We start from the raw sequence: 205,534 nt of genomic DNA on the forward strand, positions 1-205,534 counted from the left end.
GTGGCATTCCATGACGGCCGTCAACAACGAGTGGGTCAACGACCTGGCCAAGCAGTTCAACGAAAGCCAGAAGGAATACAAGGTCGTGCCGACCTTCAAGGGCAGCTACGACGAGAGCATGACGGCCGCCATCGCCGCCTTCCGCTCGGGCAATGCGCCCCATGTCCTGCAGGTGTTCGAGGTGGGCACCGCCACCATGATGGCCAGCAAGGGCGCCACCGTGCCCGTGGCCAAGGTGATGAAGGACGCGGGCGCGGACTTCAACCCCGGCGCCTACATCCCCGCCGTGGCCGCCTACTACACGGCACCGAACGGCCAGATGCTGAGCTTCCCGTTCAACAGCTCCACAACCATCTTCTACTACAACAAGGACGCCTTCAAGAAGGCCGGCCTGAACGCCGACAAGGCCCCCGCCACCTGGCCCGAGGTCTTCGAGGCCGCCAAGAAGCTCAAGGCCAGCGGCCACAGCTGCCCCATGACGCTGGCCTGGAACGGCTGGACCCAGCTGGAGTCCTTCTCCGCCTGGCACAACGTGGAGTTCGCCACCGAGAAGAACGGTCTGAGCGCCAACGGCTACAAGGCCCGCATGAAGATCAACTCGCCGCTGCACGTGCGCCACATCGACAACCTGGCCAAGGCTGCCAAGGCCGGTGAGTACGTGTACAAGGGCCGCGGCTCGGCCGCCCAGGCCTCGTTCACCGCCGGCGAGTGCGCCATGATCCAGACCTCGTCGGGCTTCTACGGCGACGTGGCCAAGAACGCCAAGTTCGCCTACGGCCTGGCCCCCATGCCCTACTACCCCGACGTGAAGGGCGCGCCGCAGAACACCGTGATCGGCGGCGCCTCGCTGTGGGTCATGTCCGGCAAGAAGGCCGAAGAGTACAAGGGCGTGGCCAAGTTCTTCGAGTTCCTGTCCGACACCAAGGTGCAGGCCGCCAGCCACCAGCGCACCGGCTACCTGCCCATCACCATGGGCGCCTACGATCTGACGGACAAGTCCGGCTTCTACGCCAAGCACCCCGGCACCGATGTGGCCGTGAACCAGATGGTGCGCAAGGTGACCGACAACTCGCGCGGCATCCGTCTGGGCAACTATGTGCAGATCCGCACCATCGAGGACGAAGAACTCGAGCAGGTGTGGGCCGGCAAGAAGACGGCCAAGGAAGCGCTGGACGCCATCGTGAACCGCGGCAACGAACTGCTGGCGCGCTTCGAGCGCTCGTACAAGAAGTAATCCACGGCAACCCCGTGGCCCGCAAGGCGTTCCGGTGAACGCCCCTGCGCACACAGCGGCCCCGCCAGCGGGGCCGCATTTGTCTTTCCCCGGCGGTGCCATTGCGCACCGGCGGTTTTTTTGTTTATGAACGTCATGGAAAAACGCGTACTTTTCCGCTCGGCGTGGCTGCCCTGGGTGCTGATCGCCCCGCAGTTGCTCATCATCGGTATCTTCTTCTTCCTGCCCGCGGGCCAGGCCGTTCTGCAATCGTTCCAGATGGAAGATGCGTTCGGCATGAGCAGCGAGTGGGTGGGCCTGGACAACTTCCGCCAGCTGTTCGACAACCCGTCCTATCTGGAGTCGTTCCAGCGCACGGCGCTGTTCTCGGCCCTGGTGGCGGGCATCGGCATCGTGGTTTCTCTGGCCCTGGCCATCTTCGCCGACCGGATCGTGCGCTTCGCCATGGTCTACAAGACCTTGCTCATCGTGCCCTATGCCGTGGCGCCGGTGATCGCCGGCGTGCTGTGGGTGTTCCTGTTCTCGCCCTCCATCGGCGTGGTCACCTACTACCTGGGCAAGCTGGGCTACAACTGGAACCACATGATGAACGACGGCCAGGCCATGACGCTGATCGTCATCGCCTCGGTGTGGAAGCAGATTTCCTACAACTTCCTGTTCTTCCTGGCGGGCCTGCAGTCCATCCCCAAGGCGCTGATCGAGGCCGCCTCCATCGACGGCGCCGGCCCCTGGCGCAGGTTCTGGAACATCCAGCTGCCGCTGCTGTCGCCCACGACGTTCTTCCTGCTGGTCATCAACATCGTCTACGCGTTCTTCGACACCTTCGGCATCATCGACGCGGCCACCCAGGGCGGCCCGGGCCAGTCCACCTCCATCCTGGTCTACAAGGTGTACCAGGACGGCTTCAAGGCGCTGGACCTCGGCGGCTCGGCGGCGCAGTCGGTGATCCTGATGTTCATCGTCGTGGCCCTCACGGTGATCCAGTTCCGCTATGTCGAAAAGAAGGTGCAGTACTGATGCATGCCTCCCACCCCTGCGCGGCACCCCAACTAGTGAATCTGGAGTTCTCCCATGGTTGACCGCAACCCCTGGTTCAACATCCTGTCCCACGCCATCCTGATCCTCGGCGTGGCCATCGTGGCCTTCCCGCTGTACCTGGCCCTGATCGCCTCCACGCACACGGCCGAGGCCATCGTGCAGTCCCCCATGCCGCTGCTGCCCGGCGCGCACATGTGGGACAACTACAAGGCCGCCCTCTTCGGCTCCGGCAAGCTGGGCTCCAACACCAATGTGGTGAACATGATGTGGGTGAGCTTCGTGGTGGCCATGGTCATCACGGTGGGCAAGATCGCCATCTCGCTGCTGTCGGCCTTCGCCATCGTGTACTTCCGTTTTCCGTTCAAGATGCTGTGCTTCTGGGCCATCTTCATCACGCTGATGCTGCCCGTGGAAGTGCGTATCCTGCCCACGTACAAGGTGGTGGCCGACCTGGGCCTGCTCAACAGCTACGCGGGCCTGACCCTGCCGCTGATCGCCTCCGCCACCGCCACCTTCCTGTTCCGCCAGTTCTTCCTGACCGTGCCGGACGAGCTGGTGGAGGCGGCGCGCATCGACGGCGCCGGGCCCATGCGCTTCTTCAAGGACGTGCTGGTGCCCCTGTCGCGCACCTCCATCGCGGCGCTGTTCGTCATCCAGTTCATATACGGCTGGAACCAGTACCTGTGGCCGCTGCTCATGACCACCTCGGAAGACATGTACCCCGTGGTCATCGGCATCAAGCGCATGCTGGCCGGCGGCGAGGCCGCCGTGGACTGGAACATCGTGATGGCCACCGCGCTGCTGGCCATGCTGCCGCCCACCGCCGTCGTCATCCTGATGCAAAAGTGGTTCGTCAAAGGCCTGGTGGATACCGAAAAGTAAGCCCCTTGCCCGCACCACTCGTGAACCACTGAAATCATTGCTCCCATGGCCTCCATCTCCCTCAAAAACATCGTCAAGCACTACGGCAAGGGCAAGACTGCCGTGCCGGTCATCCACGGCGTCAACGCGGAAATCAAGGACGGTGAATTCATCGTCATCGTCGGTCCCTCCGGCTGCGGCAAGTCCACGCTGCTGCGCATGATTGCCGGCCTGGAAGAAATCACCGGCGGCGAGCTGCACATCGGCGACAAGGTCGTCAACAACATGGAACCCGCCCAGCGCAACATCGCCATGGTGTTCCAGAACTACGCGCTGTATCCCCACATGACCAACTACGAGAACATGGCCTATGGCCTGAAGCTCGCCAAGGTCCCCAAGGATGAGATCAAGCGCCGCGTGGACAAGGCCGCCCAGATCCTGGAACTGTCCCACCTGCTGGACCGCAAGCCGCGCCAGCTGTCGGGCGGCCAGCGCCAACGCGTGGCCATGGGCCGCGCCATCGTGCGCCAGCCCCAGGTGTTCCTGTTCGACGAGCCCCTGTCCAACCTGGACGCCAAGCTGCGCGCCCAGACCCGCATCGAGATCCAGAAGCTGCACCAGGAGCTGGGCATCACCAGCCTGTTCGTGACCCACGACCAGGTCGAGGCCATGACGCTGGCCCAGCGCATGATCGTGATGAACGGCGGCAACGTGGAGCAGTTCGGCTCGCCGGAAGAGGTCTACCACACGCCCGCGTCCACCTTCGTGGCCAGCTTCATCGGCTCGCCGCCCATGAACCTGCTCAAGAACGCCCCCGGCGGCAAGGCCGGGCAGATCCTGGGCATCCGCCCGGAGCACATGGACCTCGTGGCCTCGGGCGGCTGGGACTTCCGGGTCGAAACCGTGGAACTGCTGGGCGCCGAGCGCCTGGTGTATGGCTCCGTCAACGGCGAGGCGATGACGATCCGCCTGGACGAAGGCCTGCCCTATCCGAAGCCCGGCGAGACCACGCACCTGCAGCCCCGCGAAGACCGCCTGCACTGGTTCAACGCAGAGACGGGCAAGCGGATCTGACCATGCCCCACACCTCCCTGCGCCCCTGGCCCTACCCCCGTTGGGCAGCCCACCGCGGCGCCGGCAAGCTGGCGCCGGAAAACACCCTGAGCGCCTTCCGGCTGGGCGCGCAGCATGGCTATCGCTTCTTTGAATGCGACGCCAAGCTGTCCAAGGACGGCGTGCTGTTCCTCATGCACGACGCCACGCTGGAGCGCACCACCAATGGCCACGGCATCGGCGCCGATCTGACCATGGGCGAGATCGCCCAGCTGGACGCCGGCAGCTGGCATTCGCGCGCCTACGCGGGCGAGCCGCTGCCCACGCTGGAGGCGCTGGCCCGCTGGTGCCTGGCCAACCACCTGCACCTGAACGTGGAAATCAAGCCCACGCCCGGCCAGGAGGAGGAAACCGGCCGCGCCACGGGCGAGCTGATGAACCGCCTCTGGCCTCGGAGCATCGTCCAGCCCCTGTTCACCTCGTTCAAACCCGCGTCGCTGCAGGGCGCCAGGGACACGGCCCCGCACATCCCGCGCGGCCTGCTCGTGGACCGGTTCGCCGATGGCACGGGCGAGGCGGACCTCCGGCTCGCCCTCCAACTGGACTGCTCGGCCTTGGTGCTCAACCACGCACTGTGGACCGCCGAACTGGTGACCAAGGTGCACGGCGCCGGTCTGCGCTGCAGCAGCTACACGGTCAACGACGAATGGGCCGCCCGGCGCCTGATCGACCTCGGCACCGACGGCATCATCACCGACCGCGTGGACCTGTTCAGCCCCTGCGCGGACTGACCCCGCAGCCCCGGAGGCGGGCGGCCCCGGCGGCCACCGCCCTGCTTACATCGCGCAGCCATCGCTCACACAAAGTGCGGCCGCCGGCCGCGCGCCGGCCCGGCCGGCGGCGGAAAATGCGCGCATGAATCGCCACCGCAGCACCCGCCCGACCCCGCCGCCCCACCGAGGGAGCCCGGCCCCCGGGCCGCTGGTGCGCCTGCCGCTGGGCTGGCTGCTCGCGCTCTGGATCGCCTGCCTGGGCGCCTTTCCCGCGCAGGCCCAGAACCGGCCGGCCGCGGCGCCTGCGCCGGCCGCCATCACCCAGACCGATGCGGACAACGCCCCCCTGCCCCAGGTGGACGAGTTGCGCAAGCAACTCGACGCCCTTCCGCAGAAGATCGGCGAGGAGGACGACGGCCGCAGGCTGCTGACCGACGTCAACGCCATCGGCACGGCCGCCGAGCGCCTGGCCGCCCACCGCACCACCGAGCTGGCTGACCTGGACCTGCGCCTGGCCGGCCTGGGCCCCGCGCCCGAGAAGGGCAAGCCGGCCGACACGCCCGACGTGGCCGAGCAGCGCACGGCGCTGAACAAGCAGCGCTCGGCCATCGACGCCGAACTCAAGCTCGCGCGCCTCATCGCCGTCGATGCCGAGCAGCGCGGCGCCGACCTGATCCGCCAGCGCCGCGCGCAGTTCCAGGCCCAGCTCGCCCGGCGCACCGACTCGCCCCTGAGCCCCTCGTTCTGGCGCAACCTGCGCAACGCCGCACCGGGCGACCTGGACCGCCTGCAGGCCCTGGGCGAAGACCTGCGCGACGCGGCCAACGCCACGCTGGATTCGCCGCGCCGCGGCGCCTTCCTGGGCTCGCTGGCGCTGGCCCTACTGCTGGCCGTGGGCGGCACCTGGCTGGCCGAACGCGTGCTGGTGCGGGCCCTGCCGCCCCGCCTGCCCGCCGCACGGCTGCGCCGCTCGCTGCTGGCCGCCACCGCCATCGTGGTGAACGTGCTCATCATCGGCGCGGCCATGCAGCTGGCCTGGAGCGGGCTGCGGCTCGGCGGCACGCCGGGCGAGGACGTGCTGGCGCTCCAGCAGGCCAGCCTGCGCGCCGCCGCCTACGCCACCTTCGTGATCACGCTGGGCCATGCGCTGCTGGCGCGCCGGCGCAGCTCCTGGCGCCTACTGCCCATCTCCGACGACCTGGCCCGGCGCCTGAGCCCCTTCCCCTGGTGGGTGGCCCTGCTGTCGGCCCTGGGCGGGCTGGTGACGGAGGTCAACGCCATCGTCGGCGCCAGCCTGGCGGCCGAGGTGCTGGTGCACGCCGTGTTCGCACTGCTGTTGTCCGTCACGGTGGCGGCGGCCCTGGGCCGCCTGCGCACCACGCCGGATGCGTCCGCCCGCGGCGACGGCACGGCGACCGCGGATGCAGCGCCGAGACAGGCCGCCGGCCGGCCGCTGTGGGTGGGGCTGATCCTGGCCGGCGCCGGCCTGGCCGCGGCGGCCACGGTGCTGGCCGTGGCCATCGGCTTCATCGCGCTGGCCGGCACGGTGGCCCGGCAGATGGTGTGGGCCGGCGTGGTCTTCTCCTCGACCTATCTGCTGGTGCAGCTGATCGACGACCTGTGCGATGCGCTGCTGTCCTCCCGAGGCGGCTTCGGCGCGCGCGTGCACGCCACGCTGGGCATTGATGCCCTGCTGCTGGACCAGGCGGCGGTGCTGGTCTCGGGCGTGCTGCGGCTGCTGCTGCTGTTCTACACGGCGATCGCCCTGATGGCGCCGCTGGGCACCAACCCGGACGAGCTGTTCCGCCGCGGCAGCAGCGTGGACCACAGCCTGAAGATCGGCGACTTCACGCTCGCGCCCCAGGCCCTGCTCACCGCGCTGGCGGTGGTCTGCGGGGGCTTCCTGGCGATCCGCCTCATCAAGCGCTGGCTCAGCGACCGCTATTTCCCGCACACCACGCTGGAGCCGGGCATGCGCAGCTCCATCGTCACGCTGCTGGGCTACATGGGCGGCGTGGTGGTGATCGCCGTGGCGCTGGCGGGCCTGGGCATCAGCGTGGAGCGCATCGCCTGGGTGGCCAGCGCGCTGTCGGTGGGCATCGGCTTCGGGCTGCAGGCCATCGTGCAGAACTTCATCTCGGGCCTGATCCTGCTGGCCGAGCGGCCGGTGAAGGTGGGCGACTGGGTGGTGCTGGGCGACACCGAGGGCGACGTGCGCCGCGTGAACGTGCGCGCCACCGAAATCCAGCTCGGCGACCGCTCCACGCTGATCGTGCCCAACTCCGAGTTCATCACCAAAACCGTGCGCAACATGACGCTGGGCGGCGCCCAGGGCCGCGTGCTGCTGCGCCTGCCCGCGCCGCTGGACACCGACGCGCGGCGCATGCGCGCGCTGATCCTGCAGGCCTTCGAGGCGCATGAGGACATGCTGGACACGCCCGCCCCCTCGGTCACGCTGGAGGGCCTGAACAGCGGCACGCTGACCTTCCTGGCGATCGGCTACGTGAGCAGCCCGCGCAACGCGGCGGGCGTGCGCAGCGACGTGCTGTTCGCCATCCTCGACGCGCTGCGCGAGGCGGGCCTGGCGCTGTCGCCACCCGCCACCACCTCGGTCGCGCCGCCACAGCCCGGGCCGGCGGACGGGGCCCTGCCGCTGCCGGACAATGCCTGATTGCTATTATTTTAATAGCTAATTGCGCTTACCACATAAGCACAAGAGGCCATTTTCAATGGTGCTGCGCGACCTGTTCGCGCACATAGCCGGCCACCGCGGCCAGCACCTGGTCGAGGTGCCGCTGCAGCGGCGCGAAGCCGGCATTGGGTGCGCGCGTGTCCTCGTCCATGTACACCGGGCGGCGGATCTCGATCTGCAGGCTGTGGCGCTGCAGCTGCGGCTGGCCGATGCGGCCGATCAGCTCCACGCCCTTGTAGGGCTCGTTGAGCGCCACGCTGTAGCCGAAGCCGCGCAGCTGCTCGGCGATCAGGTGCACGAAGTCGGGCGCGCAGGTCGTGCCGTCGCGATCGCCCAGCACGAAGTCGGCCAGCGGCGGCGCATCCAGGCGGCCCAGGCGGCGGTACACGTCGTTGGGCATGGAGTGCAGGTTCAGGTGCCACACGCCGCCAAAGCGCTGCACGCTGGCGTCGATGGCCTGCTGCAGCGCCGCGTGGTAGGGGCGCCAGTAGCGCGCGATGCGGTGCTGCACCTCGGCCACCGTGCGCTTGCGCGCATACAGCGGCGTGGCCACGCCGTCCTTGCTGATGCGCTGCCAGATCAGGCCCAGGCCCTGCTGCGTCTTGACGCCGGGCGCCAGCGGCACGGGCCAGTCGCCGTCGATCTGCGCCGGGTCCAGGTCGGTGTCGCTGCGGTTCACGTCGATGTAGGTGCGCGGAAAGGTCGCCGCCAGCAGCGTGGCGCCATGCGCGGGCGCCGTGTGCCACAGGCGGTGCACATGCGTGTCCTCGCCGCGGCGCAGCAGCGCCATGGGCACGGCGTGGCCGAAGTCGTCCGGATAGGCCGTGCCGCTGTGCGGCGAGTCGCACACCAGCGGCAGCGGCTCGGCCGTGGGGAGCCAGACCTCGACCGGGGTCTCCGGCCGGGGGCTCAGGTCGTCATGCAAACCCATCAAAGCCCCGATCGCTCAGTCCATGCTGATGTTGGCGCGCTTGGCCACGGCCGTGTAGCGGTCGATGGCGGCCTGGATCTGCTTGGCGAACTGCTCGGGCGTGTTGCCCATGGATTCGCCGGAAATGCTCTTTTGCTTTTCCAGGTAGTCGGGCATGGCCATGGCCTTGTGCGCCGCGGCGTTGAGCTTGGCGATGACCTCCTTGGGCGTGCCCGCGGGCGCCACCAGGCCGAACCAGCCGCCGTCGCCCATGCCGGGGAAGCCCAGCTCGGTGTAGGTGGGCACGTCGGGCAGCACCTCGCTGCGCTTCAAGGCCAGCACCGCCAGCGGGCGCAGCTTGCCGCCCTTGATGTGCGGCAGCGTGGAGGGCAGGTTGTCCGTCATCGAGGTCACCTGGCCGGCCAGCGCGTCGTTGATGGCCTGGCCCGCGCCCTTGTACGGGATGTGCAGCAGCTGCATGCCCGCCAGATTCATGAAGTTCTCGATGTTGGCGTGGCCCAGCGAACCCGTGCCCGGCGAGGCGAAGGTGTACTTGCCGGGCTCCTTCTTGGCCAGGGCGATGAATTCCTGCATGGTCTTGGCCGGCACGCTGGGGTGCACCACGAAGACGCTGGGCACGCTCATCACGTTGGTGATGGGGGCGAAGTCCTTCACCGCGTCGTAGGGCAGCTTGCTGAAGATGGCGGGGTTGGAGCCGTGCGTGCTCACCGTGGCCATGCCGATGGTGTAGCCGTCGGGCGCGCTCTTGGCGATCGCGTCGGCGCCGATGGAGCCGCCCGCGCCGCCCTTGTTGTCCACCACCACAGCCTTGCCCAGGATCGGGCCCATCTTGTCGGCCAGCAGACGGGCCACCATGTCGGTGGAGCCGCCGGGCGCGAACGGCACGATCAGCTTGATGGGACGGTTGGGGTAGTCGCTGGCCTGCGCGTGCGCCAGCGGCGCGAAGGCGGCAGCGGCGGCGCAGGCGGCCAGGGTGGACAGCAGGGTACGGCGCATTGCCATGGTGTTCTCCTCGTTGTTGGATGAAATGCGGGGTGTCCCGATTCTTGAGCGCGCCGCCGCCCGCGAAAAGCGACAAAATGGCCCCCACCCATTACCAACGCTCATCAATCAGCCCACCCATGCGCATCCACTCGCCCTCGCTGCCCGAACTCCACGCCTTCGCCACCGCGGCACGGCGAGGCAGCTTCTCGCAGGCGGCCGAAGAACTGAGCGTGACCCAGGGCGCCATCAGCCGCTCCATCGCCCGGCTGGAGGAGCACCTGGGCGTGGCGCTGTTCGCGCGCGAGGGCCGGCGCAGCGTGCTCACGCGCGCGGGGGCCGACTACCTGCAGGCCGTGGGCCCGTCGATCGCCACCATCGAATCCGCCACGCTGGCCGTGCGCACGCGGCGCAGCCCGCGCCAGCTGCGCCTGTCGGTGGCGCCCACGCTGTTCAGCCACTGGCTGATCCCGCGCCTGCCGGGCTTTCACGCCAGCCATCCGGGCACGGGCCTGTCGTTCGCCCCCTACCGGCGCGACGACCCGCTCACCGCGCCCGACATCGACGCCTGGGTCCGCGTGGGCCAGGCCGACTGGCCCGCGGGCATCGCGGCAGACTACCTCGTGGGGCGCGAGCTCGTGCCCATCTGCCGCCCGGCCGACCTGCAGGGACCGCAGGCCATCCGCACGCCCGCCGACCTGCTGGCGCGGCCGCTGCTGTTCCACACCCACTACCCGGACAACTGGGCCCACTGGTTCGACGGCGTGGGCTGCGCCCACGGCCCCCTGGCGCCGGCGGCGGACTTCGAGCTGGTCTCGCTGCTGGTGCAGGCCGTGATCGCCGGCCTGGGCGTGGCCGTGGTGCAGCGCGCGCTGGTGGAGCCGGAGCTGGCCGCCGGCCGCATCGCCATCGCCGTGGACCGCCCCGTCACGCTGGAGCGCGGCTACCACCTGTGCATTCCCACGGGGCGCGCGCCCAATCCGGCGCTGCAGGAGCTGCGCGACTGGCTGCTGGCGCAGGCCGCGGGCTGACGCCTGCAGCCGTGCCGCGCATGCACAACGCATCGCACTGGCGCGGCCCAAGCCCGGGCAGCCCAGCAAGGGCCGCCCCGCAGCGAGGGCTGCGTCCCCCTTCCCACGCGCAGCGTGAGAGAGGGGGGAAGGCGCGAAGCGACTCAGGGGGGCTTCACTTCAGCCGCGCCAGGCGCGCAGCAGCAGCCACTGGCTGCTGGCGCAGGCCAGCACCAGGGCGGCATAGGTGAGCATCTTTCCGTCGCGGCCCAGCAGGGCCAACCCCGCCGCCAGCGCCCCGCACCCCACTATGAAATTAATAGCTATTGGCGCAATCCAGCCGTGCGCTTTCGCCACTTTTCGCATAAAGACGTGGCTGCACAGCACCAGCAGGGCCGCCACCGCGAAGGCGGGGGCGACGAAGTTCAGCAGGTGGTTCAGGATGGCGAGCAGGCTCATGGAGTCATGATGCAGATCAAGACATCTGTCCGACAGCCTGCCTGATCGCGGCGCAAATTTTATAATCGCCGTCCATGGCAGTCTGGGCCCTCGGCATCAATCACCACACCGCACCGCTGGATCTGCGGGGCCGGTTCGCGTTCGCCCTGGACCAGATCGCGCCCACGCTTGACGGGCTGCGCCAGTCGCTGGCCGGCGGCGCGGGCCGCCAGCCCGGTGTGGAGACGGCCATCATCTCCACCTGCAACCGCACCGAGATCTACTGCGCCGCCCCCACATCCGTCCCCGGCCCGGCCCTGGACCACACGCTGGACTGGCTGGCCCACAGCGGCGGCGTGAGCCCGGCGCTGCTGCGTTCGCACTCCTACGCGCTGGAAAACGGCCTGGTCGCGCGCCACGCCTTCCGCGTGGCCAGCGGGCTCGACTCCATGGTGCTGGGCGAGGCCCAGATCCTGGGCCAGATGAAGGACGCCGTGCGCGCCGCCGAAGGCGCGGGCGCCCTGGGCACCACGCTGAACCAGCTGTTCCAGCGCAGCTTCGCCGTGGCCAAGGAGGTGCGCACCAGCACCGACATCGGCGCGCACAGCATCAGCATGGCCGCCGCGGCCGTGCGCCTGGCGGGCCAGCTGTTCGAGGACCTGGGCCAGATCCGCGTGCTGTTCGTGGGCGCGGGCGAGATGATCGAGCTGTGCGCCACGCACTTCGCGGCCAAGAATCCGAAGCAGATCACCATCGCCAACCGCACGCTGGAGCGCGGCGAGAAGCTGGCCGCGCGCTTCGGCGGCGAGGTGATGCGCCTGGCCGACCTGCCCGACAACCTGCACGAATACGATGCGGTGATCAGCTGCACCGCCAGCAGCCTGCCCATCATCGGCCTGGGCGCGGTGGAGCGCGCGCTCAAGAAGCGCCGCCACCGCCCCATGTTCATGGTCGACCTGGCCGTGCCGCGCGACATCGAGCCCGAGGTCAAGGCCCTGGAAGACGTGTACCTGTACACCGTGGACGACCTGGCCAGCGTGGTGCAGACCGCCCAGGCCAACCGCCAGGCGGCCGTGGCACAGGCCGAGGCCATCATCGACGCCGGCGTGCAAAGCTTCATGCACTGGATGGAGCTGCGCAGCCCCGTGGGCGGCGCGGGCGGCGTGGTGCCGCTGATCCGCCAGCTCAACACCCAGGCCGACGAATGGCGCGCCCTGGAGATCGCCCGCGCCAAGAAGCTGCTGGCCAAGGGCGAGGACATTGACGTGGTGCTGGAGGCCCTCTCGCGCGGCCTCGCGCAGAAGATGCTGCACGGCACCATGGCCGAACTGCGCGCCGGCGATGCCGACACGCGCGCCCAGACGGCCCAGGCGGTCTCGCGCCTGTTCCTGCGCTCGCAGGCCAAGAACAACCTGTAGCGGCGCCCGCCGCCAGCTCTCAAGCCAAATCGGCACGCAGCGCTTGCTGGTCAAGCGCAACCAGCTACGAAATAAGTAGCAATTTCTTTCCCCCTGCCCCATGAAACCCTTTCTCCGCAGCCAGTTGGAACGCTACGCCCAGCGCCTTGAAGAACTGGACTTCCTGCTCTCGCGCGAAGACATCATGGCCGACATGCAGCAGTACCGCGCCATCTCGCGCGAGCATGCCGACGTGACCGCCGTGGCCGGCCGCTACGCCCGCTACCGCCAGCGCGAGGCCGACCTGGCCGGCGCGCGCGAGATGCTGGAGGACGCCGACATGGCCGAGATGGCGCAGGAAGAAGTCGCCGCCGCCGAGGCCGAGCTGCTGCAGCTCGAAGACGAGCTGCAGCGCCTGCTGCTACCGAAGGACCCCGACGACGCGCGCAACGCCTTCGTCGAAATCCGCGCCGGCACGGGCGGCGACGAGTCGGCCCTGTTCGCCGGCGACCTGGCCCGCATGTACACGCGCTACGCCGCCACCGTGGGCTGGAAGGTGGAGATCATGAGCGCCAACGAGAGCGAGATCGGCGGCTACAAGGAAGTGGTGCTGCGCGTCGAGGGCGATGACGTCTACGGCGCGCTGCGCTTCGAGTCGGGCGGCCACCGCGTGCAGCGCGTGCCCGCCACCGAAACCCAGGGCCGCATCCACACCAGCGCCTGCACCGTGGCCGTGATGCCCGAACCCGACGAGACCCAGGCCATCACGCTGAACCCGGCCGACCTGCGCATCGACACCTTCCGCGCCAGCGGCGCGGGCGGCCAGCACATCAACAAGACCGACTCGGCCGTGCGCGTGGTGCACATCCCCACCGGCATCGTCGCCGAATGCCAGGACGGGCGCAGCCAGCACAGCAACAAGGCCAAGGCGCTGCAGGTGCTGCAGGCGCGCATCCAGGAGAAGGAGCGCAGCGAGCGCGCCTCCAAGGAGGCCGCGCTGCGCAAGGGCCTGATCGGCAGCGGCGACCGCAGCGACCGCATCCGCACCTACAACTTCCCGCAGGGGCGCCTGACCGACCACCGCATCAATCTCACGCTGTACAAGCTGCTGGCCATCATGGAAGGCGACCTGAGCGAGGTGCTGCAGGCCCTGCAGCACGCGCGCGAGGCCGAGCTGCTGGCAGAGCTGGAAACATCGGTGTGAGCCAAATCGGCCTGCAGCGCCCATGCACCAAGCGCAAAAAGCTATGAAAACAATAGCAAACATCGCCCAGGCCCTCGCGCAGGCGCAAGCTGGGGGCCTGGCGCGCATCGACGCGCAGATGCTGCTGCTGCACCTGCTGCAGCGCCCCACGCACGACCGCGCCTGGCTGCTGACGCACGACGGCGACGCGCTGGACACGGCCACCCTGGCCCGCTACCAGGCCCTGTGCGCGCGCCGCGCGGCGGGCGAGCCCGTGGCCTACCTCACGGGCCGCAAGGAGTTCTGGGGCCTGTCGCTGGCCGTGGATGCCCGCGTGCTCGACCCGCGCCCCGACACCGAGACCCTGGTCGCCTGGGCGCTGGAGCTGCTGGCCCCGCACGCCGCCCCGCGCGTGGCCGACCTGGGCACGGGCAGCGGCGCCATCGCCCTGGCGCTGCGCTACGCCCGCCCCGACGCCCAGGTGCTGGCCGTGGACGCCAGCGCCGACGCCCTGGCCGTGGCCCGCGCCAACGCCGAGCGGCTGGGCCTGCCCGTGCGCTTCGCCCAAGGCGACTGGCTGGAGGGCGTGGCCGGGCCGTTCGACGCCATCGTCAGCAACCCGCCCTACATTGCCGCGCAGGACCCGCACCTGGCCGCGCTCACCCACGAGCCGCTCTCGGCCCTGGCCAGCGGCGCCGACGGGCTGGCCGACATCCGCGCCATCGTCGCCCAGGCCCCGGCACGGCTGGGTCCCGGCGGCTGGCTGCTGCTGGAGCATGGCTGGGACCAGGCGGACGCCGTGCAGGCCCTGCTGCGCGCGGCGGGCTTCACCCAGGTGCAAGGCCGCCACGACCTGGCCGGCATAGCCCGATGCAGCGGCGGGTCAATGCCGGGGGGTGCGGGGAATGAAATAATCCCCGGGTAGCCGCCCTTCCCCGGGCGCCCCATTTCAGGAGAACCCCATGAGCGACGTCCAGCAACGCATCGACCAACTGGTCAAGACCAACGACATCCTGCTGTTCATGAAGGGCAGCGCAAGCTTTCCCATGTGCGGCTTCTCGGGCCGCGCCATCCAGATCCTCAAGGCTTGCGGCGTGGACGCCAAGCAGATCGCCACCGTGAACGTGCTGGAGGACCAGGAAATCCGCCAGGGCATCAAGGACTACAGCAAGTGGCCCACCATTCCCCAGCTCTACGTGAAGGGCGAGTTCATCGGCGGCTCGGACATCATGATGGAGATGTACGAGTCGGGTGAGCTGCAGCAGGTGCTGGGCACCGGCGCCCAGGGCTGATCGCCACACACGCCAGCCAGCCGCCCGCCGGGCGGCTTTTTTGTGCCTCCATGGGGGATTTTTCCGACAGGCGGCGCCGCCCCGCTGTGCTTGAATGGCTCTGTCCACCGCCCCGGGGAGCATGACATGACCAGCCACAGCCTTGTTCCGCAAGCCCCCGCCCTGAGCCTGCCCGTGGCCCAGATGCGCAATGTGTTCCACCCCGCGGATGTCGCGCGCAAGCTCGCGCGGCTGGAGGAGTCCGGCGCGCAGCGCGAGCATGAGCACCTGCGCAGCGTCTATGAACGCATGCTGGAGCGCGGCCCCGAGCGCTTCCAGGTCAAGCCCGCGGGCCTGCCCGACATGGGGCCGCTGTACGAGCAGCTGCCCAACTTCACCGAGGTGCTCCATGATGTGCGCCGCCAGGTGGCCCTGGCCCAGGACAGCCGCGACTGGCTGGAGGTCGCGCCCATGCTGCTGCTGGGCGCGCCGGGCATCGGCAAGACGCATTTCGCGCGCCAGCTCTCGGCCCTGCTGGGCACGGGCATGAACCTGGTGCCCATGAACTCGATGACGGCGGGCTGGCTGCTGTCCGGCTCGTCCGCGCAGTGGAAGGGCTCGCGCCCCGGCAAGGTGTTCGAGGCCCTGGTGGACGGCGAGTACGCCAACCCGGTGATCGTGGTGGACGAGATCGACAAGGCCTCGGGCGACGCGCAGTACGACCCGCTGGGCGCGCTCTACGCGCTGCTGGAGCACGATACGGCCCAGAGCTTCACCGACGAATTCGCCGACGTGGCCATCGACGCAAGCCAGATCATCTGGATCACCACCGCCAACGACGAGCGCGGCATTCCCGGCCCCATCCTGAACCGCATGAACGTGTTCGAGGTCCAGCCGCCCACGCCGGTCCAGGCCCGCGCCATCGCGCAGCGGCTGTACCAGGGCATACGCGCCGAGCATGACTGGGGCCGCCACTTCGACCCCGAGCCCCAGCCCGACGTGCTGGACCTGCTGGCCCGGATGCCGCCGCGCGAGATGCGCCGCGCGCTCATGACCGGCTTTGGCAACGCGCGCCTGGAACAGCGCGGCCGCATCGAGGCCGCCGACCTGCCCGCCGCCGCGGGCCGCAAGCCGCGCATGGGCTTCACGCAGTAACCCCTGGCGCCGGCTGCCAGCGGCGCCGGCGCGCATGCCCCCCGCTACACTCGACGGCATCCGACCGCGTCGTGCTTCAGCGCGTGGCACACCCGCCATGAACGCGCCCGCACCCGCAACCTGCACATGCCCCTCTCCGAAAGCCTGATCGTCATCGTCATCCTCATCGTGGCCAGCGCGTTCTTCTCGCTGGCCGAGATTTCCCTGGCGGCCTCGCGCCGCCTGCGCCTGCGGCAGCTGGCCGATGAGGGAGATCTCCGCGCCGAGCGCGTGCTGCGCCTGCAGGAAGACCCTGGCGACTATTTCACCGCGGTGCAGATCGGCCAGAACGCCGTGGCCGTGCTGGGCGGCATCGTGGGCGAAGGCGCACTGAGTCCGCATTTCGCCCGGTTCTTCGGCCTGTGGCTGAGCGCGCCGCATGCGGAAACGGCGGGCTTTCTGCTGTCGTTCACCGTCGTCACCTCGCTGTTCATCCTGTTTGCCGACCTGTTTCCGAAACGCATGGGCATGGCCGAGCCGGAACGCCTGGCCCTGCGGGTGGTGGTGCCCATGCATGCCACCATGTCGCTGCTGCGGCCCGTGGTGTGGCTCTACAGCCGCTGCGCGGACCTGCTGTTTCGCGTGCTGGGCATGCGCGCGCTGCGCGACGAGCGCGTCACCTCCGACGACATCCTGGCCATGATGGAGGCCGGCGCGCGCGCCGGCGTGCTGGCCGCGCGCGAGCAGCAGGTGATCGAGAACGTGTTCGAGCTCGACTCGCGCAGCGTCACCAGCAGCATGTCGCCACGCGACCGCGTGGCCTATTTCCTGCGCGACGATCCCGACACGGTGATCCGCGCGCGCATCGCAGCCGAGCCGTTCTCCACCTATCCCGTGTGCAACGGCGACATCGACCATGTGGTGGGCTATGTGGACGCCAAGGACCTGTTCCAGCGCGTGCTGAACGACCAGCCGATCTCGCTGGCCGACGAGGGCCTGGTGCGCAAGGTGCTCATCGTGCCGGACCGGCTGTCGCTGGCCGAGGTGCTGGAGCAGTTCCGCCAGGTGCACGAGGACTTTGCCGTCATCGTCAATGAATACAGCCTGGTGGTGGGCGTGGTCACGCTCAACGACGTGATGAGCACGGTGATGGGCGACCTGGTGGGCCCCGCCGACGAGGAGCAGATCGTGCGCCGCGACGAGAACTCCTGGCTCATCGACGGCACGACCCCCGTGAACGACGTGCTGCACGCGCTCGACCTGGACGAGCTGCCCCACGCCGACGAATACGAAACCCTGGCAGGCTTTTTGATGGTGATGCTGCGCCGCGTGCCGCGGCGCACGGACAGCGTGAGCTGGGGCGACTACAAGTTCGAGGTGCTGGACGTGGACAGCTACCGCATCGACCAGGTCATGGTGTCGCGGCTGTCCTCGGCGCCAGCGGCCGGCGGCGATCAGGCGGCCGACGTGCGCTCCTGAAAGAACCAGTTGCGCTGCGCCGCGAACACAGCGTTCGGGTAGGGCGACTTGCCGCGGCTGCCGTTGTAGCGGCCCAGCGCCATGTACAGGTCGCCGCGCTCGCGGTCGAGGTAGTGGCGCAGGATGACGCAGCCAAAGCGCAGGTTGGTCTGCATGTGGAACAGCTTGCCCGCATCGCCGTCGCCGATCACGCGCGTCCAGAACGGCATCACCTGCATGTAGCCGCGCGCGCCCACGGACGACACGGCGAACTTGCGGAAGGCGCTCTCCACCTGGATCAGGCCCATCACCAGGGACACGTCAAGCCCCGAGCGCTTGGCCTCGTACCAGACGGTCTGCAGGAAGTCCCTGCGCACCTCCCAGTCGGGCTTGCGGCGCCGCAGGCGATCACTCATGGTGCCCAGCCAGCGCAGGTAAAGCAGGCGCGACTCCGTGCTCGCGAACAACGGCTCCGGCGGCGCCATGTCGCCCACGGCGGAGCTGAGGGCGGAGCGCACGGAGTCGATCAGCGGCTCCTCCAGCTGGCCGCCGGCATGGGCGGCCGCCGGAGCGCCAAGCCAGGCCGCAGGGCCAGTCGCAAGCGATACCAGGCACGCACGGCGCGACAACGCGCCACGCGCCACGGCCGCACCCTCCTCCACGGCTCCCAACGTCATACCTTCAAACGGTCCTTCACATGCGCAAAGATGTCGGCCACGCCCACCTTGGTGGCGGCCGTGTCGCGGCGGTGCTGGTATTCCACCTGCCCCTCCTTGAGGCCACGGTCGGACAGCACCACACGGTGCGGCACGCCGATCAGCTCCCAGTCGGCAAACATGGCGCCCGGGCGCTCGCCGCGGTCGTCCAGCAGAACGTCCACGCCGGCGGCCAGCAGCTCGCCATGCAGCTTCTCGGCGGCCGCCTTGACCTCTTCGCTGCGGTCCATGCCGATGGGGCAGATCACCACCGTGAAGGGCGCGATCGCGTCGGGCCAGATGATGCCGCGCTCGTCATGGTTCTGCTCGATGGCCGCGGCCGGCAAGCGCGTCACGCCGATGCCATAGCAGCCCATCTCGAAGAATGCCGGCTTGCCGTCCTCGCCGAGGAAGGTGGCATTCATGGCCTTGGAATATTTGGTGCCCAGGTAGAACACATGGCCCACTTCGATGCCGCGCTCGATCGCCAGTTCCCCCTTGCCGTCGGGCGACAGGTCGCCGGCGACCACGTTGCGCAGATCGGCCACCAGGTCGGGCTCGGGCAGGTCGCGGCCCCAGTTCACCCCAGTGATGTGGAAATCCACCTGGTTGGCGCCGCAGATCCAGTCGGCCATCACGGCCACGTCGCGGTCCACCACGATCTTCACGGGCTGCTTCAGGCCCAGCGGCCCCAGATAGCCCGGCTTGCAACCGAAATGTGCCTCGATCTCGGAGACGGTGGCGAAACGGAAGCCGGCGTTCAGGCCCGGCACCTTGCCGACCTTGATCTCGTTCATGTCATGGTCGCCACGCAGCAGCAGCAGCCAGACCTGGCTCTTGACGATCTCGCCGGACTCGTTGACCTCGTCGGTCGCCAGCACCAGCGACTTCACGGTGGTGTTCAGCGGCACGCCCAGCAGTTCGGCCACGTCGGCGCAGGTGCTCTTGCCCGGCGTGGGCGTCAGCATCTGCGGCCGGGTGGCAGCGGGGCGCGGCCCCGTGGGCGCCAGGGCTTCGGCCTTCTCCATGTTGGCCGCGTAGTCGCTCGTGGGGCAATAGACGATGGCATCTTCGCCCGTGGCGGCAATCACCTGGAACTCTTCGCTCAGGTCGCCGCCGATGGCGCCTGAATCGGCCGCCACGGCACGGTAGCGCAGGCCAAAGCGGTCGAAGATGCGGCGGTAGGCGCCTGCCATCACCTGGTAGCTGGCCTTGGCACCGGCCTGGTCACGGTCGAAGCTGTAGGCATCCTTCATGATGAACTCGCGCCCGCGCATCAGGCCAAAGCGCGGGCGGCGTTCGTCGCGGAACTTGGTCTGGATCTGGTACAGGTTCTTGGGCAACTGCTTGTAGCTGCGCAGTTCCTGGCGCGCGATGTCCGTGACCACCTCCTCGCTGGTAGGCTGGATCACGAAATCACGGCCATGGCGGTCCTGGATGCGCAGCAGCTCGGGGCCCATCTTGTCGAAGCGGCCCGTCTCCTGCCACAGTTCAGCGGGCTGCACCACGGGCATGGTGCACTCCACGGCGCCCGCACGGCCCATTTCCTCGCGCACGATGGCCTCCACCTTGCGGATGACGCGCAGCCCCATGGGCATGTAGTTGTAGATCCCGGCGCCGAGCTTCTTGATGAGCCCGGCGCGCATCATGAGCTGGTGGCTGACGACTTCGGCGTCGGCCGGAGCCTCTTTCAAGGTGGAAATGAAGAATTGGGAAGCTTTCATTGAACGGGCCCGGCTACTGAGGCCGCTCCGCTTGCCGGCAACAGGGCAGCGTGCATAATGACCACAGTTTTAAAAATTTGGGGTTAGATTATGCTTGACAGGGACGGCTTCCGCCCAAACGTCGGCATCGTCCTGCTCAACCAACGAAACCAGGTATTCTGGGGCAAGCGCATACGCACCCACAGCTGGCAGTTCCCTCAGGGCGGAATCGACCGCGGAGAAACCCCGGAGCAGGCCATGTTCCGGGAACTGCACGAAGAGGTAGGACTGCAGCCAGCCCAGGTACGTGTGATTGCCCGCACTCGGGACTGGTTGCGCTACGAGGTGCCAGACCGATACATCCGCCGCGATGCACGTGGTCATTACAAGGGACAGAAGCAGATCTGGTACCTGCTGCAGTTGCTGGGGCACGACTGGGACTTGAACCTGCGCGCCACCAACCATCCCGAATTCGATGCCTGGCGCTGGAACGACTACTGGGTGCCGCTGGACGTGGTGGTCGAGTTCAAGCGCGGCGTGTACGAGATGGCGCTGACCGAGCTGGCGCGCTTCCTGCCCCGCTATGAGCAGCGCAATCGCTACCTGCGCAGCGGCATGCGCTCGCGCGACCATGACACCGGACAGGCGCCCATGCACCGCACCGGCTCCCTGCTGGTCAAGCCGGGCATTGAGCTGCCCCCGGGGGCGAGCTTCGACCCCGACCCACAAAACAGCATTCCGGCGCCGCTGATGGACTTGCCGGCCACCGCTGCACCGCACAAGAAGCCGACGGACGCATAGAACCACCAGGGGCGCGGGCCTGAGGCCTGCGGCGCCCGCGGCGCATCGGGCGTGGCGCCCGTGTGCCGCCCAGTGCCTTGCCATCAGGCGTGCGACACCACCATGTTGTCGCGGTGGACCATCTCCGGCTCGGCGGCATAGCCCAGCAGGCGCTCGAACTCCGACGAGGGCTTGCGGCACAGCAGCCGCGCCTCGGCGCTTGCGTAGTTGGCCAGGCCACGGGCGATCTCCGTGCCGCCCGCATCGCGCACGGCAATCACGTCGCCGCGCGCAAAGTCCCCTTCCACCGCCACCATGCCGATGGGCAGCAGGCTCTTGCCCTCGTCCCGCAGCTTGGCCGCGGCACCGGCATCCACCGTCACCGAGCCGCGCAGCTGCAGGTGATCCACCATCCATTGCTTGCGCGCGTGGTTCTTTTGCGTCTGGGCCACCAGCAGCGTGCCAATCGGCTCGCCGCCAGCCAGGCGCAATAGCACATCCCGCTCCCGCCCCCAGGCAATCACCGTGGAGGCACCCGAACCCGCCGCGCGCTTGGCCGCCAGGATCTTGGTGATCATTCCGCCCTTGCCGATGCTGGACCCGGCACCACCGGCCATCGTCTCGAGCGCAGGGTCGCCCGCCTGCGCCTCGTGCACGAACTGGGCGAGTGGATCACGGCGAGGGTCAGCGGTGTACAGCCCCTTCTGGTCGGTCAGGATGACCAGGGCATCCGCCTCCACCAGGTTGGCCACCAGGGCGCCCAGGGTGTCGTTGTCGCCGAACTTGATCTCGTCCGTGACCACGGTGTCGTTCTCGTTGATCACAGGCACCACACCCAGGCGCAGCAGGGTCAGCAGGGTGGAGCGGGCATTCAGGTAGCGCTCGCGATCGGCCAGGTCGGCATGGGTCAGCAGCACCTGCGCGCTGCCGATCTCCTGCTCCCGCAGCTTGGTTTCGTACATCTGCGCCAGCCCCATCTGCCCCACGGCAGCGGCGGCTTGCAGTTCGTGGATCTCCCCGGGGCGAGTGGGCCAGCCCAGCCGCTTCATGCCCTCGGCAATGGCGCCGCTGGACACCATGATGACCTCGCGCGGCACACCGCCTTCGCCGCGCACCAGGGCCGCCAGCTGCCGGCTCCACTCTCCGATGGCGCCTTCATCCAGCCCCCTCCCCTCATTGGTGACAAGACTGGACCCCACTTTGACCACGATGCGACGGGCGTCGCGCAACACACTGGAAACCATTTTGAGAGTGAAATATGCCGAAAGCGCTTATATATCAAGCGCAAACAGCTATTGAATATATAGCAAAACCACCCAGCGGCCCGTCACGCCTCGGGCCCCTCCCCGGCGAAGCGGGGGTCCACCTCGACGGGAGCCTGCTGCGCCTGCTGCTGCGCGTGCACATGCCGGTAGATCGCCTGCACCAGCGGCTCGCAGCCTTCGCGCGTCAGTGCGGAAATCTCGAACACCGGCCCCTTCCATTTGAAGCGCTTCACGAAGTCCTTGACCCGCGCAGCGCGCTCCTCGGCCGGCACCATGTCCAGCTTGTTCAGCACCAGCCAGCGCGGCTTCTCGTACAGCCCGGCGTCGTACTTCTTCAACTCGCCCACAATCGCCTTGGCCTGCGCCACGGGGTCCACCGCTTCGTCGAACGGCGCCATGTCGACCACATGCAGCAACAGGCGCGTGCGCTGCAAATGGCGCAGAAACTGATGACCCAGGCCCGCCCCTTCGGAGGCGCCCTCGATCAGGCCCGGAATGTCGGCCACCACGAAGCTCTGCTCCGGCCCCACCCGCACCACGCCCAGATTGGGGTGCAGCGTGGTGAAGGGGTAGTCGGCGATCTTCGGGCGCGCATTGGACACCGCGGCGATGAAGGTGGACTTGCCGGCGTTGGGCATGCCCAGAAGGCCCACATCCGCCAGCACCTTGAGTTCCAGCTTGAGGCTCTTGCGCTCACCGGGCCAGCCCGGTGTCTTCTGGCGCGGCGCGCGGTTGATGGCGCTCTTGAAGCGCATGTTGCCAAAGCCGCCATCGCCCCCCTTGGCGATCATGGTCGTCTCGCCGGGCTCCAGCAGCTCGTACAGCACCTCGCCGGTATCCGCATCGCTGATGATGGTGCCCACGGGCATCTTGAGCGTGATGTCGGAACCAGCCGCCCCGAACATGTCGGAGCCCATGCCGTGCTCACCCCGCTTGGCCTCATGACGGCGCGAGTACCGGAAATCCACCAGCGTATTGAGATTGGGGTCGGCCACCGCGAACACATGGCCGCCGCGCCCGCCATCGCCACCGTTCGGCCCCCCGAACTCCTTGTACTTCTCGTGCCGGAACGAGACACAACCGTTGCCACCGTCACCGGCAACAATGTCGATAAAGGCTTCGTCGACGAACTTCATGGGTATCCAGTTTACAAAAACACACCCACGCTACCGCAGGAGAGAAGACGGCAATCGCCGGGCATCGGTGCAGATCGCACCGTTTCGGAAACAACAAAGCCCCGACGAGTCGGGGCTTTGCGGTCGCGTCAGTGATGACAGGCCTTAGGCCGGCGTCACGCTGACCGTGTGCTTGGACAACGCGCCCTTCGTGCCGAAGGACACATGGCCATCCACCAGAGCGAACAGCGTGTGGTCCTTGCCCACGCCGACGTTCACGCCAGGATGGATGCGTGTACCGCGCTGACGCACGATGATGGAGCCAGCGCTGATCAGCTCACCACCGTAAGCCTTCACACCGAGCATTTTGGGCTTGGAATCGCGCCCGTTTCGCGTAGAGCCGCCGCCTTTTTTCTGTGCCATGAGATCAGCTCCCTGTTAAGCAGCAATCGCCTGGATCTGCAGTTCGGTGAACTGCTGACGATGGCCTTGACGTTTCTGATAGTGCTTGCGACGGCGCATCTTGAAAATGCGCACCTTGTCGTGCTTGCCATGAGCCACGACCGTGGCCTTCACCGTTGCGCCGGACACCAGGGGCGTGCCAACCTTGAGTTCAGCGCCGTTGCCGACAGCCAAAACCTGGTCAATCACGATCTCCTGGCCTACTTCCGCAGCAATCTGTTCTACCTTAATTTTTTCGCCAGCGGCAACGCGATACTGCTTGCCACCGGTTTTTATGACCGCGTACATGTAAACCTCGTCTGAATTGGAGTTCTGCGGACGAATTCCACAGAACCAGTGACTTTACCATAAACGCCTTCACTTTGCTCACGTGCCGCCGCCAGCGCCGCACAGCCGCCCTTCGGCGAATGACACATTCCGCAACCGCTTCCTATAATTCTCTTTTCACCTCAACGCCCGCATCCACCTTGGCCGCCAACTCACCCAATACCGCCGCCGCCCTCGCCCTGATTGCCGACGACATGCGGGAGGTGGACAGGGTCATCGCATCGCGCCTCCAGTCTTCTGTATCCCTGGTCGGCGATGTGGCGCGCTACATCATTTCGGCGGGCGGCAAACGCCTGCGCCCCGCGCTGCTGCTGCTGATGAGCGGCGCCCTCGAGTACAAAGGGGCGCAGCGCTTCAATCTTGCAGCCGTGGTGGAGTTCATCCACACAGCCACCCTGTTGCACGATGACGTGGTGGACGAATCCACGCTTCGCCGCGGCCGCCCCACTGCCAACGAGTGCTTTGGCAACCCCACAAGCGTGCTGGTGGGCGACTTCCTGCACTCGCGCTCCTTCCAGATGATGGTGGACACGGGCAGCCTGCGCGTGATGCAGATTCTTGCCGATGCCACCAACGTGATCGCCGAAGGCGAGGTCCAGCAGCTCATCAACACGCATGACGCCTCCCTGGACGAAGCCGGCTACCTCAACGTCATCCGATCCAAGACCGCCAAGCTCTTTGAAGCCAGCGCCCGCCTTGCCGCCATCCTGGCCGACAGCCCGCCCGAGATCGAGCAAGCCTGCGCCGACTATGGCCAGGCCCTGGGTACAGCCTTCCAGGTCATTGACGACGTGCTCGACTACGACGGCGACGCCCTGGAAATGGGCAAGAACCTCGGCGACGATCTGCGCGAGGGCAAGGTCACCCTCCCCCTGATCATCGCCATGCAGCGCGGCAGCCCAGCACAACAGGAGCTGCTGCGCAAGGTCATCGAGACAGGCGCCACCGACGAGCTTCCGGCCGTCATCTCCATCATCAAGGACACGGGCGCCCTGACCGCCACCCGCGAGGCCGCCGCCGCGCAGGCACAACTGGCAATAGATGCAGCAGGCAAGCTGCCGGCGAATCCCTATACCAAAGGTTTGCTACAATTAGCGGCTCAACTGCTGGAACGCCGAACTTAGCATCGGCCGCTCAGACCAGTTTCGGGGTGTAGCTTAGCCTGGTAGAGCGCTACGTTCGGGACGTAGAGGCCGGAGGTTCGAATCCTCTCACCCCGACCAGGACACATCATCAAAAAGCCCAAGCGATTCAGGCGCTTGGGCTTTTTTGTTTCTGTCGCCATGAATGACTGCGCTCCAAGGCGATGGCGGGGCCAGTGCAGGCAGGAAAAGAAGCGCAGCGGCAGGAAAGTCAGGTTTTATCCCTTGCATGCATCCGGCGGACTTGAAACCGTCATGAATGCCCCTATCATTGGCACTCAAGGCAGACGAGTGCTAACACACCCGCCTGCCGCCATTTCCAGCGCCCGCGCCTGCGGGCGTGTTGTTGATGTCGCAATCCTTTTTGTAACCAGGAGAGATGCAATGAACCTTCGCCCTCTGCACGATCGCGTGATCGTCAAGCGTATCGAAAGCGAAACCACGACCGCCTCGGGCATCGTGATCCCCGACAACGCTGCTGAGAAGCCCGATCAAGGCGAAGTGCTGGCCGTGGGCCCCGGCAAGAAGAACGACAAGGGCGACCTGATCGCCCTGAACGTGAAGGTCGGCGACCGCGTGCTGTTCGGCAAGTACAGCGGCCAGACCGTCAAGGTGGACGGCAACGAGTTGCTGGTCATGAAGGAAGACGACCTGTTCGCGGTCGTCGAGAAGTAAGCCCTTCCGGCCAACTCACTTTTTCATAGCTTCCAGCGCTTGACAGACAAGCCTTGGAAGCCAATTTGATCCCAATTTTGTAGGAGCCAATCATGGCAGCAAAAGACGTAGTTTTCGGTGGTGAAGCACGCGCCCGCATGGTCGAAGGCGTGAACATCCTGGCCAACGCGGTCAAGGTGACCCTGGGCCCCAAGGGCCGCAACGTGGTGCTGGAGCGCTCGTTCGGCGCCCCCACCGTGACCAAGGACGGTGTGTCCGTGGCCAAGGAAATCGAACTCAAGGACAAGCTGCAGAACATGGGCGCCCAGCTCGTGAAGGAAGTGGCCTCCAAGACCAACGACATCGCCGGTGACGGCACCACCACCGCCACCGTGCTGGCCCAGGCCATCGTGCGCGAAGGCTCCAAGTACGTGGCCGCCGGCCTGAACCCCATGGACCTGAAGCGCGGCATCGACAAGGCCGTGCTGGCCCTGGTGGAAGAGCTGAAGAAGGCTTCCAAGGCCACGACGACCTCCAAGGAAATCGCCCAGGTGGGTTCGATCTCCGCCAACTCCGACGAGTCCGTGGGCAAGATCATTGCCGACGCGATGGACAAGGTGGGCAAGGAAGGCGTGATCACCGTGGAAGACGGCAAGTCGCTCGAAAATGAGCTGGATGTCGTGGAAGGCATGCAGTTCGACCGCGGCTACCTGTCGCCCTACTTCATCAACAACCCGGAAAAGCAGGCCGCCCTGCTGGACAACCCCTTCGTGCTGCTGTTCGACAAGAAGATCAGCAACATCCGTGACCTGCTGCCCACGCTGGAGCAAGTCGCCAAGGCCAGCCGTCCGCTGCTGATCATCGCCGAGGAAGTCGAAGGCGAAGCCCTGGCCACGCTGGTGGTCAACACCATCCGCGGCATCCTGAAGGTCGTGGCCGTGAAGGCACCTGGCTTCGGCGACCGCCGCAAGGCCATGCTGGAAGACATCGCCATCCTGACGGGCGGCAAGGTCATCGCCGAAGAAGTGGGCCTGACCCTGGAAAAGGTGACCCTGGCCGACCTGGGCCAAGCCAAGCGCATCGAAGTGGGCAAGGAAAACACCACCATCATCGACGGTGCTGGTGCCGCTGCCGACATCGAAGCCCGCGTCAAGCAGATCCGCATCCAGATCGAAGAAGCGACCAGCGACTACGACCGTGAGAAGCTGCAAGAGCGCGTGGCCAAGCTGGCCGGCGGCGTGGCCGTGATCAAGGTCGGCGCTGCCACCGAAGTCGAGATGAAGGAAAAGAAGGCCCGCGTGGAAGACGCCCTGCACGCCACCCGCGCTGCCGTGGAAGAAGGCATCGTGGCCGGCGGCGGCGTGGCCTTCCTGCGTGCCAAGCAGGCCATCGGCGAGCTCAAGGGCGACAACGCCGAGCAAGACGCCGGCATCAAGCTGGTGCTCAAGGCCATCGAAGCGCCCCTGCGCGAAATCGTGGCCAACGCCGGTGGCGAGCCTTCGGTCGTGGTGAACCAGGTGCTCAACGGCAAGGGCAACTACGGCTTCAACGCCGCCAACGAAACCTACGGCGACATGCTGGAAATGGGTATCCTGGATCCCACGAAGGTGACCCGCACCGCCCTGCAGAACGCCGCATCCGTGGCCTCGCTGCTGCTGACGACCGAAGCCATGGTGGCCGAGTCCCCGAAGGACGACGCACCCGCAGGCGGCATGCCTGACATGGGCGGCATGGGTGGCATGGGCGGCATGGGCATGTAATGCCTGGCCCGCCGGCGCCCATCGCGGCGCCGTGCACCACGAACAAGCCCGCAGGCCCCGTGCCTGCGGGCTTTTTTCTTGGGCGGCGCCAAGAGGCATGCGCCGCAATCCTTATGCTATTATTTTTATAGCCGCTTGCGCTTTACCAGCAAGCCTCACCCCGCATTTTTATCTGAAAGCCGCCGACCGGGGGCTTGCCCGTCGCCCTTAAGCGATCCTTCATCGCCGCCGCGCACCATGGCGGCATGCACCTCACCACCCCTGTCACCACCGGCCGCGCCTTGCTGCTGGCACTCGCCTGCCTGGCGGCGCTGCCGGCGCAGGCGGCGGACGCCAGCGCCAGCGCCCCCAGCTGCAGCGCTGGAGCAGCACGGCGCAGGCCCCCGGCAATGCCGAGCGCGGCCGCGTGTTCTTCATCAACCGCCATGGCGGCGAATGGTCGTGCGCCTCGTGCCATGGCAATCCGCCCACCGCCAGCGCGCGCCACGCCAGCACCGGCAAGGCCATCGCTGCGCTGGCGCCGGCCTTCAACGCCGAGCGCTTCACGGATTGCGCCAAGGCCGACAAATGCCGACCACAGCCCCGCGCTGGGCGGGCTGCGGGTGCAGGTGCGCTGGCCGCATTGAACGCGGCCCCGGCGCCAACGCGCCGGCAAGACCCTCAGGCCGGTTGCGCCAGGCGCTGCAGCAGCCCCGCGGTGGAGGCGTCCAGCCCCGCCGCATCGCCCGTGGCCAGGCGGGGCTCCAGGTCCTTGGCCAGCACCTTGCCCAGCTCCACGCCCCACTGGTCGAAGCTGTTGATGCCCCACAGCGCGCCGCTGGTGAACACGCGGTGCTCGTACAGCGCGATCAAGGCGCCCAGCGACGCCGGGTCCAGGCGCTCCAGCACCAGGAAGGTGCTCGGCCGGTTGCCGCTGAAGCGGCGGTGGCCGTCCGCCTCCTGCGGGCGGCCCATCATCAGCGCGCGGGCCTGGGCCAGCGCGTTGGCGACCAGGCGCGGGTGCTGGCCCTGCAGGTCGCGGCCGGGCTCGCGCAGCGCGATGAATTCCACGGGCACGGTGTCCGGCCCCTGGTGGATCATCTGGAAGAACGCGTGCTGGCCGTTGGTACCCGGCTCGCCCCAGATCACGGGCGAGGTGGCATAGGGCAGCGGCTCGCCCTGCGCGTCCACGCCCTTGCCGTTGCTCTCCATCTCCAGCTGCTGCAGATAGGCCGGCAGGCGGCGCAGGCCATGGCTGTAGGGCGCCATGCTGCGGCTGGCGAAGCCGTGGAAGTTGCGGTACCACAGGTCCAGCAGGGCCAGGCGCACGGGCAGGTTGGCTGCGAGCGGCGCGGTGCGGAAATGCTCGTCCATGGCGTGCGCGCCAGCGAGCAGGTCGCGGAAACCCTGCGCGCCGATGGCGATGGCGATCGGCAAACCGATGGCCGACCACAGCGAGTAGCGACCGCCCACCCAGTCCCAGAAGCCCAGCGTGGTGCCGATGCCGAACTGCGCGGCCGCCTCCAGGTTGGTGGTGAGGGCGTAGAAATGCCGCCGCACCCCGTCCTGGCTGCCGCCCTGCGCCAGGAACCAGGCGCGCGCGGCCTGGGCATTGGTCATCGTCTCCAGCGTGGTGAAGGTCTTGGAGGCGATGAGGAACAGCGTGCTTTCGGGCCGCAGCTGGCGCAGCAGGCTGCCCAGCTCCATGCCGTCGACGTTGGAGACGAAGTGCAGGCGCTTGGCCCGCGGGCGCAGGTCGTCCAGCGCCTTGACCACCATGGCCGGGCCCAGATCCGAGCCGCCGATGCCGATGTTCACGATGTCGGTGATGGCCTCGTCGGCACGCACGCGCTCGGCGAGCGCGAGCATGGACTCCAGCGTGGCGTGCACGTCGCGCAGATCTTTTGCTATTGAATTTATAGCTATCTGCGCATTATCCACATGGCTTCCAGGCGGTTTTCGCAACAACCAGTGCATCACCGCGCGCTGCTCGGTGTTGTTGATGGCCGCGCCGTCGAACATGGCGTCGCGGTAGGCCTGCAGGCCGCATTCGTGCGCCAGTTGCAGCAGCAGGGCCTCGGTAGGTGCGTCGATCAGGTTCTTGGACAGGTCGGCGAACACATGCGGCGCCTGCTGGCTGAAGCGCGCAAAGCGCTGCCCGTCCTGCGCGAAGGCGGTGCGCAGGTCGAAGCCGCGACCGGCGCCGTCGTAGTGCGCGCGCAGCCGCGCCCAGGCGGGGGTGCGGTCACAGCGGGTGCGGGGGTCGTGATGGCTCATGCAGCGGCTTGCATCAGTTGCTCCAGCTTGGCCGCGTCGGCGGCGAAGGCGCGGATGCCCTCGGCCAGCTTCTCGGTGGCCATGGCGTCGGCATTGAGGGCGTAGCGGAAGCCCGCTTCGTCGTACTGCACGGGCTGCAGCGGCACGCCGCGCGCGGCCTCGGGGTCGAGCGCGCGCGCCACGGGCGCCGTGCTTTCGGCCAGCTGGGCCAGCAGGTCGGGGGCGATGGTCAGCAGGTCGCAGCCCGCCAGCGCCACGATCTGGCCCGTGTTGCGAAAGCTCGCGCCCATGACCTCGGTGGCGATGCCGAAGTGCTTGTAATGGTTGTAGATGGCGCGCACGGACTGCACGCCGGGGTCGTTGGCGCCGGCCATGGCGGCCTCGTCCCAGCTGGCGCCCGCCTGCTTCTTGTACCAGTCGTAGATGCGGCCGACGAAGGGCGAGATGAGCTGCACCCGGGCCTGCCCACAGGCCACGGCCTGAGCGAAGGAAAACAGCAGCGTGAGGTTGGTGTGGATGCCCTGGGCCTCCAGGTGGCGCGCGGCCTGGATGCCCTCCCAGGTCGAGGCGATCTTGATCAGCACGCGGTCGATGTGCACGCCCTCGGCCTGGTACAGCTCCACGATGCGCTCGGCGCGGGCCACGGTGGCGGCCGTGTCGAACGACAGGCGCGCGTCGACCTCGGTGGACACGCGCCCGGGAATCAGCGACAGGATCTCGCAGCCAAAACGCACGATGAGGCGGTCCATCAGCTCGTCGATGGAGCGGCCCTGCCAGCGCGCCACGCAGTCCTTGAGCAGCGGCGCGTACTCGGGCTTTTGCACGGCCTTGAGGATCAGCGAGGGGTTGGTGGTGGCATCCTGCGGCTGGAACTGTGCAAGCTGCTTGAAGTCGCCGGTATCGGCCACCACGGTGGTGAACTGTCTGAGCGCGTCGAGTTGGTTCATGGCAAAGCTTCCCGATGATGGTGCCCGGATCTGGGGCGACCCGGCTGTGTAACAGGCAAGTGTATGCGCAGGCCGGCGCCCGCCTGCCACCCATCCGCTGCCGGCCCGATGCCGGCCCGATGCCGGTTCGCGGCCCGGATTCCGGCGCGGCGAGGCGCTGAAACTCGGTAACATATCTGCCACTGATTTCGCACCCTTCCCGCGAAAGCACACAGGCGCCCACACGCCTCCCCCTCCTCCCTCCCGATAAAGGCAGTCCCGCCCCCATGAGCTTTGATCTGGTTCTCTTTGGCGGCACCGGCGACCTGGCCTGGCGCAAGCTGCTGCCGGCCCTGTTCCAGGCGTTCCGCCACGGCTCGCTGCCGCCGGGCGGGCGCATCATCGGCGTGGCGCGCGACGCGCTCGGCGATGCCGAATACCGCGCGCTGATCGCCAACCGCTTCGCCGCCGTGGAGGGCGAAAAGCGCCCCAGCGCCGAAGAGTTCGAGCGCTTTGCCGCGCTGCTGCAGTACCAGCGCATGGACCTGTCCCAGCCGGCCGACTACGCGCTGCTGAAAAACCGCCTGAACGAGCGCGGCGCCGACACCGTGGTCATGTACCTGGCCACCGCGCCCGGCCTGTTCACCACCGCCTGCGAGCAGATCGGCGCCGCGGGCCTGGCCACGCCGGCCACGCGCGTGGTGCTGGAAAAGCCCCTGGGTCACGACCTGCAGTCCAACCGCGCCATCAACGCCGCGGTGCGCGGCGTGTTCGACGAGCGGCAGATCTTCCGCATCGACCACTACCTGGGCAAGCCCTCGGTGCAGAACCTGCTGGCGCTGCGCTTTGGCAACGCGCTGTTCGAGCCGCTGTGGCGGCGCGAGACCATCGCCAGCATCGAGATCACCATGGCCGAGCAGCTGGGCGTGGAAAAGCGCGGCGCCTTCTACGACGGCACGGGCGCGCTGCGCGACATGGTGCAGAACCACGCGCTGCAGCTGCTGTGCGCCATCGCCATGGAGCCGCCCATCAACGCCCATGCCGACGCCATCCGCGACGAAAAGCTCAAGGTGCTGCGCTCGCTCAGCGCCTGGACTCCGGCCACGCTGGCGCGGGACGTGGTGCGCGGCCAGTACACCGCCGGCCAGCTGGCCGGGGAGCGCGTGCGCGCCTATGCCGAGGAAGACGGCGTGGCGCCCGGCAGCCATACCGAGACCTTCGTGGCGCTGCGCACCGAGATCGCCAACTGGCGCTGGGCCGGCGTGCCGTTCTACATCCGCACCGGCAAGCGCCTGGCCGCGCACGAGGCGCACATCGCCATCAACTTCCGGGCCACGCCGCACGCCATCTACCGCACGCCGCTGGGCGCGGCCAACCGCCTGGCGATCCACCTGCAGCCGCGCGACGGCGTGGCGCTGCACCTGTTCGCCGCCGCACAGGACAAGCGCGGCATGCGCGTGTCCGAGGCGCAGGCCCTCGCCCCCGTGCAGCTCGACCTGGACTTCACGCAGCGCTTCGGCAGCCAGCGCGTGGGCGCCTACGAGCGCCTGCTGCTGGACGTGATCGCCGGGCGCCTGAACCTGTTCGTGCGCGCCGACGAGCAAGAGGCCGCATGGCACTGGGTGGAACCCATCATGCAGGCCTGGAGCGAACAGGACGCGCGCGGCGAAGGCCCGCGCCCCTATGCCGCCGGCAGCTGGGGGCCCAGCGCCGCCAGCGCCCTGGTGGCCCGTGAAGGACACACCTGGATGGAAGAATGCTAGACCGCATCACCGCATCACTGCCCTCGCTGGCGCCTGCCGAACAGCGCGTGGCGCAGCTCGTGCTGGACGACCCGCGCGCCTTCGCCCGCTTGCCGGTGCGCGAACTGGCCGCGCGCGCCCATGTCAGCAAGCCCACGGTGGTGCGCTTTTGCCGCAGCATGGGCTACGACGGCCTGGCCGACTTCAAGCTCAAGCTCGCGGGCAGCGTGAGCGAGGGCGTGCCCTTCATCCACCGCAGCGTGGATGCCGACGACAAGACCAGCGACGTGCTCGTGAAGGTGGTGGACAACGCCGTCGCCGCCTTCCTGCAGTACCGCAACGCGGCCAGCACCAATGCCCTGGAGCGCGCGGCCGAGGCCATCGCCGCCACCTGGCAGACGGGGCGGCGCATCGAGTTCTACGGCGCGGGCAACTCCGGCATCGTAGCGCAGGACGCGCAGCACAAGTTCTTTCGCCTGGGCATCACCAGCCTGAGCACCAGCGACGGCCACATGCAGGTCATGAGCGCCACGCTGCTGGGCCCGGGCGACTGCGCGGTGATCATCAGCAACTCGGGCCGCACGCGCGACCTGATGGACGCCGCCGACATCGCGCGCAAGAACGGCGCCACCACCATCGCCATCACGGCCAGCGGCTCGCCCCTGGCCCACACCTGCCGCATCCACCTGGCAGCCGACCACCCCGAGGGCTACGACCGCTACAGCCCCATGGTGTCGCGCCTGCTGCACCTGCTCATCATCGACGTGGTGGCCACCTGCGTGGCGCTGCGCATCGGCGAGCCGCTGCAGCCCGTGCTGCAGCAGATGAAGAACAATCTGCGGGCCAAGCGCTACACCTAGCCACGCGGCGCACCGGTGGCTGCGCCGCTACTCCACCGTGCACATGTTGGAGCAGCCGTCGCCGGAGGTCGCGTTGCCGTCGTCGCAAGCCTCCGGGCCGTTGCGGATGCCGTCGCCGCAAAAGCCGCCCAACAGGCTCAGCGGCGCGCTGCATGCCGCGTTGCAGGCAGAGCAGCTTGCCATGCCGTAGGGGCAACTGGTTTCGGTGATGGTGTTGCCGTCGTCACAGGCTTCGGGGCCGTTGACGGTACCGTCGCCGCAAAACCCACCGCTCGCCGGGCTCAGAACGGCAGTGCAGGATGCGTTGCAGGCAGAGCAGCTTGCCATGCCGTAGGGGCAGCTGGTTTCGTTGACGGTGTTGCCATCGTCGCAGGCCTCGGGGCCGTTGACGGTGGCGTCGCCGCAAAAGCCACCCGCGGCCAGGTGCAGCACCGCGGTGCAAGTGGCATTGCAGGCCGTGCAGCTCGCCGTGCCGTAGGGGCAGCTGGTCTCGTTGACGGCATTGCCGTCGTCGCACACCTCGGCGCCGCTGCGCACCCCGTCGCCGCACACCGCGGCGGGGGATGCCACCGCCACCGTCGCCACCCCCCAGCCTCCGGGAGTGAGGCGGTTGTGCGCACGGTACTCGAAGCGGAAGGTACCGGCCGTGGCGGGGCTGCTGACGATGACTCGGCCATTGGCGTTGACCGTCAGCGTGCTGCCCGCAAAGGCGACCGCGCCACCGGCCGGCGTGGTCGTGGGAGCGCCCTGCACGCGGAACTCGCGCACCTGCATCGGCGGCGAGCCGAGCGCATCGTTGCCCAGCACCCCGGGCGCTGGCACGTCCAGCGGGCTGCCGACGGTGGCCGCATAGGGCCCGTCGTCCTGCGGCGTGCCGTCACGCACACCCAGATCCAGGTCATAGCGCAGGTGCAGCGTGCTGCCTTCCATCTGCGCATAGACGGCCGCGAACTGCAGCGGCCCCGTCGTCGGCGCGGTGGCGACGGGCGGTACGCCGCCCCAGTCCGTTGGTGCGCCGTCGCGCACGATGGCGGCCCAGGCAAGGCCTACCGCGAACAGCAGGCTCAGTACCGAGCCGGCCGCCGCACTGCGGCGCAGCCGGGCGAAACGGTAAGTGGTCAGGGCCAGCGCGCACGCCAGCAACAGCAGCCCGCCCGCGCCCACGGCGGGCACCGACAGAACGGCCGGCGCCGCGAGGTGGATGGCGCCGCCACCAGCGCTGCCATTGGCCGACAGCAGGCCGCTCGGCGCCAGGCTGCCATCCGTCGTGCCGGCCATGAAGCCCAGTCGCGCTGCGGCAGGCGGCGATGCCAGCCGGGCGTAGCTCTCCACCACGTCAAGCTGCGCTCCCGCGGCGGCCACGCCGACGGGCCAGTGCAGCGGCGCCAGCGGCACGAAACCCGGGTCAGCGACCAAGACCCCGCCCTGGCACAGCTCCCGCGACACATCCCCCACCGGGTCCGTGGCGGTCAGGTCGATGCGCGTCACGGCGGCCTGTTCCGCGCCGGCGAAGACGCCCGCCGGCGTCGCGACGGAACAACCGGTCGACGGGTCGTTGTCGCTGTCGATCAGGGTGCGCAGCTCGGTCACCGCGTGGGCGGCCGTTGCATGCAGCAGCAGGGCGATGCCGCATGCGGCAAGCAGGGTGTGCAGGCTGCCGCGCAGCAGCGCCCAGAAGGTTTGGAAGATCAAGGCAGCCCGGCGAAGGCAGGCGCGACGCATGGGGGCTGGGCTCATGGCAAGCGTAGGAGCATGCATGGACGGAGTAGGAAGAAGTGGATGGGAACGCAGCCGCATGGCGCGCCCCGCATCGGCACAGACACGTCCAAGTTGCCAGCTGCAACTTTTGGTAACCGCAGCATCATACAAATACGCTCGCGGCGAACCAACCTGAATGGGCCCCTACCGCCCAGCACCCACCCCTGATGGCAGGCCGCGGCCCCTGCCAGTGCCGCGCCACCGCATCGCGGCCTGCGCAAGGCGCCACGCGGAGGGCATCGGGACCCCGATCCCCGCCGAGCGCGCCCAGCATCTCACAGTGTTTTGGGCCAAAAACCCAGTATGGATAAGCGCCAACAACTCCTAATTCAGGAGCAACCCATCACCGCCCGTAGGTGGCCGTGAACGAGGCCTTGGCCAGCGTGTTCGCGTTGACCATGAAGCCCGTGAGCGCGGCGGGCGCGTCGTCGGGCACCTCGATGCGCTCCACCGACAGCGCGTGCACCGTGAAGATGTAGCGGTGCGGCTTGTCGCCGGGCGGCGGGCACATGCCGCCCCAGGCATAGATGCCGTAGTCGTTGCGGATCTGGCGCGCGCCCGCGGGCAGGTTCGCGCCGCCCTTGGCGCCAGCGTTGGCGGGCAGTTCGGTCGCCGTCGCCGGCAGGTCGATCACGTACCAGTGCCAGAAGCCCGAGCCCGTGGGCGCGTCGGGGTCGTACACGTTCACGGCAAAGCTCTTCGTGCCCTGGGGCGCGCCGCTCCAGCGCAGCACGGGGGACTGGTTCTGGCCGGTGCAGCCGAAGCCGTCGAACTCGAAGTGCTGCGCAATGGCGCTGCCGGCGGCGATGTCGGGGCTGGTGAGTGCGAATGCGGTCATGCGTGTGGCTCCTTTTCCTTCGGTGACTAGAAACCATCAGTATGCCGCCCGGCCCCGGACATGCGCCGCCGGCGGGCCCCGTTCAGGGCCCCGTGAAGCGCTGGGTGCTGTACAGCGCGTGCGGCAGGCGGTTCAGCACGGGCAGGCCCGTGGCGGCGTCGCGTGGCTGGCGCTCGATGTAGTTGAAGAACACGTCGGCGTCGAGCACGCCGATGTCCAGCCGGCGCGCCGCGGGAACGGCCGCCAGGGTCTTGTAGCCGTCGCCGCCCGTGGCGTTGAAGCTCAGCACGAACAGCTTGTAGGTCTTGGCCGCGTCCAGCGGTTCCCACGCGCCGCTGCCGGCGTTGCGCACCTCCACACCCGACACGCGCGCGCCGAAGGCCGCGGCGGCATTCACGTCGAAGCGCAGGCCGCCCGTGTAGGGATAGGGGCCGGTGGAGCCGCCCGGGCCGTAAACGGCGTGCAGGCCGTCCTCGAGCATGGACTTCACCTCCGCACCCGTCACGTCGAGGCGGAACAGCATGTTGCCGAACGGCAGCACCTGGATAACCTGCGCGGCCGTCACCGTGCCGCTCAGCGGAATGCGCACGCCGCCGCCGCTTTGCAGCGAGATGTCGGCGCCGCCGTACTTCTGGTGCGCCTCCTCCAGGTAGGCCTGGGCGACGAGCTGCTGGATGTCCCCGCCGCGCAGGCTCACGCTGCCCTCGGCGTTGCAGGCCGCGCTGGAGCGGCCGTAGTCCACCGAGCCTTCACCACCCGGCACGCGGCGCGCGCACAGCTCCTGCGGCACCACGGCGGTCTGGGTCTTGTTGAACACCGCCACGCGGTCCTTGAAGGGCTGCAGCGCCGTGGTGGCGGCAGCGCCGGGCGCCGTCACGCGCAGGAAGCCGGCGGCGGCCACGCTGGCGTCGATGGCCTTCTTCTCGGCCTCCGTCGGCGCCTTCTTGTCGATGGTGAAGTTGTCGCCGATCAGCACATGGGGCGTGCCCGCGCATTGCGTCACCTCGCCCTTGGCGTCGAAGCTCACCTTGAGCTCGCCCACCACCTGCGCATATTCCCAGGCCTGCACCACGCAGACGTTCTTGCCGTCCTTGTCGGCCACGCGCGTGGGGTAGGCGCCGGCGGGCGTGCCCACGCCCAGGGTCTTGAGGGCGTCGGGGCCGAGCAGCGTGTGCGAGTCACCGCCCACGATCACGTCCACGCCGCTGAGCTGCGCGGCGATGCGCTGGTCGTAGGCGTAGCCGACATGGCTCATGACGATGATCTTGTCGATGCCCTGCGCCTGCAGCCGGTTGATCTCGCGCTGGGCGGCGGTGACTTCGTCCTCGAAGCGGGTGTCGGCGTCGGGGCTGGAAGAGGCCTTGGTCTTGCCGGCGATCGTCAGGCCGACGATGCCGATCTTCTGCCCGCCGCGCTCCAGCACGGTGGAGGGCTGCACATAGCCCGGCGCCTTGGCGGCGTTGAGCGCCGAGCCGGCGCCGAACTGCACGTTGGCGCTGAGCGCGGGCGTCTTGCAGCCGCCCTTGCGCAGCAGGTCCAGGAAGGCCTTGAGGCCGGAGTCGCCCTTGTCGAACTCGTGGTTGCCCAGCGTGAAGGCGTCGAAGCAGACGGTGTTCATCATCGCGGCGTCGGCCTCGCCGTCCGCGCCCGCTCGGTTGAAGTACAGCGTGCCCGTGAGCGCGTCGCCCGCGTGCAGCTTGAGCACGTTGGGGCCGGCGGCCTTGGCCAGGCTGTCGAACGCGGCCGCCACGCGGGGAAAGCCGCCCGCGTCCACGGCCACGCTGGCGGGCGCCGCGCCGCCGGCGGACAGCTTCAGCGTCTTGGACTTGGCGTCCAGTGTGGAATGGTGGTCGTTGATGTGCAGGATGGTCAGATCCAGCGGCTGGCCCTTGCCGGTGTCGGCACCGTCATCGCCGCTGCCGCCGCATGCCGCCAGTAGGCCGGCCACGGCCAATGCCATGGCCCCCTGGCGCATCCGCCGCCCTTGCGGCCTGCCGGCCCATTGCATCCACGTACCCATGTTCTCGCTCCCTGTTGAATCGTGACAAGGTGCACATGGTCGGAAACAAGGATGACAAGGCCGTGAAAGCCCCACCGCGGCGGTGCCCGCGGCACGGGCCGCAGGACGATCACATAAAGATAGCTACCAGCGCTTAATGGATAAGCGCTAGCGGCACTTTTGGCTTGAAACTCAGGCGGCCAGGGCGGCGATGGAGATGCGGCCTTCCTGCACGCCGTGGCAGGCCACGCGCGTGCCGCCGTTGTCCAGCAGCTGCGGGCGTTCGGTGCGGCAGCGCTCGTTGGCATAGGGGCAGCGCGGGTTGAAGGCGCAGCCCGGCGGCGGGTTGAGCGGGTTGGGCACCTCGCCCTGCACGGGCGTGCGTGCGCGGCCCGTGTCGTGCATCTTGGGGATCGCGTCGAGCAGCATGCGCGTGTAGGGATGGCGCGGGCTGCTGAAGAGTTGCTGCTTGTCCGCCAGCTCCACCAGGCGGCCCAGGTACATCACGCCCACCTGGTCGCTCACGTGGCGCACCACGGCCAGGTTGTGGCTGATGAACAAATAGGTCAGCTGCCGCTGGCGCTGCAGGTCCTTCATGATGTTGAGCACCTGCGCCTGCACCGAGACGTCCAGCGCGCTGGTGGGCTCGTCGCACACCAGGAACTCGGGCTCGGTGGCCAGGGCGCGCGCGATCGAGATGCGCTGGCGCTGCCCGCCCGAGAACTGGTGCGGGTACTTGACCATGTCCAGCGGCGACAGGCCCACGGACTGCAGCAGCTCGCCCACGCGGGCCTTGAGCTGCGCCTTGTCGGTGATCAGGCCGTGCTCGCGCAGCGGCTCGCCGATGATGTCCTCCACCAGCCAGCGCGGGTTCAGGCTGGCATAGGGGTCCTGGAAGATCATCTGGATGCGCTGGCGCATGGCGCGCGCGTCCTTGCCCTTGAACGCGGCATGCGCGTCCTGGCCGTCGAACGCGAAGCCCCCGCGCGTGGGCTCGTACAGGCCCACGAGCAGGCGCGCCACCGTGCTCTTGCCGCAGCCGGACTCGCCCACCAGGGCCAGGGTCTTGCCCTTCTGGATCTCGAAGCCCACGCCGTCCACCGCATGCAGCAGCGCGCGCGGCTTGCGTTCGATCACGCGGTTGAGCCAGGGGGCGGAGACGTCGAAGGTCTTGGCGAGGTCGTGCGCCTTCACCAGCGGTTGGGTCGTGCTGCTCATGCGGCCTCCTTGCCTTGCGCGTCGTGCAGCCAGCAGGCGGCCTGGGTGGCGCCGGCGGGCATCAGGTCGGGGCGCGCCACGCGGCAGCGGTCGAAGGCGCGCGGGCAGCGCGGGTTGAAGGCGCAGCCCTCGGGGATGGCGTTGAGGCGGGGCATGGCTCCGTCGATCTGGTTGAGGCGCTCACGGTCCTGCTCCATGTCGGGAATGGAGGCCATGAGGCCGGCGGTGTAGGGGTGCGCGGGCTGGTTGATGACCTCGTGCACGGGGCCGATCTCGGCCACGCGGCCCGCGTACATCACGGCCACGCGGTCGCAGGTCTCGGCGATCACGCCCATGTCGTGCGTGATGAGCATCACGGCCGCGCCGCGCGTCTTGCAGATGTTCTTGAGCAGCTGGATGATCTGCGCCTGGATGGACACGTCCAGCGCCGTCGTGGGCTCGTCGGCAACGATGAGTTGGGGCTCGGCCGCCAGCGCCAGGGCGATCACCACGCGCTGGCGCATGCCGCCCGAGAACTGGTGCGGGTAGTGGTCGATGCGCTGCTCGGCCGCGGGGATGCCCGTGTCCTTGAGCAGTTCGATCGCCCGCTGGCGCGCCTGCGCCGCGGACATGGGCAGGTGCGTCAGGATGGTTTCCACCAGCTGCTGGCCCACGGTGTACAGCGGGTTCAGCGAGGTGAGCGGGTCCTGGAAGATGGCGCCGATCTTGCGCCCGCGGATGTGGCGCATCTGCTCGTGCGGCAGGTTGTCGATGCGCTGGCCCTCCAGCAGGATCTGGCCCTCGGCCACGCGGCCCGGCGGCTCCAGCAGGCCGATGATGGAGGCGCCGGTGAGCGACTTGCCCGCGCCGGATTCGCCCACCACGCCCAGGATTTCACCCGGCGCGATGGAAAACGACACATTGTCCAGCGCGCGCAGCGTGCCGCGGCGGCCCGGGAATTCGACGACGAGGTTCTTGACTTCGAGTAGTGACATAGGCGATCAGCGCAGACGGGGGTTGAGCGCGTCGCGCAGCCAGTCACCCAGCAGGTTCACGGACAGCGCGATCAGGACCAGCATGACGCCGGGAAAGACGGTGATCCACCACTCACCGGAGAACAGGTAATCGTTGCCGACGCGGATCAGCGTGCCCAGCGACGGCGAGGTGGGCGGCGCGCCCACGCCGAGGAAGGACAGCGTGGCCTCGGTGATGATGGCGGTGGCCACCTGGATGGTGGCCAGCACCATCACCGGCCCCAGCACGTTGGGCAGCACATGCTTGCGCATGATGCGCAGGGGCGCCACGCCCGTCACGCGCGCGGCCTGCACGTATTCCTTGTTGCGCTCCACCAGCGTGGAGCCGCGCACGGTGCGCGCGTACTGCACCCAGCCGGTGAGCGAGATCGAGATGATCAGCACGCCGAAGGCCAGCGACTCGGGGGCATTGGGAAACACCGCGCGCCCCACGCCCGCGATGAGCAGCGCGATCAGGATGGCGGGGAAGGACAGCATCACGTCGCACAGGCGCATGAGCAGGCCGTCCACCCAGCCGCCGCGAAAGCCCGCCACCAGCCCCAGCGCCACGCCCACCACCACCGACAGCAGCACCGAGGCCAGGCCCACGATGAGCGAGATGCGCGCGCCGTAGATCAGCGCCGAGAGAATGTCGCGCCCCTGGTCGTCGGTGCCGAGCAGGTACTTCCAGCTGCCGTCGGCCTGCCACACGGGCGGCAGGCGCGCGTCCGACAGCTCCAGCGTGCTCAGGTCGAACGGATTGTGCGGGGCAACCCAGCCGGCAAAGATGGAGCAGATCACGCACACCAGGGCAATCAGGGCCGCGAGAATGGCCACCGGCGAGGTGCGGAAGCTGTGGGCCACGTCGCTGTCATACCAGCGCAAGAGCGTTTTTTTCATGTGCAAAGGGTCCGGGCGAGAAAGGTGAAAGGCTGCATGGAGCGGTTGCGTGCGATGTACAAAGTGTGCCGTCAGGGGCTGATGCCCATCCACTTGAAGGGCATGGTGTTGTCCGCCAGTTGCACCAGCCGGACTTTCTTGGAGACACCCCAGGCCAGCGCCTGCTGGTGCAGCGGTATGTAGGCGATGTCAGCGGCCTGCAGCAGCAGGGCCTCGCGCAGCAGCGCGTCGCGGCGGCCCTTGTCGGCCTGCGCCTGGATCTCGCGCGTGAGCGCATCCAGCCGCGGGTTGCAGTAGCCGCCCAGGTTGAACTGGCCCGCGCCCTTGCCGTCGGGGCAGGCCGTGAGCGCGCTCAGGGCGTTGTGCGCGTCGTAGGTAGAGGGCGACCAGCCCAGCAGGTAAAAGCCCGTGTCGCGGCGCAGCACGCGCGGGAAGTACTGCGCCTTGGGCTCGGCCCGCACCGTCACGCGCACCTGGATGTCGGCCAGCTGTTCGGCCACGGCGGCGCACAGGGCGGCGTCGTTCACGTAGCGGTCGTTCGGGCAGTCCAGCGTGAGCGCGAAGCCGTCGGCATAGCCCGCCTGGGCCATGAGCGCGCGCGCGCCCGTCCGGTCGTACGGCAGGCGCTTGGCATCGGGCTGGAAGCCGTTGATGCCCGGCCCCACGATCAGCGCGGCCGGCGTGGCGGCGCCGCGCATCACGCGCTTGTCGATGGCGTCGATGTCGATGGCCTGGTAGAAGGCCTGGCGCACGCGCCGGTCCTTGAACGGGTTGGCGCCGCGCACGCTGGCGTAGGGCAGTTCGTCGCTGTGCTGGTCCATGCCGAGGAACAGCGTGCGCAGCTCCGGCCCGGTGACCACGCGCGCGTTGCCAGCGGCGTTCACGCGCTCGATGTCCTGCACGGGCACGGGCTCCATCACGTCCACGCGGCCGGCCAGCAAGGCGGCCACGCGGGCGCCGTCGTCCGGCATGGGCGTGAAGACGATTTGCCGGGCATTGCTTTCGATGGTGCCCCAGTAGCTGCCGTTGCGCTCGAACACGGTGCGCTGCTGCGGCTGGCGCTCACGCAGCCGGAACGGCCCCGTGCCGTTGGCGCGCAACGCGGCCGCGTTGTCCGCGCCGCGGCGCGGGTCCACCGGCTTGGTGGCGCCATGGGTCTCGCACCAGCGGCGGCTCATCATGTAGACATGCGACAGCCGTTCGGGCAGCAGCGGCGAGGGCTCCGCGGTGTCCACCTCGAGGGTGTGCGCATCGACCACGCGCACCCGCCGCACCCCGCTCAGGTAGCCCTGCATGTCCGAACCCTGGGCCTGCGCGCGCCGCAGGGAGAACGCCGCGTCGTCGGCCGTGAACGCGCTGCCATCGTGGAAGCGCACGCCGCGGCGCAGCTCGAAGCGCCACACGGTGGGCGACTCAATGCGCCAGGCCAGGGCCAGGGCCGGTGCCAGGCTCAGGTCCTTGTTGCGGCCCACCAGGGGCTCGTACACGTTGCCGGTGAGGCCAAGCTGCAGCGATTCGTTGAGCGAGTGCGGGTCCATCGACAGCGCGTCGCCGCGGTTGGCCACGCGTATGGTATGCGCACTTGCTACCGAAACAATAGCTGTTAACGCAGACAGCATAAGCGCTGCAGCCACTTTTTGCTTCAATTTCACGCGCCGCATCTCCTGCTGTCCGCCCACGCCCGCACGCCCTGCTTCATTGCCCGGCCGCCAGCGGCATGGCCTGCTCGACCAGGCTGGCGTGCAGCGCCGCGCCCAGGGGCAGGATGTCGTCGTTGAAGTCGTAGCGGCTGTTGTGCAGCGTGCTGTTGCCCGCGCCCATGCCCTGCCCCAGGCGCATGTAGGCGCCGGGCTTGCTTTGCAGCATGAAGGAGAAGTCCTCCGCGCCCATGCTGGGCTCCAGGTCGCGCACCACGTTCTCGGCGCCCAGCAGTGCTGCGGCCACGTCGCCGGCGAAGCGGGCGTCGCTCTCGGTGTTGATGGTGGCGGGGTAGATGCGCTCGTAGCGCACGGTGGCCGTGGCGCCAAAACCCAGGGCGACGGCGTTGCACAGCTCCTTGATGCGGCGCTCCACCATGTCCTGCACGGCGGGGTCGAAAGCGCGCACGGTGCCCACCAGCGTGGCCGTGCCCGGCAGCACGCTGAAGGCCCCCAGGTCGCCGGCCTGCACGGCGCACAGGCTGATGACGGCGCTGTCGAGCGGCCGCACGTTGCGCGAGACGATGCCCTGCACGGCGGTGATGATGTGCGCCGCCACGAGCACCACATCCACCGTCTGGTAGGCATGTGCGCCATGGCCGCCGCGGCCCGTGATTTCGATGGTGATGCGGTCGGCGGCAGCCATCATGGCGCCGTAGTTGATGCCCACCGTGCCGGGCTTCATGGCCGGCCAGTTGTGCATGGCGTACACCGACTGCACGGGGAAGCGGTCAAAGAGGCCGTCCTCGATCATCACGCGCGCGCCGCCCATGCCCTCCTCGCCCGGCTGGAAGATCAGCACCGCCGTGCCGTCGAACTGGCGCGTGGCCGCCAGGTAGCGCGCCGCGCCCACCAGCATGGTGGTGTGGCCGTCATGGCCGCAGCCATGCATGAGGCCGCCCTTGCAGGACTTCCAGGCAAAGTCGTTGTGCTCGGTCATGGGCAGCGCATCCATGTCGGCGCGCAGGCCGATCATGCTGCCGCTGCTGCGCCCCTGGCCGTGGATGACACCCACCACGCCGGTGCGGCCGATGCCGTCGTGCACCTCGTCCACGCCGGCATGGTGCAGCGCCTCCTTCACCCGGGCGCTGGTGTAGACCTCTTCGAAGCCCAGTTCGGGATGCGCATGCAGGTCGCGCCGAAAGGCCGTGAGCTCGGGGTGGTACTGAGCGATGTGCGCGAAGGCGCGCCCGCCTGCCCGCAACCGCGTGGCCTGCATCTCAGTGCCCTCCGGCCTTGCCACCCACGCGCAGACGGGGGTCCACGGCGAAATACAGCAGGTCCACCACCAAGTTGATGACCACGAAGATCAGCGCGATCAGGCACAGGTAGGCGGCCATGACCGGGATGTCGGCGAACGTCACGGCCTGGATGAACAGCAGGCCCATGCCGGGCCACTGGAACACGGTCTCGGTGATGATGGCGAAGGCGATCAGGCCGCCGAGCTGCAGGCCGGTGATGGTCATCACGGGCACCAGCGTGTTCTTGAGCGCATGGCCGAAGTGGATGGCGCGGTCCGTGAGGCCGCGCGCGCGGGCGAACTTGATGTAGTCGGTACGCAGCACTTCCAGCATCTCGGCACGCACCAGGCGCATGATCAGCGTGAGCTGGAAGATGGCCAGCGTGATGGCCGGCAGCGTGATGTGGTGCCAGCCCTTGGCCGTGAGCAGGCCCGTGCTCCACCAGCCCAGCTGCACCACCTCCCCGCGCCCGAAGCTCGGGAACCAGCCCAGCGTGACCGAGAACACCAGGATGAGCAGGATGCCGATCAAGAAGGTTGGCAGCGACACGCCCAGCAGCGACAGCGTCATGAACATCTGGCTGGTGAAGGTGCCGCGTCTGAGCGCCGCATACACCCCCATGGGCACGCCGACCAGCAGGGCGATGGCGGCGGCCACCAGCGCCAGCTCCAGCGTGGCGGGGAAGCGCTCCGCGATCAGCCGCGAAACCTTGGCGCCCTGGCGCAGGCTCAGCCCGAACTCCCCCTGCGCGGCATTCACGAGGAAGTGCCAGAACTGCACGATGAACGGCTGGTCCAGCCCCAGCGCCGCACGCATTTCGGCGATCTGCTCGGGTGTGGCGTCCTGTCCCAGCAGGAAGACCACGGGGTCGCCCACGAACTGGAACAGCATGAACGAAATGAAGGCAACGGTGACCATCACGATCACAGCCTGTATGAGGCGGCGCAGGATAAAGGCAAGCATTCTCGAAGGGGCGCAGAAGGTCAGGCCATGCTAGCAGGCAAACGGGTACGGCCAAGGAGCCGCCCCCGAAAATTCAGGGAGGATTTCCCCTACAAGGAAAGGCGCGAAAGGGGCGGCCGCCATGGCACCCGCCCCATTCGCACGCTGGATGGTGGCGCTGCGTGTCAGTGGATCTTCACGCTGCGCATGTCCACGCGGTTGTCGGCGCGGTGCACCAGCTCCACCTTCTTCTTCATCGCCCAGGGAATGACCTGGTCGTACAGCGGGATGTGCGACACCGTGTCGTTGGACAGCTGCAGCGCCTCGGTCAGCATGCGGGAGCGCACGGGCGCATCGGTTTCCATCTTGATGCGGTCCACCAGATAGTCCATGCGCTCGTTGCTGTAGCGGCCCACGTTGTAGTTGCCGTCGCCGCCCGTGCCCACGCTGCGCACCAACGACTGCAGGCTGTAGAGCGCATCAAAGGTCGGCACGCCCCAGCCCAGCATGTAGATGCTGGCCTCGCTGCGCTGAATCATGGGGAAATAGGTCACCAGAGGCAGGGTGCGCAGCTTGGCCTTGACCCCGATGCGTGCCCACATGGCCGTCACGGCCTGGCAGATGGCCTCGTCGTTGATGTAGCGGTTGTTGGGACAGGCGAAGTCGACCTCGAAACCATCGGCATAGCCCGCCTCGGCCAGCAGCTTCTTGGCGCCTTCCACGTCGTAGGGCATGCGCTTGCCCACGTCCTCTGTCCATCCCGCCACCTGCGGGGCCACCAGCGTGCCGGTAGGCTTGCCCAGGCCGCGCAGAATGCTGCGCGCAAGGGTGTTGGCGTCGATCGACTGGTACAGCGCCTTGCGCACGCGCAGGTCCTTGAGCGGGTTCTTGCCCTTGACGTTGGAGCCCACGAGTTCGTCGCGGAACTGGTCCATGCCCAGGAAGATGGTGCGATTCTCCAGCCCGTCCACCACCTTGATGTCGCCGCTGGAACGCAGGCGCTGCAGATCCTGCGGCGAAGGGTCGAGCACCATATCCACCTCGCCCGACAGCAGGGCCGCGATGCGCGTGGCGGCGGACTTGATCGGCGTGTAGACGATCTCCGTCACGTTGCCCTCCATCTGGCCCCACCAGTTAGGGTTGCGCTTGAAGACCATCTTCACGTCGGGCTGCCAGGCGTCGAGGGTGTAGGGCCCCGTGCCCATGGCATTGCGGTGTGCAAAATTCTCGTCCGCACCCTTGATGTCCTTGGGTTCGACAGAGCGGTTCTTCTCGGCCCAGGCCTTGCTCATCATGCGCAGCTCGGTCATCTGGCGCAGCAGCACCGGGTTGGGCGCCTTGAGGAAGACATCGATGGTCTGCCCGTCCACCTTCACCACCTTGTCGATGCCCTGCACATAGGGCGTGTAGTTGGAGGTCTTGGCCATCGCACGCTGCAGCGAGTACACCGCGTCATCGGCCGTGAATGCCGAGCCATCTTGGAACTTCACACCCTGGCGCAACGTGAAGCGCACCTGGGTCGGGCTCACCTCACGCCACGCCGTCGCCAGCAGGGGCTCTACCGCAAACGTGCGGCTGTTGTAGGTCACCAGGCTTTCGTAGACGTAGGAATGAATGCCGTTTTGCAGCGCGTTGTTCTGCGAGTGGATGTCCCAGGTCGCAATTTCGCCCTGGCTGGCCCATTTGAAGGTTTTGGCCTGCGCAACAGGCGCTGCGACGATGGTCGACACGGCCGCGATGGACAGCAGCAAGGTGTTGAACTGCATAAGAATCCCTCGGAATCAAAAGCTGCGACTATGGCAGCAGGGCAAAGGCGCTTGGCAAAGGGATATCCCTAAAGTGGTGCAGAACCCGCGTTCCCACCCACCCGCGCGACCGAGGCTTGAGCCAAGGCAATCCCCGGCGCGCACAGGACGCGCGATTGCCGGGCTCCGCATGGGTGGCGAGCACCGTCCGCCAAGCCCCTCCGCGCCATTCGCCATCCCTGCGGCACGCACAAAAAAACCTCCCGAAGGAGGTTTTTTGGGTCTGGCTGACAGCGTGCCAACCCGTTCTGCGCCCGCAAGCGTCAGAAACGATGACGCAGGCCCGCCGTGATGCCGGTACGCGAACGCGCGCCGTTGGCGTCCAGCGCCATGCCCGCGCCACCGCTGACCTTGGTGTGGTCCAGCGCAAAGTACGCATCCGTGCGCTTGGAGAAGGCATAGTCCAGCGCCGCCACCAGGAACTTGGCCGTGCCGTTGTATGCACCCGATGCAGAGCCCGACTGCTTGCCGTGGTAGTAGTGCATGCCGATGTTAATCTGGGGAGTGACCTGGTAGCCAAAGCCCACCTTGTACATCTGGCGCTTGTCGGCATGGTTGCGCAAGGCCAGAATCGTCGCCGGATTGCTGGGATTCACCGCACCGCCGGGCACAAAGCCGCCACTGTAGGCAGCAGACCAGTAGGCACCCAGCACCGCGCTGTCGATCACGCCCGCAGCACTCAGGGGATAGTCATCCTTGCGCTTGTTTTGGCCGTAACCCAGGTTCACATACCACGGTCCCGTGCGGTACGAACCGCCCAACGTCCATGCATCCACCTTGGTGCCGCCCGGCAGTTCCGTCGTCAGATAGCCAGCGCCTGCGGAAATACCCCGATCGGAGTAACGCAGGTAGCCACCCGCGGTCTTGATGGCACCCGCAGGGTTCACACCCGCAGCGCCCGCATCGGCCACGGTATTACCCTCGTCAAAGGAGTACTGCAGCGCACCGCGAATGGGCCCCACCTCCGCCATGTACTTGATCATGTTGTTGGAGCGCGACCCCATGGACATGCCCAGTTCCGGCTTGTAGGCCTCCATGTACGGCGAATAGGGGAACGATGCGTAGGTCGTGGTCACCAGATCAAACAACAGGTTGTACTGGCGGCCCATCGTCACCCGACCGAATCCCCCCTGCAAGCCCACCCACGATTGCTGGAAATACGGCGTGGTGGGGTTCCCGTTGTCCGCCGTGAAGCGGTTCTCCAGATTCACCAAAGCCTTGAGACCTCCCCCCAGGTCCTCATTCACGTTGATGCCCCAGCGGCTCTGGGACATACCGCCACCGATCATTTCGCTGAGCGAATCATTCGCTGCCGGGCCCTGGTTATTGGTGTGACGATAGGCCACGTCAACAATCCCGTACAGCTGAACACTGCTGGTACTGGCTTGCGCATACACCATGGGCGCGGAGCAGGCCAAGGCAGCCAGCGCAATGGTTTTCTTGGAGAACAGTCGCATGAGTTGTCACTTTCTTTTCAGGATGGCAGAGGTTTTCATTCTAGAAATCACCCCCCCTCGGACAAGCTCCGTATCGCGTACCAGCCACAGTCGTTTTCCCTAGTTTGGCGTTACCCAGGCGACAACGACGGACGAAAAAAAACCGCTGCCAACGGCAGCGGTTTTTGTCTTCTCTATCCAGCTGGCTCAAGCCAGCCCGATATTAGAAGGAGTGGCGAATACCCAGTTGCACGCCTGTCTGGTTCTCGCCAGCGCCAGGACCACCGGTGCTCAGGCTCTTGGCAGCCAGACCCAGGTTGGAAGCGTCCTTGTTCTTCAGGTAAGCCACGGTGCCGTACACAGCGGTGCGCTTGGACAGGTTGTGGACATAGCCCAGGCTGATTTGGTGAGCCTTGGAGTCGATGGCCTTCTGGTCGTACAGAGCGTACTGCAGCTTGACTTCGCCGGCACCCACGGGAGCGGAAGCACCCAGAGCGTAGGCGTTGACCTTACGCTTGGAAGCGCCAGGCACGTCGTCCTTGGTCTGCTGAACGATTGCGTTCAGCTTCACAACGTTCAGGTTGTAGGAGCCAGCCACGGTCAGAGCGTTGCGGTCAACGCCGGCGGCCAGGTTACGCTGGTCGTAAGACGCAGCCACGCCCAGGGGGCCATTTTCGTAGGCAACGTAGCCACCGGTGTAACGGCCAGCCTTGCCGGACGTCTGTTCGTCAAAGCCATAACCCAGGCCAGCGGTGAAGCCGCTGAAGTTGGGGGTGTAGTAGCTGATCATGTTGCTCGAACGGATGCCGTTAGCGTCGCCGCTCGTGCCGTACCAGTTGCTCCAGCCACCGAACTGGCCGATACCGGTCTGGCCGAACACGTCGAAGGAGCTGGTCTTGCTGTAGCCAGGCGTCAGTTCACGGCCCAGGCGCACTTCACCGAAACCGCCAGCCAGTTGCACCGTGGTGCGACGCTGGAAGTTGAAGCCGGCGCTGTTGCCGCTGTCGCCGAAGATTTCGCCTTCCAGCCAGAAGCCTGCCTTCAGGCCACCACCCAGGTCTTCCACGCCGCGGAAGCCCAGACGGCTGGTTGCGTTGCCGCTGGTGCTCAGGCCATACACGCTGTCGCCAGCTGCGTTGGCGTTGTCCACATAGCCGAAGGCCGTGTCAACGATACCGAACAGCGTCACGGAGGATTGGGCCATTGCGGCGCCGGAAGCGGCCAGCACTGCCAGGGCAATCAGGGATTTTTTCATTGCGAGTTACTCCAAGGTTAAACAGAGGGCCCCGGATCGAGAGGACTTTGGAGGTGCAGCTCACGCACAGCCCCGCCGGTTCCCCGGGCCAACCTCCTGGTGGGGAAGTTGCTCCTATTGCAACAGAGCACGCTCGGTTTCGCAAAGGAATTCCCTCACAATCGGTCCAAAAGCGGGTTTTCGTTGCTGTACCGCAACATTGCCACGCCCATGGGAAAACCATCTTATTGTTGCGCTATGTGAGCGCCCGCTGCGCTATTTTTTGCGCCCGCGCATTGTTTTGTACTTTTAAACAACATCCCTACGCCGCATGGACCGACTCCTGATCGCCGCAGATAGCGCATTAAGAACGCTGTTCGCCACACCCAATGCAAGTGAGGACTCACCAGGAAAGTCTTATCCTCCCGTCGAACTGCCCCCCGAGCAACAGCGCCTGTCGGGCGCCCTGATGCGCGTCAATCACGTCGGTGAGGTGTGCGCCCAGGCCTTGTACATGGCCCAGTCCTGCGTGACGCGCGACCCCGCCCTGCGCCGCGACCTGCTGACCGCGGCCCGCGAGGAGACCGACCATCTCGCCTGGACCCGCGAGCGCCTGGACGCCCTGGGCAGCCGCCCCAGCCTGCTCAATCCACTCTGGTTCACCGGCGCCTTTGTCATCGGTCTGGCTGCTGCCCGCGTCAGCGACCGGGCCAGCCTGGGGTTCGTCGTGGAAACCGAGCGGCAGGTATCGGAGCATCTGCAGAGCCATCTGCGCCGCCTGCCCGAAGAAGACCTGCCGTCGCGCGCCATTGTTGCCCGCATGCAACAAGACGAAGAACGCCATGCGACCCAGGCCCTGGCAGCTGGCGCGGCCCCGCTTCCCCTGCCCGTGCGGCGGCTGATGAAGGCCGCCGCCAAGGTCATGACGACGACGGCCCACTATATATAGAGAGGATCCGCCAAGGCCAAGGCGATGGGGCCCTTCAGGCCTCGACGATCTCAAACCCCGTCGTGATCTGCGCCGTCTTCGCCAGCATGATGCTGGCCGAGCAGTATTTCTCGTGGCTCATGGCGATCGCACGCTCCACGGCCAGCGCCGGAATGCCGCGGCCGGTCACGGTGAATTGCATGTGGATGCGAGTGAAGACCTTGGGGTCGGTCTGCGCCCTCTCCGAGGTCAACTGCACGCTGCAGCCGCGCACATCGTGGCGCCCGCGCTTGAGGATCAGCACCACGTCATAGGCCGTGCAGCCGCCCGTGCCTGCGAGCACGGTTTCCATGGGGCGCGGCGCGAGGTTCTGCCCCCCGTTTTCGGGACGATCCGCGTCCGCGGCCCCATCCATGGCCAGTACGTGGCCACTGCCGGTCTCGGCCACAAAGCCCATGCCGGAGCGCGTGCCGGCGTTGCCGGTCCAGCTGACGGTGCATTCCATGTTGTTTTTCTCCAAAAGGTTGAGGTCTATCTGTTGCAAATAACGCACGATGGCACGATTTTGCTGCAACGCAACAAACGCCGCGCTACAATCTGCTCATGCGTTACCCGCTACGCACTGTTGGCACAGCGGGGTTCGCACCGATTGTCTCCTCCATCTCCTCAAAAGGATGGATTCAGCCCCAGGCCTTACCGCTTGGGGCTTTTTTTTGCCCCGTTCGGTCGAGGCCCGCGCCATCCTATGATGTGCGCCCGGCTTCACGCACAGATGCTCCCGTCCGCATGCGGGTACACAGCCGGTTCGCACCATGACTCAGCCCCTCACCCCCTTTGACTACCTGAAGAAAATCCTCACCGCTCGCGTGTACGACGTGGCGGTGGAGTCCGACCTGCAGCCCGCCAAGGTGCTGTCGCGCCGCTTGCACAACAAGGTGCTGCTCAAGCGCGAAGACCAGCAGCCCGTGTTCAGCTTCAAGTTGCGCGGCGCCTACAACAAGATGGCGCAGCTCTCGCCCGAGCAGCTCGCCAAGGGCGTGATCTGCGCCTCGGCCGGCAACCATGCCCAGGGCGTGGCGATGAGCGCCAGCAAGCTGGGCACGCGCGCCGTGATCGTGATGCCCACGACCACGCCCCAGGTGAAGATCGACGCGGTGAAGACGCTGGGCGGCGAGGTGGTGCTCACCGGTGAAAGCTATTCCGACGCCTACGAGCATGCCGCCCGGCTGCAAAAGGACGAGGGCCTGACCTTCGTCCACCCCTTCGACGACCCCGACGTGATCGCCGGCCAGGGCACGATCGCCATGGAGATCCTGCGCCAGCTGCAGGCGCTGGGCAACAACCGGCTGGATGCCGTGTTCGTGGCCATCGGCGGCGGCGGGCTGATCAGCGGCGTGGCCAACTACATCAAGGCCGTGCGGCCCGAGATCAAGGTCATCGGCGTGCAGATGAACGACTCCGACGCCATGACCCAGTCGGTCAAGGCCCAGGATCGGGTCGCCCTGCCCGACGTGGGCCTGTTCTCCGACGGTACGGCCGTGAAGCTCGTGGGCGAGGAAACCTTCCGCGTGGCGCAAACCCTGGTGGACGACTACGTGATCGTCGACACCGACGCCGTCTGCGCCGCGATCAAGGACATCTTCGTGGACACGCGCAGCATCGTCGAGCCCGCGGGCGCCCTCGCCGTGGCCGCCATCAAGCAGTACGTGGCCCGGCACAAGACCAAGGGCGAGACCTACGCCGCCATCCTGTGCGGCGCCAACATGAACTTTGACCGCCTGCGCTTCGTGGCCGAGCGCGCCGAGGTCGGCGAGGAGCGCGAGGCGCTGTTCGCCGTCACCATTCCCGAGGAGCGCGGCAGCTTCCGGCGCTTTTGCGAGGTGGTGGGCCAACTGCCCGGCGGTCCGCGCAACGTGACCGAGTTCAACTACCGCATCAGCCATGAAAAGCGCGCCCATGTGTTCGTGGGCCTGTCCACCAACGGGCGCGGCGAATCGGAGAAGATCGCCAAGAACTTCCAGAAGCACGGCTTTGAGTCGCTGGACCTCACGCACGACGAACTGGCCAAGGAACACCTGCGCCACCTGGTGGGCGGCCACTCGGCCCTGGCGCAGGACGAGCGCCTGATGCGCTTCACCTTCCCCGAACGGCCCGGCGCGCTGCTCAAGTTCCTGAGCCTGATGCAGCCCACCTGGAACATCTCGCTGTTCCACTACCGCAACCAGGGCGCGGACTACGGCCGCATCCTCGTGGGCATGCAGGTGCCCGCGGAAGACACGGCCCAGTTCGACGCCTTCCTGCAGGCACTGGGCTACCCCTACGTCGAGGAAACGCAGAACCCGGCCTACCGCCTGTTCCTTCAGGCCAGCGCCTGATTCAAACAAAAATGGCCTCTAGCGCTTATCCAACAAGCGCAATTAGCTATTAATTAAATAGCAAAATGCAAGCCCTGCGCCACTACCTGCTGGCCGTGCAGTTCTTCACCCGCCTGCCGGTCACGGGCCGGCTGGCCGCGTGGGTGGGTTACAGCCCCGCCATGCTGCGCGCCAGCAGCGCCCATTTCCCCGGCGTGGGCTGGCTGGTGGCGGCCGTGGCCGTGGGCAGCTATGCGGCGCTGTGGCTGGCGCTGGGCGGGGCCCATGGCTTCGCCCCCCTGGTGGCGGCCGTGGGCAGCACCATCGCCACCCTGCTGGTCACCGGCGGCTTTCACGAGGACGGCCTGGCCGACGTGGCCGACGGCCTGGGCGGCGCCTATCAGCGCGAGCGCGCGCTGGAGATCATGAAGGACTCGCGCATCGGCGCCTTCGGCGCCATGGCGCTGGTCATGGCGCTGGCCGCCAAAACGGCGCTGCTGGCGCAACTGGGCAGCCTGGGGCTGGCCGCGGCGCTGTGGGCGCTGGCGGGCGCGCATGTGCTGTCGCGGCTGTGGCCGCTGTTCATCGTGCGCGCCCTGCCCCATGTAGGCGACACCGCCACGTCCAAGAGCAAGCCGCTGGCGGACCAGATCTCCGTCCGTGCGCTGGTAGCGGCAACCCTATGGTGTTTTCCGGCCCTGGCGCTTGTGTATCAAGCGCTAGGCGCATCTGTATTGATAGCAAGCCTGCTGGGCAGCGCCCTGGGCGCCGGCTGGATGCTCTGGCGCTTCGCGCGGCGCCTGCAGGGCTTCACGGGCGATTGCCTGGGGGCCGCGCAGCAGGTAGCGGAAATCGGCTTCTACCTGGGCGCCGCCATCGCGCTGGTGCAGAGCGCGGCGTGAGCGCCCCCCGCCTGTGGCTGGTGCGCCATGCCCGCCCGCTGGGGACCGACGGCCTGTGCTACGGCCGGCTGGATGTGCCCGCCGACGCGCGGCACAGCCAGGCCGCGGCCCATGCGCTGGCGCTGGCGTTGCCGCACCACCTGGCCGCCGCATGGCATTCTCCGCTACAAAGATGCGAGCTCCTGGCGCTTGACCTGTGGGCGCTGCGGCCCGATTTAATCCTTAATCCCGAGCCCCGCATCGCCGAGATGGACTTCGGCGCCTGGGAGGGCCGCGCCTGGAACACCATCGCCCGCGCCGACATCGACGCCTGGGCCACCAACTTCAGCGACCACGCACCCGGCGGCGGCGAGCCGCTGGCAGCCATGCTGGGCCGCGTGGCGCAGGCCCTGCGCGATGCATCCAGGCGTGCGCATGGCCATGGGGGCGATGTGGTCTGGATCACGCACGCCGGCGTGGCGCGCTGCGTGCAGTGGCTGCTGGCGCACGGCGAGGCGCGCGCGCCGCTGTCCCATGAATGGCCCCGGGAGGCGCCGGGTTTCGGCGCCTGGACCACGGTGCCGCTGCTCCGCTGAAACCCGCTGAATACCGTGCGTTCGCCTACTGCGGCTTGCGCGGCATCTGCAGCGCCAGCGTGGTGTCGCCATCCACAGCCGGCCCCAGCCGCGCCTCGCCCCGGGTGAGCGACTGCAGCACCAAGCCCTGCTCCACGACCGCACCCACACGGTATGGCTTGGCCGGCTTGCCATCCACCGCGATCAGGGCCGCGCCGCCGCCACTGGCCGTGCCGGCCAGCACGCCCAGCAGCGTGAAGCGGCTGGCCGCGGCCGGAGCCTCCGCGGCCGTGGCCGCGGGGCGGGCGCCCAGCAACCGGGCGAGCGCCTGCGGGTCGGGCAACACCGGCTCGGGTGCGGCGGTCACCGGCGCCGGCCCCGCCGGGCGCGCCGAGAGCTTCAGCCCCCAATAGACCGCGCTGGCGCCGGCCAGCGCCCAAAGCGCCAGGGTGGCAAGGCGCAAGGCCCAGCGGCTGTATGTGTTTGTCGCCATTGCAGGATTATGATTGATCTGATATGTCCAATTTGAGTCGCTCCGCCATGACGCCGCCCTCCGCCCCCTCCCTCCTGCACCGCGCCCGCCGCCGCCTGGCTGCGGGCTTCACCCTGATCGAACTCATGGTGGTGCTGGTCATCATCGGCGTGCTAGCCGCGCTCATCGTGCCCAATGTGCTGGACCGCGCCGACGACGCGCGCAGCACGGCCGCGCGCACCGACATCACCAACATCATGCAGGCGCTCAAGCTCTACCGCCTGGACAACCAGCGCTATCCCACGGCCGAACAGGGCCTGCAGGCGCTGATCGCCAAGCCCACGTCCGGCCCGGTGCCGAACAACTGGCGCCCCTACCTGGAGAAGCTGCCCAACGACCCCTGGGGCCGCCCCTACCAGTACCTGAGCCCCGGCATCAAGGCCGAGGTGGACGTGATGTCCTTCGGCGCCGACGGGCAGTCCGGCGGCGAGGGCAAGGACGCCGACATCGGCAGCTGGCAGTAAGCCAACCCACATTCCCCACGCATGAAACGGGTGCACCCCAGGCCGGCGGACGCCGTGGAGCCGGCTTCGCCAGCCCCCCGGCGCCGCCCTCCCTTCCGCGCGGCGGTACAGCGGGGGTTTACGCTCCTGGAGCTGCTGGTGGTGATCTCCATCATGGCGCTGGCCACCGCGGGCGTGGGGCTGGCCCTGCGCGACAGCGGCGCCACCCAGCTGCAGCGCGAGGGCGAACGCCTGGCCGCCCTGCTGGAGTCGGCCCGCGCGCAGTCGCGGGCCTCGGGCGCGGCCGTGCGCTGGCGTGCCGATGCGCAGGGCTTTCACTTCGAGGGCCTGCCGCCCCAGAGCGCCCTGCCCAGCCGCTGGCTGGACGGCGCCACCGGCGTGCGCGGCCCGGGCGAGCTGTGGCTCGGGCCCGAGCCGCTGATCGGCCCGCAGCAGGTGGTCATCGTGAGCAGCGCCCATCCCGACCGCGCGGTGAGCGTGGCCACCGACGGCCTGCGCCCCTTCGCCGCGCAGGCGCTGCAATGAGCATGCACAGGCACACCCGTCGCGCGGCAAGCGGCTTCACGCTGGTGGAGGTGCTGGTGGCGCTGAGCATCGTGGCCATTGCGCTCATGGCGGGGCTGCAAGCCACGTCGGCCCTGACGCGCAACGCCGCGCGCCAGACCGACGTGGTGCTGGCCCACCTGTGCGCCGAAAACGAGCTGGTGAAGGTGCGCCTGTCGCGCCAGATGCCCTCGGTCGGCGACGCGCGCGTGGCGTGCGAGCAGGCGGGGCGGCGCTATGAGGTCGCGGTGATGGTCTCGCCCACGCCCAACCCGCAGTTCCGCCGCGTGGACGCGCAGGTCTTCGACGCCCAGCACCCGGTGCTGCGGCTCTCGACCATCGTGGGCCGGTACTGATGCAGCGCCTGTCTGCCCCCACCCCGGCCCGCGGCTTCACGCTGGTCGAACTGCTCGTGGCCATCGCCGTGATGGCGCTGCTGGCCATCGTGAGCTGGCGCGGCCTGGACGGCATGGTGCGCTCGCAGGAACAGACGCGCGAGCGCGCCGATGAGCTGCTGGTGCTGCAGACCGTGATGGCGCAATGGGCCGCCGACCTCGACGCGCTGCAGGCCATAGACCACACCGAGCCCATCGCCTGGGACGGCCAGGTGCTGCGCCTCACGCGCCGCGGCACGCGCCAGCCAGACGAGGGCGCGCTGGTCGTCGCCTGGGCGCGGCGCAACGTGGACGGCACCGACCGCTGGCTGCGCTGGCAGTCGCCCCCCGTGCGCACGCGCGCCGAATGGTCCGATGCCTGGCAGCGCGCGGCCCTGTGGGCGCGCACCCCCGGTGCGGCCGAGCGCCGATTGGAAACCGTGCTGATGCCGCTCGCGAACTGGCAGCTGTTCTACTACCGCGGCGGCGCCTGGACCAATGCACTGTCCACCCCCGCCGGCGCCAACCAGCCCCAGTCGGCGGGCGGGCTGAGCAGCGCCGCGGCCAGCGTCCCCGAGGGCGTGCGCGTGCAGCTCACGCTGCCGCAGGGCGGCACGCTGTCCGGCGTGGTCACGCGGGACTGGGCCAGCCCGCTGCTGGGGGGCGGCAAATCATGAGGCGCATGCCGGCCTTCATGCGAACCCGCGCGCGCAGCGCGGGCGCGGCGCTGCTGGCGGCCATGCTCACCGTCACGCTGGTGGCCACGTTCGCGGCGGCAGCCATGTGGCAGCAATGGCGCGCCATAGAGGTCGAGACGGCCGAGCGCGCACGCATCCAGTCGGCCTGGATCCTCATCGGTGCGCTGGACTGGTCGCGCCTGATCCTGCGCGAGGACTCGATCGCACGCAACGGCGACGGCACGGACAACCTGACCGAGCCCTGGTCCGTGCCGCTAGAGGAAGCGCGCCTGTCCACCTTCCTCGCTGCCAACCGCAACGTGGCCCAGGCAGAGGACGCCAGCACCGACACCGCCAATGCCTTCCTCTCCGGCCAGATCACCGACCAGCAGGCGCTGCTGAACCTGCGCAACCTGGTGAAAGACGGTAAGGTGGATGGCACGGCGCTGCGCCAGTTTGCGCGCCTGTTCGAATACCTGGGACTGCCGCGCCAGCAGGTGGACACGCTGGCGCGCCAGATGCTGCGCGCCCAGGTCCAGGACGGCGACCCAGCCGCCGCGCCGCTGCTGCCGCAGACCGTTGCCCAGCTCGGCTGGTGGGGCCTGCCGCAGCAGACGGTGGCCGCGCTCACGCCCTACGTCACGCTGCTGCCCGTGCACACGCGGGTCAACCTCAACACCGCCAGCGCTGTCGTGCTGTGGGCAAGCGTCGACGGCCTGGACATGGCCGAGGCGCAGCGCCTGGTGCAGGCGCGCGACACGCGCCACTTCCGCAGCGAGACCGACGCCTCGCAGCTCATCAGCAACCCCGGCCGCATCACGGCCGCCACGCACACGGTGGCGTCCAACTATTTCGAGGTGCGCGGGCGGCTGCGCCTGGACTCGGCCGTGGTCGAGGAGCGCTCCCTGGTCTTCAAGCAGCGCGGCGAGGCGCGCACCCTGTGGCGCGAGCGCGGCGGCCTGGTGCCCAGTGCGGCCGAAGCACCGCAACGCTGACCCATGCGGGCTGCGTGGCCAAGCGTCACATCCAGCCCCTAAAATGCCCCGCGAGACCCATTCATGAGCACCCTCGTACTAACCTTGCCCCTGGGCTCGTCGGCGACTGCCGCCGAATACGGCTACACGCTGACGGCCGACGGGCACAACGCCATCCGCCAGGCCAGCGCCCCCGCAGCCCTGCTGCCCGACCCCGGCCGCGCGGGCGAAGTCGTGGCCGTCGTGCCCGCGCGTGCGCTGTCGTGGCAGCGCGTGACGCTGCCGCAAGGCTCCACCTCGCAGGCGCCGCGGCTGCGCGCCATTCTGGAAGGCCTGCTGGAAGAGCTGTTGCTCGACGACCCCGCGCAGCTGCATTTCGCGCTGCAGCCCGGCTTTCACGCCGGCAGCCCCGCATGGGTGGCCGTGTGCGACCGCGCCTGGCTGCGCGATGCACTGCAGGCGCTGGAGGCCGCAGGCCGCCCCGTAGACCGCGTGGTGCCCGAATTCGCCCCCGGCCCCACGGCCAGCGGGCAAGAGGAATGCACGGTGCTCGGCACGCCCGAGGACGGGCAGATCGTGCTCACCGGCCATGGCCCGCAGCAGGCCGTGGCCGTGCTGCCGCTGGGTGCCGCCGCCACCTGGGCCGCCACAGCCCCCGCCGCCGAAGACGCGCCCCCCGTGCGCGCCGAGCCCGCCGTGGCGGCTCTGGCCGAACGCCTGCTGGGACGCCCCGTGGAGCTGCACACCGCCAGCCAGCGCGCCCTGGCCGCCGCACGCGGCGACTGGGACCTGGCGCAGTTCGACCTGGCCAGCAGCGGCCGCACGCGCGTGCTGCGCAAGCTGGGCAGCGGCGCCAACGCCTTCCTGCGCGCGCCCCAGTGGCGCGCCGCGCGCTGGGCACTGGTGCTGGCCGTGGCCGTGCAGGTGGTCGGCCTGAACCTGTGGGCCTGGCAGGACCGCCAGGCGCTCGCGGCCAAGCAGGCCGGCGTGCGCAATGCGCTCACGCAGACCTTCCCCCACATCCGGGCCGTCGTCGATGCGCCGGTGCAGATGGAGCGCGAACTGGCCCAGTTGCGCCAGGCGGCGGGCAGCGTCTCGCCACGCGACCTGGAGTCACTGCTGGCCGCCGCCGGTGCCGCCCTGCCCGAGGCACGCATGCCCACCCAGATCGAATACGCCAGCGGAGAGCTGCGCCTGCGCGGCATGGAGGTCGCGCCCGAGGCACTCACGGCCATGAACCAGCGCCTGGCGGCCGACGGCTTTGCCGCGCGCCAGCAAGATGGCGCCCTGCTGGTGCGTGCGGAGGGCCGCCCATGAGCACGCGCACCGCCCCGAATCCCCGCGCCCTGACCGCCGCGCTGCGCGAGCGCTGGGCCGCCCTGGCGCCGCGCGAGCGCACCCTGCTGCTGGCGGCGGCCACCGTCGTCGGCCTGGCCCTGCTGTGGTGGGGGCTTCTGGCGCCCGCGCTGCAGACGCTGCGCGGCTCCGCCGCGCGCCATGCCGCGCTGGATGCGCAGCTGCAACACATGCAGACCCTGCAGGCCGAGGCCCTGCAGCTCAAGGACGTACCGCGCCCGCAAAGCGGCGAGGCCCTGCGCACGCTGCAGGGCTCGCTGGCACAGCAACTGGGCGCGGGCGCGCAGATCGCCGCCGCCGGCGACCGTGCCACCGTCACGCTCAAGGGCGTGCCGGCCGAGGCGCTGGCGCAGTGGCTGAGCCAGGCGCGCAGCACGGCCCGCGCCGTGCCGGTGGAGGCCCGGCTGGTGCGCAGCGCCACCGGCGCGAACGGCGCGAATGCCGGCGCGCGCTGGGACGGCACGCTGGTGCTGGCCCTGCCCTCCAACTGAACCCTCTACCCACCCACACCCTGACCGGACTTGCCCGCCGTGCCTCGCCCATCTCGTTCCACTTCGCCCATGGCCCCGCCCCGCGCCCCCTGGCGCTGGGCGGTCGCCGGCCTGTGCCTGGGCGCGCTGCCCGCACTGCTGCTGTGGGCGCCGGCGCGCTGGCTGGCCACCGGCGTGGAGCAGGCCAGCGGCGGCCAGTTGCAGCTGCAGGACGCGCGCGGCACGGTCTGGAGCGGATCGGCCCGGCTGGTGCTGGCGGGCGGCGCAGGCAGCCGCGACCAGGCGGCCCTGCCCGGCCGGCTGCAGTGGCAGCTGCGCCCGACATGGACCGGCGCCCAGGCACGCATCACGGCCGACTGCTGCACGCCGGCCGCCCCTGTGCAACTGCGCGCGGCCCTGGGCCTGGGCGCGGTGCGCGTGCAAGTGGCCGACGGCCAGAGCCAGTGGCCCGCGGCCGTGCTCAGCGGCCTGGGCACGCCCTGGAACACGGTCCAGCCCCAGGGGCGGCTGCAGCTCTCCACCAGCGGATTGGCGCTGGAATGGGCCTCGGGCCGGATGCTGATGCACGGACAGGCGCAACTGGACGCACTGGGCATGTCTTCCCGGCTGTCCACGCTGCGGCCCATGGGCAGCTACCGCCTGCTGCTGCAGGGCGGCAGCGCGCCCACGCTGCAGCTGTCCACGCTGGACGGCGCGCTGCTACTGTCCGGCAACGGCCAGTGGGTGGGGCAGCGCCTGCGCTTCACCGGCGAGGCCAGCGCCGCGCCCGAACGCGAGGCGGCGCTGGCCAATCTTTTGAATATCATCGGAAAGCGCAGCGGTGCGCGTTCCATCATCACCGTGGGGTGACCCTATGAATCCCTTGTCCAGACGTCACCTGCAGAATGCTCTGCATTCGATAGCTGCCAGCGCTTTGCTGGTATGCGCTAGCACCCAAATTCATGCCCAAACCTCTGCCAAGGCGAACAACGGCAGCGTGCAACCGGGCGAGCCCGTGACGCTGAACTTCGCCGGCGCCGAGATCGAGGCCGTGGCCCGCACCATGGCCACCATCACCGGCCGCAACGTGGTGGTGGACCCGCGCGTGAAGGGCCAGATCACCCTGGTGACCGAGAAGGCCGTGCCGCCGGCCGCCGCCTTCCAGCAGTTCCTGGTGGCGCTGCGCATGCAGGGCTTCACGGTGGTCGAGGCCGCGGGGCTGTACAAGGTCGTGCCCGAGGCCGACGCCAAGCTGCAAACCGGCAGCGTGAGCGTGTCGCAAAGCGGCATGGGCGGCACGCCCGCCGGCGGGCAGATCGTCACGCAGATCTTCAAGCTCAACTTCGAGAACGCCAACAACCTGGTGCCGGTGCTGCGCCCGCTGATCACGCCCAACAACACCATCAACGTGAACCCCGGCAACAACTCGCTGGTGATCACCGACTACGCCGACAACCTGCAGCGCCTGGCGCGCATCGTGGCGGCCATGGATGTCTCCAACGCCAGCGACGTGGAGGTGATTCCGCTGCAGTACGCCATCGCCACCGACCTGGCGCCGCTGGTGTCGCGCCTCATCGAAGGCAGCGGCGGCACCGGGGCCGCGCCGGCCGTGGCCCAGGGCCAGACGGACACCGCCTTCAAGACCACCCTGCTGGCCGAGCCGCGCAGCAACGCGCTGATCGTGCGCGCCGCCAACCCGGCGCGCGTGGCGCTGGTGCGCTCGCTGGTGGCCAAGCTGGACCAGCCCGCGACGCCGGGCAGCTCGGCCGCCAGCGGCAACATCCATGTGGTGTACCTGAAGAACGCCGACGCCGTGAAGCTGGCCTCTACCCTGCGCGCCGCGCTCACCGGCGGCTCGGGCGGCAGCAGCGGCAACAGCGGCAGTGCCACCACGGGCGGCGGCAGCGCCGGCGGCCTGAGCAGCGGCCGCATGCAAACGAGCGGCTCTGGCATGGGCCAGGGCGGCGGCCTGGGTGGCGGCCTGGGCAGCGGCAATGCCGGCGGCTCGGGCCTGGGCGCGGGCGGCAGCGCCGGCCTGGGCGGCAGCGGCAATGGCAACGAGCCCTCCACCGGCGGCATCATCCAGGCCGACCCGACCACCAACTCGCTCGTCATCACCGCGCCCGAGCCGCTGTACCGCCAGCTCCGCGCCGTCATCGACAAGCTGGACGGGCGCCGCGCGCAGGTGCTCATCGAAAGCCTGATCGTCGAAGTCAGCGCCAACAAGGTGGCCGAGTTCGGCATCCAGTGGCAGGGCGTGATGGGCAACTACGGCAGCACGCTGGGCGTGCTGGGCAACAACTCGGGCGTGACCGGCACCAACATCCTGGACCTGGCCCTGGCCGCCGCCAGCGGCAACGTGACCTCCATCGCCTCCGCCAAGCCCTCGCCGGGCCTGAACCTGGCCATCGCTCCGCGCATCAACGGCAAGTACTACCTGGGCGCGCTGGCCAACTTCCTGGAGAACACGGGCGACGCCAACGTGCTCTCCACGCCCAACCTGATGACACTGGACAACGAAGAGGCCCAGATCATCATCGGCAACAACGTGCCCTTCGTGACCGGTTCGTACGCCAACACGGGCGGCAGCGGCGGCGCGGTCAACCCCTTCACCACCGTGGAGCGCAAGGACGTGGGCCTGATGCTGCGCGTGCGTCCGCAGATCAACGAGAACGGCACCGTGAAGCTCACGCTGTACCAGGAGGTCTCGAAGATCGCGGCGGACACGCTCACCAACGTCAACGGGCCGTCCACCAGCAAGCGCTCCATCGAATCCACCGTGCTCGTGGACGACGGCAGCGTGATCGTGATCGGCGGCCTGCTGGAAGACAGCTACTCGCTGGGCCAGGACAAGGTGCCCCTGATGGGCGACCTGCCCGTGGTGGGCGGCCTGTTTCGCAATGAGAAGCGCACGCGCCAGAAGACCAACCTGATGGTCTTCCTGCGCCCCATGGTGATCCGCGACACCGCCACCAGCGACGCCCTGATGGTGGACCGCTACGAGGCCATCCGCGCGCTGCAGCAAAACACCCAGCCCGCGCCCAGCGCGGTGATGCGCTCGGTCTCCGAGGCGCCCGTGCTGCCGCCGCTGCCCGCGGGTGCTACCGGCGGTGCCGGCGGCGCGGGCACGCAGCCCGTGGCCGTGCCCACGCCGCTGGGGCCGGTCGCGCCCGAGCCGCCCCGCCCTGCCGGCACGCAACCCGTGACGACGCCTGGCGCCACACCGGGCGCCACACCGTACAGCCCGCAGTAAGCGATGCGCCACCCCCTGCCCTACGCCTTCGCGCGCGCCAGCCAGCTGCTGCTGGAGGATGACGGCCAGCAGCTCGTGCTGTGGCACGGCCCCGCACCCGATGCCGGCGCGCTGTCCGAGGTGCTGCGCAAGCACGCCGTGCAGCAGTTCATGCCGCTCGACGCCGCGGCGCTGGCCCAGCGCATCAGCGCCGCCTACTCGCAAAGCGAATCGAGCGCCGCATCGGTGGTCAGCGAGGTCGAGGAAGGCGCCGACCTCTCGCGCATGATGCAGGAGCTGCCCGCCGTGGAGGACCTGCTGGAATCCGCCGGCGACGCGCCCATCATCCGCATGCTCAACGCCCTGCTCACGCAGGCCGTGCGCGACGGCGCGAGCGACATCCACATCGAGCCCTACGAGCGCCACTCCAGCGTGCGCTTTCGCGTGGACGGCACGCTGCGCGAGGTGGTGCAGCCCAACCGCGCGCTGCACGCGGCCCTGATCAGCCGCCTGAAGATCATGGCCGACCTGGACATCTCCGAAAAGCGCCTGCCCCAGGACGGCCGCATCAGCCTGCGCATCGGCACGCGCGCCATCGACGTGCGCGTGTCCACCCTGCCCAACGCCCATGGCGAGCGCGCCGTGCTGCGCCTGCTGGACAAGAGCGAGAGCAAGCTGACCCTGGAGGCCGTGGGCATGCAGGGCGAGGTGCTGGAGCGCTTCGAGCACCTGATCGGGCAGCCGCACGGCATCATCCTCGTGACCGGCCCCACGGGCTCGGGCAAGACCACCACGCTGTATGCGGCGCTGGCGCGGCTGGATGCCACGCGCAGCAACATCATGACGGTGGAAGACCCCATCGAGTACGAACTGCCGGGCGTGGGCCAGACCCAGGTCAACAGCAAGATCGACCTGACCTTCGCCAAGGCCCTGCGCGCCATCCTGCGCCAGGACCCGGACGTGATCATGATCGGCGAGATCCGCGACTTCGAGACCGCGCAGATCGCCATCCAGGCCTCGCTCACCGGCCACCTGGTGCTGGCCACGCTGCACACCAACGACGCCGCCAGCGCCGTCACGCGCCTGACCGACATGGGGGTGGAGCCGTTCCTGCTGTCCTCCTCGCTGCTTGGCGTGCTGGCGCAGCGCCTGGTGCGCAAGTACTGCGGCCACTGCCACGGCGCGGGCTGCGAGCACTGCGGCCACACGGGCTACGCGGGCCGCACCGGCGTGTTCGAGCTGCTGGTGGTGGACGACGCCATCCGCACCCAGATCCACAACCAGGCGGCAGAGTCCGACGTGCGCACCCAGGCCCTGGCCGGCGGCATGACGCTGATGCGCGACGATGGCGAGCGGCTGATCGCGGCCGGCATCACCAGCCGCGAGGAACTGCTGCGCGTGACGCGGGATTAGTCAAAAAACATAGCTGCTACCGCTTGCCACACATGAATTTCATGGCAAAAACTGCCTGAAACCCTTGACTGGCAAGCGTCAGTAGCTCCTCTTTTTTCAGGCCGGCCGCGCGTTCATCGCGCCAGGCGCTCCGCACTGCGCTTGCGTGCGCTGTTGCGCGCCAGGCCCAGCTGCAGCTCCTTGAGCAGCAGAACCACCTGGCGCGAGGCGTGCTGGCAGCCCTTGTAGGCCTGCTCCGCCTGCTGCTCCTCGCCCGCCTCGGCATGCTGGAGCAGCGCGGCGGCCTGCTGGTGAAAGAAGCGGTGGCGGCGCATGAGCATGTCGAAGGCCGGGAAATGCCCCAGCGCCAGCCGCCCGCTGCCGTACAGCCACTGGCCCAGCTCGGAACAGCTGTCGTCCACCACCACCTCGGGCCGCAGGCGCTCATCGCGCGCGCCCTGCAGCGCCGCGGCCAGCCAGGGCAGCCAGCGCTCGTGGTTCACGATGGCCACGTCGATATCGAACTCCGCCATGAGCCGGTTGGCTTCTGCGTCGTAGAGCACCAGCTCACTGGCGTTGCTGTCGGGCAGGGACGTCCAGTCCTCAGAAACCTGCAAGCCATCGGCCCGGGGCCGAAACAAACGGCTGAAGAATCCCATACGCACCCCCACCATTGGTCATGTTGCGTCTACCAAGCCACAGCGTGGCATATGTGACAACATGCTTCGTGTTACAAATTTTTATCGAATAGTTAATTTTAATTGGCATTGACTATCGCCAACCAATGCGACTGTCAACAATTCATTCCTGCCGCGCTGCACGGGTTTCGCACCCCGCCCACAATCAAAGCATGACTGCACGACACCCGCCCCGACTCTCGATGCTCGACCTGGTGGCCGTCCGCGAGGGCGGCACCGTCGCCCAGGCCCTCCAGATAGCGGTGCGCACGGCACGGCATGCGGAAACGCTGGGCTTTGCGCGCTACTGGCTGGCCGAGCACCACAACATGCCGGGCATCGCCAGCTCGGCCACGGCCGTGCTGGTGGGGCATATCGCCGGCGCCACGCACTCCATCCGCGTGGGCTCGGGCGGCATCATGCTGCCCAACCACGCGCCGCTGGTGGTGGCCGAGGCCTTCGGCACGCTGGCCGAGCTCTACCCTGGCCGCATCGACCTGGGGCTGGGCCGCGCGCCCGGCACCGACGGCGCCACCATGCGCGCCCTGCGCCGCGACCGCCCGGAGACCGAGGCCGACTTCCCCCGCGACGTGGCCGAGCTGCAGCAGCTGCTGGGCCCCGCGCAGCCAGGCCAGCGCATCGTCGCCATGCCCGGCGCCGGCACCCGGGTGCCGCTCTGGCTGCTGGGATCCAGCCTGTTCTCGGCCCAGCTGGCGGCCGAGAAGGGCCTGCCCTACGCCTTCGCCTCGCACTTCGCGCCGCGCATGCTGCATGCGGCCATCGACCTCTACCGCCGGCTGTTCCGCCCGTCGGCGGTGCTGGACAAGCCCTACGTGACGATCGGCGTGCCGGTGATCGCCGCCCCCACGGACGAAGAGGCCGAGTTCCTGGCCAGCAGCACCTATCAGCGTGTGCTGGGCATCATCACGGGCCAGCGCGGCCTGCTGCAGCCGCCCGTGGACAATTTCCTGGAAAGCCTGTCCCACCAGGAGCGCGCGGCCGTGGCCGACTTCCTGGCCGTGGGCGTGATCGGCGGGCCGCAGACGGTGCAAGCCGGCCTGTCGGCGCTGGCGGGCGCCACCGGCGCCGACGAGTTCATGCTGGTCAGCGACGTGTTCGACCCCGAGCTGCGCCTGCGCTCCCTGGACATCACGGTGCAGGCCATGGGTCGCTGAGGCATGAGCCGCTCGGCCCGGCTGCTGCAGCTCATCGACCAGCTGCGGCGCGCGCGCCTGCCGCAACCCGGGCCGGTACTGGCCCGGCAACTGGGGGTGAGCCTGCGCACGCTGTACCGCGACATTGCCACGCTGCGCGAGCAGGGCGCTGCCATCGAAGGCGACCCGGGCATAGGCTATGAAATGCGGCCGGGCTTCCTGCTGCCGCCACTGATGTTCACCCCCGACGAGCTGGAGGCCCTGCTGCTGGGCGCGCGTTGGGCCAGCCGCCAGGCCGACCCCGAGCTGGCCCAATCGGCCGCCACGGCGCTGGACCGCATCCGTAGCGCCCTGCCGCTGGAGCTGCGCATCGAGGTCGATACCAGCGGCCTGCTCGTGCCATCCATGTGCCACGACACCACGACCGAGCCCTGGCAGACCGCACTGCGCCTGGCCATACGGCGCCAGCACAAGGTGCTGCTGCACTACACCGACGAAAAAGGCCAGCCCAGCGAGCGCAGGGTCTGGCCGTTTGCCATGGCGTTCTTCAGGGACCGCCGCATCCTGGCCGCCTGGTGCGAGCTGCGCCAGGACTTCCGGCATTTCCGGCCCGACCGCGTGCGCTGCGTCACAGACCTCGCGGAGCGCTACCCCGACCACCGCAGCAGCCTGATCGAGCGCTGGTCCCGGCAACTGGGCTACGACCTCGGCTGACCTTGCTGCTGACAAAAACTGTCAGCATGCCCACCTACAGTGGCTCCCATGGCCTGTGCGCCATGCCTTCAAACCGACGGGAGCCCTCATGAACGACACGACCCAGCCCTTGCGGCTTTACTACCACCCCCGTTCCCGCGCCGCCATCACGCGCTGGATGCTGGAGGAATGCGGCGCCCGCTACGAAGCCATCCGGCTCGAATACGGCACCACCATGAAGTCCCCCGACTACCTCGCCACCAACCCCATGGGCAAGGTTCCGGCCCTCGTGCATGGCGATACCGTGGTCACCGAGCTGGCCGCCACCCTCGCCTACCTGGCCGAGCTGTTTCCCGAAAAGCGCCTCGCCCCGCCCATGGGCAGTGCCGAGCGCGGCAGCTACCACCGGTGGATGTTCTTCCTGGCCGGCCCCGTCGAGGCCGTAATGACAGCCAAGAGCCAGGGCCACCTGCAGCAGCAGACGCCCGAACAGGCCATGTCGGCCGGCTACGGCCGCTTCGACGACGTGGTGCAGACGCTGCGCCAGGCCGTCACCGGCCGGCGCTACTTGTGCGGCAGCCAGTTCACAGCCGCCGACGTGCTCATGGCCAGCTACCTGCGCTGGGGCACGATGATGGGCCTGCTGCCCGCCCTGCCCGAGTTCAGCGTCTACGGCCAGCCCCTAATGGACCGCGCCGCCTCGCTACGCTCCATCGAGCTCAATGAGGCCGACCTGGCAGTGCAACCCGCCTGAGGACAGGTGGCGATCTGAGGGCGGCAGCCCCCGTTGGCCAATAGAGAAAACGGCCGACATCCAGCCGTCGTCGGCTGCGGATACCATCGGGGTTGGCGCCGTCCCGTAGCGGCCCGCAAACACACCCTTTTTCCTGCCGTCCCGCTCCCACCGCGCATGCCCGCCTTTTCTTTTGAGGCCCTGGACTCCCAGGGCAACATCCGTCGCGGCACCCTGGACGCCGACAGCCCCAAGGCCGCGCGCAGCCTGCTGCGCGCGCAGGCGCTGGTACCGCTGGACGTGGAAGCCCTGTCCCCCGGCGCCGAGGCCGGTGCCGCCCCCACACTGTCCCAACGACTGTTCACGCGCCCCGTGTTCAATGCCACGGGCCTGGGCGTCTGGACGCGCCAGCTGGCGGGCCTGGTGGGCTCGGGACTGCCCCTGGAGCGCGCGCTCACGGCCCTGGCCGACGAGGCCGACGACGACCGCCAGCGCCACCTGGTGGCGGCGCTGCGCGCCGAGGTCAACGCCGGCTCCACCTTCGCGCGCGCGCTGGCACAGCACCCGCGCGAGTTCTCCGACATCTACTGCGCCGTCATCGGCGCGGGCGAATCCAGCGGGGGCCTGGGCCTGGTGCTCGACAGCCTGGCCGACGACCTGGAGCAGCGCCAGGCGCTGCGCGCCAAGCTCATCGGCGCGGCGCTGTACCCTGCCATCGTCACCGTGATCGCCATCGTCATCGTGCTGTTCCTCGTGGGCTATGTGGTGCCGCAGGTGGCCAGCGTGTTCGCGGGCACCAAGCGCGCCCTGCCCTTTCTCACCGTGGCCATGCTGGCCCTCAGCGACCTGGTGCGCAACTACGGCTGGGCCATGCTGATAGCTATCGTTTTAATAGCTATTGGCGCTCGCGCGGCGCTGTCCAGGCCTCGATTCCGTGAGAAATTCGATGCCGCCTGGCTGCGGCTGCCGCTGGTCGGCAAGCTGGCGCGAGGCTACAACGCGGCGCGCTTTGCCGGCACGCTGGCCATGCTGGCGGGCGCGGGCGTGCCCATCCTCAAGGCCCTGCAGGCCGCGGCCGAGACGCTGAGCAACCGCGCGCTGCGCGCCGACGCGCTCGAGGCCCTGGTGCTGGTGCGCGAGGGCGCGCCGCTGGCTTCCGCCCTGGCGCAGAAAAAGCGCTTCCCGGGCCTGGTGGCCATGTTCGCGCGCCTGGGCGAGCAGACCGGCCAACTGCCGGTGATGCTGCAGCGTGCCGCCAACCAGCTCGGCACCGAGGTCCAGCGCCGCGCCATGCAGCTGGCCACGGTCCTGGAGCCGCTGCTCATCGTGGGCATGGGCCTGATCGTGATGCTCATCGTGCTGGCGGTGCTCATGCCCATCATCCAGCTCAATCAGTTCGTGAAGTAGCGCCATGGCCGCCACCCTGGACGACAAGCTCGTCGTCGCCATCTCCTCGCGCGCGCTGTTCAACTTCGAGGAGGAAAACCGCCTCTTCGACCCCGCGCACCCGCAGGCCTACATGCAGCTGCAGCTGGATCGACTGGACGTGCCCGCGCACCCCGGCGTGGCGTTCTCGCTGGTCAAGAAGCTGCTGGCCTTCAACGAGCCGGGCCACCGGCGGGTGGAGGTGGTCATGCTGTCGCGCAACGACCCGGTGAGCGGCATGCGCATCTTCCGCTCCACCCGCGCCGCCCAGGTGTCGCTGGAGCGCGGCGTGTTCACCCAGGGCCGCGCACCCTTCCAGTACCTGCGGCCGCTGGGCGCGCACCTGTTCCTGTCGGCCAATGTGGAGGATGTGACCCAGGCGCTGGGCCTGGGCTACCCAGCGGCCCATGTGTTCACCGACTCCGTGCACGCCAGCGATGCCCACCCCGACGAGCTGCGCATCGCCTTTGACGGCGACGCCGTGCTGTTCTCCGACGAGGCCGAGCGCATCTACCAAGCCGAAGGCCTGGCGGCCTTTCAGCGCCACGAGATCGACAAGGCCTCGCAGCCCCTGCCCGACGGCCCGTTCAAGCCCCTGCTGGCGGCGCTCAACCGCCTGCAGCATGCGGGCGCCACGGGCATGCGCATCCGCACGGCGCTGGTCACGGCGCGCAGCGCCCCGGCGCACGAGCGCGCCATCCAGACGCTGATGAGCTGGAACATTGCAGTGGACGAGGCCATGTTCCTGGGCGGGCTGGAGAAAGGCCCCTTCCTGCGCGAATTCGAGCCCGACTTCTTCTTCGACGACCAGACCGGCCATGTCACATCGGCAGCGCGGCACGTGCCCGCGGGCCATGTGAGCAGCGGCGTCGCCAATGCCACCGCCACAGGCCCGGGCCTGGCACAAGGCGATACACATCCCACGGCGGCCCAGTGAACCAGTGGCGGTGCAGGCCACTCTACCCCTACCAAGCCGCCCACTCCCGCCGCCCATGCACCGACTGCCCGCCGCCTTGCTTCTTCTCCTAGCTGCGCTTGTGGCCCCGATGGCCGGCCAGGCGCAGCCGGCAGCCCACGCCAATGCCCCTCAGGCCAGCGCCAGCGCACCCCTGTCCAAGGGCGAGGCCAAGGCGATCCGCCAGTTCCACATGCTGGACTTCAACGGTGACGGCAAGCTCAGCCGGGCCGAGGTGGCCCTGGTGCCACAGCTGGCCGCGGCCTTCGACGACGCCGACACCAACGGCGACCACTACGTGACGCTGGAAGAAGTGCGCGCCTTCGCCATCAAGTACCGAGCCGAACGGGACCGCGCCCGTGCCGCCGCGCAGGCGAAACACAACGCGCAGTAACGTCCGCATTTATCACCTGCAGGAACATGCCGCGCGGATAAAGGTTTTCTCGTTTCCTGCTTTCTGCCTGGCTTATGAAACGGGAGGCAACGCATCCCGTATGCCATCGGTCTGGCACCCTGGAAAATCAAGCGATCGCCGCCACGCCCGTTGCCTGCGCGACGCACGCGCCCGACAAATCTGTACACGCCATAGGCTATCGGCGATGATAGGATCGTTTCCTTTCCTCCCATAAGAATCCGCTGGTTACATGGCAGCCGTAGATACCACACAGAAAGAAGCCCAGTCCATTGCCCTGCCAGGTTTGGCACGCGCATTGATGTCTGTGGGGAAGCTGAATCAGAAGATCGCCGAGGAAATTTACAAAAAATCACAAAGTGGCCGAACCAGCTTCATCGCCGAATTAATCGATTCTGGCGCAATTACCTCCAGCGAGCTCGCACATACGGTTTCCACGATCTTTGGCGCACCGCTGCTGGATATCAGCGCCATTGATCCGGCGCGCCTGTCCAAGGATCTGCTGGACATCAAGCTCTGCCAGGCCAACCGCGTGATGGCCCTGAGCAAGCGCAACAACCGCCTGATTGTGGCCACTGCCGACCCCACCCATCAGGAGGCGGCAGAGAAGATCAAATTCACCACGCAAATGGGCGTGGACTGGGTCATCGCGGAATATGACAAATTGATCAAATTGATCGACTCCACCGCCAAAGGTGGAGGCGAATCACTTGACAACATCGTCAGCAGCGGAGATTTCGAGTTTGGCGACATCCCCGTAGAAGAAGCTTCCGAAGACTCCCAGGATGCCGCCACCAATGATGTAGAAGACGCGCCCGTCGTCAAGTTTCTGCACAAAATGCTGCTGGATGCATTCAACATGCGGGCATCCGACCTGCATTTTGAACCCTACGAGCACCATTACCGCGTGCGCTTTCGCATCGACGGAGAGCTCCGGGAAATATCCTCCCCGCCCATCGCCATCAAGGACAAGCTGGCATCGCGTATCAAGGTGATTTCGCGCCTCGATATTTCCGAAAAGCGCGTCCCCCAGGATGGCCGCATGAAGCTCAAGGTCGGGCCGGACCGCGTGATCGACTTTCGCGTGAGCACCTTGCCCACCCTGTTCGGCGAGAAAATCGTTATTCGTATTCTGGACCCGAGCAGCGCCAAACTGGGGATTGACGCACTCGGCTATGAACCCGAAGAAAAAGAGCGCTTACTCCAGGCCATCAGCCGCCCCTATGGAATGATTCTGGTGACGGGCCCCACGGGCTCAGGCAAGACCGTTTCTCTCTATACCTGCCTGAACCTTCTCAACAAGCCAGGGGTGAATATTGCCACCGCCGAAGACCCCTCGGAAATCAACCTGCCTGGCGTGAACCAGGTCAACGTCAATGAAAAGGCCGGCCTGACATTCGCGGTGGCCCTGAAATCATTTCTGCGACAAGATCCGGACATCATCATGGTGGGTGAAATCCGCGACCTGGAAACTGCGGACATCTCGATCAAGGCCGCCCAGACAGGCCACTTGGTGCTGTCCACGCTGCACACCAACGACGCCCCGACAACGCTGACACGCATGCGCAACATGGGGATTGCGCCCTTCAACATCGCCTCCAGCGTGATCCTCATCACGGCACAGCGTCTGGCGCGACGCCTGTGCCCCAACTGCAAGGCTCCGGCAGACATTCCGCATGAAACATTGCTGGAGGCAGGCTATCGGGATGAGGAGATCGACGGCTCCTGGGTGACCTACCGGGCCGTCGGATGCCCGGCCTGCAACAATGGATACAAGGGCCGCGTGGGCATATACCAGGTCATGCCCGTATCGGAAGAGATTCAGAGAATCATTCTGCGGGACGGCAGCGCACTGGAAATAGCGGAGCAGGCCCGCCTGGAAGGAGTCCGGTCCCTGCGCGAGTCGGCACTCTACAAAGCCAAAATGGGATTTACCTCCTTGGAAGAAGTGCTGGCCGTTACCAACGAATAATCATTTCAACGAGAGAACAACATGGCGACCGTTGCATCGAGGGACATCAAGGACTTCGTCTTTGAATGGGAAGGCAAGGACCGTAGCGGCAAGATCGTTCGTGGAGAGGTGAGAGCCTCCGGCGAAAACCAAGTCAAGGCCACCTTGCGACGCCAAGGGGTTTTGCCCACCAAGATCAAGAAGCGCCGCATGAGCGCGGGCAAGAAGATCAAGCCCAAGGATATTGCGCTGTTCACGCGCCAGATGGCCACGATGATGAAGGCTGGCGTTCCTCTGCTCCAGTCCTTCGACATTGTGGGTCGGGGCAATACCAACCCCAGCGTGACCAAGCTGCTCAACGACATCCGCGCAGACGTGGAGACCGGCACCTCGCTGAATGCCGCCTTCCGGAAATACCCCATGTATTTCGATAGCCTGTATTGCAACCTGGTGGAAGCCGGGGAAGCCGCGGGTATCTTGGAGGCGCTCCTCGATCGACTCGCGCTGTACATGGAGAAAACCGAAGCCATCAAGTCGAAGATCCGCTCGGCCTTGATGTACCCGATTTCCGTGATCATCGTCGCCTTCGTCGTGGTGACTATCATCATGATTTTCGTGATTCCCGCATTCAAGGAGGTGTTCACCTCGTTCGGTGCCGATCTGCCCGCGCCCACCTTGTTTGTGATGGGAATCAGCGAGTTCTTCGTGGCCTATTGGTGGCTGATCTTCGGGGTGATTGGCGGCGGCTTCTACTTCTTCATGCAGGCCTGGAAACGCAGCGAGAAAATGCAACGGGTCATGGACCGCTTTCTGCTGAAGATGCCCATCTTTGGCGCCCTGATCGACAAGTCCTGCGTGGCGCGCTGGACCCGCACCCTGTCCACGATGTTTGCCGCCGGCGTGCCCCTGGTCGAGGCACTGGATTCCGTGGGCGGCGCCTCGGGCAATTCCGTCTACGCCATCGCCACGGACAAGATCCAGCAGGAAGTTTCCACCGGCACCAGCCTCACGGCGGCCATGGGCAATGCCAATGTCTTCCCCTCCATGGTGCTGCAGATGTGCGCCATCGGCGAAGAATCGGGCTCCATCGACCACATGCTGGGCAAGGCCGCCGACTTCTACGAGGCCGAGGTGGACGAAATGGTGGCCGGCCTGTCCAGCCTGATGGAGCCCATCATCATCGTGTTCCTGGGCACCCTCATCGGCGGCATCGTGGTCTCCATGTACCTGCCTATCTTCAAGCTGGGGCAAGTGGTCTGATGACGGGTTCCGAGGTGATGGACGCCGCACTCGTCGGCGTCCTGGGCTTGCTGATCGGCAGCTTTCTGAATGTGGTGATCCACCGCCTGCCCCGCATGATGGAGCGGCAATGGGCTGCGGAATGTGCGCAATACGCCCAAGACACCGGCCTGCTGCCGCCGGGCCAGGCGCCCGCTGCGCCCGCCGAGCGCTTCAATCTCTGGACGCCGCGCTCGCGCTGCCCCTCCTGCGGGCATGAGGTGCGCTGGTACGAGAACATTCCCGTGCTGAGCTACATCGGCCTGCGCGGCCGCTGCTCCGAGTGCAAGACACGTATCAGCGGTCGCTACCCACTGATCGAGTTGGCCACCGGCGCCCTGTTCTACGCCTGCGCCGCGCAATGGGGCTGGACCTTCACCACGCTCGCCTGGTGCGGCTTTTCCGCGGCCCTGGTGGCTCTGGCGTTCATCGACTGGGATACGACGCTGCTGCCCGACGACATCACCCTGCCCCTGCTCTGGGCGGGCCTGCTGGCATCCGTGCTGCACTGGATTGCTGTGCCGCCGGTCGATGCAGTGATCGGTGCCGCGGCCGGGTATCTGGCCCTGTGGACCGTGTACTGGGGGTTCAAGCTGGTCACCGGCAAGGAGGGCATGGGCTACGGGGACTTCAAGCTGTTTGCCGCGCTGGGCGCATGGTTTGGCTGGCAGGCCCTGGTGCCCATCATTTTGCTGGCCTCGGTCATCGGCGCCCTTGTCGGTATCGGCATGAAGCTGGCCAGCAGCCTGCGCGAGGGCAAATACGTGCCCTTCGGCCCCTTTCTCGTGGGCGGCGGTCTGGCCGCCATGCTATGGGGGCCAGGCCGGATCATGCAGGCCATCTTCTCCACGTTGGGACTGTGATGGCGTCCGCCCCGGGCCGACCGGCTGCACCGCGCCCCGTGCGACTAGGCGTGACCGGCGGCATCGGCAGCGGCAAGAGCACCTTCGCCGCGATGCTGCAGGACTGCGGCGCGACGCTGATCGATGCCGACCAGATCGCCCGCTCCGTGACGGAGCCCGGGGGTGCCGCCATTGCCGCCATTCGCGCCCACTTCGGCGACGGCTACATCGATGGGCAGGGCGCGCTTGACCGCGCCCGCATGCGCTCTCTGGTGTTTACCGATGCCAGCGCCAAACAACGGCTTGAGGCCATCGTGCACCCGCTGGTGGGCAACGCCATCGCTCAGGCCACGGCAGATGCCGCCCGGGCCGGGCACGGCCTGATCGTGCTCGACATACCGCTGCTGACCGAATCGGCGCGCTGGCCCCGCCAGCTCGACGCCGTGCTCGTGGTGGACTGCCAGGAAGACACGCAGATCAGGCGCGTGCAAGCGCGCAGCGGACTGGGCGTGGACGCCATCCGCGCGATCATGGCCACGCAAAGTAGCCGCGCGGCGCGGCGCGCCGCCGCCGATTTCGTCGTGTACAACGACGGTCTGGCGCTGTCGGATTTGCAAACAAAGGCTCGCTGGATCGCCGCATTGTTCGGGCTATGATGCATGCGCACTGGCGTTGGGCCCGGCCCGTCCGTCATGGCGCCGCCAGGCCCCGCCTGCCCCGACACAGTGCGCACTCAGGAACCCCGTAGCGTGATCCTTTACGAATACCCTTTCAACGAACGCCTGAGAACCTATCTGCGACTCGAACAGCTGTTTCGCCGGCTGGGCGAACTCATCCCCCGCGCCCACCCGCTCGATCACCACTATGCGCTGGTGACGATGTTCGAGGTCATGGACGTGGCGGCGCGGGCCGACCTCAAGGCCGATGTGCTGAAGGACCTGGAAAAGCACAAGCACCAGCTCGACGCCTTTCGTGGCAACCCCTCCATTTCCGAGGCGGCCCTCGACGGCGTGATCGCCCAGCTCGACCAGTGCTTTGCCGCGCTCAACGCGCAGAGCGGCAAGGCCGGGCAATCGCTGACGGAAAACGACTGGCTCATGAGCATCCGCAGCCGCGTGGGCATTCCCGGCGGCACCTGCGGCTTCGACCTGCCGGCCTACTACGCCTGGCAGCACCACGCCGCCGAAGAGCGGCAGCATGACCTGCAGCAATGGTCCGCCTGCCTCGGCCCCCTGGCGGAATCGGTCTATGTGCTGCTGCGCCTGATGCGCGATTCCGGCCTGCCGCAGAAGGTCGCTGCCGAGCATGGCCAGTTCCAGCAGAACCTGCCCCAGGGCCGCACCTTCCAGTTGTTGCGCCTGCGCATCGACCCGGCGCTGCAGCTGATCCCGGAAATCAGCGGCAACCGGCTCATCGTGTCGGTGCGGCTGATGCGCCAGGAGGAAGGCGGGCGGCTCGTGCCCAGTACCGAGGATGCGTCGTTTGAACTGACGCTGTGCGCCTGACTCCATCCACCATGGCACCCGACGAACGCCCCCCCAGCCCCGCGCCACAGGCCGCCAAGCGCGTGGCCTGCCCCGCTTGCGGCGGGCCCAGCCTCTACGGCCCGGCCAATCCGTTTCGCCCGTTCTGCAGCGAGCGCTGCAAGCAGATCGACCTGGGCGCCTGGGCCAATGAGGAATTCCGCATGCCCGCCGAGACACCGCCCCAGGACGCAGAGTTCGGTGATCCCAAGCGCCAGCCCTGATTTGAATGAAATATGGCTGTAGCGCCCATGCAGCAAGCGCTAGCAGCTATCATTTTTGCTGCTTATGCCAGCAGTGACGCGTCGAAAGCCACGCCGCGCTCCTCGGCCAGCCACTGCAGGACCGGGTAGGCGCCGGGCAGCACGGGCCTGACCTGCACGGGCCACTGCTGCCAGGCCATGGTCTGGCCCTCGCGCATCTCGAAGTCCCCGCTCCACTGCCACACCTTGCACCAGTGCAGGCGCACCAGGGCGTGGGGGTAGTCGTGCTCGGTCACCTTCCAGACCTGGGCCGGGCCGATGGTGATGCCCAGCTCCTCGATGAGCTCGCGGCGCAGCGCCTGCTCCACGGTTTCGCCGGCCTCGATCTTGCCGCCAGGAAACTCCCAGTAGCCCGCGTAGGGCTTGCCCTCGGGCCGGGTGGACAGCAGCATGGCGCCGTCCTCGCGCAGCAGGATGCCCACCGCGACCTCGGTGTGCTTGCGCTGCGCCAGCGTGCTGGTGGATTCACTCATGCGCCCTGCCGCCCCGCGAAGTCGCGGGCAAACTGGTAGGCCACGCGGCCGCTGCGCGAGCCGCGCTCCAGCGCCCAGACCAGCGCCTGCGGGCGGGCCGCCTCGATGGCCTGCGGCGCCACGCCCAGCGCGGACAGCCACTGCGCCACGATGGCCAGGTACTCGTCCTGGCTGAAGGGGTAGAAGCTCACCCACAGGCCGAAACGCTCGGACAGGGAGATCTTCTCCTCCACCGCCTCGCCCGGGTGCACCTCACCGTCGTCCGTGTGGGTGTAGCCCAGGTTCTCCTTCATGTACTCGGGCAGCAGGTGGCGCCGGTTGCTGGTGGCATAGACCAGCACGTTGGGCGTGGCCGCGGCCACGGAGCCGTCCAGGATGGACTTGAGGGCTTTGTAGCCGGCCTCGCCGTCCTCGAAGCTCAGGTCGTCGCAGTAGACGATGAACTTCTCGGGCCGGCCCGAGACCACGTCCACGATGTCGGGCAGGTCCGTCAGGTCCGCCTTGTCCACCTCGATCAGACGCAGCCCCTGCGGCGCATAGCTGTTCAGGCAGGCCTTGATGAGCGAGGACTTGCCCGTGCCGCGCGCGCCGGTCAGCAGCACGTTGTTGGCCGGCTTGCCCTCCACGAACTGCAGGGTGTTGCGCTGGATCTTGTCCTTCTGCGCATCAATCTCCTTGAGGTCGGACAGCTGCATGCCGGCCACATGGCGCACGGGCTCCAGCGCGCCATGGCCGCTGCTGCGCTTGCGGTAGCGCCAGGCGATGGAGGCCGACCAGTCGGGCGCCGACAGCGGTTGCGGCAGCACGGCCTCGATGCGGGAGATGAGCTGCTCCGCGCGCGCGATCAGATGGTCAAACTTTTCATTCATATCGGGCTCTAGCGCTTACCCAACAAGCGCAAATAGCTATTAAATATATAGCAAACAAACCATCAGGAGCGGTAGTCGGCGTTGATCGTCACGTACTCGTGGCTCAGGTCGCAGGTCCAGACCGTGTCCACCGCCTCCCCGCGGCCCAGCACCACGCGCACGGTGATCTCGCTTTGCTTCATCACGCGCTGGCCGTCCTCCTCGCGGTAGGCGGGGTTGCGCCCGCCCTGCACGGCCACGTGCACATCGTCCAGGTACAGGTCGATCAGGGTCTGGTCCAGGTCCCCGATGCCGGCGTAGCCCACGGCCGCCAGGATGCGGCCCAGGTTCGGGTCGCTGGCGAAGAAGGCCGTCTTGACCAGCGGCGAGTGGGCGATGGCATAGGCCACCTGGCGGCATTCCTCGCCGGTCTTGCCGCCCTCCACGCGCACGGTGATGAACTTGGTCGCGCCCTCGCCGTCGCGCACGATGGCCTGGGCCAGCTTCTGCGCCACTTCCAGCAAGGCGGCCTTCAGCGCACGGCCCTCGGTGCTGTCGAGCGAGGTGATGGGCGCGTTCCCGGCCTTGTGCGTGGCCACGAGCACGAACGAATCGTTGGTGCTGGTGTCGCCGTCGATGGTCACGCGGTTGAAGGACTGGTCCGCCAGCTCGCGCACCAGCTGGGGCATGAGCGCGGGCGCAATGCAGGCATCGGTGGCCAGAAAGCCCAGCATGGTCGCCATGTTGGGCCGGATCATGCCCGCGCCCTTGGAGATGCCGGTGATGGACACCGTGGCCCCGCCCAGCTGCAGCCGCGCGCTGGTGGCTTTGGGCAGCGTGTCGGTGGTCATGATGCCCTCGGCAGCGCGCGCCCAGTGCCCGGGCTGCGCATCGGCCAGTGCCGCGGGCAGCGCGGCGGCGATGCGGTCGTGCGGCAGCGGCTCCATGATGACGCCGGTGGAAAACGGCAGCACCTGACCGGCGCCAATGCCCAGCTGCCCCGCCAGCGCCTCGCAGGTGGCGCGCGCACGCGCCAGGCCGTCGGCGCCGGTGCCGGCATTGGCATTGCCGGTGTTGATCACCATGGCCCGGATGGGCTGTCCGCCCTCCAGATGCTCGCGGCACACCTGCACCGGCGCGGCGCAGAAGCGGTTCTGCGTGAACACGCCGGCCACCGTGGTGCCCTCGTCCAGCAGGAACACGGTCAGGTCCTTGCGTTGGGCCTTGCGCACGCCGGCCTCGGTCACGCCGATGCGCACGCCGGCGATGGCGTGCAGGTCCGATGCGATGGGAGCGGAGAGATTGACGGGCATGGCGTCGTATTCCTTCAGAGAGACGTTCTATACAGAGAGAAAAAAAGGCACAGCCAAAGTGCAAACACGGGCCGCGGCCCGTGTTCGTCACTGCAGAGGCATCAGGCCAGCTTGCCGTGGCACTGCTTGTACTTCTTGCCGCTGCCGCAGGGGCAGGGGTCGTTGCGGCCCACCCGCACGCCGGGGGCGGCCGGGTGCTGCCCGGCCTTCGCCGTCTGCGCATCCACCACCGATTCGACTTCGCCGGTCTCGGTGGGCGAGGTGTAGGTCACGTTGCTGATGCTGTCGCCGCGGTCCTCCATGGCCTGGGTGGCCTCGTCGATCTGGGCGTTGGACTGCACCTGCACGGTCATCATCAGGCGGGTGACCTCGTTCTTGACCTGGTCAATCAGCTGGCGGAACAGCTCGAAGGCTTCGCGCTTGTATTCCTGCTTGGGCTGCTTCTGCGCATAGCCGCGCAGGTGGATGCCCTGGCGCAGATAGTCCAGCGCGCTCAGGTGGTCGCGCCAGTTGGTGTCGAAGCTCTGCAGCAGCACCATGCGCTCGAACTGGGTGAAGTTCTCGGTGCCCACCTGCGCCACCTTGGCCTCGAAGGCCTCGCGCGCGGCCTGCTGCACCTTCTCCAGGATCTCGTCGTCGGTGATGGCGTCGGAGCCTTCCACCTCTTTCTGCAGGGCCAGCTGAATCTGCCAATCGTTGGCCAGGGCCGCCTCGAGCGCGGGCAGGTCCCACTGTTCCTCGACCGACTCGGCCGGCACGTACTGACGCACCACATCGGCCAGGCAATCGTCGCGCATGGCGGCGATCAATGCCGCGAGGTCGGGCGCATCCAGGATCTCGTTGCGCTGCTGGTAAATCACCTTGCGCTGGTCGTTGGCCACGTCGTCGTATTCGAGCAGCTGCTTGCGGATGTCGAAGTTGCGGGCCTCCACCTTGCGCTGCGCCGACTCGATGCTGCGCGTGACGATGCCCGCCTCGATGGCCTCGCCGTCGGGCATCTTCAGGCGGTCCATGATGGCCTTGACGCGGTCCCCCGCGAAGATGCGCATCAGCTGGTCATCCAGGCTCAGGTAGAAGCGTGAGGAGCCGGGGTCGCCCTGGCGGCCGGAGCGGCCGCGCAGCTGGTTGTCGATGCGGCGCGACTCGTGGCGCTCGGTGGCGATGATGCGCAGGCCACCCAGCACGGTCACCTTCTCGTGGTCGATCTTCCACTGGGCGCGCAGTTCCTCGATGCGGGCGGCGCGGTCGGCCTCGGACAGCGACTCGTCGGCATCCAGGGCCGCCACGGCCTTTTCCACGTTGCCGCCCAGCACGATGTCGGTGCCGCGGCCGGCCATGTTGGTGGCAATGGTGATCATGCCCGGGCGTCCCGCCTGAGCCACGATATCGGCCTCGCGCGCATGCTGCTTGGCGTTGAGCACCTGGTGCGGCAGCGCTGCCTTGGTCAGCAGGTCGGCGATGATTTCGGAGTTCTCGATCGAGGTGGTGCCCACCAGCACCGGCTGGCCACGCTCGTGGCATTCGCGGATGTCGGCGATCGCAGCCTCGTACTTCTCGCGCGTGGTCTTGTACACGCGGTCCAGTTGGTCGTCGCGCTTGCTCGGCCGGTTGGGCGGGATCACCACGGTTTCCAGGCCGTAGATCTCCTGGAACTCGTAGGCCTCGGTATCGGCCGTGCCGGTCATGCCCGACAGCTTGTTGTAGAGGCGGAAATAGTTCTGGAAGGTGATCGAGGCCAGCGTCTGGTTCTCGGCCTGGATGTTCACGCCCTCTTTGGCTTCGACGGCCTGGTGCAGGCCCTCGCTCCAGCGGCGGCCGGCCATCAGGCGGCCCGTGAACTCGTCGACGATCACGATCTCGCCATTTTGCACCACGTAGTGCTGGTCGCGGTGGTACAGGTGGTTGGCGCGCAGGGCCGCGTACAGGTGGTGCACCAGCGAAATGTTCGCAGGGTCGTAGAGCGAGGCGCCTTCGGGAATCAGCCCCTGGCTGGCCAGGATGCGCTCGGCGTTTTCATGGCCCTGCTCCGTCAGGAACACCTGGTGCGTCTTCTCGTCCAGCGTGAAGTCGCCCGGCTTGGTGATGCCCTCTCCCGTGCGGGGGTCGGCCTCGCCCTCCTGGCGCTCCAGCAGCGGGACCACCTTGTTCATGGAGATGTACATGGCCGTGTGGTCTTCGGCCTGGCCGCTGATGATGAGCGGCGTGCGCGCCTCGTCGATCAGGATGGAGTCCACCTCGTCCACGATGGCGTAGTTCAGGCCGCGCTGTACACGTTCGCGCGCGTCGTACACCATGTTGTCGCGCAGGTAGTCGAAGCCGTATTCGTTGTTCGTGCCGTAGGTGATGTCGGACTGGTAGGCAGCCTGCTTTTCCTCGCGCGGCATCTGCGGCAGGTTGATGCCCACCGTCAGGCCCAGGAAGTTGTACAAGCGCCCCATCCACTGCGCGTCGCGGCCGGCCAGGTAGTCGTTCACCGTGACCACGTGCACGCCCTGGCCCGACAGGGCATTCAGGTACACGGGCAGCGTTGCCGTCAGCGTCTTGCCCTCGCCCGTGCGCATTTCGGCAATCTTGCCGTAATGCAGGGCCATGCCCCCGAGCATCTGCACGTCGAAGTGGCGCATCTTCATGATGCGCTTGGAGCCCTCGCGGACCACGGCAAATGCCTCGGGCAGCAAGTCATCAAGCGACTCGCCCTTGGCAATGCGCTCCTTGAATTCCTGCGTCTTGCCGCGCAGCGCCTCATCACTCAGCTTTTCGTATTCGGGCTCCATCGCATTGATGCGAGCGACCGTTTTGCGGTATTGCTTGAGCAGCCGGTCATTGCGACTGCCGAATAGTTTGGTGAGGAAGTTGGTGGCCATGCGAGCAGGACCGCGCTACGCGCCATGAAGCGGCAGAGCGACCGGAATCCCTAAGATGAAGTGAGTCCAGATGGGGAGCACCGCCCGCAATTGCAAGTGCTTGCAACCAGAGTGGCGGGGCCTGATCGGAAGATTCTACCTTTGCGCCATGACGCCGGCCGGTACGCGCCCCGCCGCTGCCCGCGTTGCGCGGACATCCTGGCCCGCCAGCAGGAACTTTTGCGGGTCCTGGGGAACACCCTGCATCCACACCTCGAAGTGCAGATGAGGCCCGGTGGAACGTCCCGTGTTGCCGACTTCGGCAATTTTCTGCCCCCGGCGCACCAGATCGCCCAGCTTGACCATGGTCTTGGAGGCATGCGCATAGCGCGTGACCAGCTGGTTGCCATGGTCAATCTCCACCATGTTGCCATAGGCCGCGTGGTACTCCTGCGCCACCACCACGCCGCCTGCCGCGGCCACGATGGTGGTCCCGGTATCGGCAGGGAAGTCCAGCCCCGTGTGCAGTGCGGACTGCCCCGTGAGCGGATCGATGCGCCAGCCGAACGGCGACCCCACCGAATGCCCCAGCACCGGCGCCTGCGTGGGCACCATGTGCTTGCGTATGTGCTGATCAAACAGCCGGGACTCGGCCACCGTCATCAGGTCGGAGCGCCGGTCGGTGATGGCAGCCAGATCGTCGAGTGCCGCATTCAGCTCGTCAAGCTCCAGCGGGCGCCCCGGCACCAGGGCGCCCCCGCGGCCGGGAACAGTGCGCATCTCAGAGACCGGCAGACCCGCCAGCCCCATCACGCGCTCCCCCAGGGACTCCAGCTGCATCACCCTGGCCTGCATTTCCCCGAGTTTGCGCGCCATGGCATCGATGTTGGCACGCATGAAGCGCTCGCGCTGGGCTTCGTCATCCTGAACCGCCAGACGCGCCAGTGGACCGACAACCGGCCAGCCCTCTCGCACGCCCTGCAGGAAAATCCAGTGGTACAGCCCCATTGCCGCCAGCAACAGGGCAAGCAACACGCACCCTCCCCCCATCAGCAGCTGGGTTCCGCCGAGGTGTAGGGTCCGGCTTCGGGCCAGCCGGACATCCGTAATAATGACCTGCACAACGTTTCCCCTCGCCGTTGGCGATAGCCTCTTTGCCATGAACCGCCGTCACCATGCCATCTCACTCCAGCAAGCAACGCAGGAGTCTCCGACACTGGCCAAGCTAGCAGCGCTGACCCGTGAGTCCAGCGAGCGGTTGAAAGCCATCGAGGCATTGATTCCTCCCATGCTCCGCCCCGCTCTGCAGGCGGGGCCAATCGAGGGCACCTGCTGGTGCCTTCTGGTTCGGAGCAATGCGGCAGCGGCCAAAATCCGGCAATTGCTACCGGCGTTTCAGGCGCATCTGCGCAGTCGAGGGTGGGAGGTTAACTCCATACGCCTGAAAATTCAAACCTGAGCCGCAAGGCGTTTTGAATGGCGAAGGATGTGTGGGGAAGATGGTGCCGATTGTCGGATTCGAACTGACGACCTACCGCTTACAAGGCGGGTGCTCTACCAACTGAGCTAAATCGGCGAAGGCTGCATTCTAGCCGCCAAAAAAGCGCGCCCCCGGAATTTGCGGACTGCGCGCCCTGGTTTGCTTCTATTTGACGCGCTTGAGCGATGGACGTGCGCCGCCACCCATCGGAGGAGGCGGACGCGGTGCGTCGTCATCCTGCGCCCCGGCACCCGCAGAGCCGTCGATGGACTGCAATTGCACGGGTCCGCGCTCCACGCCTGCTTCGGCATCCTCCACGGAGGCAGCCACCGCCCCCTCCACCGTCGGAGCCGTAGCGGCGGCCTTGATAGATACATCATCCTCCAGCGGGAAGGCCATTCCCTGGCCATTCTCTCGCGCATAGATGGCAATGACCCTGCGAACCGGAATCAGGATGTCGCGCGGCTTGCCGCCGAAGCGCGCCTTGAACTCGATGAAGTCATTCCCGAGTTGAAGCGCGCTCGTAGCGTCGTAGCTCACGTTCAGCACGATCTCGCCATCGCTGACGTACTCACGCGGCACCTGCACCGAATCATTCACGCGCACTACCACATAGGGTGTGAAGCCATTGTCCGTGCACCATTCATACAGTGCACGGATGAGATAGGGGCGCGTGGGGGGAAAGTCCTGAGCGTTCATCATGCGCGAGGGAGATATGGCATACGCAAGCCTGCTTACTTGCGCATGACCTTTTCGGAAGGTGTCAGTGCCTCGATATAGGCCGGACGCGAGAAGATGCGCTCCGCATACTTGAGCAGCGGAGCGGCATTCTTGCTCAGCTCGATGCCATAGTAGTCCAGACGCCAGAGCAGCGGCGCGATGGCCACGTCAAGCATCGAGAAGCCCTCGCCCAGCATGTATTTGTTCTTCAGGAACACGGGGGCGAGTTGGGTCAGGCGGTCGCGAATGTGGGCGCGGGCCTTCTCCAGGGCTTTCTCGTTGCCCTTGGTGGCGCGCGATTCCAGGGTGTTCACATGCACGAACAGTTCCTTCTCGAAATTGAGCAGGAACAGGCGCACGCGGGCGCGGTCCACCGGGTCACCGGGCATGAGCTGCGGATGGGGGAAACGCTCGTCGATGTACTCGTTGATGATGTTCGACTCGTACAGGATCAGATCGCGCTCGACCAGGATGGGCACCTGGCCATACGGGTTCATCACGCTGATGTCTTCGGGCTTGTTATACAGGTCCACATCGCGGATCTCGAAGTCCATGCCCTTTTCAAACAGGACGAAACGGCAGCGATGGGAGAAGGGGCAGGTCGTGCCCGAATAAAGCACCATCATGGTGAACGGCTCCTAAAAATCAAAAGAGTGGGTGCCATGGCACCCACTCTGTACAAGCTTGGCAGCGCAGCGAGCGCGGCAAAGAGTCTAGCGTTTACTTGACGTCCTTCCAGAAGGCTGCATTCAACCTCCAGGCAATGACGGTGAACACGCCCAGGAAGATCAGCACCCAAACGCCAACGCGCACCCGCGTATTTTGCGCCGGCTCGCCCATCCACTGCAGATAGTTCACGAGATCACCTACAGCTTGGTCGTATTGCAGCGGCGTCATGGTGCCGGTCGAGACCTGCTCCCAGCCCTTGAACGCAGGCTCGGCGCCATGGTTCGCCTGCGCCTCGAAGATCGGACGGCGATCGCCTTGCAGCTGCCACAGGGCATGCGGCATGCCCACGCTGGGGAACGCGAGGTTGTTCCAGCCCGTGGCCTTCGTGTCATCCCGGTAGAAGGTGCGCAGGAAGGTATAGAGATAGTCGGCGCCCGTTCCAGCATGGCCGGCGCGCGATCGGGCAATCACCGTCAAATCCGGCGGATTGGCGCCGAACCAGACCTTGGCCTGATTCGGATCGATGGCGGACTTCATGGTCTCGCCCACCTTGTCGGTGGTGAACAGCAGATTGTCCTTGATCTGCTGATCCGTGAGGCCGATGTCCTTCAGGCGATTGAAGCGCATGAACGCCGCAGAGTGGCAGTTCAGGCAATAGTTGACGAACAGCCTGGCGCCATTTTGCAAGGACGCCGTATCGCTCGTATTGACGGGCGCCTTGTCCCAGGCGATGCCTCCCCCGGCAGCGTGAGCACCGGCGGCCAGACCCAGGGCCGCGACCAGCGTGAAAATGAATTTTTTCATTGTTGTTGTCTCCAGCTCAATGCGCGGCAAAGGTCACGCGATCAGGCACAGGCTTGGGCTCGCCCAAGCGGCTCCACCACGGCATGAGCAGGAAGAAACCGAAATAGAACAGCGTACCCACCTGCGACACCCGCTCGCCGATCGGCGACGGTGGCTGCACACCCAGGTAGGCCAGGATCACGAAGTTGACCACGAAGACCGCGTACATCCACTTGTGCCAGTTCGGGCGATAGCGGATGGAACGTGCGGGACTCTGATCCAGCCAGGGCAGAAAGAACAGGATGATCACGGCAGCGCCCATCACCACCACGCCCCAGAACTTGGCATCGATGGCCAGCATGAGGGCGATGACGGCCGCGGCGGCGGCCAGGATGCCACCCTTGACGAAGCCGGGCAGGCGCGCCTTGATGATGCCGAAACCAGCGCCCAGCACCACACAGGCGATCAACACGTACATCATCTCGGTGGTGATCGCGCGCAGCATCGAGTAGTAGGGCGTGAAGTACCAGACCGGCGCAATGTGCGCGGGCGTCTTCAACGGATCGGCGGGAATGAAGTTGTTGTACTCGAGGAAGTAACCACCGAACTCCGGTGCGAAGAACACCACGGCCGAGAAGATGAACAGGAACACACACACACCCAGGATGTCATGCACCGTGTAGTACGGATGGAAGGGGATGCCGTCCAAAGGATGGCCATGCGCGTCCACCGGCTTGCCCGGGCCCTTGATTTCGATGCCATCCGGGTTGTTGGAACCCACGTCGTGCAATGCCAGCAGGTGGGCCACCACCAGGCCCAGCAGCACCAGCGGCACGGCGATCACGTGGAAGCTGAAGAAGCGGTTGAGCGTGGCATCACCCACCACATAGTCGCCGCGAATCAGCAGCGCCAGATCGGGGCCGATGAAGGGAATCGCCGAGAACAGGTTCACGATCACTTGTGCACCCCAGTACGACATCTGGCCCCAGGGCAGCAGGTAGCCCATGAAGGCTTCGGCCATCAGCGCCAGGAAGATGGCGCAGCCGAAGATCCAGACCAGCTCACGCGGCTTGCGGTACGAGCCGTACAGCAGGCCACGGAACATGTGCAGGTACACCACCACGAAGAAGGCAGACGCGCCCGTGGAGTGCATGTAGCGGATCAGCCAGCCCCAGGGCACGTCGCGCATGATGTACTCGACCGACTCGAAGGCCTTGGCCGCATCGGGCTTGTAGTGCATCACGAGGAAGATGCCCGTGACGATCTGGATCACCAGCACCAAGAGGGCCAGCGAGCCGAAGATGTACCAGAAGTTGAAGTTCTTCGGAGCGTAGTACTCCGACATGTGGACCCGGTAGGCGTCGAATGCCGTAGGAAAGCGGTTCTCCAGCCAGTTCGTGAGCTTGGCCCCGCTCGACGCGTTGGGGGAGATTTCCTGAAATTCGCGATAAGCCATTTGCGCTGCCTCCCTCAGGCCTTCTTGTCTTCACCGATCAGGAGCTTGGTCTCCGACAGGTACATGTGCGGCGGCACTTCCAGGTTGTCGGGGGCCGGCTTGTTCTTGAACACGCGACCCGCCAGATCGAACGTGGAACCATGGCAGGGACACAGGAAGCCCCCCTTCCAGTCATCGGGCAGCGACGGCTGGGGGCCGGCGGCGAACTTGTCCGACGGCGAGCAACCCAGGTGAGAGCAGATACCCACGGCGACGAGCACCTCGGGCTTGATGGAGCGCCACTCGTTGCGCGCATATTCGGGCGTCAGCTCCGCCGGATTGCGCTTGGACTGCGGGTCGGCCAGTTGGGCGTCGAGCTTGGGCAGCTCGGCCAGCTGATCGGGCGTGCGCTTGACGATCCACACGGGCTTGCCGCGCCATTCCACGGTGATTTTCTCGCCCGGGTTGAGGCCCGAGATATCCACCTCGACGGCAGCGCCCGCCGCCTTGGCCTTCTCAGAGGGCTGGAAGGTACTCACAAAAGGGACGGCGGTCGCCACGCCGCCCACCGCACCAGCGCAGCCGGACGCAATCAGCCACGTCCGCTTGCTGGAGTCGATCGGAGTTTCACTCATGGGGATCCTCGGTATGCTTCGCTATAGGGTCAACAGCAAATTGTAGCGGAGTGAAAATGGTTATTCCAATGCGCTAGGCGCCACTAGGCTGGGCAATACTTCAGTGTTTTCATCTATATCAAAGGACCATCGAAATGGGCATCGCAAAAGAGTTCAGGGAATTCGCTGTCAAAGGAAACGTCATTGACCTCGCCGTTGGCGTGATCATTGGCGGCGCATTCGGCAAGATCGTCGACTCGGTCGTCAGCGATCTCATCATGCCGGTCGTGGGCCTGATATTCGGCAAGCTGGATTTTTCCAGCCTGTTCCTGGTGCTGGGCTCGGTACCAGCTGACACGCCGCACACGCTGGATGCCCTCCGCAAGGCGGGCGTGCCGGTGCTGGCCTATGGCAGCTTCATCACCGTGGCGGTGAACTTCATCATCCTGGCGTTCATCATTTTCATGATGGTCAAGCAGATCAACCGCCTCAAGCGCGAAGCGCCGGCCGCGCCCGCAGCGCCGCCCGCCACGCCCGAGGACATTCAGCTGCTGCGCGAGATCCGCGACAGCCTCAAGCGCTGAGCCGCGACAGTCACCCGGCGCCACTGAAGCCCGCCGCCCCTGCCTGGGCGCCGCGGGCTTTTTTTCACCCCTGCGCCAGCCTGCGCGCCATGCGCACGGCCTCGATGAGGCTGGCCGCATCGGCCACGCCCTGCCCCGCGATGTCGAAGGCCGTGCCGTGGTCCGGGCTGGTGCGCACCAGGGGCAGGCCCAGCGTGACGTTCACGCCCTTGTCCACGCCCAGGTACTTCACCGGGATCAGCCCCTGGTCGTGGTACATGGCCAGCACCACGTCGAATTCGCCCGCGCGCTGCGGCGTGGCGCGCGCACGCATGAAGACGGTGTCCGGCGCATAGGGGCCATGCGCATCCACGCCCTCGGCGCGCGCCTGCGCGATGGCCGGCGCGATCAGGTCCAGCTCCTCGCGCCCGAACAGCCCGCCCTCGCCCGCATGCGGGTTCAGTCCCGCCACGCCGATGCGCGGCGCGCGGCCCAGGCTGCGCGACAGCGCGGCATGCGTGATGCGCAGCGTCTGCAGCACGTTGTCCAGCGTCACGGCGGCAATGGCGTCGCGCAGCGCGACGTGGATGCTCACCAGCACCGTGCGCAGCTCATCGTTGGCCAGCATCATGCGCACCGGCATCTGCGCGACGGGCACGCCCATGTGCTGCGCCGCCTCGGCCTGCAGCAGCTCGGTGTGGCCGGGAAAATGCACGCCCGCCGCCGCCAGGGCTTCCTTGTGCAGCGGCGCGGTGACCAGCCCGGCGATATCGCGGCGCAGCGCCGCACGCGCCGCCCAGACCACGCAGGCCGCGGCCGCGCGGCCGCCCTCGGCGCTCACCACGCCCCAGGGCACGGGCGGGCCCACCAATTCGGGCAGTTGCCACACGGGCAGGCAGCGCGGCGGCACCTGCGCCAGCTCGTCCAGCGAATCCAGCCGCGCGACCGGCAGGCTGGTCTCGCCCGGCCGCTCCACGCACGCCGCCGCGCGGCGCAGCGTGGCCACGTCGCCCACGACGAAGCAGCCGCGCAGATCCTGCGGCGCGTCGCGGAAGGCTTTGGCCACGATCTCGGGGCCTATGCCCGCAGGATCGCCCTGGGTGATGGCAAGCGGAAGGGTGGCGTGCATGTGAGAAATTTGAATCAAATAAGGCTACAGCGACCGCCCATCAAGCTCATATAGCTATATATTTTATAGCAAACCTATCAGGCAGGGTTGTCAATGTCGATGAAGCGGTGCTCCAGTCCCAGTTGCCGCGCCACATGGGCGGCCGCGGCGGGCGCGCCGTAGCGTTCGGTCGCATGGTGTCCCGCGGCGATGAAGGCCACGCCGGTCTCGCGCGCCAGATGGGTTTGCTGCTCGGACAGTTCGCCGGTGATGAAGGCATCGGCACCCGCCGCGACGGCCGATTCGAAGAACCCCTGGGCGCCCCCCGTGCACCAGGCCACGCGCCGGATGGGGCGCGCACCTTCGGCCCCCACCAGGGTCACGCCGCGGCCGAGCGCCGCCTGCACATGCGCGGCCAGATCGGCGGCGCCGGCAAAGGCCGCCGGCGCGGCGAAGCCCAGGTCCTGGTCGCCAAAGCGCTGATCCGCCTGCCAGCCGAGCACGCGGCCCAGCTGCGCGTTGTTGCCCAGCTCGGGGTGCGCATCGAGCGGCAGGTGGTAGGCGAACAGGTTGATGTCGTGCGCCAGCAGGCGCTGCAGGCGCTGCTTCATCCAGCCCGTGACGCGGCCATCCATGCCGCGCCAGAACAGGCCGTGGTGCACGAAGACCGCATCGGCGCGCGCCTCGATGGCGGCGTCGATCAGCGCGCGGCTGGCCGTGACGCCGCTCACGATGCGCGTGATGGCGGGCTTGCCCTCCACCTGCAGGCCGTTGGGGCCGTAGTCCTTGAAGCGCTCGGGCTGCAGCAGGCCGTCGAATGCGGCGAGAAGATCGTGTCGCTGGATGCTCATGGGCACGATTGTGCCCAAGCCCTGGCGCGCCAGCCCCTCAGCGCGGCCGCCAGCCCTGGCGGGCCAGGGGCCAAAACCCGATGGCCGCGCCCAATACGCCCATGGCGGCCACGTAGTGCGCCGGCGCCATCACGTCGACCTGCTGCCACACGGACACCAGCATGGGCGTGAGGCCGCCGAACACCGCATAGGCCAGGTTGTAGGCGAACGACAGGCCGGTGAAGCGCACCTGCGGCGGAAAGGCGCGCACGCCCACCACCGGCAGCAGCGCGATGCTGCCCACGAAGAAGCCCACCAGCGCATAGGTCCACACCAGCGATGTCGCGTCGCCCGGCAGCCCCAGGTAGAACAGGTAGGCGGTGGCCGTCATGCCGCCCCAGCCCAGCACCATGGCCACCCGGGTGCCCATGCGGTCGGACAGCCAGCCCCAGAACACGCACCCCACCGTGAGCGTGACCGTGGCCACCGCATTGGCCTTGAGCGCCAGCGCGGGCGCGATGTGGAACACCTTCTGCAGATACGACGGCGTGAAGAGCACCACCACCACCACGGCAGTGGACAGCACCCAGGTCATGAGCGCGACCAGCACGCTGGCCTCGCGGTGCTCGCGCAGGATGGTCTTGAGGGGCAGTTCCCGGGCGGCGCTCTTGCGCGCATGCATCTCGCGGAAGATGGGGGTTTCCTCCAGGAAGCGACGCAGGTACACCGACACCAGGCCGAACACCCCGCCCAGGATGAACGGGATGCGCCACGCCCAGTCGTGGATCTCCGCCTGGCTGTAGACGCTGTTGAGCCACACCCCCAGGATGGAGCCCAGGAAGATGCCGCCGGTGATGCCCGAGGTCAGCGTGCCGATGGCAAAGCCATAGTGCCTGGCCGGCGCATGCTCGGCCACGAACACCCAGGCGCCGGGCATCTCGCCGCCGATGGCCGCCCCCTGCAGCACGCGCATGAGCAGCAGCAGCAGCGGCGCGGCGATGCCGATGGACTCGTAGGTGGGCAGCAGGCCGATGACCAGCGTGGGCACGGCCATCAGGAAGATGGACAGGGTGAACATCTTCTTGCGGCCCAGGATGTCGCCGAAATGCGCAATCAGGATGCCGCCGACGGGACGTGCCAGATAGCCCGCCGCGAAGATGCCCAGCGTCTGCAGCTGGCGCATCCAGTCCGGCAGGCTGACCGGAAAGAACAGCGCGCCGATGACGTTGGCGAAAAAGACGAAGACGACGAAGTCGTAAAACTCCAGCGTACCGCCCAGGGCGGACAGGCCCAGGGTCTTGTAGTCGCGGCGGTCCAAGGCGCGGTGCGCGGCGGCGCCCTGCAGGGGCGGCGCCGAGGTCAGAGAGGTCATGGTGCGTTCCGAAAGCTCGACAGATGCGCTGCGCGGCCCCGAATGGCGGCGTGGTGGTGCCTTGGCATCCGGTTCGGGAACGATCCTGGTGGGGTCTTGGTACGGGCGCGTGGGGCCGATGGGCCACAGCGCGGGGAACGGGGAGCCGTCGCAGCAAGGGCCATTCTAGGGTTAACCCTTAATCACCTCGGCGCTTGCCGCGATCACCCCGCCCGCGGCAAGGTCGGGCCCGCGGCCACTGCCGCGGGGCAAACACGCGACAATGCGGCTTTCACTGCCACGGCTCTCGCCTGCCCGCCCCTCCACCATGAAGCGTTACTGGTTGCTCTTCTCCCAAGCCGTGACGGTGCTCGCCGCCGCGTATTTCGTCGTCGCCACCCTGCAGCCCGACTGGCTGCAGCGCGGCGCCACCCGCAGCGGCGCGGGCATTGCGCTCATTGAGGCGCCCACCACCGCCAGCCCGCAGCCGGCGGCCGGCAGCTTCAGCGCGGCGGCACGCAAGGCCGCGCCGGCCGTGGTGAGCATCAACACCAGCAAGGCCGTGCGCCACCCGCGCAGCAACGACCCGTGGTTCCAGTTTTTCTTCGGTGACCAGGGCACCCAGGCGCAGATGGGACTGGGCAGCGGCGTGATCATCAGCACCGACGGCTACATCCTCACCAACAACCATGTGGTGGAGGGCGCCGACGAGATCGAGGTCACGCTCACCGACAGCCGCCGCGCGCGCGCCACCATCATCGGCACCGACCCCGAGACCGACCTGGCCGTGCTCAAGGTGCAGCTCGACAAGCTGCCCGTGATCGTGCTGGGCAACTCCGACCAGCTCGCCGTGGGCGACCAGGTGCTGGCGATTGGCAACCCCTTCGGCGTGGGCCAGACCGTGACCAGCGGCATCGTCTCGGCACTGGGCCGCAGCCAGTTGGGCATCAACACCTTCGAGAACTTCATCCAGACCGACGCGGCCATCAACCCCGGCAACTCCGGCGGCGCGCTGGTGGACGTGAACGGCAACCTCATGGGCGTGAACACCGCCATCTATTCGCGCTCCGGCGGCAGCATGGGCATCGGCTTTGCCATCCCCGTGTCGACGGCCAAGATGGTGCTGGACGGCATCGTGCGCGACGGCCAGGTCACGCGCGGCTGGATCGGCGTGGAGCCCAACGAACTGTCGCCTGAACTGGCCCAGACCTTCGGCGTGAAGGCCACCGAGGGCGTGATCATCACCGGCGTGCTACAGGGCGGCCCCGCGGCGCAGGCCGGCGTGCGCCCGGGCGACGTGATCCTGCGCGTGGCGGACAAGCCCACCAACAACGTGTCCCAGCTGCTCACGGCCGTGGCCGCGCTCAAGCCGGGTCAGGAAGCCCGCTTTGAGCTGCAGCGCGGCGATGCCCACCTGGAGGTCTCCGTGGTGCCGGGCACGCGCCCGCGCGCGCAACGCCGATAGATCCCCGATAGCTATCAAAAAAATAGCTGCTAGCGCTTGATGGACGGGCGCTGGCAGCTATTTTTTATGCAAGAAAGAGATCAGGAAGCCGATTCCTGCGTGTCCTCGGGGGCCTTGGTGTGGCGAATGAAGATCTGCGCCGCCCAGATGCCCACCTCATAGAGCAGGCACATGGGAATGGCCAGCGCCAGCTGCGAGACCACGTCCGGCGGCGTGACGATGGCGGCGATCACGAAGGCCGTCACGATGAAGTAGCCGCGAAAGCTCTTGAGCTTGTCCACGCTCACCACGCCCAGGCGCGCCAGCACCACCACGGCGATCGGCACCTCGAACGCCAGGCCGAAGGCCAGAAACATGGTCATCACGAAGCCGAGGTAGGCCTCGATGTCCGGCGCGGCCGTGATGCTCTTGGGCGCGAAGCTCTGGATGAAGCTGAACACCTGGCCGAACACGAAGAAATAGCAAAAGGCCACGCCGATGAAGAACAGCACCGTGCTGGAGATCACCAGCGGCAGCACCAGGCGCTTTTCGTGCGAATACAGCCCCGGTGCCACGAAGGCCCACACCTGCCACAGCACGACGGGCAGCGCCACCAGGAAGGCCGACATCAGCAAAATCTTCAGCGGCACCATGAAGGGCGAGATCACCGAGGTGGCGATCATGGTCGCGCCCTGCGGCAGATGGGCCACGAGCGGCGCGGCCAGCAGATCGTAGAGCTGGCCCGGGCCGGGGTAGAGGAACAGCAGGCCGGCGACGATGCCCACCGCGATCATCGCCTTGACGAGACGGTCGCGCAGCTCCATCAGGTGCTGCACGAAAGGCTGCTCGGTACCTGCGAGCTCGTCTTCTTTATTCGGAGTGTCGGACATGGTGGGGCTATTGCGGGTGCGGCACCCGCATGGGCTGCACGGGTGGCGCAGCCATCGTCATGGGGATCAATGGAATTTCTTGGGCCGAAAGCGCGCCACGCGCGCCGCGCCCGACTGGGCCCGGGTGCGCACGCCGGCTCGCGCCTTGTACCACTGCGGCATCGCGCCGCGCTTGAGGCGCCAGTTCTTGCCCGGGTGCTTGTAGGCCGGAACCACGGTGGACAGCGCCTCGCCAGCAGCGTCGGAGGCCGCCGCATCGCCGGAGCCCAGGCCCTGCTCCCAGTCCTTCTGGAAATCGCTGGCGCTGGTCTGGATGCTCTGCTCCACGTCGCGCGCGGCGTTTTCCACCGTGTCCTTCATCTTGCGCAGTTCATCGAGCTCCATGGAGCGGTTGACCTCCGCCTTCACGTCGGACACATAGCGCTGCGCCTTGCCCAGCAAGGTACCCACTGTGCGCGCCACGCGCGGCAGCTTCTCCGGGCCGATGACGATGAGTGCCACGGCGCCGATCAGCGCCATTTTGGACAGGCCAATATCGATCATGAAAAACGCTCAGAACCGGGGCTTGCGCTCAGCTCTTTTGCTTGGCTTCGACGTCGATGGTGGTCTTGTCGGCGGCTGCGTTGTTGGTCACTTGGCCGGCAGGCGCCTTGGCGGCAGCCTCGTCCTCGTTGCTGGCGCCATCCTTCATGCCGTCCTTGAAGCCCTTAACGGCGCCGCCCAGGTCGGAGCCGATGTTCTTGAGCTTCTTGGTGCCGAACACCATGACGACGATCAACAGCACGATGAGCCAGTGCCAGATGGAAAACGAACCCATGAAAATCTCCTAACGAATACGGCCCATTCTAGACGCCGGATATGTCGGGCCCGTCATATCCCTTGCAACTTTGCGGCCGCGGTCGCCCCGCCCTGGCGGGGCCGCCTGCGGCCCACCAACGTCAGCCCTTGCGCCAGGGCCGGGGACCGCCGATCACGTGCATGTGCAGGTGGTGGACCTCCTGCCCGCCTTCCGTCCCGGTATTTACCATGATGCGGAAGCCTCCATCCGGATAAGGGTTGCAACCCTGCTCCATCGCCAGCTTCGGCGCCAGCGTCATCATGTGGCCCATGAGGTGGGCGTGCTCGGGCGTGACGGCGGCCATGGAATGCAGGTGCGTCTTGGGCACCAGGAGAAAGTGCACGGGCGCCCAGGGCTGGATGTCGTGGAAGGCGAAGACATGTTCGTCTTCGTACACCTTCCGGGCCGGGATCTGGCCGGCGATGATCTTGCAAAAGAGACAGTTCGGATCGTGGTGCATGGCGGTTGGCGGGGGCGTGGCAGTCAAGCGCGCCGCACGGGCTGGTGCCCGCGGGCGGGAGAAGCGTCACGCATTGTCGGCGATGTTCACCGTGGTGCGCAGGCCCACGTCGCTGCGGTGCGCCTGCAACCAGTTCTGCCCGGCCGTGCGGCCCAGCTCGAACAGCTGGCGCACGAAGGCCAAGTCAGCGCGCATCTTGCTCGACGAGCCAAAGGGCTGCAGCGCGGCGCCGCCGTCGATGCGGTGCATGCGCACGCTCTTGTAGCGGCGCGTGTCCAGCTTGCCCTCGGCCAACAGCCGGCGCACGAACTCGATGGCGCGCATCTCGGCCAGCAGGCCGGCGTTGAAGGTGACCTCGTTCATGCGCTCCATGATCTCGCTGGCGCTGTCGGGCACCCCCACGTGTTCGATGGGGTTGATCTGCACCAGCAGCACGTCGGCGCACTCGGTCTTGTAGATCAGCGGGTGGAGGGCGGGGTTGCCGGAGTAGCCGCCGTCCCAGTAATGCTCGCCGTCGATCTCCACGGCCTTGAACAGCAGCGGCAGGCAGGCCGATGCCATCACCGCGTCGGCGCTGAGCCGCGGGCCGGTGAAGATTTCTCCGCGCCCGGTGCGCACGTTGGTGGCGCACACGAAGACCTGCGGGATACGGGCATGCGCGGCGCACAGCCGCTCGAAGTCCACCTCGCGCTCCAGCAGGCTGCGCAGCGGGTTGATGCCCAGCGGATTGGTCTGGTAGGGCGAGAGCCACTGCGACCACATGCCCATGAGCGCGTTGGCGCCCGGCAGGGGCACGCCCCACATCAGGCTGCCGAACGTGCCCACGCCCTCCCACAGCCGCCGCAGCGCGGTGCGCGCCTGCGCACAGCCGGCCAGGTGCGCCTCGCGCGGGTCGGCATGCTCCTGCGCAGCCTGGGCGAAGCCATGGGCCAGGGCCACGGCGTTCATGGCGCCGGCGCTGGTGCCGCTCACGCCCTCGAAGGCGAACCCGCCGTCCTCGAGCAGCGCGTCGAGCACGCCCCAGGTGAGCGCGCCGTGCGAGCCGCCACCCTGCAGCGCCAGGTTGAGCGGCTGCGGCGCCCAATCCTCAGCCATCGATGGCCTGTCCCTTGTTCATGGAGACCATGCCGCGCACGATGCGGTAGAGGAACCAGATCGAAATCAGGCCCCAGGCGATCCACCCGGGGATGATGAAGATCCACAGCGGCGCCGTCAGCACGTACAGCACGCCGGCCCAGATCACGGTGCGGATGCGCCAGGAGAAATGGCTGGCCTGCCAGGTGCCCTCGGCGTCGCTCTTCTTCACCAGGTCGATGACCAGCGCCACGATCAGCAGCGCCGCGCTGGGCTGCCCGCCCGGCACGACGGCCGCCACAGCCACGATCAGGTGCAGGAGGTAGCTGACCCAGCCCACGGCCTTGAGCGATTCGGCACGCTCGTTCGGCTCTACGTCGATGATGTCGTTGTTCACCGCGATCCTCCTTCTTCGCTGCTGCGGGCTGCGACCTTGCGCAGGGCCTTTTCCTCGATGCCGCTGGTGCCCTCGCGGCGCTCCAGCTCGGCGATCACGTCGGCCGGCGCCAGGCCATAGTGGGCCAGCGCGACCATGGAGTGGAACCACAGGTCGGCCACCTCGTAGACCAGCTTGGCGGGGGCGGCGCCGTGATCCACGTCCTTGGCGGCCATGACGACCTCGGTCGCCTCCTCGCCGATCTTCTTGAGGAAAGCGTCGGGGCCCTTGTGCAGCAGGCGCGCGACGTAGCTGGCCTCGGGGTCACCGCCGTTGGCGGCCTTGCGGCTTTCGATGACGGCCGCCAGGCGGGCCAGGGAATCGTTGCTGGACATGATGTGCCTACTTGTAGATGGACTCGGGATCTTTCAAGACCGGATCGACGGCCTGCCACGCCCCGCCCCTGAGCACGCTGAAGAAGCAGCTGTGGCGGCCGGTGTGGCAGGCGATGCCGGGCTCGTGCCCCTGCTGCGTCACCTTCAGCAGCACCACGTCGTTGTCGCAGTCCAGGCGGATCTCGTGCACGGTCTGCACATGGCCCGACTCCTCGCCCTTGAACCACAGCTTGCCGCGCGAGCGGCTGAAATACACGGCGCGGCCCAGCTCGGCCGTCTGGGCCAGGGCCTCGCGGTTCATCCAGGCGAACATCAGCACGTCACCCGTCGCCTGCTCCTGCGCAATCACGGGCACCAGGCCCTGCGCATCCCATTTCACTTGATCTAGCCAGTTCATGCTATTTAATTGGTAGCTGCTTGCGCTTTGTACATCGGCATCTAAGGCCAATTGGACCCCAAAATCAGAGGCGCACCGGAATGCCGCGCTCGGCCATGCGCTGCTTGGCCTGGGCCACGGTGTATTCGCCGTAGTGGAAGATGCTGGCAGCCAGCACCGCGTCGGCACCGCCTTGCTGCACGCCGTCGGCCAGGTCGTCCAGGCTGCCCACGCCGCCCGAGGCGATCACGGGCACGCTGATGGCATCGCTCACGGCGCGCGTCAGCTGCAGGTCAAAGCCGCTCTTGGTGCCGTCGCGGTCCATGCTGGTCAGCAGGATCTCGCCCGCGCCGCGCCGTGCCATCTCCATGGCCCATTGCACCGCGTCCAGGCCGGTGTTCTTGCGCCCGCCATGGCTGTACACGTCCCAGCCCTCGCCGCGCTGGGCCAGATCGTCGCCCTGGCGGCGCTTGGCGTCGATGGCCACCACGATGCACTGGGCGCCGTACTTGTGGCTGGCGGCGTTGATGACATCGGGGTTGGCGATGGCGGCGGAGTTGAAGCTGGTCTTGTCCGCGCCCGCGTTGAGCAGGCGGCGCACGTCTTCGACGGTGCGCACGCCGCCGCCCACGGTGAGCGGAATGAAGACCTGACTGGCCACGGCCTCGATGATGGGCAGGATCAGGTCGCGCCCGTCGCTGGTGGCGGTGATGTCGAGGAAGGTGAGTTCGTCCGCGCCCTGCGCGTTGTAGCGCGCTGCGATCTCGACCGGATCGCCCGCATCGCGCAGCTCGACGAAGTTGACGCCCTTGACGACGCGGCCACCGGTCACGTCAAGGCAGGGAATGATGCGTTTGGCAAGCATGGGAAAGGCAGAGGCGCCGCGCCCCGGCGGCAGGAGCATGCAGCGTACCATGCCCCGCCGCAGCGCCGGCTGTCAGGTGCCGCGCAGGCTGCGGGCGGTGCCGTCCTGCCAGCGCCAGGCGTCCTGGCACATGGCCTGCAGGTCGCGCTGGGCGCGCCATCCCAGCAGTCGCTCGGCCAGCGCAGGGTCCGCCCAGCATGCGGCCACATCCCCGGCGCGGCGCGGGACGATGCGGTAAGGCACGGCCCGCCCGCTGGCGCGCTCGAAACCGTGCACCATTTCCAGCACCGAGACCGGCCGCCCCGTTCCCAGGTTCACCGTCAGCAGCCCCGGGTGTGCGCGCAGGTAGCGCAGCGCGGCCAGGTGCCCCTCGGCCAGATCGCAGACGTGGATGTAGTCGCGCACCCCGGTGCCGTCGGGCGTGGGGTAGTCGCCGCCATAGACGGACAGCGCCTCGCGCCAGCCCGCTGCCACCTGGGCCACGTAGGGCATCAGGTTGCCGGGCACATCCTGCGGGTCCTCGCCGATCAGGCCGCTCGGGTGGGCCCCCACGGGATTGAAGTAGCGCAGGCGCGCAATGCGCCACTGGCCCGGCTCGGCCTGGTCCACGTCGGCCAGCACCTGCTCCATCATGAGCTTGCTCCAGCCGTAGGGGTTGGTGGCGGACAGCGGGAAGTCCTCGCGCACCGGCAGCTCGGCCGGATCGCCGTACACCGTGGCCGATGAGGAAAACACCAGCGTGCGCACGCCGGCCGCCTGCATGGCCCGCAGCAACGCCACCGTGCCGGCCACGTTGTTGTCGTAATAGCGCAACGGTTCGCGCACCGACTCGGCCACGGCCTTGAACGCGGCGAAATGGATGACGCCCTCGATGGGATGCGCCGCGAACAGCCGCGCCAGGAGCGCCGTGTCGCGCACGTCACCCTCCACGCAGACAGGCGGCGCGCCGAGCAAGCGCCCCAGCCGCTCGAGCACGGAGCGGCGGCTATTGCTGAAGTTGTCGAGCAAAAGGAAGGGAATGCCCGCGTCCGCCAGCGCCATGCAGGTATGGGAGCCGATGAAACCGGCGCCACCGGTCACAAGAATCACGTGTCGTCACTCTTTTAAGATAGGGATTCGGGAATGTACCGCCTGTCCCAAATACGCGATAGCAGCCATGCCATGGACCATGGGCATACGGCGCACAAGACCGGCCCGACAATCGACAAGTCACCATTTGACAAACTTTTCCTTCTGCCGATACATATAGTGCAACTTCTCCGTGAGTGCCCACTCCACGCTTCACAATGAATGCACCGCCCATCACCCCTCCCTTTGTTGAGCACATGGTGGTGCTGCGCCCCTCCGGCCAGCCCGCGCCCGGGGAGTCGGACAGCCCGGTCTTCGCCTCATGGGAGGCCTATACCCAGTCCGGGGTACTCCCCCTGGGCTTCTACCTGGACGGGTGGAGCACGCAGGCAGCGGCGGAGCTGGTGACCCAGGTGCGCCGCAGCGCCTGGTGGGACCGCCCCGCGCTGATGGCGCCGGGGGCGCAGTCCGCACCGCTGCTGGCCGACGGCACGGCTACCTACACCGAAGCCATGGCCATCGCCGAACGCAGCCTGGCAGTGCGCCGCGGCCTCCGGCTGCGCCCGGAGGACATGCGCCTGGAAGAGCGGGTGCTGTACTACCTCTATGTGCGGGACAACGCCGAGCTGCAGCCGCTGTGCGAGCGCAGCCATGTCATGCTCTACCACTACCCCGTGGTGGATGCCCTTGCGCAGAGCGGCGAAGACGCCGGCAACTGCCTGGCCACGCTGATACGGCGCAAGCTGCTGGAGCCTTCCACCCTGATCGACCGGACCCGGCATTGCCGTACCTGCGGCTGCGCGCACATCCACTACATCGACGTGTGCCCGCACTGCTCCAGCCTGCAGATCCGCAAGGAGCCATCCCTGCACTGCTTTTCCTGCGGCCATGTGGCCCCCGAAAGCGATTTCCATGACGATGGCGCACTGACCTGCCCCCAGTGCTCCACCGCGTTGCGGCACATCGGCGTGGACTATGACCGCCCGCTCACGCAGTACGCCTGCGGCAGCTGCCACCACGTGTTTGTGGAGACCGCCGTACAGGCGCGGTGCCTGGAGTGCCGGACCACGTCCGAACCCAATGCCCTGGACGTGCGCGAGATCGCCGCCCTGCGGCTCAGCGCCCACGGCCGCACGGCGCTGCGCGCAGGGCAGATCCAGGAGTCGTTTGCGGCGCTCGACACGGCCAACTATGTGGAACCGCCGCATTTCCGCCGCATGCTGGACTGGGCGCTGGCCACCAGCACGCGCCATGCCGAAATGCGCTTCGGGCTGATGCTGATCGAATTCCAGAACGCCACGGAGCTGGTCGAACAGCAGGGGGCCGCGCGGGTCTTTCTGATGCTCGATGAGTTCGCGCGCCGCCTGCACGAACTGCTGCGCACCTCCGACATCACGACGCGCACCCAGGAAGACAAGCTGTGGCTCTTCCTGCCCTTCTCCGACCCGCAGGGCCTGACCGCGCGGCTGCAGAAGGTACTGGCGGCCCAGTCCTCCCTGGACGGAGAGATGCCGCTGCAGGCGCGCATCCGGCATCTGCAGGTCCCCAGCGACCAGCGCAGCGGGGACAAGGCGGAGTCACTGATGGAGCGCCTGCTGCAGCAGGCCTGACCCCATGTGGGATACCGCCGTCTTTGCGTTCTCCACGCTGTTTGCCAGCTCCAGCCAGCAGAACTGGCTTGAGCTGGCGCTCAAATTCTTTCCATTCGTCGTGTTTCTGGAGGCTCCGTTCTTTGTGCTCGTGACCGTGGGCATGGTGAAGTACGGGCTGCGCGAGCACCTGCCGCACCGCCAGCGCGAACGCTACCCCAGCGTGTCCTGCGTGATCACCTGCTACTCCGAGGGCGAGGACGTGCGCAAGACCATCCAGTCGCTGGCCCAACAGCTGTACCCGGGCTTCATCGAGATCATCGCCGTGATCGACGGCGCGGTGCAAAACCGCCCCACCCTGCAGGCCGCGCGCGGTGCGCGCTCCCTGCTGGCCGGCGCGCAGCGGCGGCGCCTGGTGGTGCTGCCCAAATGGCAGCGCGGCGGGCGCGTCTCATCGCTCAACGCGGGGCTGTCCATCGCCACCGGCGAGATCGTGATGGCGCTGGACGGCGACACCTCGTTCGACAACGACATGGTGCGCAACGCCACGCGGCATTTCGACGACCCGGGCGTGGTGGGCGTGGCCGGCAACCTGCGCGTGCGTAATGCCAAGCGCTCCCTGGTGACGCGGCTGCAGACGCTGGAGTACATGCTGTCCATCGGCGCGGGCAAGACGGGGCTGTCGGAGTTCAACATCGTCAACAACATCTCCGGCGCGTTCGGCGTGTTTCGCACCCAGTTCCTGCGCAACCTCGGCGGCTGGGACGCGGGCTCGGCCGAAGACCTGGACATGACGATGCGCATCAAGCAGTACTTCGGCCGTCACCCGAACCTGCGCATCGCGTTCGAGCCCCACGCCGTGGGCCATACCGACGCCCCCGACACCTGGCGCATTTTCTTTCGCCAGCGACTGCGCTGGGATGGGGACATGTTCTACATCTTCATCCGCAAGTTCCGCTACAACCTGCGCCCACGCCTGCTGGGCTGGCGCAACTTCCTGTTCGTGGTGGTGAACGGCCTGCTCATGCAACTGGTGTTGCCGTTCCTCATCGTCGCCTACACCGGCATGATGCTGTTCACGCAGCCCCTGGGGGTCGTGCTGGGCGTGCTGGCCTTCATCTACCTGGCCTACTTCGCGGCGCTGCTGTTTTACTTTCTGCTCTACGTCGTCGCCGTGTCCGAACGCCCGCGCGACGACCTGGCCTATCTGCTGTACCTGCCGCTGTTTCCGCTGTTCGCGTTTGCCAACCGCGTGCACTGCTCGTTTTCCATCATGATGGAAATGTTCATGAGGTCCCACCTCGACTCGTCCATGGCGCCCTGGTGGGTGCTGCGCAAGACCAAGTTCTGAGATGTTTCCACGCAGCCTCCACCACTCCCTTGTCACCGCGCTGGCTCTGGCCTGGTGCTGCACGCAGGCCACCGCCACGGCCGTGGCTCCCGCATCGCTGGCACAACTGGAAGACCGGGCCCGCGCCTTCGCCCCGTCCGCCAGGCTGGCGCAGGCCGAGGTGGCCGTGGCCGAGCAGCGCAGCGCGGTGTCCCAGGCCCGCCAGGGCGCCCAGCTGTTCGGCGGCGTCGGCCTGGACAACGCACGCGAGGCCGTGACCGACACCCTCAGCCGCGACTACCAGCGCAGCCAGGTGCAACTGGGCGTGCGCTGGCCCCTGCTGGGCAGCCGGGCGGCCCAGCAGCGCCAGGCAGGCGACGCGCAGCACGCCCTGTCGCAAAGCCGCATACGCCGCCAGCAGATGGAAACCGAGGCCGTGCACGCCGTGCGCCAGGCCTATGTGCGCCACCTGCGCAGCGCCGAGCGCAGCCGCGTGGCCGGCGCCTTCCTGCAGGCACGGGCGGAAACCCAGGGGCAGCTGCAGCGCCGGCGCGACGCGGGCGCGCTGCTGGAGGCCGACCGGCTGGACCTGACCGGCCTGTTCGACGCCGTGCAAGCCGCCCACGACGGCCAGAGTGCGGCCCAAGAGCTGGCGCGGGCAGAAATCGCGCGCCTCACCGGCCAGCCCCAGGCCGCCATCCAGACCCGTGAACCGCTGTGGCCTGCGACCTGCCTGACCCCCGAATTCCTGGCCGACGGCCGCCCCCCCGCCGTGGAACTGGCGCAGCTGGAGGTGGATGCATCCCTGCAGCGGCAGGGCCATGCCCGTACCGAGGGCCTGGAGGCCAACGTGACGGTGGCGCAGTCCTTCAGCCGGGACCTGAGCGGCCCCCCGGGGCACAGCACGCGCGTGGGCGTGGACTTCTCCATGCCGCTGCAGTGGCGGGCGCAGCGCGATGCGGCCCTGGCGCAGGCCCAGAGCGAAATCGAGCGCGCCCAAACCCTGCTGGAACTGCGCCGCGGCGAGTTTGAAGCGGCCGCTCAGCAGTCCCTCTCCCGCTACCGCCTGCGCAGCCAGGAAATGGCAAGCCACGAACATCGCCAGCGCGCAGCCCTGGAGGCCCTGCGCGTGGCGCAGCTGCGCATGGACGCATTCGACGGCGATGGCTATTCCAAGCTGCTGATGGCCCGCCATGCCCTGTACCAGGCCGCCGTGCAGGTCGTGGATGGCGCCGAGCGCCGCGACCTGGCCGCGCTGGAGGTGCTGGCCCTGGGCGGCGACTGCCCTCTCGGCTGGACCGAGGCCGCGCCCGCGGCCCCCGATCCACTGGCCACCACGCTGGCGTTGCTGGCCGGCAAAACCTCCGCCCCCCATGCACGCACGCAGCCCATGCCGGGCCTGGGCTGGTACGTGTGGCAGGGCCAGGCCCTGCTGGAGCGACCGGAACGCCTGGGCGAGTTGCCCGCGGGCAGCCAGCGGCTGCTGCTGTCGTTCACGGCGCCGCAGTTGCGCGCCCTGGCCCAGCCGCAGGGGCAGGCCCGGGCCAAGGAATTCATCGCGCGGGCGCATGCACTGAACCTGCGCATCGAACTGCTGCTGGGCGAACCCACCTGGGTACTGCCGCGGGAGCGCGAGCCATTGCTGGCCACGGTCGAGGCCCTGCGCGGCCTGCCCTTCGACGGCCTGCACCTCGACCTGGAGCGCAGCCAGTTGCCTGCCGCTCAGCAGCGGCACTGGGATACGCATCTCATCGACACCCTGCGCGCGGTGCATGCGCGGTCGCCATGGCCCATCGCACTCACCACCCATTACCGCGAACTGAGCCACCCCACCTTCACCCAGCGGGTGCATGCGGCCGGGGTCAGCGAGCTGGTGGCCATGGTCTATGTCAACAACCCCGAACGCACGGCCGCCATCACACGCCCGCTGCTGCGCGGACCCGCGCAACTGCGTCTGTCGGTCGCGCAGAGCATCGAACGCGCATTGCCCGCGCAGGAGAGCAGCTACGGCATGGGCCAGGCGGTGTCGCTGCAACGCTGGCGCGAGCTGGCACGCATGCTGGCGCCCGTGCCCGGCTTCCAGGGCATCGTGGTGCAGTCGTGGGAAGACTATAGGGAGGCCAAGCCTTGAAGATCCAGTTTGACACTCCGCCCAGCTCGGCGCGCGAGACCAACGGCCTGGCCGTGCGCTATGCCGCCGCCAAACGGCAGGTGCCGCGCTGGCGCTGGTACCTGCTGCTGGCCATGGTGCTGGTGCTGCCCGCCTACCTGCTGATCCGCTTCAGCATCGCCTATTGGTGGGAAACCACCCCCGCCCAAGTGACGGTCGAGCAGATCACCCTGCGCGCCCCCGCCGCCGGGCGGGTGGCCCGCATCGCCGAGGCCGGCGCCACCGTGCAGCCGGGCCAGCCCCTGATGGAGCTGGAGGTCCCCGCAGGCGAAACGCCCACGCCGCCCATCCCCATACCGGCGGCCACCACCGCCGAATCCCTGCCAGGCCAGGCGGCCCGGCAGGCCATGCTGGCCGAGGCGCAGCGCCTGGCGCAAAGCCGGCTGGCCATCCAGCAGGAGCGGCTGCAGGCGATGCAGAAGCTGCGCGACCAGGGTGCCGCGACCCGCCAGGAGGTAGACAACCTGCGCTTTCAGGAGCTGCAGGCGCAGGCGGATCTCAGCCGTGCCCGGGCCGATGTGCGCGAGCACCAGGCGCTGCTGGAACGCGAGCGCAGGCAGGCCCTGGCGCCGCTACCGGCGCCGCCCGGCATGGCACAGACGCCGCCGCCCACCCCAGCCGCCACGGCAGTGGCCCCGTTCGCGGCCACGGTGGTGCGCCCCCTGGTGCGCAGCGGCGAATGGATCACGCCGGGCACCGAGATCGCCGTGCTGCAAGGCCAAGAGGAACCGCTCGTACTGGCCTATCTGCCCGCAGAGATGGCCCGCTACGCCCAGGTGGGCCGCCAGGCCACCTTGCGCTTCATGGACGGCGGCAGGGCCCGTGCGCGGGTGGTGAGCTTGGTGACGGAGGCGCAGAGCCCGCCGGCCGATCGGGTGTCGCCACTGACGCCTCGCACGCCGTCGATCGTGGTGCGCCTGCAGGCGCTGGAGCCCTTGCCCGCCGCCTACCGCATCCACCAGCTGCCGCTGGACGTGCGGTTCGACTGGGTCGCCGGCTCCCTGTTCTGAGAGCATGTTGGCGGCGCCGCAGGCGGGCGCCGCTGATGATGACCGCGCCGCCGGGCGATCGGGCCGCGCTCAGACGGCGCTCAGCTCGTCCGCCCGCAGCTGGGCCGCCGTGAAGTCGAGGTCGCCCGAGTAGATGGCACGGCCGCAGATCACGCCCTCGATGCCCTCGCCCTCCACCTCGCAGAGCTGCTCGATGTCGGCAATGCCGGCCAGGCCGCCCGAGGCGATCACGGGAATCGTGAGCGCCTGGGCCAGCTTGACTGTGGCCTCGATGTTGATGCCCGACAGCATGCCGTCGCGGCCGATGTCGGTGTAGATGATGGACTCCACGCCCCAGTCCTGGAACTTGCGCGCCAGGTCCACCACTTCGTGGCCCGTGAGCTTGCTCCAGCCATCGGTGGCCACCTTGCCGTCCTTGGCGTCCAGGCCCACGATGATGTGGCCGCCGAAGGCGCTGCAGGCGTCCTTGAGGAAGCCCGGGTTCTTCACCGCGGCCGTGCCGATGATGACGTATTCCAGGCCCGCGTCGATGTAGCGCTCGATGGTGTCCAGGTCGCGGATGCCGCCGCCGAGCTGCACCGGGATGTCCGAGCCCACCTCGGCCAGGATGGCCTTGATGGCCGCCTTGTTCTTGGGCTGGCCCGCGAAGGCGCCGTTCAGGTCCACCAGGTGCAGGCGGCGCGCGCCGGCATCCGCCCACTTGCGGGCCATGGCGGCGGGGTCTTCGCCAAAGGTGGTCGATTGGTCCATGTCACCTTGCTTGAGGCGTACGCAATGGCCGTCCTTGAGGTCGATGGCGGGGATGAGCAGCATGATGAGAGGCGAAGAATGGGGCGAGCGGCCAAAGGCCCGGCCCTACCGGGTTGAAGAATCAGGGCGTCCAGTGCAAGAAGTTGCGGTACAGCGCCAAGCCGTGCTCGGCGCTTTTCTCCGGGTGGAACTGCGTGGCAAAAATGTTATCGCGAGCGACGGCCGCTGCAAAGGGCCCGCCGTAGTCGGCCTCGCCCGCGCAGTGCGCCGGGTCGGCCGGCCGCGCATAGAAGCTGTGTACGAAATAAAAGTAGCTGTCGTCCGGCACGCCGGCCCACACGGGGTGCGCCGCGCCGCCGTGGCGCATCTGGCGCACGCGGTTCCAGCCCATCTGCGGCACCTTGTAGCGGCTGCCGTCGGGCTGGGTGCGGCCCGCCAGGTCGAACTTGAGCACCTCGCCGTGGATCAGGCCCAGGCCGGGGGTGTCGCCCTCGGCGCTGTGGTCCAGCAGCATCTGCATGCCCACGCAGACGCCGAACAGCGGCTTGGTGGCCGCGGCCTCGAGCACGGATTCGAGCAGGCCGGACTCGCGCAGCTCGCGCATGCAGTCGGGCATGGCGCCCTGGCCCGGCAGCACCACGCGCTGCGCGGCGCGCACCACGTCGGGTTGCGCGGTGACGGCCACCGACCAACCGCTGCCCTGGGCCGCTGCCTGCACGGCCTGCGACACGGAGCGCAGGTTGCCCATGCCATAGTCCACGACCGCCACGGTTTTTGCTTCACTATTCATAGCTTTAAGCGATTACCCTATAAGCGTTAGAGGCCATTTTGGCTTGATATTTACAGGGTACCCTTGGTGGACGGAATGATGCCGGCCGCGCGCGGGTCGCGCTCCAGCGCCGCGCGCAGCGCGCGCGCGAAGGCCTTGAACACCGTCTCGCACTGGTGGTGCGCGTTGATGCCCTTCAGGTTGTCGATGTGCAGCGTCACGCCCGCATGGTTGACGAAGCCCTGGAAGAACTCGTAGGTGAGCTGCGTGTCGAAGCCGCCGATGCTGGCGGCCGTGAACGGAATGTGCAGGTGCAGGCCCGGGCGGCCCGAGAAGTCCACCACCACGCGCGACAGCGCCTCGTCCAGCGGCACATAGGCATGGCCGTAGCGGCGGATGCCCTTCTTGTCGCCCACGGCGCGCGCGAAGGCCTGGCCCAGCGCGATGCCCACGTCTTCCACCGTGTGGTGGCCGTCGATGTGCAGGTCGCCGTCGCAGCGCACGTCCATGTCGATGAGCCCGTGGCGCGCGATCTGGTCGAGCATGTGGTCGAAGAAGCCGATGCCCGTGTGCAGGCTGGCCTCGCCCGTGCCGTCGAGGTTGACGCGCACGCTGATGCGCGTCTCCGCCGTGTTGCGGCTCACGTCGGCCATGCGGGGGGCGAAATCGGCGGGTGCCGAGGTAACGAGTGCAGAGGAAGTCATAGGGATGCCTGGAGTGCCGCCAGCATCTGGGCGTTGTCGGAGCTGCTTCCGACCGTCAGACGCAGGCAGTTGCCCAGCAATGGGTGCATTGTAGAAACGTTCTTTACGAGGACCTTGCGCGCCTTCATGCCCTCGTAGACCCGTGCGGAATCCGCCACGCGCACCAGCACCATGTTGGCCTGGCTGTCCCAGACCTTCTGGATGCCCGGCATGGCGCGCAGCGCGGTCAGCAGCCCGTCGCGCGCGGCGCACAGCTCGGCCGCCTGGGCGGCGAACACATCGGCGTGCTCCAGTGCGAACAGCGCGGCCTCGCAGTTGAGCACGCTCACGTTGTAGGGCGGGCGCAGCTTGTCGATCTCGTGCACCAGCGCGGCCGGGCCGATCATGTAGCCCAGGCGCACTCCGGCCAGGCCGAACTTGCTGAGGGTGCGCATGAGCAGCACATGGCCGTTGCGCGCCGGCTCAGCGCGCATGCGCTCGATCCAGCTGCGGCTGGCGAAGGGCTGGTAGGCCTCGTCCATGACCACGATGCCGCCCTGGGCGCCCGCTGCGTCCACGATGCGCTGCACCACGGCCTCGTCCCACAGCGTGGCGGTGGGGTTGTTGGGGTAGGCCAGGAAGGTGATGGCCGGGCGGTGCGTGGCAATGGCGTCGAGCATGGCCTGCTCGCGCAGCTGGAACTCCCCGTCCAGCTCCACGCCCACATACTGCAGGCCATGCTGCTGCGCGCACATGGCGTACATCACGAAGCCCGGCACGGGGGCCAGCACCCGGGGCGCGGCGCCCGCGTCGCGGCGCGCGCAGGCCATCTGCACCAGGCTGATGAGTTCGTCCGAGCCATTGCCCAGCAGCACGGCACTGCCCTCGGGCGCCCCGGCGTAGGCCGCCAGCGCGGCCTTCAAATCGTTCTGGCGCGGGCCCGGGTAGCGGTTGAGCGCCAAGGCCCCCAGCCGCTGCCCCAGCGCGGCCTGCAGCGCGGGCGGCAGGCCGAAGGGGTTCTCCATCGCGTCCATCTTCAGGTAGCCCGTGGCGTCGGCCACGGGGTAGGCATGCATGGCGCGCACATCGTCGCGGATGCGCGCCAGCGCGGGCAGGTCAACAGGATCGGTCGTCATGCGCAATCACTCCATTCAACAGTTGAGCGCGCCACGGCTCAGGCCGAAGCCTGGAGCACGCAGTGCAGCGGATGCAGCACCTCCACGCCGCCGTACTGCGCGCCCTGCGGCAGGCTCAGCGACAGCAGGCTGGCGCAGCCGCTGTGCTGCGCTGCCGCCAGCGCCAGGCAGTCGCCCCAGGCAAGCTGATGGCGGGCCTCCAGGGCCCAGGCGGTCTCCAGCGTGGCGGCGTCGATCTGCCAGGGGGTCCAGCTGTTGTAGCGGCGGATGGCGGCGCGTGCATCGCCCTGGGACATGGGCTGGGTGGCATGGCGCGTCACCGTTCCGTAGAACTCGGCCAGCACCTGCGTGCTGACGCGGCCGGCGCGCTCGCGCCACAGCAGGTCCAGGCCCGCCAGCACCATGGCCTGCAGGGCCGTATCGGCGCCATCCTCGGCGGCGATAAGTACGGCCGTGTCCACGAACACCGGCTGGGCCAGCGACCGCTCCGCCAAGGCCGCCGGCGCACGGACAGCTTCGGGCGCCGGGGCACGGTCAAAGCCGCTGACCACAGGCTGGCCCGCCGCCTGCATCCCGCTGCTCCAGGTGCGCTCGTCGGTGCGCCAGGCCAGGTAGGCGCGCTCATAGGCGTCCTCGCGGCGCTGCATCTCGCCCAGAAAGTCACCCACCATGCGCGACACGCTGCTGCCGCGGCGCGCCGCCTCGATGCGTGCCCATTCGAGCACCGGATCGTCCACGGTGATGGTGACGTTCTTCATGCGGTGCAGTCTACACGAATTTCGTGTTGCACGAAATTCGTGTACCCATGGTTCCACAGGATTTGCCAGATGCACGCACAATGCGCCACCCACGTCTACTGCCCCATGCACGCCCACGCCCCTGCGGCCGAGCTTCTCACCCTGTTGCGCGCCCATCCCCGCTGGACGGTGCTGACGGGCGCGGGCATCAGCACCGACAGCGGCATACCCGACTACCGCGACGCCACGGGCGCCTGGAAGCGTCCCGCGCCCGTGCAGTTTCAGGATTTCATGGGCTCACCTGCCACGCGCCAGCGCTACTGGGCGCGCAGCCTGATCGGCTGGCCCGTGTTCAGCCAGGCCCGGCCCAATGCCGCGCACCAGGCGCTGGCGCAACTGGAGCAGGCCGGCCATGTGCACCAGCTCATCACGCAGAACGTGGACGGCCTGCACCAGCGCGCGGGCAGCCAGCAGGTGGTGGACTTGCACGGGCGGCTCGACCAGGTGGTGTGCATGCAGTGCCGCGCCTTGAGCCCGCGCGCCGACTACCAGCACGCCTTGCTGCAGGCCAACCCGCACTGGCAGCACCGCCACGCCAGCGCCGCCCCCGATGGCGATGCCGACCTGAGCGGCGTGGATTTTTCGGCCTTCGCCGTGCCGCCCTGCCCGCTGTGCGGCGGCATTCTGAAACCAGATGTGGTGTTCTACGGCGAGAACGTGCCGCGCGAACGCGTGCAGCACGCCATGGCCCAACTCGCGGCCAGCGACCTGCTGCTCATCGTGGGCAGCTCGCTCATGGTCATGTCAGGCCTGCGTTTTGTGCATGCCGCACGCGAGCGGGGGGTGCCGGTGGCGGCGATCAACCTGGGAGTTACGCGGGGAGATGGTTTGTTCAGCACCAAACTCCATGCGGAATGCGCTCCAACCCTTGTGGCACTTTTGAACCAGTGCACAGAAAGTGCCCGCAACTCAGCCTCGCTCTGCCGCCGCTTGCTCCCATAGACTCGTCGACGCATCCCTTTTGCGTTGCCGGTTCCAGTTCTCGTTATCGACGGCAAGCTCCCACGCCGCCCTATCTACGGGCGGCATCAAACCGATTATTGAGTAGCGCTGCTCAAGATCCGGGCTCACCCCCAGATAAGCGCACCAGAAGGCGTCGAGACGTTCGCACAGTCGCGCCAAAAGCTTCACAAAGTCCAGCGTTTCCTGGGGCGACACAAACTCCCTGAGTGCTGCAGATTCCCGATCTCTCGCTTTCTTGAAGTCTTGTTCCAGCACCTTTGCAAAAGCCGCCTCATACCCGCCCGCGCCGTGCATGAATTTGTTGCGCAAACAGTTGAGCAACTTCGCCACAGCACGGTCGACACCCAGCATGGCGACAGTGCAGTCCTCGTCCAAGTCACGCACTCCATCCATGGCTTCAACGCATGTCATCAGCAGCATGAAGCGCCCCTCCAGCCAGAGGTCTGCTTGCTTGCCTGCAATATGAAACCTCAAGGCTGCATGTGCCGCGCCAAACTTCTGTGCATCCAGCTCAAGAAATCCGCTCAATACCGCGCTCATGAAAGGCACAGCGTTAGGGTCTGCCGCCGGCAGATAGGAAAGTCCGCCTTTGAGCCTGTCACCGTGAAAGTGCACCTCGCGCCCGCTCACTTTCAGAATCCATGGCAGGTCCTGGCCATGAAGCAGTCTCCATGCGGCATGGATACGCGGCTCCTGCGCGAAGAAATCCTCGGCACTGGATGCCCGAAGCACCCCAGGCATGGGGTGATCGCGGTGAAGAAAGATCTCGGAGGGGAGTGATGGATGCCGCAGGGAACGCGGCACTTGAAAACCCGTGCAGGCGCCACCGTAATAGACCTGATAGGGATGCTCTTTCGAGATCAGTTCGTCACTGACAAACGCAAGTGCCTTCGACGATGAAGGCCTCAACTCCAGCCTGCGCGATTCCGTGTCATCGGGCTCCCAAGAAATCGCCGGCCACGCCTTGATAGAACTGCTGGGGTACAGCACCAACTCATTGGCCCTCAGCGTCCTCTCGGGTCTGCAAGTGCGAAGCACGACGTTGGTCAAACGGATCGGAGGCGACGTACCTTGGAAGAACTGCCGTGACAGCTCACCGACCACTGGACTCAGGTCTGATAGCCACACCTCTATGCACAGGCGCTGTGGATCAAAGCGTATGGACAGCCCCTTAATGGCTGGTAGCCCCTCCACCACCAAGTCGGCATGTCCTTCCAACATCTCCACGATCAAATGCTGCATGGTTGCGTTCGTCCGCCCCTCCTTTTCTGCAGGGCATCTTCGCTTATCAGCCGGCCCACAAGTAAAAAGCCGCAGCACCTCACGGCCTGCGGCTTTCCTGCGAAAGGGCGGAACGGCTTACTTCAACCGCATCTCCGCCGCGCGCGCATGGCCCTGCAGGCCCTCGCCATGCGCCAGCACGCTGGCGATGCGGCCCAGGCTCTGGGCGCCCTGCTCGCTCACCTCGATGAGGCTGCTGCGCTTTTGGAAGTCGTACACGCCCAGCGGCGAGCTGAAGCGAGCCGTACCGCTGGTGGGCAGCACATGGTTGGGGCCGGCGCAGTAGTCGCCCAGGCTCTCACTGGTGTAGGCGCCCAGGAAGATGGCGCCGGCGTGCTTGAGCAGCGGCTCCCACTGGTGCGGATCGCGGCTGCTGACCTCCAGGTGCTCGGGGGCGATGCGGTTGCTGATGGCGCAGGCCTCTTCCATGTCGCGGGTCAAGATCAGCGCGCCACGGCCGTTCAGGCTCTTGGCGATGATCTCGGCGCGCGGCATCTCGGGCAGCAGGCGGTCAATTTCGCGCTGCACGGCGTCGATGTAGGCCGCGTCGGGGCACAGCAGGATGCTCTGCGCCAGCTCGTCGTGCTCGGCCTGGCTGAACAGGTCCATGGCCACCCAGTCGGGCGGCGTGCTGCCGTCGGCCAGCACCAGTATTTCGCTGGGGCCGGCGATCATGTCGATGCCCACGGTGCCGAACACGCGCTTCTTGGCGCTGGCCACGTAGGCGTTGCCGGGGCCGGTGATCTTGTCCACCTTCGGGATGGTGGCCGTGCCGTAGGCCAGCGCGGCCACGGCCTGGGCGCCGCCGATGGTGAAGCCGCGCGAGACGCCGGCCACGTAGGCGGCGGCCAGCACCAGTGGGTTCTTCTCGCCGCGCGGGGTGGGCACGACCATGATGATCTCGGGCACGCCCGCCACATGCGCGGGGATGGCGTTCATCAGCACGCTGCTGGGGTAGGCGGCCTTGCCGCCGGGCACGTAGATGCCCACGCGGTCCAGCGGCGTGACCTTCTGGCCCAGCAGGGTGCCGTCTGCGTCGCGGTAGCTCCAGCTCTCGCCGGAGGCCTTCTTCTGCGCCTCGTGGTAGCTGCGCACGCGGGCGGCGGCGGCGGTGAGCGCGCCCTGCTGCTCGGCGGGCAGGCCGTCGTAGGCGGCCTTCAGCTCGGCCTGCGTCAGCTCCAGCGCGGCCAGGGCGCCGGCCTGCAGGCCGTCGAAGCGCGCGGTGTAGTCCAGCACAGCTGCGTCGCCCCGCTGCTGCACGTCGGCCAGGATGTCGGCCACGCGCTGCTCGATGGCTGCGTCCGTGTCGGCCGACCAATGCAGGCGGGCTGCAAAATCAGCATCAAAAGTGGCTGAAGTGGTTGACAGACGGGCGGGAGCAGCTACGAATTTCATAGTATGAAGGCCTTCAGTCCTGGGGGATGGCGGACGCGAACGCGTCGATGATGCGGCGCAGCGGCGCCTGCTTGAGCTTGAGCGCGGCCTGGTTGACCACCAGGTGCGAGCTGATGTCCATGATCTGCTCCACCTCCACCAGGTGGTTGGCCTTGAGCGTGTTGCCGGTGGAGACCAGGTCCACGATGGCGTCGGCCAGGCCGGTGAGCGGCGCCAGCTCCATGCTGCCGTAGAGCTTGATCATGTCCACGTGCACGCCCTTGCTGGCGAAGAAGTCGCGCGCGATGCTGGTGTACTTGGTGGCCACCTTCAGGCGCGAGCCCTGGGTGACGGCATGCGCGTAGTCGAAGTCGGCGCGCACGGCCACGCTCACGCGGCACTTGGCGATGCGCAGGTCCAGCGGGCGAAACAGCCCCTGGCCGCCATGCTCGATGAGCGAGTCCTTGCCGGCCACGCCGATGTCGGCGCCGCCGTACTGCACATAGGTGGGCACGTCGGTGGCGCGCACCAGCACCACCCGCACCTCGGGGCGGTTGGTGGGCAGGATGAGCTTGCGCGACTTTTCCGGGTCTTCCAGCACCTCGATGCCGGCGGCGGCCAGCAGGGGCAGGGTTTCGTCGAAGATGCGGCCCTTGGACAGGGCCAGCGTGATCTGCTGGGTCATTGGATTCTTTCGATGTCGGCGCCCAGGCCGCGCAGTTTGGCTTCCATGCAGTCGTAGCCGCGGTCCAGATGGTAGATGCGGTCCACCAGGGTCTCGCCGCCGGCCACCAGCCCGGCGATCACCAGGCTGGCCGAGGCGCGCAGGTCGGTGGCCATGACGGTGGCGCCCGACAGCTGGCCGCCCCCCAGGCCCTCGATCACCGCCAGGCGGCCATCCGTGGTCTGGATTTTGGCACCCAGGCGCAGCATTTCGTTGACATGCATGAAGCGGTTTTCAAAGATGGTTTCGGACACCGTGGCCGTGCCCTGGGCCACCACGTTCAGCGCCATGAACTGCGCCTGCATGTCGGTGGGAAAGCCCGGGTATTCGGTGGTGCGAAAGCTCTGCGCCTTCAGTTGCGCGGCGCCCGGGCTGTGCACGCGGATGCCGCCCGCCTCGGGCTCCACGCGCACGCCGGCATCGCGCAGCTTGTCGATCACGGCGTCCAGGTGGTCGGCGCGGCCGTGGCGCAAGAGCGCATCGCCGCCCGTGGCCGCCACGGCGCACAGGAAGGTGCCGGCCTCGATGCGGTCGGCCACCACCGCGTGTTCGCAGCCGTGCAGCTGCGGCACGCCCTGGATGCGGATGCGGCTGGTGCCGTGGCCCTCGATCCTGGCGCCCATCTTGATGAGCATTTCGGCCAGGTCCACCACCTCGGGCTCCTGGGCGGCGTTTTCCAGCACGGTCTCGCCCTCGGCCAGCGTGGCGGCCATGAGGAAGTTTTCGGTGCCCGTCACCGTGACCATGTCGGTGGTGATGTGCGCGCCCTGCAGGCGCGTGCGTCCCGCGGGCAGCCGGGCGATCATGTAGCCGTGCTCGACGATGATCTCGGCGCCCATGGCCGTCAGGCCCTTGATGTGCTGGTCCACCGGTCGCGAGCCTATGGCGCAGCCGCCGGGCAGCGACACCGTGGCCTCGCCGAAGCGCGCCAGCAGCGGCCCCAGCGCCAGCACCGAGGCGCGCATGGTCTTGACCAGGTCGTAGGGCGCCTCGGGCGTGGACAGGCCGGCGGCGTCGATGCGCACCTTGCCCGTGGCCTCGGCCACCGTGCAGTCGGGGTCCTCCAGGCGGTCCACCTGCACGCCCATGTTGCGGATGAGCGTGAGCATGGTGGCCACGTCCTGCAGGCGCGGCACGTTGCAGAGCGTGACCGGCTCGGCCGTGAGCAGCGCGGCGCACAGCTCGGGCAGGGCCGCGTTCTTGGCGCCGGAGATCGGCACCTCGCCCACCAGGGGGCGGCCACCGCGAATCAGGAGTTTGTCCATGGAAATGCCGGGGTGTGCTGCCTTGAGGTCAAAAGTGCCTCTAGCGCTTATCCATCAAGCGCAAGCAGCTATCAAAAGGTGAGTATTGCAGATCCCGCCGCGGGGTGCGGCGGCCCGGCTCAGGCCCCGCCGCCCTGGGCCTGGGCCCATTCGGCGGGGGTGAAGGTCTTCATCGACAGCGCGTGCACCTCGTCGGTCTGCATGCGCGTGCCCAGCGTGGCGTAGACGCGCTGGTGGCGCTGGATCTGGCGCTTGCCCTCGAACTCGGCCGAGACGATGGTGGCATACCAGTGGCGGCCGTCGCCCTCCAGCTGGAGGTGCTCGCAGGCCAGGCCCGCGCTGATGATGTCCTTGAGTTGGTCTGCGGTCATATCAATTCCTGATTTTGTAGCCCGTGCGCAGCAGGTGCAGCGCCAGCAGGCTCACCAGCGCCCAGGCCAGGCCGACGATGCCCAGGCTGAGCCAGGGCGACACGTCGCTCACGCCGAAGAAGCCGTAGCGGAAGCCGTCGATCATGTAGAAGAACGGGTTCAGGTGGCTCACGCCCTGCCAGAACGGCGGCAGCGACTGGATCGAGTAGAAGACGCCCGACAGGAAGGTCATGGGCACGATGATGAAGTTCTGGAACGCCGCCATCTGGTCGAACTTGTCGGCCCACAATCCGGCGATCACGCCCAGCGTGGCCAGCAGCGCCGCACCCAGCAGCGCGAACGCCAGGATCCACAGCGGCGCGGCGAACTGCGGCGTGGCAAACGCCAGCGTGGCGACGAACACGCCCAGGCCCACGGCCAGCCCGCGCACCACGGACGAGCCCACATAGGCCGCGAACCAGGCGCGGTGCGACAGCGGCGTGAGCAGCACGAACACCAGGCTGCCCATGATCTTGCTCTGGATCAGGCTGGACGAGCTGTTGGCAAAGGCGTTCTGCAGCACGCTCATCATCACCAGGCCGGGCACCAGGAAGGCGGTGTAGCTCAAGGTGCCGTAGACCTTCACATGGTCTTCGAGCACATGGCCGAAGATCAGCAGGTACAGCACGGCCGTGAGCACGGGCGCGGCCACGGTCTGGAAGCTCACCTTCCAAAAGCGCAGCACTTCCTTGTAGAACAGGGTCTGCCAGCCGGTCATGCGCGCTCCTCCGGCTCGGCGGCCATCACATTGAGGAACACGTCCTCCAGGTCGGCCTTGCGGATCTCCACGTCCTCCACGCGCACGCCGGCGGCGCGCAGCTGGGCCAGCAGGCGCTCGATCTCCTGTGCATCCTGCGCGGGCAGCTGGGCCACGCGGCCCGTCACGCGCGCCAGCGGCGCCAGCGCAGCGGGCAGGGCGTCGTCGGTCTTGAAGCGCAGCACGTTGGTGGAGGCCGCCTGCAGCAGCTCCGACGTGCGCGCCAGCGCCACCACGCGGCCGCGCTTGAGCATGGCCAGGCGCGTGCACAGCGCCTCGGCCTCCTCCAGGTAATGGGTGGTGAGCAGCACGGTGTGGCCCTGCTTGTTGAGGCGGGCCACGAACTGCCACAGCGTCTGGCGCAGCTCCACGTCCACGCCGGCCGTGGGCTCGTCCAGCACGATGATGGGCGGCTTGTGCACCAGCGCCTGGGCCACCAGCACGCGGCGCTTCATGCCCCCCGAGAGCTGGCGCATGTTGGCCGTGGCCTTGTCGGCCAGGCCCAGGTTCTCCAGCAGCTCGTCGATCCAGGCGTCGTTGTTCTTCACGCCGAAGTAGCCCGACTGCAGGCGCAGCGTCTCGCGCACGTTGAAGAACGGGTCGAACACCAGCTCCTGCGGCACCACGCCCAGCCGGCGGCGCGCGGCGGCGAAGTCGGCCTGCACGTCGTGCCCCAGCACCGACACCCGGCCGCTGCTGGCGCGCGCCAGGCCGGCCAGGATGCTGATCAGCGTGGTCTTGCCGGCGCCATTGGGGCCCAGCAGGCCGAAGAACTCGCCCTCCTCGATGTCCAGGCTGACGTCGTGCAGCGCCTGAAAAGGGCCCTTGGGCGTGGAAAAGGTCTTGGAGACGGACTGGAAGGAGACGGCAGGCATGGGAGCCCGGGATTCTAAGGCGGTCACCCTGCCGACGGTTGCGCAGGGCCTTGCGCGGGCGGGCAGAGTCGCCCGCTCAGGCGCCCGCCTGCGCGGCGGGCAGCAGCTCCTGCACGCCATACAGCCCGGCCAGGCTGGCCAGCGCCGGCGGCAGGGACTTGACTACGAAGCCCTTGCCCTCGAAGAGCGCCGCGCGGCGGCACTCCAGCAGCACGGCCAGGGCCGAGGAGTCGAAGGTGGCCAGCGCCCCGGCATCCACCACCACCGGCGATTCGCCCTGGGCCTTCAGCGCCTGCAGCAGCATGCGCAGGCTGACGGCCGCCTGGCCGTGGGTCAGTTCGGTGGGCAGTACCAGCATGGGCGCCCCGCCGTCACTTGGCACCCACGGTGCCGGCATTGGCCTTGTTGCGCGCCACCAGGGTCTCGATCAGGCCATCCACGCCCTTGGCGTTGATCTCCTGCGCGAACTGGCTGCGGTAGGTCTCCACCAGCCAGACGCCCAGCACGTTCAGGTTGTAGATCTTCCAGCCGGCGCCATCGCCCGGCGTCTTTTCCAGGCGGTAGTCGAGCTGCACCGGGTCGCCGCGGCCGCGAATCTCGGTGCGCACCAGCACGTCCTTGTCGTCCGCGGCGGCGCGCAGCGGCTTGATGACGATGGTCTGGTCCGTCACCTGGCTCAGGGCGCCCGAGTAGGTGCGCACCAGCAGGGTCTTGAACTCCTCCTGCAGCCGCTTTTGCTGCTCGGGCGTGGCCTTGCGCCAGTTGGGGCCCACGGCGGCGGCCGTCATGCGGCGGAAGTTCACATGCGGCAGGATGGTCTTGTCCACCAGCACCATGATCTTGTCCACGTCGCCGGCCTTGATGGACTTGTCATTGCGCAGCGTCTCCAGCACATCGACCGACAGGCGCTTGACCAGCGCATCGGGTGCCTCGTCGGCGGCCAGGGCGGCCTGCGGCAGGGCCATCCATGCGGCGGCGGCCAAGGCGGCTGCGGCGTGGGTCAGGGTACGGCGGTTCATCATCACGGGGTCCTTGTCGGGAGAGGCGGTCGCGGCCGCGCCCTCATCCATGGTTTCGTTGGGGTGATTGTGGCGGCCGGGGGTTGCGCCCATTGCGTCGCCCCTGTACGTGGTTGCAAGCAACTGCAACCAACCGCATCCGCCGGTGTCGCGAGGCCGCGCCGGCAACGGCGGCCCGCTTGGCCTCAGTAATCGTCCGGCAGCTTGCCGTCGTTGTCCTCGTAGGTACCCTCGTCCTGCACGGCGGCTGCGCCGCTGCGCACCTTGAGGTACACGTCGCGCGTGAAGCTGTAGGGGTCCAGCGCCGCCGTGTCCAGCAGCGAGCCGGCGCGCAGCAGGCCCGCACGCCGGTCCACGATGCGCAGGCCGTAGAGCGAGTTGCGCACGCGCACCCTGTCCACATGGCCCACCAGGTCGCCCACGTAGAAGTCCACCGGCAGGGCCGCCGCATCACGCACCGTCGACGGCCCCAGCAGCGGCAGCACCAGATAGGGCCCCGTGGGCACGCCCCAGCGGCCCAGCGTCAGGCCGAAGTCCTGCTTGTGGCGCTCGACGCCCATCTCGCTGGCGATGTCCAGCAGGCCGCCCAGGCCGAAGACGGTGTTGGTGCTGAAGCGCACCATGCTCTCGTAGGCTTCCAGCCCGCGCAGTTGCAGCAGGTTGTTGAAGAACGACCAGGCATCGCCCAGGTTGGCGAAGAAGTTGCCCACGCCGGTGCGCACGGGCTGGGGCGTCACGTCGCGGTAGAGCGTGGCCGCGGGTTTGAGCACGGCCTTGTCCAAGTTGTCGTTGAACGTGGTCACGCCGCGGTTGAAGGGCTCGAACGGGTCGGCCGGATGGGCGTTCGGCCCCGTGGCGCAGCCCGTCATGAGCAGCGCCCCCAGAACCAGCACCACCCAGCGCATGGTCCAGCCCCTGGACAGAGTGTCGGTTGTCATTTTTTTCCACCTCCGCCTGCCGAGGCGGCACTGTCCTCGGCCTTGCCATAAAGGAACTGCCCGATCAGGTTTTCCAGCACCACGGCCGACTGCGTGGCGGTCACCATGTCGCCGTCGGCGAGGTTGTGCTCGTCCGCGCCGGGCTCAATGCCGATGTACTGGTCACCCAACAGTCCGCTGGTCAGGATTTTGAGCGAACTGTCCTTGGGGAAAGCGTAGCGCTTTTCGAGTTCCAGCGTCACGCGTGCCTGGTATGTGGTGTCGTCGAACGTGATCGACTGCACGCGCCCCACGACCACGCCGGCGCTGCGCACGGCCGCCTTGGGCTTGAGGCCGCCGATGTTGTCGAAACGCGCCGTGACCGCATAGCCGGAACGGAAGTTCAGGTTCAACAGATTGGCCGACTGCAGGGCCAGAAAGACCAGCGCCGCGCCCCCGAGCAGGACGAACAGGCCCACCCAGATATCGTTCTTGGAATGCTGCATGGTGAATTTCCCTGGAGGCGGTGGCTGCCGCCCCTCAAATACTGAACATCAGTGCCGTGAGGACAAAGTCCAGCCCCAGCACGGAGAGCGATGCCATCACCACCGTGCGGGTGGTGGCGCGCGAGACGCCTTCGGGCGTGGGCTTGGCCACGAAACCCTGCAGCACCGCAATGAAGGTGACGGCCACGCCGAACACCAGGCTCTTGACGACGCCGTTGCCCACGTCCTTCCAGACGTCCACGCCGCTTTGCATCTGGCCCCAGAAGGCGCCGGCGTCCACGCCGATCAGCACCACGCCGACCAGCCAGCCGCCGATCACGCCCACGGCGCTGAACACCGCCGCCAGCAGCGGCATGGTGATCACGCCGGCCCAGAAGCGCGGCGCCAGGATGCGGCGCACCGGGTCCACGGCCATCATCTCCATGGCCGAGAGCTGCTCGCCCGCGCGCATCAGGCCGATCTCGGCCGTGAGCGAGGTGCCGGCGCGGCCCGCGAACAGCAGCGCCGTGACCACCGGCCCGAGTTCGCGCACCAGCCCCAGCGTGACCACCAGGCCCAGCGAATTGGCCGAGCCGTAAAGCTGCAGCACGTTGTAGCCCTGCAGCGCCAGCACGAAGCCCACGAACAGCCCCGACATGGCGATGATGGACAGCGAATAATTGCCCAGGAAATGCACCTGGTCGCGCACCAGGCCCGGGCGCTGCATCACGCTGCCGAACAGCCCCACCAGGCGCGCGAACAGGCGCGCGCCCATGCCGACGTCGGCCAGCTTCCTGCGCACGGCGTAGCCCACATGCGACGGACGCCACCAGCTCATGCGCCACCTCCGCCCGCGCCGTCCGCCATGCCGACGGGGCCGAAGTCCTGCGCCACGCTGGGGCCGGGATAGTGGAACGGCACGGGCCCCATGGGCAGCGCATGCACGAACTGGTGCACCAGCGGATCCTGGCTGGCGCGCACCTCCTGCGGCGTGCCCTGCGCGGCCACGGTGCCGGGGCCGAGGATGATGACGTGGTCCGCCAGCCGGAAGGTCTCCTCCAGGTCGTGCGAGACGATGATGGTGGTGAGCCCCATGGCGTCGTTGAGCTGGCGAATGAGCTGCGCCGCCGTACCGAGCGAGATCGGGTCCAGCCCCGCGAAGGGCTCGTCGTACATGATGAGCTCCGGGTCCAGCGCCACCGCCCGCGCCAGGGCCACGCGCCGTGCCATGCCGCCCGAGATCTGGCTGGGCATCAGGTCGCGCGCGCCGCGCAGGCCCACGGCATTGAGCTTCATGAGCACGATGTCGCGGATCAGCTCCTCGGGCAGGTCGGTGTGCTCGCGCAGGGGGAAGGCCACGTTTTCGTACACGCTCATGTCGGTGAACAGGGCGCCAAACTGGAACAGCATGCCCATGCGCCGGCGCGCAGCGTAGAGCTGCTCGGTATCCATGCGCCCCACATCCTGGCCGCCCACCAGCACCTCGCCCTGCTGGGCGCGCTGCTGCCCGCCGATGAGGCGCAGCACCGTGGTCTTGCCGCCGCCCGACGCCCCCATGAGCGCCGTGACCTTGCCGCGCGGCACGACCAGCGACAGGTCGCGCAGGATCACGCGCTCGCCGTACCCGAAGGTGACGTTGCGCAGCTCCACGAGGGCGCCGGCGGTCGATGGATCGTTGGATGGCATGGTGCAGGACAAAGAAGCCGCCGGGCCCAAAGCCCTGGCAGAAAACCCAGCATCATAGGGGGAAACCCCTTGCGGGGCTGCGCCTCTCATTAAAACCTGTGGTTTGTATATAACGTTTGGCTATACTTGCCGGTTCTATGAAATGTCCCGCCCGGTCCTTCCGGGCGGATTGCTGTCAGCGTTGCATGGGCGTCTCGGCGCACAACGGAACGAAGGCGCTGCAATGTGCCAGCGACATTCCCTTTCCTTCCGTTCAGCGTCTGCCCCAGCGCAGCGTGCCGGTCGGTACCCGGTGGGGCAAGCCCCCACCGCGGCACCGTTTTTTGCCACCCCCCCGCAAAAGAGAAAGGGCTTTCGCTCAATGAAGAACTTCCAGTCCGTCGTCCCCATCCCGCCCGCAGCCACCCCCCGCCAGGCCACCGGCCTGCACCTGATCGGCGACCTGTACGGCTGCCTGTGTGACAGCCGCCTGATGCTGGACTCCGCGCACCTGGAGGCCTTCTGCAAGGAGCGCGTGGCCGCCGCCGGCCTGACCACCGTGGGCAGCCTGTTCCACAGCTTTGGCGAGGGCGGCGGCGTGACCGGCGTGGTCGTGCTGGCCGAGTCCCACCTGTCCATCCACACCTGGCCCGAAGCAGGCTACGTCACGCTGGACGTCTACGTCTGCAACTACACCGAAAACAACCGCCCCAAGGCGCAGAAGCTGTTCGACGACCTGCAGGCCGCCTTCAGCCCGGCCGACCCGCACCTGCACCGCGTCGATCGCGCCTGATGAGCGGCGCCCCCACCGCGCAGGCCACGCGCTACGTGGCCGAGCGCCTGAACGCCGATTTCGGCTTCTACCTGAGCGACCGCCGCACCCTGGCGCAGCGCCAGTCGGCCTGGCAGCACATCGAGGTCTTTGAGAACCCGCAGTTCGGCCGCGTGATGCGCATCGACGACTGCTTCATGACCAGCGAGCGCGACGAATTCTTCTACCACGAGCCCATGGTGCACCTGCCGGCCATCGCCCACCCCGGCGTGCGCCAGGCCCTGATCGTGGGCGGCGGCGACGGCGGCGCGGCCGAGGAACTGCTCAAGCTGCCCGGCATGGAGCGCGTGGTGCTGGCCGAGCTGGACGGCGAGGTGATCGCCATGGCCCGCGAATGGCTGGGCAGCATCCACCGCGGCGCGTTCGACGACCCGCGCCTGGAGCTGCGCCTGGGCGATGCGCGCGCCTTCCTCGGCCAGACCGAGGAGCGCTTCGACCAGATCATCCTGGACCTGACCGACCCCTTCGGCCCCGCCGTGGAGCTCTACACCGTGGAGTTCTACACCGCCTGCCGCCGCGCCCTGCGGCCCGGCGGCGTGCTGTCGCTGCACCTGGGCTCGCCCGTGCACCTGCCCGAAAGCATGGCGCGCATCGCCGCATCGCTGCGCGCGGTGTTCCCCATCGTCCGGCCCTACCTGCAGTACGTGCCGCTGTACGGCACGCTCTGGTGCATGGCCATGGCATCGGACAGCACCGACCCCGCCCTGCTCTGCGCCGACGAGGTGGACGCGCGCATCGCCGCGCGGGGCCTGAACGACCTGCAGCTGTACAACGGCGCCACGCACCACGCCCTGCTGGCCCAGCCCAACTTCGTGCGCGCGCTGCTGGCCCGGCCGGCGCGGCCGCTGCACAGCGGGGAGGTGCTGCAGGAGGTGCACGACCCGGCGGAGCTGCCGGAGATCGTGGTGTCTGCTGCCGGGTGATCTTTTGATCTGAATATGGCTCTGGCGCTTATGGGGTAAGCGCTGGCAGCTATTCTTTTTGATCTGGCCGGCCGGGATGTGCGCCCGGCGGCGCACTCACTTTCTTTTGCTTCGCCAAAAGAAAGTAAGCAAAGAAAAGGCGACCCTGCTGTCCGTGACCCCGCTGCTGTGCAGCGGGGCAACCTGCGATGCTCGGTCTGTGCGGGGTCTCGCTCGAACTCGCGCCTGCGGCGCTCAGACAATCGCGAGCCCTGATCCGCCCAGCCCTGCGCTTCTCGGCACGGCCAGAAGGGCTCTTACCACACGTGCCGAGCGCAGCGATGGCCCGTACCGTCCCACCCCCTGTGGCTGCGCCTGTGGCGGGGCGCTTGCGGGGTGGCATGGGCGTCGGAGCGCCCATGCTTCGTGAACTGACTTGCCGCGTTTGTTTGAACGGAGCGCTGCAAGCGCGCAGTGAGTTACGCGGCACACCCTGCAAGCGTCACGCCGCAGGTTTGCCCCGCAGCGCAGCGAAGGGGTCGCAGACTTGGGGCGCGCTTCTTTTGCCTACTTTTCTTGCGCGTGCAAGAAAAGTAGGTCGCCCGCCGGGGCGAGTCCCGGCCAGCCACATCAAAAAGAATAGCTGCTAGCGCTTACCCCATAAGCGCCAGAGCCATATTTCACCCCAATATCACAGCATGTGCTGCAAAAACGCCCGCGCCCGCTCATGCCCCGGGTCGGCAAAGAACTCCCCCGCCGGCCGCGCCGCGATCAGCTCGCCCTGGTCCATGAAGGCCACGGTGTTCGCCACCTCGCGCGCAAAGCCCATCTCGTGGGTGACCACCAGCATGGTCATGCGCTCCTCGGCCAGTTCGCGCATGGTGCGCAGCACCTCGCCGGTCAGTTCGGGGTCGAGCGCCGACGTGGGCTCGTCGAACAGCATGATGTCGGGCTCCATGCACAGCGCGCGGGCGATGGCCACGCGCTGCTTCTGGCCGCCCGACAGGCGCGAGGGGTAGTTGTCCCGCTTGGCCGACAGGCCCACCTTGGCCAGCAGCGTTTCGGCGCGGGCGATGGCCGCATCGCGCGCCAGGCCCTGCACCACCATGGGCGCCTCGATGAGATTTTCGAGCACCGTCAGGTGCGGGAACAGGTTGAAATGCTGGAACACCATGCCCGTCTTGGCGCAGATGCGGCGCAGCGCGGCGTCGGGGGCGTAGCTGCAGCGGCCCTGGGCGTCTGTCGTGGCGAGCACCTCGCCCTCGATGGCGATGTGGCCGCTGTCGATGGTCTCCAGGTGGTTCAGGCAGCGCAGGAAGGTGCTCTTGCCCGAGCCCGAGGGGCCGATCACGGCTACCACCTCGCCCAGGCGCACCTGCAGCGACACGCCGCGCAGCACCTCGTTGTGGCCGAAGCGCTTGCGCACGTCGCGCGCCTCGATCATCCGCACGGCGTCACTGGTCAAACTTGGCATAGCGTTTCTCCAGGCGCTGGAAGCCCCAGGTCAGCACCAGGGTCATGACGAGATAGAAGGCCGCGGCGACGATGAAGGGCGTGGTGGTGAAGTCGCGCTGCACGATGCCGCGCGCGGCGCGCAGCAGGTCGTTGAGCGCCAGCACGTAGATCAGCGAGGTGTCCTTGACCAGGGTGATGGTCTCGTTGCTCATGGGCGGCAATATGCTGCGCACCATCTGCGGCAGCACGATGCGGCGCATGGTCTGGCCGTAGCTCATGCCCAGCACCTTGGCCGCCTCGTACTGGCCGCGGTCCACCGACTGGATGCCGGCGCGGAAGATCTCGGCGAAGTAGGCCGCGTAGTTCAGCGCGAACGCCGCCACGGCGGCCGGAAAGTCCGGCAGGCGCACGCCGATCACCGGCACGAAGGGCAGCGCGAAATAGATGAACAGCATCTGCAGCATGAGCGGCGTGCCGCGCATGAGCCAGATGTAGCCGTTGACGAACGCCGACAGCGGCGCGAAGCGCGACACGCGCGCCAGCGCCAGCACCAGGCCCAGCGGCACGGCGAGCACCAGCGTGATCGCAAACAGCTTCAGGGTGACGGTGGCGCCCTGCGCCAGCGGCCCCAGAAGGGAAAGAACGTAGTCCATGCGTATTGCCTCAGCGTCCGGCACAGGCGCCGGCCTCTGATTGTCGCGGCCCGTGCGGCCGCCACAAAAAAACACCGGCCGCCCCGCGCGGGCAGCCGGTGTCGGTTGCGTGCCGCCCCCTCGCGAGGAGGGAGCGGACGCGGTTCAGGTGATTACTTGATGATGTTCTTGCCGAACCACTGCTCGGCAATCTTGGCGGCGGCGCCGTCCTGCTTCATGTCGGCCAGGGCCTTGTCCAGCTTGCCTTGCAGCTCGGTGTCGTCCTTGCGCACGCCCACGCCGTACTCTTCGGTGCCGAAGTTGTCGTCCAGCACGGCGTACTGGTCGGGCTTCTTGGCCACGTAGTAGCGGCCCACCACCTCGTCCACCACCACGGCCTCCAGGCGGCCGGTGCTCAGGTCCATCAGCGCGGTCACGTTGTCGCCGAAGGTCTTGAACTCCTTGAACGACTTGAAGACGGCGTCTTCCTTCTTGATGGCGTCCACGGCGCTGGAGCCTTCCTGCGCGCCCACCACCTTGCCAGCCAGATCGGCCTTGGCCTTGATGGCCGAGCCTGCCGCCACCACGATGATCTGGTGGTTCTCCATGTAGGGCGCGGTGAACAGGATGTTCTGCTTGCGCTCCTCGGTGATGGTCAGGCCGTTCCACAGCGCGTCCACGCGCTTGCCGGACAGCTCGGCCTCCTTGGCGCTCCAGTCGATGGGCTTGAAGTCCACCTCCAGGCCCAGGCGCTTGGCGGCTTCCTTGGCCATGTCGATGTCGAAGCCCACCAGTTCGTTCTTCTCGTCACGGAAGCCCATGGGAGGGAAGTTGTCGTCCAGGCCGACGACGATCTTGGTCACGGCGGCCGGTGCGGGCTCGGGCGCGGCAGCGGCGGGAGCGGCAGACTCCTGCTTGGAACATCCAACCAGCACGGCGCCCAGGGTCAGCAGGGCAACAGCGGCAATCTTCTTCATGGTGTACGTGTCTCGAAAAGAAGGATGAAAAACCGGCCTGGCCGGCGCACGCCCCGTCGGGGGGCGGCTGGCATGCCATTCCGGGCAAACCCGAGATTGTCCCACCGATGGCACCGGCGTGCGTCAGCCGGCCATGCACCGCCCCGGATATTGCAAGCCAAAACAGCCTTGAATGCCCACTAGAAAAGCGCCAACAGCTATCAAATATGAAGCAGCCGCGACGCACAGGCGCCGCGGCCCAGGCCGGGCTGCGGCCCGCCCCGAGGCACGGGGATCAGCGCGGCAGGTCCGAGCGGCCCATCAGGAACTCGTCCACCGCACGCGCGGCCTGGCGGCCTTCGCGGATGGCCCAGACCACCAGCGACTGGCCGCGGCGCATGTCGCCGGCGGCGAACACCTTGGCCACGTTGGTGGCGTAGCCGCCGTCGAAGTCCGTCGTGGCCTTGGCGTTGCCGCGCGCGTCCTTGTGCACGCCGAAGGCGTCGAGCACGGCGGCCACGGGGCTCACGAAGCCCATGGCCAGCAGCACCAGGTCGGCCTTGAGCGTCTGCTCGCTGCCGGGCACCTCGGTCATCTTGCCGTCCTTCCACTCCACGCGCACGGTCTTCAGGCCCGTCACCTGGCCCTTGTCGCCGATGAACTCCTTGGTGGCGATGGCGAACTCGCGCTCGCAGCCCTCTTCGTGGCTGGAGCTGGTGCGCAGCTTGTACGGCCAGTAGGGCCAGACCAGGGGCTTGTTCTCCTCCTCGGGCGGCATGGGCATGAGCTCGAACTGCGTCACGCTCACGGCGCCATGGCGGTTGCTGGTGCCCACGCAGTCGCTGCCGGTGTCGCCGCCGCCAATGACGATGACATGCTTGCCGTCGGCGCGCAACTGGCCCTTGAGCTTGTCGCCCGCGTTGACCTTGTTTTGCTGCGGCAGGAACTCCATTGCGAAGTGGATGCCGTCGAGGTCGCGGCCCGGCACGGGCAGGTCGCGCGAGGCCTCGGCGCCGCCGGTGAGCAGCACGGCGTCGAACTGCTTGTTCAGTTCCTCGGGCGTGATGGTTTCCTTGGCCCAGTTGGTGACCTTGCTGCCCTTGCCCAGGCCGTCCTTGGCCGCGCCCACGAACACGCCGGTGCGCAGGGTGACGCCCTCGGCCACCAGCTGCTCGGCGCGGCGGTCGATGTGCGACTTCTCCATCTTGAAGTCGGGGATGCCGTAGCGCAGCAGGCCGCCGATGCGGTCGTTCTTCTCGAACAGCGTCACGTCATGGCCCGCGCGCGCCAGCTGCTGCGCCGCGGCCATGCCGGCGGGGCCGGAGCCCACCACGGCGACCTTCTTGCCGGTCTTGCGGGCGGCCCGCTGTGGCTGGACCCAGCCTTCGGCCCAGGCGCGGTCGATGATGGCGTGCTCGATGGACTTGATGCCCACGGCGTCGTTGTTGATGTTGAGCGTGCAGGCGGCCTCGCAGGGGGCGGGGCAGATGCGGCCGGTGAACTCGGGGAAGTTGTTGGTGCTGTGCAGCACCGCGACCGCGCTCTTCCAGTCCTGGTGGTACACGAGGTCGTTAAAGTCCGGAATGATGTTGTTCACCGGGCAGCCGTTGTTGCAGAACGGCGTGCCGCAGTCCATGCAGCGCGCGCCCTGGACCCGGGCCTGCGCGTCATCGAGGCCGATGACGAATTCCTTGTAGTGCTTGACGCGCTCAGCAACGGGCTTGTAGCCCTCCTCGATGCGCTCGTATTCCATGAAACCTGTGGTCTTGCCCATGATCGTGGTGTCCTGTCTGTATTTATGAATGCCGTGGTGCCGCGGCAGGGCCTGCGGCCCTGCGTCCCAGGATTTACTTGGCGGGAACCGCTTCCTTTTTAGGAGCTGCTACCGCAGGCGTAGCCTGCTCTTCCAGCACTTTTCGCTCATAAATTTCCGACAAGGCGCGCTTGTACTCCGTCGGGAAGACCTTGACGAACTTGCTGCGCGAAGCGGCCCAGTTGTCCAGGAGCTGGCGGGCGCGCTTACTGCCCGTCCAGCGACTGTGGTCCTCCAGCAGCTTCTTGAGCAGGGCCTCGTCCGTCTGGTCGCGGTGCCAGATGCCGCGGCCCATGTTGGCCACCTGCTCGTCGGCGGGCAGGATGCGCTCCAGCGTCACCATGGACAGGTTGCAGCGCGTGTCGAACTTGCCGTCCTCGTCGTAGACATAGGCAATGCCGCCGCTCATGCCGGCCGCGAAGTTGCGGCCGGTCTTGCCCAGCACCACCACGGTGCCGCCGGTCATGTACTCGCAGCCGTGATCGCCCACGCCTTCGACCACCGCCGTCGCGCCCGACAGGCGCACCGCAAAGCGCTCGCCGGCCACGCCGGCGAAGAAGGCCTCGCCGGTGGTGGCGCCGAACATCACCGTGTTGCCCACGATGGTGTTGCCCACGGCCTCGCCGCGGAACTCGTGGCTGGGGCGCACGATCACGCGGCCGCCCGACAGGCCCTTGCCGGTGTAGTCGTTGGCCTCGCCGGTCAGGTTCAGCGTCAGGCCGGCGCACAGGAAGGCGCCGAAGGACTGGCCGCCCGTGCCCTCGAAGTGGATGCGGATGGTGTCGTCGGGCAGGCCCTCGGGGTGGACGCGCGTCACGGCGCCCGACAGCATGGCGCCCACGGATCGGTTCACGTTCTTGGCCACCTCCATGATGCGCACGCTCTCGCCGCGCTCGATGGCGGGCTTGCAGCGCTCGATGAGCTTCATGTCCAGCGACTTGTGCAGGGCGTGGTCCTGCGCCTCGACGTGGTAGCGGGCCACGTCGGCCGACACCTGCGGCTGGGCGAACAGGCGCGAGAAGTCCAGGCCCTGGGCCTTCCAGTGCTGCAGCCCCTTGCGGGTGTCGAGCAGGTCGCTGCGGCCGATCAGCTCGCTGAAGCTGCGCACCCCCAGCTGGGCCATGATCTGGCGCACTTCCTCGGCGATGAAGAAGAAGTAGTTCACCACATGCTCGGGCTTGCCGGTGAACTTGGCACGCAGCACGGGGTCTTGCGTGGCCACGCCCACGGGGCAGGTGTTGAGGTGGCACTTGCGCATCATGATGCAGCCCTCGACGACCAGCGGCGCGGTGGCGAAGCCGAACTCGTCGGCGCCCAGCAGCGCACCGATGACCACGTCGCGGCCGGTCTTCATCTGGCCGTCGGCCTGCACGCGGATGCGGCCGCGCAGGCGGTTCAAGACCAGGGTCTGCTGGGTTTCGGCCAGGCCGATTTCCCACGGGCTGCCCGCATGCTTGATCGACGACCAGGGCGAGGCGCCCGTGCCGCCGTCATGGCCGGCGATCACCACATGGTCGCTCTTGCACTTGGCCACGCCGGCCGCGATGGTGCCCACGCCCACTTCGGACACCAGCTTGACCGAGATGTCGGCGTGCGGGGCCACGTTCTTCAGGTCGTGGATGAGCTGTGCCAGGTCTTCGATGGAGTAGATGTCGTGGTGCGGCGGGGGGCTGATGAGGCCCACGCCGGGCACGCTGTGGCGCAACTGGCCGATGTAGTCGGACACCTTGCCGCCGGGCAGCTGGCCGCCCTCGCCGGGCTTGGCGCCCTGGGCCATCTTGATCTGAATCTGGTCGGAGGACGACAGGTATTCGGCCGTGACGCCGAAGCGGCCCGAGGCCACCTGTTTGATGCGCGAGCGCAGGCTGTCGCCGTCGCGCAGCGCGATGTCGGACTCGACCTTGTCGGCGCCGATGATGGAACCCAGCGTCTCGCCCTGCTTGATCGGGATGCCCTTGAGCTCGTTGCGGTAGCGCGCCGGGTCCTCGCCGCCCTCGCCTGTGTTGCTCTTGCCGCCGATGCGGTTCATGGCCACGGCCAGCGTGGCGTGGGCCTCGGTGGAGATGGAGCCCAGCGACATGGCGCCGGTGGCGAAGCGCTTGACGATGTCGGCGGCCGATTCAACCTCCTCCACCGGAATGGCCTTGGCGGGGTCGAACTTGAACTCGAACAGGCCGCGCAGCGTCATGTGGCGCTTGGACTGGTCATTGATGATCTGCGCGTATTCCTTGTAGGTGCTGAAGCTGTTGGCACGCGTGCTGTGCTGCAGCTTGGCGATGGCGTCGGGCGTCCACATGTGCTCCTCGCCGCGGGCGCGCCAGGCGTATTCGCCGCCGGCGTCGAGCATGGTTTCGAGCACCGGATCGTCACCGAACGCGGCCAGATGGTTGCGGATGGTCTCCTCGGCGATCTCGAACACGCCGATGCCCTCCACGCGGCTGGCGGTGCCGGTGAAGTACTTCTCCACAGTGTCGCTGTTCAGGCCGATGACCTCGAACAGCTGGGCGCCGCAGTAGCTCATGTAGGTGCTCACGCCCATCTTGGACATGATCTTGGACAGGCCCTTGCCGATGGCCTTGATGTAGTTGTACACGGCCTTGTCGGCGGACAGCTCGCCCGACAGGTCCTTGTGCATGTCGGCCAGCGTCTCCAGCGCCAGGTAGGGGTGCACGGCCTCGGCGCCGTAGCCCGCCAGCACCGCGAAGTGGTGCACCTCGCGCGCCGTGCCCGTCTCCACCACCAGTCCGGCGGTGGTGCGCAGGCCCGAGCGCACCAGGTGCTGGTGGATGCTGGACAGCGCCAGCAGCGCGGGAATAGCCACCTGCGTAGCGCTCACGTTGCGGTCGCTGATGATGAGGATGTTGGCGCCGCCCTTGATCTCGTCCACGGCCTGCGCGCACAGGGAGGCCAGCTTGGCCTCCACGCCCTGCTTGCCCCAGTCCAGCGGGTAGGTGATGTCGATGGTGGCGCTCTTGAACTTGCCGTGCGTGTACTTCTCGATCTCGCGCAGCTTGGCCATGCCCTTGGCGTCCAGGATGGGCTGCTGCAGCTCCAGGCGCATGGGCGGGTTGACCTGGTTGATGTCCAGCAGGTTGGGCTTGGGGCCCACGAAGCTGACCAGCGACATGACGATGGCCTCGCGGATCGGGTCGATCGGCGGGTTCGTCACCTGGGCGAACATCTGGCGGAAGTAGTTATACAGGGGCTTGTTCTTGTCGGACAGCACGGCCAGCGGGCTGTCGTTGCCCATGGAGCCCACGCCCTCCTCGCCGTTGCGCGCCATGGGCGCGAGCAGGAACTTGATGTCCTCCTGCGTGAAGCCGAAGGCCTGCTGGCGCTCCAGCAGCGGCAGCGCAGACGCGGCGGGCTGCGCGGCCGGCTCGCCCAGCTTCACATCGTCGAGCTTGATGCGCAGGTTCTCGATCCACTGCTTGTAGGGCTTGGTGTTGACGATGCCGGCCTTGAGCTCGTCGTCCTCGATCAGGCGGCCCTGCTCCAGGTCGATCAGCAGCATCTTGCCGGGCTGCAGGCGCCACTTGCGCACGATCTTGCCGTCCGGCACGGGCAGCACGCCGGCCTCGGAGGCCAGGATCACCAGGTCGTCCTCGGTCACCACGTAGCGCGAGGGGCGCAGGCCGTTGCGGTCCAGCGTGGCGCCGATCTGGCGGCCGTCGGTGAACACGATGGAGGCCGGGCCGTCCCAGGGCTCGATCATGGCGGCGTGGTATTCATAGAAGGCGCGGCGGCGCTCGTCCATGGATTCATGCTGCTCCCAGGGCTCGGGGATCATCATCATCACAGCCTGGCTGATGGGGTAGCCGGCCATGGTCAGCAGTTCCAGGCAGTTGTCGAACGTGGCGGTGTCGGACTGGCCGGCGAAGCTGATGGGGTAGAGCTTCTTCAGGTCGTCGGCCAGCACGGGCGAGGCCATCACGCCCTCACGCGCCAGCATCCAGTTGTAGTTGCCGCGCACGGTGTTGATCTCGCCGTTGTGCGCCACGTAGCGGTAGGGGTGGGCCAGCGGCCACTCGGGGAAGGTGTTGGTGGAAAAGCGCTGGTGCACCAGGCCGATGGCCGAGACGCAGCGCACGTCCGCCAGGTCCTTGTAGTACACGCCCACCTGGGTCGCCAGCAGCAGGCCCTTGTAGACCACGGTGCGGCTGCTCATGCTGGGCACGTAGTACTCTTTGCTGTGCTTGAGCTTGAGGCCCTGGATGGCGGCGCTGGCGGTCTTGCGGATCACGTACAGCTTGCGCTCCAGCGCGTCCTGCACGATCACGTCGGCGCCGCGGCCGATGAACACCTGGCGCAGGATGGGTTCCTTTTCCTGCACGGCGGGCGACATGGGCATGTCGCGGTTCACCGGCACATCGCGCCAGCCCAGCAGCACCTGGCCCTCGGCCTTGATGGCGCGCTCCATCTCCTGCTCGCAGGCCAGGCGGCTGGCATGCTCCTTGGGCAGGAAGATCATGCCCACGCCGTACTCGCCGGCCGGGGGCAGTTCCACGCCCTGCCGGGCCATCTCTTCGCGGTAGAGCTGGTCGGGAATCTGGATCAGGATGCCCGCGCCGTCACCCATGAGCTTGTCGGCCCCCACGGCGCCACGGTGGTCCAGGTTCTCCAGGATCTTCAGCGCGCCGGTCACGATGTCGTGGCGCTTCACACCCTTGATATGGGCCACAAAGCCCAGGCCGCAGGCGTCGTGTTCATTGCTGGATGCATACAGGCCGTGCTGTTGCAGGTGCTGGATCTCGGCAGCCGTGGTCATGGCGCGTTCCTCAATTTATTTCGCAGGGACCGCAAGCGTAGTGCAATGCAACATGGGCGTGCAAGCCCTTTAATTGGGGTCAGATACCAATAAACAAATGCACATTTTTGGTGCAAATTTATTGGGGACATATCAAATTGAATAGCAAAAAATCCAGGCGAACTATTCGATATCCGCATTTCAGTGGTGGGTGACTTTGTCCAGCGCGGGGCGCCCCGCCCGCGCCTTGGTCAGGCGCCGCGGAGTCGCCTGTTGCAGGGTTTGCACAAACGCCGCGTCGCCCAGCGCCCAGCCGTTGAGGCCGGAATCCGTCAGCGCCGCCTGGTCGGCCGGCGCAATGCCGCCCTGCACCAGGGCCGCATAGGCCGCATCGCGCGCGAACGGCGTATTGCCCAGGGCCCAGTACAGCGCGTGCGGCGTGATCAGACGGTCGCTGCGCATGCCGATGTAGTGGCCGTGGCTGGACCAGCGGAAGTCCGCCGCCGCCCCGCACATGCCGGCGCGCACCGGATTCAGGTCGAGGTACGCCATGCAGGGCAGCAGGTAGCGCTCGGCCTGCAGTACGGCGCTGCGGTAGCGGCCCTCCCACAGCGTGCCCGAGCGCCCGTGCCGCTGGTTGAAGCGGCGCACATAGCTGCGGCCCACGGCCTGCATCATCAGCGGCAGCGACTGGTCCGTCTGCGGCGTGGCCAGCAGGTGGAAGTGGTTGTCCATGAGCACATAGGCATGCACGGCCACCTGCTGCTGGCGCGCGTGCTCCACCAGCAGCGACCACATGAGCTCGCGGTCCGCCGCATCCAGAAAGATGGGCTGGCGGTTGTTGCCGCGCTGGATGATGTGGTGCGGGTAGCCGGCAAGGGCAAGACGGGGCAGACGGGCCATGGCCGGATTGTCCCGCCTATTGCGCCACGGGCCGCGCCCATGGACGGCGCGGCCTCACTGCACCGTGCGCCAGTCGGGCGACAGGCCCAGCAGGAAAGGCTGGTTGCAGTCCACCACCTCGCGCAGGTAGTCCCTGAGGGCGCGCACCCGCGCCAGCTCCCTGCGGTCCGCCGGCGCGGCGAGCCAGAAGGTGCGCCGCAGGTCGATGGCGTTGGCCAGCACCGGCACCAGTTCGGTACTTTGCGCCGCCATGAAGCAGGGCAGCACGGCCAGCCCGCGCCCCTCGCGCACCGCGTTGTACTGGGCCACGACGCTGGTGCTGCGCAGGGGGGTGGGCGCATCGGGCACGATGGAGGTCAGGTAGCGCAGCTCGGGGCTGAACAGCAGCTCTTCCACATAGCCGAAGAACCGGTGCGCGGCCAGATCGCGCGGGTGGCGGATGGGCGGGTGGCTCTCCAGGTAGTGCCTGCTGGCATACAGGCACAGGCGATAGTCGGTGAGCTTGCTGCACACCTGGCCGCTGCTTTGCGGCCGCTCGATGTTGACGGCCAGGTCGGCCTCGCGCTGCGAGAGGTTGATGAAGCGCGGCACGATGAGCAGCTCGACCTCGATGGACGGGTGCCGGTCGCAGAAATGGCTCAGGTGCGGGGCCAGGAAGAAGCTACCGAAGCCCTCCGTCGCGCCCAGCCGCACATGGCCGGTGAGCATGTGGCTGTCGCCGCCAATGTCCTCGCCCACCCGCACCATGGTGCTTTCCATGCGCTCGACATGCTCCAGCAGCCGCTGGCCCGCCGTCGTGAGCAGGTGGCCGGCCGGCGTGCGCTCGAACAGCTGGGCGCCCAGCTCCTTCTCCAGCCGGTGCAGGCGGCGCGTGATCGTCGAATGGTCCACGCCCATGCGCCGCGCGGCCTCCTGCGCCGACTGGGCGCGCACCACGGCCAGGAACAGGCGCAGGTTGTCCCAGTTGATGTTGTCGGCGGCCATGCGGATCAGAGGTATGCGGTGCAAATTTGCAATGAGCATATGCCCAAATGCCGAACCCATTTGCATTCCTGCTGAATTAGAGTCGTCCGCGGTGCGGCGCTCGCCGACACGCAAGATCGATAAACCAGGAGACATGCATGCGACCCATCCGACATTCCCTCGCCCTGGCCGTCCTCGCGCTCGGCGCGGGCGCACAGGCCCAGATTTCCGACGACGTGGTCAAGATCGGCGTGCTGACCGACATGGCGGGCCCCTACTCCGGCATGGGCGGCGCCGGCTCCGTCGTCGCCGCGAAGATGGCCGTGGATGACTGCCTGAAGGCCGAGTGCAAGGGCATGAAGATTGAGGTGGTGAGCGCCGACCACCAGAACAAGGCCGACATCGCCGCCACCAAGGCCCGCGAATGGCTGGACCGCGACAAGGTGGATGCCCTGGCAGACCTCACCAACTCCGCCGGCGCGCTGGCGGTGCAAAAGCTCATCCGCGAAAAGGGCGGCATCGCCATGTACAGCGGCCCCGCCACCACGCGCCTGACCGACGAGGACTGCGCCGAAAACGGCTTCCACTGGATGTTCGACACCTACTCGTCGGCATCGGGCGCGGCCGCCGCGCTGACGAAGAACGGCGACAAGAGCTGGTACTTCGTGACGGTGGACTATGCCTTCGGCCATTCGCTGGAAAAGGACGCCTCCGACATGGTCAAGGCCAACGGCGGCACGGTGGTGGGCAGCGTGCGCCATCCGCTCAATGCCAGCGATTTCTCCTCGTTCATCCTGCAGGCCCAGAACTCCAAGGCCCAGGTGATCGGCCTGGCCAACGGCGCGCAGGACACGGTGAACGCCATCAAGGCCGCGCGCGAATTCGGCATCACCGGCGGCAAGGGGCAGAAGGTGGCATCGCTGCTGATGTTCCTGACCGACGTGCACTCGCTGGGCCTGCGCCAGGCGCAGGGCCTGATGTTCTCCGAGGGCTTCTACTGGGACATGGACGACAAGACCCGCGCCTTCTCGACCCGCTTCGAGAAGCAGCACAAGGGCTTCAAGCCCACCATGGTGCAGGCCGGCGTGTACTCCAGCGTGCTGCACTACCTGAAGTCCGTGGCCGCCGCCAAGACCGACGACTGGAAGGTGGTGGCCCAGAAGATGCGTGAACTGCCCATCAACGACCCCGTGATGCGCAACGCCAGCATCCGCCCCGACGGACGCGTGATCCACGACATGTACCTGTTCGAGGTCAAGGCCCCGAACGAATCCAAGGGCCCATGGGACTACTACAAGACCGTGAGCACCATCCCCGCGCAGACCGCCTTCAAGCCGCTGGCCCAATCGAGCTGCCCGCTGGTGAAGAAATAAGTTTCCCCAGACACCGGATATCGCCATGACCACACCCACCACCATCCACCACTTCATCGGTGGCAAGCCCTACCCGTCGCAAAGCACGCAATGGCGCGACGTGACCAACCCCGCCACGCAGGAAGTCGTGGCCCGCGTGCCCTTTGCCACGCGTGAGGAAGTCGAACTGGCCGTGGCCAACGCGCAGCAGGCCTTCCAGACCTGGCGCAGCACGTCGCTGGGCGCGCGCATGCGCATCATGCTCAAGCTGCAGCACCTGATCCGCGAGAACACGGCCGAGCTGGCGCAGCTCATCACCCGCGAGCACGGCAAGACCCTGCCCGACGCCGAGGGCGAAGTAGCGCGCGGCCTGGAAGTGGTGGAGCACGCCTGCTCCATCACCACGCTGCAGCTCGGCGAGATCGCCGAGAACGCCGCCACCGGCGTGGACGTGTACAACCTGCTGCAGCCCCTGGGCGTGGGCGCGGGCATCACGGCCTTCAACTTCCCGGTGATGCTGCCCTGCTTCATGTTCCCCATGGCCATTGCCTGCGGCAACACCTTCGTGCTCAAGCCGTCCGAGCAGGACCCCAGCTCCACCATGCGCCTGGTCGAGCTGGCGCACGAGGCCGGCGTGCCGCCGGGCGTGCTCAACGTCATCCACGGCGGCCCCGAAGTCGCCGACATGCTGTGCGACCACCCGGACATCAAGGCGCTGTCGTTCATCGGCTCCACCCACGTGGGCACGCACATCTACCGCCGCGCCAGCGAGGCCGGCAAGCGCGTGCAGTCCATGATGGGCGCCAAGAATCACTGCGTGGTGATGCCCGACGCGCCCAAGGAGCATGCGCTGAACAACCTGCTGGGCTCGGCCTTCGGCGCTGCCGGCCAGCGCTGCATGGCCAACTCGGTGGCCGTGTTCGTGGGCGCGGCGCGCGACTGGCTGCCCGAGCTGGTGGCCAAGTCCAAGGCCATGAAGGTCGGCCCCGGCACCGACCGCGGCGCCGACCTGGGCCCGCTGGTCAACCCGCGCGCCAAGGAGCGCGTGCTGGGCCTGATCGACTCCGGCGTGGCCCAGGGCGCCAGCCTGCTGCTGGACGGCCGCGGCTGCACCGTGCCCGGCTATGAGAAGGGCAACTTCGTCGGCCCCACCGTCTTTGCCGACGTGACCGACGCCATGGACATCTACCAGCAGGAGATCTTCGGCCCCGTGCTCAACGTGGTCTGCGTGGACACGCTGGAGGACGCCATCGCCTTCATCAACCGCAACCCCAACGGCAACGGCACGTCCATCTTCACCAGCAGCGGCTGGGCGGCGCGCAAGTACCAGCACGACATCAACGTGGGCCAGGTGGGCATCAATGTGCCGATCCCGGTGCCCGTGGCCTACTTCAGCTTCACCGGCTCGCGTGCGTCCAAGCTGGGCGACCTGGGCCCCAACGGCAAGCAGGCCGTGCAGTTCTGGACGCAGACCAAGACGGTGACGGCCCGCTGGTACGAGGACCACGGCAGCAGCAGCGATGGCGTGAACACCACCATCACGATGAAGTAAGCCTGCGCCAGAACGCTACGCTTTAAATAGCTGTCAGCGCTTGATGCGCAAAGGCTTCAGCATGAAAAACATCTGAAGCCTTGAGTAGAAAGCGCTGGCAGCTATTGTTTTTGATCCAGCCCGAAGCGCCCCGCCAGCGCCTCGGCCAGCCCGAACTCCGCCAAGATCGCCGCCAGCCGCTCGCGCGCGCTGCGCTTTTTCTGGCCCGTGTGGCGCGCCAGGATCAGCTCGTTCTTCATGCTGTGCTCCCAGCCCACCAGCTCGGTCACCGTGACCTGGTAGCCGCTGGCCTCCAGGTGCAGGCAGCGCAGCACGTTGGTGATCTGGCTGCCCAGCTCGCGCGTGTGGATGGGGTGGCGCCACAGCTCGGCCAGCGGCGTGCGCGCCAGGCTCAGGGCCTTGGAGCCGCGCAGGCAGGCCGCCACCTCGGCCTGGCAGCAGGGCACGAGCACCATGGCACGCGCCTGCTTGCGCAGGCCGAAGGCGATGGCGTCGTCCGTCGCGGTGTCGCAGGCGTGCAGCGCGGTCACGATGTCGAAGCGCTCGGGCAGCTCTTCGGCGCCTGCGGCATCGGCCACCGACATATCGAGAAAGCGCATGCGCTGAAAGCCCAGCCGCGCCGCCAGTTCGCGCGAGCGCTGCACCAGGTCGGCGCGCCATTCGATGCCGTAGATCTCGCCGCGCCCCAGCTGCTTGAAGAACAGGTCGTAGAGGATGAAGCCCAGGTAGGACTTGCCGGCGCCATGGTCGGCCAGCAGCGGCGCATGGCCGTCCGCGGACAGCTCCTGCAGCAGCGGTTCGATGAACTGGTACAGGTGGTAGACCTGCTTGAGCTTGCGCCGCGAGTCCTGGTTGAGCCGCCCTTCGCGCGTGAGGATGTGCAGTTCCTGGAGCAGCTCCACGGACTGGCCCGGCCGCAGCTCGGCCAGCACGGCGACCTGGGCCGCGTCGGCGCCGGTGCGCGCGCCCGCCCTGGCCTGCGCCTTGGGCTGCGTGCGGGGGGATGGCCGACTCACGCGCCGGCCTCCGGCTTGGCGCCGCCGGCAGGCCAGCGCGGGCCCACGTCCAGATCGGCCCAGCCGGCCGCGCCCAGGCGCTCCAGCAGCTCGATGTTGCGCTCGAAGATTTCCTCGGCCTCGGGGAACACCTCCACGGCGCGGTCGATGCTCTCCTCGCGCAGCAGGTGCAGCGTGGGGTATGGCGCGCGGTTGGTGGCGTTGCTCACATCCTCCACCTGCGTGCCCTCGAACTGGAAGCGCGGGTGGAACGACGCCACCTGCAAAATGCCCGCCAGGTCCATGGCCTCGACCAGCTCGTCGGCCAGCTCCAGAAAGTCGTTGAAGTCCAGGAAGTCCGCCATGGCCAGCGGCGCCATCAGCAGCGTGGTGTCGCGCTGCTCCGCCGGGGCCTCGGCCAGCGCCTCCAGCTCGCGCTGCAAGTCCTGCAGCAGTGCGCGCGCGTCGGTCGCGTGGCTCACCACATAGTGGATCTGGCCCTTGACATGCACGCTCTTGGCAAACGGGCACAGGTTGAGGCCGATGACGGCGCGCTCCAGCCAGCGCACCGTGTCCTGCACCACCATGCCATCGTCGCAGGCGGTGGAAGATGGGGGCTGTGTGTATGGCGCGGGCGCTGTGGTCATGGTGCGGCTCGTGGCTCGTTCTGGGAGGGGCTGGCATTGTATGCCTGCCCCCGCGCACGCCCCCTCCCCCGCCGGCCGCCTCAGCCCAGCAGGCGCTGGCCCGTCAACCGCTCGTGCTCGCGCCCGGCAAAGCGGTCGGTCATGCCGGCGATGAAGTCCGCCACCGTGCGGGCGCGGTGGTGCGCGTCGCCCTCCAGCGCCCAGCCGGCCTGGGCGGGCGGCATCTCGCCCGGATCGGCCTGGTAGATCGCGAACAGCTCGCGCACCACCTGCCTGGCCTGGTCCGTGGTCTGCACCACCTGCGGATGGCGGTACAGCTGCCGGAACAGGAAGCGCTTGAGCACCTGCGACTGCGCCCGCATATCGGCCGAAAACCCCACCAGCGCCGGCAGGCGGCGCACGGCATCCACATCGGCGGGCGCCTGGTCCGCCAGGGCCGCGCGCGTGGTGTCGATCACGTCATAGACCTGGTCGCTGAGCATGCGGCGGATGGCCTCGCTCAGCAGCCGCCGCTGGCCTAAGGCCTGCGCCAGCTGCGGGTGGTCGGCCTCGGCCTGGGCTCGGTAGCGGTCGAACAGCGGCACGTCACGCAGCTGCTCCAGCGAGATCAGGCCCGAGCGCACGCCGTCGTCGATGTCGTGCGCGTTGTAGGCGATCTCGTCGGCCAGGTTGCACAGCTGGGCCTCCAGGCTCGGCTGCTGCCCGAGCAGGAAGCGCAGCGCCACCCCGCCGGGCTCGCGCGCCTCCAACAGTTCGGCGTTGCGCCGCGAGCAGTGCTTGAGCACGCCCTCGCGCGTCTCATAGGTCAGGTTGATGCCGTCGTACGCCGGGTAGCGCTCCTCCAGCGTGTCCACCACGCGCAGGCTCTGCAGGTTGTGCTCGAAGCCACCGAAATCCGCCATGCAGTCGTTGAGCGCATCCTGCCCGGCATGGCCAAACGGCGTGTGGCCGAGGTCATGGGCCAGGCACACGGCCTCGACCAGGTCCTCGTTGAGCCGCAGCGAGCGCGCGATGGAGCGCCCCAGCTGCGCCACCTCCAGCGAATGCGTGAGCCGCGTGCGAAACAGGTCGCCCTCGTGGTTCAGGAACACCTGGGTCTTGTAGACCAGGCGCCGGAAGGCCGTGGAATGCACGATGCGGTCGCGGTCGCGCTGGTACTCCGTGCGCGTAGGCGCCGCCGGCTCGAAATGCCTGCGTCCGCGGCTGAGCGCGGGGTGGCAGGCGTAAGGCGCCAGCGCTGGATCAAGCATCAAAATAGCCTGCAACGCCCGCGGGAAAAGCGCGAACAGCTACCAAAACAATAGCATTCATCAAACAGCGCAGCACTGGTCGATCACCTCGCGCACCAGCGCATCGGGCGCCGAGCGCATGATCGCCTTGCCCGGGCCGTCGATCAGCACGAAGCGGATCTCGCCGCCTTCCGCCTTCTTGTCCACGCGCATCAGTTCCAGGTAGCGGCCCGCGTTGTCCTGCGCATCCAGCACCGGCCCGCGCGTGGGCAGTCCTGCCCGCGCGATCAGGCGCGTGAGGCGCTCGACAAAGGCCTCATCCACCAGACCCAGCCGGCGCGACAGCTCGGCCGCCATCACCATGCCGGCGGCCACGCCCTCGCCGTGCAGCCACACGCCATAGCCCATGCCCGCCTCGATGGCGTGGCCGAAGGTGTGGCCGAAGTTCAGGATGGCGCGCAGGCCCGCCTCGCGCTCGTCCGCGCCCACCACGGCGGCCTTGATCTCGCAGCTGCGCTGCACCGCATGGGCCAGCGCCCCGCGATCGCGCAGCAGCAAGGCATCCATGTGGGCCTCCAGCCAGGCCAACAACTCCATATCGGCAATGGGCCCGTACTTGATCACCTCCGCCAGCCCCGCCGCCAGCTCGCGCGGGGGCAGCGTGTCCAGCGTGTCCAGGTCGCACACGACCAGCCGGGGCTGGTAGAAGGCCCCGATCATGTTCTTGCCCAACGAGTGGTTGATGGCGGTCTTGCCGCCCACGGACGAGTCCACCTGCGCCAGCAGCGTGGTGGGCACCTGCACGAAGGGCACGCCGCGCATGTAGCACGCGGCGGCGAATCCGGTCATGTCGCCAATGACGCCGCCGCCCAGGGCGTAGAGGGTGGTCTTACGGTCGCATGCCCGCTGCAAGAGCGCATCGAATATCCGATTCAGGCTGTCCCAGGTCTTGAACTCTTCCCCATCGGGCAACTGCACCACATGCACCCTGGCATGCAGACCTTCCAGCGCCCTGGACAGTTTCTCCGCATAGAGCGGCCCCACTGCCGTATTGGTCACGATCAAGGCATCACCCGTGCTTTTCACTGCTGCAGCGAAGGTCTCGTGAGTCAGCAGATCGTCCCCCACCACTATGGAGTAGGAGCGATCTTCCAGAGAAATACCGATCACGGCGCGTTCCAAACGCATGGCATCCATCCTTGCTGCAACTGCAAAATGGGTATTCTAGAAAGACAAAAGGCGGATGGAACCCATCCGCCTTTCAGAAGCCTCACTGCTTAGTTAGGCTGCTTGCAATCCAACGCCCGGCCGTAAGGAGGCGTCAGGAACGAGCCATTCTTGACGTCGGCCTCGAGAACGTCTGTGACATAGGTCTTCTGCACCGTACCTTCCGAGCCAGCAACGCTCGTGGTCACCTTGATCGTGTAATCCAACCAACCACCCACGCTCTGGGGATACTCCACCTGGATGGTGACGAAGCCGTTGGTTCCCGTCCGGCGGTTGCCACCGACGTACGAGAGCACCACATCCGCCCTCCGGGGCTCCAGCACGCCGTTGCCGTTCACGTCCTCGGACTGACGCAGGCCAGCCTGGTCAAGCCATGTATCAATCAGACCGTTCCGGTTGGCGTCCTCATTGGCGCAGCGGAATTGGCCTTCTGCACGCGCACTCCACACCGGACCCTTGTAATAGTTCGGCAAATCGACATTGGCGGAGATTTCGGCGTTGGGCACGGCATTACCCGCAGCATCCACCACGGAGACTGCGAATTTCTTGATATAGGTGATGCCATCCTGTCCGGTTTCCAGCTTGTTATGGTCGCCAATCTGAATATTCAGAGGTGCGGATGCCACGGTCATGCTAGCAATCTGCTTGTTCTTGCAAACCGGATTTCCATTGACATCCTTCACAGGCTTGCCATCTGCATCCGTTTCCACCTGCGCAAGCTCAGCATCCGTCCGACCGTAGCACACCCGAATGACGACGCCGTTCGTCGGGCTAGGACGCGTACCGGCAATATATTCAGCATTCACGACGCCGTTGACGTCGGTATAGAGAATGTCGGAGCCCGAAGAAATACGCTCGCCGGCCCCCAGACTTGGCTCAACAATCTCAAAGCGAGCCCGCACGTTCTTGATGGCCTTGTTCTGGGCATCCTGGAAGATCGCACGGATATTGGCGCGATTCTGACTGGAACCCGAGGAATTAGGCGCAATGGTGTTCGGCGTGATGGCGAGAGCCGCTGCACTGATTGCTCCCACGGCATCCGGGACGCCTGCAGACGCACCCAGCACTTGCACGCTATGTCTTGCCGTCACACCAGACGCCGTGACCTCCACTGTGTACGTACCTGGAGTGGCAGGCGCCTTTGCCGTTGCACCGGCCTTCCCAGAGTTATCCGTCACTGCCGTTCCAGTAAAGCCCAGACTGCCCCCAAACTCCACCTTGGCATTGGGAATAGGAGCCTTCTTCACATCAAGCACATTGACCGCCAAGGTTACCGACTGACCCGGCGTAGGCTGCGGAGGATTCGTCGTAACCTCCACTTCACTTCCAGTGACGGGGATCTTGGCTGACTTTTCCTTGCCATCGATCTTGATGGTCAAGTCGATATCCCGGTTGGCCTTATCACTGCCGGTTGAAATTTTGCCCGTCACCTGCCCACTCTGGTCGGTTTCCTTCTCAGCCGGAGTGTAAATGCCGGAGTTCACCTTGACCTCTACCTTGGCACCGAGGACAGGATTGTTGTTCCCATCGAGGGCCGTCACCTTCAAAGTAGCCTCGTCCAACCCCGAGTTCAGCAAGGTCGTCTTGTCGAGCTGATAGTCGAAACTAGCCACCTTCGGGCCATTATTCCCTCCCGGAGTACTTCCTGAGTTTCCGCCGCCTCCACCGCAAGCTGCAACCGAAGCAGCGGCGATGACGATTGCCAATCTGGATACGTATTTCATATTGCCTATACCACTTACTAGAAAATTCCGGGCATCGGGGCCGCACACAGCAACCCCTCGCCCCATTCAAATCAACGAACCGGCCCGCGATCTGTAATCACCTTGGGAGTAATGAACACAAGCATTTCCCGCTTAGAGGATTCCTTGGTCCTGTTCTTGAAAAGATTCCCAACCACCGGCACATCACCCAGCAAAGGTATCTTGTTTTCCTGGTTGGTTTCTTCCATTTCAAAGATGCCACCTATCACCACAGTACCACCGTTCTCCACTAGGACCTGAGTTTTTATGTGCTTGGTATCAATGGCCACACCCTGGGTCGTGCTCTCGCCGCGGCTGTCCTTGTTCACATCCAAATCCAAGATGATATTGCCTTCCGGCGTGATTTGAGGTGTCACCTCCAGCTTGAGCACTGCCTTCTTGAAGGCAATTGTCGTAGCTCCGTTGGGGGCCGTCACCGAATAAGGATACTCCGTGCCTTGTTCAATCAATGCCTTTGTCTGGTCAGCCGTTATCAAGCGCGGGCTGGAGACAATTTTTCCCTGACCGTCGGCCTCCATCGCCGAAAGCTCCAATGTCAAGAAACGATTCGCAGCCGAATTAAAAATCGACAAGGCAAACGATCCAAAGGCTGGCGTATTCGAGAGCGATGCGGGCAAATTAACGAAATTCCCACCTACATTCACATTGCCGCCGAAGCCCGTTGAGTTGGTGGCGTTTTCGTAATTGGTACCCAGGGCGACGCGATTACCCCCGCCAAGACTATAACCACCATCCCCCCCTCGATTTGCTCGCAGATCCCCTCCACCCAGTTTGACGCCCAAAGAGCGACCAAAGGTATCCCGAGCCTCGACGATACGCGCTTCAATCATGACCTGACGCACCGGCACATCCAGCGTCAGCAACAGTTGCCGCACCTCTTCCAACTTGCCCGGAGTATCAGTAACAAACAGCTGGTTGGTGCGCGGTTCGGCTAGTGCACTCCCCCGCTCCGACAAGAATCGGGTCGATTGACCGGAGCCGCTACCGCCGCCAGAAGAGCTGGTGGACAGTTGCACGACCATATCAGCAGCCTTTGCATAGTTCAGCTGATAGGCTTGCGTGCGCAGTGGCTCGAGTTTCTGGATGGCCAACGCCGCCTCATAGTCCTTCTTGATCCGCTCATCAATTTCATCCTTTGGCGCAATCCAAAGAACGGTACCTGACTTGCGCATGCCAAGCCCCTTGGCATCCATGATGATCTGTAGCGCCTGGTCCCAAGGTACATCCTTGAGTCGCAGCGTCAGAGCACCGGTCACGGTATCCGACGTGACGATATTGAAATTGGTGAAATCGGCAATGACCTGCAACAGCGACCGAACCTCGATGTTCTGAAAATTCAGAGACAGCTTTTCACCAGAATAATTAGGCCCCTGCGTCAGCTTTGTCAGATCGACCTTCTTAGGACGGACCTCCACGACGAACTGGTTGTCGCTTTGATAAGCACTATGCTCCCACTCCCCAACAGGGTCTATCGTCAGGCGAACACGCTCACCCTGCTGAGTCGCAGTGATAGTCTGAACCGGCGTACCGAAATCAGACACGTCCAGCCTCCTGCGCAAGCCCTCCGGTAGCGAAGAGCGCAGGAAGTCGACAACCAGTCCCTTGCCTTGTTGCTGCAGGTCTACACCCACCTGATTGCTCGCCAAGCCAATGACGATACGACCCGCACCATCCGCACCACGGCGAAAATCCAGATCCTTCAGTGGCAGCACATCCGCATTCTGGCTTTCTGAAAAGGCCCCAGGCTGTGCCTTGGGAATATTGGCCCCGCCAGCAACTGCATCCAGCAAAACCACCACGGCTTTCCCCTGCAACTCCGCCCGATAGGACGTTGGCTGCTTCAGATTCAGCACAACACGGGACCGCTCTCCCGCGTGAACAATGTTGGCCGACTTTACATTACCCTGGTTAATATCGATGAGTGAACGCCCCGTGGCGTTGCCCACTCCAGGGAAGTCCAAAGCAATGCGCGCCGGGCTTTGAATGGAAAACCCAGTAGGAATATCAGCCTGCGGTTCCGAAAACTCAATGCGCAAGACCTCAGCCCCGCCTTGCAAGAACCCAGAAATGGACTCAATAGAACCCCGTGCGTGCGATACCGTAGCGCCCAGTGCTGCCAAGATTGCAGCGCCAGCCATCCATAGATGCCGGCTCAAACGAGTTTCCTGTCGAATCATTTCTTCACCTCTGTTCCCTCTTGCAGATCCAATGTTGTCACGCGCTCCACCCAGTCACCCGTTGGGTCTTGAACAATCTCCCGCAAGCGCATATTTGTTTCTGAAATACTGGTGATCTTCCCGTAGTTCTGTCCAAGATAGTTACCAACTTTCACTTGGTACAACAGCTTGTCGACACTCACCAGAGCCGTAGGGGTTCCCGTCTTATTCAAGCTTCCAACCATCTTGACTGCATCCAGCGGATAGGCCTCCAAAGGCTCCTTTCGCCTCGCCATCTCTGGCGCGATCAGTGAGGCATTGGCCGCAGACTCCGATGATTCACGCCTCAATGCCTGCGTCAATTTCATGGAGTTGAAAGGATCCACACCACTTTCCGCTATGTAATCCTGAGGCAGAAACTGCTTGGGCTCCGACAAGGGCGTCACACGGGGCTTGGTGGTAGTGCGCAGCTCCGCCATCCACTGCCGAAGCTCATCCTCCCCGCTTGGGCCACACCCCGACAGGACGAGTGCGGCCAGCAAAATGGCCGTCTTTTCACCTAGGCGAATCATTTCTTTTTCACCCCTTTCGCCGCAGCCTTTTGCGCTTGGATTTCCTCTGGATCAAGATAACGGAAGGTTCTCGCGGTCGCCTCCATTGTCAAGTTCCCTGTGGAATCCTTGGTAGATGGCGCCACCGACAAGTTATTCAGAGTAACGATACGGGAAAGATTTGCCACATCTGAGGCAAAAGAGCCCACATCGTGATACTTACCGATCACGCGAATCGATATCGGCAACTCCGCGTAGTAATCCTTCACAACGATTTGCCCAGGACGGAACAACTCGAACTGCAAGCTGCGACCCAGGCCCGCCTGATTGATATCAGAAAGCAGGGCCGACATTTCTGCCTTGCTCGGCAGTTGCTTCTCCAGCTGAATCACATACTGCTGAATCTGCTCTCGCTGCTTCTTGAGTGCATCCAGGCTGACTGCCTTCACCAACTTCTTCTGGTAATCAGCACGCAGCGTCTGCTCGGTGGCCTGCTCTGCGGCAAGCTCCGCTTCAAAATCCGTCAGCTTGAAGAACCACAGGAAAGTGGCAACGCCAGCGGCAATGAAAATGCACAACAGCGCACGAGGCAGGCTGGGCCATAGGGACGGATCCTTAGGATCCAGATTCTGAAACTGACGCTGCAAATCTCCCTGCAGCTTGGCGAAATCGAACTTCGGCTCTTTTTTCTCTGCCATGCCTATTTCCCCGCAGTCGCGCCGCTCGCAGCATCCATTGCCTTTTGGGCATCAGAGCTGCGCACCAATCGGAAGCGCAAATTAAAGGACGCCACACGGCGCTGGTCCTTAGGGGTCAGCGCGACATTGGCAGCAACAATTTCGACCAGTTCCGGCTTAGAGAACCACGGAGTGTTACTGGCCAAGTTGCGCAGCATTTCAGACACCCGCTCATTCGATTGCGCCATACCCTGCATGGTCACGACCTGATCCACTTGCTTGAGACTGGTCACATACACACCATCCGGCAATTGCATTACCAGCTCGTTCAACATGTGCACAGGCAGATTGCGGTCCGACTGCAGGTCCTCTACCGCCTTCTGGCGGGCCTGCAATGCGGCGATCTCCTCTTCAATCGTGGCGATTTCCTTGATCTGACCTTCCAGGACCTTGATCTCGCCTCGCAGATAATTATTCCGGTCCTGCTGATCGGCAATCATCATTTGGAACCACCAATAGATGACGGCGGCAATGGCCAGTCCCACCAACGCCGAAGCCAACATGACTGCCTGGAATGTTTCCCGCCTGCGTTTGCGAGCGGCCTCCCGGTGCGGGAGCAGGTTGATGAGAATCACTGCAAGAACCTCCGCATCGCCAGTCCGCAGGAAGTCAGGTAGGACGGCGCCTCGCGCACCATCTTCTTGAGGCGAACCCCACTGCCGACCTCCATCCCCTCAAAGGGATTGATGACGCTGCACGCAAAACCGGTAGTCTGAACAACCGCCTCCGTCAGGCCGGGCAGCGGCGCCGAACCGCCGGCCAGCATGATGTGGTCAACACGGTTGTATGGCGTGCTGGTGAAGAAGAACTGCAGAGCACGGCCAAGCTCTTGCGCCATGCTGTCCACGAAAGGACGCAGCACTGCCGACTGGTAGTCCTCCGGAAGGTCCCCATTGCGCTTTTTGCTCTCCGCCTCCTCCTGGGAAAAGCCGTACTGGCGCACGATCAGCTGCGTCAACTGGGCACCACCAAAGGCCTGGTCACGCTCGTAAAGAACTTCTTCGTTTCGAATGACCTGCATGCTGGTGGTCAGTGCCCCCACCTCGAACAATGCGACCACAGCATCCACGCCATTGTTCGGCAAAGCCTCAATGAGTCGCCCCGCCGCCAGGCGCGCGGCATGAGATTCGATGTCGACGATGACCGGCTTCAGGCCAGCCGCCTCCGCCAGCCCCTGGCGGTCCTGCACCTTCTCCTTGCGCGAAGCCGCAATCAGCACATCCACATCGCCAGGCGCACTCTTGCTGGGACCCACGACGCAAAAATCCAGACTCACCTCATCCAAAGAAAAGGGGATGTACTGATTGGCTTCGGACTCGACCTGCACCTCGAGCTCCTGCTCGGTCATGCCGTCAGGCAAGGCGATCCGTTTGGTGATCACCGCTGACGGAGGCAGAGCCAGCGCAACATTCCTCGTCTTGGTGCCACTCTTCTTGACCACCCGACGCAGCGCCTCGGCAACCTCATCGAACTTTTCGATGTTGCCATCCGTGATCCATCCACGCTCCAGCTGCTCGATCGCGCAACACTCGAGAACCAGAGCTCCTCCCTTATCGCGCCCCAACTCGACCAGCTTGACACTGGAAGAGCTGATATCGATCCCCAGCAATGGGGCCGATTGGCGACTGAACAACGACCCCATTGAGATCAAGGTGCCCCCCGTAACTTATCTATATGACGCAACAAAACTTAACACTTCACATGAATGCTATCAGTAAGGTCCTTCACCAGCAAAGAGTTTTACGCCATCGTCACATCTGAGGCGTTGTCAAAAGCAGACGATTTTCCGGCTGCCTCAGAGACATTTCCGGGACGATTTCCGGCGTGCCTGCACCACCGATTCCGCACGCCGAAACCGGAACGCACGCCTCGGATTTTTATAATGGCAAGTTGCCTGCCGATTACGCCTTATGCCACATCCCCAAGACAAAGCCCCTCCTACTTCTTCGCCGTCCCATACGCCTCGCTGGGTACGCTGGCTCCTGCGGGGGAGCGCCTGGATCTTGGGCATCGGCGCGGCAGGTGCGCTCGCGGGCGCCTTCGCCATAGGGCTAGGTCTGGCCGTTGCCTACCCCAACTTGCCGGACATCTCCGAGCTGGCCGACTATCGGCCGAAGCTCCCCCTGCGTGTGTACTCCACCGAAGGTGCCTTGCTGGGAGAGTTCGGCGAGGAGCGCCGCAACCTCACCCCCATCCAGGACATTCCTGCCGTGATGACCAACGCGGTTCTGGCGATTGAGGATGCCCGCTTCTTCCAGCATGGAGGCGTGGATTACAAGGGTGTCTTGCGCGCCGCCTTGGCCAATTTGGGGCGTGTGAAAAGCCAGGGCGCATCCACCATCACCATGCAGGTCGCGCGCAATGTTTACCTCTCGTCAGAGAAAACATTTACAAGAAAGATTTACGAAATATTACTAACATTTAAATTAGAGCATCTGCTCACAAAAAACCAGATTCTCGAAATTTATATGAACCAGATTTATCTGGGGAATCGTTCGTACGGATTTGCAGCTGCTGCAGAGACTTATTTCGGCAAGCCCCTGAAGGCCCTTTCCATCGCCGAGGCCGCCATGCTCGCCGGACTGCCCAAGGCACCTTCGGCCTACAACCCCATCAGCAACCCCAAGCGCGCACGCATCCGGCAGCTTTACATCATCGACCGGATGCAGGAGAACGGATTCATCACGGCAGAAGAGGCCATGGCGGCCAAGCAGGAAGACCTCAAGCTGCGTTCGCCTACCGACAGCACACGCATTCATGCAGAGTACGTTGCGGAAATGGCGCGCCAACTCATCTTCGCCCAGTACGGCGCCGAGGCCTACACCCGCGGACTGAACGTGTACACGACCCTCAACGCGGGCGAGCAGGAAACGGCCTATACCGCTCTGCGCAAGGGCATCATGGACTACGAGCGTCGCCAGCACTATCGCGGCCCAGAGCGCTTTATCGCGCTGCCCACCGCCGCATCCGAGGCAGAGGACGCCATTGACGATGTGCTCGCAAACCACCCCGACAACGGCAACGTGCTGGCAGCCGTAGTGCTGGAGGTCAACGCCAAGCGGGTTCTGGTCGCACGCGCCGACGGCGAGCCCATCGAAATCACTGGGGAAGGTCTCAAGCCCGTCCAATCAGGCCTCAGTGACAAGGCCCCGCCCAACATCAAGCTTCGCCGAGGTGCGGTGATCCGAATCGTGCAGACGCCCAAGAAAACCTGGGAAATCACCCAACTGCCCGAAGTAGAGGGCGCCTTCGTGGCAATCAACCCTCGCTCCGGCGCCATCCGCGCCTTGGTGGGGGGCTTCGACTTCGACAAGAACAAGTTCAACCACGTCACCCAGGCGTGGCGACAGCCGGGATCGGCCTTCAAGCCATTCATTTACTCTGCCGCGCTCGAAAAGGGATTCACGCCTGCCACGGTCATCAATGACGCACCGCTGTTCTTCAGCGCAGGGGTGACGGGGGGGCAGCCCTGGGAGCCGAAAAACTACGACAGCAAGTACGACGGCCCCATGACCATGCGCACCGGACTGGCGCGTTCCAAGAACGTGGTTTCGATCCGCGTACTGCAGGCCGTCGGCCCGAAGACGGCCCAGGACTGGGTGAGCCGGTTCGGGTTCGATGCAGACAAGCACCCTCCGTACCTGACCATGGCCCTGGGCGCGGGATCCGTCACGCCCATGCAGCTCGTGACCGGCTATTCCGTGTTTGCCAACGGTGGCTATCGCGTCAACCCCTACCTGATTACGCGGGTCACCGACCACAAGGGCCGCATCCTTTCCGATTTCCAGCCGCCGGCAACCGCCGACAACCCCCGGGCGATTGATGCACGCAATGCCTTTGTCATGGACAGCCTGCTGCAGGAGGTCACGCGGACGGGCACGGCGGCACGCGCGCAGGCCTCGCTCAAGCGTCCGGACATCTATGGCAAGACCGGGACCACCAACGATGCGGTGGACGCATGGTTTGCGGGCTTCCAGCCCACCCTGGCGGCCGTTACCTGGATCGGTTACGACACACCGCGCAATCTCGGCAGCCGCGAAACCGGTGGTGGCCTGAGCCTGCCCATCTGGGTCAGCTTCATGGAAAAGGCACTCAAGGGGGTGCCCGTGGCAGAGCCCACGGTGCCCGCCGGCGTGGTCAACGTGAGCGGAGAATGGTTCTACGAGGAATATGCGCGCAATGCGGGCGTTGCCAGCGTGGGCATGGAGCAGCAAGCCCCCCTCCCGGGAACTGCGCCCCCCAGCGCACCGCCCCCGGCCGAGGAGCGCAGCCGCATCCTCGACCTTTTCCGCAACTGATTCGCAACGCGGGGTACAGGCTCAGGCAAGCGCCACGCCGTGCGGAGCACACGTGGCCCGGCATCTCTGCCCGGGCCAGCCATGGCCGGCCGGTATGTCAGGCCGTGAACAGCAGGGTCTCGCCTGACTGCAGGCTGGCGTCGCGGCTCAAGTCGGCAAAGAATTCACCCGCGCCCTTCGTGTCGATCCAGCGCGCACCATCGAAGCGGTAGTGATAGCCGCCGGACCGGGCGGCCATCCAGACTTCATGCAGCGGCTTCTGCAGATTGATGACGATCTGACTGCTGTTGCGGAAGGTGATGGTGACCATGCCCCCCGTGCGCTGGCTGTCCAGATCGGCCTCGGTCTCCTCGCTGATGCGGTCGCAGCTTTGCTCCACGGCCAACAGGAGTTTCTCGGCACGGTCCATGAATTCAAGGTCGGTCATTACAATTTGCGTATGTTGAGAGCTCGCCAAATTCTAGTCAGGACGATTGCCCTTGCTGTGAGCGCGGCGGCCTTGGCTGGCTGCGGCCAGCGCGGCCCGCTGTTCCTGCCTACAGACCCCGCGGCGGCGCAGCGCGCCACACTGCCTGAAACACTCAATCCCACCGTTTCGCGTCCATCGGCCCCCGCCGCATCCCCTCCCGCTTCCGCATCGCCTTCCGCCCAATGACCTCTTCCGTTCTGCCCGGCCACCCTCACGTCCACTACCGCGACCAAGCCCTTCACCTGGAAAACCAGCGCTTGTCGGATCTGGCACGCGAGCATGGCACCCCCCTGTATGTCTATTCCCAGGCGGCCATGCTGCAGGCCCTGGCGGCCTACCAGCGCGGCCTTGCCGGGCGCAAGGTGCAGATCTGCTACGCCATGAAGGCCAATTCGTCGCTGGCCGTGCTGCAGCTGTTTGCTCGCCACGGCTGCGGATTCGACATCGTTTCCAGCGGCGAGCTGCAGCGCGTGATCGCCGCCGGCGGCGACCCGGCCAAGGTCATCTTCTCCGGCGTCGGCAAGACGCGCGCCGAGATGCGCCAGGCCCTCGAAATCGGCATTGGCTGCTTCAACGTGGAGAGCGAGGCCGAGCTGGAGGTGCTGAGCGAAGTGGCGGTGGCCATGGGCCTGCGCGCGCCGGTGAGCATCCGCGTGAACCCGAACGTGGACGCCAAGACCCACCCCTACATCTCCACGGGCCTCAAGGGCAACAAGTTCGGCATCGCCCATGAACGCACCGTGGCCACCTACCAACGGGCTGCCGCCCTCCCGGGCCTGCGCGTGATCGGCATCGACTGCCACATCGGCTCGCAGATCACCGAGGAGACGCCCTACCTCGACGCCATGGACCGCATGCTGGACCTGGTGCAGGCCATCGAGGCCGCCGGCATTGCCATCCACCACATCGACTTCGGCGGCGGCCTGGGCATCGACTACAACGGCGACACCCCGCCCGCGGCCGATGCCCTGTGGGCCAAGCTGCTGGCCAAGCTGGACGCCCGCGGCTATGGTGACCGCCAGCTCATGATCGAGCCGGGCCGCTCCCTGGTGGGCAACGCCGGCGTGTGCCTGACCGAGGTGCTGTACGTCAAGCCGGGCGAGCAAAAGAACTTCTGCATCGTCGACGCCGCCATGAACGACCTGCCCCGCCCCGCGATGTACCAGGCCTTCCACGCCATCGTGCCGCTGGATGCGGCCACCCCCGCACGCTCGCCCCAGGTCTACGACGTGGTCGGCCCCATCTGCGAGAGCGGCGACTGGATCGGCCGCGACCGCAGTCTGGCCGTCGAAGCGGGCGACCTGCTGGCCGTGCTGTCGACCGGCGCGTACTGCAGCTCCATGGGCAGCACCTACAACACCCGCCCCCGGCCCGCGGAGGTGCTGGTGGACGGCGACAAGGCGCACCTCATCCGGGCCCGCGAGAGCGTCAGCGACATCTTCCGCAGTGAAAAGCTCGTGCCCATCGCCAAACCTTGATGGCCATCAAGCAATAACCATATTCTGCGAACTACTATCGCCTTCTTCATCGTCATTGCGGAGCCGCCTGCATGTCCCTGGAACCTCTTGAACTCTATCGCGACAAGAACCACGCTTGCCTGATGTTCTCGGACCTCATCGAGGAAGATGGCCAGGCCGTGCAGGCCAACCAGTTCCTGATCGTGGACGGGGACACCGGCGCCATCATCGATCCGGGCGGCAATCTGGCCTTCAACGAGCTGTTCATGGGAATGACCAAGCATTTCCCGCCGCACAAGCTGTCCTACCTGATCGCCTCGCACGCCGACCCCGACATCATTGCCTCGCTCGACCGCTGGATGACCAGCACCAAGGCCACGCTGGTCATCTCCCGCATCTGGGAGCGCTTTGCCCCCCACTTCACCAAGGTCGGCAAGACCGAGAACCGCGTCATCGGCGTGCCCGACGGCGGCGGCCACCTGCCGCTGGGACGCAACGAACTGGTGCTGCTGCCCGCGCACTTCATGCACTCCGAGGGCAACTTCCACTTCTACGACCCCGTCAGCCGCATCCTGTTCACAGGCGACCTGGGCGTATCCATGACCTCGGGCGCCGAAGCCCGCGTGCCCGTGACCGACCTGGGCCCGCACATCCCGCGCATGGAGGGCTTCCACCGCCGCTACATGGTCTCCAACAAGATCCTGCGCCTGTGGACGCGCATGGTGCGCCAGCTCGACATCGCCATGCTGGTGCCCCAGCACGGCGCGCCCATCATGGGGCAGAAGGCCATCAACGACTTCTTCAACTGGCTCGACAGCCTGATGTGCGGCATCGACCTGTTCGATGATCGCGCCTACCAGATTCCCTCGGCGCACATCGACCCCGTCAGCCGCCAGGTCCGCCCGCCGCTGCAGGCCGTGGGCACCTGATTTAGAGTCAAATCAGGCTCCAGCGCTTACCGAACAAGCGTCAACAGCTATATAAATTACAGCAAACAACCCTACGTGGCACGGCGGCGGCGCAGCGCCAGCCGTGTCAGCAGCAGCGCCGCCAGGATGGCGCCATAGACCGCCACCTCGGCAAAGTCGTTCTTGCCGGCCCGCATCCAGAAGAAATGCAGGATGGCCAGGCCCGCGATCAGATACACGCTGCGGTGCAGGCGCTGCCAGCGGCGTGCGCCCAGCCAGCGGATGGCGCGGTTGAAGGAGGTGGCCGCCAGTGCCAGCAGCAGCACGAAGGCGCAGAACCCCACCAAGATGAAAGGCCGCTTGGCCACGTCCCGCGTGATCTCCGCCAGGTCCAGCCCCATGTCGAACCAGCCATAGCACAGCAGGTGCAGCGCCGCATAGAAGAAGGTGTAGACCCCCAGCATGCGCCTGAACCGCGCCAGCGCGGGCAACCCCAGCCCCAGGCGCAGCGGGGTCACGGCCAGGGTCAGGCACAGCAGACGCAGCGTCCAGTCGCCGGCGGAGCGGATCAGCGCCTCGGCCGGATTGGCACCGAGGCGATCGGCGGCGGCCCCGTACACCAGCCATGCCAGCGGCAGCAGACACAGCACGAACAGCAGAGGCTTGGCGGCCGGATGCAGCAGCGCCCGGCCCACGGCGCCGGCCACCCCTGGCGTGGGCACGCGGCCGCCGGGCCGGGAGGATGCGGCCGTCATCAGTAGAACCTCTTGAGATCCATGCCCGCGTAGAGCTGGCCCACCTGGGCCTCGTAGCCGTTGAAGAGCAGGGTCTTGCGCTTCTTGGCGAACAGCCCGTCCTCGCCGATGCGGCGCTCCGTGGCCTGGCTCCAGCGGGGGTGGTCCACGGCGGGGTTCACGTTGGAGTAGAAGCCGTATTCGTTGCGCGCCGCCTTGTTCCAGGCCGTGCCGGGCTCCTTCTCCACGAAGCGGATCTTGACGATGCTCTTGGCGCTCTTGAAGCCATATTTCCAGGGCACGACGATGCGCACCGGCGCGCCGTTCTGGTTGGGCAGCACTTCGCCATACATGCCGAAGGTGAGCAGCGTGAGCGGGTGCATGGCCTCGTCCATGCGCAGGCCCTCGGTATAGGGCCAGTCCAACACGCGCGAACCCACGTAGGGCATGGTGGCCTTGTCGGCCAGCGTCACGAACTCGACGTACTTGGCGCTGCCCTGCGGCTCCACGCGCTTGATCAGCTCCGACAGCGAGTAGCCCACCCAGGGGATCACCATCGACCAGCCTTCCACGCAGCGCAGGCGGTAGATGCGTTCCTCCTGCGCGCTGAGCTTGAGCAGCTCCTCGATATCGAAGCGCCCCGGCTTGTTGACCAGCCCCTCCACCTCCACGGTCCAGGGTCGGGTCTTGAGGGTGTGCGCATTGCGCGCGGGGTCGCTCTTGTCGGTGCCGAACTCGTAGAAGTTGTTGTAGGACGTGGCGTCCTTGTAGTCGGTGGGCTTTTCCATAGTGACCGCACCCGCCACGGCTGAGCGCATGCTCGGCAGGGCCGCCAGCTTGCCGGGGCGTTGCACCGTCTGTGCCAGGGCCTCGCGCCCGGCCCAGGAAGCCAGGGCCGCACCGGCAGCGCCGCCCGCCAGCAGGCGCAGCAGCGCGCGCCGCTCTTCATAAACCGCGCGCGGCGTGATGTCGCTCGCGCGCGGACGGGCGAGCCCGGTTTCTTGTGTGTGGATCAGCATGGGGAACCTCCGGCGGCCGCATCAGCCGCAGTCTGTCTTATACAGACTGGCCGTGCGGCGCCAAGGTTCCCCAGCGGATCAAAGCGTTCCGTAGCTGTGCAGTCCGCTCAGGAACATGTTCACGCCCAGGAAGGCAAAGGTGGTGACCGCCAGGCCCACCAGGGCCCACCAGGCGGACATGGTGCCGCGCAGCCCCTTCATGAGGCGCATGTGCAGCCAGGCGGCATAGTTGAGCCAGACGATCAGCGCCCAGGTCTCCTTGGGGTCCCAGCTCCAGTAGCCGCCCCAGGCCTCGGCCGCCCACAGCGCACCCAGCACGGTGGCGATGGTGAAGAAGGCAAAGCCCACGGCGATGGACTTGTACATCACATCGTCCAGGATCTCGAACGACGGCAGGCGCTCGGCAATGCGCCGGCGCGCCAGCAGGATGCCGGCCACGATCAGCGCCGAGATGCCGAAATACACCATCCAGTAGCTGCTGCCGCCATCGCTGGCACCCTGGCGGAAAACGATGGGTTCGAAGCACAGCACCACGCCCAGCAGCCACAGCGGCGCCAGCTTCCACCAGCGCGTCTCGGCGGCCTGCTGCTTGATCAGGTAGGCAAACGCCACCATGGCCGCCAGCGCAAAGGTGCCGTAGCCGATGAAGTTGGCCGGCACATGGAGCTTCATCCACCAGCTCTTGAGCGCCGGCACCAGGGGCTGGATCTCATGCGCCTCGCGCACCACCGTGTACCACAGCAAAAAGCCCACGGCCGCGCTGACCACCAGCATCACGAAGCTGCCCAGCGCGCGCGTCTGGTACTGCTCCTCGTAGTACAGGTAGAACGCGGCCGTCATCCAGCAGAACATCACGAACACCTCGTAGAGGTTGCTCACCGGGATGTGGCCGATATCGGGTGCGATCTGGTAGCTCTCGTACCAGCGCACCATGGTGCCGATGAGCGCCAGCGCCACCGCCACCCAGGCGATCCGCGAGCCGATGCGCATCATGGTCTGGCCCTCGCCGCGCGAGAACATGCCAATCCAGTAGAACGCCGTGCTCATGAAGAACAGCATGCTCATCCACAGAATGGCCGACTGGCTCGACAGGAAGTACTTCAGGCCAAAAACCGTGTCGGCCCGCGCCAGGTCGCCCGCGCCGTCGTTCTGGTACAGGCCGATGGCCAGCAGCGAGCAGGCGGCGACCACCAGCATCAAGGCGCGCAGCGGCCGCCAGAACCAGCCCAGCCAGATGGCGCTGGGAATGGAGCCGAGCAGGATGGCCTTCTCGTACACATCCATGTGACTCGCGTAGCGCTGCAGCGCAAACACGCCGCCCGCCACCACCACCAACGCAAACAGCCAGTCCAGCCAGTTGCGGCGCGAGAAGTAGCCCTCGTTCAAGGTGAGCGTCGTCGTGGCCGTGTTCATGATGTACCTCCGTGGGGGAGCGTTCCTATCAGTCTGGTGGAGAGCTGCGCGAACTCGCGGTCGCCATCCAGCGTCTTGCGGTTGGTGGACAGCGCCATTGTGGCGCGTGCGCCGCCGTCCTCGGGGGCCAGCCAGACCCACACGCGGCGCTCGCGCACATACAGCATGGCAAAGATACCCACGATCAGCAGCGCGCAGCCCAGATACACCACGTTCTTGCCGGGGGCCCGCGCCACCTGGAAGACACTGGCCTGCACCTGCCTGAAATCGCGCAGCTCGAAGGCCATCGGGGCGGGATAGGCCTGCGCGTCACTCAAGCTGAGCACGGCCTGGGTCATGAAGGCCTGGGTCTTGGCATCCTGCGGCAGCGGCGCCAGGCCCGCGCGCTCGCGCGTGATCTGCGCAATCTCGAACAGCGCGCCATTGAGAATGCGCACCAGCACCTCGCCCGCGCGCTCGCGCTCGGCCTCGGGCACGTTGGCTTCCATGAAGTCCGAAATGGCCTGCAGGCCACCGTGCCGGCGCCCCTCCTCATCGAGCGTGCCAGCGAACAGGGTGATGGCGCGCACGGCAGACTGCGCCAGTTGCTCCGCCAGCTCGGGACGCGATGCGTCCACGGCCACGGCCGCATAGCGGCGCACGGCCTGCTCCCGCAGTTGGGGGTCTGCCAACGCCAGGCGCATGCGCAGGAAGCCGTCCATGCCGCCCTCGCTGTCCACCGGCACCCGCAGGTAGCGGAACGGGTCGGCCGGTGTCTCGCGCACGCCCAACAGGTACACGGGCTGGCCATCGCCCGTGTCCACGGGCAGCATGAAGTTGTGGAATTCGCGCGCCTGTCCGGCTGCGTCGCGCAGCTTGTAGGTGATGCTGGGCCCCACGTTGCGCAGTTCGCGCTTGGTGACGGTCTTGTTGCCCGCGCCCAGACGCGACTCGATGGACTCGCGCAGATCCACCTTGCGCACATCGGCACCCGAGCCGCTCGCCCCGGTGTCGCCGAAGTTCTCCACGTTGAGCACGCGCAGCCCCGTGAACTCCAGCGTCAGCGCCTCGCCCGAGCCGCTGTGGGCCAGGCGCGTGGAGCCCCCGATCACGCCCTGCACGTCGAACGCAGCCACACCCGGCACCATGGGGCGGGCGCGCAGCTGCACCTCGGAGCCACCATCGTCGAAGCTGGACTGGTAGATCTCGATGCCACGGTAGCTGGCCGGGTGGTTCACCTCCACGCGCGCCGGCGTGGCCTCGCCCGTGGCCTTGTCATGGATCACGATCTCGCTGGCGAACAGCTTGGGCATGCCCGTGGAGTAATGCTCCACGATGAATTTCTTGAGCTCGATGGCGAAAGGCAGCTCCTGCAGCAGCAGGCCGTCGGACTGGCTCAGGATGGCCGTGCTGGACTGCGTGCCCTCGGCCACCAGCAGATTGCCGCGGAACGTGGGGTTGCGCTCGGACAGGCGGTGCTCGGGCTTGACGTCGGAGATCAGCCCGCCGCCCGTGTAGGGCGTCTTGCCGCCCAGCCACATCTGCGCGCGCACGATCAGGTCGCCGTCCAGCAGGCCGCCCAGACACACCAGCACGATGGCGCTGTGCGCGGCAATGTAGCCCAGCTTGTTGGCCGCGCCGGCCTTGGCCGCCACCATCCAACCGTCGCCCGCGGGCGTGGGGCGCTGCTGCAGCCGCACCTTCCAGCCGCCGGAAACCAGCAGCTGGCCGATGCGCCGGGCGGCCGCCTCGGGCGCCTCTCCGGCAAGCGTCGCGCTGGCCTTGTGGTGGAAGGCCTGCAGGCTCTTCTCGCGGATGTTTTCCTTGTAGGTGCGCAGGTCCGCCAGGTACTTGGGCGCGTGGCGCGCGATGCACAGCGAGGTGCTCACCACCAGGAAGGCCAGGATCAGCAGGAACCACCAGGCGCTATAGACGGCGTTGAGCTTGAGGGCCAGGAACAGGTCGGCCCAGAACGGCCCGAACTGGTTGACGTAGTTGTTGGCGGGCTCGTGCTGCTTGAGCACCGTGCCGATGACCGACGCGATGCAGATCACCGTCAGCAGCGCGATGGCGAAGCGCATGGACGCCAGCAACTCGGTCACCGATCGCATGGCATGCGAGCGTGGTGCACTGCTGTGGCCGGGAGAGGTGTCAGACATGGAAACGCGAGGGCCCGAATGAAAAAAAGGGCGGGCCATCCGTTCAGATGAGCCCGCCCGTCTTGGGTGTGATTATCGGCGGTAGGTTCCGCGGGTGCATCCGAGCACCCCCGGGAATTTGACGTGAATCAACGCAAGCCGGCGATGTAGTCGGAAACCGCCTTGATTTCGCGGTCATTGAGCTTGGCCGCCACGTCGCGCATCTGCGCGTTGTTGCCGCGCTTGCCGTCGCGGAAATCCACGAGCTGCTTGGTCGTGTAGTCGGCATGCTGGCCCGACAGGCGCGGGTACTGGGCCGGAATGCCGGCGCCGTTGGGGCTGTGGCAACCGGCGCAGGCGGCGATGTTGCGGTCCTGGATGCCGCCGCGGTAGATGCGCTCACCCAGGGCCACGAGGTCCTTGTCCTTGGAGAAGCCGGCCTTGGCCTGCTTGGAGGCCAGCCACCAGGACACGTTGCGCATGTCGTCCTCGGTGAGCAGCGCGGCCATGCCCTGCATCACGGGGTCGGCACGCTTGCCGGACTTGAATTCCTGCAGCTGCTTGACCAGATACTCGGGGTGCTGCTGCGCCAGCTTGGGGTTGGCGACGATGGAGGAATTGCCGTCGGCCGCGTGGCAGGCGGCACACACCGCTGCGTAGCTGGCCTCGCCCTTCACCAGATCGGGCTTTGCAGCCTTTTGCGGCGCCGGGGTTTCACCCGCTGCGAGGGCCGGGAGAGCGGGTGCTGCCAGCGCGGCAGCCATCAGCAAGGAGGCAAGCAACTTCATATCGGGGGATCTTGTGTTATGAGCGCAAAACCCCGCGATTCTACAATGGCACCTGTTTTGCACGATCCCTTGGAAAACCCATATATGACGACCACATCACATGCGCCAGTTGCTGGCTCCCTGCCGCCGGCACCCGACGCCAAGGTCGCCCTGGGGTGGATGCACACCGCGCGCTTTCTGACCACGGCCGCGCAGCTGCACCACCTGCCCGCCATCGACGTGCCCGAGATCGCCTTCGTCGGCCGCTCCAACGCCGGCAAGTCCACCTGCATCAACACCCTCACGCAGCAACGCCAGCTGGCGTTCGCCTCCAAGAAGCCGGGGCGCACCCAGCACATCAACCTGTTCGCGCTGGGCAGGCAGGGCGTCATGGACGCCGTGCTGGCCGACCTGCCCGGCTACGGCTATGCGGCCGTTTCGCGCACCGACAAGCTGCGCTGGCAGCGCGTGATGCTCAACTACCTCATCAGCCGCGAAAGCCTCACAGCCATCGTGCTGCTGTGCGACCCGCGCCTGGGCCTGACGGAGCTCGACGAGGCGCTGCTCGATGCCGTGCGCCCGCGCGTGGAGGCGGGCCTCAAGTTCCTGGTGCTGCTCACCAAGGCCGACAAGCTCACGCGCGCCGAGCAGGCCAAGGCGCTGTCCATCACGCGGCTGCAAGCCGGTGGCGGCGAGGTGCGGATGTTCTCCGCACTCAAGAAACAGGGCGTGGACGAGGTGGCCCAGCTGCTGTGGCAGTGGTCCCATCCCGTCGTGGCGGCCACGGAGCCCGCAGCGCCAGCAGAGCCGGAAGCGGAGCCGGACCCAGGCAGCAACGCATAAGCGCCCCGCAGCGCGCGGCTCAGGCGCTGCGAAAGATGAAGTACACGGCCCCCACCAGGCACAGCCCTGCCCAGAGGTAGTCCCACTTCAGCGGCTCGTTCATGTAGAACACCGCGAAGGGCACGAACACGGTCAGGGTGATCACCTCCTGCAGGATCTTGAGCTGGCCCAGGCTGAACTGCGCGTGGCCGATACGGTTGGCCGGCACCTGCAGCAGGTATTCGAACAGCGCGATGCCCCAACTCACCAGCGCCGCCGCGTACCAGGGCGCCGTGGCCAGGTTCTTCAGGTGGCCGTACCAGGCAAAGGTCATGAAGACATTGCTGGCCACCAGCAGCAGGACGGTCTGCAGGGGAATGGGCAGGGATTGCAGGGTGTGCATCATGGCGCGCAAAGACTCCTCCACGGCATGGAGGACTTGAAATATGAGTCAAATCGCACTCTAGCGCACTATGGACAAGCGCAAGCAGCTATCAATATGAAAGCGCCCCATTGCCTGACCCCAACGACAAGACACCGCCAAGGCGGTGTCTTTCTGCAGGTGGCGGCGGGCCGGAGTGCGGTGCAGCAGCGCCTCACTCGCCCAGGTAGGCGGCGCGCACGCGCGGGTCGCTGAGCAGCTCCTGCCCCGCGCCCGTCATGGTGATCAGGCCGGACTCCATCACATAGCCGCGGTCGGCAATGGCCAGCGCGCGGCTGGCGTTCTGCTCCACCAGCACGATGGTCACGCCGAGCTGGTACACGTCGCGCACCACCTCGAAGATCTTGTCGACCATGATGGGCGACAGGCCCATGGAGGGCTCGTCCAGCAACAGCACCTTGGGCTGGCTCATGAGTGCGCGGCCCATGGCCAGCATCTGCTGCTCGCCGCCGGACATGGTGCCGGCCAGCTGGTCCTTGCGCTCGCGCAGGCGCGGGAAGATGGTGAACATCTTCTCGATGTCGGCCTGGATGCCAGCCTTGTCGCCCCGCGTGTAGGCGCCCATGAGCAGGTTCTCGGTAATGGTCATGCGCGCGAACACGCCGCGCCCTTCGGGCACCATCACCAGGCCCTGCCGGACCAGGTCCCAGGCACCCTTGCCCTTGATGCTCTGGCCCAGGTATTCGATGTCGCCATCGTTCATGCCCAGCGTGCCCGTGATGGCCTTCATGGTGGTGGTCTTGCCGGCGCCGTTGGAGCCGATCAGCGTGACCAGCTCGCCCTCGCGCACCTCGAAATCCACGCCCTTGACGGCCTGGATGCCGCCGTAAGCCACCTTCAGGCTCTTGACCTGCAGCAGCACTTGTTTGGATTTTTCGGCCATGTCTCAGTGTCCTCCGGTGCCCAGATAGGCCTCGATCACTTTTTCGTTCTTCTGCACTTCTGCGGGCGTGCCCTCGGCGATCTGCTTGCCATAGTCGAGCACCGTCACGCGGTCACACAGGCCCATCACCAGCTTCACGTCATGCTCGATGAGCAAGATGGTGCGGTTGTCGTTGCGGATGCGGTCGATCAGCTCGCGCAGCTGCACCTTCTCGGTAGCGTTCATGCCGGCCGCGGGCTCGTCCAGGGCGATGAGCTGCGGGTCGGTGGCCAGGGCCCGCGCAATCTCCAGGCGGCGCTGGTCGCCGTAGGACAGCGTGCGCGCCTTGAAGTCGGCGTACTTGCCGATGCCCACGTAGTCCAGCAATTCTTGCGCGCGCTGGGCGATGGCGGCCTCCTCGGCCTTGAAGCCCTTGGTGCGGAACACCGCGCCGACCAGGCCCGAATGGGTGCGGATGTGGCGCCCCACCATCACGTTCTCCAGTGCCGTCATCTCGGCGAACAGACGGATGTTCTGGAAGGTGCGCGCGATCCCCGCCTTGGCCACCTTGTGTACCGCCGTGGGCTCGTAGGGGTGGCCCGCCAACTCGAAGCTGCCCGCATCGGGCGTGTACAGCCCGGTGATGACGTTGAAGAACGTCGTCTTGCCCGCGCCGTTGGGACCGATCAGGCCATAGACCTGACCGCGCTGGATGGTGATGCCCACGTTGGACAGGGCCTGCAGGCCGCCGAAGCGCTTGGAGATGCCCGCGACCTTGAGCACCACTTCTTTCGATGTATCTGCCATGTTGTTGCTCTACCGGTGGTGTCAGGACTTGTGCGTCAGGCTCTTGCCATGCTCGGGCGAGGGCCACAGGCCGCGCGGGCGCAACAGCATCACGACGATCATGGCCAGCGCGATCAGCAGCTGACGCAGGATGGAGGAGTCCAGACGCCCGTCGGTCATGGCCTGCAGCGGGCCCGCCACGTAGCGCAGCACCTCGGGCAGCGCCGACAGCAGCACGGCGCCCAGGATCACGCCCGGGATATGGCCGATGCCACCCAGCACCACCATGGCGACGATCATCACCGACTCCATGAGGCTGAACGACTCGGGCGACACGAAGCCCTGGAACGCGCCGAACATGGCGCCCGCCACACCGCCGAACGAGGCCCCCATGCCGAAGGCCAGCAGCTTCATGTTGCGGGTGTTGATGCCCATGGCCTTGGCGGCGATCTCGTCCTCGCGGATGGCCATCCAGGCGCGGCCGATGCGCGAGTCCTGCAGGCGGTAGCAGACCAGGATGGTGACCAGCACCAGGAACAGGAACAGGTAGTAGTACAGCGTGACGGAGTTGATGTCGTAGCCGAACAGCTCCAGGCGCTTGCCCAGGTCCAGGCCGAAGACCTTCACCGAGTCGATCTGCCCCAGGCCCTTGGGGCCGTTGGTGATGTTGACCGGGTGGTCCAGGTTGTTCATGAAGATGCGGATGATCTCGCCGAAGCCCAGCGTCACGATGGCCAGGTAGTCGCCGCGCAGCTTGAGCACCGGAATGCCCAGCAGCACCCCGGTGCAGGCCGCCAGCAGCAGCGCCAGCGGTATCACCAGCCACAGCGACATGTGCAGCCCCGTGGGGAACTGCGCCGCGAACCAGGCGAAGTTGTCCGCCAGGTGCGGCGAGGCCAGCAGGCCGAACATGTAGGCGCCCACGGCGTAGAAGGCCACGTAGCCCAGGTCCAGCAGGCCGGCATAGCCCACCACGATGTTCAGGCCCAGGGCCAGCATCACGTACAGCAGCGCCAGGTCGGCGATGCGCACCCAGGCGTTGCCGAAGTACTGCAGCACCAGGGGCAGCACCAGCAGGGCAATACCGCCCAGGATCCATTGGATCTTGTTGTTTTTCATGGTTGTCGGTTCCTCAGGCGCGATCGGCCACACGCTCCCCCAGCAGACCCGAGGGGCGCAGCGTGAGGATGATGATCAGCACGATGAAGGCGAAGATGTCGGTGTAGTGGCTGCCCAGCACGCCGCCCGTGAGCTGGCCGATGTAGCCCGAGCCGATGGCCTCGATCAGCCCCAGCAGGATGCCCCCCACCACGGCGCCCGCCAGGTTGCCGATGCCGCCGAACACCGCCGCCGTGAAGGCCTTCAGGCCCGGCAGGAAGCCCATGGTGTGCTGGGCCGTGCCGTAGTTGGACGCCCACATGATGCCGGCGATGGCCGCCAGCACCGCGCCGATGATGAAGGTGGCCGAGATCACCATGTCGGGCTTCACGCCCATGAGCGCAGCCACCCGCGGATTCTCGGCCGTGGCGCGCATGGCGCGGCCCAGGCGCGTGTAGTTCACCAGATAGACCATGGAGGCCAGCGCCAGCACCGTCACCGCCAGGATCAGCACCTGCGTGGTGGTGATCACCGCGCCGCCGACCTGGAAGGGCGTGGTGGGCAGCAGCGTGGGATAGGGCTTGTAGTTGGGCTTCCAGATGATCATCGCCAGCGTCTGCAGCAGGATGGACATGCCGATGGCGGTGATCAGGGGCGCCAGGCGGGGGCTGCTGCGCAGCGGCCTGTAGGCGACCTTCTCGATCGTGAAGTTGAGGGCGGCGGCCACCACGCAGGCGATCAGCGTGGCCAGCAGCAGGATGGCCCAGCCGGGCGCGCCGGGCATGGCCTCCTGCATGAGGCCGATGCAGCTCCAGCTGGTGAGCGCCCCGATCATGAGCACTTCCCCGTGGGCGAAGTTGATGAGCTGGATGATGCCGTACACCATGGTGTAGCCCAAGGCTATCAAGGCGTACATGCTGCCGAGAACCAGACCATTGATGATCTGCTGCAGCAAGATGTCCATAAAAAAGTCCTTTGTGTTGACGTTCACCGACGGCAGGCACCGCCAATCGGTGCGGCCTCGTGGGCCCATCTGCCATCTAGCAAAAAACCCGCCAGGAATGGGTCTGCGCGGGTTTCGTGCGGAAATTTTGCGCGCCGCGGCCACCGCATCCAGACGGTGTTTTCCCTGGTTTGCGGGCCACCTAGGGCAAGCGCTAACTTCGTTGGAAATCCGAGACCTGCACCACCTATGCAGGGAATGTGCTGATTCCCAGGGGCCTCGGAATCCGCTGCGGTAGGCCGGCCCGCACGCTGGGGGCCAACCGTGGGAAATGCCGGCTCAGTCCTGCGGCGGTGGCGTGCCCGCCGCCGCGTTGCGCGCGCGCAGCTCGTCGAGCTTCTGGCCGATCTTGATCTCCAGCCCGCGCGGCACGGGCTTGTAGAAGCCCGGCGGCTCCATGCCCTCGGGCAGGTAGCTCTCGCCCGCGGCGAAGCCGCCCTCCTCGTCATGGGCGTAGCGGTAGCCCTTGCCGTAGTCCAGTTGCTTCATGAGCTGCGTGGGCGCATTGCGCAGATGCATGGGCACGGGGCGCGTGCCGTCCTGCTTCACGAAGGCGCGGGCCTGGTTGTAGGCCTTGTAGCCGGCATTGCTCTTGGGCGCCACGGCCAGGTAGAGCACGGCCTGGGCCAGGGCCAGCTCGCCCTCGGGAGAGCCCAGGCGCTCGTAGGTCTGGGCCGCATCGTTGGCGATCTGCATGGCGCGCGGGTCGGCCAGGCCGATGTCCTCCCAGGCCATGCGCACGATGCGCCGGGCCATGTAGCGCGGATCGGCCCCGCCGTCGAGCATGCGCACCAGCCAGTACAGCGCGGCGTCCGGGTCGGAGCCGCGCACCGATTTGTGCAGCGCGCTGATGGTGTCGTAGAACTGCTCGCCGCCCTTGTCGTAGCGGCGCACCTGCTCGCCCAGCACCTGCAGCAGCCAGGCGTCCTCGATGCGCTCGATACCGGCCTGGTGGGCCGTGATGGCCAGCGTCTCCAGCGTGTTGAGCAGGCGCCGCGCATCACCGTCGGCGTAGGCGATCAGCCGCTCTATTGCTACATCTTCAATAGCTGGTAGCGCTTGCAGCGCCTGGGATTTCGCCACTATTTGCTTCAAGTCGTCACTGCTCAGGGGCTGCAGCACATAGACCGTGGCGCGCGACAGCAGGGCCGAGTTGACCTCGAACGAGGGGTTCTCGGTCGTTGCCCCGACGAAGGTGAAGAGCCCGCTTTCGACATGCGGCAAAAAGGCGTCCTGCTGGCTCTTGTTGAAGCGGTGCACCTCGTCTACGAAGACGATGGTGCGCTGCTGCATCAGGCCATCGCGCGCGGCCTCGGCCTGCAGCACGGCGTCGCGGATGTCCTTCACGCCGCCCAGCACCGCGCTGATGCTGATGAACTGCGCGTCGAACGCCTCGGCCATGAGGCGGGCGATGGTGGTCTTGCCCACGCCGGGCGGCCCCCACAGGATGCAGCTGTGCGGCCGGCCCGACTCGAACGCCAGGCGCAGCGGCATGCCCGGCCCCAGCACATGCTGCTGGCCGACCACCTCGGCCAGCGAGCGCGGGCGCAGGCGTTCGGCCAGGGGCTGGTGGGAGGCGGCGGAGGACTTCATGGCGGCGGCAATCGGCAAGGCAGGGCCATGATCGTAGCGGGCTTGTGGCCCCCGGGCGGGCTTTCTATGATGGTCCCCCACCCACGCCAGAGCCGCCCTGCGTCCCCACGGCAGCCGCAACGGCCTGAACAACCACCGACAAGGAGTCCCCCATGAGCGTGCGCATCGTCCGCCTCGGCAGCCCGCGTACCCCCGACGAGGGCACGCGCATCGGCACCGTGCGCCGGCCGCCGCGCGGCGTGCCCAAGGAACAGTTCGCGGCGCAGGACTGGTACGACGTGTGGTACCCCAACCTCTCGCCCAGCCCCGAGACCGTCAAGCTCGCCCAGGCGGCGCAGACGCCCCGGGAATGGACCGCCTTCACCCAGCAGTTCCGGCGCGAAATGGCCACGCCCGACAACCGCCACACCCTGGCACTGCTCGCCACGCTGTCCCAGCAGTCCAACTTCTCGGTGGGCTGCTATTGCGAGGACGAGGCGCATTGCCACCGCTCGGTGCTGCGCGACCTGCTGGCCGAGGCCGGGGCGCGCATTGAACCCTGACGGCCCGGCCAAGGACGAGCCGCTGGACGCGCTGCTGCGCCGCGTGCGCGCCTGCACCCTGTGCGCGCCCCACCTGCCGCTGGGCCCGCGCCCGGTACTGCAGGCCGCGGCGGGAGCGCGCCTGCTGATCGCGGGCCAGGCGCCGGGGCGCAAGGTGCATGCCTCGGGCATTCCCTTCGACGACGCCAGCGGCGAGCGGCTGCGCGCCTGGCTGGGCCTGTCGCGCGCGGTGTTCTACGACCCGACGCGGGTGGCCATCCTGCCCATGGGGTTCTGCTACCCGGGCCGTGGCCCGTCGGGCGATGCACCGCCGCGCCCCGAATGCGCACCCGCCTGGCGCGCGGCGCTGCTGGAGCGCCTGCCGCGCGTGGCGCTCACCGTGGCCCTGGGCCAGTACGCGCTGGCCTGGCACCTGCCGCATGCGCGGCATGGCGTCACCGCCGCCGTGCGCGACTGGCAACGCTGGCTTGCAGGCCCGGGGCCGCACACCATCGCCCTGCCCCACCCCAGCCCGCGCAACAACGGCTGGCTGCGGCGCAACCCGTGGTTCGAGGCCGAGCTGCTGCCCCTGGTGCGCGCCCGCGTGGCGGTCGTGCTGACCGAAGATTGAAGCCTTTTGGGCCGCCAGCGCCCTGCCATCAAGCGCAAGCAGCTATTAATTAAATAGCATTCACTGTTTCAACACGTCCGCGCCGGCGGGCGGCTGGAAGCGGAAGCTGTCCGCCGCCAAGGCGGGGTTGAGCTGCATGCCCGCAAAGCGGATCAGCGAGCGCTGGCCGAAGCTGTCCAGGATGTCCAGCGCCGCGAGCCGGCCGCCCTCGAAGCCCACGCGCACGCTCTTGAGCTGGCCGTCCCTGGCCTTCGGCGTGGCCAGCACCCACTGCAGGCCGTCCTGCTCGGGCGCGGATTCCAGCGTGTAGTCGGCGCGCAGCGCGGCCAGGTCGGGCGCGGAGGCCAGCAGCGCCGCGGGCGTGCTGCCCAGGGCCTTGTCCTGCGCGCGCTGCGTGACCTGGTTCAGGTCCACGTCGTAGAGCCACAGGGTCTGCCCATCGGCCACGATGGTCTGCTCGAACGGCTTCTTGTAGACGAACTTGAAGCGCCCCGGGCGCTGGAACTCGAAGCTGCCGCTCGATGTCTTGGTGCGCGCGGCCTGCCCCTCCTTGGGCGGCGAGGTCACGGCCTGCGTGAAGTCGGCCCGTCCGCTGTGGGCAGTCTTCATGAAGTTCTCAAGGTCTTTCAGGCCATCAGCCCATGCAGAGCAAGCGCCAGCAGCTATCAAAAACGCAACAAATGTCTTCTTCAACGCAGTTTCTCCATGCAAGAGGCGCGGCAGGGCAGTGCCCCACCGGGGTTCAGGCGGCTCACTCGGCGCGCGCCGGCACCAGCACCTCGCGCTGGCCGCTGCTGGTGAGCGCGCTCACCAGGCCGGCCTTCTCCATATCTTCGAGCAGCCGCGCCGAGCGGTTGTAACCAATGCGCAGCTTGCGCTGCACGTAGGAGATGCTGGCCTTGCGGTCCTTGAGCACCACCTGCACGGCCTGGTCGTACATCGGGTCCTTCTCGCCGCCGCCCTCGCCGTCGCCCAGGCCCAGGCCGCCGTCGTCGCCGTCCACGGTGCCGCCTTCGAGCACGCCGTCGATGTAGTCCGGCTCGCCCTGCTCCTTGAGGTAGCTGACGACGCGGTGCACCTCCTCGTCGCTCACGAAGGCCCCGTGCACGCGGATCGGCAGGCCCGTGCCGCTGGCCATGTAGAGCATGTCGCCCATGCCCAGCAGCGCCTCGGCGCCCATCTGGTCGAGGATGGTGCGGCTGTCGATCTTGCTGCTGACCTGGAAGGCGATGCGCGTGGGAATGTTGGCCTTGATCAGGCCGGTGATCACGTCCACGCTGGGGCGCTGCGTGGCCAGGATCAGGTGGATGCCGGCGGCGCGCGCCTTCTGCGCCAGGCGGGCAATGAGTTCCTCGATCTTCTTGCCCACCACCATCATCAGGTCGGCCAGCTCGTCGATCACCACCACGATGTGCGGCAGCCGCTCCAGCGGCTCGGGCTGTTCAGGCGTGAGGCTGAAGGGGTTGGGGATCGACTCCTCGCGCGCCTTGGCCTCGTCGATCTTGGTGTTGTAGCCGGCCAGGTTGCGCACGCCGAGCTTGCTCATGAGCTTGTAGCGCCGCTCCATCTCGGCCACGCACCAGTTCAGGCCGTGGGCGGCCTGCTTCATGTCGGTGACCACGGGGCACAGCAGGTGCGGAATGCCTTCGTAGACCGACATTTCCAGCATCTTGGGGTCGATCATCAGCAGGCGCACGTCGCGCGCCTCGGCCTTGTACAGCAGCGAGAGGATCATGGCGTTGATCCCCACCGACTTGCCCGAGCCCGTGGTGCCCGCCACCAGGCAGTGCGGCATCTTGGCCAGGTCCGCCACCACGGGCGCGCCCACGATGTCCTTGCCCAAGCCCATGGTCAGCATGCTCTTGGCGTCGTGGTAGACCTGCGAGCCCAGGATCTCCGACAAGCGGATGGTCTGGCGCTTGGCGTTGGGCAGCTCCAGCGCCATGAAGTTCTTGCCCGGAATGGTCTCGACCACGCGGATGGACACCAGCGACAGCGAGCGCGCCAGGTCCTTGGCCAGATTGACGATCTGCGAGCCCTTCACGCCCGTGGCGGGCTCGATTTCGTAGCGCGTGATCACCGGGCCGGGCATGGCGGCCACCACCGTGACCTCCACGCCGAAGTCCTTGAGCTTCTTCTCGATCAGGCGGCTGGTCATCTCCAGCGTCTCGGGCGACACGGTCTCCTGGCGCGCCTGCGCCGCGTCCAGCAGGTCCACCTGCGGCAGCTTGCTGTCGGGCATGTCGCTGAACAGGGGCTTCTGGCGCTCCTTCACCACGCGCGTGCTCTGCGGCACCTCGGCCAGCACGGGCTCGATGATCGTGACCGGCTGCGGGTGCTGCACCTCGATCTCGTGGCGCTCTTCCTGCACGCCCTCCTCGCGCTCGCGCGCGGCGCGCCGGCCCACGGCCACGTCCTTGGCCTTCTCGCGCTGGGCCCGGCCCGACTGCACGAGCGCGTCGATGCGCCCGCCCAGGCGCTCGGCCAGGTGCCCCCAGGAAAAGCGGAACACCAGCGCCGCGCCCAGCACCACCAGCATCACCCCGCCCAGGCCCGAGCCCGTGAAGCCCAGCCATTTCACGGCCAGCGGCCCCATCACATAGCCCAGCATGCCGCCGGCATGGCCGGGCAGCAGGCCCTCGAAGCGGTACAGCCGCGACCATTCCAGCGCCGTGCTGGCGCACAACAACAGTGCCAGGCCGCCCCAGAACAGTGCACGCCGCAGCCAGGGGCCGTGGGACGAGGCGCCCCGCCCCGGTTCGCCGCCGCGCATCCAGCGCGCCAGCGACGACAGCCAGGCGCGCACGCCCGCGGCCACGCACCACCAGACAGAAAAGCCCAGGATGAAATAGCTGCCATCGGCCAGCCAGGCGCCCAGGCGCCCCACCCAGTTGGACAACGGCTGCCCGTCGCCCGCGCCGGAGGTGGACCAGGCCGCGTCCTGCGCGGAGTAACTTGTGAGTGCCAGCAGCCAAAAGACCAGGGTCAGCAGGCCCAGGATGAGGCTGATTTCGTGACCGAAGCGCGCCGCACCGGACCGCGGCGCCGACTTGCCGGCAGAGGATGCGTTCAGTGTGTTGAGGGAATACGTCATGGGATAAGTGCGCGCAAGCTTACCGCATGGCAGCCGCGCGCCGCAGCCGGCGCCGGGCCCCGGCCGGGGGCGCCGCTGCCTCCATGAGAGCACGCGCGTGCAGCGCCTTCATGACAGGCCTGGCATTGCGCGCCATGCACCCATCCACGCGCTGTTATTCACCGCTTCATACAATGGCCACGATTGGCAACCGGACGGCGACGACCCCGCGGCCCGGTTGAAACTGGAGGGGCCGCCCCTCATGTCCCCTAGGTCGCCCGGCCATCGGGCGCGACAACCTTACTTCCCTACCATGTCCACTACCCAACACGCCAAAGTCATGATCCTCGGCTCCGGCCCTGCGGGCTACACCGCCGCCGTCTATGCCGCCCGCGCCAACCTCGACCCGGTGCTCATCACCGGGATCGCCCAGGGCGGCCAGCTCATGACCACGACCGAGGTGGACAACTGGCCGGCCGACGTGAACGGCGTGCAAGGCCCCGAGCTGATGCAGCGCTTCCTGGAGCATGCCGAGCGCTTCAAGACGCAGATCGTGTTCGACCACATCAACCAGGTGGACCTGTCCAAGCGCCCGTTCACGCTCAAGGGCGACAGCGGCACCTACACCTGCGACTCGCTCATCATCGCCACGGGCGCATCGGCCAAGTACCTGGGCCTGCCCTCCGAGGAGGCCTTCATGGGCCGGGGCGTGTCGGCCTGCGCCACCTGCGACGGTTTCTTCTACCGCGAGCAGGACGTGTGCGTGATCGGCGGCGGCAACACCGCCGTGGAAGAGGCGCTGTACCTGTCCAACATCGCCCGCAAGGTCACGCTGGTGCACCGCCGCGACAAGTTCCGCGCCGAGCCCATCCTGGTGGACAAGCTCATGGAGAAGGTCGCCGCCGGCAAGATCGAGCTCAAGACCTTCTTCACGCTCGACGAGGTGCTGGGCGACGACAGCGGCGTGACCGGTATCCGCATCAAGCACACGGAAGACGGCCATACCGAGGACATCGCCCTGCAGGGATGCTTCGTCGCCATCGGCCATGCCCCCAACACCGAGATCTTCCAGGGCCAGCTGGCCATGGAAAACGGCTACCTCATCACGCAGGGCGGCCTCAAGGGCTTCGCCACGCAGACCAGCGTACCCGGCGTGTTCGCCGCCGGCGACGTGCAGGACCATGTGTACCGCCAAGCCATCACCAGCGCCGGCACCGGCTGCATGGCGGCCCTGGACGCGCAGCGCTTCCTGGAACAGCAGCAATAAGGCCGGGGCCCCGCCGCCCCTCCAGCCAGCTCCTGCCCGGACGCCCGTGCGGGGGCTTTTTTCCGATCGGGCTATAATCTGCGGCTTTGCCGAATCTGGCGCCTTGTCAAAAGGGCTTTCGGTTCGGCAATCGGGCTACCGCCACCCGTTCAAACTGGCGAGGTGAGGCTGGCGGCACGCCCTGCTCCCGCGGGGGTCCAGCGCCGACAGCCGTTGCAACTTTCGGAGTGTCCTGATGGCACGCGTATGTGAAGTAACGGGCAAGAAGCCCATGGTGGGAAACAACGTCTCCCACGCCAACAACAAGACCAAGCGCCGTTTCCTGCCCAACCTGCAGTACCGCCGTTTCTGGGTGGAAAGCGAGAACCGCTGGGTGCGCCTGCGTGTTTCCAGCGCCGCTCTGCGTCTGATCGACAAGAACGGTATCGACTCCGTGCTCGCAGACATGCGTGCCCGTGGCCAAGCCTAATTTCCTGAAGGAGAAACACGATGGCTACTAAAGGCGGACGCGAAAAGATCAAGCTGGTGTCCACGGCCGCGACCGGTCACTTCTACACCACCACCAAGAACAAGAAGACGATGCCCGAGAAGATGTCGATCATCAAGTTCGACCCCAAGGCTCGCAAGCACGTCGAGTACAAGGAAGCCAAGCTGAAGTAATTCAGCCCCGGCCTTCCCGCCAAAGCCGCCCGGCATGACGCCCGGCGGCTTTTTTCTTGCCCATGAAAAAAAGCCGCACCCCATGCGGGGTGCGGCGTTCAATGGTTCATGGCCCCTCTACCGAGGGGCGGCATGGGTCAGGCATGGGCGGCGCGCAGGCGCTGCGAGAACTCCCGCAGCGCGGCGATGCCGCTTTCCTCCGCCCGGTGGCACCAGGCCTGCAGCTCGGCGGTGAGCTGGTCGCGCGACTGCGAGGTGTTGAGCCAGAGCTGGCGCAGCTCTTCGCGCATGGTCACCATCTTGTCGAGCACGGGGTGGGCAGCGCGCACCTCGGCCAGGCTGGGCCGGGCTCGTGCGGGCACCTTCTCAGCGTCGCGGTGCAGCCAGCGCTTGGCCGTCTTGAGCGCCGATACGTCGGCCTTGCGCGCCTTCAGGGCCGCGATCTCGTCCCTGCAGGCCTGGCGCACGCCGCGCGCGTAGCCGGCCATCACCTCGTAGCGGTTGGCGATGAGGGCCTCCAGGGTCTTCTCGTCCGCCACGGGGCGCATGGCCCCCAGCTTCAGCCGGGGCGGCAGCTTCTTCACCCGGGCCCAGCCCAGGCGCTGCAGCACGCTGATGTAGAGCCAGCCCACGTCGAACTCATACGGCTTGACCGAGAAGCGGGCCGAGGTGGGGTAGGTGTGGTGGTTGTTGTGCAGCTCCTCGCCGCCGATCACGATGCCCCAGGGCACGAGGTTGGTGGAGGCGTCCTGCGCCTCGAAGTTGCGGTAGCCCCAGTAGTGGCCCACGCCATTGACCACGCCCGCGGCCCAGAACGGAATCCACAGCATCTGCACGGCCCACACGGTGGCACCGACGGCGCCGAACAGCACCAGGTTGAGGACCAGCATCAGGGCCACGCCGTGCCAGGTGAAGCGGCCGTAGACCTGGCGCTCCATCCAGTCGTCGGGCGTGCCGTGGCCGAACTTCTGCAGCGTCTCGGCGTTCTTCGCCTCGGCGCGGTACAGCTCGGCGCCGCGCCACATCACGGTGCCCAGGCCGCGCGTCTGCGGGCTGTGCGGGTCGTCCGGCGTTTCGCACTTGGCGTGGTGCTTGCGGTGGATGGCCACCCACTGCCGGGTCACCATACCCGTGCCCAGCCACAGCCAGAAGCGGAAGAAATGCGACGGAACCGGCCCCAGGTCCAGCGCCCTGTGGGCCTGCGAGCGGTGCAGGAAGATGGTCACGGCGGCGATCGTGACGTGGGTGGTGGCCAGCGTGTAGAGCACGATCTGCCACCAGGCCAAATCCCACAGCCCATGGGCCAGCCAGTCGATGCCGGCATTCAGCACGGCGCCATCAGGTAACAACATACAAAAGCCTCGATCACCAAAACCGCCGCACGCCCCACGCGGCGCAGCGCATCCTATTAGGCACCACCCGCAGCTAACAGGCGCAGTACCCCAACCGCCAGCCGGGCCATTGGGCGCCGGCTACGGCCGGGGCGTGGAACGCCGTCAGCCCCTGCGCATCCAGACGGCGGCGAAGAATCCGTCCGTCTGGTGCAGATGCGGCCACAGCCGCAGATATCCAGTGCCGCTAGCGCCGCCATGGCTCAGGCTGGCGGCATCCGGCACCTTGAGCTGCGTGAGCAGTTCCCCCGCGTCCAGCGGCGTGAAGTCCGCATGGGCAGCACCGAAGGCCTCGGCAATGGCCTCGTTTTCCTGCGGCAGCATGCTGCAGGTGGCATAGACCAGGCGGCCGCCGGGCTTGACCAGCCGCGCGGCGCTTTCCAGGATGGCCGCCTGCTTGGCGGCCGTCTCCTGCAGCGCCTCGGGCGACTGGCGCCACTTCAGGTCCGGGTTGCGGCGCAGCGTGCCCAGGCCGGAGCATGGCGCATCGACCAGCACGCGGTCGATCTTGCCCGCCAGGCGCTTGATGCGCTCGTCGCGCTCGTGGGCGATGGCCGCCGGGTGCACGTTGGACAGGCCGCTGCGCGCCAGGCGCGGCTTGAGCGCCTCCAGCCGGTGGGCCGACACGTCGAAGGCATACAGCCGCCCGGTGCTGCGCATGGCGGCGCCAATCGCCAGCGTCTTGCCGCCGGCGCCGGCGCAAAAATCCACCACCATCTCGCCGCGCTTGGCGTCCAGCAGCAGCGCAAGCAGCTGCGAGCCCTCGTCCTGCACCTCGATCGCGCCGCGCGTGAACGCATTCAGCTTGGCGAGCGCAGGCTTGCCCGCCACGCGCAGGCCCCAGGGAGAATACGGCGTTACTACCGTTTTAATAGCTGCTTGCGCAAGCTCCTTCTGCACCTGGTCGCGTTTTTCCTTCAAGGCGTTGACGCGCAGGTCCAGCGGCGCGGGCTGGGCCAGGCTGTCGGCCAGGGCCCAAAAGCCCTCCTCGCCCAGTTGCTCCTTGAGGGGCGCCACCAGCCATTCGGGCAGGTTATGGCGGTGCGGGGCCAGCAGGTCGCCGGGCTGCACGGCGTCGCACTGGTCGAGCCAGGTCTTTTCCTGCTCCGACAGCGCGCTCTTCACAAAGTCGCGCAGGCCATGAAAGCCCAGGATGGCCAGGCGCCTCTCCTTGGGCCCCGAGCCCGAGCGCGCCAGCTGCTCGAACAGCAGCTTCTTGCGCAGCACGGTGTAGACGGTTTCGGAGAGCGTGGCGCGCTCGCGCGGGCCCAGCGCACGGTGGTCGCGGAAGTAGCGCGCCACCACGGCGTCGGCCGGGTGTTCAAAGGTGAGGACCAGCCTGACGAGTTCGGCGCAGGCGTCCAGAAGGGCTTTGGGATGCATGCCGCGATTGTCCCATCTTGTACCCTGTCGACCACGGCCGCCGTTGCCTGCACGCCCGGGCACGGTCCTTCCTGCATTTCCCCCAAAAACCATGAACGACGACGACCTGCCCCCCATGACCAGCACGCCGCCCGGCCTGTACCGCCACTACAAAGGCGGGATGTACGAGGTGATCGCCACCGCGCGCCACAGCGAAACGCTGGAGCCCATGACCGTGTACCGCGCCCTCTACGGCGAGCGGGGCCTGTGGGTGCGGCCCGCGGCCATGTTCAACGGCACGGTGCTCATCGACGGCCAGGCCCGGCCGCGCTTCGCGCGCAGCGAGCCGTCGACTGAGGATTAATGCAAAAACAACCTCTAGCGCTTACCCAGAAAGCGCCAATAGCTATGATTAGCGTAGCAGCTTCGCCAGCACGGCGCGCGGGTAGATCACATGCTCCTGCGTGAGCACGCGGGCCGCCAGCGCCTCTGCCGTGTCGTCCGGCAGCACAGGCACCACGGCCTGGTCCAGGATGGGCCCCACGTCGAGTTCGGCCGTCACGTCATGCACCGTGCAGCCCGCAAACCTGCAGCCCGCGTCGATGGCACGCTGGTGCGTGTGCAGGCCCGTGAAGGCCGGCAGCAGCGAGGGGTGGATGTTCACGATCCGGCCCGCGAAATGCTGCACGAAGCCCGGAGTGAGGATGCGCATGAAGCCCGCCAGCACCACCAGAGACGGCTCGTAGGCGTCGATGGCCTGGGCCAGCGCGGCGTCGAAGGCCTCGCGCGTGGCGTAGGCCTTGTGGTCCAGCACCTGGGTGGCAACGCCCTCGGCCGATGCCAGCGCCAGGCCCTTGGCGTCGGCCCGGTTGCTCAGCACGGCGGCCACGCGGACGCCGTGGCGGCCCGCCCAATCCTGCTGCTGTGCGGTGCGAACGATGGCCGCCATGTTGGAGCCGCCACCTGAGATCAAAATCACGATGTTCTTCATTTGACGGAAATTATCCCCCGCCCATGCCCTTCGACGCCCGTACCCGCCCCCTGACGCCCGCCGAGGCCCGCGTGCTGGCCACGCTGCTGGAGAAATCCCGCACCGTGCCCGACAGCTACCCGCTCACCCTCAACAGCCTGTCGGCCGGCTGCAACCAAAAAAGCAGCCGCGACCCGGTGATGCAGCTGTCCGACGGCGAGGTGCAGGAGGCGCTGGACGGCCTGCGCCGGCTGGCGCTGGTGGTGGAGATCGGCGGCGCCCGCGTGGCCCGCTGGGAACACAACTTCCCGCGCGGCGTGGGCGTGCCCGACCAGTCCGCCGTACTGCTGGGCCTGCTGATGCTGCGCGGCCCGCAGACCGCGGGCGAGTTGCGCATCAACGCCGAGCGCTGGCACCGCTTTGCCGACATCTCCTCGGTCGAGGCCTTCCTGGACGAGTTGCAGGAACGCTCGGACGAGAAGGGCGGCCCGCTGGTCACGCTGCTGCCGCGCGCCCCCGGCGCGCGCGAGCAGCGCTGGGCCCACCTGCTGTGCGGGCCGGTGGATGCCGCCGCCATGGCGCAGTCCCCCGCGCCCGCCGCCGAGGGCGGCGACGGCACCCTGGCGCAACGCGTGCGGGCGCTGGAGTCCGAGGTGGCCCAGCTGCGCGCCACCGTGCTGCGCCTGTGCGAGCAACTGGGCGTGGCCGCGGACGACGACGCCCAGCCCTAGCCGCCGGCGCGGCAGTGTCACGGTGCGGACAGGGAGGAAAAGCACGCCCGTGCTACAACCGCCGCTTCACTGGAGACACCGTATGGATCTTGCATTCACCCCCGAAGAGCAGGCCTTCCGCGCAGAGGTACGCGCCTGGGTGCGCACCCACCTGCCGCAGGACATCGCCCACAAGGTGCACCACGCGCTGCGCCTGACCAAGGACGACATGCAGCGCTGGGCCAAGATCCTGGGCGCCCAGGGCTGGCTGGGCTACGGCTGGCCCCAGGAGTTCGGCGGCCCCGGCTGGAACGCCGTGCAAAAGCATTTGTTCGAGGAGGAATGCGCCCTGGCCGACGCGCCGCGCATCGTGCCCTTCGGCCCGGTGATGGTGGCGCCCGTCATCATGGCCTTCGGCTCGCCCGCGCAGCAAAGGCGCTTCCTGCCCGGCATCGCCAGCGGCGAGGTGTGGTGGAGCCAGGGCTACAGCGAGCCGGGCGCGGGCTCCGACCTGGCCAGCCTGAAGACCCGCGCCGAGCGCGTGGGCGACAAATACATCGTCAACGGCCAGAAGACCTGGACCACGCTGGGCCAGCATGGCGACTGGATGTTCAACCTGGTGCGCACCAGTACCGAGGGCAAGCCGCAGACGGGCATCAGCTTTCTGCTGCTGGACATGAAGAGCCCCGGCGTGACGGTGCGGCCCATCAAGCTGCTGGACGGCGAGTGCGAGGTCAACGAGGTGTTCTTCGACAACGTCGAGGTGCCGGCCGACCAGCTCATCGGCGAGGAAAACAAGGGCTGGACCTACGCCAAGCACCTGCTGAGCCACGAGCGCACCAACATCGCCGACGTGAACCGCAGCAAGCGCGAACTGGAGCGCCTCAAGCGCATCGCCAAGGCCGAGGGCCTGTGGGACGACGCGCGCTTTCGCGACCAGATCGCGCTGCTGGAGGTGGACATCGTGGCGCTGGAGATGCTGGTGCTGCGCGTGCTCTCCGCCGAGAAGAGCGGCAAGAACCCGCTGGACATCGCGGGCCTGCTGAAGATCCGCGGCAGCGAGATCCAGCAGCGCTACGCCGAGCTGATGATGCTGGCAGCCGGCCCCTTCGCCCTGCCCTTCATCGAAGAGGCCATGGAGGCGGGCTGGCAGGGCGACTTCCCCGGCGGGGCCGTGGCCCACGCGCCGCTGACCAGCACCTACTTCAACATGCGCAAGACCACGATCTACGGCGGCAGCAACGAAGTGCAGCGCAACATCGTGGCGCAGACCGTGCTGGGCTAAGGAGAACACACATGGACTTCGATTTTTCCGACGACCAGCAGTCGCTGCGCGACGCCGTGCGCAAGTGGGTGGACAAGGGCTATGCCTTCGAGCGCCGCCGCGCCATCGTCGCCGCGGGCGGCTTCGACCGCACGGCCTACGGCGAGCTGGCCGCGCTGGGCCTGACGGCCCTGACCGTGCCCGAGGCCCATGGCGGCCTGGGCCTGGGCGCCGTGGATGCCATGGTCGCCATGGAAGAGCTGGGCCGCGGCATCGTGCTGGAGCCGCTGGCCCAGGCCTTCGTCGCCGCCAGCGTGCTCGGCCACTGCGCCGGCGCCGACGTGCAGGCCGCCTGGCTGCCGCGCATCGCCAGCAGCGAGGCCCTGGTGGTGCTGGCGCACCAGGAACGCAAGGCGCGCTACCGCCTGGACGTTTGCGAGGCAAAAGCGGCCACAACGCCCGATGGATATGCGCTGACAGCTACTAAAAGCATAGTACCCGCCGGTGACCAGGCCGACGCCTTCCTGGTCCCCGCCCAGCTGGAGGGCCGCATCGCCCTCTTCCTGGTGGAACGCGCCGCCACGGGCGTGGCCACGCGCGGCTACGGCACGCAGGACGGCGGCCGCGCCGCGGAACTGGCGCTGACGAACGCCCCCGCCACCCTGGTCGCCATCGACGGCCTGGCCGCGCTGGAGCTGGCGGTGGACACCGGCATCGCCGCCCACTGCGCCTACGCCGTGGGCGTGATGGAACAGACCCTGGCCGCCACCGCCGACTACCTGAACCAGCGCCGGCAGTTCGGCGTGCCCATCGCCAGCTTCCAGGCCCTGCGCCACCGCGTCGCCGACATGAAGATGCAGTTGGAGCTGGCCCGCTCCATGAGCTACTACGCCAGCCTGAAGCTGGGCGAGGAGCCCAGCGAGCGCCGCCGCGCCCTCTCGCGCGCCAAGGTGCAGCTGGGCCAGTCCATGCGCTTCGTGGGCCAGCAGGCCGTGCAGCTGCACGGCGGCATCGGCGTGACGGATGAGTACATCGTCAGCCACTACTTCAAGACGCTCACCCAGCTCGAAATCGCCTGGGGCGACACGCTGCACCACCTGGGCGAGGTATCGGCGCGGATGCAAGAGACGGCGGGGGTGTTTGCCTGAGCGAGGGAAGCTGACCAACAGGCCTGGCGCTCGAGCACCATTCATAAAAAAAAGCCCCGCAGGTGTCATGCCTGCGGGGCTTTTTTTCTGAGCGGACCACACATCAATGGCGATGTTCGCGCTCTTCATGCCCGTGCATTGCTGCACGCTTTTTGTCATCCAAGACATTCACCGTAATTCCATTTGGCAACGTCATATCGCCTGCACGCTGCCCCGGCTTGCACTCGCCCAGCCACCGGCCCTCGAAGAGGCGACGGCCGGTATTGTCCATCGGTGTCTGCGCATACTTCACTTCGTAGGCTCCGCGGTAGGAGGTTTCCAGATCGCCTTGCAACTCCATGCGGGTTTCCACACGGTTGTCGTGCACATAACATACTGTCCGGATGTCATGTCCCCCTCCAGCACTTGGGGCACGGCGTGTGATCTTCACCTCGCCACAGCTGCGTCCAGGCTTGATGGGTAATAGCATATAGGCATCATCCTCCTTGCGCGTGCACTGCAGCACCGTTTGCGGCTTGGAGGACGCCTGCCCGTGACGTTTCAGAACCAGATCGTCACTGCGCTCCGTAACTTCCCATAGACCGCTCTTGCGCGCAGGCAACGTGGGTTTAGAGCCTTCCTTTTTCGCTCTCACAGGAGCCTCATGTGCCTCGCCATACGCTGGCAGCAGGGCCGCCCCTATGAATAGCACCATCACCCACCGGAAATTTCGCATTCCCCAGCCTCCCAATCCCTTTTGAAAAGTGCAATCGCAGCCCCTCTTGGAAAGGAAAAAGCCAGTGGCATCCCAAGATGCCGCTGGCCTCAAGAAGCGACCGCGCGCCGTATTACCAGACGCGGCGTCGGCTCACACCGATGGCAAATAGCCCCATCAGGGTTGAGAGAGCGATAAGCCCCCACTCGCTCAAGGTAGGAATCGCAGAGGTGGTGCCCACGGGCCCCACGACCACAGCCCCACCAGGGCCAGCCCCAGGCACCGGCACGACATTGCCAGTGGTGCCCGATGTAGGCGCAGCGTTGGTGCTATTGCCGGTCACCTTGATGCTTACCGATTTGCCAGGCACATTGTCAGCGGGATCATTGGGCGTTCCACTGATCGGGCAAATCACCTTCTTTCCAATCGGCACATCAGCAGGAGCCGTCCAATTCGCCCCATCCATAGTGCACTGCCCCACCGTCACGCCAGCCGGTAATCCACTGATGCTACAGGTCGCACCGATCGCCACCGTCGAGCCCTGGTTCGTGCAGGAATACTCCGAGCCTGCCGGCAGGGGCTGGCCATAGGGCATTGATGTGGGCACTTTGCTGACATCGGGCACCAAATCCGCCAGCAGCGCCGTCAGCACCAATTGGCCTGTTGAAGGCGTTACACCAGTGCCGCTGATAGGGTAGTAACCATTGTTGACCGAATCGGCATTGGTGTTCGCAGGAACACGCACCGTCATCGTGAAGGTGCCAGATTCGCCTGGCTGCAAGGTCCCAATCGTGCAGGAGGCCTGCCAAGGCGTATCCACCGATGCGGGCTCCACGCCCGTCGGCGCAGCGCATGCTCCTCCACCGAATGTGGGGTTCGTGATACCGACAAAGGTGGTCCGCTGCTTGTCACTCAGGTTTCGAATATTGGACGTGACCGGCAAGGAGGGCTCGACCACCACACCGTTTACAGTGGTCGTGCCGTTGTTGGTGTAGGTGTAGGTGTAGGTGATGTCGGTCCACGTGCCACCCGCGTCGTGAGAGTACACGGCCTTCGGGCCTTCGGCGGTGATCCACAGCGTATCTGCCAAGCCCGACTCGATCTCGGTGCGCACATCCCGCAAGTAAAACGCCCCCGCATGCAAAGTGTCTGCACAGCCGGCAGCCGTCACGCGCAACTGGACCTTATCCCCCGCCGCGATGTCGCTGGCGTCAAGAGGAATGTCATAGTCCACCCAATTGGTAGTGGAGTAGGCATTACCGGCAATCGTGACGGAGGACCATTGCACACCGGCCTGCGCCGCATAGTTATACGAGGTGTAGAGCACTTTCTCTGTGGGAGTACCGGCGTTCTTCACCACATCGATGAAATAGTACGGAAGCCTTTCACCCGTGTGGCCCGCACTTTCCAGCATGGGCGCCCCCAAAAAGCGCAGGTGCACTTTGTTTTTGCCGTGAACGGGGTGCAAATCAATGTCCGCATTCGCCACCGTGAATTCCTGCTGTATTGAACTGGCACGTGTTCGATCGCCTCCGGGATTGGTGAGATTGCCGCCTCGGGCAGGATTGTTAATGCGTGCCACAAAGCCCGGCCAATGCAAGTTGCCGCCATTGGCTGGCGTACCGGAAGCAGCAGCACCCAGCACGGCAGACTGGGATGTGTACTGATTTACATCCTTTTCCGTCATGCCCAAATCTGCAAAATTTTTGGGAATCAGGGGAGCGGCGGCAGTCCCCATAACGGCACGCTTGTAGCCGTGAGGACTCCAAGCTACAGAAAGATCGTTGTTTGCGAAATTACCATCCTGAATGCTCGCTGCGCCTGCCGCCGAGGCCAGCATCAAACCTGTGGTCGCAGCAGTAAACGCCAATAATTGTGAGCATCTGCTCGTGAATTTTCTGAATTTCATTTAAATCGCTCCTCTGATTGATAAACACCGATAAAAAGTTCATCGCACGTATCCCGCGCTGCGCATGGCAAGCAAGAGCGCTCGCAGGCCATCCGCCCCTCCCCAGCCAGCACGATTCACACCTCAATGTCCCTCGGTTTTTGGCCCGCTTCTGCGCGCCGCCATTGTTCCGTTGCGCAATCTATAGTTTCAAATTGTTGAGAATCACCTTCGAACGCACCATATGCAAAAACTCACGAGCGCACATATTTTTCGGAAAACCACACTTATTAACGATTTTGTCTGATGCCAAGCATGCCCCCCTTAGACTAGGGCAGTAAAAGTTTCAACCCCTACTGGAATCCCTCCGAAGTACACGTAGCGATTTAGACGACAAACACCAACCCCTTGCCAAACACCGCCCGCACCGGCAGCGCCATGCCGGTGGCCTCCTGCGTCTTGCGCCGCAGGCGGGTGAGTTGCGATTCGATGCGGTGGTAGCCGTCCTCCGCGCCGTCCACGCCCATGGCCTCGGTCAGCGCCTGCTTGGTCACCAGGCCGCCGCGGGTGGCCAGGAGGTGCCCCAGCAATTCCAGCTCACGGGTGGTCAAGGCGACGGCCTGCAGGTTGGGCGCCACCAGCCGGGCGCCCGCCGTGTCCAGCCGCCAAGGCGCGGCGATGTCGGCCTGGGGATGCTGCCTGGCCTCGGCGCGGCGCAGCTGCGATCGGATGCCCGCCACCAGCTCGTTCATGTCGGCAGGCTTGACGAAATACTGCAGGGCGCCGGCATCCAGTCCCGCGATGCGGCTTTCCAGGTCGCCGCGCGCCGTGAGCACGACCACGGGCACGCCCTGCCGGGCCAGGCGCTGCACCAGGCTCAGGCCATCCTCGCCGGGCAAGCCCAGGTCGACGACGACGAGGTCGGCCCGCTCGCGCAGCAGCCGCACGTAGAAATCCTCTGCGGACTCGGCACCCCAGGCATGCATGCCGCTCTTGACGAGAAAGCGGCATACGTTGGAACGTATGTCTTCGTCGTCTTCAACCACCGCGACGGCGGAACTGGCGGGCGATAGCGTTTGCATGGCGAAACCTAATGATTGAAGGCATATTGATTGATTCAATCTTGCATCGCCATGCACAAAAAATCACAAAAACTCACAAATCAAGTGGACTACCCGTTGATGCATCCACTGAATACCGCGGTTTCACGGCTCCAGCCACCTCCATGCAGCAGGGGCGTTGCGCGCGCAAGGCCTTGCCTGGTGGGCACGGCCACGCCCGGCCAATGCGTTGGCGCCATGCCGGCACGCCGTTGACCTGTCTCAGGAAAGCAACACTGCACAGCAACCCTGGGCCCTGCGAGTGCCCCGGTGGCACGGTTGGCCGCCAACGCCACCCATTGATAGTAAAAACTGCCTCAAGCCCTTATCCCACAAGCGCAACAAGCTATACATTTTGATTAATACCATGAACCAGGACTCGTTCAGCCGGGCCGCCACCCTTGGCTTCCTCAGCTGGCTCGCCGCGTCGTTGGGGCTGGTGGCGCTGTGCATCTTTGGCTCCTCGCTGCTGTGGCCGACCGCGGCCGGGGTGCGGCTGGGAACCGACCTGCCGGTGCAGTTGCTGGAAGACCCCGCCGGCCGTTTCACGGCGGCCGAGGTGGCAGCACTGCCCGACGCGGCCTTCACCCCCCTGAACGGCCCGCTGAACGAGGGCTACAGCCGCAGCGTGTACTGGCTGCGCGCCAGCCCGCCCGTGGTGGCCGGCAGCGCGGACGACCCTTTGTGGCTGGAGATCACGCCGGCCTACCTGGACAAGGTGACGCTGTACCAGCCCGGGGGCGACGGCGCCACATGGCGGGGGCGCGACAGCGGCGACGACGTGCCCATGGCACAGCGCATACGCACGCGGCAACTCCTGTTCCCCGTCACCGAGGGGCGCCCCCTGATCCTGCGCGTGCAGACCACCAGCGCCTCGCACGCGTATCCCGTCGTACGGCGCAACAGCGCGCTGGTCGCCCACCTGGCCGGCGTGGAATGGTCGACGGGCGCGCACCTGGGCATCAGCCTGCTGCTGGCCCTGCTGCTGGGCGGCGCCGCGCTGGCACTGCGCATACGCGCGCTCACGGCCATGACGGCGTTCTCCGCGATGGCCTTCGTGCACAGCGTCAACGTGCAGGGCTATGCGTTGCTGTGGTTGCCCCAGACCTATGCGCACTGGAGCGACACGCTGGTCAGCGTGGGTGTTTTCCTGCTGCCGGCGGCCTCGGCCTGGCAGGTGCGCGAGGTGATGACGCGCGGCACCCGCTGGCGGCGCGTGGACCAGGTACTGGCCGTGCTGACGTTCGCCTCGCTGGCCTGCATTGCCAGCATCCCGCTGGGCTGGTACACGCCCTTTGCCGCGTTCGCGATCGCCGTGCCGTGGCTGTGCAGCATCCTGGCGTCCTGGGTGGGCTGGAGCAACATGCGCCGCGAAGGCCCTTCGCTGGTGGGCATCTTGCTGATGGTGCCCTACACCACCTATGCGCTGCTGGGGGGCTACGTCGCCATTGCCGCCATGGGCCTGGTGCCTGCGGCCATCCACACGGGCACCTACTGGCAGCTCATGGCCCTGCTGCTCAACATCGTGCTCGCGGTGGCCGTCGGGCTGCGCCTGGTCCAGCGGTTCCGCGCCTCCATCGTGCGGCAGGCGCAGCTGGTGGAGTCGCTGGGACGGTCCGAGCATTCGCTGGAAGAGCGGGTGCGCCTGCGCACCGAGGAGCTGCTGCACACCCAGAACGCACTGCAGGCGGCGCTGCACAGCGAGCGCACGATGCGCCTGGAGCAGCGCCAGTTTTTCAACATGGTGAACCATGAGTTCCGCACGCCGCTCACGGTGATCGACAGCGCGGCCACCGAGCAGTGGACGTTCCCCTCGGCCGAGATCAGCCCGCAGGTCGAGCGCGCGGCGCAGATCCGCCGCGCCTGCCGCCGCCTGACGGCGCTTGTGGAGAACTGCCTGGTCAGCGAGCGCCTGGACGCCCCCGGCTTCGCACTGCAGCCGGGCCTGGCCTCGGTCCCGGCCCTCGTCGAGGAAGCCGCGCAGCTCGTGCGCTGGTCGCCGCGCCACCAGCTGCGGCTGCTCATGCAGGATGCGCCAGCGCAGTGGGCCTGCGACCCCACTCTGGTGCACATCGCCCTGTCCAATCTGGTGGACAACGCGGTCAAGTACGCGCAGCCGGGGCAGATCCTCGTAGCCGCAGCCAGGAATGGGCAGGGCGCGCTGGAGCTGTCGGTCACGGATGAGGGCCCGGGGCTACCGCCCGATGCGGTGCAGTGGATCTTCGACCAGTTCGAGCGCGGCCACCGCACCGACCAGGCCCGGGGCTTCGGCCTGGGCCTGTGGATGGCCCGCCGGGTGGCGCGCCTGCACGGCGGCGACGTGCAGGTGCGCTCCGCGCCAGGAATGGGCACCTGCTTCACGCTCACCCTGCCCGCGCAAGCCCCCGCCGCCGGCACGTGGGAACCAGCGCCCGGCGAGGCGAATCCACGATAATGCCGGATTGCCCCGCGGGGCCTCGGCCCCGCGGTGCCCGCCACGGGCCTTTCATTTTTGCTGTTCCTCCATGAGCGCTACCGCCCCCCAAGCCGACCCCATCCGCAAGTACCTCGAAACCGCCCGCACGCAGATTGCCAAGAGCGAGTTGCGCGAAGCCGCCCAGACGTTGAACAAGGCCCAGCGCATCCTGCCCAATGACGCGCGCATCTTCATGATGGCGGGCCTGATGGCCGAGAAGTCGGGCAACGTGAAGGGCGCCTTCGAGGCCCTGCGCAAGAGCGTGGCCCTGGCCCCGGACTGGGGCCCCGGACTGCTGGAGCTGGCGCTGCTGCTGGCGCGGCAAAACCAGTTCCAGGAAGCCGTAGAAACGGCCGAGAAGGTCGCCCAGCTGGAGCCCCGGAACCTGCTGGTGCTGGCCAGCGTGGTGGACATCGCGCACCGCGCGGGTCACGCCGAGATGGCCGTCAAGCACCTGCGGCGCGGCCTGGAGCTGGTGCCCGGCGACGTGCAGCTGCAGCGCCTGCTGGCCCGCGACCTCAACAACCTCGGCCAGTACGCCGAGGCGCTGGAGCTGTGGAACGGCCTGATCGCGCAGGATGCCAAGGACACGGAAGCCCTGATGGGGCGCGTGCTGACCCTGCTGGCCGCCGGCAAGCCCGCACAGGCGATTGCCGACACCACCACGCTGCTGGAGCTGGCCCCGGGTGACTCGGTCTATGCCTATTACAACGCGCTGGCCCACGGCATCACGCCGCCGCACCAGCCCATCGAGCTGAACCGCCACATCTTCGACGGCATGGCCGAGGTCTACGACCAGCACACGGTGCGCGGCCTGCGCTACCAGCTGCCCAAGATCGTGGCCGACAAGATCCTGGCGCGCTACCCCGAAAAGCGCCTCAACGTGCTGGACCTGGGCTGCGGCACGGGCCTGCTGGGCGTGTGCCTGGGTCGCATCGACGGCTTCCTGATCGGCGTGGACGTGTCCACCAAAATGATCGAACAGGCCCACCGCCACAAGGTGTACGACCGTTTCCACACGGTCAATCTGCTGGACGCGGTGCGCGAGACGCCGGGCTCGATCTACGAGGTGATCACGGCACTGGACGTGCTGATCTACACCGGCGACCTGACCGAAACCATCCCCAACGCACAGCGCATCCTGCTGCCCGCGGGCGATTTCTACTTCTCCTGCGAGACCGCGCCCGAAGAGGGCCCCGACCTCGTGCTGCAGGCCAACGGCCGCTATGCCCACAAGCGCAGCCATGTGCAGGAGCTGTGCCGCCAGGCCGGCTTCGAGTCGGTGGAGATCGAAGACCTGGTGCTGCGCTACGAGGGCGGAGAGCCCGTGCAGGGCTTCGTGGTGGCGGCCCGCAAGGCCGCCGCATAAGGCAAGGCCCCGGCCGCATCAGAGGCAAGACATGTCCGACCATCCGGTGATCGCCCTGGAGCAGGCGGCGCTTGAGCGCTGGTGCAACGGCGACCCGGACGGGTTTCTGGACCTCTGCGCGGACGATGTCGTCTATTTCGACCCGTTCCTGCCGGCGCGGCTGGACGGCTTCGAACAGCTCAAGGCGCATTACGACGGCCTGCGCGGCAAGATCTTCGCGCCGCGCCACACCATGATCCAGCCGCTGGTGCAGACCATCGGCGAGGTTGCCGTGCTGACCTTCCGTTTCGTGTCCTACAGCGGCAGCGAAGGCGCCGAAATGCGCTGGAACTGCACGGAGGTCTACCGGCAGCGCGGCGATCGCTGGCAGATCATCCAGACGCACTGGTCCTTCACCGCCGCGGGCCTCGGCTGACCCGCCCCAGGCGCGGCGGCTCAGCTCAGCAGCCGCGACGACTTGGGCACATGGGCCATGAGGAACTCCATCTGGTCCGCCAGGATGCGGCGGTTGCGCAGGATGAAGTCCTCCCACAGGCTGGGCACATAGGGCGTGTACAGCAGCGGCATATGGGCCTGTTCGGGCGTGCGCGGCCCCTTGCGGTGGTTGCAGGGACGGCAGGCGGTGACCACGTTCATCCAGTGGTCCGCGCCCTGCCTGGCGAAGGGCACGATGTGCTCGCGGGTCAGGTCATGTTCCTGGAAATGCCCGCCGCAATAGGCGCAGATGTTGCGGTCGCGCGTGAACAGTTTGGAGTTGGAGAGGCTGGGGCGCAGGTCGAAGGGGCTGATGCTGGGCACGCCGCGCGTGCCGATGATGCTGCTCACCGCGATCTGCGACTGCTCGCCCGAGATCGCGTTGTACCCGCCGCGAAACAGCGCGATCTGCCCGCCCAGCTCCCAGCGCACCTCGCCCGCGGCATAGTGCGTGACCGCCTGTTCAAGCGTTATCCACGATTGCGGCAGCCCCTGGGCCGACAGTTTCAAGACCTTCACCACACGCCTCCTGCAACTGAACACAAGAATCGGAACGCTGACGTCTCGCCGGCGGGCCCACCATGGGCACCCCGGTAGCGCACAATATACTCCTTTCCATGACAAATTGGCGTCAAGCGCTTGATGGACTTGCGCCAACCGCTATCAAAATAAAAGCACTGCGATGAAGATCTTCCGCGGCTTCCATCATCCTGACGTGGCACCCGCCTGCGCCCTCACCATCGGCAACTTCGACGGAGTGCACCGTGGCCACCAGGCCATGCTGGCCCTGCTCAACAACGAGGCGCAGCACCGCGGCGTGCACAGCTGCGTGCTGACCTTCGAGCCCCACCCGCGCGACTACTTTGCCGGCCGGCACAAACGCCCCGAGCTGGCGCCCGCACGCATTGGCACGCTGCGCGACAAGCTCTCGGAGCTGGCGCGCTGCGGCGTGCAGCAAACCGTGGTGCTGCCGTTCAACGACCGGCTGGCCCGCCAGTCGCCCCAGGCGTTCATCGAGGACGTGATCATCCAGGGCCTGGGGGCGCGCTACATCCTGGTGGGCGACGACTTCCGCTTCGGCGCCCAGCGCGCGGGCGACTACCAGCTGCTGGACACCACCGGCCGCGACCGCGGCTTCGACGTGGCGCGCATGAACAGCTACGAGGTGCACGGCCTGCGGGTGTCCAGCTCCGCCGTGCGCGACGCACTCGCCGCCGGCCGCATGGGCGACGCGGCGCGGCTGCTGGGCCGGCCCTACGCCATTTCCGGCCATGTGGTGCATGGCCGCAAGCTGGGCCGCACGCTAGGCCACTCGGCCGCCAGCGGCCCGCACCAGGACGGCTTTCGCACGCTCAACCTGCGCTTTGCGCACTGGAAGCCGGCGGCCAGCGGCATCTTCGCCGTGCTGGTGCACGGCCTGCATGAACACCCCCTGCCCGGCGTGGCCAACCTGGGCGTGCGCCCCTCGCTCGACCCCCAGGACGTGAACGGCGGCCGTGTGCTGCTGGAGACGCATTGCCTGGAGTGGCCCGCCGCACTGGGCGCCGAAGGGGCCTACGGTAAAATCGTGCGCGTGGAACTCCTGCACAAACTGCATGACGAGCTGAAGTACGACAGCCTCGACGCCCTCACGGCCGGCATCGCCAAGGACTGCGATGATGCGCGTGCGTATTTCGCATCCACCCAGGCGCCCAGCTACACCGACACCCGGCGCCAGACCACCCGCGACCGAATTTGACGGGGCCGCCTTCGCCCCGCCTGCCGATGCCGGCGGGCCGGCCCTTGCGCTTGTGCCCCGCTCCGCCGCCCCACCTTTCCAGCGCCGCGCCTGGAACGCCCTAGATTTGAAGGTTCCCCATGTCCGACTCCAACGCCAAGAACGCCCCCGCCAGTGCCTACCGAGGCACGCTGAACATGCCCGACACGCCCTTCCCCATGCGCGGCGACCTGCCCAAGCGCGAGCCGGGCTGGGCCAGGGAATGGGATGAGAAGGGCATCTACAAGAAGCTGCGCGACGCGCGCTGCGGCGCGCCGAAATTCATCCTGCACGACGGCCCGCCGTACGCCAACGGCCAGCTGCACATCGGCCACGCGGTGAACAAGATCCTCAAGGACATGATCATCAAGGTGCGCCAGCTCGAGGGCTACGACGCGTTGTACGTGCCCGGCTGGGACTGCCACGGCCTGCCGATCGAGAACGCCATCGAGAAGCTGCACGGCCGCAACCTGCCGCGCGACGAGATGCAGGCCAAGGGCCGCGCGTTCGCCACCGAGCAGATCGCCCAACAGATGGCGGACTTCAAGCGCCTGGGCGTGCTCGGTGAGTGGGACAACCCCTACAAGACCATGAACTTCGCCAGCGAAGCCGGCGAGATCCGCGCGCTCAAGAAGGTGATGGAGCGCGGCTTCGTCTACCGCGGCCTGAAGCCCGTGTACTGGTGCTTCGACTGCGCCTCGTCGCTGGCCGAGTTCGAGATCGAATACCAGGACAAGAAGAGCCAGACGCTGGACGTGGCCTTCAAGGCCCACGACCCGGCCCGGCTGGCCGCGGCCTTCGGCCTGCCGTCGCTGTCCAAGGACGCCTTCGCGGTGATCTGGACCACCACGGCCTGGACCATCCCCGCCAACCAGGCGCTGAACCTCAACCCCGAGCTGCCCTACGCGCTGGTGAACACCGAGCGCGGCCTGTTCATCGTGGCCGAGACCCTGGTCGAGGCCTGCATGACGCGCTGGGGCCTCGCCGGCCAGGTGCTGGCCGTGGTGCAGGGCGAGAAGCTGGCCGGCCTGGAATTCGAGCACCCGCTGTACGACGTGGATGCAGGCTACCGCCGCCTGTCGCCTGTGTACCTGGCCGACTACGCCACGGCGTCGGACGGCACGGGCCTGGTGCACTCCTCGCCCGCCTATGGCGTGGACGACTTCAACTCCTGCGTCGCCCACGGCCTGGCGTACGACCAGATCCTGAACCCCGTGCAAGGCAACGGCCAGTACGCGGCCGACTTCCCGCTGTTCGGCGGCCAGCACATCTGGAAGGCCGTGCCGGTGATCATCGAGACGCTACAGAGCGCGGGCCGCCTGCTGCACACCACCACCATCACCCACAGCTACCCGCACTGCTGGCGCCACAAGACGCCCGTGATCTACCGCGCCGCGGCGCAGTGGTTCGTGCGCATGGACGAGGGCGAAGGCGTGTTCACCGACCCGGCCCAGAAGCCCGCCCAGACCCTGCGCCAGATCGCGCTGGACGCCATCGAGCACACGGCCTTCTATCCCGACAACGGCAAGGCCCGTCTGCGCGACATGATCGCCGGCCGGCCCGACTGGTGCATCTCGCGCCAGCGCAGCTGGGGCGTGCCGATCCCGTTCTTCCTGCACCAGGACTCGGGCGAGCTGCACCCGCGCACCATGGAGATCATCGACCAGGCGGCCGAGATCGTCGAAAAGGGCGGCATCGAGGCCTGGAGCCGCGTGACAGCCGAGGAAATCCTGGGCGCGCAGGACGCCCAGCACTACACCAAGAGCACCGACATCCTGGAGGTGTGGTTCGACTCCGGCTCCACCTTCTGGCACGTGATGCGCGGCACGCACCCCACCATGCACCACGACGAGGGCCCCGAGGCCGACCTGTACCTCGAAGGCCACGACCAGCACCGCGGCTGGTTCCACAGCTCGCTGCTGCTGGCCTCGGCCATCTACGGCCGCGCGCCCTACCGCAGCCTGCTCACGCACGGCTTCACGGTGGACGGCCAGGGCAAGAAGATGAGCAAGTCGCTGGGCAACACCGTCTCGCCGCAGGAGGTGAGCGGCAAGCTCGGCGCCGAGATCATCCGCCTGTGGTGCGCCGCCACCGACTACTCGGGCGACCTGGCCATCGACGACAAGATCCTGGCGCGCGTGGTGGACGCCTACCGCCGCATCCGCAACACGCTGCGCTTCCTGCTGGCCAACGTGAGCGACTTCGACCCCGCCCAGGACGCCGTGCCGTTCGAGCAGATGCTGGAGATCGACCGCTACGCCCTGTCGCGCGCGGCGCAGCTGCAGCAGGACATCCTGGCGCATTACAAGGTGTACGAATTCCACCCTGTGGTCGCCAAGCTGCAGTTGTACTGCTCGGAAGACCTGGGGGGCTTCTACCTCGACGTGCTCAAGGACCGCCTGTACACCACGGCGCCCAAGAGCCTGGCGCGCCGCAGCGCCCAGACGGCCCTGTACCAGATCACCCACGCCATGCTGCGCTGGATGGCGCCCTTCCTGTCCTTCACCGCCGAGGAAGCCTGGAAGGTGTTCGGCCACTCCGAGTCCATCTACCTGGAGACCTACGGCACCATCCCCACGGCCGACGAGGCACTGCTCGCCAAGTGGGAGCGCCTGCGCGCCATCCGCGATGCGGTGAACAAGGAGATCGAGGCCGTGCGTACCGCGGGCACCGTCGGCTCCTCGCTGCAGGCCGTGGTCACGCTCACCGCCGCCCCCGAAGACCATGCACTGCTGGCCAGCCTGGGCGACGACCTGAAGTTCGTGTTCATCGTTTCCGCTATTAATTTAGTAGCTGATAGCGCTTTACAGATAAGCGTCGGTGCCAGTTCTGATGCCAAATGCGAGCGCTGCTGGCACTACCGGGCCGATGTGGGCCAGCATGCCGAGCACCCCACGCTCTGCGGCCGCTGCGTGAGCAACCTCTACGGCACCGGCGAAAGCCGGGCGCACGCCTGATGGCCCGCGCCGGCAGCCCCCGCGGCAGCGGCGCCAGCCTGTGGCCCTGGCTGGCCTGGGCGGTGCTGCTCTTCGTCGCCGACCAGTTCACCAAGACGCTGATCCTGGGCTACTACCGCCTGGGCGACGCGACCTACGTGATCAGCTTCTTCAACATCGTGCGTGCGCACAACACGGGCGCGGCCTTCTCCTTCCTGGCCGACGCGGGTGGCTGGCAGCGCTGGCTGTTCACGGGCATCGGCCTGGCGGCCGCGGCCTTCATCCTGTGGCAGTTGCGTGCGCATCCGGGGCAGAAGCTGTTTTGCTTCTCCCTGTCCAGCATCCTGGGCGGCGCCATCGGCAACGTGGTGGACCGCATGCAGCACGGCTACGTGGTGGACTTTCTCGACTTCCACCTGCGCGGCTGGCATTTCCCGGCCTTCAACGTGGCCGACTGCGCCATCACCGTCGGGGCCGCCTGCCTGATCCTCGACGAGTTGCTGCGCGTGCGCCGGGCCAGCTAGCGCGCCGCCCGCGCGACGGCCCCCGGCGTGAGGCCGTAGGCGCGCACGAAGTGGCGGGTGAAGTGGCTCTGGTCGTGGAACCCCGCGTCCAGCGCCGCCTGCGCGATGGGCCGCCCCGCCAGCAGATCGCGGCGCGCGCGCTGCAGCTGGCGCTGCAGTCGGTAGGCATGGGGCGGCAGCCCCGTCTGGGCCTTGAACAGGCGCAGGAAATGCCAGGGGCTCAGGCCCGCCTCCCGCGCCAGGTCCTCCAGTGCCACGGGGGCCTGCGGCGCGGCGTCGATGCGCTCACATGCGCGGCGCAGGGCGGCCTGCGGCGCAGCGCCGGTGGCATGGCACGCGCCGAAGAGTTCCGCCAGGACTTCCAGCAAGGCCTGCTCGGCCACATCGTCCCGCCCTTCGGGCGCCAGCAATGCCGCATGCAGCCGCGCGAATGCCCGGGCCGCGCCGTGCGCGCCCAGCACGGGATGGTGAAACTCCGCCCCGGGTGACACACCCAGCAGCGCGGCATGGCGCGCAATCACCGGCGGGTCGAGGTACAGCATGCGCCAGGCGCGCGGCGCGCCCCACACGGGGCGGCCGTCATGCACCTCGTTGGGGTTCACCGTGACGAGATCGCCGGGCAGCGCACGCACGTCGCCACGCCCGCTCGCCGAGTCATGCACGCCCTGCAGCACGACGCCGATGCCGAACTGGTCATGCGTGTGCCGCCCCAGCGCCCGGTGCGATGCCGCCTCTACCGCGAGCACGCCCGGCCAGCGGGTGGCCCGTGCCGCAAACCGTTCCTGCTGTCTTTCCATGGCCCGCATTCTGCCCCCGGTGGCTGCGCAATATCGTGCAAGACGGCCCCGGCGGCGCGGCGTAGCGTGAGGACTTTTTTTGACCATGCCCTACCGCCTGACCGGATACCTGCTGCTCGCGCTCGCCATGATGACCGTCGGATCCACCGTGGTCGTCTCCAAGCTCCTCGCGGGCAGCATCACCCCCTTCATCGCCACGGTGCTGCGCCTGGCGCTGGCCCTACCCGTGCTGCTGGCGCTGGCCTGGTGGCGTGGCGAGCGCTGGCCCGCCCTGACGCGCCGCGAAGGCCTGCTGCTCACGCTGCAGGCCGCGGCGGGCAGCGTGGGCTACACGGTCTTCCTGATCGCGGGCATGGCCCATCTTCCGGCGGCGGATGCGGGCGTGGTCATCGGCACGCTGCCCGCCATGGCGGCCCTGTTCTCGGCCCTGGTGCTGGGCGAGCGGCCGGGCGCGCGCCTGGTGCTGGCCGTGCTGCTGGCCACGGGCGGCGTGCTCGCGGTGGCCTGGAGCGGGCACGCGCCCGCGCCCTCGACCGGCGTTTTTCTGGTGCTGGCGGCCGTGGTGTGCGAGAGCGCCTTCATCCTGCTGCACAAGCGCATGGTCCGCCCGCTGCCCCCGCTGACGCAGGCCACCGCCATGGCGGGCCTGGGCCTGCTCGTGGCCCTGCCTTTCGCCGCCTTCGAGCTGCCCACCGCCGCCCTGCCCTCGCCCGCCGCGCTGGCGGCCGTGGCCTGGTATGCCCTGGTGCCCACGGTGGGCGGCTTTTTGCTCTGGTACGCGGGCGCGGCCCGCGTGAGCGGCAGCGAGGCGGCGGCCTTCACCGCCGTGGCGCCGCTCACGGCCGTGGCCCTCGCGGCGCTCTGGCTGGGCGAGGCCGTCGGCACGCGCCAGGCGCTGGGCGCCCTGGCGGTGCTGCTGGGCATTCTGGTACTGGCGCTGCCGCAGCGGGCCCCGCGGACGGCCTGAGCCGCGCAAGCCCCTGCCGCAGGCCCCGCGGACGGCTGCTTCCGGGCGCCGGCGGGTGATTCGGCGGTATGCTGCAACGCTCGTTGCCGCGGGGCCCTGCCCCTTCAGAACACCGTCCATGAAGCATTTGTTGAACCTGCTGGCCGCCATCGCCCTCCTGGTGTGGGGCACGCACCTGGTGCGCACGGGGGTGCTGCGCGTGTTCGGCGCCAACCTGCGCGCCATGCTGGCGCGCAGCATGGGCAACCGCTTCAGCGCCGCCCTGTCGGGCATGGGCGTGACGGCGCTGGTGCAGTCGAGCACCGCCACCTCGCTCATGACCTCGTCCTTCGTGGGCCAGGGCCTGATCACGCTGCCCGCGGCGCTGGCCGTGATGCGCGGCGCCGACGTGGGCACGGCGCTGATGTCGGTGCTGTTCTCCCTGGACCTGTCCTGGCTGTCGCCGCTGTTCATCTTCGTCGGTGTGGTGCTGTTTCTGGCACGCCAGGCCGGCACCGCCGGGCGCGTGGGGCGCGTGCTCATCGGCCTGGGGCTGATGCTGCTGGCGCTGGAGATGGTGGTGCAGGCCAGCGGCCCCATGCTGGCCTCGCCCGTCATCAAGGTGATGCTGGGCTCGGTGAGCAGCGACATCGTGCTGGAGATCGTCCTGGGCGCGGTGCTGGCCGTTCTGGCCTACTCCAGCCTGGCCATCGTGCTGCTGATCGCGGCCATGGCCGCCTCGCATGTGGTGCCGCTGGAGGTGGCCCTGGGCCTGGTGCTGGGCGCCAACCTGGGCAGCGGCCTGGTGGCCGTGCTGACCACCGCCAAGTCGGCCGTGGAGGTGCGCCAGGTCACTGTGGGCAACCTGGTGTTCAAGCTCATGGGGGTGGCGCTGGTGGCGCCCTTCATCGGCCTGTGGCTCAAGTACCTGCAGCCCCACATGCCGGGCGTGGCCCACGGCGTGGTGCTGTTTCACCTGGCCTACAACGTGGTCATCAGCGTGGGCTTCATCGGCTTCACCCAATGGGTGGCGCGCGGGGTGGCGCGATTGCTGCCCAAGCCCGAGGGCGTGCAACGCCGCCGGCCCCAGCATCTGGACCCATCGGCCCTGTCCACGCCGTCGCTGGCCATCTCCTGCGCGGCGCGCGAGGCCCTGTACCAGGCCGACGTGGTCGAGACCATGCTGCTCGGCATGCTGCAGGTCATCCGCAGCAACGACCTGGAACTGGCCGAGCGCCTGCGCAAGATGGACGACGAGGTGGACGAGCTCTACTCCGCCATCAAGTACTACCTGACCAAGATCTCGCGCGAGGCCCTGGGCGAGGAGGAAAGCCGCCGCTGGGCCGACATCATCAGCTTCACGATCAACATGGAGCAGGTGGGCGACATCATCGAACGCGTGCTGCAGGACATCGAGGAAAAGAAGATCCGCAAGGGCCGCGACTTCTCAGAGGCCGGCATGGCCGAGATCGTCGAACTGCACCAGCGCCTGCTGAACAACCTGCGCCTGGGCATGAGCGTGTTTCTCAACGGCAACGTGCGCGACGCCCAGCGCCTGCTGGAGGAAAAGGTGCGCTTTCGCGATCTGGAACGCGCCTACGCCGCCAGCCACCTGCTGCGCCTGTCCGACAAGACGGTGCAGAGCATGGAGACGAGCTCGCTGCACATCGACCTGATCAGCGACCTCAAGCGCATCAACTCGCACATCTGCTCCATCGCCTATCCCATCCTGGAGTCGGCCGGCGTGCTGGCGCCCAGCCGCCTGAAACCCTCGCGCCCGGTCACGGCGCCGCTCGGCGATCACCCCTGATGCGCCTGCGCCTTCGGGCGCCGCGCGTAGCGCTGCGCCAGCACCGCGCACACCATCAGCTGCATCTGGTGGAACACCATCAGCGGCAGCACGATGGCGCCCGCCGCCTGCGAGGCGAACAGCACCTTGGCCATGGGCACGCCGCTCACCAGGCTTTTCTTGGAGCCGCAGAACACGATGGTGATCTCGTCCTCCTTGGAAAAGCCCAGGCGACGCGCCAGCCAGGTGGTGGTGGTGAGCGCCGCCGCCAGGATCACGGCACACACCACCAGCAGGCCGGCCAGCGCCGGAAGCGGCAACTGGCGCCACAGCCCCGCCACCACGGCGGCGCTGAAGGCCGTGTAGACCACCAGCAGCACCGAGCCCTGGTCCACGTACTTGAGCACCGCCGCGTGGCGGCCGATGAAGCCCCCGATCCAGGGTCGCAGCACATGCCCCGCCACGAAGGGCAGCAGCAACTGCAGCATGATGCGCCCGATGCTGCCCAGCACATCCTGCTGGGCTGAGCCCGCCTGCGGCAGCACCACGCTCACCAGCAGCGGCGTGATCACGATGCCCAGCAGCGTGGAGGCCGACGCGCTGCAGATCGCGGCCGCCATGTTGCCGCGCGCCATCGCGGTGAAGGTGATGGCCGACTGCACCGTGGCCGGCAGCACGCACAGGTAGAGCACGCCCAGGTACAGCTCGGGCGTCACCAGCGGCTGCAGCACGGGCTTGAGCAGCCAGCCCAGCAGGGGAAACAGCACGAAGGTGCTGCCCACCACCACCAGGTGCAGCCGCCAGTGGCCCAGGCCCGCCATCACGGCCTGGCGCGACAGCTTGGCGCCATGCAGGAAGAACAGCAACGCCACCACGGCCACCGTCACCTTTTCCAGTACGGCGCCTATCGCGCCGGAGGCCGGCGCCACGCTGGCCAGCGCCACGATGGCGACGAGCGCAAGGGTGAAGTTGTCGGGAAGCAGTCGGGAACGGGCCATGGTGAAGCGATCAGCGGTGAGGACGGTCCGCCCCGGGCCACGCGAAGGCGCAGGGGCGCGCGGGCGGTCCCGCAGGGCAGGGATTCTGGCCCATGCCGCCCCCGCGTGCCGGGCACGCACGGTTTCCCGAGCGCAGCAGTGCCGGACGACACGCTGCGGTTACACACTCGTGCGCCGACTTGCTGCAACGTGGGGCGCTGTCCACTATGATCGTTTCAAACTGTTAAAAGCCCCGGCGAGGGCGGCACGGAGTACGCGATGGATTTAGGCATTGCCGGCAAATGGGCCCTGGTCTGCGGCGCTAGCAAGGGACTGGGACGCGGCTGCGCGCAGGCGCTGGCGCGCGAGGGCGTGAACCTGGTGATCAATGCCCGCAACGCGCAGGAGTTGCAGCAAACAGCTACATATTTGATAGCTGAATGCGCAAGCGCAGAAAGCGCCAGAGGCCAAAATAACCCCAAACCCCAGGTACTGACCGTGGCCGCGGACATCACCACGCCCGAGGGCCGTGCGGCCGCCTTCAGCGTGGCCGGCGGACCGGGCCGGGATTTCGACATCGTCGTCACCAACGCCGGCGGCCCGCCGCCCGGCGACTTCCGCCACTGGGACCGCGAGGCCTGGCTGCGCGCCGTGGACGCGAACATGCTGACCCCCATCGAACTCATCCGCGCCACGGTGGACGGCATGGCGCAGCGCGGCTTTGGCCGCATCGTCAACATCACCTCCAGCGCCGTGAAGGCCCCCATCGACATCCTGGGCCTGTCCAACGGCGCGCGCAGCGGGCTGACGGGCTTCGTGGCCGGCGCCGCGCGCAGCGCCATCGCCGCCCGCGGCGTCACCATCAACAACCTGCTGCCCGGCAAGTTCGACACCGACCGCCTGGCGGGCACCATCACCGCCGCCGCCAACCAAGCGGGCAAGAGCGTGGACGAGCTGCGCCGCGCGCAGCAGGCCGCCATCCCCGCGGGGCGCTTTGGCACGCCGCAGGAGTTCGGTGCCATCTGCGCCTTCCTGTGCAGCGTGCAGGCGGGTTACATCACGGGGCAGAACGTGCTGGCCGATGGGGGCGCCTACCCCGGCACGTTCTGAGAGCGCCGCAGGGGAATGGCGCACGGAAGGAGTAGGCCCCAGGATCGCTGCGGCACCCGCCGGGGCGGGCGCCGCGCCAGGACATTGGCTTTGGAGGGCTGTCTCATGCACATGCTGCGAGATCTGATCCACGGGCTGGCCACGCGCCGGCTGGCACCGCTGTTGGGTGCGGCGCTACTGTGCGCAGGCGGGCAGGCGCCCGCGGCGCCGTCCGCACAGCCGGAAGCTGCCACGGGGTTTCGGCTGCGCGTGGTGGGCGGGCTGGGCGCCGTCACGCAATACACGCAGCTCGAGGCGCCGTTCTGGACGCGCGACCTGCCGCGCCTGAGCCAGGGCCGCTTCAGCGCCGACATCGTGCCCTTCGACCGCGCTGGCGTGCCCGGCATGGAAATGCTGCGCCTGCTGCAGTTGGGCGTGGTGCCGTTCGGCACCATTCTCATGAGCTCGCTGTCGGCGCAGTACCCGCAGTACACGGCCGCGGACCTGCCCGGGCTCAACCCCGACATGGCGGCGCTGCGCACGTCGCTGGCCGCCTTCCGCCCGTACCTGGAGCGCGCCTTGCGCGATGACCACGGCATCGAGCCCCTGGCGGTGTACGTCTATCCGGCCCAGGTGCTGTTTTGCAAGCGGCCGCTGAGCGGCCTGGCGGACCTGCGCGGGCGGAAGGTGCGTGTGTCGTCGGCGGCGCAGGGTGATTTCATCGCCGCCCTGGGAGCCCTCCCGCAGCTCGTGCCGTTCGCGCAACTGCTCAAGAGCATGGAGACCGGCGCCAGCGAATGCGCCGTGACCGGCGCGATGTCGGGCAACATCCTCGGACTGCACCAACACGCCAGCCACCTGTACCCCATGCCCATCAGCTGGGGAATGGCCGTCTTCGGCGCCAACCGCTCGGCCTGGCTGGCCTTGCCCGATGAGCTGCGCCTGCTGCTGCAGGCCGAGCTGCCCAAGCTGGAGACCGCCATCTGGCTCAGCGCCGAGGCGGAAACGGCCCAGGGCGTGGCCTGCAATACCGGCAGCCTGCGCTGCACGACCGGGCGCCGCGGCGAGATGGCCCTGGTCGCCGTGAGCCGGCAAGACGACGCGAACCGCGAGGCCATCTTCAACACCACGGTGCTGCCGCGCTGGATACGGCGCTGCAGCGTGTCCTGCGCCGACATCTGGCGCCGCACCATCGGCCCGGCGCGGGGCATTGCCGTGCCCGCCGTGCCATGAGACTGGCCGCCAGCAAGCGATTGTCCCTGGCCGTCTGGAGCGTGGTCGGGGTGTTCCTCCTCGGCCTGGCCTCGGCCGTAGCCGGGCTGCTGTGGAACGCCCGCGCCGATGCACTGGCCGCGAGCGAGGCCCGCGTCACCCGCTTTGCCACGGGGGCTGAGGCCAGCATGAACCGTGTGCTGCTGTCGTTCGACGTGCTGCTGGCCACCTCCGAGGAATTGCTGGGCATGGGCCGCAGCCGCCGCGCGGACTTCGACGCGCGCGCCGCCAGCGAATCGCTGCGCAGCGCGGCCCGCCAGAACCTGATGCTGCGCTACGTGGCGCTGCTGGACGCGCAGGGCGCCTTGCTGGCCTCGTCGGCACGCGGGGGCGACCTGCAGGCCGTCGAGCTGCCGGAAGGCTTTCTGGCCACCGCCATGGCCCCGGCCGTGGCCACGCTGACCCTGAGCCAGCCGCTCGTGAGCGCCACCAGCTCCGAGCGCGTGCTCTACGCGGCGCGCCAGTTGCGGCTGGCCGACGGCACGCCGCTGCTGGCCGTGGCCCAGGTGCCCACGGACGCGCTGGTCTCGGTGCTCATGCAAGGACTGAACACGCCCGAGCTGGAGGTGACGCTGGAGCGTGCGCAGGGCGACCTGCTCATCGGCGTGGAGGCGCCCCAGGGAGCGGTGGAGCGCCAGCACACGGCAGCGCCCTCCCTGCGCGAAGAGGGCGCCCGCCATGGCCGCCCGGGCTTCTGGAAGGCGCGTGCGCGCCTGTCGGGCGCACCGGCGCTGGTCACGGCGCGGCCCCTGCTGTACCAGGACCTGTGGATCACGGCCAGCCTGCCGCGGGCGGCGGCCCTGGCCACCTGGAAGCAGGAGGCGCTGGTCGTGGCCCTGGGGGCCCTGCTGCTCGGCGCCACGGTGGTGGCGGCCGGCGTGCTGGCCACCCTCTATCTCAAGCGCATGTACCGCGCTCGGCAGGTGGTGGCGCGCTCCAAGGCCGCGCTGGACCAGGCGCTGGGGGCCATGGTGAGCGGCTTCATGCTGCTGGATGCGAACCACTGCGTGGTGCAATGGAACCGGCGCTTCGAGGAAATTTTCCCCTGGCTCGCGGGCATCATGGGCGTGGGCATGCCGTTTCGCCGCGTGCTGGAGACCACGGCCCACTACCACCTGCCCGGCGCCAGCGCCCAGGAAAAACGCGACTGGGTGGAGCAGCGTCTGGAGCAGCAAAGCCCGCAAGGCACGTACGAGCAGCGCCTGCCCAACGGCCACTTCATCCAGATCACCGAACGGGCCACGCCGGAAGGCGGCCTGGTCATCATCTACCACGACGTCACCGACCTGCGCCTGGCCACGGCCGAGGTCGAGCAGCTGGCGTTCTACGACCCGCTGACCGGCCTGCCCAACCGCCGCCTGCTGCTCGACAGCATCGGCCACGCCTGCGCGGCCGCGGTGCGCGCGGGCACGCAGGGCGCGGTGCTGTTCATCGACCTGGACCACTTCAAGAACCTCAACGACAGCCTGGGCCACGAGATGGGCGACCTGCTGCTGCAGCAGGTGGCCAAGCGCCTGGTGGGCAGCGTGCGTGCAGCCGACACGGTGGCGCGGCTGGGGGGGGACGAGTTCGTGGTCATGCTGGTGGACCTGCCGCGGGATGCCACCCAGGCCGCAGACCAGGCCCGCCGCGTGGCCGAGAAGATCGTGCAACTGCTGGCCCAGCCCTACCAGATTGCCGGCCAGACCTACCACGGCAGCTGCAGCATAGGCGCCACGCTGTTCGGCGACGGGCTGCAGACCGCCGCCGAGGTGCTCAAGCAGGCCGACATCGCCATGTACCAGGTGAAGGCGGCGCACGGCAATGCGCTGTGCTTCTTCGACCCACGCATGCAGGAGGCCATCAACCAGCGCGCACGGCTGGAGGCCGACCTGCAGGAGGCCCTGGAAGCCAACCAGTTCCTGCTGTACCTGCAGCCCCAGTTCATGCAGGACGGCACGATGGTGGGGGTGGAGGCGTTGCTGCGCTGGCAGCACCCGGTGCGCGGCCTGGTGCCGCCCGCGCAGTTCATCGGCGTGGCGGAAGGCAGCGAACTCATCGTGCCCATCGGGCGCTGGGTGCTGCGCCATGCCTGCGAGCTGCTCGCCCGCTGGCAGGACGATCCGTATCTGAGCACGCTGTCGCTGAGCGTGAACGTGAGCGCGCGCCAGTTCCGCCAGCCCGACTTCGTGGAGCTGGTCACGCGGCTGCTGCAGCAGACGGGCGCCCGCGCGCACCGGCTGGAGCTGGAGCTCACCGAGTCCCTGGTGCTGGAGGATGTGGACGACTCCATCGCCAAGATGCACCAGCTGCGCACCAAGGGCGTGCGCTTCGCGGTGGATGACTTCGGCACCGGCTACTCGTCGCTGGCCTATCTCACGCGGCTGCCCCTGCACCGGCTGAAGATCGACAAGTCCTTCGTGCACCACCTGGGCGAGCGCCACAGCGACAACGTGGTGGTGCAGACCATTCTGGGCATGGCGCGCAACCTGGAGCTGGAGGTGGTGGCCGAGGGCGTGGAGACCGAGGCGCAGCGCGAATTCCTGGCGCTGCACGGCTGCGACCTGTACCAGGGCTACCTGTTCGCGCGCCCCATGCCGGTGGCGGAGCTGGAGGTCATGCGGGCGCCGCGGCCGGCGCCCGCGCCCCCTGCCGGCGTGGTGCTAGCCGCGCCGCGATGACACCACGATCCCGCCCACGATGAGGGCGAAGGCCGCCGCGTGGTACAGATGCGGCACCTCGCCCAGGAAGGCCGCCGAGAGCACGGCCGCGAACAGCGGCGTGAGGTTGATGAAGAAGCCCCCCAGCACCGGCCCCGCGCGCTGCACGCCCACGCCCCAGAAGCGGTAGGCCAGGATGGCCGGGCCGATGGCGATGAAGGCCAGGCCCGCCGCCAGCGGCCAGCCCCAGACGATGTCCAGGGGGCCGCCCACCCATTCCGCGCCCGCGAAGGCGCCCGACCAGCCCAAGCCGAAGACCATCTGCGCCATGAGGAAGGCCGCCCAGTCGCCGCGCAGGCCCTGGGGCTCGTGGGTGCGCACCAGCAGCCAGCTGTAGACCGACCAGGAGATGGTGGCCAGCACCATGTACAGGTCGCCGGGCACCAGGCGCAGCTCCAGCAGCTGCTGCCAACTGCCGCGGCTGAGCACCAGCAGCACGCCCGCGATCGACAGCACCACGCCCGCGACCTGCCGGCGCGAGGCCGGCACGCCGAAGAACAGCGCGCCCACGATCAGCATCCACACGGGCATGCCCGCGCCCACCAGGGTCACGTTCAGCGGCGTGGACGTCTGCAGGGCCATGTACTGCAGCGCGTTATAGCTGCCGATGCCGAACAGCCCCAGCAGCGCGTAGCGGCGCCAGTGCGGCCACAGCGCGCTGCCGGGGCGCAGCACCTGCCAGGCCAGGGGCAGCAGCAGCGCGAAGGCCAGCAGCCAGCGCGCGAAGTTCAGGGTGATGGGAGGAATCAGCGTGTGCAGCGCACGGCCTACCACGGCATTGCCGGCCCACAGCAGCGGCGCGGCGACGAGCATCGCAATGGTGCCCGGCGAAAGTCGTTCGTTCATAGGGGGTGCAACTGTAAGCCAAAGAGATGACAGGCTGCGTCAACCGCGGTGGCCCGCGCGCGGCAAGGGCCCGTGAAACATGGCACGATTCCGCAATACCGCTTTGGTGAACCCCACAACAACCGCTTCAAGGAGACCGCACCCATGACCCTCGCCGTACAGATCCGCCAGCACGGCGGCCCCGAGGAGCTGCAGATTACCGACGTGCAGGTGGGCGACCCCGGGCCGGGCGAGGTGCGCATCCGCCACCACGCCGTGGGCCTGAACTTCATCGACGTGTACCACCGCACGGGCCTGTACCCTCTCACCATGCCCGCGGGCATCGGCATGGAGGGCGCCGGCGTGATTGAGGCCGTGGGCGAGGGCGTCACGCACCTGCGGGTGGGCGACCGCGCGGCCTATGCCAGCAACCCGCCGGGCAGCTACTGCGAGGTGCGCGTGATGCCCGCCAAGTGCGTGTGCAGGCTGCCCGACGCCATCAGCTTCGAGACCGGCGCGGCCATGATGCTCAAGGGCCTGACGGCGCAGTACCTGCTCAAGAAGACGCGCCCTGTCGAAGGGCTGGAGCCGGGTGACTTCGTGCTGTTCCACGCGGCGGCCGGCGGCGTGGGCCTGATCGCCTGCCAGTGGGCCAAGGCCCTGGGCCTGCGCCTCATCGGCACGGCCGGCAGCGACGCCAAGTGCCGGCTGGCGCTGGCCAATGGCGCAGCGCATGCCATCAACTACGCCACCGAGGACTTCGCCGCGCGCGTGAAGGAGATCACGGAGGGCAAGGGCGTGAAGGTGGTCTACGACTCGGTGGGCAAGGACACCTGGGACAAGTCGCTCGAATGCCTGCGCCCCTTCGGGCTGATGGCCAGCTTCGGCAATGCCTCGGGCCCCGTGCCGCCGTTCGCACCGGGTGCGCTGGGCGCCAAGGGCTCGCTCTACGTCACGCGCCAGACGCTGTTCACCCACATCGCCACGCGCGAGGCCACGCAGGCCATGGCGGACGACCTGTTCGCCGTGGTGGCCAGCGGGCAGGTGCAGATCCACATCGCGCAGCGCTACGCCCTCACCGACGTGCAGCAGGCGCACCGCGACCTGGAGGCGCGCAAGACCACCGGCTCCACCATCCTCACGCTGCAGTGAAGGCCGCCCATGCCTAGCCATCCGCCGGCCTGGGTGGCTGCCGCGCGCGCCCGTGCCGCCTGCGGCCCGACCGCGCCGCGCATGCCGCTGCTCGTGGGGCAGGAGCCCGTGGGCTCGGTGGATGCCGATGTTTTGAATCAAATCGGCCTGCAGCGCTTACTGGATAAGCGCCACAAGCTATCAATAGTAGAGCACTCTGGCGCGCCCGCCTGGGCCTTGCCGGCCGGCGACGCCACCGCAGCGCTGAACGCCCTGGCCCTGGCGCTGCGCGCCGCCGGCCGCTGCGGCCCCTGGCGCGACGAGCAACTGGCCGTGTGCGCTGCCGACGGGCGCCGCCTGGCCACCGTCGAGCGCGGCGCCGTGCGCGTGCTGGGCCTGGCCACGCAGGCCGTGCACCTGGTGGGCTGCACGGCGGACGGCGCCATGTGGGTGCAGCAGCGTTCGCACACCAAGCCCAACCACCCGGGCCTGTGGGACACGCTGATGGGCGGCATGGTGTCCGCGGCCGACAGCCTGGAGCGCGCGCTGGAGCGCGAAACCTGGGAAGAGGCCGGCCTGCGCATCGACGACCTGGGTGCGCTGGCCCATGGCGGCCATGTGGACTTCGCCCAGCCCAGCGACGAGGCGGGCGGCGCCGGCTACATGGTGGAGCGCATCGACTGGTTCCGCGCCACGCTGTCCAGCGGCACCCAGCCCGCGAACCAGGACGGCGAGGTGGAGCGCTTCGAATGCCTCTCGCACGCCCAGGTGCAGCAGCGCCTGGCGCAGGGCGCCTTCACGCCCGAGGCGGCGCTGGTGCTGGCGGCCTTCTACGGCTGGTGAGCCGGCGGGGCCTGGTCCGGCCCCGCCCCAGTCGTTACCGCAGGTAAGGCGGTTACGTCCGCCTCCCGGAAACGGTGTACACCGGAAGCCTGCGGTGACAAATCCTTGCACGCGGAGCAACATCGGGCTCGGATAATTTCTGGAGCTTTTGGCAGTGCACCGCTGACTCGCGGGTATTTCATGCCATCCATTCAAAAAGCTCGCCGTGCAGCCCTGCTTCTGCGCGGATGTTCGCCATCTGGTCTGGTGCCAGGACGCCACCATGACAGCGGCACGCGACATGTGCCGCGTATCCAGCATTCCCTCAGGTCCAACGAAGTACCAAGGCATCCCCCCATGGACACTCCCGTCATTCGCAACAACTCTCACCGTGGCGATCGCCACAAGTGGCTCTGCAGCCTCTTCCTTCTCGTGACCCTGTCGGCCTGCGGTGGTGGCGGCGGCGGCAACAGCATCGACAGCGGCGGTAGCGGCGGTAGCGGCGGCAGCATCGACAGCGGCAGTGGCGGCAGCAGTAGCGGCGGCGGCAGTTCGGTGCCCGACACCCCTGCCCCGGCGCCCACGCCCTTCAGCTGCGCCAGCGACGCCCTCACCTGCGTCGAGGTCGTCTCCACCAGCTCCCAGACCCAGGCCAGCCTGCCCGTCACCTTCGGCCAGCCCTTCAAGTCCGGCGACTGGCAGCCCTCCACCCAGGGCCTCGTGGCCAAGGTCGCCGGCTCTTCCATCCCGCTGCAGACCGATGAGGTCTCCTCCCACCGCGACGGCTCCGCCCGCTTTGCCGTGCTCAGCGCCCAGCTGAGCAATGTCCAGCCCGGCGAGACGCGCATCATCAATCTCTACCCCGGCTCCAAGTCTTCCAGCACCCCCAGCGTTCCCGCCGCTCCGGCCTGGAACCTGGAGCTGGAGGCCAAGGTGTATGACGCCAGCGGCAATGTGAGCGCCACCTTGGTGGCCCAGCCCCAGGCCCAGCTGCAAAACCAGATCGCGCAGGGCTCGGGCCGCCGCCTGAGCGGCGCCGTGGCGACCGAGTACACGGTGGTCACGCCGTTCAAGAACAAGGCCACCGGCGCCGTGCATCCGCATCTGTCGGCGCGTCTGCACACCGCGCTCTACGATGGCGGCAACCGTA

The 205,534-nt window shown here is 67.2% G+C and carries 194 protein-coding genes, 2 tRNA genes and 1 pseudogene (1 of these 197 cut by a window edge); 87 read left to right on the top strand and 110 right to left on the bottom strand.

All coding sequences use genetic code 11. From position 1 onward, the window contains the following. From ugpB to BP68_RS08695, 6 genes are all read left to right on the top strand, one after another. Positions 1-1,234: the 3' portion of a sn-glycerol-3-phosphate ABC transporter substrate-binding protein UgpB gene (gene ugpB, locus BP68_RS08670; protein WP_496370694.1), read on the top strand. Its footprint begins 80 nt before the window's first position; only the last 1,234 of its 1,314 coding nucleotides appear in the window; its start codon lies beyond the left edge, outside the window; its stop codon occupies positions 1,232-1,234. 135 nt (positions 1,235-1,369) lie between these two features. Continuing rightward, positions 1,370-2,251, top strand: a complete 882-nt coding sequence (ugpA, locus tag BP68_RS08675; protein WP_496370696.1) for a sn-glycerol-3-phosphate ABC transporter permease UgpA — start codon at positions 1,370-1,372, stop codon at positions 2,249-2,251. Positions 2,252-2,305: 54 nt separating this feature from the next. Further along, positions 2,306-3,154 carry a sn-glycerol-3-phosphate ABC transporter permease UgpE gene (gene ugpE / locus BP68_RS08680; protein WP_496370698.1) on the top strand — a complete coding sequence of 283 codons (849 nt, stop codon included), beginning with the start codon at positions 2,306-2,308 and terminating at the stop codon, positions 3,152-3,154. 45 nt (positions 3,155-3,199) lie between these two features. Beyond that, positions 3,200-4,207, top strand: a complete 1,008-nt coding sequence (locus BP68_RS08685; RefSeq protein ID WP_496370700.1) for a sn-glycerol-3-phosphate import ATP-binding protein UgpC — start codon at positions 3,200-3,202, stop codon at positions 4,205-4,207. Positions 4,208-4,209: 2 nt separating this feature from the next. Further along, a complete protein-coding gene (gene ugpQ / locus BP68_RS08690) occupies positions 4,210-4,977 on the top strand; it encodes a glycerophosphodiester phosphodiesterase (RefSeq protein WP_496370702.1) in 768 nt (255 codons plus the stop codon). A gap of 124 nt (positions 4,978-5,101) precedes the next feature. Beyond that, on the top strand, positions 5,102-7,630 hold the full coding sequence (locus tag BP68_RS08695) for a DUF3772 domain-containing protein (RefSeq protein ID WP_496370704.1): 2,529 nt from the start codon (positions 5,102-5,104) through the stop codon (positions 7,628-7,630). A 55-nt stretch (positions 7,631-7,685) separates the two neighbouring features. Here the strand turns inward: BP68_RS08695 and BP68_RS08700 are convergent, their stop codons facing one another. Next, a complete protein-coding gene (locus tag BP68_RS08700; RefSeq protein ID WP_496370706.1) occupies positions 7,686-8,582 on the bottom strand; it encodes an N-formylglutamate amidohydrolase in 897 nt (298 codons plus the stop codon). A gap of 15 nt (positions 8,583-8,597) precedes the next feature. Beyond that, entirely contained in the window at positions 8,598-9,584 is a 987-nt protein-coding gene (locus tag BP68_RS08705; protein WP_496370708.1) for a tripartite tricarboxylate transporter substrate binding protein BugE, read from the bottom strand. 119 nt (positions 9,585-9,703) lie between these two features. On the opposite strand from BP68_RS08705, the gene BP68_RS08710 reads away from it, so the two are divergent. After that, on the top strand, positions 9,704-10,594 hold the full coding sequence (locus BP68_RS08710; protein ID WP_496370710.1) for a LysR substrate-binding domain-containing protein: 891 nt from the start codon (positions 9,704-9,706) through the stop codon (positions 10,592-10,594). A gap of 159 nt (positions 10,595-10,753) precedes the next feature. Here the strand turns inward: BP68_RS08710 and BP68_RS08715 are convergent, their stop codons facing one another. After that, positions 10,754-11,032, bottom strand: coding sequence for a hypothetical protein (locus BP68_RS08715; RefSeq protein WP_496370712.1), 279 nt, complete (start codon positions 11,030-11,032; stop codon positions 10,754-10,756). 74 nt (positions 11,033-11,106) lie between these two features. Here BP68_RS08715 and hemA point away from each other — a divergent pair, with 74 nt between their 5' ends. The 6 genes from hemA (at position 11,107) to paeA (ending at position 17,475) form a co-directional block, all read left to right on the top strand. After that, positions 11,107-12,429, top strand: a complete 1,323-nt coding sequence (hemA, locus tag BP68_RS08720) for a glutamyl-tRNA reductase (RefSeq protein ID WP_496370714.1) — start codon at positions 11,107-11,109, stop codon at positions 12,427-12,429. Positions 12,430-12,529: 100 nt separating this feature from the next. Then, positions 12,530-13,612, top strand: coding sequence for a peptide chain release factor 1 (prfA, locus tag BP68_RS08725; RefSeq protein WP_496370716.1), 1,083 nt, complete (start codon positions 12,530-12,532; stop codon positions 13,610-13,612). A gap of 43 nt (positions 13,613-13,655) precedes the next feature. Beyond that, positions 13,656-14,516 carry a peptide chain release factor N(5)-glutamine methyltransferase gene (prmC, locus tag BP68_RS08730; protein ID WP_496371075.1) on the top strand — a complete coding sequence of 287 codons (861 nt, stop codon included), beginning with the start codon at positions 13,656-13,658 and terminating at the stop codon, positions 14,514-14,516. 37 nt (positions 14,517-14,553) lie between these two features. Further along, positions 14,554-14,883 carry a Grx4 family monothiol glutaredoxin gene (gene grxD, locus BP68_RS08735; RefSeq protein ID WP_496370718.1) on the top strand — a complete coding sequence of 110 codons (330 nt, stop codon included), beginning with the start codon at positions 14,554-14,556 and terminating at the stop codon, positions 14,881-14,883. A gap of 126 nt (positions 14,884-15,009) precedes the next feature. Continuing rightward, positions 15,010-16,017 (top strand): AAA family ATPase, encoded by a 1,008-nt coding sequence (locus BP68_RS08740; protein WP_496370720.1) that lies wholly within the window; start codon positions 15,010-15,012, stop codon positions 16,015-16,017. A 126-nt stretch (positions 16,018-16,143) separates the two neighbouring features. Then, entirely contained in the window at positions 16,144-17,475 is a 1,332-nt protein-coding gene (paeA, locus tag BP68_RS08745; RefSeq protein WP_496370722.1) for a polyamine export protein PaeA, read from the top strand. Here the strand turns inward: paeA and BP68_RS08750 are convergent. Beyond that, entirely contained in the window at positions 17,451-18,131 is a 681-nt protein-coding gene (locus tag BP68_RS08750; protein WP_496370724.1) for a lytic transglycosylase domain-containing protein, read from the bottom strand. The two genes, paeA and BP68_RS08750, sit on opposite strands and share 25 nt — an antisense overlap. Further along, positions 18,128-19,873 carry a proline--tRNA ligase gene (locus BP68_RS08755; protein WP_496370726.1) on the bottom strand — a complete coding sequence of 582 codons (1,746 nt, stop codon included), beginning with the start codon at positions 19,871-19,873 and terminating at the stop codon, positions 18,128-18,130. Before BP68_RS08755 ends, BP68_RS08750 begins: the two co-directional genes overlap by 4 nt. Before the next feature lie 90 nt (positions 19,874-19,963). On the opposite strand from BP68_RS08755, the gene BP68_RS08760 reads away from it, so the two are divergent. Further along, positions 19,964-20,653: an RNA pyrophosphohydrolase gene (locus BP68_RS08760; RefSeq protein WP_496370728.1), complete on the top strand. Its 690-nt coding sequence runs from the start codon at positions 19,964-19,966 to the stop codon at positions 20,651-20,653. An 83-nt stretch (positions 20,654-20,736) separates the two neighbouring features. Here the strand turns inward: BP68_RS08760 and proB are convergent, their stop codons facing one another. From proB to rplU, 4 genes are all read right to left on the bottom strand, one after another. Then, positions 20,737-21,876, bottom strand: a complete 1,140-nt coding sequence (proB, locus tag BP68_RS08765) for a glutamate 5-kinase (RefSeq protein WP_496370730.1) — start codon at positions 21,874-21,876, stop codon at positions 20,737-20,739. Between the two features lie 83 nt (positions 21,877-21,959). Continuing rightward, the gene (cgtA, locus tag BP68_RS08770) at positions 21,960-23,033 is read right to left on the bottom strand and encodes an Obg family GTPase CgtA (protein WP_496370732.1); all 1,074 of its coding nucleotides are present in this window, start codon (positions 23,031-23,033) and stop codon (positions 21,960-21,962) included. A gap of 144 nt (positions 23,034-23,177) precedes the next feature. Continuing rightward, positions 23,178-23,435 carry a 50S ribosomal protein L27 gene (gene rpmA / locus BP68_RS08775; protein ID WP_011804286.1) on the bottom strand — a complete coding sequence of 86 codons (258 nt, stop codon included), beginning with the start codon at positions 23,433-23,435 and terminating at the stop codon, positions 23,178-23,180. Positions 23,436-23,450: 15 nt separating this feature from the next. Then, a complete protein-coding gene (rplU, locus tag BP68_RS08780; protein WP_012655753.1) occupies positions 23,451-23,762 on the bottom strand; it encodes a 50S ribosomal protein L21 in 312 nt (103 codons plus the stop codon). A gap of 179 nt (positions 23,763-23,941) precedes the next feature. Between rplU and BP68_RS08785 the strand changes: the two genes are divergently transcribed. The 4 genes from BP68_RS08785 to groL all read left to right on the top strand — a co-directional run bounded on the left by BP68_RS08785 (position 23,942) and on the right by groL (position 27,357). Continuing rightward, the gene (locus BP68_RS08785) at positions 23,942-24,925 is read left to right on the top strand and encodes a polyprenyl synthetase family protein (RefSeq protein ID WP_496370736.1); all 984 of its coding nucleotides are present in this window, start codon (positions 23,942-23,944) and stop codon (positions 24,923-24,925) included. 22 nt (positions 24,926-24,947) lie between these two features. Continuing rightward, positions 24,948-25,024, top strand: a tRNA-Pro gene (locus tag BP68_RS08790). A gap of 303 nt (positions 25,025-25,327) precedes the next feature. Further along, entirely contained in the window at positions 25,328-25,618 is a 291-nt protein-coding gene (gene groES / locus BP68_RS08795; protein ID WP_428162692.1) for a co-chaperone GroES, read from the top strand. 92 nt (positions 25,619-25,710) lie between these two features. Next, on the top strand, positions 25,711-27,357 hold the full coding sequence (gene groL / locus BP68_RS08800) for a chaperonin GroEL (protein WP_496370738.1): 1,647 nt from the start codon (positions 25,711-25,713) through the stop codon (positions 27,355-27,357). 142 nt (positions 27,358-27,499) lie between these two features. Here the strand turns inward: groL and BP68_RS08805 are convergent, their stop codons facing one another. Then, on the bottom strand, positions 27,500-27,784 hold the full coding sequence (locus BP68_RS08805) for a hypothetical protein (RefSeq protein WP_496370740.1): 285 nt from the start codon (positions 27,782-27,784) through the stop codon (positions 27,500-27,502). Between BP68_RS08805 and BP68_RS08810 the strand changes: the two are divergent. After that, positions 27,764-27,865, top strand: a pseudogene (locus BP68_RS08810) (DUF1924 domain-containing protein); the annotation flags it as partial. The gene BP68_RS08805 and the pseudogene BP68_RS08810 sit on opposite strands and share 21 nt — an antisense overlap. A 152-nt stretch (positions 27,866-28,017) precedes the next feature. Here BP68_RS08810 and pgi read toward each other — a convergent pair. Both pgi and tal read right to left on the bottom strand, forming a co-directional pair. Further along, a complete protein-coding gene (pgi, locus tag BP68_RS08815) occupies positions 28,018-29,613 on the bottom strand; it encodes a glucose-6-phosphate isomerase (RefSeq protein WP_496370742.1) in 1,596 nt (531 codons plus the stop codon). Continuing rightward, positions 29,610-30,560: a transaldolase gene (gene tal / locus BP68_RS08820; RefSeq protein WP_496370744.1), complete on the bottom strand. Its 951-nt coding sequence runs from the start codon at positions 30,558-30,560 to the stop codon at positions 29,610-29,612. The genes pgi and tal overlap by 4 nt, the downstream gene beginning before the upstream one ends. A gap of 266 nt (positions 30,561-30,826) precedes the next feature. Between tal and zwf the strand changes: the two genes are divergently transcribed. Together zwf and BP68_RS08830 are read left to right on the top strand one after the other, a co-directional pair. Continuing rightward, a complete protein-coding gene (gene zwf, locus BP68_RS08825) occupies positions 30,827-32,302 on the top strand; it encodes a glucose-6-phosphate dehydrogenase (RefSeq protein ID WP_496370746.1) in 1,476 nt (491 codons plus the stop codon). Next, complete coding sequence (locus BP68_RS08830) at positions 32,296-33,141, top strand: MurR/RpiR family transcriptional regulator (protein WP_496370748.1); 846 nt, start codon at positions 32,296-32,298, stop codon at positions 33,139-33,141. The genes zwf and BP68_RS08830 overlap by 7 nt, the downstream gene beginning before the upstream one ends. A gap of 27 nt (positions 33,142-33,168) precedes the next feature. Here BP68_RS08830 and BP68_RS08835 read toward each other — a convergent pair whose 3' ends face one another. The 12 genes from BP68_RS08835 to BP68_RS08890 all read right to left on the bottom strand — a co-directional run bounded on the left by BP68_RS08835 (position 33,169) and on the right by BP68_RS08890 (position 49,222). Further along, complete coding sequence (locus BP68_RS08835) at positions 33,169-34,833, bottom strand: hypothetical protein (RefSeq protein ID WP_496370750.1); 1,665 nt, start codon at positions 34,831-34,833, stop codon at positions 33,169-33,171. A gap of 409 nt (positions 34,834-35,242) precedes the next feature. Continuing rightward, on the bottom strand, positions 35,243-35,737 hold the full coding sequence (locus BP68_RS08840; RefSeq protein ID WP_496370752.1) for a YbhB/YbcL family Raf kinase inhibitor-like protein: 495 nt from the start codon (positions 35,735-35,737) through the stop codon (positions 35,243-35,245). Between the two features lie 82 nt (positions 35,738-35,819). Next, positions 35,820-37,757: a bifunctional metallophosphatase/5'-nucleotidase gene (locus BP68_RS08845; protein WP_496370754.1), complete on the bottom strand. Its 1,938-nt coding sequence runs from the start codon at positions 37,755-37,757 to the stop codon at positions 35,820-35,822. A gap of 171 nt (positions 37,758-37,928) precedes the next feature. Further along, entirely contained in the window at positions 37,929-38,954 is a 1,026-nt protein-coding gene (locus BP68_RS08850) for an ABC transporter ATP-binding protein (RefSeq protein WP_496370756.1), read from the bottom strand. Continuing rightward, entirely contained in the window at positions 38,951-39,928 is a 978-nt protein-coding gene (locus BP68_RS08855) for an ABC transporter ATP-binding protein (RefSeq protein WP_496370758.1), read from the bottom strand. Before BP68_RS08855 ends, BP68_RS08850 begins: the two co-directional genes overlap by 4 nt. 6 nt (positions 39,929-39,934) lie before the next feature. Next, positions 39,935-40,846, bottom strand: a complete 912-nt coding sequence (locus BP68_RS08860; protein ID WP_496370760.1) for an ABC transporter permease — start codon at positions 40,844-40,846, stop codon at positions 39,935-39,937. Positions 40,847-40,917: 71 nt separating this feature from the next. Further along, positions 40,918-42,507: an ABC transporter substrate-binding protein gene (locus tag BP68_RS08865; protein ID WP_496371077.1), complete on the bottom strand. Its 1,590-nt coding sequence runs from the start codon at positions 42,505-42,507 to the stop codon at positions 40,918-40,920. A 34-nt stretch (positions 42,508-42,541) separates the two neighbouring features. Then, the gene (locus BP68_RS08870; RefSeq protein ID WP_496370762.1) at positions 42,542-43,762 is read right to left on the bottom strand and encodes a M20 aminoacylase family protein; all 1,221 of its coding nucleotides are present in this window, start codon (positions 43,760-43,762) and stop codon (positions 42,542-42,544) included. Position 43,763: 1 nt separating this feature from the next. Next, the gene (locus BP68_RS08875) at positions 43,764-44,747 is read right to left on the bottom strand and encodes an ABC transporter permease (protein ID WP_496370764.1); all 984 of its coding nucleotides are present in this window, start codon (positions 44,745-44,747) and stop codon (positions 43,764-43,766) included. A 164-nt stretch (positions 44,748-44,911) separates the two neighbouring features. Beyond that, positions 44,912-46,492: an ABC transporter substrate-binding protein gene (locus BP68_RS08880; RefSeq protein ID WP_496370766.1), complete on the bottom strand. Its 1,581-nt coding sequence runs from the start codon at positions 46,490-46,492 to the stop codon at positions 44,912-44,914. Positions 46,493-46,794: 302 nt separating this feature from the next. Continuing rightward, the gene (locus BP68_RS08885; RefSeq protein ID WP_496370768.1) at positions 46,795-47,988 is read right to left on the bottom strand and encodes a porin; all 1,194 of its coding nucleotides are present in this window, start codon (positions 47,986-47,988) and stop codon (positions 46,795-46,797) included. Between the two features lie 202 nt (positions 47,989-48,190). Then, on the bottom strand, positions 48,191-49,222 hold the full coding sequence (locus BP68_RS08890; RefSeq protein ID WP_496370770.1) for a porin: 1,032 nt from the start codon (positions 49,220-49,222) through the stop codon (positions 48,191-48,193). 310 nt (positions 49,223-49,532) lie between these two features. Between BP68_RS08890 and coq7 the strand changes: the two genes are divergently transcribed. Next, positions 49,533-50,150: a 2-polyprenyl-3-methyl-6-methoxy-1,4-benzoquinone monooxygenase gene (gene coq7, locus BP68_RS08895; RefSeq protein WP_496370772.1), complete on the top strand. Its 618-nt coding sequence runs from the start codon at positions 49,533-49,535 to the stop codon at positions 50,148-50,150. A 34-nt stretch (positions 50,151-50,184) separates the two neighbouring features. Here coq7 and BP68_RS08900 read toward each other — a convergent pair whose 3' ends face one another. After that, positions 50,185-50,634 carry an OsmC family protein gene (locus tag BP68_RS08900; RefSeq protein ID WP_496370774.1) on the bottom strand — a complete coding sequence of 150 codons (450 nt, stop codon included), beginning with the start codon at positions 50,632-50,634 and terminating at the stop codon, positions 50,185-50,187. Positions 50,635-50,941: 307 nt separating this feature from the next. Between BP68_RS08900 and ilvA the strand changes: the two genes are divergently transcribed. The 3 genes from ilvA (at position 50,942) to BP68_RS08915 (ending at position 53,960) form a co-directional block, all read left to right on the top strand. Continuing rightward, a complete protein-coding gene (gene ilvA, locus BP68_RS08905; RefSeq protein WP_496370776.1) occupies positions 50,942-52,504 on the top strand; it encodes a threonine ammonia-lyase, biosynthetic in 1,563 nt (520 codons plus the stop codon). 65 nt (positions 52,505-52,569) lie between these two features. After that, complete coding sequence (locus BP68_RS08910) at positions 52,570-53,385, top strand: adenosylcobinamide-GDP ribazoletransferase (protein WP_496370778.1); 816 nt, start codon at positions 52,570-52,572, stop codon at positions 53,383-53,385. Then, positions 53,382-53,960, top strand: a complete 579-nt coding sequence (locus tag BP68_RS08915; RefSeq protein WP_496370780.1) for a histidine phosphatase family protein — start codon at positions 53,382-53,384, stop codon at positions 53,958-53,960. The genes BP68_RS08910 and BP68_RS08915 overlap by 4 nt, the downstream gene beginning before the upstream one ends. Positions 53,961-53,985: 25 nt before the next feature. On the opposite strand, the gene BP68_RS08920 is transcribed toward BP68_RS08915, so the two are convergent. Then, a complete protein-coding gene (locus tag BP68_RS08920; protein WP_496370782.1) occupies positions 53,986-54,432 on the bottom strand; it encodes a type II secretion system protein N in 447 nt (148 codons plus the stop codon). Between the two features lie 47 nt (positions 54,433-54,479). Here BP68_RS08920 and gspG point away from each other — a divergent pair, with 47 nt between their 5' ends. The 10 genes from gspG (at position 54,480) to BP68_RS08970 (ending at position 63,974) form a co-directional block, all read left to right on the top strand. Further along, positions 54,480-54,935, top strand: coding sequence for a type II secretion system major pseudopilin GspG (gene gspG / locus BP68_RS08925; protein ID WP_496370784.1), 456 nt, complete (start codon positions 54,480-54,482; stop codon positions 54,933-54,935). Between the two features lie 21 nt (positions 54,936-54,956). Next, complete coding sequence (locus tag BP68_RS08930; RefSeq protein ID WP_496370786.1) at positions 54,957-55,460, top strand: pilus assembly FimT family protein; 504 nt, start codon at positions 54,957-54,959, stop codon at positions 55,458-55,460. Positions 55,461-55,462: 2 nt separating this feature from the next. Next, positions 55,463-55,834 (top strand): type II secretion system minor pseudopilin GspI, encoded by a 372-nt coding sequence (gene gspI, locus BP68_RS08935; RefSeq protein WP_496370788.1) that lies wholly within the window; start codon positions 55,463-55,465, stop codon positions 55,832-55,834. Beyond that, positions 55,834-56,529: a prepilin-type N-terminal cleavage/methylation domain-containing protein gene (locus BP68_RS08940; protein ID WP_496370790.1), complete on the top strand. Its 696-nt coding sequence runs from the start codon at positions 55,834-55,836 to the stop codon at positions 56,527-56,529. The genes gspI and BP68_RS08940 overlap by 1 nt, the downstream gene beginning before the upstream one ends. Before the next feature lie 17 nt (positions 56,530-56,546). Beyond that, the gene (gene gspK / locus BP68_RS08945) at positions 56,547-57,524 is read left to right on the top strand and encodes a type II secretion system minor pseudopilin GspK (protein WP_496370792.1); all 978 of its coding nucleotides are present in this window, start codon (positions 56,547-56,549) and stop codon (positions 57,522-57,524) included. Positions 57,525-57,587: 63 nt separating this feature from the next. Next, entirely contained in the window at positions 57,588-58,820 is a 1,233-nt protein-coding gene (gene gspL / locus BP68_RS08950) for a type II secretion system protein GspL (RefSeq protein WP_496370794.1), read from the top strand. After that, positions 58,817-59,350 carry a type II secretion system protein M gene (locus BP68_RS08955; protein ID WP_496370796.1) on the top strand — a complete coding sequence of 178 codons (534 nt, stop codon included), beginning with the start codon at positions 58,817-58,819 and terminating at the stop codon, positions 59,348-59,350. The genes gspL and BP68_RS08955 overlap by 4 nt, the downstream gene beginning before the upstream one ends. 69 nt (positions 59,351-59,419) lie before the next feature. Next, positions 59,420-60,199: a type II secretion system protein N gene (gspN, locus tag BP68_RS08960; RefSeq protein ID WP_496370798.1), complete on the top strand. Its 780-nt coding sequence runs from the start codon at positions 59,420-59,422 to the stop codon at positions 60,197-60,199. A gap of 4 nt (positions 60,200-60,203) precedes the next feature. Beyond that, positions 60,204-62,582, top strand: coding sequence for a type II secretion system secretin GspD (gspD, locus tag BP68_RS08965; RefSeq protein ID WP_496370800.1), 2,379 nt, complete (start codon positions 60,204-60,206; stop codon positions 62,580-62,582). A 3-nt stretch (positions 62,583-62,585) separates the two neighbouring features. Beyond that, on the top strand, positions 62,586-63,974 hold the full coding sequence (locus tag BP68_RS08970; protein ID WP_496370802.1) for a GspE/PulE family protein: 1,389 nt from the start codon (positions 62,586-62,588) through the stop codon (positions 63,972-63,974). 113 nt (positions 63,975-64,087) lie between these two features. Here BP68_RS08970 and BP68_RS08975 read toward each other — a convergent pair whose 3' ends face one another. Then, positions 64,088-64,612, bottom strand: coding sequence for a CZB domain-containing protein (locus tag BP68_RS08975; RefSeq protein WP_496370804.1), 525 nt, complete (start codon positions 64,610-64,612; stop codon positions 64,088-64,090). Between the two features lie 191 nt (positions 64,613-64,803). Between BP68_RS08975 and BP68_RS08980 the strand changes: the two genes are divergently transcribed. The 12 genes from BP68_RS08980 to BP68_RS09035 all read left to right on the top strand — a co-directional run bounded on the left by BP68_RS08980 (position 64,804) and on the right by BP68_RS09035 (position 75,820). Continuing rightward, positions 64,804-65,805, top strand: coding sequence for an LLM class flavin-dependent oxidoreductase (locus BP68_RS08980; RefSeq protein WP_496370806.1), 1,002 nt, complete (start codon positions 64,804-64,806; stop codon positions 65,803-65,805). Between the two features lie 3 nt (positions 65,806-65,808). Further along, complete coding sequence (locus BP68_RS08985) at positions 65,809-66,498, top strand: helix-turn-helix transcriptional regulator (RefSeq protein WP_496370808.1); 690 nt, start codon at positions 65,809-65,811, stop codon at positions 66,496-66,498. Between the two features lie 88 nt (positions 66,499-66,586). Further along, positions 66,587-67,231 (top strand): glutathione S-transferase family protein, encoded by a 645-nt coding sequence (locus BP68_RS08990; RefSeq protein WP_496370810.1) that lies wholly within the window; start codon positions 66,587-66,589, stop codon positions 67,229-67,231. A gap of 156 nt (positions 67,232-67,387) precedes the next feature. Beyond that, positions 67,388-68,617, top strand: coding sequence for a type II secretion system inner membrane protein GspF (gspF, locus tag BP68_RS08995; RefSeq protein ID WP_496370812.1), 1,230 nt, complete (start codon positions 67,388-67,390; stop codon positions 68,615-68,617). Between the two features lie 4 nt (positions 68,618-68,621). Continuing rightward, on the top strand, positions 68,622-69,572 hold the full coding sequence (locus BP68_RS09000; RefSeq protein ID WP_496370814.1) for a 5'-nucleotidase: 951 nt from the start codon (positions 68,622-68,624) through the stop codon (positions 69,570-69,572). 55 nt (positions 69,573-69,627) lie between these two features. After that, positions 69,628-69,984, top strand: a complete 357-nt coding sequence (locus BP68_RS09005; protein WP_496370816.1) for an EF-hand domain-containing protein — start codon at positions 69,628-69,630, stop codon at positions 69,982-69,984. A 250-nt stretch (positions 69,985-70,234) separates the two neighbouring features. Next, positions 70,235-71,974 (top strand): type IV-A pilus assembly ATPase PilB, encoded by a 1,740-nt coding sequence (pilB, locus tag BP68_RS09010; RefSeq protein ID WP_496370818.1) that lies wholly within the window; start codon positions 70,235-70,237, stop codon positions 71,972-71,974. 21 nt (positions 71,975-71,995) lie between these two features. After that, entirely contained in the window at positions 71,996-73,213 is a 1,218-nt protein-coding gene (locus BP68_RS09015; RefSeq protein ID WP_496370820.1) for a type II secretion system F family protein, read from the top strand. Continuing rightward, positions 73,213-74,094, top strand: a complete 882-nt coding sequence (locus tag BP68_RS09020; protein ID WP_496370822.1) for a prepilin peptidase — start codon at positions 73,213-73,215, stop codon at positions 74,092-74,094. The genes BP68_RS09015 and BP68_RS09020 overlap by 1 nt, the downstream gene beginning before the upstream one ends. Continuing rightward, positions 74,094-74,729: a dephospho-CoA kinase gene (gene coaE / locus BP68_RS09025; RefSeq protein WP_496370824.1), complete on the top strand. Its 636-nt coding sequence runs from the start codon at positions 74,094-74,096 to the stop codon at positions 74,727-74,729. Before BP68_RS09020 ends, coaE begins: the two co-directional genes overlap by 1 nt. A 93-nt stretch (positions 74,730-74,822) precedes the next feature. Next, complete coding sequence (gene zapD, locus BP68_RS09030; protein WP_496370826.1) at positions 74,823-75,578, top strand: cell division protein ZapD; 756 nt, start codon at positions 74,823-74,825, stop codon at positions 75,576-75,578. A gap of 11 nt (positions 75,579-75,589) precedes the next feature. Beyond that, a complete protein-coding gene (locus BP68_RS09035) occupies positions 75,590-75,820 on the top strand; it encodes a DNA gyrase inhibitor YacG (RefSeq protein ID WP_496370828.1) in 231 nt (76 codons plus the stop codon). Between the two features lie 62 nt (positions 75,821-75,882). On the opposite strand, the gene BP68_RS09040 is transcribed toward BP68_RS09035, so the two are convergent. From BP68_RS09040 to BP68_RS09060, 5 genes are all read right to left on the bottom strand, one after another. Then, entirely contained in the window at positions 75,883-76,332 is a 450-nt protein-coding gene (locus BP68_RS09040) for an NUDIX domain-containing protein (RefSeq protein WP_496370830.1), read from the bottom strand. Continuing rightward, a complete protein-coding gene (locus BP68_RS09045) occupies positions 76,329-77,201 on the bottom strand; it encodes an ATP-binding protein (RefSeq protein WP_496370832.1) in 873 nt (290 codons plus the stop codon). Before BP68_RS09045 ends, BP68_RS09040 begins: the two co-directional genes overlap by 4 nt. Positions 77,202-77,263: 62 nt before the next feature. Then, a complete protein-coding gene (argJ, locus tag BP68_RS09050) occupies positions 77,264-78,493 on the bottom strand; it encodes a bifunctional glutamate N-acetyltransferase/amino-acid acetyltransferase ArgJ (RefSeq protein WP_496370834.1) in 1,230 nt (409 codons plus the stop codon). A gap of 101 nt (positions 78,494-78,594) precedes the next feature. Then, complete coding sequence (gene secA, locus BP68_RS09055; protein WP_496370836.1) at positions 78,595-81,357, bottom strand: preprotein translocase subunit SecA; 2,763 nt, start codon at positions 81,355-81,357, stop codon at positions 78,595-78,597. A gap of 135 nt (positions 81,358-81,492) precedes the next feature. Then, positions 81,493-82,497 carry a M23 family metallopeptidase gene (locus BP68_RS09060; protein ID WP_496370838.1) on the bottom strand — a complete coding sequence of 335 codons (1,005 nt, stop codon included), beginning with the start codon at positions 82,495-82,497 and terminating at the stop codon, positions 81,493-81,495. Between BP68_RS09060 and BP68_RS09065 the strand changes: the two genes are divergently transcribed. Next, on the top strand, positions 82,496-82,795 hold the full coding sequence (locus tag BP68_RS09065) for a hypothetical protein (protein WP_496370840.1): 300 nt from the start codon (positions 82,496-82,498) through the stop codon (positions 82,793-82,795). The genes BP68_RS09060 and BP68_RS09065 overlap by 2 nt on opposite strands. A gap of 41 nt (positions 82,796-82,836) precedes the next feature. Here BP68_RS09065 and BP68_RS09070 read toward each other — a convergent pair. From BP68_RS09070 to petA, 6 genes are all read right to left on the bottom strand, one after another. After that, positions 82,837-82,912 (bottom strand) — tRNA-Thr (locus BP68_RS09070). Between the two features lie 69 nt (positions 82,913-82,981). Next, positions 82,982-83,518: a ClpXP protease specificity-enhancing factor gene (locus BP68_RS09075; protein WP_496370842.1), complete on the bottom strand. Its 537-nt coding sequence runs from the start codon at positions 83,516-83,518 to the stop codon at positions 82,982-82,984. Positions 83,519-83,550: 32 nt separating this feature from the next. Continuing rightward, complete coding sequence (locus BP68_RS09080; RefSeq protein ID WP_013517797.1) at positions 83,551-84,162, bottom strand: glutathione S-transferase N-terminal domain-containing protein; 612 nt, start codon at positions 84,160-84,162, stop codon at positions 83,551-83,553. A 94-nt stretch (positions 84,163-84,256) separates the two neighbouring features. Further along, positions 84,257-85,009: a cytochrome c1 gene (locus BP68_RS09085; protein ID WP_496370844.1), complete on the bottom strand. Its 753-nt coding sequence runs from the start codon at positions 85,007-85,009 to the stop codon at positions 84,257-84,259. 16 nt (positions 85,010-85,025) lie between these two features. After that, positions 85,026-86,444 carry a cytochrome b gene (locus BP68_RS09090; RefSeq protein ID WP_496370846.1) on the bottom strand — a complete coding sequence of 473 codons (1,419 nt, stop codon included), beginning with the start codon at positions 86,442-86,444 and terminating at the stop codon, positions 85,026-85,028. Between the two features lie 14 nt (positions 86,445-86,458). Then, the gene (petA, locus tag BP68_RS09095; RefSeq protein ID WP_496370848.1) at positions 86,459-87,058 is read right to left on the bottom strand and encodes a ubiquinol-cytochrome c reductase iron-sulfur subunit; all 600 of its coding nucleotides are present in this window, start codon (positions 87,056-87,058) and stop codon (positions 86,459-86,461) included. Between the two features lie 134 nt (positions 87,059-87,192). Here petA and mscL point away from each other — a divergent pair, with 134 nt between their 5' ends. Further along, positions 87,193-87,621, top strand: a complete 429-nt coding sequence (gene mscL / locus BP68_RS09100) for a large conductance mechanosensitive channel protein MscL (RefSeq protein WP_496370850.1) — start codon at positions 87,193-87,195, stop codon at positions 87,619-87,621. Positions 87,622-87,685: 64 nt separating this feature from the next. On the opposite strand, the gene pdxA is transcribed toward mscL, so the two are convergent. From pdxA to BP68_RS09115, 3 genes are all read right to left on the bottom strand, one after another. Further along, positions 87,686-88,729: a 4-hydroxythreonine-4-phosphate dehydrogenase PdxA gene (pdxA, locus tag BP68_RS09105; RefSeq protein WP_496370852.1), complete on the bottom strand. Its 1,044-nt coding sequence runs from the start codon at positions 88,727-88,729 to the stop codon at positions 87,686-87,688. A 77-nt stretch (positions 88,730-88,806) separates the two neighbouring features. Then, entirely contained in the window at positions 88,807-89,559 is a 753-nt protein-coding gene (locus BP68_RS09110; protein ID WP_496370854.1) for a Nif3-like dinuclear metal center hexameric protein, read from the bottom strand. Positions 89,560-89,596: 37 nt separating this feature from the next. Then, positions 89,597-90,910, bottom strand: a complete 1,314-nt coding sequence (locus BP68_RS09115) for an MFS transporter (RefSeq protein WP_496370856.1) — start codon at positions 90,908-90,910, stop codon at positions 89,597-89,599. Between the two features lie 307 nt (positions 90,911-91,217). Here BP68_RS09115 and BP68_RS09120 point away from each other — a divergent pair, with 307 nt between their 5' ends. After that, entirely contained in the window at positions 91,218-92,354 is a 1,137-nt protein-coding gene (locus tag BP68_RS09120; RefSeq protein ID WP_496370858.1) for a trypsin-like peptidase domain-containing protein, read from the top strand. Positions 92,355-92,434: 80 nt separating this feature from the next. Here BP68_RS09120 and tatC read toward each other — a convergent pair whose 3' ends face one another. From tatC to galE, 10 genes are all read right to left on the bottom strand, one after another. Continuing rightward, positions 92,435-93,223, bottom strand: a complete 789-nt coding sequence (gene tatC, locus BP68_RS09125; protein ID WP_496370860.1) for a twin-arginine translocase subunit TatC — start codon at positions 93,221-93,223, stop codon at positions 92,435-92,437. A gap of 66 nt (positions 93,224-93,289) precedes the next feature. Further along, positions 93,290-93,766 (bottom strand): Sec-independent protein translocase protein TatB, encoded by a 477-nt coding sequence (tatB, locus tag BP68_RS09130; RefSeq protein WP_496370862.1) that lies wholly within the window; start codon positions 93,764-93,766, stop codon positions 93,290-93,292. Positions 93,767-93,794: 28 nt separating this feature from the next. After that, a complete protein-coding gene (tatA, locus tag BP68_RS09135) occupies positions 93,795-94,040 on the bottom strand; it encodes a Sec-independent protein translocase subunit TatA (protein ID WP_496370864.1) in 246 nt (81 codons plus the stop codon). Between the two features lie 121 nt (positions 94,041-94,161). Continuing rightward, a complete protein-coding gene (locus BP68_RS09140) occupies positions 94,162-94,521 on the bottom strand; it encodes a histidine triad nucleotide-binding protein (RefSeq protein ID WP_496370866.1) in 360 nt (119 codons plus the stop codon). A 66-nt stretch (positions 94,522-94,587) separates the two neighbouring features. Then, positions 94,588-95,616, bottom strand: coding sequence for a patatin-like phospholipase family protein (locus BP68_RS09145; RefSeq protein ID WP_496370868.1), 1,029 nt, complete (start codon positions 95,614-95,616; stop codon positions 94,588-94,590). Further along, a complete protein-coding gene (locus tag BP68_RS09150; protein ID WP_496370870.1) occupies positions 95,609-95,992 on the bottom strand; it encodes a DUF4870 family protein in 384 nt (127 codons plus the stop codon). Before BP68_RS09150 ends, BP68_RS09145 begins: the two co-directional genes overlap by 8 nt. Further along, on the bottom strand, positions 95,989-96,366 hold the full coding sequence (locus BP68_RS09155; RefSeq protein WP_496370872.1) for a phosphoribosyl-ATP diphosphatase: 378 nt from the start codon (positions 96,364-96,366) through the stop codon (positions 95,989-95,991). Before BP68_RS09155 ends, BP68_RS09150 begins: the two co-directional genes overlap by 4 nt. A 7-nt stretch (positions 96,367-96,373) precedes the next feature. Next, positions 96,374-96,763, bottom strand: a complete 390-nt coding sequence (gene hisI, locus BP68_RS09160; RefSeq protein WP_496370874.1) for a phosphoribosyl-AMP cyclohydrolase — start codon at positions 96,761-96,763, stop codon at positions 96,374-96,376. Positions 96,764-96,827: 64 nt separating this feature from the next. Beyond that, positions 96,828-97,607 carry an imidazole glycerol phosphate synthase subunit HisF gene (gene hisF / locus BP68_RS09165; RefSeq protein ID WP_496370876.1) on the bottom strand — a complete coding sequence of 260 codons (780 nt, stop codon included), beginning with the start codon at positions 97,605-97,607 and terminating at the stop codon, positions 96,828-96,830. A gap of 72 nt (positions 97,608-97,679) precedes the next feature. After that, positions 97,680-98,696, bottom strand: a complete 1,017-nt coding sequence (gene galE / locus BP68_RS09170) for a UDP-glucose 4-epimerase GalE (RefSeq protein WP_496370877.1) — start codon at positions 98,694-98,696, stop codon at positions 97,680-97,682. Between the two features lie 197 nt (positions 98,697-98,893). Between galE and BP68_RS09175 the strand changes: the two genes are divergently transcribed. The 4 genes from BP68_RS09175 to BP68_RS09190 are packed head-to-tail and all read left to right on the top strand — an operon-like array spanning position 98,894 to position 104,774. Next, positions 98,894-100,285, top strand: coding sequence for a TackOD1 domain-containing metal-binding protein (locus BP68_RS09175; RefSeq protein ID WP_496370879.1), 1,392 nt, complete (start codon positions 98,894-98,896; stop codon positions 100,283-100,285). A 4-nt stretch (positions 100,286-100,289) separates the two neighbouring features. Continuing rightward, positions 100,290-101,615 (top strand): glycosyltransferase family 2 protein, encoded by a 1,326-nt coding sequence (locus tag BP68_RS09180; RefSeq protein WP_496370881.1) that lies wholly within the window; start codon positions 100,290-100,292, stop codon positions 101,613-101,615. A gap of 1 nt (position 101,616) precedes the next feature. Then, the gene (locus BP68_RS09185) at positions 101,617-103,725 is read left to right on the top strand and encodes a TolC family protein (RefSeq protein WP_496370883.1); all 2,109 of its coding nucleotides are present in this window, start codon (positions 101,617-101,619) and stop codon (positions 103,723-103,725) included. Beyond that, positions 103,722-104,774 carry an HlyD family secretion protein gene (locus tag BP68_RS09190; protein WP_496370885.1) on the top strand — a complete coding sequence of 351 codons (1,053 nt, stop codon included), beginning with the start codon at positions 103,722-103,724 and terminating at the stop codon, positions 104,772-104,774. The genes BP68_RS09185 and BP68_RS09190 overlap by 4 nt, the downstream gene beginning before the upstream one ends. 69 nt (positions 104,775-104,843) lie before the next feature. On the opposite strand, the gene hisA is transcribed toward BP68_RS09190, so the two are convergent. The 5 genes from hisA to BP68_RS09215 are packed head-to-tail and all read right to left on the bottom strand — an operon-like array spanning position 104,844 to position 108,870. Next, entirely contained in the window at positions 104,844-105,587 is a 744-nt protein-coding gene (gene hisA / locus BP68_RS09195) for a 1-(5-phosphoribosyl)-5-[(5-phosphoribosylamino)methylideneamino]imidazole-4-carboxamide isomerase (protein WP_496370887.1), read from the bottom strand. A gap of 58 nt (positions 105,588-105,645) precedes the next feature. Next, positions 105,646-106,314 (bottom strand): imidazole glycerol phosphate synthase subunit HisH, encoded by a 669-nt coding sequence (gene hisH / locus BP68_RS09200; RefSeq protein ID WP_496370889.1) that lies wholly within the window; start codon positions 106,312-106,314, stop codon positions 105,646-105,648. Positions 106,315-106,364: 50 nt separating this feature from the next. Continuing rightward, positions 106,365-106,997, bottom strand: a complete 633-nt coding sequence (gene hisB, locus BP68_RS09205) for an imidazoleglycerol-phosphate dehydratase HisB (RefSeq protein ID WP_496370891.1) — start codon at positions 106,995-106,997, stop codon at positions 106,365-106,367. Beyond that, positions 106,994-108,112, bottom strand: coding sequence for a pyridoxal phosphate-dependent aminotransferase (locus tag BP68_RS09210; RefSeq protein WP_496370893.1), 1,119 nt, complete (start codon positions 108,110-108,112; stop codon positions 106,994-106,996). Before BP68_RS09210 ends, hisB begins: the two co-directional genes overlap by 4 nt. Before the next feature lie 38 nt (positions 108,113-108,150). Beyond that, positions 108,151-108,870 carry a PIN domain-containing protein gene (locus BP68_RS09215; protein ID WP_496370895.1) on the bottom strand — a complete coding sequence of 240 codons (720 nt, stop codon included), beginning with the start codon at positions 108,868-108,870 and terminating at the stop codon, positions 108,151-108,153. A 105-nt stretch (positions 108,871-108,975) separates the two neighbouring features. Between BP68_RS09215 and BP68_RS09220 the strand changes: the two genes are divergently transcribed. Continuing rightward, positions 108,976-109,851 carry an NAD-dependent protein deacetylase gene (locus tag BP68_RS09220; RefSeq protein WP_496371079.1) on the top strand — a complete coding sequence of 292 codons (876 nt, stop codon included), beginning with the start codon at positions 108,976-108,978 and terminating at the stop codon, positions 109,849-109,851. Here the strand turns inward: BP68_RS09220 and BP68_RS09225 are convergent. The 13 genes from BP68_RS09225 to BP68_RS09285 form a co-directional block, all read right to left on the bottom strand. Then, complete coding sequence (locus BP68_RS09225) at positions 109,819-111,114, bottom strand: hypothetical protein (RefSeq protein ID WP_496370897.1); 1,296 nt, start codon at positions 111,112-111,114, stop codon at positions 109,819-109,821. The two genes, BP68_RS09220 and BP68_RS09225, sit on opposite strands and share 33 nt — an antisense overlap. A gap of 117 nt (positions 111,115-111,231) precedes the next feature. Continuing rightward, positions 111,232-112,548, bottom strand: coding sequence for a histidinol dehydrogenase (gene hisD, locus BP68_RS09230; RefSeq protein ID WP_496370899.1), 1,317 nt, complete (start codon positions 112,546-112,548; stop codon positions 111,232-111,234). Positions 112,549-112,561: 13 nt separating this feature from the next. Further along, positions 112,562-113,212 carry an ATP phosphoribosyltransferase gene (gene hisG / locus BP68_RS09235; protein WP_496370901.1) on the bottom strand — a complete coding sequence of 217 codons (651 nt, stop codon included), beginning with the start codon at positions 113,210-113,212 and terminating at the stop codon, positions 112,562-112,564. Then, entirely contained in the window at positions 113,209-114,516 is a 1,308-nt protein-coding gene (gene murA / locus BP68_RS09240; protein ID WP_496370903.1) for a UDP-N-acetylglucosamine 1-carboxyvinyltransferase, read from the bottom strand. The genes hisG and murA overlap by 4 nt, the downstream gene beginning before the upstream one ends. A gap of 119 nt (positions 114,517-114,635) precedes the next feature. Beyond that, positions 114,636-114,887 (bottom strand): BolA family protein, encoded by a 252-nt coding sequence (locus BP68_RS09245; RefSeq protein ID WP_496370905.1) that lies wholly within the window; start codon positions 114,885-114,887, stop codon positions 114,636-114,638. A 1-nt stretch (position 114,888) separates the two neighbouring features. Then, a complete protein-coding gene (locus BP68_RS09250; RefSeq protein ID WP_496370907.1) occupies positions 114,889-115,644 on the bottom strand; it encodes an ABC transporter permease in 756 nt (251 codons plus the stop codon). After that, positions 115,641-116,558, bottom strand: a complete 918-nt coding sequence (locus BP68_RS09255) for an ABC transporter ATP-binding protein (RefSeq protein ID WP_496370909.1) — start codon at positions 116,556-116,558, stop codon at positions 115,641-115,643. Before BP68_RS09255 ends, BP68_RS09250 begins: the two co-directional genes overlap by 4 nt. A gap of 76 nt (positions 116,559-116,634) precedes the next feature. Then, positions 116,635-116,955, bottom strand: coding sequence for an STAS domain-containing protein (locus BP68_RS09260; RefSeq protein WP_496370911.1), 321 nt, complete (start codon positions 116,953-116,955; stop codon positions 116,635-116,637). After that, positions 116,930-117,580, bottom strand: coding sequence for an MlaC/ttg2D family ABC transporter substrate-binding protein (locus BP68_RS09265; protein ID WP_496371081.1), 651 nt, complete (start codon positions 117,578-117,580; stop codon positions 116,930-116,932). Before BP68_RS09265 ends, BP68_RS09260 begins: the two co-directional genes overlap by 26 nt. A gap of 182 nt (positions 117,581-117,762) precedes the next feature. Then, positions 117,763-118,515, bottom strand: coding sequence for an MlaA family lipoprotein (locus BP68_RS09270; RefSeq protein WP_496370913.1), 753 nt, complete (start codon positions 118,513-118,515; stop codon positions 117,763-117,765). Further along, a complete protein-coding gene (gene mlaD, locus BP68_RS09275) occupies positions 118,512-119,000 on the bottom strand; it encodes an outer membrane lipid asymmetry maintenance protein MlaD (RefSeq protein WP_496370915.1) in 489 nt (162 codons plus the stop codon). The genes BP68_RS09270 and mlaD overlap by 4 nt, the downstream gene beginning before the upstream one ends. Positions 119,001-119,034: 34 nt before the next feature. Then, on the bottom strand, positions 119,035-119,817 hold the full coding sequence (gene mlaE, locus BP68_RS09280) for a lipid asymmetry maintenance ABC transporter permease subunit MlaE (protein WP_496370917.1): 783 nt from the start codon (positions 119,815-119,817) through the stop codon (positions 119,035-119,037). Further along, on the bottom strand, positions 119,814-120,665 hold the full coding sequence (locus BP68_RS09285) for an ABC transporter ATP-binding protein (protein WP_496370919.1): 852 nt from the start codon (positions 120,663-120,665) through the stop codon (positions 119,814-119,816). Before BP68_RS09285 ends, mlaE begins: the two co-directional genes overlap by 4 nt. Positions 120,666-121,026: 361 nt before the next feature. On the opposite strand from BP68_RS09285, the gene speD reads away from it, so the two are divergent. Together speD and speE are read left to right on the top strand one after the other, a co-directional pair. Next, positions 121,027-121,437 carry an adenosylmethionine decarboxylase gene (speD, locus tag BP68_RS09290; protein WP_496370921.1) on the top strand — a complete coding sequence of 137 codons (411 nt, stop codon included), beginning with the start codon at positions 121,027-121,029 and terminating at the stop codon, positions 121,435-121,437. Then, on the top strand, positions 121,437-122,399 hold the full coding sequence (speE, locus tag BP68_RS09295) for a polyamine aminopropyltransferase (protein WP_496370923.1): 963 nt from the start codon (positions 121,437-121,439) through the stop codon (positions 122,397-122,399). The genes speD and speE overlap by 1 nt, the downstream gene beginning before the upstream one ends. Positions 122,400-123,069: 670 nt before the next feature. Here speE and BP68_RS09300 read toward each other — a convergent pair. The 7 genes from BP68_RS09300 to BP68_RS09330 all read right to left on the bottom strand — a co-directional run bounded on the left by BP68_RS09300 (position 123,070) and on the right by BP68_RS09330 (position 133,868). Continuing rightward, positions 123,070-123,852 carry an amino acid ABC transporter ATP-binding protein gene (locus BP68_RS09300; protein ID WP_496370925.1) on the bottom strand — a complete coding sequence of 261 codons (783 nt, stop codon included), beginning with the start codon at positions 123,850-123,852 and terminating at the stop codon, positions 123,070-123,072. Further along, complete coding sequence (locus tag BP68_RS09305) at positions 123,833-124,486, bottom strand: amino acid ABC transporter permease (RefSeq protein WP_496370927.1); 654 nt, start codon at positions 124,484-124,486, stop codon at positions 123,833-123,835. The genes BP68_RS09300 and BP68_RS09305 overlap by 20 nt, the downstream gene beginning before the upstream one ends. A gap of 152 nt (positions 124,487-124,638) precedes the next feature. Continuing rightward, positions 124,639-125,442, bottom strand: coding sequence for an amino acid ABC transporter substrate-binding protein (locus BP68_RS09310; RefSeq protein WP_496370929.1), 804 nt, complete (start codon positions 125,440-125,442; stop codon positions 124,639-124,641). Between the two features lie 274 nt (positions 125,443-125,716). Then, a complete protein-coding gene (locus tag BP68_RS09315; protein ID WP_496370931.1) occupies positions 125,717-127,195 on the bottom strand; it encodes a glutamate synthase subunit beta in 1,479 nt (492 codons plus the stop codon). A gap of 73 nt (positions 127,196-127,268) precedes the next feature. Next, positions 127,269-132,002 carry a glutamate synthase-related protein gene (locus BP68_RS09320; protein WP_496370933.1) on the bottom strand — a complete coding sequence of 1,578 codons (4,734 nt, stop codon included), beginning with the start codon at positions 132,000-132,002 and terminating at the stop codon, positions 127,269-127,271. Between the two features lie 180 nt (positions 132,003-132,182). Next, the gene (locus BP68_RS09325) at positions 132,183-132,884 is read right to left on the bottom strand and encodes a transposase (RefSeq protein ID WP_496370935.1); all 702 of its coding nucleotides are present in this window, start codon (positions 132,882-132,884) and stop codon (positions 132,183-132,185) included. Positions 132,885-132,938: 54 nt separating this feature from the next. Beyond that, on the bottom strand, positions 132,939-133,868 hold the full coding sequence (locus BP68_RS09330; RefSeq protein WP_496370937.1) for a LysR family transcriptional regulator: 930 nt from the start codon (positions 133,866-133,868) through the stop codon (positions 132,939-132,941). 137 nt (positions 133,869-134,005) lie between these two features. Here BP68_RS09330 and BP68_RS09335 point away from each other — a divergent pair, with 137 nt between their 5' ends. Next, positions 134,006-135,220, top strand: coding sequence for an ABC transporter substrate-binding protein (locus BP68_RS09335; protein WP_496370939.1), 1,215 nt, complete (start codon positions 134,006-134,008; stop codon positions 135,218-135,220). Positions 135,221-135,245: 25 nt separating this feature from the next. Continuing rightward, positions 135,246-136,751: a CoA-acylating methylmalonate-semialdehyde dehydrogenase gene (locus BP68_RS09340; protein WP_496370941.1), complete on the top strand. Its 1,506-nt coding sequence runs from the start codon at positions 135,246-135,248 to the stop codon at positions 136,749-136,751. Between the two features lie 101 nt (positions 136,752-136,852). Here BP68_RS09340 and BP68_RS09345 read toward each other — a convergent pair whose 3' ends face one another. The 10 genes from BP68_RS09345 to BP68_RS09390 form a co-directional block, all read right to left on the bottom strand. Then, positions 136,853-137,767, bottom strand: a complete 915-nt coding sequence (locus tag BP68_RS09345; protein ID WP_496370943.1) for a class I SAM-dependent methyltransferase — start codon at positions 137,765-137,767, stop codon at positions 136,853-136,855. After that, complete coding sequence (locus BP68_RS09350) at positions 137,764-138,393, bottom strand: DUF1415 domain-containing protein (protein WP_496370945.1); 630 nt, start codon at positions 138,391-138,393, stop codon at positions 137,764-137,766. Before BP68_RS09350 ends, BP68_RS09345 begins: the two co-directional genes overlap by 4 nt. 80 nt (positions 138,394-138,473) lie before the next feature. Further along, entirely contained in the window at positions 138,474-139,643 is a 1,170-nt protein-coding gene (locus BP68_RS09355; RefSeq protein ID WP_496370947.1) for a deoxyguanosinetriphosphate triphosphohydrolase, read from the bottom strand. A 60-nt stretch (positions 139,644-139,703) separates the two neighbouring features. Beyond that, positions 139,704-140,810 carry a 3-dehydroquinate synthase gene (aroB, locus tag BP68_RS09360; protein ID WP_496370949.1) on the bottom strand — a complete coding sequence of 369 codons (1,107 nt, stop codon included), beginning with the start codon at positions 140,808-140,810 and terminating at the stop codon, positions 139,704-139,706. An 89-nt stretch (positions 140,811-140,899) separates the two neighbouring features. Further along, complete coding sequence (locus BP68_RS09365) at positions 140,900-142,573, bottom strand: hypothetical protein (RefSeq protein ID WP_496370951.1); 1,674 nt, start codon at positions 142,571-142,573, stop codon at positions 140,900-140,902. A gap of 71 nt (positions 142,574-142,644) precedes the next feature. Beyond that, positions 142,645-144,789, bottom strand: coding sequence for a type IV pilus secretin PilQ (locus BP68_RS09370; RefSeq protein WP_496370953.1), 2,145 nt, complete (start codon positions 144,787-144,789; stop codon positions 142,645-142,647). Next, positions 144,786-145,340 (bottom strand): pilus assembly protein PilP, encoded by a 555-nt coding sequence (locus BP68_RS09375; protein ID WP_496370955.1) that lies wholly within the window; start codon positions 145,338-145,340, stop codon positions 144,786-144,788. The genes BP68_RS09370 and BP68_RS09375 overlap by 4 nt, the downstream gene beginning before the upstream one ends. Next, on the bottom strand, positions 145,337-146,017 hold the full coding sequence (locus BP68_RS09380) for a type IV pilus inner membrane component PilO (protein WP_496370957.1): 681 nt from the start codon (positions 146,015-146,017) through the stop codon (positions 145,337-145,339). The genes BP68_RS09375 and BP68_RS09380 overlap by 4 nt, the downstream gene beginning before the upstream one ends. 2 nt (positions 146,018-146,019) lie before the next feature. Continuing rightward, positions 146,020-146,631: a PilN domain-containing protein gene (locus BP68_RS09385; RefSeq protein WP_496370959.1), complete on the bottom strand. Its 612-nt coding sequence runs from the start codon at positions 146,629-146,631 to the stop codon at positions 146,020-146,022. Further along, the gene (locus BP68_RS09390) at positions 146,628-147,698 is read right to left on the bottom strand and encodes a pilus assembly protein PilM (protein WP_496370961.1); all 1,071 of its coding nucleotides are present in this window, start codon (positions 147,696-147,698) and stop codon (positions 146,628-146,630) included. Before BP68_RS09390 ends, BP68_RS09385 begins: the two co-directional genes overlap by 4 nt. 268 nt (positions 147,699-147,966) lie before the next feature. Here BP68_RS09390 and BP68_RS09395 point away from each other — a divergent pair, with 268 nt between their 5' ends. Continuing rightward, positions 147,967-150,354 (top strand): penicillin-binding protein 1A, encoded by a 2,388-nt coding sequence (locus tag BP68_RS09395; RefSeq protein ID WP_496370963.1) that lies wholly within the window; start codon positions 147,967-147,969, stop codon positions 150,352-150,354. Between the two features lie 97 nt (positions 150,355-150,451). Here BP68_RS09395 and cyaY read toward each other — a convergent pair whose 3' ends face one another. Continuing rightward, positions 150,452-150,781: an iron donor protein CyaY gene (cyaY, locus tag BP68_RS09400; protein WP_496370965.1), complete on the bottom strand. Its 330-nt coding sequence runs from the start codon at positions 150,779-150,781 to the stop codon at positions 150,452-150,454. Positions 150,782-150,793: 12 nt separating this feature from the next. Between cyaY and lptM the strand changes: the two genes are divergently transcribed. The 3 genes from lptM (at position 150,794) to BP68_RS09415 (ending at position 153,209) form a co-directional block, all read left to right on the top strand. Continuing rightward, complete coding sequence (gene lptM / locus BP68_RS09405) at positions 150,794-151,009, top strand: LPS translocon maturation chaperone LptM (RefSeq protein WP_496370967.1); 216 nt, start codon at positions 150,794-150,796, stop codon at positions 151,007-151,009. Continuing rightward, positions 151,006-152,301, top strand: coding sequence for a diaminopimelate decarboxylase (gene lysA, locus BP68_RS09410; protein ID WP_496370969.1), 1,296 nt, complete (start codon positions 151,006-151,008; stop codon positions 152,299-152,301). Before lptM ends, lysA begins: the two co-directional genes overlap by 4 nt. Positions 152,302-152,372: 71 nt before the next feature. Beyond that, positions 152,373-153,209 (top strand): oxygen-binding di-iron domain-containing protein, encoded by an 837-nt coding sequence (locus tag BP68_RS09415; protein ID WP_496370971.1) that lies wholly within the window; start codon positions 152,373-152,375, stop codon positions 153,207-153,209. Positions 153,210-153,280: 71 nt separating this feature from the next. Here the strand turns inward: BP68_RS09415 and msrQ are convergent, their stop codons facing one another. From msrQ to BP68_RS09440, 5 genes are all read right to left on the bottom strand, one after another. Further along, positions 153,281-153,943, bottom strand: a complete 663-nt coding sequence (msrQ, locus tag BP68_RS09420) for a protein-methionine-sulfoxide reductase heme-binding subunit MsrQ (RefSeq protein WP_496370973.1) — start codon at positions 153,941-153,943, stop codon at positions 153,281-153,283. After that, the gene (gene msrP, locus BP68_RS09425; protein WP_496370975.1) at positions 153,943-154,941 is read right to left on the bottom strand and encodes a protein-methionine-sulfoxide reductase catalytic subunit MsrP; all 999 of its coding nucleotides are present in this window, start codon (positions 154,939-154,941) and stop codon (positions 153,943-153,945) included. Before msrP ends, msrQ begins: the two co-directional genes overlap by 1 nt. Positions 154,942-155,019: 78 nt before the next feature. After that, positions 155,020-156,354: a c-type cytochrome biogenesis protein CcsB gene (ccsB, locus tag BP68_RS09430; RefSeq protein WP_496370977.1), complete on the bottom strand. Its 1,335-nt coding sequence runs from the start codon at positions 156,352-156,354 to the stop codon at positions 155,020-155,022. Then, positions 156,351-158,492 (bottom strand): cytochrome c biogenesis protein ResB, encoded by a 2,142-nt coding sequence (locus BP68_RS09435; protein ID WP_496370979.1) that lies wholly within the window; start codon positions 158,490-158,492, stop codon positions 156,351-156,353. The genes ccsB and BP68_RS09435 overlap by 4 nt, the downstream gene beginning before the upstream one ends. A 128-nt stretch (positions 158,493-158,620) precedes the next feature. Next, positions 158,621-159,259 carry a c-type cytochrome gene (locus BP68_RS09440; RefSeq protein ID WP_496370981.1) on the bottom strand — a complete coding sequence of 213 codons (639 nt, stop codon included), beginning with the start codon at positions 159,257-159,259 and terminating at the stop codon, positions 158,621-158,623. 84 nt (positions 159,260-159,343) lie between these two features. Between BP68_RS09440 and yihA the strand changes: the two genes are divergently transcribed. After that, positions 159,344-160,081: a ribosome biogenesis GTP-binding protein YihA/YsxC gene (gene yihA / locus BP68_RS09445; protein ID WP_496370983.1), complete on the top strand. Its 738-nt coding sequence runs from the start codon at positions 159,344-159,346 to the stop codon at positions 160,079-160,081. Positions 160,082-160,100: 19 nt separating this feature from the next. Here the strand turns inward: yihA and BP68_RS09450 are convergent, their stop codons facing one another. The 6 genes from BP68_RS09450 to BP68_RS09475 all read right to left on the bottom strand — a co-directional run bounded on the left by BP68_RS09450 (position 160,101) and on the right by BP68_RS09475 (position 165,844). Beyond that, positions 160,101-160,463 carry a DMT family protein gene (locus BP68_RS09450; protein WP_496371083.1) on the bottom strand — a complete coding sequence of 121 codons (363 nt, stop codon included), beginning with the start codon at positions 160,461-160,463 and terminating at the stop codon, positions 160,101-160,103. Between the two features lie 193 nt (positions 160,464-160,656). Continuing rightward, positions 160,657-161,385 carry an ABC transporter ATP-binding protein gene (locus BP68_RS09455; RefSeq protein WP_496370985.1) on the bottom strand — a complete coding sequence of 243 codons (729 nt, stop codon included), beginning with the start codon at positions 161,383-161,385 and terminating at the stop codon, positions 160,657-160,659. A 3-nt stretch (positions 161,386-161,388) separates the two neighbouring features. Then, on the bottom strand, positions 161,389-162,171 hold the full coding sequence (locus BP68_RS09460; protein WP_496370987.1) for an ABC transporter ATP-binding protein: 783 nt from the start codon (positions 162,169-162,171) through the stop codon (positions 161,389-161,391). A 21-nt stretch (positions 162,172-162,192) separates the two neighbouring features. Next, entirely contained in the window at positions 162,193-163,269 is a 1,077-nt protein-coding gene (locus BP68_RS09465) for an ABC transporter permease subunit (RefSeq protein ID WP_496370989.1), read from the bottom strand. Between the two features lie 13 nt (positions 163,270-163,282). Next, positions 163,283-164,212: a branched-chain amino acid ABC transporter permease gene (locus tag BP68_RS09470; protein ID WP_496370991.1), complete on the bottom strand. Its 930-nt coding sequence runs from the start codon at positions 164,210-164,212 to the stop codon at positions 163,283-163,285. Positions 164,213-164,530: 318 nt separating this feature from the next. Further along, positions 164,531-165,844, bottom strand: a complete 1,314-nt coding sequence (locus BP68_RS09475) for a replication-associated recombination protein A (RefSeq protein WP_496370993.1) — start codon at positions 165,842-165,844, stop codon at positions 164,531-164,533. A gap of 152 nt (positions 165,845-165,996) precedes the next feature. Here BP68_RS09475 and BP68_RS09480 point away from each other — a divergent pair, with 152 nt between their 5' ends. Both BP68_RS09480 and BP68_RS09485 read left to right on the top strand, forming a co-directional pair. After that, entirely contained in the window at positions 165,997-166,386 is a 390-nt protein-coding gene (locus BP68_RS09480; protein ID WP_496370995.1) for a DUF488 domain-containing protein, read from the top strand. Further along, a complete protein-coding gene (locus tag BP68_RS09485) occupies positions 166,376-166,996 on the top strand; it encodes a uracil-DNA glycosylase family protein (RefSeq protein WP_496370997.1) in 621 nt (206 codons plus the stop codon). Before BP68_RS09480 ends, BP68_RS09485 begins: the two co-directional genes overlap by 11 nt. A 60-nt stretch (positions 166,997-167,056) precedes the next feature. Here BP68_RS09485 and lolA read toward each other — a convergent pair whose 3' ends face one another. Further along, positions 167,057-167,689: an outer membrane lipoprotein periplasmic chaperone LolA gene (lolA, locus tag BP68_RS09490; RefSeq protein WP_496370999.1), complete on the bottom strand. Its 633-nt coding sequence runs from the start codon at positions 167,687-167,689 to the stop codon at positions 167,057-167,059. A 58-nt stretch (positions 167,690-167,747) separates the two neighbouring features. Beyond that, positions 167,748-170,090, bottom strand: coding sequence for a DNA translocase FtsK (locus BP68_RS09495; protein ID WP_496371001.1), 2,343 nt, complete (start codon positions 170,088-170,090; stop codon positions 167,748-167,750). A 292-nt stretch (positions 170,091-170,382) separates the two neighbouring features. On the opposite strand from BP68_RS09495, the gene trxB reads away from it, so the two are divergent. From trxB to rpmG, 3 genes are all read left to right on the top strand, one after another. Further along, positions 170,383-171,336 carry a thioredoxin-disulfide reductase gene (gene trxB, locus BP68_RS09500; RefSeq protein WP_496371003.1) on the top strand — a complete coding sequence of 318 codons (954 nt, stop codon included), beginning with the start codon at positions 170,383-170,385 and terminating at the stop codon, positions 171,334-171,336. A 235-nt stretch (positions 171,337-171,571) separates the two neighbouring features. Beyond that, positions 171,572-171,805 carry a 50S ribosomal protein L28 gene (rpmB, locus tag BP68_RS09505; RefSeq protein ID WP_003058229.1) on the top strand — a complete coding sequence of 78 codons (234 nt, stop codon included), beginning with the start codon at positions 171,572-171,574 and terminating at the stop codon, positions 171,803-171,805. Between the two features lie 20 nt (positions 171,806-171,825). Next, entirely contained in the window at positions 171,826-171,996 is a 171-nt protein-coding gene (gene rpmG / locus BP68_RS09510; protein ID WP_496371005.1) for a 50S ribosomal protein L33, read from the top strand. A gap of 137 nt (positions 171,997-172,133) precedes the next feature. On the opposite strand, the gene BP68_RS09515 is transcribed toward rpmG, so the two are convergent. Together BP68_RS09515 and BP68_RS09520 are read right to left on the bottom strand one after the other, a co-directional pair. After that, entirely contained in the window at positions 172,134-173,348 is a 1,215-nt protein-coding gene (locus BP68_RS09515; RefSeq protein ID WP_496371007.1) for a DesA family fatty acid desaturase, read from the bottom strand. A gap of 144 nt (positions 173,349-173,492) precedes the next feature. Then, on the bottom strand, positions 173,493-174,770 hold the full coding sequence (locus BP68_RS09520; RefSeq protein ID WP_496371009.1) for an RsmB/NOP family class I SAM-dependent RNA methyltransferase: 1,278 nt from the start codon (positions 174,768-174,770) through the stop codon (positions 173,493-173,495). A gap of 91 nt (positions 174,771-174,861) precedes the next feature. Here BP68_RS09520 and BP68_RS09525 point away from each other — a divergent pair, with 91 nt between their 5' ends. Beyond that, entirely contained in the window at positions 174,862-175,113 is a 252-nt protein-coding gene (locus BP68_RS09525) for a DUF1653 domain-containing protein (protein WP_496371011.1), read from the top strand. A gap of 48 nt (positions 175,114-175,161) precedes the next feature. Here the strand turns inward: BP68_RS09525 and purN are convergent, their stop codons facing one another. Continuing rightward, positions 175,162-175,740, bottom strand: a complete 579-nt coding sequence (gene purN / locus BP68_RS09530) for a phosphoribosylglycinamide formyltransferase (RefSeq protein WP_496371013.1) — start codon at positions 175,738-175,740, stop codon at positions 175,162-175,164. 23 nt (positions 175,741-175,763) lie between these two features. On the opposite strand from purN, the gene BP68_RS09535 reads away from it, so the two are divergent. From BP68_RS09535 to BP68_RS09545, 3 genes are all read left to right on the top strand, one after another. Continuing rightward, positions 175,764-176,450, top strand: coding sequence for a YceH family protein (locus BP68_RS09535; RefSeq protein ID WP_496371015.1), 687 nt, complete (start codon positions 175,764-175,766; stop codon positions 176,448-176,450). Positions 176,451-176,532: 82 nt separating this feature from the next. Next, positions 176,533-177,714 (top strand): acyl-CoA dehydrogenase family protein, encoded by a 1,182-nt coding sequence (locus BP68_RS09540; RefSeq protein ID WP_496371017.1) that lies wholly within the window; start codon positions 176,533-176,535, stop codon positions 177,712-177,714. Positions 177,715-177,725: 11 nt separating this feature from the next. Further along, complete coding sequence (locus tag BP68_RS09545) at positions 177,726-178,841, top strand: acyl-CoA dehydrogenase family protein (RefSeq protein WP_496371019.1); 1,116 nt, start codon at positions 177,726-177,728, stop codon at positions 178,839-178,841. A gap of 103 nt (positions 178,842-178,944) precedes the next feature. On the opposite strand, the gene BP68_RS09550 is transcribed toward BP68_RS09545, so the two are convergent. The 3 genes from BP68_RS09550 to BP68_RS09560 form a co-directional block, all read right to left on the bottom strand. Continuing rightward, positions 178,945-179,475, bottom strand: a complete 531-nt coding sequence (locus BP68_RS09550) for a DUF3617 domain-containing protein (protein ID WP_496371021.1) — start codon at positions 179,473-179,475, stop codon at positions 178,945-178,947. A 193-nt stretch (positions 179,476-179,668) separates the two neighbouring features. Beyond that, positions 179,669-181,444: an IPTL-CTERM sorting domain-containing protein gene (locus BP68_RS09555; RefSeq protein ID WP_496371023.1), complete on the bottom strand. Its 1,776-nt coding sequence runs from the start codon at positions 181,442-181,444 to the stop codon at positions 179,669-179,671. Between the two features lie 365 nt (positions 181,445-181,809). Further along, positions 181,810-182,505, bottom strand: coding sequence for a response regulator transcription factor (locus BP68_RS09560; protein ID WP_496371025.1), 696 nt, complete (start codon positions 182,503-182,505; stop codon positions 181,810-181,812). Positions 182,506-182,890: 385 nt separating this feature from the next. Here BP68_RS09560 and BP68_RS09565 point away from each other — a divergent pair, with 385 nt between their 5' ends. The 3 genes from BP68_RS09565 (at position 182,891) to BP68_RS09575 (ending at position 186,762) form a co-directional block, all read left to right on the top strand. Next, positions 182,891-184,957: a sensor histidine kinase gene (locus BP68_RS09565; protein WP_496371027.1), complete on the top strand. Its 2,067-nt coding sequence runs from the start codon at positions 182,891-182,893 to the stop codon at positions 184,955-184,957. 70 nt (positions 184,958-185,027) lie between these two features. After that, positions 185,028-186,347 (top strand): tetratricopeptide repeat protein, encoded by a 1,320-nt coding sequence (locus BP68_RS09570; protein ID WP_496371029.1) that lies wholly within the window; start codon positions 185,028-185,030, stop codon positions 186,345-186,347. A gap of 31 nt (positions 186,348-186,378) precedes the next feature. Next, positions 186,379-186,762 carry a YybH family protein gene (locus tag BP68_RS09575; RefSeq protein ID WP_496371031.1) on the top strand — a complete coding sequence of 128 codons (384 nt, stop codon included), beginning with the start codon at positions 186,379-186,381 and terminating at the stop codon, positions 186,760-186,762. Positions 186,763-186,782: 20 nt separating this feature from the next. Here BP68_RS09575 and BP68_RS09580 read toward each other — a convergent pair whose 3' ends face one another. Beyond that, complete coding sequence (locus BP68_RS09580) at positions 186,783-187,340, bottom strand: HNH endonuclease (RefSeq protein WP_496371033.1); 558 nt, start codon at positions 187,338-187,340, stop codon at positions 186,783-186,785. Positions 187,341-187,503: 163 nt separating this feature from the next. Here BP68_RS09580 and BP68_RS09585 point away from each other — a divergent pair, with 163 nt between their 5' ends. The 3 genes from BP68_RS09585 to lspA all read left to right on the top strand — a co-directional run bounded on the left by BP68_RS09585 (position 187,504) and on the right by lspA (position 192,037). Beyond that, positions 187,504-188,559, top strand: coding sequence for a bifunctional riboflavin kinase/FAD synthetase (locus BP68_RS09585; RefSeq protein ID WP_496371035.1), 1,056 nt, complete (start codon positions 187,504-187,506; stop codon positions 188,557-188,559). Between the two features lie 119 nt (positions 188,560-188,678). Further along, entirely contained in the window at positions 188,679-191,534 is a 2,856-nt protein-coding gene (gene ileS / locus BP68_RS09590; RefSeq protein WP_496371037.1) for an isoleucine--tRNA ligase, read from the top strand. Then, positions 191,534-192,037, top strand: coding sequence for a signal peptidase II (gene lspA, locus BP68_RS09595; protein WP_496371039.1), 504 nt, complete (start codon positions 191,534-191,536; stop codon positions 192,035-192,037). The genes ileS and lspA overlap by 1 nt, the downstream gene beginning before the upstream one ends. Here lspA and BP68_RS09600 read toward each other — a convergent pair. After that, positions 192,034-192,843: a helix-turn-helix transcriptional regulator gene (locus BP68_RS09600; protein ID WP_496371041.1), complete on the bottom strand. Its 810-nt coding sequence runs from the start codon at positions 192,841-192,843 to the stop codon at positions 192,034-192,036. The two genes, lspA and BP68_RS09600, sit on opposite strands and share 4 nt — an antisense overlap. 76 nt (positions 192,844-192,919) lie before the next feature. On the opposite strand from BP68_RS09600, the gene BP68_RS09605 reads away from it, so the two are divergent. Together BP68_RS09605 and BP68_RS09610 are read left to right on the top strand one after the other, a co-directional pair. Continuing rightward, entirely contained in the window at positions 192,920-193,801 is an 882-nt protein-coding gene (locus BP68_RS09605) for a DMT family transporter (RefSeq protein ID WP_496371043.1), read from the top strand. A gap of 118 nt (positions 193,802-193,919) precedes the next feature. Beyond that, positions 193,920-195,590, top strand: a complete 1,671-nt coding sequence (locus BP68_RS09610) for a Na/Pi cotransporter family protein (protein WP_496371045.1) — start codon at positions 193,920-193,922, stop codon at positions 195,588-195,590. Here the strand turns inward: BP68_RS09610 and BP68_RS09615 are convergent. Continuing rightward, positions 195,581-196,567: a bile acid:sodium symporter family protein gene (locus BP68_RS09615; protein ID WP_496371047.1), complete on the bottom strand. Its 987-nt coding sequence runs from the start codon at positions 196,565-196,567 to the stop codon at positions 195,581-195,583. The genes BP68_RS09610 and BP68_RS09615 overlap by 10 nt on opposite strands. A gap of 258 nt (positions 196,568-196,825) precedes the next feature. On the opposite strand from BP68_RS09615, the gene BP68_RS09620 reads away from it, so the two are divergent. The 3 genes from BP68_RS09620 to BP68_RS09630 all read left to right on the top strand — a co-directional run bounded on the left by BP68_RS09620 (position 196,826) and on the right by BP68_RS09630 (position 201,567). Further along, entirely contained in the window at positions 196,826-197,656 is an 831-nt protein-coding gene (locus BP68_RS09620; protein WP_496371049.1) for an SDR family oxidoreductase, read from the top strand. A gap of 105 nt (positions 197,657-197,761) precedes the next feature. Beyond that, on the top strand, positions 197,762-198,868 hold the full coding sequence (locus tag BP68_RS09625) for a TRAP transporter substrate-binding protein (protein WP_496371051.1): 1,107 nt from the start codon (positions 197,762-197,764) through the stop codon (positions 198,866-198,868). Then, positions 198,865-201,567, top strand: a complete 2,703-nt coding sequence (locus BP68_RS09630) for a bifunctional diguanylate cyclase/phosphodiesterase (protein ID WP_496371053.1) — start codon at positions 198,865-198,867, stop codon at positions 201,565-201,567. Before BP68_RS09625 ends, BP68_RS09630 begins: the two co-directional genes overlap by 4 nt. Here BP68_RS09630 and BP68_RS09635 read toward each other — a convergent pair. After that, a complete protein-coding gene (locus BP68_RS09635; RefSeq protein ID WP_496371055.1) occupies positions 201,550-202,452 on the bottom strand; it encodes a DMT family transporter in 903 nt (300 codons plus the stop codon). The two genes, BP68_RS09630 and BP68_RS09635, sit on opposite strands and share 18 nt — an antisense overlap. A 144-nt stretch (positions 202,453-202,596) precedes the next feature. On the opposite strand from BP68_RS09635, the gene BP68_RS09640 reads away from it, so the two are divergent. The 3 genes from BP68_RS09640 to BP68_RS09650 all read left to right on the top strand — a co-directional run. Beyond that, positions 202,597-203,583, top strand: a complete 987-nt coding sequence (locus tag BP68_RS09640; protein ID WP_496371058.1) for a quinone oxidoreductase family protein — start codon at positions 202,597-202,599, stop codon at positions 203,581-203,583. 9 nt (positions 203,584-203,592) lie between these two features. Further along, positions 203,593-204,405: an NUDIX hydrolase gene (locus BP68_RS09645; protein ID WP_496371060.1), complete on the top strand. Its 813-nt coding sequence runs from the start codon at positions 203,593-203,595 to the stop codon at positions 204,403-204,405. Positions 204,406-204,741: 336 nt separating this feature from the next. Beyond that, a partial coding sequence (locus tag BP68_RS09650; RefSeq protein WP_496371062.1) for an RIFT barrel domain-containing protein occupies positions 204,742-205,534 on the top strand: 793 nt, incomplete at its 3' end.

Source organism: Diaphorobacter oryzae DSM 22780 (assembly GCF_059568935.1).

What these genes read in the sequence shown, in the direction of transcription:
- ugpA (WP_496370696.1), top strand. Translation starts at nt 1,370, where the DNA reads ATGGAAAAACGCGTACTTTTCCGCTCGGCGTGGCTGCCCTGGGTGCTG.
- ugpE (WP_496370698.1), top strand. Translation starts at nt 2,306, where the DNA reads ATGGTTGACCGCAACCCCTGGTTCAACATCCTGTCCCACGCCATCCTG.
- BP68_RS08685 (WP_496370700.1), top strand. Translation starts at nt 3,200, where the DNA reads ATGGCCTCCATCTCCCTCAAAAACATCGTCAAGCACTACGGCAAGGGC.
- ugpQ (WP_496370702.1), top strand. Translation starts at nt 4,210, where the DNA reads ATGCCCCACACCTCCCTGCGCCCCTGGCCCTACCCCCGTTGGGCAGCC.
- BP68_RS08695 (WP_496370704.1), top strand. Translation starts at nt 5,102, where the DNA reads ATGAATCGCCACCGCAGCACCCGCCCGACCCCGCCGCCCCACCGAGGG.
- BP68_RS08700 (WP_496370706.1), bottom strand. Translation starts at nt 8,582, where the DNA reads ATGGGTTTGCATGACGACCTGAGCCCCCGGCCGGAGACCCCGGTCGAG.
- BP68_RS08705 (WP_496370708.1), bottom strand. Translation starts at nt 9,584, where the DNA reads ATGGCAATGCGCCGTACCCTGCTGTCCACCCTGGCCGCCTGCGCCGCC.
- BP68_RS08710 (WP_496370710.1), top strand. Translation starts at nt 9,704, where the DNA reads ATGCGCATCCACTCGCCCTCGCTGCCCGAACTCCACGCCTTCGCCACC.
- BP68_RS08715 (WP_496370712.1), bottom strand. Translation starts at nt 11,032, where the DNA reads ATGAGCCTGCTCGCCATCCTGAACCACCTGCTGAACTTCGTCGCCCCC.
- hemA (WP_496370714.1), top strand. Translation starts at nt 11,107, where the DNA reads ATGGCAGTCTGGGCCCTCGGCATCAATCACCACACCGCACCGCTGGAT.
- prfA (WP_496370716.1), top strand. Translation starts at nt 12,530, where the DNA reads ATGAAACCCTTTCTCCGCAGCCAGTTGGAACGCTACGCCCAGCGCCTT.
- prmC (WP_496371075.1), top strand. Translation starts at nt 13,656, where the DNA reads ATGAAAACAATAGCAAACATCGCCCAGGCCCTCGCGCAGGCGCAAGCT.
- grxD (WP_496370718.1), top strand. Translation starts at nt 14,554, where the DNA reads ATGAGCGACGTCCAGCAACGCATCGACCAACTGGTCAAGACCAACGAC.
- BP68_RS08740 (WP_496370720.1), top strand. Translation starts at nt 15,010, where the DNA reads ATGACCAGCCACAGCCTTGTTCCGCAAGCCCCCGCCCTGAGCCTGCCC.
- paeA (WP_496370722.1), top strand. Translation starts at nt 16,144, where the DNA reads ATGCCCCTCTCCGAAAGCCTGATCGTCATCGTCATCCTCATCGTGGCC.
- BP68_RS08750 (WP_496370724.1), bottom strand. Translation starts at nt 18,131, where the DNA reads ATGACGTTGGGAGCCGTGGAGGAGGGTGCGGCCGTGGCGCGTGGCGCG.
- BP68_RS08755 (WP_496370726.1), bottom strand. Translation starts at nt 19,873, where the DNA reads ATGAAAGCTTCCCAATTCTTCATTTCCACCTTGAAAGAGGCTCCGGCC.
- BP68_RS08760 (WP_496370728.1), top strand. Translation starts at nt 19,964, where the DNA reads ATGCTTGACAGGGACGGCTTCCGCCCAAACGTCGGCATCGTCCTGCTC.
- proB (WP_496370730.1), bottom strand. Translation starts at nt 21,876, where the DNA reads ATGGTTTCCAGTGTGTTGCGCGACGCCCGTCGCATCGTGGTCAAAGTG.
- cgtA (WP_496370732.1), bottom strand. Translation starts at nt 23,033, where the DNA reads ATGAAGTTCGTCGACGAAGCCTTTATCGACATTGTTGCCGGTGACGGT.
- rpmA (WP_011804286.1), bottom strand. Translation starts at nt 23,435, where the DNA reads ATGGCACAGAAAAAAGGCGGCGGCTCTACGCGAAACGGGCGCGATTCC.
- rplU (WP_012655753.1), bottom strand. Translation starts at nt 23,762, where the DNA reads ATGTACGCGGTCATAAAAACCGGTGGCAAGCAGTATCGCGTTGCCGCT.
- groES (WP_428162692.1), top strand. Translation starts at nt 25,328, where the DNA reads ATGAACCTTCGCCCTCTGCACGATCGCGTGATCGTCAAGCGTATCGAA.
- groL (WP_496370738.1), top strand. Translation starts at nt 25,711, where the DNA reads ATGGCAGCAAAAGACGTAGTTTTCGGTGGTGAAGCACGCGCCCGCATG.
- BP68_RS08805 (WP_496370740.1), bottom strand. Translation starts at nt 27,784, where the DNA reads ATGGCGGTTGATGAAGAACACGCGGCCGCGCTCGGCATTGCCGGGGGC.
- pgi (WP_496370742.1), bottom strand. Translation starts at nt 29,613, where the DNA reads ATGAGCCATCACGACCCCCGCACCCGCTGTGACCGCACCCCCGCCTGG.
- tal (WP_496370744.1), bottom strand. Translation starts at nt 30,560, where the DNA reads ATGAACCAACTCGACGCGCTCAGACAGTTCACCACCGTGGTGGCCGAT.
- zwf (WP_496370746.1), top strand. Translation starts at nt 30,827, where the DNA reads ATGAGCTTTGATCTGGTTCTCTTTGGCGGCACCGGCGACCTGGCCTGG.
- BP68_RS08830 (WP_496370748.1), top strand. Translation starts at nt 32,296, where the DNA reads ATGCTAGACCGCATCACCGCATCACTGCCCTCGCTGGCGCCTGCCGAA.
- BP68_RS08840 (WP_496370752.1), bottom strand. Translation starts at nt 35,737, where the DNA reads ATGACCGCATTCGCACTCACCAGCCCCGACATCGCCGCCGGCAGCGCC.
- BP68_RS08845 (WP_496370754.1), bottom strand. Translation starts at nt 37,757, where the DNA reads ATGGGTACGTGGATGCAATGGGCCGGCAGGCCGCAAGGGCGGCGGATG.
- BP68_RS08850 (WP_496370756.1), bottom strand. Translation starts at nt 38,954, where the DNA reads ATGAGCAGCACGACCCAACCGCTGGTGAAGGCGCACGACCTCGCCAAG.
- BP68_RS08855 (WP_496370758.1), bottom strand. Translation starts at nt 39,928, where the DNA reads ATGTCACTACTCGAAGTCAAGAACCTCGTCGTCGAATTCCCGGGCCGC.
- BP68_RS08860 (WP_496370760.1), bottom strand. Translation starts at nt 40,846, where the DNA reads ATGAAAAAAACGCTCTTGCGCTGGTATGACAGCGACGTGGCCCACAGC.
- BP68_RS08865 (WP_496371077.1), bottom strand. Translation starts at nt 42,507, where the DNA reads ATGCGGCGCGTGAAATTGAAGCAAAAAGTGGCTGCAGCGCTTATGCTG.
- BP68_RS08870 (WP_496370762.1), bottom strand. Translation starts at nt 43,762, where the DNA reads ATGCAGGCCACGCGGTTGCGGGCAGGCGGGCGCGCCTTCGCGCACATC.
- BP68_RS08875 (WP_496370764.1), bottom strand. Translation starts at nt 44,747, where the DNA reads ATGCTTGCCTTTATCCTGCGCCGCCTCATACAGGCTGTGATCGTGATG.
- BP68_RS08880 (WP_496370766.1), bottom strand. Translation starts at nt 46,492, where the DNA reads ATGCAGTTCAACACCTTGCTGCTGTCCATCGCGGCCGTGTCGACCATC.
- BP68_RS08885 (WP_496370768.1), bottom strand. Translation starts at nt 47,988, where the DNA reads ATGCGACTGTTCTCCAAGAAAACCATTGCGCTGGCTGCCTTGGCCTGC.
- BP68_RS08890 (WP_496370770.1), bottom strand. Translation starts at nt 49,222, where the DNA reads ATGAAAAAATCCCTGATTGCCCTGGCAGTGCTGGCCGCTTCCGGCGCC.
- coq7 (WP_496370772.1), top strand. Translation starts at nt 49,533, where the DNA reads ATGGACCGACTCCTGATCGCCGCAGATAGCGCATTAAGAACGCTGTTC.
- BP68_RS08900 (WP_496370774.1), bottom strand. Translation starts at nt 50,634, where the DNA reads ATGGAATGCACCGTCAGCTGGACCGGCAACGCCGGCACGCGCTCCGGC.
- ilvA (WP_496370776.1), top strand. Translation starts at nt 50,942, where the DNA reads ATGACTCAGCCCCTCACCCCCTTTGACTACCTGAAGAAAATCCTCACC.
- BP68_RS08910 (WP_496370778.1), top strand. Translation starts at nt 52,570, where the DNA reads ATGCAAGCCCTGCGCCACTACCTGCTGGCCGTGCAGTTCTTCACCCGC.
- BP68_RS08920 (WP_496370782.1), bottom strand. Translation starts at nt 54,432, where the DNA reads ATGGCGACAAACACATACAGCCGCTGGGCCTTGCGCCTTGCCACCCTG.
- gspG (WP_496370784.1), top strand. Translation starts at nt 54,480, where the DNA reads ATGACGCCGCCCTCCGCCCCCTCCCTCCTGCACCGCGCCCGCCGCCGC.
- BP68_RS08930 (WP_496370786.1), top strand. Translation starts at nt 54,957, where the DNA reads ATGAAACGGGTGCACCCCAGGCCGGCGGACGCCGTGGAGCCGGCTTCG.
- gspI (WP_496370788.1), top strand. Translation starts at nt 55,463, where the DNA reads ATGCACAGGCACACCCGTCGCGCGGCAAGCGGCTTCACGCTGGTGGAG.
- BP68_RS08940 (WP_496370790.1), top strand. Translation starts at nt 55,834, where the DNA reads ATGCAGCGCCTGTCTGCCCCCACCCCGGCCCGCGGCTTCACGCTGGTC.
- gspK (WP_496370792.1), top strand. Translation starts at nt 56,547, where the DNA reads ATGCGAACCCGCGCGCGCAGCGCGGGCGCGGCGCTGCTGGCGGCCATG.
- gspL (WP_496370794.1), top strand. Translation starts at nt 57,588, where the DNA reads ATGAGCACCCTCGTACTAACCTTGCCCCTGGGCTCGTCGGCGACTGCC.
- BP68_RS08955 (WP_496370796.1), top strand. Translation starts at nt 58,817, where the DNA reads ATGAGCACGCGCACCGCCCCGAATCCCCGCGCCCTGACCGCCGCGCTG.
- gspN (WP_496370798.1), top strand. Translation starts at nt 59,420, where the DNA reads ATGGCCCCGCCCCGCGCCCCCTGGCGCTGGGCGGTCGCCGGCCTGTGC.
- gspD (WP_496370800.1), top strand. Translation starts at nt 60,204, where the DNA reads ATGAATCCCTTGTCCAGACGTCACCTGCAGAATGCTCTGCATTCGATA.
- BP68_RS08970 (WP_496370802.1), top strand. Translation starts at nt 62,586, where the DNA reads ATGCGCCACCCCCTGCCCTACGCCTTCGCGCGCGCCAGCCAGCTGCTG.
- BP68_RS08975 (WP_496370804.1), bottom strand. Translation starts at nt 64,612, where the DNA reads ATGGGATTCTTCAGCCGTTTGTTTCGGCCCCGGGCCGATGGCTTGCAG.
- BP68_RS08980 (WP_496370806.1), top strand. Translation starts at nt 64,804, where the DNA reads ATGACTGCACGACACCCGCCCCGACTCTCGATGCTCGACCTGGTGGCC.
- BP68_RS08985 (WP_496370808.1), top strand. Translation starts at nt 65,809, where the DNA reads ATGAGCCGCTCGGCCCGGCTGCTGCAGCTCATCGACCAGCTGCGGCGC.
- BP68_RS08990 (WP_496370810.1), top strand. Translation starts at nt 66,587, where the DNA reads ATGAACGACACGACCCAGCCCTTGCGGCTTTACTACCACCCCCGTTCC.
- gspF (WP_496370812.1), top strand. Translation starts at nt 67,388, where the DNA reads ATGCCCGCCTTTTCTTTTGAGGCCCTGGACTCCCAGGGCAACATCCGT.
- BP68_RS09000 (WP_496370814.1), top strand. Translation starts at nt 68,622, where the DNA reads ATGGCCGCCACCCTGGACGACAAGCTCGTCGTCGCCATCTCCTCGCGC.
- BP68_RS09005 (WP_496370816.1), top strand. Translation starts at nt 69,628, where the DNA reads ATGCACCGACTGCCCGCCGCCTTGCTTCTTCTCCTAGCTGCGCTTGTG.
- pilB (WP_496370818.1), top strand. Translation starts at nt 70,235, where the DNA reads ATGGCAGCCGTAGATACCACACAGAAAGAAGCCCAGTCCATTGCCCTG.
- BP68_RS09015 (WP_496370820.1), top strand. Translation starts at nt 71,996, where the DNA reads ATGGCGACCGTTGCATCGAGGGACATCAAGGACTTCGTCTTTGAATGG.
- BP68_RS09020 (WP_496370822.1), top strand. Translation starts at nt 73,213, where the DNA reads ATGACGGGTTCCGAGGTGATGGACGCCGCACTCGTCGGCGTCCTGGGC.
- coaE (WP_496370824.1), top strand. Translation starts at nt 74,094, where the DNA reads ATGGCGTCCGCCCCGGGCCGACCGGCTGCACCGCGCCCCGTGCGACTA.
- BP68_RS09035 (WP_496370828.1), top strand. Translation starts at nt 75,590, where the DNA reads ATGGCACCCGACGAACGCCCCCCCAGCCCCGCGCCACAGGCCGCCAAG.
- BP68_RS09040 (WP_496370830.1), bottom strand. Translation starts at nt 76,332, where the DNA reads ATGAGTGAATCCACCAGCACGCTGGCGCAGCGCAAGCACACCGAGGTC.
- BP68_RS09045 (WP_496370832.1), bottom strand. Translation starts at nt 77,201, where the DNA reads ATGAATGAAAAGTTTGACCATCTGATCGCGCGCGCGGAGCAGCTCATC.
- argJ (WP_496370834.1), bottom strand. Translation starts at nt 78,493, where the DNA reads ATGCCCGTCAATCTCTCCGCTCCCATCGCATCGGACCTGCACGCCATC.
- secA (WP_496370836.1), bottom strand. Translation starts at nt 81,357, where the DNA reads ATGGCCACCAACTTCCTCACCAAACTATTCGGCAGTCGCAATGACCGG.
- BP68_RS09065 (WP_496370840.1), top strand. Translation starts at nt 82,496, where the DNA reads ATGAACCGCCGTCACCATGCCATCTCACTCCAGCAAGCAACGCAGGAG.
- BP68_RS09060 (WP_496370838.1), bottom strand. Translation starts at nt 82,497, where the DNA reads ATGGCAAAGAGGCTATCGCCAACGGCGAGGGGAAACGTTGTGCAGGTC.
- BP68_RS09075 (WP_496370842.1), bottom strand. Translation starts at nt 83,518, where the DNA reads ATGATGAACGCTCAGGACTTTCCCCCCACGCGCCCCTATCTCATCCGT.
- BP68_RS09080 (WP_013517797.1), bottom strand. Translation starts at nt 84,162, where the DNA reads ATGATGGTGCTTTATTCGGGCACGACCTGCCCCTTCTCCCATCGCTGC.
- BP68_RS09085 (WP_496370844.1), bottom strand. Translation starts at nt 85,009, where the DNA reads ATGAAAAAATTCATTTTCACGCTGGTCGCGGCCCTGGGTCTGGCCGCC.
- BP68_RS09090 (WP_496370846.1), bottom strand. Translation starts at nt 86,444, where the DNA reads ATGGCTTATCGCGAATTTCAGGAAATCTCCCCCAACGCGTCGAGCGGG.
- petA (WP_496370848.1), bottom strand. Translation starts at nt 87,058, where the DNA reads ATGAGTGAAACTCCGATCGACTCCAGCAAGCGGACGTGGCTGATTGCG.
- mscL (WP_496370850.1), top strand. Translation starts at nt 87,193, where the DNA reads ATGGGCATCGCAAAAGAGTTCAGGGAATTCGCTGTCAAAGGAAACGTC.
- pdxA (WP_496370852.1), bottom strand. Translation starts at nt 88,729, where the DNA reads ATGCACGCCACCCTTCCGCTTGCCATCACCCAGGGCGATCCTGCGGGC.
- BP68_RS09110 (WP_496370854.1), bottom strand. Translation starts at nt 89,559, where the DNA reads ATGAGCATCCAGCGACACGATCTTCTCGCCGCATTCGACGGCCTGCTG.
- BP68_RS09115 (WP_496370856.1), bottom strand. Translation starts at nt 90,910, where the DNA reads ATGACCTCTCTGACCTCGGCGCCGCCCCTGCAGGGCGCCGCCGCGCAC.
- BP68_RS09120 (WP_496370858.1), top strand. Translation starts at nt 91,218, where the DNA reads ATGAAGCGTTACTGGTTGCTCTTCTCCCAAGCCGTGACGGTGCTCGCC.
- tatC (WP_496370860.1), bottom strand. Translation starts at nt 93,223, where the DNA reads ATGTCCGACACTCCGAATAAAGAAGACGAGCTCGCAGGTACCGAGCAG.
- tatB (WP_496370862.1), bottom strand. Translation starts at nt 93,766, where the DNA reads ATGATCGATATTGGCCTGTCCAAAATGGCGCTGATCGGCGCCGTGGCA.
- tatA (WP_496370864.1), bottom strand. Translation starts at nt 94,040, where the DNA reads ATGGGTTCGTTTTCCATCTGGCACTGGCTCATCGTGCTGTTGATCGTC.
- BP68_RS09140 (WP_496370866.1), bottom strand. Translation starts at nt 94,521, where the DNA reads ATGCACCACGATCCGAACTGTCTCTTTTGCAAGATCATCGCCGGCCAG.
- BP68_RS09145 (WP_496370868.1), bottom strand. Translation starts at nt 95,616, where the DNA reads ATGGCTGAGGATTGGGCGCCGCAGCCGCTCAACCTGGCGCTGCAGGGT.
- BP68_RS09155 (WP_496370872.1), bottom strand. Translation starts at nt 96,366, where the DNA reads ATGTCCAGCAACGATTCCCTGGCCCGCCTGGCGGCCGTCATCGAAAGC.
- hisI (WP_496370874.1), bottom strand. Translation starts at nt 96,763, where the DNA reads ATGAACTGGCTAGATCAAGTGAAATGGGATGCGCAGGGCCTGGTGCCC.
- hisF (WP_496370876.1), bottom strand. Translation starts at nt 97,607, where the DNA reads ATGCTTGCCAAACGCATCATTCCCTGCCTTGACGTGACCGGTGGCCGC.
- BP68_RS09175 (WP_496370879.1), top strand. Translation starts at nt 98,894, where the DNA reads ATGAATGCACCGCCCATCACCCCTCCCTTTGTTGAGCACATGGTGGTG.
- BP68_RS09180 (WP_496370881.1), top strand. Translation starts at nt 100,290, where the DNA reads ATGTGGGATACCGCCGTCTTTGCGTTCTCCACGCTGTTTGCCAGCTCC.
- BP68_RS09185 (WP_496370883.1), top strand. Translation starts at nt 101,617, where the DNA reads ATGTTTCCACGCAGCCTCCACCACTCCCTTGTCACCGCGCTGGCTCTG.
- hisA (WP_496370887.1), bottom strand. Translation starts at nt 105,587, where the DNA reads ATGCTGCTCATCCCCGCCATCGACCTCAAGGACGGCCATTGCGTACGC.
- hisH (WP_496370889.1), bottom strand. Translation starts at nt 106,314, where the DNA reads ATGAATAGTGAAGCAAAAACCGTGGCGGTCGTGGACTATGGCATGGGC.
- hisB (WP_496370891.1), bottom strand. Translation starts at nt 106,997, where the DNA reads ATGACTTCCTCTGCACTCGTTACCTCGGCACCCGCCGATTTCGCCCCC.
- BP68_RS09210 (WP_496370893.1), bottom strand. Translation starts at nt 108,112, where the DNA reads ATGACGACCGATCCTGTTGACCTGCCCGCGCTGGCGCGCATCCGCGAC.
- BP68_RS09215 (WP_496370895.1), bottom strand. Translation starts at nt 108,870, where the DNA reads ATGAAGAACGTCACCATCACCGTGGACGATCCGGTGCTCGAATGGGCA.
- BP68_RS09220 (WP_496371079.1), top strand. Translation starts at nt 108,976, where the DNA reads ATGCACGCCCACGCCCCTGCGGCCGAGCTTCTCACCCTGTTGCGCGCC.
- BP68_RS09225 (WP_496370897.1), bottom strand. Translation starts at nt 111,114, where the DNA reads ATGCAGCATTTGATCGTGGAGATGTTGGAAGGACATGCCGACTTGGTG.
- hisD (WP_496370899.1), bottom strand. Translation starts at nt 112,548, where the DNA reads ATGAAATTCGTAGCTGCTCCCGCCCGTCTGTCAACCACTTCAGCCACT.
- hisG (WP_496370901.1), bottom strand. Translation starts at nt 113,212, where the DNA reads ATGACCCAGCAGATCACGCTGGCCCTGTCCAAGGGCCGCATCTTCGAC.
- murA (WP_496370903.1), bottom strand. Translation starts at nt 114,516, where the DNA reads ATGGACAAACTCCTGATTCGCGGTGGCCGCCCCCTGGTGGGCGAGGTG.
- BP68_RS09245 (WP_496370905.1), bottom strand. Translation starts at nt 114,887, where the DNA reads ATGACCGCAGACCAACTCAAGGACATCATCAGCGCGGGCCTGGCCTGC.
- BP68_RS09250 (WP_496370907.1), bottom strand. Translation starts at nt 115,644, where the DNA reads ATGACCGGCTGGCAGACCCTGTTCTACAAGGAAGTGCTGCGCTTTTGG.
- BP68_RS09255 (WP_496370909.1), bottom strand. Translation starts at nt 116,558, where the DNA reads ATGCCTGCCGTCTCCTTCCAGTCCGTCTCCAAGACCTTTTCCACGCCC.
- BP68_RS09260 (WP_496370911.1), bottom strand. Translation starts at nt 116,955, where the DNA reads ATGCCGGCACCGTGGGTGCCAAGTGACGGCGGGGCGCCCATGCTGGTA.
- BP68_RS09265 (WP_496371081.1), bottom strand. Translation starts at nt 117,580, where the DNA reads ATGATGAACCGCCGTACCCTGACCCACGCCGCAGCCGCCTTGGCCGCC.
- BP68_RS09270 (WP_496370913.1), bottom strand. Translation starts at nt 118,515, where the DNA reads ATGACAACCGACACTCTGTCCAGGGGCTGGACCATGCGCTGGGTGGTG.
- mlaD (WP_496370915.1), bottom strand. Translation starts at nt 119,000, where the DNA reads ATGCAGCATTCCAAGAACGATATCTGGGTGGGCCTGTTCGTCCTGCTC.
- mlaE (WP_496370917.1), bottom strand. Translation starts at nt 119,817, where the DNA reads ATGAGCTGGTGGCGTCCGTCGCATGTGGGCTACGCCGTGCGCAGGAAG.
- BP68_RS09285 (WP_496370919.1), bottom strand. Translation starts at nt 120,665, where the DNA reads ATGCCATCCAACGATCCATCGACCGCCGGCGCCCTCGTGGAGCTGCGC.
- speD (WP_496370921.1), top strand. Translation starts at nt 121,027, where the DNA reads ATGAAGAACTTCCAGTCCGTCGTCCCCATCCCGCCCGCAGCCACCCCC.
- speE (WP_496370923.1), top strand. Translation starts at nt 121,437, where the DNA reads ATGAGCGGCGCCCCCACCGCGCAGGCCACGCGCTACGTGGCCGAGCGC.
- BP68_RS09300 (WP_496370925.1), bottom strand. Translation starts at nt 123,852, where the DNA reads ATGCCAAGTTTGACCAGTGACGCCGTGCGGATGATCGAGGCGCGCGAC.
- BP68_RS09305 (WP_496370927.1), bottom strand. Translation starts at nt 124,486, where the DNA reads ATGGACTACGTTCTTTCCCTTCTGGGGCCGCTGGCGCAGGGCGCCACC.
- BP68_RS09310 (WP_496370929.1), bottom strand. Translation starts at nt 125,442, where the DNA reads ATGAAGAAGATTGCCGCTGTTGCCCTGCTGACCCTGGGCGCCGTGCTG.
- BP68_RS09315 (WP_496370931.1), bottom strand. Translation starts at nt 127,195, where the DNA reads ATGGGCAAGACCACAGGTTTCATGGAATACGAGCGCATCGAGGAGGGC.
- BP68_RS09320 (WP_496370933.1), bottom strand. Translation starts at nt 132,002, where the DNA reads ATGACCACGGCTGCCGAGATCCAGCACCTGCAACAGCACGGCCTGTAT.
- BP68_RS09325 (WP_496370935.1), bottom strand. Translation starts at nt 132,884, where the DNA reads ATGGCCCGTCTGCCCCGTCTTGCCCTTGCCGGCTACCCGCACCACATC.
- BP68_RS09330 (WP_496370937.1), bottom strand. Translation starts at nt 133,868, where the DNA reads ATGGCCGCCGACAACATCAACTGGGACAACCTGCGCCTGTTCCTGGCC.
- BP68_RS09335 (WP_496370939.1), top strand. Translation starts at nt 134,006, where the DNA reads ATGCGACCCATCCGACATTCCCTCGCCCTGGCCGTCCTCGCGCTCGGC.
- BP68_RS09340 (WP_496370941.1), top strand. Translation starts at nt 135,246, where the DNA reads ATGACCACACCCACCACCATCCACCACTTCATCGGTGGCAAGCCCTAC.
- BP68_RS09350 (WP_496370945.1), bottom strand. Translation starts at nt 138,393, where the DNA reads ATGACCACAGCGCCCGCGCCATACACACAGCCCCCATCTTCCACCGCC.
- BP68_RS09355 (WP_496370947.1), bottom strand. Translation starts at nt 139,643, where the DNA reads ATGCTTGATCCAGCGCTGGCGCCTTACGCCTGCCACCCCGCGCTCAGC.
- aroB (WP_496370949.1), bottom strand. Translation starts at nt 140,810, where the DNA reads ATGCGTTTGGAACGCGCCGTGATCGGTATTTCTCTGGAAGATCGCTCC.
- BP68_RS09365 (WP_496370951.1), bottom strand. Translation starts at nt 142,573, where the DNA reads ATGAAATACGTATCCAGATTGGCAATCGTCATCGCCGCTGCTTCGGTT.
- BP68_RS09370 (WP_496370953.1), bottom strand. Translation starts at nt 144,789, where the DNA reads ATGATTCGACAGGAAACTCGTTTGAGCCGGCATCTATGGATGGCTGGC.
- BP68_RS09375 (WP_496370955.1), bottom strand. Translation starts at nt 145,340, where the DNA reads ATGATTCGCCTAGGTGAAAAGACGGCCATTTTGCTGGCCGCACTCGTC.
- BP68_RS09380 (WP_496370957.1), bottom strand. Translation starts at nt 146,017, where the DNA reads ATGGCAGAGAAAAAAGAGCCGAAGTTCGATTTCGCCAAGCTGCAGGGA.
- BP68_RS09390 (WP_496370961.1), bottom strand. Translation starts at nt 147,698, where the DNA reads ATGGGGTCGTTGTTCAGTCGCCAATCGGCCCCATTGCTGGGGATCGAT.
- BP68_RS09395 (WP_496370963.1), top strand. Translation starts at nt 147,967, where the DNA reads ATGCCACATCCCCAAGACAAAGCCCCTCCTACTTCTTCGCCGTCCCAT.
- cyaY (WP_496370965.1), bottom strand. Translation starts at nt 150,781, where the DNA reads ATGACCGACCTTGAATTCATGGACCGTGCCGAGAAACTCCTGTTGGCC.
- lptM (WP_496370967.1), top strand. Translation starts at nt 150,794, where the DNA reads ATGTTGAGAGCTCGCCAAATTCTAGTCAGGACGATTGCCCTTGCTGTG.
- lysA (WP_496370969.1), top strand. Translation starts at nt 151,006, where the DNA reads ATGACCTCTTCCGTTCTGCCCGGCCACCCTCACGTCCACTACCGCGAC.
- BP68_RS09415 (WP_496370971.1), top strand. Translation starts at nt 152,373, where the DNA reads ATGTCCCTGGAACCTCTTGAACTCTATCGCGACAAGAACCACGCTTGC.
- msrQ (WP_496370973.1), bottom strand. Translation starts at nt 153,943, where the DNA reads ATGACGGCCGCATCCTCCCGGCCCGGCGGCCGCGTGCCCACGCCAGGG.
- msrP (WP_496370975.1), bottom strand. Translation starts at nt 154,941, where the DNA reads ATGCTGATCCACACACAAGAAACCGGGCTCGCCCGTCCGCGCGCGAGC.
- ccsB (WP_496370977.1), bottom strand. Translation starts at nt 156,354, where the DNA reads ATGAACACGGCCACGACGACGCTCACCTTGAACGAGGGCTACTTCTCG.
- BP68_RS09435 (WP_496370979.1), bottom strand. Translation starts at nt 158,492, where the DNA reads ATGTCTGACACCTCTCCCGGCCACAGCAGTGCACCACGCTCGCATGCC.
- BP68_RS09440 (WP_496370981.1), bottom strand. Translation starts at nt 159,259, where the DNA reads ATGAAGTTGCTTGCCTCCTTGCTGATGGCTGCCGCGCTGGCAGCACCC.
- yihA (WP_496370983.1), top strand. Translation starts at nt 159,344, where the DNA reads ATGACGACCACATCACATGCGCCAGTTGCTGGCTCCCTGCCGCCGGCA.
- BP68_RS09450 (WP_496371083.1), bottom strand. Translation starts at nt 160,463, where the DNA reads ATGCACACCCTGCAATCCCTGCCCATTCCCCTGCAGACCGTCCTGCTG.
- BP68_RS09455 (WP_496370985.1), bottom strand. Translation starts at nt 161,385, where the DNA reads ATGGCCGAAAAATCCAAACAAGTGCTGCTGCAGGTCAAGAGCCTGAAG.
- BP68_RS09460 (WP_496370987.1), bottom strand. Translation starts at nt 162,171, where the DNA reads ATGGCAGATACATCGAAAGAAGTGGTGCTCAAGGTCGCGGGCATCTCC.
- BP68_RS09465 (WP_496370989.1), bottom strand. Translation starts at nt 163,269, where the DNA reads ATGAAAAACAACAAGATCCAATGGATCCTGGGCGGTATTGCCCTGCTG.
- BP68_RS09470 (WP_496370991.1), bottom strand. Translation starts at nt 164,212, where the DNA reads ATGGACATCTTGCTGCAGCAGATCATCAATGGTCTGGTTCTCGGCAGC.
- BP68_RS09475 (WP_496370993.1), bottom strand. Translation starts at nt 165,844, where the DNA reads ATGAAGTCCTCCGCCGCCTCCCACCAGCCCCTGGCCGAACGCCTGCGC.
- BP68_RS09480 (WP_496370995.1), top strand. Translation starts at nt 165,997, where the DNA reads ATGAGCGTGCGCATCGTCCGCCTCGGCAGCCCGCGTACCCCCGACGAG.
- BP68_RS09495 (WP_496371001.1), bottom strand. Translation starts at nt 170,090, where the DNA reads ATGACGTATTCCCTCAACACACTGAACGCATCCTCTGCCGGCAAGTCG.
- trxB (WP_496371003.1), top strand. Translation starts at nt 170,383, where the DNA reads ATGTCCACTACCCAACACGCCAAAGTCATGATCCTCGGCTCCGGCCCT.
- rpmB (WP_003058229.1), top strand. Translation starts at nt 171,572, where the DNA reads ATGGCACGCGTATGTGAAGTAACGGGCAAGAAGCCCATGGTGGGAAAC.
- rpmG (WP_496371005.1), top strand. Translation starts at nt 171,826, where the DNA reads ATGGCTACTAAAGGCGGACGCGAAAAGATCAAGCTGGTGTCCACGGCC.
- BP68_RS09515 (WP_496371007.1), bottom strand. Translation starts at nt 173,348, where the DNA reads ATGTTGTTACCTGATGGCGCCGTGCTGAATGCCGGCATCGACTGGCTG.
- BP68_RS09520 (WP_496371009.1), bottom strand. Translation starts at nt 174,770, where the DNA reads ATGCATCCCAAAGCCCTTCTGGACGCCTGCGCCGAACTCGTCAGGCTG.
- BP68_RS09525 (WP_496371011.1), top strand. Translation starts at nt 174,862, where the DNA reads ATGAACGACGACGACCTGCCCCCCATGACCAGCACGCCGCCCGGCCTG.
- purN (WP_496371013.1), bottom strand. Translation starts at nt 175,740, where the DNA reads ATGAAGAACATCGTGATTTTGATCTCAGGTGGCGGCTCCAACATGGCG.
- BP68_RS09535 (WP_496371015.1), top strand. Translation starts at nt 175,764, where the DNA reads ATGCCCTTCGACGCCCGTACCCGCCCCCTGACGCCCGCCGAGGCCCGC.
- BP68_RS09540 (WP_496371017.1), top strand. Translation starts at nt 176,533, where the DNA reads ATGGATCTTGCATTCACCCCCGAAGAGCAGGCCTTCCGCGCAGAGGTA.
- BP68_RS09545 (WP_496371019.1), top strand. Translation starts at nt 177,726, where the DNA reads ATGGACTTCGATTTTTCCGACGACCAGCAGTCGCTGCGCGACGCCGTG.
- BP68_RS09555 (WP_496371023.1), bottom strand. Translation starts at nt 181,444, where the DNA reads ATGAAATTCAGAAAATTCACGAGCAGATGCTCACAATTATTGGCGTTT.
- BP68_RS09560 (WP_496371025.1), bottom strand. Translation starts at nt 182,505, where the DNA reads ATGCAAACGCTATCGCCCGCCAGTTCCGCCGTCGCGGTGGTTGAAGAC.
- BP68_RS09565 (WP_496371027.1), top strand. Translation starts at nt 182,891, where the DNA reads ATGAACCAGGACTCGTTCAGCCGGGCCGCCACCCTTGGCTTCCTCAGC.
- BP68_RS09570 (WP_496371029.1), top strand. Translation starts at nt 185,028, where the DNA reads ATGAGCGCTACCGCCCCCCAAGCCGACCCCATCCGCAAGTACCTCGAA.
- BP68_RS09575 (WP_496371031.1), top strand. Translation starts at nt 186,379, where the DNA reads ATGTCCGACCATCCGGTGATCGCCCTGGAGCAGGCGGCGCTTGAGCGC.
- BP68_RS09585 (WP_496371035.1), top strand. Translation starts at nt 187,504, where the DNA reads ATGAAGATCTTCCGCGGCTTCCATCATCCTGACGTGGCACCCGCCTGC.
- ileS (WP_496371037.1), top strand. Translation starts at nt 188,679, where the DNA reads ATGTCCGACTCCAACGCCAAGAACGCCCCCGCCAGTGCCTACCGAGGC.
- lspA (WP_496371039.1), top strand. Translation starts at nt 191,534, where the DNA reads ATGGCCCGCGCCGGCAGCCCCCGCGGCAGCGGCGCCAGCCTGTGGCCC.
- BP68_RS09600 (WP_496371041.1), bottom strand. Translation starts at nt 192,843, where the DNA reads ATGCGGGCCATGGAAAGACAGCAGGAACGGTTTGCGGCACGGGCCACC.
- BP68_RS09605 (WP_496371043.1), top strand. Translation starts at nt 192,920, where the DNA reads ATGCCCTACCGCCTGACCGGATACCTGCTGCTCGCGCTCGCCATGATG.
- BP68_RS09610 (WP_496371045.1), top strand. Translation starts at nt 193,920, where the DNA reads ATGAAGCATTTGTTGAACCTGCTGGCCGCCATCGCCCTCCTGGTGTGG.
- BP68_RS09615 (WP_496371047.1), bottom strand. Translation starts at nt 196,567, where the DNA reads ATGGCCCGTTCCCGACTGCTTCCCGACAACTTCACCCTTGCGCTCGTC.
- BP68_RS09620 (WP_496371049.1), top strand. Translation starts at nt 196,826, where the DNA reads ATGGATTTAGGCATTGCCGGCAAATGGGCCCTGGTCTGCGGCGCTAGC.
- BP68_RS09625 (WP_496371051.1), top strand. Translation starts at nt 197,762, where the DNA reads ATGCACATGCTGCGAGATCTGATCCACGGGCTGGCCACGCGCCGGCTG.
- BP68_RS09630 (WP_496371053.1), top strand. Translation starts at nt 198,865, where the DNA reads ATGAGACTGGCCGCCAGCAAGCGATTGTCCCTGGCCGTCTGGAGCGTG.
- BP68_RS09635 (WP_496371055.1), bottom strand. Translation starts at nt 202,452, where the DNA reads ATGAACGAACGACTTTCGCCGGGCACCATTGCGATGCTCGTCGCCGCG.
- BP68_RS09640 (WP_496371058.1), top strand. Translation starts at nt 202,597, where the DNA reads ATGACCCTCGCCGTACAGATCCGCCAGCACGGCGGCCCCGAGGAGCTG.
- BP68_RS09645 (WP_496371060.1), top strand. Translation starts at nt 203,593, where the DNA reads ATGCCTAGCCATCCGCCGGCCTGGGTGGCTGCCGCGCGCGCCCGTGCC.